201 protein-coding genes, 1 tRNA gene and 1 pseudogene (2 of these 203 only partly in view) are annotated in these 229653 nt (G+C 65.5%); 102 read left to right on the top strand and 101 right to left on the bottom strand.

The genetic code is table 11. From position 1 onward, the window contains the following. From mutL to DBO85_RS02090, 9 genes are all read left to right on the top strand, one after another. Positions 1-1594: the 3' portion of a DNA mismatch repair endonuclease MutL gene (gene mutL, locus DBO85_RS02130; protein WP_108104818.1), read on the top strand. Its footprint begins 284 nt before the window's first position; 1594 of the gene's 1878 nt are visible here — the last part of the coding sequence; the start codon falls outside the window, past its left edge; it ends in the stop codon at positions 1592-1594. A gap of 143 nt (positions 1595-1737) precedes the next feature. Next, the gene (gene miaA, locus DBO85_RS02125) at positions 1738-2691 is read left to right on the top strand and encodes a tRNA (adenosine(37)-N6)-dimethylallyltransferase MiaA (RefSeq protein WP_108104815.1); all 954 of its coding nucleotides are present in this window, start codon (positions 1738-1740) and stop codon (positions 2689-2691) included. 96 nt (positions 2692-2787) lie between these two features. Next, on the top strand, positions 2788-3048 hold the full coding sequence (gene hfq, locus DBO85_RS02120; RefSeq protein ID WP_108104813.1) for an RNA chaperone Hfq: 261 nt from the start codon (positions 2788-2790) through the stop codon (positions 3046-3048). A gap of 12 nt (positions 3049-3060) precedes the next feature. Then, positions 3061-4362: a ribosome rescue GTPase HflX gene (hflX, locus tag DBO85_RS02115; protein ID WP_108104811.1), complete on the top strand. Its 1302-nt coding sequence runs from the start codon at positions 3061-3063 to the stop codon at positions 4360-4362. Between the two features lie 98 nt (positions 4363-4460). Next, positions 4461-5627 (top strand): FtsH protease activity modulator HflK, encoded by a 1167-nt coding sequence (gene hflK, locus DBO85_RS02110; RefSeq protein WP_108104809.1) that lies wholly within the window; start codon positions 4461-4463, stop codon positions 5625-5627. After that, positions 5627-6496 carry a protease modulator HflC gene (gene hflC, locus DBO85_RS02105; RefSeq protein WP_108104807.1) on the top strand — a complete coding sequence of 290 codons (870 nt, stop codon included), beginning with the start codon at positions 5627-5629 and terminating at the stop codon, positions 6494-6496. The genes hflK and hflC overlap by 1 nt, the downstream gene beginning before the upstream one ends. Before the next feature lie 105 nt (positions 6497-6601). Further along, a complete protein-coding gene (locus tag DBO85_RS02100; RefSeq protein ID WP_108104805.1) occupies positions 6602-6787 on the top strand; it encodes a DUF2065 domain-containing protein in 186 nt (61 codons plus the stop codon). Positions 6788-6821: 34 nt separating this feature from the next. Continuing rightward, complete coding sequence (locus DBO85_RS02095) at positions 6822-8006, top strand: ATP phosphoribosyltransferase regulatory subunit (RefSeq protein ID WP_108104803.1); 1185 nt, start codon at positions 6822-6824, stop codon at positions 8004-8006. Positions 8007-8062: 56 nt separating this feature from the next. Then, positions 8063-9355, top strand: a complete 1293-nt coding sequence (locus DBO85_RS02090; RefSeq protein ID WP_108104801.1) for an adenylosuccinate synthase — start codon at positions 8063-8065, stop codon at positions 9353-9355. 140 nt (positions 9356-9495) lie between these two features. On the opposite strand, the gene DBO85_RS02085 is transcribed toward DBO85_RS02090, so the two are convergent. After that, positions 9496-9582, bottom strand: a tRNA-Leu gene (locus DBO85_RS02085). 213 nt (positions 9583-9795) lie between these two features. Between DBO85_RS02085 and rnr the strand changes: the two genes are divergently transcribed. The 8 genes from rnr to DBO85_RS02045 all read left to right on the top strand — a co-directional run bounded on the left by rnr (position 9796) and on the right by DBO85_RS02045 (position 19762). Then, positions 9796-12318 (top strand): ribonuclease R, encoded by a 2523-nt coding sequence (gene rnr, locus DBO85_RS02080; protein ID WP_108104799.1) that lies wholly within the window; start codon positions 9796-9798, stop codon positions 12316-12318. Next, positions 12315-13064: a 23S rRNA (guanosine(2251)-2'-O)-methyltransferase RlmB gene (rlmB, locus tag DBO85_RS02075; RefSeq protein ID WP_108104797.1), complete on the top strand. Its 750-nt coding sequence runs from the start codon at positions 12315-12317 to the stop codon at positions 13062-13064. Before rnr ends, rlmB begins: the two co-directional genes overlap by 4 nt. Positions 13065-13321: 257 nt before the next feature. Beyond that, complete coding sequence (gene rpsF / locus DBO85_RS02070; protein WP_108104796.1) at positions 13322-13744, top strand: 30S ribosomal protein S6; 423 nt, start codon at positions 13322-13324, stop codon at positions 13742-13744. A gap of 28 nt (positions 13745-13772) precedes the next feature. Beyond that, a complete protein-coding gene (gene rpsR / locus DBO85_RS02065) occupies positions 13773-14003 on the top strand; it encodes a 30S ribosomal protein S18 (RefSeq protein WP_108104794.1) in 231 nt (76 codons plus the stop codon). A gap of 79 nt (positions 14004-14082) precedes the next feature. Continuing rightward, positions 14083-14529 carry a 50S ribosomal protein L9 gene (rplI, locus tag DBO85_RS02060; protein ID WP_108104792.1) on the top strand — a complete coding sequence of 149 codons (447 nt, stop codon included), beginning with the start codon at positions 14083-14085 and terminating at the stop codon, positions 14527-14529. Positions 14530-14643: 114 nt separating this feature from the next. Next, positions 14644-16038 carry a replicative DNA helicase gene (gene dnaB / locus DBO85_RS02055; RefSeq protein ID WP_108104790.1) on the top strand — a complete coding sequence of 465 codons (1395 nt, stop codon included), beginning with the start codon at positions 14644-14646 and terminating at the stop codon, positions 16036-16038. Between the two features lie 83 nt (positions 16039-16121). Beyond that, on the top strand, positions 16122-17198 hold the full coding sequence (alr, locus tag DBO85_RS02050) for an alanine racemase (RefSeq protein WP_108104788.1): 1077 nt from the start codon (positions 16122-16124) through the stop codon (positions 17196-17198). A gap of 269 nt (positions 17199-17467) precedes the next feature. Continuing rightward, positions 17468-19762 carry a YgiQ family radical SAM protein gene (locus DBO85_RS02045; protein ID WP_108104785.1) on the top strand — a complete coding sequence of 765 codons (2295 nt, stop codon included), beginning with the start codon at positions 17468-17470 and terminating at the stop codon, positions 19760-19762. Positions 19763-19771: 9 nt separating this feature from the next. On the opposite strand, the gene DBO85_RS02040 is transcribed toward DBO85_RS02045, so the two are convergent. The 12 genes from DBO85_RS02040 to DBO85_RS01985 form a co-directional block, all read right to left on the bottom strand. Further along, positions 19772-20197 (bottom strand): hypothetical protein, encoded by a 426-nt coding sequence (locus DBO85_RS02040; protein ID WP_108104783.1) that lies wholly within the window; start codon positions 20195-20197, stop codon positions 19772-19774. Next, positions 20194-21075, bottom strand: a complete 882-nt coding sequence (locus tag DBO85_RS02035) for an NAD synthetase (protein ID WP_108104962.1) — start codon at positions 21073-21075, stop codon at positions 20194-20196. The genes DBO85_RS02040 and DBO85_RS02035 overlap by 4 nt, the downstream gene beginning before the upstream one ends. Before the next feature lie 328 nt (positions 21076-21403). Next, positions 21404-21991 (bottom strand): LOG family protein, encoded by a 588-nt coding sequence (locus DBO85_RS02030; RefSeq protein WP_108104781.1) that lies wholly within the window; start codon positions 21989-21991, stop codon positions 21404-21406. Between the two features lie 630 nt (positions 21992-22621). Next, positions 22622-24016: a hypothetical protein gene (locus DBO85_RS02025; protein ID WP_108104780.1), complete on the bottom strand. Its 1395-nt coding sequence runs from the start codon at positions 24014-24016 to the stop codon at positions 22622-22624. A gap of 291 nt (positions 24017-24307) precedes the next feature. Further along, entirely contained in the window at positions 24308-24880 is a 573-nt protein-coding gene (locus tag DBO85_RS02020) for a HupE/UreJ family protein (protein WP_108104777.1), read from the bottom strand. Positions 24881-24910: 30 nt separating this feature from the next. Beyond that, positions 24911-25525, bottom strand: coding sequence for an urease accessory protein UreG (gene ureG, locus DBO85_RS02015; protein WP_108104775.1), 615 nt, complete (start codon positions 25523-25525; stop codon positions 24911-24913). A gap of 26 nt (positions 25526-25551) precedes the next feature. Then, positions 25552-26226 (bottom strand): urease accessory protein UreF, encoded by a 675-nt coding sequence (locus DBO85_RS02010; RefSeq protein WP_108104773.1) that lies wholly within the window; start codon positions 26224-26226, stop codon positions 25552-25554. Then, positions 26223-26720 carry an urease accessory protein UreE gene (gene ureE / locus DBO85_RS02005; RefSeq protein ID WP_108104771.1) on the bottom strand — a complete coding sequence of 166 codons (498 nt, stop codon included), beginning with the start codon at positions 26718-26720 and terminating at the stop codon, positions 26223-26225. Before ureE ends, DBO85_RS02010 begins: the two co-directional genes overlap by 4 nt. Before the next feature lie 119 nt (positions 26721-26839). Then, positions 26840-27508, bottom strand: a complete 669-nt coding sequence (locus tag DBO85_RS02000; protein WP_108104769.1) for a TetR family transcriptional regulator — start codon at positions 27506-27508, stop codon at positions 26840-26842. 98 nt (positions 27509-27606) lie between these two features. Beyond that, the gene (locus DBO85_RS01995; protein WP_108104767.1) at positions 27607-28971 is read right to left on the bottom strand and encodes a DUF1329 domain-containing protein; all 1365 of its coding nucleotides are present in this window, start codon (positions 28969-28971) and stop codon (positions 27607-27609) included. A gap of 184 nt (positions 28972-29155) precedes the next feature. Beyond that, positions 29156-29833: a response regulator gene (locus DBO85_RS01990; protein ID WP_108104765.1), complete on the bottom strand. Its 678-nt coding sequence runs from the start codon at positions 29831-29833 to the stop codon at positions 29156-29158. Beyond that, complete coding sequence (locus DBO85_RS01985; protein WP_108104763.1) at positions 29826-33203, bottom strand: hybrid sensor histidine kinase/response regulator; 3378 nt, start codon at positions 33201-33203, stop codon at positions 29826-29828. The genes DBO85_RS01990 and DBO85_RS01985 overlap by 8 nt, the downstream gene beginning before the upstream one ends. A 1487-nt stretch (positions 33204-34690) precedes the next feature. Here DBO85_RS01985 and urtA point away from each other — a divergent pair. The 13 genes from urtA (at position 34691) to DBO85_RS01920 (ending at position 48215) form a co-directional block, all read left to right on the top strand. Next, positions 34691-35932, top strand: a complete 1242-nt coding sequence (urtA, locus tag DBO85_RS01980) for an urea ABC transporter substrate-binding protein (RefSeq protein ID WP_108104761.1) — start codon at positions 34691-34693, stop codon at positions 35930-35932. Between the two features lie 114 nt (positions 35933-36046). Beyond that, positions 36047-36964, top strand: coding sequence for an urea ABC transporter permease subunit UrtB (gene urtB, locus DBO85_RS01975; protein ID WP_177429719.1), 918 nt, complete (start codon positions 36047-36049; stop codon positions 36962-36964). 115 nt (positions 36965-37079) lie between these two features. Next, a complete protein-coding gene (gene urtC, locus DBO85_RS01970; RefSeq protein WP_233356530.1) occupies positions 37080-38279 on the top strand; it encodes an urea ABC transporter permease subunit UrtC in 1200 nt (399 codons plus the stop codon). Continuing rightward, positions 38276-39034, top strand: a complete 759-nt coding sequence (gene urtD / locus DBO85_RS01965) for an urea ABC transporter ATP-binding protein UrtD (protein WP_108104759.1) — start codon at positions 38276-38278, stop codon at positions 39032-39034. The genes urtC and urtD overlap by 4 nt, the downstream gene beginning before the upstream one ends. 146 nt (positions 39035-39180) lie before the next feature. After that, complete coding sequence (gene urtE / locus DBO85_RS01960; protein ID WP_108104757.1) at positions 39181-39870, top strand: urea ABC transporter ATP-binding subunit UrtE; 690 nt, start codon at positions 39181-39183, stop codon at positions 39868-39870. A 1208-nt stretch (positions 39871-41078) separates the two neighbouring features. After that, positions 41079-42311, top strand: a complete 1233-nt coding sequence (gene fmdA / locus DBO85_RS01955) for a formamidase (protein ID WP_108104755.1) — start codon at positions 41079-41081, stop codon at positions 42309-42311. A 157-nt stretch (positions 42312-42468) separates the two neighbouring features. After that, entirely contained in the window at positions 42469-42816 is a 348-nt protein-coding gene (locus DBO85_RS01950) for an FmdB family zinc ribbon protein (RefSeq protein WP_108104753.1), read from the top strand. Positions 42817-42937: 121 nt separating this feature from the next. After that, positions 42938-43981, top strand: coding sequence for an aliphatic amidase (locus DBO85_RS01945; protein WP_108104751.1), 1044 nt, complete (start codon positions 42938-42940; stop codon positions 43979-43981). Between the two features lie 258 nt (positions 43982-44239). Further along, entirely contained in the window at positions 44240-45289 is a 1050-nt protein-coding gene (locus DBO85_RS01940) for an AAA family ATPase (protein ID WP_108104750.1), read from the top strand. A gap of 83 nt (positions 45290-45372) precedes the next feature. Further along, entirely contained in the window at positions 45373-45765 is a 393-nt protein-coding gene (locus tag DBO85_RS01935) for a Rho termination factor N-terminal domain-containing protein (RefSeq protein ID WP_108104748.1), read from the top strand. A gap of 20 nt (positions 45766-45785) precedes the next feature. After that, positions 45786-45872: a small membrane protein YohP gene (locus tag DBO85_RS19810; protein WP_108104746.1), complete on the top strand. Its 87-nt coding sequence runs from the start codon at positions 45786-45788 to the stop codon at positions 45870-45872. A gap of 266 nt (positions 45873-46138) precedes the next feature. Beyond that, entirely contained in the window at positions 46139-47032 is an 894-nt protein-coding gene (locus DBO85_RS01925) for an esterase/lipase family protein (protein ID WP_108104744.1), read from the top strand. Between the two features lie 238 nt (positions 47033-47270). After that, a complete protein-coding gene (locus tag DBO85_RS01920) occupies positions 47271-48215 on the top strand; it encodes an alpha/beta fold hydrolase (RefSeq protein WP_108104742.1) in 945 nt (314 codons plus the stop codon). Positions 48216-48375: 160 nt separating this feature from the next. Here the strand turns inward: DBO85_RS01920 and DBO85_RS01915 are convergent, their stop codons facing one another. Continuing rightward, positions 48376-50871, bottom strand: coding sequence for an ankyrin repeat domain-containing protein (locus tag DBO85_RS01915; RefSeq protein WP_108104740.1), 2496 nt, complete (start codon positions 50869-50871; stop codon positions 48376-48378). A 121-nt stretch (positions 50872-50992) separates the two neighbouring features. Between DBO85_RS01915 and DBO85_RS01910 the strand changes: the two genes are divergently transcribed. Beyond that, positions 50993-51457: a hypothetical protein gene (locus tag DBO85_RS01910; protein WP_108104739.1), complete on the top strand. Its 465-nt coding sequence runs from the start codon at positions 50993-50995 to the stop codon at positions 51455-51457. Here the strand turns inward: DBO85_RS01910 and DBO85_RS01905 are convergent. Both DBO85_RS01905 and DBO85_RS01900 read right to left on the bottom strand, forming a co-directional pair. Beyond that, the gene (locus DBO85_RS01905; protein WP_108104736.1) at positions 51411-51608 is read right to left on the bottom strand and encodes a hypothetical protein; all 198 of its coding nucleotides are present in this window, start codon (positions 51606-51608) and stop codon (positions 51411-51413) included. The genes DBO85_RS01910 and DBO85_RS01905 overlap by 47 nt on opposite strands. A 67-nt stretch (positions 51609-51675) precedes the next feature. Beyond that, positions 51676-52167, bottom strand: a complete 492-nt coding sequence (locus tag DBO85_RS01900) for a GNAT family N-acetyltransferase (RefSeq protein ID WP_108104734.1) — start codon at positions 52165-52167, stop codon at positions 51676-51678. Positions 52168-52323: 156 nt separating this feature from the next. Here DBO85_RS01900 and DBO85_RS01895 point away from each other — a divergent pair, with 156 nt between their 5' ends. Continuing rightward, positions 52324-53178 carry a DMT family transporter gene (locus tag DBO85_RS01895; protein WP_267895596.1) on the top strand — a complete coding sequence of 285 codons (855 nt, stop codon included), beginning with the start codon at positions 52324-52326 and terminating at the stop codon, positions 53176-53178. Positions 53179-53407: 229 nt separating this feature from the next. Here the strand turns inward: DBO85_RS01895 and DBO85_RS01890 are convergent, their stop codons facing one another. Next, positions 53408-54670, bottom strand: coding sequence for an Hsp70 family protein (locus DBO85_RS01890; RefSeq protein ID WP_108104732.1), 1263 nt, complete (start codon positions 54668-54670; stop codon positions 53408-53410). Positions 54671-54835: 165 nt separating this feature from the next. Between DBO85_RS01890 and DBO85_RS01885 the strand changes: the two genes are divergently transcribed. Further along, positions 54836-55834: a type II secretion system F family protein gene (locus tag DBO85_RS01885; RefSeq protein ID WP_108104730.1), complete on the top strand. Its 999-nt coding sequence runs from the start codon at positions 54836-54838 to the stop codon at positions 55832-55834. Between the two features lie 222 nt (positions 55835-56056). Further along, positions 56057-56323 (top strand): DksA/TraR family C4-type zinc finger protein, encoded by a 267-nt coding sequence (locus tag DBO85_RS01880; protein WP_108104728.1) that lies wholly within the window; start codon positions 56057-56059, stop codon positions 56321-56323. A 75-nt stretch (positions 56324-56398) separates the two neighbouring features. Here DBO85_RS01880 and ureC read toward each other — a convergent pair whose 3' ends face one another. The 18 genes from ureC to DBO85_RS01790 all read right to left on the bottom strand — a co-directional run bounded on the left by ureC (position 56399) and on the right by DBO85_RS01790 (position 78661). After that, positions 56399-58099: an urease subunit alpha gene (gene ureC, locus DBO85_RS01875; protein WP_108104726.1), complete on the bottom strand. Its 1701-nt coding sequence runs from the start codon at positions 58097-58099 to the stop codon at positions 56399-56401. A 189-nt stretch (positions 58100-58288) separates the two neighbouring features. After that, positions 58289-58594 carry an urease subunit beta gene (locus tag DBO85_RS01870; protein WP_108104724.1) on the bottom strand — a complete coding sequence of 102 codons (306 nt, stop codon included), beginning with the start codon at positions 58592-58594 and terminating at the stop codon, positions 58289-58291. Next, positions 58591-59103 carry a GNAT family N-acetyltransferase gene (locus DBO85_RS01865; protein WP_108104722.1) on the bottom strand — a complete coding sequence of 171 codons (513 nt, stop codon included), beginning with the start codon at positions 59101-59103 and terminating at the stop codon, positions 58591-58593. Before DBO85_RS01865 ends, DBO85_RS01870 begins: the two co-directional genes overlap by 4 nt. A gap of 50 nt (positions 59104-59153) precedes the next feature. Continuing rightward, positions 59154-59456 carry an urease subunit gamma gene (ureA, locus tag DBO85_RS01860; protein WP_108104720.1) on the bottom strand — a complete coding sequence of 101 codons (303 nt, stop codon included), beginning with the start codon at positions 59454-59456 and terminating at the stop codon, positions 59154-59156. 51 nt (positions 59457-59507) lie between these two features. Beyond that, a complete protein-coding gene (locus DBO85_RS01855) occupies positions 59508-60341 on the bottom strand; it encodes an urease accessory protein UreD (RefSeq protein WP_108104718.1) in 834 nt (277 codons plus the stop codon). A 274-nt stretch (positions 60342-60615) separates the two neighbouring features. Then, the gene (locus DBO85_RS01850; RefSeq protein ID WP_108104716.1) at positions 60616-63414 is read right to left on the bottom strand and encodes a hybrid sensor histidine kinase/response regulator; all 2799 of its coding nucleotides are present in this window, start codon (positions 63412-63414) and stop codon (positions 60616-60618) included. Positions 63415-63526: 112 nt separating this feature from the next. Then, complete coding sequence (purD, locus tag DBO85_RS01845) at positions 63527-64816, bottom strand: phosphoribosylamine--glycine ligase (protein WP_108104714.1); 1290 nt, start codon at positions 64814-64816, stop codon at positions 63527-63529. A gap of 214 nt (positions 64817-65030) precedes the next feature. Next, positions 65031-66638 (bottom strand): bifunctional phosphoribosylaminoimidazolecarboxamide formyltransferase/IMP cyclohydrolase, encoded by a 1608-nt coding sequence (gene purH, locus DBO85_RS01840; protein ID WP_108104712.1) that lies wholly within the window; start codon positions 66636-66638, stop codon positions 65031-65033. A gap of 93 nt (positions 66639-66731) precedes the next feature. Then, positions 66732-67052, bottom strand: coding sequence for a DNA-binding transcriptional regulator Fis (gene fis, locus DBO85_RS01835; RefSeq protein ID WP_108104710.1), 321 nt, complete (start codon positions 67050-67052; stop codon positions 66732-66734). Beyond that, positions 67049-68062: a tRNA dihydrouridine synthase DusB gene (gene dusB / locus DBO85_RS01830; RefSeq protein WP_108104708.1), complete on the bottom strand. Its 1014-nt coding sequence runs from the start codon at positions 68060-68062 to the stop codon at positions 67049-67051. The genes fis and dusB overlap by 4 nt, the downstream gene beginning before the upstream one ends. Before the next feature lie 194 nt (positions 68063-68256). Then, on the bottom strand, positions 68257-69570 hold the full coding sequence (locus DBO85_RS01825; RefSeq protein WP_108104706.1) for a DUF3426 domain-containing protein: 1314 nt from the start codon (positions 69568-69570) through the stop codon (positions 68257-68259). Positions 69571-69721: 151 nt separating this feature from the next. Then, complete coding sequence (prmA, locus tag DBO85_RS01820) at positions 69722-70600, bottom strand: 50S ribosomal protein L11 methyltransferase (RefSeq protein ID WP_108104704.1); 879 nt, start codon at positions 70598-70600, stop codon at positions 69722-69724. Positions 70601-70746: 146 nt separating this feature from the next. Continuing rightward, a complete protein-coding gene (accC, locus tag DBO85_RS01815) occupies positions 70747-72096 on the bottom strand; it encodes an acetyl-CoA carboxylase biotin carboxylase subunit (protein WP_108104702.1) in 1350 nt (449 codons plus the stop codon). 17 nt (positions 72097-72113) lie between these two features. After that, on the bottom strand, positions 72114-72572 hold the full coding sequence (gene accB / locus DBO85_RS01810; RefSeq protein ID WP_108104700.1) for an acetyl-CoA carboxylase biotin carboxyl carrier protein: 459 nt from the start codon (positions 72570-72572) through the stop codon (positions 72114-72116). A gap of 25 nt (positions 72573-72597) precedes the next feature. Beyond that, positions 72598-73047 (bottom strand): type II 3-dehydroquinate dehydratase, encoded by a 450-nt coding sequence (gene aroQ / locus DBO85_RS01805; RefSeq protein WP_108104698.1) that lies wholly within the window; start codon positions 73045-73047, stop codon positions 72598-72600. A 126-nt stretch (positions 73048-73173) separates the two neighbouring features. Beyond that, a complete protein-coding gene (gene dsbD, locus DBO85_RS01800; RefSeq protein ID WP_108104696.1) occupies positions 73174-74913 on the bottom strand; it encodes a protein-disulfide reductase DsbD in 1740 nt (579 codons plus the stop codon). 80 nt (positions 74914-74993) lie between these two features. Next, a complete protein-coding gene (locus tag DBO85_RS19630) occupies positions 74994-75725 on the bottom strand; it encodes a methyl-accepting chemotaxis protein (protein WP_407681438.1) in 732 nt (243 codons plus the stop codon). Between the two features lie 1319 nt (positions 75726-77044). Continuing rightward, the gene (locus DBO85_RS01790; protein WP_108104692.1) at positions 77045-78661 is read right to left on the bottom strand and encodes a GGDEF domain-containing protein; all 1617 of its coding nucleotides are present in this window, start codon (positions 78659-78661) and stop codon (positions 77045-77047) included. Positions 78662-78949: 288 nt separating this feature from the next. Here DBO85_RS01790 and DBO85_RS01785 point away from each other — a divergent pair, with 288 nt between their 5' ends. From DBO85_RS01785 to speA, 5 genes are all read left to right on the top strand, one after another. After that, positions 78950-80008, top strand: coding sequence for a DUF2333 family protein (locus DBO85_RS01785; protein ID WP_108104690.1), 1059 nt, complete (start codon positions 78950-78952; stop codon positions 80006-80008). Then, positions 80005-80541 carry an NUDIX domain-containing protein gene (locus tag DBO85_RS01780; RefSeq protein WP_108104688.1) on the top strand — a complete coding sequence of 179 codons (537 nt, stop codon included), beginning with the start codon at positions 80005-80007 and terminating at the stop codon, positions 80539-80541. The genes DBO85_RS01785 and DBO85_RS01780 overlap by 4 nt, the downstream gene beginning before the upstream one ends. A gap of 62 nt (positions 80542-80603) precedes the next feature. Continuing rightward, entirely contained in the window at positions 80604-80975 is a 372-nt protein-coding gene (locus tag DBO85_RS01775) for a translation initiation factor Sui1 (protein ID WP_108104686.1), read from the top strand. 23 nt (positions 80976-80998) lie between these two features. Next, positions 80999-81919 (top strand): hypothetical protein, encoded by a 921-nt coding sequence (locus tag DBO85_RS01770; protein ID WP_108104684.1) that lies wholly within the window; start codon positions 80999-81001, stop codon positions 81917-81919. A 79-nt stretch (positions 81920-81998) separates the two neighbouring features. Continuing rightward, a complete protein-coding gene (gene speA / locus DBO85_RS01765; RefSeq protein WP_108104682.1) occupies positions 81999-83909 on the top strand; it encodes an arginine decarboxylase in 1911 nt (636 codons plus the stop codon). A 6-nt stretch (positions 83910-83915) separates the two neighbouring features. Here the strand turns inward: speA and DBO85_RS01760 are convergent, their stop codons facing one another. Together DBO85_RS01760 and DBO85_RS01755 are read right to left on the bottom strand one after the other, a co-directional pair. Next, positions 83916-84368 (bottom strand): DUF2214 family protein, encoded by a 453-nt coding sequence (locus DBO85_RS01760; RefSeq protein WP_108104680.1) that lies wholly within the window; start codon positions 84366-84368, stop codon positions 83916-83918. After that, positions 84365-85408: a GGDEF domain-containing protein gene (locus DBO85_RS01755; RefSeq protein WP_108104678.1), complete on the bottom strand. Its 1044-nt coding sequence runs from the start codon at positions 85406-85408 to the stop codon at positions 84365-84367. Before DBO85_RS01755 ends, DBO85_RS01760 begins: the two co-directional genes overlap by 4 nt. 178 nt (positions 85409-85586) lie before the next feature. On the opposite strand from DBO85_RS01755, the gene DBO85_RS01750 reads away from it, so the two are divergent. Beyond that, positions 85587-90488, top strand: a complete 4902-nt coding sequence (locus DBO85_RS01750) for an alpha-2-macroglobulin family protein (protein WP_108104676.1) — start codon at positions 85587-85589, stop codon at positions 90486-90488. A 41-nt stretch (positions 90489-90529) separates the two neighbouring features. On the opposite strand, the gene DBO85_RS01745 is transcribed toward DBO85_RS01750, so the two are convergent. Beyond that, on the bottom strand, positions 90530-90823 hold the full coding sequence (locus DBO85_RS01745) for a hypothetical protein (protein ID WP_108104674.1): 294 nt from the start codon (positions 90821-90823) through the stop codon (positions 90530-90532). A 140-nt stretch (positions 90824-90963) separates the two neighbouring features. On the opposite strand from DBO85_RS01745, the gene pbpC (DBO85_RS01740) reads away from it, so the two are divergent. Further along, entirely contained in the window at positions 90964-93306 is a 2343-nt protein-coding gene (pbpC, locus tag DBO85_RS01740) for a peptidoglycan glycosyltransferase PbpC (protein ID WP_407681431.1), read from the top strand. Positions 93307-93665: 359 nt separating this feature from the next. On the opposite strand, the gene DBO85_RS01735 is transcribed toward pbpC (DBO85_RS01740), so the two are convergent. After that, entirely contained in the window at positions 93666-94112 is a 447-nt protein-coding gene (locus tag DBO85_RS01735; RefSeq protein WP_108104672.1) for a DMT family transporter, read from the bottom strand. Positions 94113-94496: 384 nt separating this feature from the next. Here DBO85_RS01735 and DBO85_RS01730 point away from each other — a divergent pair, with 384 nt between their 5' ends. Further along, complete coding sequence (locus tag DBO85_RS01730; RefSeq protein WP_199286979.1) at positions 94497-96602, top strand: Ig-like domain-containing protein; 2106 nt, start codon at positions 94497-94499, stop codon at positions 96600-96602. A gap of 7 nt (positions 96603-96609) precedes the next feature. Here the strand turns inward: DBO85_RS01730 and DBO85_RS01725 are convergent, their stop codons facing one another. The 5 genes from DBO85_RS01725 to DBO85_RS01705 form a co-directional block, all read right to left on the bottom strand. Then, positions 96610-97155 carry a DUF4136 domain-containing protein gene (locus tag DBO85_RS01725; RefSeq protein WP_108104668.1) on the bottom strand — a complete coding sequence of 182 codons (546 nt, stop codon included), beginning with the start codon at positions 97153-97155 and terminating at the stop codon, positions 96610-96612. Positions 97156-97204: 49 nt separating this feature from the next. Beyond that, positions 97205-97792, bottom strand: coding sequence for a DUF4136 domain-containing protein (locus tag DBO85_RS01720; RefSeq protein WP_108104666.1), 588 nt, complete (start codon positions 97790-97792; stop codon positions 97205-97207). Continuing rightward, positions 97789-98553: a methyltransferase domain-containing protein gene (locus DBO85_RS01715; protein WP_108104664.1), complete on the bottom strand. Its 765-nt coding sequence runs from the start codon at positions 98551-98553 to the stop codon at positions 97789-97791. The genes DBO85_RS01720 and DBO85_RS01715 overlap by 4 nt, the downstream gene beginning before the upstream one ends. Continuing rightward, entirely contained in the window at positions 98550-98855 is a 306-nt protein-coding gene (locus tag DBO85_RS01710; protein WP_108104662.1) for a nucleotide pyrophosphohydrolase, read from the bottom strand. The genes DBO85_RS01715 and DBO85_RS01710 overlap by 4 nt, the downstream gene beginning before the upstream one ends. 183 nt (positions 98856-99038) lie before the next feature. After that, positions 99039-99791: a hypothetical protein gene (locus DBO85_RS01705; RefSeq protein ID WP_108104660.1), complete on the bottom strand. Its 753-nt coding sequence runs from the start codon at positions 99789-99791 to the stop codon at positions 99039-99041. Positions 99792-99991: 200 nt separating this feature from the next. Here DBO85_RS01705 and bfr point away from each other — a divergent pair, with 200 nt between their 5' ends. Next, positions 99992-100456, top strand: coding sequence for a bacterioferritin (gene bfr, locus DBO85_RS01700; protein ID WP_108104658.1), 465 nt, complete (start codon positions 99992-99994; stop codon positions 100454-100456). A gap of 31 nt (positions 100457-100487) precedes the next feature. On the opposite strand, the gene cueR is transcribed toward bfr, so the two are convergent. Next, complete coding sequence (gene cueR / locus DBO85_RS01695) at positions 100488-100931, bottom strand: Cu(I)-responsive transcriptional regulator (protein WP_108104656.1); 444 nt, start codon at positions 100929-100931, stop codon at positions 100488-100490. After that, positions 100928-103339, bottom strand: a complete 2412-nt coding sequence (locus DBO85_RS01690) for a heavy metal translocating P-type ATPase (RefSeq protein ID WP_108104654.1) — start codon at positions 103337-103339, stop codon at positions 100928-100930. Before DBO85_RS01690 ends, cueR begins: the two co-directional genes overlap by 4 nt. A 157-nt stretch (positions 103340-103496) precedes the next feature. Here DBO85_RS01690 and DBO85_RS01685 point away from each other — a divergent pair, with 157 nt between their 5' ends. After that, positions 103497-103694 carry a heavy-metal-associated domain-containing protein gene (locus tag DBO85_RS01685; RefSeq protein ID WP_108104652.1) on the top strand — a complete coding sequence of 66 codons (198 nt, stop codon included), beginning with the start codon at positions 103497-103499 and terminating at the stop codon, positions 103692-103694. On the opposite strand, the gene DBO85_RS01680 is transcribed toward DBO85_RS01685, so the two are convergent. After that, positions 103673-104326 carry a TetR family transcriptional regulator gene (locus DBO85_RS01680; RefSeq protein WP_108104650.1) on the bottom strand — a complete coding sequence of 218 codons (654 nt, stop codon included), beginning with the start codon at positions 104324-104326 and terminating at the stop codon, positions 103673-103675. The genes DBO85_RS01685 and DBO85_RS01680 overlap by 22 nt on opposite strands. Before the next feature lie 159 nt (positions 104327-104485). Between DBO85_RS01680 and DBO85_RS01675 the strand changes: the two genes are divergently transcribed. The 3 genes from DBO85_RS01675 (at position 104486) to DBO85_RS01665 (ending at position 110161) form a co-directional block, all read left to right on the top strand. Then, on the top strand, positions 104486-105628 hold the full coding sequence (locus DBO85_RS01675) for an efflux RND transporter periplasmic adaptor subunit (protein WP_108104648.1): 1143 nt from the start codon (positions 104486-104488) through the stop codon (positions 105626-105628). Continuing rightward, on the top strand, positions 105625-108750 hold the full coding sequence (locus DBO85_RS01670) for an efflux RND transporter permease subunit (protein ID WP_108104646.1): 3126 nt from the start codon (positions 105625-105627) through the stop codon (positions 108748-108750). The genes DBO85_RS01675 and DBO85_RS01670 overlap by 4 nt, the downstream gene beginning before the upstream one ends. Before the next feature lie 226 nt (positions 108751-108976). After that, positions 108977-110161 carry a Bcr/CflA family multidrug efflux MFS transporter gene (locus DBO85_RS01665; RefSeq protein WP_108104644.1) on the top strand — a complete coding sequence of 395 codons (1185 nt, stop codon included), beginning with the start codon at positions 108977-108979 and terminating at the stop codon, positions 110159-110161. 6 nt (positions 110162-110167) lie between these two features. Here DBO85_RS01665 and DBO85_RS19285 read toward each other — a convergent pair whose 3' ends face one another. From DBO85_RS19285 to DBO85_RS01650, 4 genes are all read right to left on the bottom strand, one after another. After that, the gene (locus tag DBO85_RS19285) at positions 110168-110338 is read right to left on the bottom strand and encodes a hypothetical protein (protein ID WP_177429718.1); all 171 of its coding nucleotides are present in this window, start codon (positions 110336-110338) and stop codon (positions 110168-110170) included. 92 nt (positions 110339-110430) lie between these two features. Continuing rightward, positions 110431-114327 carry a PAS domain S-box protein gene (locus tag DBO85_RS01660; RefSeq protein ID WP_108104642.1) on the bottom strand — a complete coding sequence of 1299 codons (3897 nt, stop codon included), beginning with the start codon at positions 114325-114327 and terminating at the stop codon, positions 110431-110433. 442 nt (positions 114328-114769) lie between these two features. After that, positions 114770-115783, bottom strand: coding sequence for a zinc-binding alcohol dehydrogenase family protein (locus tag DBO85_RS01655; protein ID WP_108104640.1), 1014 nt, complete (start codon positions 115781-115783; stop codon positions 114770-114772). 40 nt (positions 115784-115823) lie between these two features. After that, the gene (locus DBO85_RS01650; RefSeq protein WP_108104638.1) at positions 115824-116477 is read right to left on the bottom strand and encodes a TetR/AcrR family transcriptional regulator; all 654 of its coding nucleotides are present in this window, start codon (positions 116475-116477) and stop codon (positions 115824-115826) included. A 423-nt stretch (positions 116478-116900) separates the two neighbouring features. Here DBO85_RS01650 and DBO85_RS01640 point away from each other — a divergent pair, with 423 nt between their 5' ends. Continuing rightward, a complete protein-coding gene (locus tag DBO85_RS01640) occupies positions 116901-117452 on the top strand; it encodes a DUF4349 domain-containing protein (protein WP_158268861.1) in 552 nt (183 codons plus the stop codon). A 27-nt stretch (positions 117453-117479) separates the two neighbouring features. Here the strand turns inward: DBO85_RS01640 and DBO85_RS01635 are convergent, their stop codons facing one another. Both DBO85_RS01635 and DBO85_RS01630 read right to left on the bottom strand, forming a co-directional pair. Further along, positions 117480-118295, bottom strand: coding sequence for an NYN domain-containing protein (locus tag DBO85_RS01635; protein ID WP_108104632.1), 816 nt, complete (start codon positions 118293-118295; stop codon positions 117480-117482). Between the two features lie 83 nt (positions 118296-118378). Then, complete coding sequence (locus DBO85_RS01630) at positions 118379-118846, bottom strand: LEA type 2 family protein (RefSeq protein WP_108104630.1); 468 nt, start codon at positions 118844-118846, stop codon at positions 118379-118381. Between the two features lie 199 nt (positions 118847-119045). Here DBO85_RS01630 and DBO85_RS01625 point away from each other — a divergent pair, with 199 nt between their 5' ends. Continuing rightward, on the top strand, positions 119046-119804 hold the full coding sequence (locus tag DBO85_RS01625) for a hypothetical protein (protein ID WP_108104628.1): 759 nt from the start codon (positions 119046-119048) through the stop codon (positions 119802-119804). Between the two features lie 34 nt (positions 119805-119838). On the opposite strand, the gene DBO85_RS01620 is transcribed toward DBO85_RS01625, so the two are convergent. The 3 genes from DBO85_RS01620 to DBO85_RS01610 all read right to left on the bottom strand — a co-directional run bounded on the left by DBO85_RS01620 (position 119839) and on the right by DBO85_RS01610 (position 121586). Then, on the bottom strand, positions 119839-120216 hold the full coding sequence (locus DBO85_RS01620) for a hypothetical protein (protein WP_108104626.1): 378 nt from the start codon (positions 120214-120216) through the stop codon (positions 119839-119841). 219 nt (positions 120217-120435) lie between these two features. After that, a complete protein-coding gene (locus DBO85_RS01615; protein ID WP_108104624.1) occupies positions 120436-121161 on the bottom strand; it encodes a substrate-binding periplasmic protein in 726 nt (241 codons plus the stop codon). Between the two features lie 83 nt (positions 121162-121244). Then, positions 121245-121586: a zinc ribbon domain-containing protein YjdM gene (locus tag DBO85_RS01610; protein WP_108104622.1), complete on the bottom strand. Its 342-nt coding sequence runs from the start codon at positions 121584-121586 to the stop codon at positions 121245-121247. Between the two features lie 190 nt (positions 121587-121776). On the opposite strand from DBO85_RS01610, the gene DBO85_RS01605 reads away from it, so the two are divergent. Further along, the gene (locus DBO85_RS01605) at positions 121777-122406 is read left to right on the top strand and encodes a c-type cytochrome (RefSeq protein ID WP_108104620.1); all 630 of its coding nucleotides are present in this window, start codon (positions 121777-121779) and stop codon (positions 122404-122406) included. Here the strand turns inward: DBO85_RS01605 and DBO85_RS01600 are convergent, their stop codons facing one another. The 4 genes from DBO85_RS01600 to DBO85_RS01585 form a co-directional block, all read right to left on the bottom strand. Beyond that, positions 122407-123804: a hypothetical protein gene (locus DBO85_RS01600; RefSeq protein ID WP_108104618.1), complete on the bottom strand. Its 1398-nt coding sequence runs from the start codon at positions 123802-123804 to the stop codon at positions 122407-122409. 130 nt (positions 123805-123934) lie between these two features. Further along, positions 123935-124738, bottom strand: a complete 804-nt coding sequence (locus DBO85_RS01595) for an outer membrane protein OmpK (RefSeq protein WP_108104616.1) — start codon at positions 124736-124738, stop codon at positions 123935-123937. Between the two features lie 39 nt (positions 124739-124777). Next, positions 124778-125437 (bottom strand): DsbA family protein, encoded by a 660-nt coding sequence (locus tag DBO85_RS01590; RefSeq protein WP_108104614.1) that lies wholly within the window; start codon positions 125435-125437, stop codon positions 124778-124780. A gap of 27 nt (positions 125438-125464) precedes the next feature. Continuing rightward, positions 125465-126337 carry a helix-turn-helix transcriptional regulator gene (locus DBO85_RS01585; protein WP_108104612.1) on the bottom strand — a complete coding sequence of 291 codons (873 nt, stop codon included), beginning with the start codon at positions 126335-126337 and terminating at the stop codon, positions 125465-125467. Between the two features lie 131 nt (positions 126338-126468). Here DBO85_RS01585 and DBO85_RS01580 point away from each other — a divergent pair, with 131 nt between their 5' ends. Together DBO85_RS01580 and DBO85_RS01575 are read left to right on the top strand one after the other, a co-directional pair. Beyond that, the gene (locus DBO85_RS01580; RefSeq protein ID WP_108104610.1) at positions 126469-126996 is read left to right on the top strand and encodes a hypothetical protein; all 528 of its coding nucleotides are present in this window, start codon (positions 126469-126471) and stop codon (positions 126994-126996) included. A 201-nt stretch (positions 126997-127197) separates the two neighbouring features. After that, positions 127198-127368, top strand: a complete 171-nt coding sequence (locus DBO85_RS01575) for a con-10 family general stress protein (protein ID WP_108104608.1) — start codon at positions 127198-127200, stop codon at positions 127366-127368. A 144-nt stretch (positions 127369-127512) separates the two neighbouring features. On the opposite strand, the gene DBO85_RS01570 is transcribed toward DBO85_RS01575, so the two are convergent. Further along, positions 127513-127704, bottom strand: a complete 192-nt coding sequence (locus tag DBO85_RS01570; RefSeq protein ID WP_108104606.1) for a CsbD family protein — start codon at positions 127702-127704, stop codon at positions 127513-127515. Positions 127705-127912: 208 nt separating this feature from the next. Between DBO85_RS01570 and rmuC the strand changes: the two genes are divergently transcribed. Next, a complete protein-coding gene (rmuC, locus tag DBO85_RS01565; RefSeq protein WP_108104604.1) occupies positions 127913-129463 on the top strand; it encodes a DNA recombination protein RmuC in 1551 nt (516 codons plus the stop codon). Positions 129464-129467: 4 nt separating this feature from the next. On the opposite strand, the gene nadC is transcribed toward rmuC, so the two are convergent. Further along, positions 129468-130316 carry a carboxylating nicotinate-nucleotide diphosphorylase gene (gene nadC, locus DBO85_RS01560; RefSeq protein WP_108104602.1) on the bottom strand — a complete coding sequence of 283 codons (849 nt, stop codon included), beginning with the start codon at positions 130314-130316 and terminating at the stop codon, positions 129468-129470. Positions 130317-130623: 307 nt separating this feature from the next. Between nadC and DBO85_RS01555 the strand changes: the two genes are divergently transcribed. The 3 genes from DBO85_RS01555 to ampE all read left to right on the top strand — a co-directional run bounded on the left by DBO85_RS01555 (position 130624) and on the right by ampE (position 134640). Beyond that, a complete protein-coding gene (locus DBO85_RS01555; RefSeq protein WP_108104600.1) occupies positions 130624-133053 on the top strand; it encodes a DUF1631 domain-containing protein in 2430 nt (809 codons plus the stop codon). Between the two features lie 181 nt (positions 133054-133234). Continuing rightward, entirely contained in the window at positions 133235-133807 is a 573-nt protein-coding gene (gene ampD / locus DBO85_RS01550) for a 1,6-anhydro-N-acetylmuramyl-L-alanine amidase AmpD (RefSeq protein WP_108104598.1), read from the top strand. After that, on the top strand, positions 133804-134640 hold the full coding sequence (gene ampE / locus DBO85_RS01545; protein WP_108104596.1) for a regulatory signaling modulator protein AmpE: 837 nt from the start codon (positions 133804-133806) through the stop codon (positions 134638-134640). The genes ampD and ampE overlap by 4 nt, the downstream gene beginning before the upstream one ends. 79 nt (positions 134641-134719) lie before the next feature. Here the strand turns inward: ampE and DBO85_RS01540 are convergent, their stop codons facing one another. Continuing rightward, positions 134720-135601 (bottom strand): ROK family protein, encoded by an 882-nt coding sequence (locus tag DBO85_RS01540; RefSeq protein ID WP_108104594.1) that lies wholly within the window; start codon positions 135599-135601, stop codon positions 134720-134722. A 225-nt stretch (positions 135602-135826) separates the two neighbouring features. Here DBO85_RS01540 and DBO85_RS19625 point away from each other — a divergent pair. Both DBO85_RS19625 and DBO85_RS19620 read left to right on the top strand, forming a co-directional pair. Beyond that, positions 135827-136966: pseudogene (locus DBO85_RS19625) on the top strand (HAMP domain-containing protein); the annotation flags it as partial. A gap of 114 nt (positions 136967-137080) precedes the next feature. Continuing rightward, on the top strand, positions 137081-137824 hold the full coding sequence (locus DBO85_RS19620; protein ID WP_407681437.1) for a methyl-accepting chemotaxis protein: 744 nt from the start codon (positions 137081-137083) through the stop codon (positions 137822-137824). Positions 137825-137936: 112 nt separating this feature from the next. Here the strand turns inward: DBO85_RS19620 and DBO85_RS01530 are convergent, their stop codons facing one another. Together DBO85_RS01530 and DBO85_RS01525 are read right to left on the bottom strand one after the other, a co-directional pair. Then, positions 137937-138716 carry a TatD family hydrolase gene (locus DBO85_RS01530; RefSeq protein WP_108104590.1) on the bottom strand — a complete coding sequence of 260 codons (780 nt, stop codon included), beginning with the start codon at positions 138714-138716 and terminating at the stop codon, positions 137937-137939. A gap of 68 nt (positions 138717-138784) precedes the next feature. Next, positions 138785-140368: a peptide chain release factor 3 gene (locus DBO85_RS01525; protein WP_108104588.1), complete on the bottom strand. Its 1584-nt coding sequence runs from the start codon at positions 140366-140368 to the stop codon at positions 138785-138787. Between the two features lie 197 nt (positions 140369-140565). On the opposite strand from DBO85_RS01525, the gene DBO85_RS01520 reads away from it, so the two are divergent. From DBO85_RS01520 to DBO85_RS01480, 9 genes are all read left to right on the top strand, one after another. Beyond that, positions 140566-141255: a response regulator transcription factor gene (locus tag DBO85_RS01520; protein ID WP_108104586.1), complete on the top strand. Its 690-nt coding sequence runs from the start codon at positions 140566-140568 to the stop codon at positions 141253-141255. Further along, positions 141252-142586 (top strand): sensor histidine kinase, encoded by a 1335-nt coding sequence (locus DBO85_RS01515; protein WP_108104584.1) that lies wholly within the window; start codon positions 141252-141254, stop codon positions 142584-142586. Before DBO85_RS01520 ends, DBO85_RS01515 begins: the two co-directional genes overlap by 4 nt. Before the next feature lie 86 nt (positions 142587-142672). Next, complete coding sequence (locus DBO85_RS01510; protein WP_108104582.1) at positions 142673-144625, top strand: TonB-dependent receptor domain-containing protein; 1953 nt, start codon at positions 142673-142675, stop codon at positions 144623-144625. 435 nt (positions 144626-145060) lie between these two features. Next, entirely contained in the window at positions 145061-146224 is a 1164-nt protein-coding gene (locus DBO85_RS01505; RefSeq protein ID WP_108104580.1) for a type III PLP-dependent enzyme, read from the top strand. A gap of 132 nt (positions 146225-146356) precedes the next feature. Continuing rightward, complete coding sequence (locus DBO85_RS01500) at positions 146357-147436, top strand: ABC transporter substrate-binding protein (RefSeq protein WP_108104579.1); 1080 nt, start codon at positions 146357-146359, stop codon at positions 147434-147436. Beyond that, positions 147433-149166: a sensor domain-containing diguanylate cyclase gene (locus tag DBO85_RS01495; RefSeq protein ID WP_108104577.1), complete on the top strand. Its 1734-nt coding sequence runs from the start codon at positions 147433-147435 to the stop codon at positions 149164-149166. The genes DBO85_RS01500 and DBO85_RS01495 overlap by 4 nt, the downstream gene beginning before the upstream one ends. A 336-nt stretch (positions 149167-149502) precedes the next feature. Beyond that, the gene (locus DBO85_RS01490) at positions 149503-151791 is read left to right on the top strand and encodes a catecholate siderophore receptor Fiu (protein WP_108104575.1); all 2289 of its coding nucleotides are present in this window, start codon (positions 149503-149505) and stop codon (positions 151789-151791) included. Between the two features lie 71 nt (positions 151792-151862). After that, the gene (locus DBO85_RS01485) at positions 151863-152540 is read left to right on the top strand and encodes a Fe2+-dependent dioxygenase (RefSeq protein WP_108104573.1); all 678 of its coding nucleotides are present in this window, start codon (positions 151863-151865) and stop codon (positions 152538-152540) included. A 2-nt stretch (positions 152541-152542) separates the two neighbouring features. After that, positions 152543-153655: an alpha-hydroxy acid oxidase gene (locus tag DBO85_RS01480; protein ID WP_108104571.1), complete on the top strand. Its 1113-nt coding sequence runs from the start codon at positions 152543-152545 to the stop codon at positions 153653-153655. A 13-nt stretch (positions 153656-153668) separates the two neighbouring features. Here the strand turns inward: DBO85_RS01480 and DBO85_RS01475 are convergent, their stop codons facing one another. The 6 genes from DBO85_RS01475 to DBO85_RS01450 form a co-directional block, all read right to left on the bottom strand. Beyond that, entirely contained in the window at positions 153669-155210 is a 1542-nt protein-coding gene (locus DBO85_RS01475; RefSeq protein WP_108104569.1) for a sulfite reductase subunit alpha, read from the bottom strand. 79 nt (positions 155211-155289) lie between these two features. Next, positions 155290-156153 (bottom strand): DUF4198 domain-containing protein, encoded by an 864-nt coding sequence (locus DBO85_RS01470; RefSeq protein ID WP_108104567.1) that lies wholly within the window; start codon positions 156151-156153, stop codon positions 155290-155292. Positions 156154-156164: 11 nt separating this feature from the next. Next, positions 156165-156674, bottom strand: a complete 510-nt coding sequence (locus tag DBO85_RS01465) for a DUF2271 domain-containing protein (RefSeq protein WP_108104565.1) — start codon at positions 156672-156674, stop codon at positions 156165-156167. Between the two features lie 11 nt (positions 156675-156685). After that, positions 156686-157279, bottom strand: coding sequence for a PepSY-associated TM helix domain-containing protein (locus tag DBO85_RS01460; protein ID WP_108104563.1), 594 nt, complete (start codon positions 157277-157279; stop codon positions 156686-156688). Positions 157280-157423: 144 nt separating this feature from the next. Continuing rightward, positions 157424-158365, bottom strand: coding sequence for a DegV family protein (locus tag DBO85_RS01455; protein ID WP_108104561.1), 942 nt, complete (start codon positions 158363-158365; stop codon positions 157424-157426). Between the two features lie 156 nt (positions 158366-158521). Beyond that, the gene (locus tag DBO85_RS01450; RefSeq protein ID WP_108104559.1) at positions 158522-160660 is read right to left on the bottom strand and encodes a TonB-dependent receptor domain-containing protein; all 2139 of its coding nucleotides are present in this window, start codon (positions 160658-160660) and stop codon (positions 158522-158524) included. 145 nt (positions 160661-160805) lie between these two features. On the opposite strand from DBO85_RS01450, the gene DBO85_RS01445 reads away from it, so the two are divergent. Genes DBO85_RS01445 through DBO85_RS01435 form a run of 3 tightly spaced genes read left to right on the top strand, consistent with a single transcriptional unit; the run spans position 160806 to position 163146 of the window. After that, the gene (locus tag DBO85_RS01445; RefSeq protein ID WP_108104954.1) at positions 160806-161552 is read left to right on the top strand and encodes a 5-oxoprolinase subunit PxpA; all 747 of its coding nucleotides are present in this window, start codon (positions 160806-160808) and stop codon (positions 161550-161552) included. Beyond that, positions 161549-162229, top strand: a complete 681-nt coding sequence (pxpB, locus tag DBO85_RS01440) for a 5-oxoprolinase subunit PxpB (RefSeq protein WP_108104557.1) — start codon at positions 161549-161551, stop codon at positions 162227-162229. The genes DBO85_RS01445 and pxpB overlap by 4 nt, the downstream gene beginning before the upstream one ends. Next, on the top strand, positions 162226-163146 hold the full coding sequence (locus DBO85_RS01435; RefSeq protein WP_177429717.1) for a 5-oxoprolinase subunit C family protein: 921 nt from the start codon (positions 162226-162228) through the stop codon (positions 163144-163146). The genes pxpB and DBO85_RS01435 overlap by 4 nt, the downstream gene beginning before the upstream one ends. On the opposite strand, the gene DBO85_RS01430 is transcribed toward DBO85_RS01435, so the two are convergent. Next, a complete protein-coding gene (locus DBO85_RS01430; RefSeq protein WP_108104555.1) occupies positions 163147-163860 on the bottom strand; it encodes an SIMPL domain-containing protein in 714 nt (237 codons plus the stop codon). A 374-nt stretch (positions 163861-164234) separates the two neighbouring features. Between DBO85_RS01430 and DBO85_RS01425 the strand changes: the two genes are divergently transcribed. Both DBO85_RS01425 and DBO85_RS01420 read left to right on the top strand, forming a co-directional pair. Beyond that, positions 164235-165497, top strand: a complete 1263-nt coding sequence (locus tag DBO85_RS01425) for an ATP-binding protein (RefSeq protein WP_108104950.1) — start codon at positions 164235-164237, stop codon at positions 165495-165497. Beyond that, a complete protein-coding gene (locus tag DBO85_RS01420; protein WP_108104553.1) occupies positions 165490-166050 on the top strand; it encodes a response regulator transcription factor in 561 nt (186 codons plus the stop codon). The genes DBO85_RS01425 and DBO85_RS01420 overlap by 8 nt, the downstream gene beginning before the upstream one ends. A 115-nt stretch (positions 166051-166165) precedes the next feature. Here DBO85_RS01420 and DBO85_RS01415 read toward each other — a convergent pair whose 3' ends face one another. After that, on the bottom strand, positions 166166-166609 hold the full coding sequence (locus DBO85_RS01415; RefSeq protein ID WP_108104551.1) for a SecDF P1 head subdomain-containing protein: 444 nt from the start codon (positions 166607-166609) through the stop codon (positions 166166-166168). Then, complete coding sequence (locus DBO85_RS01410; RefSeq protein ID WP_108104549.1) at positions 166606-167163, bottom strand: DJ-1 family glyoxalase III; 558 nt, start codon at positions 167161-167163, stop codon at positions 166606-166608. The genes DBO85_RS01415 and DBO85_RS01410 overlap by 4 nt, the downstream gene beginning before the upstream one ends. 138 nt (positions 167164-167301) lie before the next feature. Here DBO85_RS01410 and DBO85_RS01405 point away from each other — a divergent pair, with 138 nt between their 5' ends. The 4 genes from DBO85_RS01405 (at position 167302) to ypfJ (ending at position 171325) form a co-directional block, all read left to right on the top strand. After that, the gene (locus tag DBO85_RS01405; protein ID WP_108104948.1) at positions 167302-168594 is read left to right on the top strand and encodes an NCS2 family permease; all 1293 of its coding nucleotides are present in this window, start codon (positions 167302-167304) and stop codon (positions 168592-168594) included. A 55-nt stretch (positions 168595-168649) separates the two neighbouring features. Further along, on the top strand, positions 168650-169738 hold the full coding sequence (gene trmA, locus DBO85_RS01400; RefSeq protein WP_108104547.1) for a tRNA (uridine(54)-C5)-methyltransferase TrmA: 1089 nt from the start codon (positions 168650-168652) through the stop codon (positions 169736-169738). Between the two features lie 257 nt (positions 169739-169995). Further along, a complete protein-coding gene (locus DBO85_RS01395) occupies positions 169996-170430 on the top strand; it encodes a DUF411 domain-containing protein (RefSeq protein WP_108104545.1) in 435 nt (144 codons plus the stop codon). Positions 170431-170467: 37 nt separating this feature from the next. Then, a complete protein-coding gene (ypfJ, locus tag DBO85_RS01390) occupies positions 170468-171325 on the top strand; it encodes a KPN_02809 family neutral zinc metallopeptidase (protein ID WP_108104543.1) in 858 nt (285 codons plus the stop codon). A 507-nt stretch (positions 171326-171832) separates the two neighbouring features. On the opposite strand, the gene DBO85_RS01380 is transcribed toward ypfJ, so the two are convergent. Then, positions 171833-172843: an AraC family transcriptional regulator gene (locus tag DBO85_RS01380; protein WP_158268860.1), complete on the bottom strand. Its 1011-nt coding sequence runs from the start codon at positions 172841-172843 to the stop codon at positions 171833-171835. A gap of 159 nt (positions 172844-173002) precedes the next feature. Here DBO85_RS01380 and DBO85_RS01375 point away from each other — a divergent pair, with 159 nt between their 5' ends. Then, positions 173003-174829: a long-chain-acyl-CoA synthetase gene (locus tag DBO85_RS01375; protein ID WP_108104541.1), complete on the top strand. Its 1827-nt coding sequence runs from the start codon at positions 173003-173005 to the stop codon at positions 174827-174829. Between the two features lie 253 nt (positions 174830-175082). Here the strand turns inward: DBO85_RS01375 and DBO85_RS01370 are convergent, their stop codons facing one another. From DBO85_RS01370 to DBO85_RS01355, 4 genes are read right to left on the bottom strand one after another with little or no spacing between them, the layout of a single operon-like run. Then, the gene (locus tag DBO85_RS01370; RefSeq protein ID WP_407681436.1) at positions 175083-175652 is read right to left on the bottom strand and encodes an HAD family hydrolase; all 570 of its coding nucleotides are present in this window, start codon (positions 175650-175652) and stop codon (positions 175083-175085) included. 32 nt (positions 175653-175684) lie between these two features. After that, positions 175685-176560 carry an acyl-CoA thioesterase gene (locus tag DBO85_RS01365; RefSeq protein ID WP_108104539.1) on the bottom strand — a complete coding sequence of 292 codons (876 nt, stop codon included), beginning with the start codon at positions 176558-176560 and terminating at the stop codon, positions 175685-175687. Between the two features lie 10 nt (positions 176561-176570). Then, a complete protein-coding gene (locus tag DBO85_RS01360; protein ID WP_177429716.1) occupies positions 176571-178172 on the bottom strand; it encodes a nitroreductase family protein in 1602 nt (533 codons plus the stop codon). Beyond that, on the bottom strand, positions 178165-178725 hold the full coding sequence (locus tag DBO85_RS01355; protein ID WP_108104537.1) for a GNAT family N-acetyltransferase: 561 nt from the start codon (positions 178723-178725) through the stop codon (positions 178165-178167). The genes DBO85_RS01360 and DBO85_RS01355 overlap by 8 nt, the downstream gene beginning before the upstream one ends. A gap of 125 nt (positions 178726-178850) precedes the next feature. On the opposite strand from DBO85_RS01355, the gene DBO85_RS01350 reads away from it, so the two are divergent. From DBO85_RS01350 to DBO85_RS01330, 5 genes are all read left to right on the top strand, one after another. After that, on the top strand, positions 178851-180017 hold the full coding sequence (locus DBO85_RS01350; protein WP_108104534.1) for a zinc-dependent alcohol dehydrogenase: 1167 nt from the start codon (positions 178851-178853) through the stop codon (positions 180015-180017). Positions 180018-180177: 160 nt separating this feature from the next. Beyond that, positions 180178-181410 (top strand): TIGR03862 family flavoprotein, encoded by a 1233-nt coding sequence (locus DBO85_RS01345; protein WP_108104532.1) that lies wholly within the window; start codon positions 180178-180180, stop codon positions 181408-181410. 254 nt (positions 181411-181664) lie between these two features. Beyond that, positions 181665-182018, top strand: a complete 354-nt coding sequence (locus tag DBO85_RS01340; protein ID WP_108104530.1) for a hypothetical protein — start codon at positions 181665-181667, stop codon at positions 182016-182018. A gap of 85 nt (positions 182019-182103) precedes the next feature. Beyond that, the gene (locus tag DBO85_RS01335; protein ID WP_108104528.1) at positions 182104-182550 is read left to right on the top strand and encodes a hypothetical protein; all 447 of its coding nucleotides are present in this window, start codon (positions 182104-182106) and stop codon (positions 182548-182550) included. 445 nt (positions 182551-182995) lie between these two features. After that, positions 182996-183637 (top strand): ComEA family DNA-binding protein, encoded by a 642-nt coding sequence (locus DBO85_RS01330; RefSeq protein ID WP_158268859.1) that lies wholly within the window; start codon positions 182996-182998, stop codon positions 183635-183637. A 137-nt stretch (positions 183638-183774) separates the two neighbouring features. Here the strand turns inward: DBO85_RS01330 and DBO85_RS01325 are convergent, their stop codons facing one another. From DBO85_RS01325 to gatC, 10 genes are all read right to left on the bottom strand, one after another. After that, on the bottom strand, positions 183775-184263 hold the full coding sequence (locus tag DBO85_RS01325) for a YegJ family protein (protein WP_158268858.1): 489 nt from the start codon (positions 184261-184263) through the stop codon (positions 183775-183777). Continuing rightward, positions 184260-185126, bottom strand: coding sequence for a tetratricopeptide repeat protein (locus tag DBO85_RS01320; protein ID WP_158268857.1), 867 nt, complete (start codon positions 185124-185126; stop codon positions 184260-184262). The genes DBO85_RS01325 and DBO85_RS01320 overlap by 4 nt, the downstream gene beginning before the upstream one ends. Positions 185127-185206: 80 nt before the next feature. Beyond that, positions 185207-185821, bottom strand: coding sequence for a hypothetical protein (locus DBO85_RS01315; protein ID WP_108104519.1), 615 nt, complete (start codon positions 185819-185821; stop codon positions 185207-185209). Next, positions 185818-188145 (bottom strand): penicillin-binding protein 1C, encoded by a 2328-nt coding sequence (pbpC, locus tag DBO85_RS01310; RefSeq protein ID WP_108104517.1) that lies wholly within the window; start codon positions 188143-188145, stop codon positions 185818-185820. Before pbpC (DBO85_RS01310) ends, DBO85_RS01315 begins: the two co-directional genes overlap by 4 nt. Next, positions 188145-193958, bottom strand: a complete 5814-nt coding sequence (locus DBO85_RS01305) for an alpha-2-macroglobulin (RefSeq protein WP_233356528.1) — start codon at positions 193956-193958, stop codon at positions 188145-188147. Before DBO85_RS01305 ends, pbpC (DBO85_RS01310) begins: the two co-directional genes overlap by 1 nt. A 240-nt stretch (positions 193959-194198) precedes the next feature. Beyond that, positions 194199-195287 (bottom strand): calcium/sodium antiporter, encoded by a 1089-nt coding sequence (locus tag DBO85_RS01300; RefSeq protein WP_108104515.1) that lies wholly within the window; start codon positions 195285-195287, stop codon positions 194199-194201. Between the two features lie 125 nt (positions 195288-195412). Next, positions 195413-195778: a septal ring lytic transglycosylase RlpA family protein gene (locus DBO85_RS01295; protein WP_108104513.1), complete on the bottom strand. Its 366-nt coding sequence runs from the start codon at positions 195776-195778 to the stop codon at positions 195413-195415. 424 nt (positions 195779-196202) lie between these two features. Then, a complete protein-coding gene (gene gatB / locus DBO85_RS01290; RefSeq protein WP_108104511.1) occupies positions 196203-197651 on the bottom strand; it encodes an Asp-tRNA(Asn)/Glu-tRNA(Gln) amidotransferase subunit GatB in 1449 nt (482 codons plus the stop codon). A gap of 14 nt (positions 197652-197665) precedes the next feature. Beyond that, positions 197666-199117, bottom strand: coding sequence for an Asp-tRNA(Asn)/Glu-tRNA(Gln) amidotransferase subunit GatA (gene gatA, locus DBO85_RS01285; protein ID WP_108104509.1), 1452 nt, complete (start codon positions 199115-199117; stop codon positions 197666-197668). Positions 199118-199133: 16 nt separating this feature from the next. Next, entirely contained in the window at positions 199134-199421 is a 288-nt protein-coding gene (gene gatC / locus DBO85_RS01280; RefSeq protein WP_108104507.1) for an Asp-tRNA(Asn)/Glu-tRNA(Gln) amidotransferase subunit GatC, read from the bottom strand. Positions 199422-199613: 192 nt separating this feature from the next. On the opposite strand from gatC, the gene mreB reads away from it, so the two are divergent. From mreB to tldD, 9 genes are all read left to right on the top strand, one after another. Continuing rightward, entirely contained in the window at positions 199614-200651 is a 1038-nt protein-coding gene (gene mreB / locus DBO85_RS01275; protein WP_108104505.1) for a rod shape-determining protein MreB, read from the top strand. 101 nt (positions 200652-200752) lie between these two features. Next, a complete protein-coding gene (mreC, locus tag DBO85_RS01270) occupies positions 200753-201697 on the top strand; it encodes a rod shape-determining protein MreC (RefSeq protein ID WP_177429723.1) in 945 nt (314 codons plus the stop codon). Further along, positions 201697-202185, top strand: a complete 489-nt coding sequence (gene mreD, locus DBO85_RS01265) for a rod shape-determining protein MreD (RefSeq protein WP_108104501.1) — start codon at positions 201697-201699, stop codon at positions 202183-202185. The genes mreC and mreD overlap by 1 nt, the downstream gene beginning before the upstream one ends. 151 nt (positions 202186-202336) lie before the next feature. After that, positions 202337-203521: a PEGA domain-containing protein gene (locus DBO85_RS01260; protein WP_108104499.1), complete on the top strand. Its 1185-nt coding sequence runs from the start codon at positions 202337-202339 to the stop codon at positions 203519-203521. A gap of 90 nt (positions 203522-203611) precedes the next feature. Then, a complete protein-coding gene (locus DBO85_RS01255) occupies positions 203612-204202 on the top strand; it encodes a Maf family protein (RefSeq protein WP_108104497.1) in 591 nt (196 codons plus the stop codon). Between the two features lie 90 nt (positions 204203-204292). Continuing rightward, positions 204293-205750 (top strand): ribonuclease G, encoded by a 1458-nt coding sequence (gene rng / locus DBO85_RS01250; RefSeq protein WP_108104495.1) that lies wholly within the window; start codon positions 204293-204295, stop codon positions 205748-205750. Between the two features lie 27 nt (positions 205751-205777). Beyond that, positions 205778-209590 carry a YhdP family protein gene (locus DBO85_RS01245; protein ID WP_108104494.1) on the top strand — a complete coding sequence of 1271 codons (3813 nt, stop codon included), beginning with the start codon at positions 205778-205780 and terminating at the stop codon, positions 209588-209590. Between the two features lie 11 nt (positions 209591-209601). Continuing rightward, positions 209602-210465: a carbon-nitrogen hydrolase family protein gene (locus tag DBO85_RS01240; protein WP_267895595.1), complete on the top strand. Its 864-nt coding sequence runs from the start codon at positions 209602-209604 to the stop codon at positions 210463-210465. After that, positions 210458-211900, top strand: coding sequence for a metalloprotease TldD (gene tldD / locus DBO85_RS01235; RefSeq protein ID WP_108104490.1), 1443 nt, complete (start codon positions 210458-210460; stop codon positions 211898-211900). Before DBO85_RS01240 ends, tldD begins: the two co-directional genes overlap by 8 nt. Before the next feature lie 57 nt (positions 211901-211957). On the opposite strand, the gene yjgA is transcribed toward tldD, so the two are convergent. Further along, complete coding sequence (yjgA, locus tag DBO85_RS01230) at positions 211958-212476, bottom strand: ribosome biogenesis factor YjgA (RefSeq protein WP_108104939.1); 519 nt, start codon at positions 212474-212476, stop codon at positions 211958-211960. A 96-nt stretch (positions 212477-212572) separates the two neighbouring features. On the opposite strand from yjgA, the gene pmbA reads away from it, so the two are divergent. After that, positions 212573-213925: a metalloprotease PmbA gene (gene pmbA, locus DBO85_RS01225; protein ID WP_108104488.1), complete on the top strand. Its 1353-nt coding sequence runs from the start codon at positions 212573-212575 to the stop codon at positions 213923-213925. 44 nt (positions 213926-213969) lie between these two features. Here the strand turns inward: pmbA and DBO85_RS01220 are convergent, their stop codons facing one another. From DBO85_RS01220 to DBO85_RS01175, 10 genes are all read right to left on the bottom strand, one after another. Beyond that, the gene (locus tag DBO85_RS01220; protein ID WP_108104486.1) at positions 213970-214242 is read right to left on the bottom strand and encodes an HPr family phosphocarrier protein; all 273 of its coding nucleotides are present in this window, start codon (positions 214240-214242) and stop codon (positions 213970-213972) included. A gap of 9 nt (positions 214243-214251) precedes the next feature. Beyond that, positions 214252-215106 carry an RNase adapter RapZ gene (gene rapZ, locus DBO85_RS01215; RefSeq protein WP_108104484.1) on the bottom strand — a complete coding sequence of 285 codons (855 nt, stop codon included), beginning with the start codon at positions 215104-215106 and terminating at the stop codon, positions 214252-214254. A gap of 20 nt (positions 215107-215126) precedes the next feature. After that, positions 215127-215591: a PTS IIA-like nitrogen regulatory protein PtsN gene (gene ptsN / locus DBO85_RS01210; RefSeq protein WP_108104482.1), complete on the bottom strand. Its 465-nt coding sequence runs from the start codon at positions 215589-215591 to the stop codon at positions 215127-215129. 11 nt (positions 215592-215602) lie between these two features. Next, a complete protein-coding gene (gene hpf / locus DBO85_RS01205) occupies positions 215603-215911 on the bottom strand; it encodes a ribosome hibernation-promoting factor, HPF/YfiA family (RefSeq protein ID WP_108104480.1) in 309 nt (102 codons plus the stop codon). Positions 215912-215995: 84 nt separating this feature from the next. Beyond that, the gene (locus DBO85_RS01200) at positions 215996-217501 is read right to left on the bottom strand and encodes an RNA polymerase factor sigma-54 (protein WP_108104478.1); all 1506 of its coding nucleotides are present in this window, start codon (positions 217499-217501) and stop codon (positions 215996-215998) included. A 184-nt stretch (positions 217502-217685) separates the two neighbouring features. Next, positions 217686-218411 carry an LPS export ABC transporter ATP-binding protein gene (lptB, locus tag DBO85_RS01195; RefSeq protein ID WP_108104476.1) on the bottom strand — a complete coding sequence of 242 codons (726 nt, stop codon included), beginning with the start codon at positions 218409-218411 and terminating at the stop codon, positions 217686-217688. Continuing rightward, positions 218411-218953, bottom strand: coding sequence for a lipopolysaccharide transport periplasmic protein LptA (gene lptA, locus DBO85_RS01190; RefSeq protein ID WP_108104474.1), 543 nt, complete (start codon positions 218951-218953; stop codon positions 218411-218413). The genes lptB and lptA overlap by 1 nt, the downstream gene beginning before the upstream one ends. Next, positions 218940-219515 (bottom strand): LPS export ABC transporter periplasmic protein LptC, encoded by a 576-nt coding sequence (gene lptC, locus DBO85_RS01185; protein WP_108104472.1) that lies wholly within the window; start codon positions 219513-219515, stop codon positions 218940-218942. Before lptC ends, lptA begins: the two co-directional genes overlap by 14 nt. 14 nt (positions 219516-219529) lie before the next feature. Then, positions 219530-220054 (bottom strand): KdsC family phosphatase, encoded by a 525-nt coding sequence (locus tag DBO85_RS01180; RefSeq protein WP_108104470.1) that lies wholly within the window; start codon positions 220052-220054, stop codon positions 219530-219532. After that, positions 220054-221028, bottom strand: a complete 975-nt coding sequence (locus DBO85_RS01175) for a KpsF/GutQ family sugar-phosphate isomerase (protein WP_108104468.1) — start codon at positions 221026-221028, stop codon at positions 220054-220056. Before DBO85_RS01175 ends, DBO85_RS01180 begins: the two co-directional genes overlap by 1 nt. Before the next feature lie 225 nt (positions 221029-221253). Here DBO85_RS01175 and DBO85_RS01170 point away from each other — a divergent pair, with 225 nt between their 5' ends. The 10 genes from DBO85_RS01170 to hisC all read left to right on the top strand — a co-directional run bounded on the left by DBO85_RS01170 (position 221254) and on the right by hisC (position 229252). Next, positions 221254-222063 (top strand): ATP-binding cassette domain-containing protein, encoded by an 810-nt coding sequence (locus tag DBO85_RS01170; protein ID WP_108104466.1) that lies wholly within the window; start codon positions 221254-221256, stop codon positions 222061-222063. After that, on the top strand, positions 222063-222863 hold the full coding sequence (gene mlaE / locus DBO85_RS01165; RefSeq protein ID WP_108104464.1) for a lipid asymmetry maintenance ABC transporter permease subunit MlaE: 801 nt from the start codon (positions 222063-222065) through the stop codon (positions 222861-222863). The genes DBO85_RS01170 and mlaE overlap by 1 nt, the downstream gene beginning before the upstream one ends. Then, positions 222863-223336 (top strand): outer membrane lipid asymmetry maintenance protein MlaD, encoded by a 474-nt coding sequence (mlaD, locus tag DBO85_RS01160; RefSeq protein ID WP_108104462.1) that lies wholly within the window; start codon positions 222863-222865, stop codon positions 223334-223336. Before mlaE ends, mlaD begins: the two co-directional genes overlap by 1 nt. Positions 223337-223347: 11 nt before the next feature. Beyond that, positions 223348-223980: an MlaC/ttg2D family ABC transporter substrate-binding protein gene (locus DBO85_RS01155; RefSeq protein ID WP_108104460.1), complete on the top strand. Its 633-nt coding sequence runs from the start codon at positions 223348-223350 to the stop codon at positions 223978-223980. Continuing rightward, the gene (locus DBO85_RS01150) at positions 223977-224282 is read left to right on the top strand and encodes an STAS domain-containing protein (protein WP_108104458.1); all 306 of its coding nucleotides are present in this window, start codon (positions 223977-223979) and stop codon (positions 224280-224282) included. The genes DBO85_RS01155 and DBO85_RS01150 overlap by 4 nt, the downstream gene beginning before the upstream one ends. Positions 224283-224364: 82 nt before the next feature. After that, on the top strand, positions 224365-224604 hold the full coding sequence (locus tag DBO85_RS01145) for a BolA family protein (protein ID WP_108104457.1): 240 nt from the start codon (positions 224365-224367) through the stop codon (positions 224602-224604). Between the two features lie 22 nt (positions 224605-224626). Beyond that, positions 224627-225892, top strand: coding sequence for a UDP-N-acetylglucosamine 1-carboxyvinyltransferase (gene murA, locus DBO85_RS01140; protein WP_108104456.1), 1266 nt, complete (start codon positions 224627-224629; stop codon positions 225890-225892). Positions 225893-225963: 71 nt separating this feature from the next. Further along, positions 225964-226596, top strand: a complete 633-nt coding sequence (gene hisG / locus DBO85_RS01135; RefSeq protein ID WP_108104455.1) for an ATP phosphoribosyltransferase — start codon at positions 225964-225966, stop codon at positions 226594-226596. Positions 226597-226775: 179 nt separating this feature from the next. Next, a complete protein-coding gene (gene hisD, locus DBO85_RS01130; protein ID WP_108104454.1) occupies positions 226776-228086 on the top strand; it encodes a histidinol dehydrogenase in 1311 nt (436 codons plus the stop codon). A gap of 113 nt (positions 228087-228199) precedes the next feature. Then, positions 228200-229252, top strand: a complete 1053-nt coding sequence (gene hisC / locus DBO85_RS01125; RefSeq protein ID WP_108104453.1) for a histidinol-phosphate transaminase — start codon at positions 228200-228202, stop codon at positions 229250-229252. Positions 229253-229380: 128 nt separating this feature from the next. On the opposite strand, the gene algW is transcribed toward hisC, so the two are convergent. Next, positions 229381-229653: the 3' end of a Do family serine endopeptidase AlgW gene (gene algW, locus DBO85_RS01120; RefSeq protein WP_108104452.1), read on the bottom strand. It continues 864 nt past the right edge of the window; 273 of the gene's 1137 nt are visible here — the last part of the coding sequence; its start codon lies beyond the right edge, outside the window — the gene reads right to left on this strand; the stop codon is at positions 229381-229383.

The raw sequence follows: 229653 nt of genomic DNA, 5'->3' as shown, positions 1-229653 counted from the left end.
TCTGGGCTTTCGCGGTGAGGCGCTGGCCTCGATCAGCTCGGTGGCGCGGCTCACCCTGACCTCGCGCACGGCCGATGCGCCGCAGGCCTGGCAGGTCGAGACCGAAGGTCGCGACATGGCCGCGCGCGTGCAGCCGGCGGCGCACCCGGTCGGTACCTCGGTCGAGGTGCGCGACCTGTTCTTCAATACCCCGGCGCGACGCAAGTTTCTCAAGGCCGAGAAGACCGAGTTCGATCACCTGCAGGAGGTGATCAAGAAGCTGGCGCTGGCGCATTTCAATGTCGCCTTTCATCTGCGCCACAACGGCAAGACCGTGCTCGCGCTGCACGAGGCGGCGGACGAGCTGAGTCGTGCGCGGCGCGTGGCCAGCGTCTGTGGCACGGCCTTTCTCGAGCAGGCATTGCCGATCGAGGTCGAGCGCGGCGGCATGCGCCTATGGGGCTGGGTCGGTCTGCCGACCTATTCGCGCAGCCAGGCCGATCTGCAGTACTTCTACGTCAATGGCCGCATGGTGCGCGACAAGCTGGTGGCCCATGCGGTACGCCAGGCCTATCGCGACGTGCTGTTCAACGGGCGTCACCCGACCTTCGTGCTGTTCCTGGAGATCGATCCAGGCACGGTGGACGTCAACGTGCACCCGACCAAACACGAAGTGCGCTTCCGCGATGGCCGCATGGTCCACGATTTTCTCTACGGTACCCTGCACCGGGCGCTGGGCGAGGTTCGTCCCGAGGACCACCTGGCTACCCCGGCGTCGCTCACGCCGGCCGTGCGGGCGAGCGGCGTCGAGGGTGGTGAGTTCGGCCCGCAGGGCGAAATGAGTCTGGCGGGTAATCTGTTGCAGTCGCCGTCCACGGACAACCTATGGCGTGCCCCAGGCAGCGGTTATCAGGCGACACCGGCTGCGCGTGGCGTGCCTATCGCCGAACAACAGGGCGCCTGGCGCGAGTATTTCTCACCGTTGCCGGAGGCGGGCGCAGCGCCAGCGCTGCCCGAGAGCCATGCGGACATTCCGCCGCTGGGCTACGCGCTGGCACAGCTCAAGGGTGTCTACATCCTCGCCGAGAATGCCCAGGGCCTGGTGCTGGTGGACATGCATGCGGCGCACGAGCGCATCACCTACGAGCGTCTCAAGCAGGCGATGGCCAGCGAGGGGCTCAGTGGCCAGCCGCTGCTGGTGCCGGAATCGATGGCGCTGAGTCAGCGCGAAGCCGATTGCGCCGAAGAGCACGCCGACTGGTTCCGCCGCCTGGGTATCGAGCTGCAGCGCCTCGGTCCGGAAACCCTGGCGATCCGCCAGACCCCGGTACTGCTCAAGCAGGCGCGGGCGGCCGATCTGGTACGCGATGTGCTGGCGGATCTTCTCGAGTACGGCAGCAGCGACCGGATCCAGGCACACCTCAACGAGCTACTGGCGACCATGGCCTGTCACGGTGCGGTGCGTGCCAATCGGCGGCTGACCCTGCCCGAGATGAACGCGCTGCTACGCGATATGGAACACACCGAGCGCAGCGGTCAGTGCAACCATGGTCGACCGACCTGGACCCAGTTGGGCATGGACGATCTGGACAAGCTGTTCCTGCGCGGACGGTGAAGTCGCGCGCACAACTGCGGTGCTTGTTCATGCTGCGCCAAAAGTCTGGTCGGAATGCGCATCTACAGCGGGTAAACTGCGCTCCCGACTGATTCATGCCTTGCCTGAGCCGCTTGCGACGCTCTGAGAACGATTTAAGCGTTATGACCAAGCCCCTGCCTCCCGCCATTTTCCTGATGGGTCCGACCGCCTCGGGCAAGACCGATCTGGCGCTTGAGCTGGCGCGCCTGCTGCCTTGTGAGCTGGTCAGTGTGGATTCGGCGCTGGTCTATCGCGGCATGGACATCGGCACCGCCAAGCCGGAACCCGGGGTGCTGGCCGAGTTTCCGCATCGCTTGATCGATATCCGCGAGCCGGAGCAGAGCTACTCGGCGGCGGAGTTTCGCAGCGATGCGCTGGCGGCGATGGCCGAGATCACTGCCTGTGGACGCATCCCACTGCTGGTTGGCGGCACCATGCTGTACTTTCGCGCGCTGCTCGATGGGCTCGCCGAGATGCCCGCCGCCGACCCGGCGCTGCGCACCGAACTGGAAGCATGGGCGGCTGCCGAGGGGCTCGAGGCGCTGCATCGGGAATTGGCGCGGGTGGATGCCGAGTCGGCTGCGCGTATTCATCCCAATGACCCGCAGCGCCTGGTTCGTGCGCTCGAGGTCTATCGCGCCAGCGGCCTGTCGATGAGCGAGCATCGTCGTCGCCAGGCTGCCGCGGGTGCGTCCGCACTACCCTACACCCTGGTGCAGCTGGCCATTGCGCCGGCGCAGCGGCAGCAGTTGCACGAGCGTATCGCTAGGCGATTCCGGATCATGCTGGAACAGGGGTTCGTCGAAGAGGTCGAAGCCTTGCGACTGCGTCCCGGCCTGCAGCCGGATATGCCGTCGATGCGCTCGGTGGGCTATCGCCAGGTCTGGGAATACCTTGATGGGGTGGTGCCGCGAGAGGAAATGATTGCAAAGGGTGTCGCCGCCACGCGACAGCTGGCCAAGCGCCAATTTACCTGGCTGCGCGGCTGGGACGAGCTGCATTGGCTCGACAGTCTGGCGAGTGACAATCTGCCACGCGCCTTGAAATACCTGGCGGCGGTCTCCATATTGGCCTGAGAATATGGCCGGTGACCGTCTATCCTAGGGGCGGTGGCCTTTTTTTGGCTTCATTTGAAAAAACTATAACTATTGATCCTCCAAGGAGTGCGGCACATGTCGAAAGGGCATTCGCTACAAGACCCTTACCTCAATACCCTGCGTAAGGAACGCGTCCCGGTATCCATCTATCTGGTCAACGGCATCAAGCTGCAGGGCCAGATCGAGTCCTTTGACCAGTTCGTTATTCTGCTGAAGAACACTGTCAGCCAGATGGTCTACAAGCACGCGATCTCCACCGTGGTTCCGAGCCGTCCGGTTCGTCTGCCGAGTGCATCGGAAGACGGTCAGGCTGACGCTGAACCCGGCAACGCCTGACGGGAGTCCGCATTGTTCTTCGAGCGTCATGGGGGTGGGGAGAGAGCCGTACTGGTTCATCTCGAAGGTCAGGACCCGCAGGTGCGCGAAGATGCGCAGGAGTTCCGCGAGCTGGCGCTTTCCGCCGGCGCGGAAATCGTCTGCATGGTCTGCGTGCCGCGGCATCGGCCAACCGCCAAGTTTCTGGTTGGCACCGGCAAGGTCGATGAACTGCGGGACCTGGTCGAGGCCGAGCAGATAGACCTGGTGATCTTCAATCACACGCTCACTCCCAGCCAGGAGCGCAATCTCGAGGCGGCGCTGTCCTGTCGGGTACTGGACCGCACCGGTCTGATTCTGGACATCTTTGCCCAGCGGGCGCGCACCCATGAGGGCAAGCTGCAGGTCGAACTGGCCCAGCTCGAGCACATGAGTACACGTCTGGTGCGAGGCTGGACCCACCTTGAGCGACAGAAGGGGGGTATCGGTCTGCGTGGTCCGGGTGAGACGCAGCTGGAAACCGACCGGCGTCTGCTGCGTGTGCGGCTGCGCCAGATCAAGGCACGCCTGGACAAGGTTCGCAGCCAGCGTGAGCAGGCTCGCCGTGGTCGACGGCGCGCCGATATTCCCTCGGTGTCGTTGGTGGGCTACACCAATGCCGGCAAATCGACGCTGTTCAATGCACTGACCCAGTCGGAGGTCTATGCCGCGGACCAGCTCTTCGCGACCCTTGACCCGACCTTGCGCCGGCTTGAGCTGGCGGATCTGGGGCCGATCGTGCTGGCGGATACCGTGGGTTTCATTCGCCACCTGCCGCACAAGCTGGTCGAGGCATTTCGCGCAACGCTCGAGGAGTCGAGCAACTCGGAGCTGCTGCTGCACGTGATCGACTCCCACGAGCCCGAGCGGGATCAGCAGGTCGAGCAGGTGCTAGCGGTGCTGGCGGAGATCGGCGCCAACGAGCTACCGATTCTAGAGGTCTACAACAAGATTGATCTGCTCGACGGGGTCGAGCCACAGATCCAGCGGCGTGGTGACGGTCGTCCGGAGAGGGTCTGGCTTTCGGCGCAGGCAGGTCGAGGGCTGGAGCTTCTGCATCAGGCGATTGCCGAGCTGTTGGGTGATGATCTGTTCGTCGGCACCCTGTGTCTGCCCCAGTCGCTTGCTCGCTTGCGTGCGCAGTTCTTCGAGGCTGGCGCGGTGCAGAGCGAAGATCATGACGGGGCGGGCGACAGTCTGCTGGCAATTCGCCTGCCGCGAGTGGAGCTGAATCGCCTGGTAACGCGAGAAGGCTGGCAGCCTGCGGAGTTTCTGGCGCAACATACTTTGCAATAAAGCCCAGGCAGGCGATTTTGCCGCCGTAGTCGGGCATTCTGTAGCATTGGTCGGCGCGCCTCTGGCGCGTCTTTGCTTTATTCGTGATGGAGAGCGCTATGGCTTGGAATGAGCCGGGTGGCAACTCGAACAATCAGGATCCCTGGGGTGGTCGCCGCGGTGGCGGCGATCAGAAGGGGCCGCCTGATCTCGACGAAGCCTTCCGCAAGTTGCAGGACAGCCTGAATGGTCTGTTCGGCGGCAAGAAACGGGGTGGAGGCGATAGCAGTAGCGGCGGCAAGGGCGGTGGCTATGGTCTGTTCGCGATCATTCTCGGTCTGCTGTTCGCCGTCTGGCTGTACAACGCGGTCTACATCGTTGACGCCCAGGAACAGGCGGTAATTCTGCGCTTCGGTGAGTACCACAGCACTGTCGGCGATGGCCTCAACCTGTATTTCCCGCCGATCGATCGCAAGTACCAGGAAAACGTCACTGCCGAGCGTACCTACTCGACCACCAGCCAGATGCTCACCGAAGACGAGAACATCGTCGAAGTGCCGCTGACCGTGCAGTACAAGATCAGCAACCTCAAGGACTACGTGCTCAACGTCGACCAGCCCGAGGTCAGTCTCAAGCATGCGACCGACAGCGCCCTGCGCCACGTGGCGGGTTCCACCACCATGGATCAAGTGATCACCCAGGGTCGCGAGCAGATGTCTGAAGAGGTCCGCGAGCGACTGCAAAGCTTCCTGGATACCTATGGCACGGGGATATCCGTGACTCAGGTGAACATCCAGCGGGCTACTGCGCCGGCGGAAGTCAAGGACGCTTTCGACGACGTTATCCGTGCTCGCGAGGACGAGCAGCGCGAGAAGAATCAGGCGGAAACCTATGCCAATGGCGTAGTTCCGGAGGCGCGTGGCCAGGCCCAGCGACTGCTGGAAGATGCCAACGGTTATCGCGAGGAAGTCATCTCCCGTGCTCGCGGCGAGGCGGATCGCTTCAGCAAGCTGGTCGCCGAATATCGGCGCGCCCCGGAAGTGACCCGCGAGCGCCTCTACCTGGAAACCATGCAGGAAGTTCTGTCGAGCACCAGCAAGGTGCTGGTGACCGGAAAGGATGGGCAGAGCAATCTTCTGTATCTGCCGCTCGACAAGATGATCGAGAACCGTTCGGGCTCATCGAGCAACTCGTCCGGTATCACTGCCCCAGCGGCTTCAGATAGTGCCAGTCGCAGCAATTCCGGCGCCGATATCCGTGATCCGCGGACCAGGGAGACTCGCTGATGAACAATAAATCCCTGTCCCTGCTAGTCGTTGCAGTGGTTCTGGCGCTGATCGGCTGGAACAGCTTCTACATCATTTCTCAAACCGAAAAGGCGGTCTTGCTGCAATTCGGTCGAGTCGTGGAAGCAGATGTGCAGCCCGGGCTGCACGTGAAGATTCCGCTGGTGAACACCGTGCGCAAGTTCGATGCGCGCCTGCTGACCCTGGATTCGCCGACGCAGCGTTTCCTGACGCTGGAGAAGAAAGCGGTGATGGTGGATGCATACGCCAAGTGGCGTGTCGCGGACGCCGAGCTGTTTTACACCGCCACCTCTGGGCAGAAGCAGATCGCCGACGACCGCCTGACTCAGCGTCTGGTGGCTGGGCTGTCCAACCAGTTCGGCAAACGGACGCTGCATGAGGTGGTTTCCGGTGAGCGCGATGCCCTGATGGCTGCCATTACCTCTTCACTCAACGGCATGGCGCAGAAAGAGCTGGGTATCGAAGTGCTGGATGTTCGGGTCAAGTCGATCGATCTGCCTAAAGAGGTCTATCGCAGCGTCTTCGATCGCATGGCATCCGAGCGTGAGCGCGAGGCGCGTGAGCATCGGGCCAAGGGCCGAGAGCTGGCGGAGGGTATTCGTGCGGACGCCGATCGTCAGCGCCGCGTGCTGCTGGCAGAGGCTTATCGCGAGGCGGAAGAAATTCGCGGTGATGGCGATGCGCAAGCGGCAGCGATCTATGCCGAGGCCTACGATGCCGATCGCGAGTTCTACGCGTTCCACCGCAGCCTGCAGGCCTATCGTGCCAGCTTCGACAGCAAGGGCGACGTATTGGTCCTTGACCCGTCCAGCGACTTTTTCCGCTACATGGAAAAGTCCGCGCGCTGAGGGTTGACCCGGCCGGCCTCAAGCCGGCCGGGGTGATCCCGCGAGGAAACGTGTTATGATTCGGCAGCCGGGAAAAACCCCGGCTTTTTTGCGTCTATGGGAATCATGTGGCAGGAATTGGGCATCGCCCTGTGTTTGGTGCTGGTGCTCGAAGGCATCCTGCCCTTTCTCTATCCGCGACGTTGGCGCATGGCTGTCGCACATATCGCGCAGTTGCCCGAGCGGCGGCTGCGCATGATGGGGTTGGCCAGCATGCTGCTGGGCACCGCGTTACTTTATCTGCTTCATTGAAGGCTGCCGCCCGGTGAACGAGGGGAATGGCGAAATGGCAACGGTAGACCGCTGGCTGCTGCCAGATGGCATCGAAGAAATTCTGCCGCCGGAAGCGGCGCGCATCGAGGCGACACGTCGACAGGTGCTCGATCAGTTCCATGGCTGGGGCTATGAGCTGGTGATCACGCCGCATGTCGAGTATCTCGAGTCCCTGCTTACAGGTGCCGGTCAGGATCTGGATCTGCGCACTTTCAAGGTGGTCGATCCCAAGTCCGGTCGGCAGATGGGCTTTCGTGCCGACATCACCCCGCAGGTGGCGCGTATCGATGCGCATACCCTGCGTCGCGAGGGACCAAGCCGACTCTGCTATGCAGGCAGCGTGCTGCACGCCTGGCCGCAGGCGCTGTCGATCTCGCGCAGCCCGATTCAGCTGGGTGCCGAACTCTATGGCGACGCCAGCGCTGCCGCGGATCTGGAGGTCATCAGCCTGATGCTGGAGACCCTCGATCTGGCTGGCGTGGCTGATGTGCACATGGACCTGGGACATGTGGGGATCTATCGCGCGCTGGCGGCCTTGGCCGGACTGGACGGTGCGGCCGAGCAGCAGTTGTTTGACGCTCTGCAGCGCAAGGCGACCGAGGAGGTCTTCGCGCTCACTGAGCCGTTGCCATCGCAGGTACGCGAGATGCTGCGCGCGCTGGTTGAACTCTGCGGCGGGCGCGAAGTGCTGGCACTGGCGCGTCAGCGTCTGGCTGCCGCCCCGGCTGCGGTTCGGGATGCGTTGGGCTCTCTGGAATCGATCGCCGCCGGCCTGGCGGCGCGCTTCCCGCAGATACCGCTGTATTTCGATCTGGGCGAATTGCGCGGCTACCACTACCACACCGGTGTGGTCTTCGCTGCGTTCGTGCCGGGCCTGGGTCAGTCCATCGCCCAGGGCGGGCGCTATGACGACATCGGCGCCGACTTCGGTCGTGCACGTCCGGCCACCGGATTTTCCACTGATCTGCGAACTCTGGTTGCGCTGGGCGAAAGCCGCCCTGTGGTCGAGTCCGCAGCGATCTGGGTTCCGTTGTCTGACGACGCCGCGCTCTGGGCGTGCGTGCGCGAGTTGCGTGGCCAAGGGCGTCGGGTGATTCAGGCGTTGCCTGGCCAGGGCCGCGAGTCTGCCCGTGCCTGTGGCTGTGACAGCCTGCTTGAGCTGCGCGATGGCGTCTGGCAGCTCGTTTCGTTGAATTGATTGTGTTTTCAGGCCGGTGCATGCCGGTATACAGCTTGCGCTAAGAGGAATCTGCAATGGGTAAGAATGTCGTGGTCCTGGGCACCCAGTGGGGTGATGAGGGCAAGGGCAAGATCGTCGACCTGCTGACCGAGCAGGTCGCTGCGGTCGTGCGCTATCAGGGTGGCCACAATGCCGGTCATACCCTGGTCATCGACGGTGAGAAGACCGTTCTGCACCTGATTCCGTCCGGCATTCTGCGTGAGAACGTCCAGTGCATGATCGGCAATGGCGTGGTGGTCGCACCCGACGCGCTGATGCGCGAGATTCGCAAGCTTGAGGAAAAGGGCGTGCCGGTGCGCAAGCGCCTGAAGATCAGCCCGTCCTGTCCGCTGATTCTGTCCTACCACGTCGCGCTGGATCAGGCGCGCGAGAAGGCGCGTGGCGATGCCAAGATTGGCACCACCGGACGCGGTATCGGCCCGGCGTATGAGGACAAGGTCGCGCGCCGCGGTCTGCGCGTCGGGGATCTGTTCCATCGCGAGCGTTTCGCCGCCAAGCTTGGCGAGCTGCTGGACTACCATAACTTCGTCCTGCAGAACTATTACAAGGAGCCGGCGGTAGACTTCCAGAGCCTGCTCGAAGAGTGCATGGCCTACGCCGAAGAGCTGCGCCCGATGGTGGCTGATGTCACTGCAGAGCTGCACGAGCTGCGCCGAGCCGAGCGTGACATCATGTTCGAAGGCGCGCAGGGCTCTCTGCTCGACATCGACCACGGCACATACCCCTACGTCACCAGCTCGAATACCACTGCAGGTGGCATAGCTACCGGTTCCGGATTCGGTCCGTTGTACCTGGACTACATCCTCGGCATCACCAAGGCCTACACCACTCGCGTAGGTTCGGGTCCGTTCCCGACCGAGCTGTTCGACGATGTTGGGGCGCGTCTGGCCGAACGTGGTCATGAATTCGGTTCCACCACCGGACGTGCGCGTCGCTGTGGCTGGTTCGATGCGGTCATCCTGCGTCGGGCCATCGAGATCAACAGCATTTCCGGCATCTGCCTGACCAAGCTGGATGTACTCGACGGTCTGGAGACCATCCGCATCTGTGTCGGCTACAAGAACGACAAGGGTGTGGTTATCGATGCGCCAACCGATGCCGATAGCTATCTCGGTCTGCAGCCGGTGTACGAGGATGTGTCAGGTTGGAGCGAGTCCACGCTGGGAGCCAAGAGTCTGGAAGAGTTGCCGGCGAATGCGCGCGCCTACATCCGTCGGGTCGAAGAGCTGGTCGGTGCGCCGATCGACATCATCTCGACCGGCCCGGATCGCAACGAGACCATCGTGTTGCGCCATCCTTTCGCCTGATCGGTGGACTGATGCAAGAAAGGCTGCCGTGAGGCGGCCTTTTTTGTTTCTGCATCGCATCGAGGGGCGCGCTAGTGGTGCGGGGCTTTTTTCAGCACAAACAAAAAACCGAGCCGTGAGGCTCGGTTCTTTGTGGAATATGGTGCCCAGGAGAAGACTCGAACTTCCACGGTGTTGCCACCGCTAGGACCTGAACCTAGTGCGTCTACCAATTCCGCCACCTGGGCGTTGAGTTCGACGATTTCTCGTGTACTTTCAACCACATCGACGTTTGCCGTCGTTGTGGGCGCGAAATATACGGAGCATGTGGGGGGTTGTAAAGCCCTGCTGTGAAAAAAAACTTTATTCGTGCGCCGAGGCAGACCAAGATAGCCTTATGCGCTTAAAGACAAGACGCTGAATCAAAGCATGCGACATATCAAACAGGTGAACACCCTCTAATGGCCGATTGGCAATCCCTCGATCCCGAGGCCGCCCGCGAGGCGGAAAAATACGAAAACCCCATTCCTAGCCGTGAGTTGATTCTTCAGCATCTCTCGGACCGAGGCTCGCCCGCGACGCGCGAGCAACTGGTGGCCGAATTCGGCCTGGTTAGCGAAGAACAGCTCGAAGCCCTGCGGCGTCGCCTGCGGGCGATGGAGCGGGATGCCCAGCTCATCTTCACTCGACGCGGCACCTATGCACCAGTCGACAAGCTCGATCTGATCGCCGGCCGCGTCAGCGGTCATCGTGACGGCTTCGGCTTCCTCATCCCCGACGACGGCAGTGATGACCTGTTTCTCGGCCCAAGCCAGATGCGTCTGGTCTTCGATGGTGACCGCGCGCTGGCGCGGGTCACCGGCCTGGACCGTCGCGGACGTCGTGAAGGTGGGTTGGTCGAGGTGGTGTCGCGCGCCCACGAGACAGTCGTTGGCCGCTACTTCGAGGAAAGCGGCATCGGCTTCGTGGTTCCTGACAACCCGAAGATCCAGCAGGAGGTCCTGGTCACTCCAGGCCGCACCGGCAATGCGAAGGTCGGTCAGTTCGTCGAGATCAGAATCACCCACTGGCCCACTGCGCGCTTCCAGCCGCAGGGCGACATCGTCGAGGTCATCGGCAACTACATGGCGCCGGGCATGGAAATCGACGTTGCCCTGCGCAGTTACGACATTCCCAATGTCTGGCCCGAGGCGGTGGTGAAGGAAGCGGCTCGGCTCAAGCCCGAGGTGCTCGAGAAGGACAAGGAGAAGCGTGTCGATCTGCGCGACCTGGCGTTTGTCACCATCGATGGTGAAGATGCCCGTGACTTCGACGACGCGGTCTATTGCGAGAAGATCGGCGGCTGGAATCCGTTCAAGGGTGGCTGGCGTCTGTACGTGGCGATCGCCGACGTGTCCCATTACGTCAAGATCGACTCTGCGCTGGATGAAGAGGCGCAGAAGCGCGGCAACTCGGTGTATTTCCCCGAGCGGGTGATCCCGATGCTGCCGGAGGAGCTGTCCAACGGCCTCTGCTCGTTGAATCCGCACGTCGATCGTCTGGCGATGGTCTGCGAGATGACCATCTCCAAGGCCGGCAAACTCAGCGATTACCAGTTCTACGAGGCGGTGATCCATTCCCATGCGCGTCTGACCTACAACAAGGTCAGTGCGATGCTCGAGCAGCCCAAGGCGGCCGAAGGCAAGCGCTTGCGTGGCGAATACGCCGAGGTGCTGCCGCATCTCAAGGAATTGCACGCGCTCTATAAGGTGCTGCTGGCGGCGCGCGCCACACGCGGCGCGATCGATTTCGAGACGCAGGAAACGCGCATCGTCTTCGGTGCCAACCGCAAGATCGCCGAGATCCTGCCGACCCAGCGCAACGACGCGCACAAGCTGATCGAGGAATGCATGCTGGCGGCCAACGTCGCCACCGCCGAGTTCATGCAGAAGCACGGCATCCCCTCGCTCTATCGCGTGCATGACGGCCCGCCGCCGGAGCGCCTGGAGAAGCTCAAGGCGTTCCTCAGCGAGCTGGGGCTGTCGCTGCATCGGGGCAAGGAAGGGCCTTCGCCGAAGGACTATCAGCAACTGCTGCAGTCGATCCAGGGGCGTCCGGACTTCCATCTGATCCAGACCGTGATGCTGCGCTCGCTCAGCCAGGCGGTGTACAGCGCCGACAACAACGGCCACTTCGGTCTCAACTACCCGGCCTACACCCACTTCACCTCGCCGATCCGTCGTTATCCGGATCTGCTGGTGCATCGCGCCATTCGCAGCGTCATCCGCTCGAAGATGGACACGCCGCACGTGCGCCGTGCCGGCGCTGCGAGCATGCCCAAGCCGCGGATCTATCCGTATGACGAGGCGGCGCTGGAGCAGCTCGGCGAGCAGTGCTCGCTGACCGAGCGGCGCGCCGACGAGGCAACCCGCGACGTGGTCAGCTGGCTCAAGTGCGAGTTCATGCAGGATCGCGTCGGCGAGAGCTTCGAGGGTGTGATTACCGCGGTCACCGGTTTCGGTCTGTTCGTCGAGCTCAAGGACATCTACGTCGAGGGTCTGGTCCATGTGACCGCGCTGCCGGGCGACTACTACCACTTCGATGCGGTCCATCACCGCCTCAAAGGTGAGCGCAGTGGCAAGAGCTTCCGCTTGGGCGACAGCGTCGAGGTCAAGGTCATGCGTGTCGATCTCGACGAGCGCAAGATCGACTTCGAGATGAGCGAGCGGCAGATGGCAAAGCCGGTGGCCAAGAAAGGGCGCACCAACGAACCGGCCCGCGCTGAAGGCAAGGACAAAGCTGCTGCTGGCGAGAAGAAGAGCTCGGCGCCACGCAAGCGTTCGCGCTCCTCGGCTGCCGAGCCGGCCGGCGCCGACCTGAAGAAGAGTCGTGCGCTCAAGCAGGCTCTGGTCAGTGAGGCGAAGACCGCCGGCAAGACCAAGGATGCGCCGGCCAAGGGGTCAGGGCGCCGCGGTGGTTCGCGCAAGCCCAAGGACAAGGCATGAGCCAGCTGGAGAAGGTCTACGGCCTGCATGCGGTGGAGGCGCTGCTGCGTCACCATCCCAAGCGAGTGAAGAAGGTCTGGCTGGCCGAAGGGCGCAGCGATCCGCGGGTTCAAGCCCTGCTCGCCATCGCCGCGCAGGAGCGCGTCGATGTGGGGCAGTGCGAGCGTCGCGAGATGGACGCCTGGGTCGAGGGTGTGCACCAGGGCGTGGTGGCGGATGTCAGTCCCAGCCAGGTCTGGGGTGAGGCGATGCTCGACGAGTTGCTCGACCGCACCGAAGGCGCGCCGCTGCTGCTGGTGCTCGACGGGGTGACCGATCCGCACAACCTCGGCGCGGTGTTGCGGACCGCCGATGCGGCGGGTGTGCAGGCGGTGATCGTGCCCAAGGACAAGTCCGCCACCCTCAATGCCACGGTGCGCAAGGTGGCCTGCGGCGCTGCCGAGGTGCTGCCGCTGGTGGCTGTGACCAATCTGGCGCGGACGCTGGAGAAGTTGCGCCAGCGCGGCCTGTGGACGGTCGGCACGGCCGGCGAGGCCGAGCAGGAAGTCTATGAGCACGACTTCACAGGGCCGACCATCCTGATCATGGGCGCCGAGGGCAAGGGCATGCGTCGGCTGACCCGTGAACACTGCGACTATCTGGTCAGGCTGCCGATGGCAGGTAGCGTCAGCAGCCTGAATGTCTCGGTAGCGACCGGTGTCTGCCTGTTCGAGGCCGTTCGCCAGCGTCGCGCGCCGCGCAGCTAGCAGCCTTGTCTGGCCGGCCCGGGCGCTGCAATCGAGCGCGCGGCCCAGCCAGGCAGAGCGCCAGCCCTGCGGCTTGTCGAGTTGCGGCGATCTTTGGTGTCGGCGTGCTTGCGGTGTGCCCTCCCGGTCCGTACAATCGCGCCCCTTGCCAATCGGCCGTGCCCTGTGTGCGCCTCGCTTCGGCAAGCCATAACGAATCAATTCACTCCTTGCCTGACCGTACTTTTCCGGCAGGCTGCAACCCGTAAGGAGCATCTATGCGTCATTACGAAATCATCTTTCTGGTCCACCCGGATCAGAGCGAGCAAGTCGGCGGCATGGTCGAGCGTTACACCAAGCTGATCGAAGAAGACGGTGGCAAGATCCATCGTCTGGAAGACTGGGGTCGTCGTCAGCTGGCCTATGCAATCAACAACGTTCACAAGGCTCACTACGTGATGCTGAACGTCGAGTGCAGCGGCAAGGCCCTGGCCGAGCTGGAAGACAACTTCCGTTACAACGATGCCGTGATCCGTAACCTGGTCATTCGTCGCGACGAAGCCGTTACCGAACAGTCCGAGATGCTCAAGGCGGAAGAAAACCGCAGCGAGCGTCGCGAGCGTCGCGATCGCGTTGAAAGCACCGACTCCGCCGATGGCGATGATGGTGACAACAGCGACAGCGACAACGCTGACGAGTAATTTCCGGATCTATTGAGGAGCCAATCTCATGGCACGTTTTTTCCGTCGTCGTAAGTTCTGCCGTTTCACCGCTGAAGAAGTGAAGGAGATCGATTACAAGGATCTCAACACTCTGAAGGCCTATGTATCCGAGACCGGCAAGATCGTTCCCAGCCGTATCACCGGTACCAAGGCTCGTTATCAGCGTCAGCTGGCTACCGCTATCAAGCGCGCCCGCTACCTGGCCCTGCTGCCCTATACCGACAGCCACGGCCGCTGAGACCACGGTCTGAGCTCATCCATGCGCGGCGGCCTGCCGTCGCGCCGGTGAAGGTTAAAAGTTAAGAGGTAAGACTCAAATGGAAGTCATCCTGCTGGAAAAGATCGCCAACCTGGGCAACCTGGGCGACAAAGTGAACGTGAAGTCCGGTTACGGCCGTAACTTCCTCCTGCCGCAAGGCAAGGCTACTGCTGCCACGCCGGCCAACGTCGCTGCTTTCGAAGCGCGTCGTGCCGACCTGGAAAAAGCAGCTGCCGACAAGAAGGCCTCGGCCGAAACTCGCGCTGCGCAACTGGCCGAACTGGAAGTCACCATCACCGCTACCGCGGGCGATGAAGGCAAGCTGTTCGGTTCCATCGGCACCGCCGACATCGCCGACGCCCTGACTGCCTCCGGCGTGGAAGTGGCCAAGAGCGAAGTTCGCCTGCCGAACGGCACCATCCGCCAGGTCGGCGAGTTCGACATTGCCGTGCACCTGCACAGCGACGTCGAAGCCACCGTCAAAGTGGTTGTGGTCGCTGCCTAAGCTGCGACAAAGCGCCTGACACCTTCGGTGTTCGGCGAGTAACATCGGGCACGATTCGCGCAAGCGTCTCGTGCCCTTTGTCTTTCTATGCAGTAGTGAAATTCCGCGAGCCCCATGAACGATATCTCCGTCCCCGAGCAGTACGACCTGCAGACCGCCTCGCTCAAGGTCCCGCCGCATTCGATCGAGGCCGAGCAGGCCGTGCTCGGCGGTCTGATGCTGGACAACAACGCGTGGGAGCGGGTGCTCGATCAGGTTTCCGACGGCGACTTCTATCGTCATGATCATCGACTGATCTTCCGCGCCATTGCCAAGCTGGCCGATCGCAACTCGCCGTTCGACGTGGTCACGCTGTCCGAGCAACTGGACAATGAGGGTCAGCTGAGCCAGGTCGGCGGACTGGCCTACCTGGGCGAACTGGCCAAGAACACGCCTTCGGTAGCCAACATCAAGGCCTACGCGCAGATCATTCGCGAGCGCGCCACCCTGCGCCAGCTGATCGGCATCAGCAGCACCATCGCCGACACCGCCTTCAACCCGGAAGGGCGCACCGCGGCCGAGGTGCTCGACGAAGCCGAGCGGCAGATCTTCCAGATCGCCGAGGCGCGTCCCAAGACCGGCGGCCCGGTCGGGGTCAACGATCTGCTGACCAAGGCCATCGACCGCATCGACACGCTGTTCAATACCGCGGACGCCATCACCGGCCTGTCCACCGGCTACGCCGACCTGGATGACAAGACCAGCGGCCTGCAGCCGTCGGACCTGATCATCGTCGCCGGCCGTCCGTCGATGGGCAAGACCACCTTCGCCATGAACCTGGTGGAGAACGCGGTGCTGCGCAGCGACAAGGCGGTGCTGGTGTATTCGCTGGAAATGCCCGGCGATTCGCTGATCATGCGTATGCTGTCCTCGCTCGGTCGGATCGACCAGACCAAGGTGCGTTCCGGCCAGCTCAGCGACGACGACTGGCCGCGCCTGACCAGTGCGGTGAACCTGCTCAACGATCGCAAGCTGTTCATCGACGACACCGCCGGCATCAGCCCCTCCGAGATGCGCGCGCGCACCCGGCGCCTGGTGCGCGAGCACGGCGACCTGGCGATGATCATGATCGACTACCTGCAGCTGATGCAGATTCCCGGCTCCTCCGGCGACAACCGCACCAACGAGATCTCCGAGATCTCGCGCTCGCTCAAGGCGCTGGCCAAGGAATTCAATTGCCCGGTAGTGGCGCTGTCGCAGCTCAACCGCTCGCTTGAACAGCGCCCGAACAAACGCCCGGTGAACTCCGACCTGCGTGAATCCGGTGCGATCGAGCAGGACGCCGACGTGATCATGTTCGTCTATCGCGATGAGGTCTATCACCCGGAAACCGAACACAAGGGTGTCGCCGAGATCATCATCGGCAAGCAGCGTAACGGGCCGATCGGTACCGTGCGCCTGGCCTTCCTCGGCAAGTACACGCGCTTCGAGAATCTCGCGCCGGGTAGCTACAACTTCGACGACGAGTAGTGCTGAGCCGTGTCGCGGAGGCTGCCCGGTCGGCCTCTGCGGAGTAAGATGGCGGCCTTCGTTCCCGCCCTCGGAAAATCCCCATGCGTCCCCTCGTCGCCACCGTCGATCTGGCAGCCATTCGTCACAACTACGCCCTGGCCAAGCGCTGCGCGCCGGGCCGGCAGGCCTTTGCCGTGGTCAAGGCGAACGCCTACGGACATGGCGCGCGCGAGGTGGTGACGGCCCTGCATGACGAGGCGGACGGCTTCGCGGTGGCCTGTATCGAGGAGGCTGCCGAGGTCCGTGCCCTGCATGCCGAGGCGCGGATCCTGCTGCTGCAAGGCTGCTTCGAGCCGGCCGAGTTTCAGGCCGCAGCGCGCATGCGCCTGGATGTGGTGGTGCAGGGCCCGCAGCAGGCCGAGGCGTTGCTGGCGGCCGAGTTGGCCGTGCCGCTGAATGTCTGGCTCAAGCTCGACAGCGGCATGCACCGGCTCGGCTTCGACAGCGCCGCCCTGCGCAGCTGGCATCCGCAGTTGTGCCGGGCTCGCCAGGTGGCCGAGCTGAACCTGATCAGCCACTTCGCGTGCGCCGACCTGCGTGGCGATTCGCTCAACGAAGTACAGCTGGAGTGCTTTCTCGATCTGCTCGACCTGGATTTCGACCAGCGCTCGCTGGCCAACTCCGCCGCCGTCACCAGCATGCCTGCCGCGCACCTGGACTGGATCCGGCCGGGCATCATGCTCTACGGCGCCACGCCCTTCGCCGACCTGAGCGCCGCCGAACTGGGCCTGCGGCCGGCAATGAGCCTGACCGGCGCGGTGATCGCCCTGCGTGATGTCGCGGCAGGGGAAAGCGTCGGTTATGGCGCCAGCTGGGTAGCCAGCCGTCCCTCGCGGATCGCTACCGTCAGCTGCGGCTACGCCGACGGTTATCCGCGTCATGCGCCCAGCGGCACGCCGGTGCTGGTCGACGGGCAGCGTGCCGGACTGGCCGGGCGTGTGTCGATGGACATGCTGGCAGTGGATGTCACCGACCTGGGCGGTGTGCAGGTCGGCTCGCCGGTCGAGCTATGGGGCGCCGCGCTGCCGGTCGACGAAGTCGCCCAGGCCTGCGGCACCATCGGCTATGAGCTGCTGACCAAGGTCACCGCGCGCGTGCCGCGGCGCTACCAGGCCTGAGCGCGCAACTTTCCCGAGTGCTGCGGCGCAATGCCCTGCGGTTATTGCGTCCAGGGGGCAACAGGCAGCGTGCATTGCGCCTGCAGTTTCCGGCGATAGCGGCGCACTGCGCAGCCGGCGCCGTTAGCCGCTCGAGCGGGCAATGAAATTTGTCCGTCCGCGCTGGCCAGGCATGCAGCTGCCCGAGAGGCCTAGCGCCATAGTCGGAATTGTTCATTTTTTGTGCTATCTTGCGCGCCCGCTTTTTCCCACGAGTCATTGATCCGATCATGCACGCCGCCAAGCCGCTGTTCGACTATCCCAAGTACTGGGCCGAATGCTTCGGGCCCGCGCCCTTCCTGCCGATGAGCAGGGCGGAGATGGATCAGCTCGGCTGGGATTCGTGCGACATCATCATCGTCACCGGCGATGCCTACGTCGATCATCCCTCGTTCGGCATGGCGATCATCGGTCGTCTGCTCGAGGCCCAGGGTTTCCGCGTCGGCATCATCAGCCAGCCGGACTGGCGCTCGAAGGACGACTTCATGAAGCTGGGCGCGCCGAACCTGTTCTTCGGCGTGGCGGCGGGCAACATGGATTCGATGATCAACCGCTACACCGCGGACAAGAAGATCCGCTCGGACGACGCCTATACCGCCGGCGGCCTGGCCGGCAAACGCCCGGACCGCGCCAGCCTGGTCTACAGCCAGCGCTGCAAGGAGGCCTACAGTCAGGTACCGGTGGTGCTTGGCGGCATCGAAGCCTCGCTGCGCCGTATCGCCCACTACGACTACTGGTCGGACAAGGTGCGCCGCTCGATCCTGATGGACGCCACCGCCGATCTGCTGCTCTACGGCAACGCCGAGCGCGCCATCGTCGAAGTGGCCCAGCGCCTGTCGCGTGGCGAGTCGATCCAGGCCATCAGCGACGTGCGCGGCACGGCGTTCATCCGTCGCGATACGCCCGATGGCTGGTTCGAGATCGACTCCACCCGCATCGATCGTCCGGGCCGGGTCGACAAGGTGATCAACCCCTACGTCAACACCCAGGACACCTCGGCCTGTGCCATCGAGCAGGACAAGGGCGCGCAGCCCGATGAGGACCCGCAGGAGGCCAAGGTGGTGCAGCTGCTGCATCATCCGCGCCTGGAGCGCGAGCGCACCGTGATCCGCCTGCCGTCGTTCGAGAAGGTCCGCGGCGATGCGGTGCTCTACGCCCACGCTAACCGCGTGCTGCACCTGGAAACCAACCCTGGCAATGCGCGGGCGCTGGTGCAGCGCCATGGCGATCTGGACATCTGGCTGACACCGCCGCCGATCCCGCTGACCACCGAGGAGATGGATTACGTCTTCGGCCTGCCCTATGCGCGGGTGCCGCATCCGGCCTACGGCCAGGAGAAGATCCCGGCGTACGAGATGATCCGCTTCTCGGTCAACATCATGCGCGGCTGCTTCGGCGGCTGTACCTTCTGCTCGATCACTGAGCACGAAGGGCGCATCATCCAGAGCCGCTCGCACGAATCCATCCTCGCCGAGATCGAGGAAATGAAGAAGGTACCGGGCTTCACTGGCGTGGTCTCCGACCTCGGCGGGCCGACTGCGAACATGTACCGCATCGCCTGCAAGAGCACCGAGATCGAGCGTCACTGCCGCAAGCCCTCCTGCGTGTTCCCGGGTATCTGCGAGAACCTCAATACCGACCACAGCTCGCTGATCGAGCTGTACCGCAAGGCGCGCGCCCTGCCGGGGGTGAAGAAGATCCTGATCGCCTCCGGGTTGCGCTACGACCTGGCGGTGGAGTCGCCCGAGTACGTCAAGGAGCTGGTCACCCACCACGTCGGCGGCTACCTGAAGATCGCCCCGGAGCACACCGAGCGGGGCCCTCTGGACAAGATGATGAAGCCGGGCATCGGCAGCTACGACCGCTTCAAGCAGATGTTCGAGAAGTACTCGAAGGAAGCCGGCAAGGAGCAGTACCTGATCCCCTACTTCATCGCCGCCCACCCCGGCACCAGCGACGAAGACATGATGAACCTGGCGCTCTGGCTCAAGCGCAACGGCTTCCGTGCCGACCAGGTGCAGGCCTTCTATCCGTCACCGATGGCCTCGGCGACGGCGATGTATCACTCGGGCAAGAACCCGCTGCACAAGGTCACCTACAAGAGCGACGGTGTGCAGATCGTCAAGAGCGAGGAGCAGCGTCGTCTGCACAAGGCCTTCCTGCGCTATCACGATCCGAAAGGCTGGCCGATGTTGCGCGAGGCGCTCACCCGCATGGGCCGTGCGGACCTGATCGGCAACGGCAAGCACCAGCTGATTCCGGCGCATCAGCCGCAGGTCGACGAATACAAGAGCGCGCGGCGCAAGAACTCCACCCCGGCCGGCAGCAAGAAGGCCGGTGCCGGCGGCAAGCTGCTGACCCAGCACACCGGTCTGCCGCCGCGCAGCCACGACGGCAACCCCTGGGACAAGCGCGAGCAGGCCAAGGCCGCCGCGGAAGCCAAGCGCAAGGCCGAGATGGGCGCCGGCAAGGCGGGCAAGGGCGGCAGTCGCAAGCCTGCCGCGCGACCTGTGGCGCCGCGCTGATCGGCGCGCTCAGCGAGCCTTGCGCAACTGGCGTAGCTGCCTGAGCACATGCAGCATCTCGCGGTAGCGGCGCGAGGCGAGCAGGCCGAGGCCGGTGACCTGCAGCGCCAGGCTTATTGCATAGTGCAGGTAGTCTTCACTGAACAGGAGGCTCGGCAGCGTCAGCAGCAGGCAGCCACCGAGGATCGCCGCGTTGCCCAGGGCGCCCCAGGCGAAGCCGCGGCTGATGAGGAAGTTCAGGTTGACCAGTAGCAGGCAGACCAGCAGGCCGATCCCCAGCGCCGCCAGGTACTGCTCGTAGCGCGGTGGCGCAAGATAGCTGTAGAGCACCAGGACCAGGGTGCTGGCGAGCGAGAACACACTCAGCAGAATCACCCCGATGAACACCGGAAAGTAGCGCCGCATCGCGGCGCCCCAGTCACGGGGTAGGGTCACTCGATTTCCTCGTAGAGGCCTACCGCGATCGACTTCACATTGCCGGAGTAGGCACTGCCGGCGAAGCCCAGCGTGGCGCCAAGCGAGTCGCGGATCTGATGCAGTGTCGCCTGGCGGATTTCGGTATTGCTGATGCGCTTGGGCAGCTCACCCGCCAGCTGGCGCAGGCGCACCAGTTGCGTCGACAGCGTCGGATGCTGGAGTCGCAGCAGCTCGTCGGTGAGTTTGCGGCGCTCCTGACGACTCAGGCCGCGCAAGACGTCGCGGGTACCCTTGCCGGTCGTTGCGCGGGTCATGTTGATCAGGCGCGCCGTGGTCAGGGCGGAGGCGCCCACGCCGGCCAGGGATACGCCGTCGAGAATGGTCATGGTGGTCTGGTACCACTCTTCGCTGTCGAGGCGGTCATTGAACGAGGGGTCGCGCACTTCCATCACTGTGCGCGTTCCACCGATCAGGCACTGCGCGGTGCTGGCGGTGGCCGCGGAGTAGGCGATCACCGTGACTGCCGCGCTGGCGCCGGCGCTGAACGGTACCGCTACTGTTCCGCTGAGGACCACGAACCAGCCGATGACCGCGCCGGCGCAGGCCAGGGTGGTGCCCACTGCCTCGCCGACCACTCGCGATTCGCGCGGGCTGTTCTTGATCTGCTCGGCATATTGGGCCGGTGCGGTGTAGCGCGGGGCTTCGCGCAGGATCACCTTCTTCGGCACGATGCTGCAGATGGGCTGGAACTCCCGCAGCACGAATACGTTGAAGCGCTCGTCGATGTAGACCACGCCGGCGCCGACGATGCCGGGGTCGGCGTCGATGGCGGCGAAGAGTTTGGGTAGATCGAGCCGGCGTTCGAGTTGTTCACGGGCCATCCGGTGGCTCGGCATGGCTTCGAAGAGGGAAAAACCGCTGTTCACGAAAGATCGTCCTTGCTGGGTGAGGCGGGAGGGCGGCACCTTAGCATCCCGTTCGACAGGCTTCTGCCAAGGGATTCAAAAAGCTGCAGTGCCCACCCGGCCGTTCAGCCGGCGCTGGCTGGACGGCATGTCACTCAGGCTCTGCCACGCGGGCTTGGCCCTTCTCCCGGCATAGTGGTGCCGACCTTCCTTCATCGCTCGTGCATAGGCTGTCAGGTGCGGCCTGTTGCGCCGTCCGCAGTCGGCTCGGCTCTGCGAAAGTGAGGGCCGCGTCCACTTCACGGATGTGCTGGGCGATCTACTCCGGTGCGCGGGCGTTCCATTTGGGTACTACATCCGGCTGCCAGTTCGTCAGCGCTTCGAGCAGCTCGGCCGGGGTTTCGCGCACCTGCAGCATGGAACGATGGGTGCTGCGCACGAAGCGCTCTTCGACAAGGTGATCGAGGAAGCCGATCAGTTTGCCGTAGAAGCCGTTGACCTCGAGCAGGCCCAACGGCTTGCCGTGGTAGCCGAGCTGGCCCCAGGTCCAGACTTCGAACAGTTCTTCCAGCGTCCCCAGTCCCCCTGGCAGGGCGATGAAGGCGTCGGACAACTCGGCCATGCGCGCCTTGCGCGCGTGCATGCCGGAGACCACCTCCAGGCGGGTGAGGCCCTTGTGGCCGATCTCGGAGTCCTGCAGCGACTGGGGGATCACGCCGATCACTTCGCCCCCGGCAGCCATGGCGGCATCGGCGACCACGCCCATCAGGCCGACTTCACCGCCGCCGTAGACCAGGGTCACCCCGGCATTGGCGAGGCTGCGACCGAGTTCGGCCGCGGCTTCGGCATAGATGGGATTGGCGCCAGGGCTGGCACCGCAGAACACGCAGATCGAACGTAGACGCATCGGGATTCCATGCAGATAAAAAGGGCCGACAGGGTAGCCGTTGGCGCCCTGGCAACCAAGCGGCTTCGGTCAGTTGCCGGGGACGCTACCGCAGACGGCGCAGGCGTAACTGGCAAGCAACTGCTGGAGGAGTAGGGCTGGCTGCATGATCGGGCTCCTGGGTGGATCGGTTCAGCGCCATGCTGCGCCTGTCGCGGCGAGAGGGCTGCTGGTCTTTCTCAATCGCTTCGATAGTGCGGGGTGCTGTGGACAAGCTGTGGGCTGGATGGGGACGGATCGCTGCAGGCCACGTGGCGTCTGCTTTGGGCCCCTGCAATGCCACCCGTTCAAGGGCGGCCAGAAGATATCCCCGACGCCTGTGGGTAGTCATGTGGATAACCTTTGTACGGATGTCCCATGGCCCGCCGCGACGGGCTCTGTAGCGCTTTGGTCAATAAATGATCAGTCTTGCGTGGCGTTTCTGGGGTTCTGTGATTATGAAAAAAGTCCATTGTTTTCAATGTTTTGTTTGAGCATTGCGATCCACATGCACACAGTTCAGGTGGAGAAGCCTGTGGATAGATTGGTAGCAGATGATTGCAGCCCAGCGTGGCCGGGGCTTGAGACGGGCTGATCAGAAAATGCACAGCATCATTCCTCGTCGTGTCTCTTCGCTGCCGCGTTGGCGGAGGCGAAGGTGCCGTCGGTCTCGCCGCGAAAGAAGTCGCGGCCGTAGATCAGCAGACAGAGCAGGATGCCGGTGGCGAACGCCCAGGCCGCGCCACGGGTGGCGAGCACCGCGCCGACTACTCCGGCGATGCCCAGGTCGCGCTGGCTGCGGGCCGCGAGGATACCGATGCGCACACTGACATAGCCCTGGATCAGCAGCGTCAGTGCCAGCGCCACACCGAGGATCGGCTGTACCAGGGTAACGATCGGCATCAGCAGCAGGCCGGTGTTGGTGCCCCAGCGAAACGAGCCGGAGCCGCCGAAGACCGAGTCCATCACCCTGCGACCCTCGCGATAGCGCTCGAGGATGACCACGTGCATGGCCGCCCACAGTGGCCCGCACATCGCCACGTCCGGGCCGAACACCGCCATCAGCGCGTTGCGTGCGCCGAAGATCAGGTGGGCGCGGTCGGGCTGGTAGTCGATCTTCTCGTCGGGGCGTGCCTGGTCGGCTTCGTCCAGCAGGGCCTTGCTCTGGATGACGTCACCAAACAGCACCAGATAGGTGGCGAAGACCGTTGGCAGGGCGATCAGGAACAGGCTGGCCGGCGGCCAGCCGAGACCGAATACCGTGTATTCGCGCCAGAGCAGGCCGAAGTCGGGGGCGGACAGGCCCCACTCCAGGTCTGGCCAGCGCGCCTCGCCGAACAGCGGCGCGAGCACGATCGCCAGGGCGATGATCGGAAAGATGCCGAGCTTGCCGAAGGTTGCCCAGAGCGCGTTGCGCTGCTTCAGCGCAGCGAAGTGGCGCGAGAAGATCAGGTAGAAGGCCAGCCCGACGGCAATCGAGATGGTCCAGGGGAAGCTGTCGAAGCGACCGCCTTCCTTGAATACCGTGATCACCGCAGCGAAGCCTGCGCCCATGATGATTCCGGCCTTGATCGCGGCGGGAACGAAGCGCACCACCTTGCCCGCCAGCCCGGTCATGCCGAGAAAGACCGATAGCACGCCGAGCATGATCTGGAACGAGACCAGTGCGTGGACGCGCTCGGGGCCCTCCGGGAAGGTGGCGCAGTAGGCCATCAGCAGCGGGATCGCCGGGGTAATCCAGCCGGGTACCACGGGGTCGCCAAGCAGGTGATGGAGCAGATAGAGCAGGCCGTTGAGGATCACCACTGCCAGCGCCGCCTCGAAGGGCATGCCGAGCAGTTCGGTCATCAGCGGAATCGCCGCCAGGTCCACGGCGCACATCAGCAGGCCCTGGAAGTAGTCCGGCCACTCGAAGCGGTAGTGAAGAAAGGGCAGTCGTAGCTTGAATGGCCCCAAGGGAACGTAGGGTGACTCGTCGCCGTCGGTGCGATCTTTCCAGGTTTTCATCGGCCGCCTGCCATCGTTGTTCTTGTTGCGGAGCGTCTGGCTCTGAGGCGATGGACCGATGGGGCGGGCAGATGGTTCAGGAATTCGGGTTCCTGGTTCTAGCCGCAGGCCGGAGGACCCTGAAGCGCGTGCGATAACGTGGGCGCTGCGCAGGAGCAACTCTCGCCTGGAGCCAAGGGCCAGGGCGATATCTGGCTATCTCTGCGCAGGGTGGACAAGGCTGCGCCGTTGTCCACTCTGCGCGGGAGACGCTCGTAGGGCGGATGGCCGAAGCCATCCACCCGCCCTGTCTCAGCCCGCCAGCAGCCAGGCGCCGCTCAGCGCGGCGCCGGCACCGGCGATGCGGACCAGCGGAGCCGCGGCGCGTGGCAGCCAGTTGACCAGGGCGAAGCCGGTGGCGTGCAGGGCGGCGGTGGCGATGACGAAGCCGAACGCGTAGGCCGCCGGGCTGGCCAGCTCGGGCAGTTCGAGGCCGTGGGCCAGGCCGTGGGCGAGGGCGAAGAGCGCAGTGAGCGCGACCGCCAGCGGTAGCGGCGGGCGCACCGCCAGTGCGACCAGCAGGCCGAGGGCGAGGACCGAGGCGGCGATGCCGGTCTCCATCAGCGGCAGTTGCAGGCCGGCAAACCCGAGCAGGCCGCCCGCCAGCATGCTGGCGACGAAGGTCAGCGGCAGGGCCCAGCGGGTCCGCCCCTGCTGCTGTGCAGCCCACAGGCCTACGGCGAGCATCGCCAGCAGGTGGTCCAGGCCCAGCAGCGGATGACCGAGACCGGCCACCAGCCCGCTGTGTTCATGGCCTGGGTGGGCCAGGGCCAGCCCGGGCAGGCAGGTCAGGGTCAGGATGGCGATCAGGTTGCGCGCGTGCATGGTTCTCTCCTTGCGGTGAAAGGGTGCGGTTCAGGCAGCGCCGAGCATGCCCTGGCGTTCGATGAATTCGATGATGGTGTCGAGGCCGAAGCCGGTCTTCTGGTTGCTGAAGACGAACGGCCGCTCGCCGCGCATCTTGCGTGCGTCGCGGTCCATGACTTCCAGGGAGGCGCCGACCATGGGCGCCAGGTCGATCTTGTTGATCACCAGCAGATCGGACTTGCAGATGCCGGGTCCGCCCTTGCGCGGCAGCTTGTCGCCGGCGGATACGTCGATGACGTAGAGGGTCAGGTCGGACAGCTCCGGGCTGAAGGTCGCCGAGAGGTTGTCACCACCGGATTCGACGATGATCAGCTCCAGGCCGGGGAAGCGCCGGTTGAGCTGGTCGACCGCCTCCAGGTTGATCGAGGCGTCCTCGCGGATGGCGGTATGCGGACAGCCGCCGGTTTCCACGCCGATGATTCGCTCCGGCTCCAGCGCCTGGTTGCGCACCAGAAAGTCGGCATCTTCCTGGGTGTAGATATCGTTGGTGACCACGGCCAGGTTGTAGCGCTCGCGCAGGGCTCGGCACAGGGCCAGGGTCAGGGCGGTCTTGCCGGACCCGACGGGTCCGCCGATGCCCACGCGCAGGGGTTGGCTGTTCATGCTGGATTCTCTCTCCGTTGGATGTTCTATGAGCGGAACAGGCGGCTGTACTGGCGCTCGTGCGCCATGCTGGTCAGCAGCAGGCCGATGGCTGCGCTGCCGAGCTGCTCCGGGGTGGTCATCAGGGCCTGCTGGCGGGCGCGCTCGAGCAGCGGCAGCAGTTCGCTGGTCAGTCGCTGGGCGGCCTGCTGGCCCAGAGGCAGTGCTTTCATCAGCACCGCCAACTGGTTCTCCAGCCAGGCCCAGAGCCACGCGGCCAGGGCGTCTTCGGCGCTGATCTGCCAGGCCCGCGCGGCCAGTGCCCAGCCCAGGGCCTGGCCGGGCGGCTCGCAGGCGGCGAAGCAGGCCCGGCCAGCGTCATCCAGCTCCGGCAGTTGCTCGAGCAGTTGCCGCAGGGAGTAGCCGGTCTGCCGACTTTCCTGCTGCAGCTCGCGGGTCTCGCGGCTGGCGCGATGCTGCTCGTCGAGCATTTGCAGGGTGCTCCAGTCGCCGACGGCAGCGGCCTGGCAGAGGTGCAGCAGCAACGGGGCTTCGAAGCGCGCCAGGTTGAGCAGCAACTGATCGCCGATCCAGCGCGCGGCACTGGGCGAATCCGTGACCAGGCCCTGCTCGATGGCCATTTCCAGTCCCTGCGAATAGCTGTAGCCGCCGATCGGCAGCTGCGGGCTGGCCAGGCGCAACAGTGACCAGGCCGGGTTCACGTGCGTACGCCGAACTGGTGCAGGCGCGGGGCGTAGTTGAAGGCCTCGTCACCGGCATGCGAATGGTGGTGGCCGCCACCGTAGGCGCCGGTTTCAGGCTGGAAGGGCGCCTCGATCGCTTCGACGCGGGCGCCGAGCTGTTCGAGCATCGCGCGCAGGACATAGTCGTCGGGCAGGCGCAGCCAACCGTCGCCGAGCTGCAGGGCGACGTGGCGGTTGCCCAGGTGATAGGCCGCGCGCATCAGTTCGAAGGGGCTGGCGCAGGTGACCTGCATCAGTTGCTCGGGCCGCGCGACCACACGCACCACCCGGCCATCGCGCGCTTGCAGGCATTCACCGTCCTGTAGCGGGCTCTGGCCGCGTTCGAGAAACAGGCCGACTTCCTCGCCACTGGCGCTGAAGCAGCGCAGGCGGGTCTTGCTGCGCGCCTCGAAGTCCAGGTGCAGTTCGGCGTCGTGGGCCGCGGTAGGGATGCGTTGATTGATGACCAGCATGGAGGGGTCCGTCATGGCGATGACGAAGTAGAGCAAGGGTCTTGCCAAGATTGCCCTGTGCCGGTGCAGTCGCGCGCTGGGGCGGGGCGGCGCCTCTGTGGCAGGGCTTCAGGTGCGCTTTATTGGTGCGCTTCTGGAAGTGCTGCGCTGTTCTGGGGCTCGTCGTCGGTCGGACCTTCCCAGTGCTTGCCGCCGATCATGATGAAGCGCAGCTGCTGGGTGATCTTCGCCCGCGGCCGCAGATGCTCTGGAACGCTGTCCGCGGTGGGGTCCATCAGTTCGGGAAGGGTGGCGAACACGGTCTTGACCACCAGGTCGGATACCAGGTCCAGGCCTTCCGGACTCAGCTGCGGCATGCGGTTCATCAGCCGCAGATCGGCCGAGAGGTCGTCGGTGATGCGCTGGCGCAGGCTGGCGATGGCCTGGCGCACGGGTTGCGAGCCGCCGTACTGCTCGCGGGCGAGGAACAGGAACTGGCCGTGATTGGCCTCCACCGCATCGAGGAAGATCCGCGTACTGGCCTCGACCAGCCCGCCCAGGACGAATTCGTTGTGGCGTACCTGACGCAGGGTGACGCGGAAGGTTTCGCCAACTTCCTCGACCAGCGCCAGCCCCAGGGCGTCCATGTCGCTGAAGTGACGATAGAAGCCGGTCGGCACTATCCCCGCGCAGCGCGCCACCTCGCGCAGACTGAGACTGCCGAAACCACGGCCGCTGTCCATCAGTTCGAGCGCGGCGTTCATCAGTGCCTGGCGGGTCTGCAGCTTCTGTTCGGCGCGTGGAGTCATCGGGGGAGTGGTGTCGAGTAGGGTGCCGGGCACTCTAGCAAAAAGGGACCGCCGGATGCATCCGACGGTCCCTCTCTGCCGCATCGCGCCTGGGTCGGTCAGCGAATGCCTTCCTGGCGCAGTGCCGCGGGGGTGAACTCGCTCGAGGGTGCGCTGAAGTTGTATTCGTAGGCCTGCTCCTGATTGCGCAGGCCGTTGACGATGTAGCGGCCGTTGACCAGGTCGTACAGCGACTCGGCGGCGTAGTAGGGCACCTGGGCCGCATAGTGCGGCATCAGATGCGCCTCGCCGACGCGCCAGAGATTGCCGCGGGCATCGTAGTGGTCGATGTTGCCGGCGATCCAGCTGTCCTCGTCGATGAAGAACTCGCGGCGTGGATAGATGTGGCGGAACTCCGGCTTGAGCGTGGCGACCACGTGCCAGACACGGTGCAGTTCGTAGCGTGTCAGGTCCTGGTTGAGATGGCCGGCGCGGATGATGTCGGCGTACTGCAGGTCGGGCGAGTCCAGCTGGAAGTTGTTGTAGGCGATGTAGATTTCCTTCTTGCCCTCCAGCTTCCAGTCATAGCGGTCAATGGCACCGTTGAACATGTCCAGGCCATCGGCGGTGCGCTGGCCGTCGGCTGCGGTGCCCGGGCCGTCGTAGGAGACCTGCGGTGCGCGCCTTACACGACGCTGGCCGGCGTTGTAGACCCAGGCCTGGCGCGGCTCGGTGGCCTGGTTGAGGGTCTCGTGAACCAGCAGCACGTTACCGGCCAGGCGCGACGGCGCGGTGACCTGCTGCTTGAAGTAGGACATCACGCTGGACTTGCCCGGCTCGTAGTCGCGGGTTTTCTCGCGCAGGATGAACTCGTCACGCATGAACACCGGGCTGAAGCTGCCGTTGGTCTGCGGTGCGATCTGCGTCAGGAAGCGCCGCACGCTGTAGCCCCGCCAGCGCTGCAGGTGGTTCCAGACCACTTCTGCGCCGGTCTGCGGAATCGGGAAAGGGTAGGCGGTGTGGAAGTTTTCCACGCCATTGCCGTTGTCGATGGTGGTGGCGTTCAGCGCATTGCGCGTGGCGATCTCGTAGATTTCCTCGGGGGCGGCGGCGCTGCGGCGGCTCGGGTAGACCGGCATCTTGTAGCTGCTCGGGTAGCGCTTGAGCATCGCCTGCTGGCCCGGAGTCAGCTTGTCCTTGTACTGCTCCATGTTCTGCGCGGTGATGGTGAACAGCGGCTTGTCGGCGGCGTAGGGATTTTCCTGGAAGCCGCGGGCGTCGATCTTGCCGGCGTCAACGGCCAGGCCGCCGGTCCACTCGGGAATGCTGCCATCGGCGTTGCCGGCGCGTTCGGCGCCCACCGGGGTCAGGCTCTTGCCCAGTTCGGCGGCCTTGTCGGCGGAAACCGCGGCGAACAGGTTGCCGCTGGCGAGTAGCAGGGACAGGGCGCCAATGCGCGCAAGGGAGGGGGAAAGCGTGGTCATCTGCAGGGAGCCTCTTTTTTCTGGCAATGAGAAAGACAACCCCATGCATCCCTGGCCGGAGTTGGTGAAAGGTCCTTTGGGTATAGCCGATCCAGGCAGGAGCGGGCTTTTTGTTATCGGAAGGATGATGGCATTTTGACGTCATTAATTCGGCATGGCAAGGGCGGCGTCCCTGCCATGCCGCTCAGACGGTGCTGGGCTGTGCGCCGGCGGCGGCCATGGCGACCGCTGCGGCCGCGGTGCGGGTCTCCACGCCGAGCTTCACGTAGACGTGCTCCAGATGCTTGTTCACCGTGCGTGGCGACAGGCCGAGGATGGTGCCGATGTCGCGGTTGGTCTTGCCGCAGGCAACCCACTGCAGGACTTCCAGCTCGCGCACGGTCAGGGCGAAGCGCTGCACCAGTTCCAGTTGCACCTGCTCGTCGTCCAGACTCGGTCGTGGCGCGCGCTGTTGGCTGCGTGCCGATTGCAGGATGCGCGCGGTGCGCAGGTGCGCGGCAACCCGCGCCAGCACTTCTTCGGGGTGGATCGGCTTGGTGACGTAGTCGATGCCGCCGGCGGCGAAGCCTTCGACCACATGCTCGCTTTCGGTCAGTGCGGTCATGAACAGCACCGGGATCTCGGCAATCGCCGGCATCGCCTTCATCCGCCGGCAGGTTTCGAAGCCGTCCAGCCCCGGCATCATCGCATCCAGCAGCACCACGTCCGGACGCATGCGCTGCATGCGTTCCAGGGCGCTGATGCCGTCCATGGCGACCAGCACCTTGTAGCCTGCGCGCTCCAGTGCATCGGAGAGCAGGGCGAGGTTTTCCGGAACGTCGTCGACGATCAGGACGACTCCCGGTTCGCTGTTGTCAGTCATGTTCGACTTCCTCGAGACGGCGGTTGAATTCGTTGAGGGCAAAGCGGCGGATCAGTTGCCGCAGCGCCTCGGTGAAGCCCTGGCTGGCCGGCTCTTCGGCATCCAGCCGATCAAGCCTTTCGAGAATCCCGCGCACGTAGCCCTGCGCGCCCAGCTCGCGCAGCTCGGCCAGACTGGTAGCGCTCGGCAGGGCTTCGGCGGGCGGTTCGGCGATCGTTGCAGGCGCGCGGCGCAGCCAGGTGATGCCCAGATGCTGGCGGATCTTTTCCAGCAGCATCGGCAGATGCACCGGCTTGGCCAGGTAATCGTCGCAATCGGCCGACACGCTGCGCTCGCGGTCATCGGCGAAGGCGTTTGCCGAGACCACGATGATCGGCGCGCGGCTGCCGGCATTGCGGCGGATCAGCGCGGCGGTCTGGTGGCCATCGAGCAGCGGCATCGACAGGTCCATCAGGATCAGGTCGGGACGCTCCAGGGACGCCAGGCGCACGCCGTCCTGGCCGTTGGCCGCCTGCAGCATGCGGAAACCCAGGGGTTCGAGCAGGCCGATCATCACCTTGCGGTGCTCGGCCTGGTCGTCCACCACCAGGATGCTGCGGCGTTCGCCGCTGTAGCCGCTGATGTCGTGGTCGGCGTGTACCACCGCCTGCGGCACGCGCACCTCGGAGAGAAACAGGCGCAGCTGGAAACAGGTGCCTTCGCCGGGCGTGCTGCGCACCGACAGCTCGCCGCCCATCAGCGAGGTGAGCATGCGGGTGATGGTCAGGCCGAGGCCGACGCCGTTGTCCTGACGCAGCGGATCGCCGCGCTCGAACGGCTGGAACAGCCGCTCCAGCTGCTCGGGTTCGATGCCGATACCGGTGTCGATGATCTCGAAGGTGGCGGTCTCGCGCAGGTAGTTGGCGCGCAGGGTGACGCTGCCGCGGTCGGTGTAGCGCACCGCGTTGCCGAGCAGGTTGATCAGGATCTGGCGCACGCGCTTCTCGTCGCCGCGCACCACCGCCGGCAGGCGCCCGCAGGTTTCCAGGATGAAGCGCAGGCCCTTGTCCTCGGCCTGCGGCCCGACCATCAGCTGCAGTTGGCGGATGAACTCGGGGAAGGCGATTTCCGAGGGTTCCAGATTGAGCTTGCCGGCCTCGATGCGGGCTACGTCGAGCAGTCCGTCGATCAGCGACAGCAGGTGCGCGCCGCTGCGGTGGATGGTCGCCAGGGCATCGCGGTGCTGGGCCGGCAGGTCGGCGGCGCGCTGCAGGATCTGCGCATAGCCGAGGATGCTGTTGAGCGGCGTGCGCAGCTCGTGGGACAGGCCGGTGACGTAACGGCTCTTCGCCGCATTGGCGGTTTCCGCCGCTTCCTTGGCTTTCTGCAGCGCTTCGTCGGTCTTGCGGTGCGCCTCGATTTCCTGCATCAGCAGCACGGTCTGGCGATCCGACTCCTTCTGCGCCACGCGGCGGCTTTCGCGCGTCAGCACGATCCACCAGGCGAGCATGGCGACGAACATCGACAGCGCCAGGAAGGCCTTTCCGAACGCCTGGTAGAGCGTTTCCTGGACCTGCGGCGCGTTCTGGATCAGGTCATGGGAGACCTGGGTGTAGATCAGTGCCAGGGCGCCATAGAGCATCAGCACCAGCAGCGCGAGCAGCGCCAGGTAGTGCGCCAGGCGGCTGTGCAGGCGCGGGATGGAGGCGTTCGGCAGCAGCCAGCGGACGAAGTCATCGACCTGGTCCATCAGCCGCGCGCGACTCTTGCAGCTGTCGCCACAGCGCGCATCGAGCGAGCAGCACAACGAACAGATGGCCGCGCCATAGGCGGGGCAGTAGGCGGTGTCCGGCTCCTCGAAGGCATTGCTGCAGAGCACGCACTGCACCTTGTCCGCGACCCGGCTCGGGTAGAGCAGCTCCGGGCTGGACTGACGGGCGATGTAGAAGCGTCCGCGGGTGGCCCAGGCGATCAGCGGGGCGAGCAGAAAGGACGCACCGAGTGCCACCATCGGGGCAAAGGCTGCGGCGATTTCGCCGAACCAGCCGGCATAGGCGAAGAACGCCAGCAACGAGCCGAGCAGCATGGCGCCGACCCCGACCGGGTTGATGTCATACAGGTGCGCGCGTTTGAACTCGATGTGCTTCGGCGACAGGCCCAGCGGCTTGTTCACCACCAGATCGGCGACCAGCGCGCCGATCCAGGCGATGGCCACGTTGGCGTAGAGCCCGAGCACTTCCTCGATGGCGGCGAACACGCCCAGCTCCATCAGCATCAGTGCGATGGCGACGTTGAATACCAGCCAGACCACCCGTCCCGGATGGCTGTGGGTGACCCGGGCGAAGAAGTTCGACCAGGCCAGGGAGCCTGCGTAGGCGTTGGTCAGGTTGATCTTCACCTGGCTGACGATGACGAACAGGACCATCGCACCGAGGGCGAACTCCGGCGAGGCGAACACGTAGCCGAAGGCCACCAGGTACATCTGCGTCGGCTCGGCGGCGCGCTCGATGGGCACCTCGTGCTGCAGGGCGAGGAAGGCGAGGAAGGCACCGGCCAGCATCTTCAACGCGCCGGGGATGATCCAGCCCGGTCCGGCCATGAGTAGTGCGGCCCACCAGCGGCCGCGGTTGGCGCGGGTCTTCTCGGGCAGGAAGCGCAGGTAGTCGACCTGCTCGCCGATCTGCGTCACCAGCGCCAGCGCGACGGTGCAGGCCGCGCCGAACGACAGCAGGTTGAAGCTGCCACCCTCGCCCTCGCGGCCGGCGAAGCTGGTGAAGTCGCTCAGCGCGCTGGGGTTTTTCCACAGCACGAAGGCGTAGGGCAGCAGCAACAGGACGATCCACAGCGGTTGGGTCCAGCTCTGCAGGCGGTTGATCAGGGTGATGCCGAAGGCCACCAGGGGAATGATGATGATCGAGCAGATGACATAGGCCAGGGCGATGGGGATGTCGAAGTACAGCTCCAGTGCCAGGGCCATGATCGCCGCCTCAAGGGCGAAGAACAGGAAGGTGAAACTGGCGTAGATCAGCGAGGTGATGGTCGAGCCGATGTAGCCGAAACCGGCGCCGCGGGTCAGCAGGTCCATGTCGACGCCATAGCGCGCCGCGTAATAGCTGATCGGCAGGCCGGTAAGGAAGATCACCAGGGCCACGGCGAGTACCGCCCAGAGGGTGTTGCCAAAGCCGTAGGAAAGCACCAGCGCGCCGCCGATCGCCTCCAGCGCGAGAAACGAGACTGCGCCAAGGGCGGTGTTGGCGATACGCAGCTCGGACCACTTGCGAAATGCCCGTGGGGTGAAGCGCAGGGCATAGTCTTCCATGGTCTCGTCCGCCACCCAGCGGTTGTAGTCGCGGCGGATGGTGACGATGCGTTGGGTGCCGGTTTCGGACACGGGGGAACTCCGGGGCAGGGGTGCTGACCCTCTGCAACTCCCGTGCCCTGTTTTTGCACCCCGGTGTGGGGTGGGCGCCACTTGATTGGGCGGGGGTGGGATTGGTGGTTGCGGATAGCGGTCTGGACGCTGCCCTGAGCCGGGGACCTTTAGGGCCCCTGACTGATCGCTCCCCATGCTGAACGCGGGCCTGCAGTTGCGCCCTTCTAAGGGCGCGTGGACGTCGTGGGCTAATGCCGTGGGGCATCATCGCCGGAAGGGCAAGTCGGTCGGTGGGGCGACGCGGTGTTCGGTGGTGATGAATGCGCATTGGCGCATCCGTTGCGCTGGTGCTGGAGCTGACGATGCATGGCTCCTTGCCGAGTGGTCTGAAAGTTTCGGTTTCGCCCCGCCGGGCGAGTTCCTTTTGGCATTGCCCCAAAAGGAACCAAAAGCGCTAGCCCCGTCATCCAGCCCTGCGCTGCGCGCAGGGTTCCTTCGCTCCATCGCCGCTCCGAGGGGCCGGCACGAATGGGCCGTCCATGGCCCAATCATGCCTTTCGCCGCATCCTGCGGCTCACCCCTCTGCACGACGACTCCACTCAGCCGGACAAAAGGGGCGATTGGCGCCGTCTGAAGGTTATGCGCCAATCGTACCCGCGCTCTGCGTCGGCACCATCGCAATTCGGGAGCGATTGGTGGATGGCTTCGGCCATCCACCCTACGGTTGTGCCGCGCTCGTAGGGTGGACAACGGCGCAGCCTTGTCCACCAGCGGCAGTGATTCAACGATCTTTCAGACGACTCGGTGCCTAACCCCCTTACAGCAGGCCGAGCGAAGGTGTTGCGCAGGGGGTAAGCGGCCATGGATGGCCGCGCAAGGCATAGTCGGGCCAGGGAGGGCCTGTCTATGCCGGCCCCCGGAGCAGCACCGGAGCGAGGGAAGTCTGGCCGCAAGGCGGCCAGACCCGGATGTCGGGGTGCCCTTCTCTTTGGTTACTTTCTCTTGGGCATACAAGAGAAAGTGACTCGGCCGAGGGGCCGAAACAACGAGTCATCAGCCCGCTCGGAAGCAGGCCAAACACCAGCCGCAACCGCCAACTGCAAAGCCAGGCCCGCGTAGGGTGGACAACGGCGCAGCCTTGTCCACCAGTTCTACATGGTCTCGCGGGCCGGGGACGCTGCAACGGGACGTGAGCCCGCAATCAGCGGCGGGCTTCGGCCATCCACCCACCTGAACGGCTTTGGTGGATAAGAAAAGCGTTATCCACCCTACGACCGACGATACCCAGTGCGATCGCCCGCGGCGATGCCCCGTCGGGACCCTTCTCTGCACCATTCGTGCCCGCGACTGCACCGCCTTGGTGCGCCTACGTCATCTGACGTACCCCGCTACGTCAAGTTGCGTATACCCCGCGCAACACCCCCAACCCCATCCTTGCCTCGAACCCGATGCAGGTGGTTCGCCCCGGCGAGCCCGGCACCGACAACCGAGAAAGGAGCACAACCATGGATTCACAACTGAAGGGCGCGAAACTCCGTTTCCCGCGGCGCCTGGCGCTGGGGGCCGCGGCACTTTCGATGTTGGCGGCGAGTGCCTTTGCGGCACCGCCGACCGCCGAGGTCAACACCACCGGTCTTGCGGTCACCGATACCGAGGTCGTCGTCGGCCAGCTGCATTCGGCCACCGGCACCATGGCCATTTCCGAGACCGGTTCGATCCAGGCCGAGCGCCTGGCCATCGAGCAGATCAACGCCGCCGGCGGCATCCTCGGCCGGCAGATCAAGGTCATCCAGGAAGACGGGGCTTCCGACTGGCCGACCTTCGCCGAGAAGTCGCGCAAGCTGCTGGTCAACGACAAGGTCGCCGCGGTGTTCGGCTGCTGGACCTCGGCCTCGCGCAAGGCAGTGCTGCCGGTATTCGAACGTGAGAACGGTCTGCTCTACTACCCGACCTTCTACGAAGGGCTGGAGCAGTCGAAGAACGTCGTCTACACCGGCCAGGAAGCCACTCAGCAGATCCTCGCCGGCCTCGACTGGGTCGCCAAGGAGAAGGAAGCCAAGACCTATTACCTGCTCGGCTCCGACTACATCTGGCCGCGCACCTCGATGAAGATCGCCCGCAAGCACATCGAAACCGTGCTCGGCGGCAAGGTGGTGGGCGAGGAGTACTACCCGCTCGGTCACACCCAGTTCGGCTCGCTGATCAACAAGGTCAAGCTGAAGAAGCCTGACGTGGTCTTCGCTGCCGTGGTCGGTGGCTCCAACGTCGCCTTCTACAAGCAGCTCAAGGCCGCCGGCGTCACCGCCGAGAAGCAGACCCTGCTGACCCTGTCGGTCACCGAAGACGAGCTGCTCGGCATCGGCGGCGAGAACATGGCCGGCTTCTACGCCTCCATGAAGTACTTCCAGAGCCTGGACAACCCGAACAACGCCGCCTTTGTCGAAGCCTTCAAGGCCAAGTACGGCCAGGACGCAGTGATCGGTGACGTGACCCAGGCCGCCTACCTCGGCCCCTGGCTGTGGAAGGCCGCCGTCGAGAAGGCCGGCAGCTTCGACGTCGACAAGGTGGTCGCCGCGACCCCTGGCATCGAACTGACCACCGCGCCGGAAGGCTACGTGAAAGTGCACGAGAACCAGCACCTGTGGAGCAAGACCCGCATCGGCGAAGTCCTGCCCAACGGCCAGTTCAAGGTGGTCTACGAGTCCGACCTGATCGAGCCGAATCCCTTCCCGAAAGGCTACCAGTAACCCCTACGCGGCAAGCCTCAGGCCGCAGGCGGAGCCTCCTCCGCTTGCGGCCTGCCCGACGGGGCCTACGCGGCTCGGCCTGCCGCACCCCCTCTTTTTCCTGGAGACATCATCATGGAATGGCTATCGGAATTTGGTGCCATCGCCGCCATGCAGGGCTTCAACGGCCTGTCCGTGTTCTGCGTGCTGCTGCTGATGGCCCTGGGACTGGCGATCATCTTCGGACAGATGGGCGTCATCAACATGGCCCATGGCGAGTTCCTCACCATCGGTGCCTACACCACCTTCATCGTCGCGGTGCTCACCGAGCGCTTCGCACCCGCCTTCGGGCCCTATTACTTCTTCCTGGCGATCGTGATGTCGTTCTTCATCGCCGGGGCCATCGGCTGGGTCGTCGAATGGGCGATGATCAGCCGGCTCTACCACCGCCCGCTGGATACCCTGCTGGCGACCTGGGGGCTGTCGCTGATCATGCAGCAGATCTTCCGCTCCGTTTTCGGTGCCCGCGAGGTCAGCGCCAATCTGCCCGAGTGGCTGATGGGCTCGCTGCAGCTCACCGACACCATCGAGATCCCGCGCAACGGCCTGTTCGTAATGGGCCTGACCATCCTGCTCACCGCCACCATCTTCCTGATGATGTACCGCTCGCGCTGGGGTCTGCAGGTGCGTGCCACCGTGCAGAACCGCGCCATGAGCCGGGCCGTGGGGATCAACACCAAGCGCGTCGACCGCATGACCTTCGCCCTCGGTTGCGGCGTGGCCGGTGTCGCCGGTGCCGCCTTCACCACCATCGGCTCGACCGGGCCGACCTCCGGCTCGCTGTACATCGTCGACACCTTCCTGGTGGTGGTCTTCGGCGGCGCGGCCAGCCTGCTCGGCACCATTGCCTCGGCATTCTCGATCGCCCAGGCGCAGTCGATCATGGAGTTCTTCATGAGTGGCTCGATGGCCAAGGTCCTGACCCTGCTCACCGTGGTCGGCATCCTGATGCTGCGCCCGCAGGGGCTGTTCTCGATAAAAGTCCGGAAGTAAGGATGACGGCCATGAACCATCTGCGTACCTCATCCGCCGCCCTGCGCGGCACCCCATCCCTCGACGTGGCGAGCGCCTGCCCGGCCGGCGCCGCCACCTTGCGGAGGAGCAACTGATGAACAGCACTCTCGATCGATTCGTCGGCGGCAAACAGGGCGCCATCGGCCTGGCGATTCTCGCCGCGCTGATCCTGGTGGTCTTCCCGTTGCTGCTCGATGCCTTCCGCCTGAACATGGTCGGCAAGTACCTGACCTACGCCTTCGTCGCTGTCGGCCTGGTCCTGTGCTGGGGCTATGGCGGCATCCTCAGCCTCGGCCAGGGGATCTTCTTCGGCCTCGGCGGCTACTGCATGGCGATGTTCCTCAAGCTCGAGGCCTCCGATCCGGAAAGCACCAAGATCCAGTCGACCCCGGGCATCCCGGACTTCATGGACTGGAACCAGATCACCGAACTGCCGTGGTTCTGGGAACCCTTCAACAGCTTCGGCTTCACCCTGCTGGCGGTGATCGCGGTGCCGGTGATCCTGGCGCTGGTGATCGGCGTGGCGATGTTCAAGCGCCGTGTCGGCGACGTGTACTTCTCCATCGTTACCCAGGCCATCGCGCTGATCCTGACCGTGCTGATCATCGGCCAGCAGGGTCTGACCGGCGGCGTCAACGGCATCACCGATCTGAAGACCCTGATGGGCTGGGACATCCGTAGCGATGAGGCCAAGCTGATCCTCTACTTCGTCAACGCCTTCCTGCTGCTGGGCTGCATCCTGATCGGCAAGTTCATCCTCACCTCCAAGCTCGGCCGCCTGCTGATGGCGATGCGCGACAAGGAGGAGCGGGTGCGCTTCTGCGGCTACGACGTGGCGGCGTTCAAGATCTTCGTGTTCTGCGTCGGCGCGGCCTTCGCCGCCATCGGCGGGGCGATGTTCACCCTGCAGGTCGGCTTCATGTCGCCGAGCTTCGTCGGCATCGTGCCCTCGATCGAGATGGTGATCTTCTGCGCGGTCGGTGGTCGCCTGTCGCTGCTCGGCGCGGTCTATGGCGCGCTGCTGGTCAACTTCGGCAAGACCTACTTCTCCGAAACCCTGCCCGAGCTCTGGCTGTTCCTGATGGGCGGCCTGTTCATCGCGGTGGTCATGTACTTCCCCAACGGCCTCGCCGGTCTGTGGCAGAGCCATGGGCAGAAGTGGCTGGTGCGGCTGCAGACCAAACTGCGCAAGCCGACACCACCCGCGCCGCTGCCGCGTAACGACAAGCGTGATGATGGCGAGAGCAAACCCCTGGCGGCTGCAGAGCCGAGCAAACTGGAGACCAGTGTATGAGCCCGACAGGATTCCAGATGCCCAAACCGGTGCTGGCCATCGAAGGCCTCACCGTGTCCTTCGACGGCTTCAAGGCGGTCGACGACCTCAACCTGTACATCGACCGCAACGAGGTGCGGGTGGTGATCGGCCCCAACGGCGCCGGCAAGACCACGGTGCTCGACCTGATCTGCGGCAAGACCCGCGCCACCTCCGGCAGCATCCAGTTCGAGAGCCGCGAGCTGACCAAGATGCGCGAGTACGACATCGTTCGTGCCGGCGTCGGGCGCAAATTCCAGAACCCGTCGATCTTCGAGGCGCTGAGCGTGTTCGAGAACCTGGAAATGTCCTACCCGGAAGGCCGTGGGGTGTTCGGTGCACTGTTCTTCAAACGCAGCGAGGCGGTCATCCAGCGGGTCAAGGAAGTCGCCGAGGAGATCGGCCTGGCCGAGCAGTTGCACCAGCAGGCCGACCTGCTGTCCCACGGCCAGAAGCAGTGGCTGGAGATCGGCATGCTGCTGATGCAGGACCCGCAGCTGCTGATGCTCGACGAGCCGGTCGCCGGCATGAGCGTCTCCGAACGCGCGGCCACCGCCGAGCTGCTCAAGCGCATCAGCAAGGGCCGCTCGGTGTTGGTCATCGAGCACGACATGGAGTTCGTCAAGAGCATCGCCCACAAGGTCACCGTGCTGCACCAGGGCAAGGTGCTGGCCGAGGGCAGCATGGACGCGGTGCAGAGCAATCCCAAGGTGATCGAGGTGTACCTGGGCCATTGAGCCCGCGGTTGTTCGGTGGAGGACGCGGCGCGCTCATCCACCCTCGGCAACTTCCGTATTACGACCGTAGGGCGGACATCGCCAAAGGCATTTCCACCCGCGCCAGCCGCCTTCGCACACCCGACCTGAATCTGGAGTGACCGAATATGTTCAAGATCAGCCAGCTCGCTTCCGGCTACGGCCAGAGCCAGATCCTCCACGAACTCGACCTGAGCGTGGAAAAGAAGGAAATCGTCGCGGTCATGGGCCGCAACGGCATGGGCAAGAGCACCCTGTTCCGCAGCCTGATGGGCCTGCTGCCGCAGTGGGGCGGCAGCATCGAGGTGGACGGCAAGGATGTGTCGAAACTCGACACCCACCAGCGTGTCGCCAGCGGAATCGCCTACGTGCCGCAGGGGCGGATGATCTTCCCCAGCATGACCGTGCTGGAAAACATCCAGACCGGCCTGCCGGCCTCGGCCAAGGGCGTGGTGCCGGAAGACCTGTATGCGCTCTTCCCGGTTCTGCACGACATGCGCAAACGCAAGGGCGGCAACCTCTCCGGCGGCCAGCAGCAGCAGCTGGCGATCGCCCGCGCGCTGGCGACCAATCCCAAGGTGCTGCTGCTGGACGAGCCGACCGAGGGTATCCAGCCGTCGATCATCAAGGACATCGCCCGCAGCCTGAAGGAGATCCGCAACATGCGTGATCTGACCATCGTGGTGTCGGAGCAGGTGCTGTCCTTCACCATGGAGATCGCCGATCGCTTCCTGGTGATCGAGAAGGGGCGGTTCGTGGTCGAGGAGAAGCGCGAGAATGTCGATGAGGCGACGATCAGTCGGTATTTGTCGGTGTAGCGATTCGGCGTGTGCTCGCTGAGGGGCGGAGTCTTCCGCATTGATCGTTCCCACGCTCCGCGTGGGAACGCAGTTGCAGACGCTCTGCGTCTGAGAGGAGCGGAGCGCCGCTGGATAGGGTGTCCATGCGGAGTCTGGGCGAGATCCTCGGTTTGCTCGGCGGCTGAGCGACGGATGCCGAGCTCGTTGCCCAGAGGGCTGTTGGCTTGAGGTTTCGCCCTCCTGGGCGAGTCACTTTTGTCAGTCGCGACAAAAGTAACCAAAAGCGCTTGCCCCATTGTCCAGCCCGGCTGCGCCGGGTTCCTTCGCTCCATCGCCGCTCCGAGGGGCCGGCGTAGAAGGACCATCCATGGTCCTCTACGCCTTGCGCCGCATCCCTGCGGCTTACCCCTCTCCACGACGACTCCGCTCAGCCGGACAAAGGGGCGATTCGCGTCGCCTGAACCTTATGCGCCGATCGTTCCCACGCTCTGCGTGGGAATGCGGTGGCAGACGCTTGCGTCTGAGGGACGCGGAGCATCCCGGATCGGGTGCCCACAGCAATCCGCAAGTGATTGGTGGATGGCGTCGACCATCCACCCTACGGTTGTCTCGTTTTCGTAGGATGGACAACGGCGCAGCCTTGTCCACCAGAGGCTGACCCAAACATCTTTCAGGCAACTCGGTGCGCATACCCCTTACAGGAGGCCGAGCGCAGGTGTTGCGCAGGAGGTGAGCGGCAATGGATGCCGCGAAAGGCGGAGTCGGGCCAAGGATGGCCCGTCTGCGCCGGCCTCCGGAACGGCACCGGAGCGAGGGAAGTCTGGCCGCGCAGCGGGCAGACCCGGATGTCGGGGCGCGCTTTCTCTTTGGTCACTTTCTCTTTGCGTCGGGCGGCGATCCGCGGACAAAGAGAAAGTGACTCGGCCGGGGGGCCGAAAACCCGGCGCCTCCAACCATTCGGCAATAAGCCCGGCGCCAAGCTCGCTCTGCCAAACCTTGCCGTCCTTGACTCTGCGGGATGCGGACTGGGTGCCGCGCAGGCACCTCGCGGTTACCCATCACGTTGGGCTTTGCAGCCCAACCTACGCCTGTGGCTCTGCGGCACCCGCAGAGCAGCCCACGTCCCCATACGTTATCCAGCGTATTTAACGATCTCCCCGGCGCGACAAGACTAAGCCCAACGGCATTTCGCCAACGCCAACGCCAACCGGCCCAGGAGCATTGTCATGACCGAAACACTGATCAAGGTCGACCTCAAGCAGAGCGCCACCGAGAACGAGCAGATTCACAACCGCTGGCACCCGGACATCCCGATGGCCTGCTGGGTCAATCCGGGTGACGATTTCATCCTCGAGACCTACGACTGGACCGCCGGTGCGATCAAGAACGATGACGACGCCAGCGACGTGCGCGATGTCGACCTGTCCACCGTGCACTATCTGTCCGGCCCGGTCGGGGTGAAGGGGGCCGAGCCGGGTGATCTGCTGGTGGTCGATCTGCTCGACATCGGCGCCAAGCAGGATTCGCTGTGGGGCTTCAACGGCTTCTTCAGCCAGCAGAACGGCGGCGGTTTCCTCACCGAGTACTTCCCCCATGCGCAGAAGTCGATCTGGGACTTCAAGGGCATGTTCACCAGCAGCCGGCACATCCCCGGCGTCAGCTTCGCCGGCCTGATCCACCCGGGTCTGATCGGCTGCCTGCCGGACCACAAGATGCTCGCCGACTGGAACAAGCGCGAACAGGAGCTGATCGACACCAATCCGACCCGCGTGCCGCCCCTGGCCAACCCGCCACTGGCCGCCACCGCGCACATGGGCAAGCTCAAGGGTGAGGCGCGCGACAAGGCCGCCCTCACCGGCGCGCGCACCGTGCCGCCGCGCGAGCATGGCGGCAACTGCGACATCAAGGACCTGTCGCGCGGCTCGAAGATCTTCTTCCCGGTCTACGTCGACGGCGCCGGTCTGTCGGTGGGCGACCTGCACTTCAGCCAGGGCGACGGCGAGATCACTTTCTGCGGCGCCATCGAGATGGCCGGCTGGGTACACATGAAGGTCGAGCTGATCAAGGGCGGCATGGCCAAGTACGGCATCAAGAACCCGATCTTCAAGCCCAGCCCGGTGGTGCCCAACTACAACAACTACCTGATCTTCGAAGGTATCTCGGTAGATGACGCCGGCAAGCAGCACTACCTGGACGTGAACCTGGCCTACAAGCAGGCCTGCATGAACGCCATCAACTACCTGACCAAGTTCGGTTACTCGCCGGCCCAGGGTTACTCGCTGCTCGGTTCCGCGCCGGTGCAAGGGCACATCAGCGGGGTGGTCGACATCCCCAATGCCTGCGCGACCCTGTGGCTGCCGACCGAGATCTTCGAGTTCGACATCAACCCCAGCGCCGCAGGCCCGATCAAGCATCTGGACGGCAGCATCGACCTGCCCATCGCCTACGACAAGAAGTGACGCGCAGATGACGGGCCTGGCGGCGGGCCTAGGTTGGGCTGAGCGAAGCGAAGCCCAACGCAGGTGCCGCCGTCGGCTCCGTAGCCAGGACATGGGGCGGGCCGGGCGAAGTCCGCTGCCGATGATCGCCCGGCGCCACGCCACCGAGGAATAGCACATGCCCATCTATGAATACGACTGCGACGCCTGCGGCGACTTCACTGCACTGCGCTCGATGAGCCTGCGCGGCGAGCCGTGCGACTGCCCGTCCTGCGGCACGCCCAGCCCGCGGGTAATTCGCACCGCGCCGGGGCTGGCGACCATGGCCGGCAGCACCCGCACCGCGCATGAAACCAACGAGCGTGCCAGCCATGCACCGAAGACGGTCGCCGAGTACGCCGCCAGCAAGCGCCATCCGGCCGGCTGCAGCTGCTGCGGTCCGAGCAAGCCGCTGGCGCCGACCAAGGCCAACCCCCATGCACTCAAGGCCAGCCCGTCGAACCGGCCGTGGATGATCAGTCATTGACGGTCGTGAACCGCAGGCCATAGACCCGAGCTTCCAGCCCAGACACCCACGCCTAGCTCCGTAGGGTGGACAACGCTTTTCTTGTCCACCGCTCGCCATGACAGACATAGAGGTAAAGACCATGCGTCACGGTGACATTTCCAGCAGTCCCGATACCGTCGGCGTTGCCGTCGTCAACTACAAGATGCCGCGCCTGCACACCCGCGCCGAGGTGCTCGACAACGCGCGCAAGATCGCCGAGATGATCAAGGGCATGAAGCTCGGCCTGCCGGGCATGGACCTGGTGGTGTTCCCCGAGTACAGCACCATGGGGATCATGTACGACAAGGACGAGATGATGGCCACCGCCGCCACCATCCCCGGCGAGGAGACCGCGATCTTCTCCGCCGCCTGCCGCGAGGCCAGGACCTGGGGCATCTTCTCGCTCACCGGTGAGCGCAACGAGGACCCGGACAAGGCGCCCTACAACACCCTGGTGCTGATCGACGATCAGGGCGAGATCCGCCAGAAGTACCGCAAGTGCATTCCCTGGTGCCCGATCGAGGGCTGGTATCCGGGCGACCGTACCTACGTCTCCGAAGGCCCCAAGGGCATGAAGATCAGCCTGATCATCTGCGACGACGGCAACTACCCGGAGATCTGGCGCGACTGCGCGATGAAGGGTGCCGAGCTGATCGTACGCTGCCAGGGCTACATGTACCCGGCCAAGGAGCAGCAGGTGCTGATGTCCAAGACCATGGCCTGGGCCAACAACTGCTACGTGGCGGTGGCCAATGCCGCGGGCTTCGATGGCGTCTACAGCTACTTCGGCCACTCCGCGATCATCGGCTTCGATGGCCGCACCCTGGGCGAGTGCGGCGAGGAGGAGATGGGCATCCAGTACGCCCAGCTGTCGATCTCGCAGATCCGCGACGCGCGCGCCAACGACCAGTCGCAGAACCACCTGTTCAAGCTGCTGCACCGCGGCTACACCGGCGTCTACAACTCCGGCGACGGCGACAAGGGCGTTGCCGACTGCCCGTTCGAGTTCTACCGCACCTGGGTGATGGACGCGCAGAAGGCCCGGGAGGATGTCGAGAAGCTGACCCGCAGCACCATCGGTGTGGCCGACTGCCCGGTGGGCGAGCTGCCGCATCCCGGTCGGGAAAGAAGCGCAGGCGGATAGCGGTGCGGCGCGGCCCGGAAGGGGACCGGCGGTCAGGCACCCTGCAGGCCGAATCCTCCCTCATCCGGCGCTGCGCGCCACCTTCTCCCGGCGGGAGAAGGACGGCTGTACGGCGCAGCTCGCCAATGCCGGGAGGGGCTCTCGGTGCAGCGCGGCAGCATGACTTTTCCTTTTCCCGCCAGGAGCGGGTGCCGAAGGCGGGTGAGGGAGGGTACGGGCGACTCGCTGCTTCCTCTAACCACTAACCAGGAGCTCCCGATGCCGTTCGTCAACGATCTGCTCGAACACAATCGCGAACGTCTGGCCGAAGCCGCCCAGGCCGCGCCCACTCCGGGACGCCTGCAGTCGCGCTTTGTCTTCGAGCCGGCGCAGGTCATGGCGTTGCTGCGCTCGCGCATCGTCGGCCAGGAGGCCGTGCTGGCGCAGATGGACTCAATGCTCAAGTCGCTCAAGGCCGATCTGGGTGATCCGGCACGGCCGCTGTCGGTTACCCTGTTCCTCGGCCCGACCGGGGTCGGCAAGACCGAGATCGTGCGGCTGATCGCCGAGGCCATCCACGGCAAGCCGGACGCTTTCTGCCGCATCGACATGAACACCCTGTCCCAGGAGCATTACGCCGCGGCACTGACCGGCGCGCCGCCAGGCTATGTCGGCAGCAAGGAGGGCACCACGCTGTTCGACGCCGAAGCCATCGCCGGCAGTTTCAGCCGCCCCGGCATCGTTCTTTTCGACGAGTTGGAGAAGGCCAGCAGCGAGGTGTTGCGCAGCCTGCTCAACGTGCTCGACAGCGGCCGCCTGACGCTGACGGCCGGCAGCCGCACCCTGGACTTTCGCAACTGCCTGATCTTCATGACCAGCAACCTCGGCGCCCGCGAAGCCTGGGACCATCGCGCGCGCTTCGCCCGCGGCTGGCGACGGCTGCTTGGCCTGCGTCCGCGTGGCGAGGCGGAAGTGGTCGAGCAGGCGCTGCATCGGCAGTTCGATGCGGAATTCATCAACCGCATCGACCGCGTGCTGACCTTCGAGCGCATCGATGGCGAGCATCTCGGCGCATTGCTGCAGATCGAGCTGGGCAAGCTCAACCAGCGTCTGGGTCGTCGTGGCATTCAGGTAGAGCTGGATGCGTCCGCACAGCACCTGCTGTGTAGCGGACAGGACCCGCGCTTCGGTGCCCGCGACCTGGTCCGGCGTCTGCGTCGCGAGCTGGAGCCGGTACTGGCCGAGGCGCTTCTGGCGCAGCCACAGGCGACGCGGCTGCGGGTCAGCGCCGTGGCAGGAACACTTGCCGCGCGCCCCATCGCCATGTGAGCCGCCCAGCCGGCCGCGGCGAACCATTGCCTGGCCCCTGCGTCACACCCCCTGAGTGCACTTGAAATGCAGGAGGGGCTCCCATGTCACGTGGCGAGAAAGACAAATACACCGAAACGCAGAAGCGCAAGGCCGAGCACATCGAGCAGAGCTATGCGGCCAAGGGTATTCCCGAGGCCGAAGCCGAAGCGCGTGCCTGGGCCACCGTCAACAAGCAGAGTGGTGGTGGCGAGAAGAAGGGCGGGTCCGGGCAGCGCAAGAGTCCTGCAGCCAAATCGGCCGCGCGCAAGGACTCTGCGCGTCGCGCGGTAGCGACCCGGAAGGGCCACTCGCCCAACCAGGCGCCGGCTCGTTCGAGCGGTAGCCTGGACAGGCTGACCAAGGACGAGCTAATGCAGCGCGCAGCCCGTCAAGGCATCACCGGCCGCTCGCGCATGCGTAAGGCCGAGCTCATCGACGCGTTACGCGTCGCCTGATCCGAACAGGAGAAACACCCATGTTGAAATTTCTCACCGGTACCGTAGGCATCATCTTCCTTATTGGCCTGGTCGTGGTCATAGGCCTGTTTGCCCTGATCTTCTGACCAGCGGTCGACGCCCCGTGAGGACGGGGCGTCGGGAGGTTTTTTGAGTCACATTCGCCAGCGCTCGTCGCCCAGTGGTGGAACCTGACCATGGAGTCAGCGTCCCATGCCCACCTTCTGACGATGAGGAATCGGTCATGCCGAAGATGCTGGGTGGCACCCCTAGCCTGGTGTTTCTGCTCGGACTTGCAGCTGTGCTTTCCATTTTCAAGCTCGTACTCTAGAGCCCTTCCGGAGCCATCGGCTCTTCCTCGAGGAGCCATCGCGTGAGTGCGGAAAAAGCCAGTCCCCGCTATCCCCTGGTCCTGGTTCCAGGCCTGCTCGGTTTCATCAGTCTGCTCGGCTTTCACTACTGGTACGGCATCGTCGAAGCCCTGCGCCGCGGTGGCGCGCGGGTCTTTCCGGTACTGGTGTCGCCAATCAATTCGACCGAAGTGCGTGGCGAACAGCTGCTGGCGCGGATCGAACAGATCCTGCGCGAGACCGGCGCGCAGAAGGTCAATCTGATCGGCCATAGTCACGGCGCCCTGACCGCACGTTACGCTGCATCGCTGCGGCCCGACTGGGTCGCGTCGGTGACCTCGGTGGCGGGCCCCAATCAGGGTTCGGAGCTGGCCGACCATCTGCAGCGCAGCAGGCCGCGCGGGAGTTTTGCCGAGCGGCTGCTGACGTTGTTCATGCGCTGGCTGGGGCTGCTCTGGTCCTGGTTCGAGGTGGGTTATCGCGGCCCGCGCCTACCGATCGATCCACGCGCCTCGCAGGATTCACTGAGCAGCGAAGGGGTGGCCGCCTTCAATCTGCGTCATCCCCAGGGCCTGCCCGAACAGTGGGGCGGCGAAGGTGCGGAGGAGGTCAATGGCGTGCGCTACTACTCCTGGTCCGGCACGCTGCAGGCCGGCATCACCGATAAAGGCGGCAACCGTTTCGACTGGACTTCCTACAGCTGCCGGGTCTATGCACAGCACTTCGTCCGCGAACGCGCGCAGAACGATGGTCTGGTCGGTCGCTTCAGCTCGCACCTGGGCAAGGTGATCCGTTCCGACTACCCGCTGGATCACTTCGATATCGTCAATCAGAGTCGCGGCAAGGTGCCGCCGGGCACCGATCCGGTCGGCCTGTTCACCGAGCATGCGCAGCGTCTGGCTGACGCGGGGCTCTGATGACGACGACGCATGTCGGGACGCAGCCCTGGTCTGCCTGCCAGGGCGCAGGCGCGAAGGTCTGTCCATCCTCGCGCTGCACGGAGAATAGGCAGCTGCACGCCGGACGTCGGTCGGCAGTGTGTGGCGTCCAGGCTTTCGTGAATGCGTGCCGATTCACCCGAATGGGTGACTGCTGGCGTTTCGCCCATCCCCTAGAGTGGCCGTCCATCCTGCTGTTGTGGAACTTGTCCCTGCGATGAAAACCTTCGCCAAGCTGCTCGGTTATCTGCTGCTCCTGCTCGGAGTCCTGTTTGCCACCTTCGTGGCGCTCACCTGGGCGCCGGATGTACCAGTGGAAGAACTCAAGGCGAAGTGGGCACCGGAGCCTTCGCAGTTCATCGAGGTCGAGGGCATGCAGGTGCATGTGCGCGACCAGGGTTTGCGCGACGGCGAGGTGCTGGTGCTGCTGCACGGTACGTCGGCGAGCCTGCACACCTGGGAAGACTGGGTTGCCGGGCTGCAGGATCGCTACCGGGTGATCAGCCTCGACCTGCCGGGCTTCGGGCTGACCGGACCGTTCCCGGATGGCGATTATCGACTGGCGCACTACAGCGCCTTCCTGGCCAAGGTGCTGGATCGTCTCGAGGTGCCGCGGGCAAGCATTGCCGGCAACAGCTTCGGCGGCCAGCTGGCCTGGCAGTTCACCGTCGACCACCCCGAGCGCGTCGAGCGCCTGGTGCTGGTCGATGCGTCCGGCTACCCGCGCGAATCCACCTCGGTGCCGCTGGGCTTCCGTCTGGCCAGTACGCCGGGTCTCGAACCGATCATGGCGCGCATCCTGCCACGCTCGCTGGTCGAATCGAGCGTACGCAACGTCTATGGCGACCCGAGCAAGCCGAGTGAAGCGCTGATCGATCGTTACTACGACCTGGCCCGCCGCGAAGGCAACCGCGCCGCGCTGCGTGCACGTTTCCAGCAGGGGGCGATTGGCGTCGACCCCACCCGCATCCGTGAGATCAAGGCGCCGACGCTGATCATCTGGGGCGGCCGCGACGGCCTGGTTGCGCCGATCAATGCCGAGCGCTTCCACAAGGACATCGAGGGCAGCCGTCTGGTGATGTTCGACGAGCTGGGCCACGTGCCCCACGAGGAAGACCCGCAACGCACCCTGGCGGCGACCCTGGAGTTTCTCGCCGAGTAACGCGGCTTTTCCCCCGCCATCGGAAGAGGGTGCCGAAGGCGGGTGAGGGGCGCTTCAGGCGACTCGCTGCCGCTGCCGAATCAGGTCACGTCGGGCACCCTGCAGGCCGCGCCATCCCTCATCCGGCGCGCTGCGCCACCTTCTCCCGGAGGGAGAAGGGCTACTGCTGCAGGTCTTTCAATCGCTGTTCCAGGCGGGCGATCAGGTCTGTGTCGTCCAGTCGGCTGAGACCGATGCTCAGGCGTTCGGCCAGCGCGCTGCGATTGGCTGGTTCGGTGCCCTGCAGCGGGTCGCAGTCGCTGTCGAGCATCTGCGTCACCAGCGCCTGGATTGCCGGTGAAGCGCTGCGGCCGCTGCGGGTCAGGCTGTCGGCAATGTCCAGCAGTGGCCGTGCGCACTGACTCGCGTATTGCGGCCGTCCCTGCAGGGTTTGCGCCAGTGCCTGCAGATGCTCCTCGCGACCTTCCTCGACCAGTTTCAGCAGTGCGCTTTGGCCGCGTGCGTTGGTCGCCCAGGGATCGGCCCCCTGTTGCAGCAGCGCGGCATAGCGCTCGGCAGGCAGCCAGGTCTGCTGTGCCGCGAACAGCTCCGGGTCGGCGGGGCGGCTGCCCGGTGCGCTGGGCGGGTTGATCGGTACGCCGCGCTTCAGCGCGGCCAGCAGCGCCGCCCAGACCTGCTCCTGCCTCGGCTCCTGGCCCCTGGTCTGGCGCAGTTCGCGGATGGCGCCTTCGCTGATTCGATAATCGAGAGGGCTGTGCGGCGGGCCGAAGTTGTCCAGCAGCTCGATCAGGTCGGCACGGCCGACGAGCACCAGCCTTGCCAGCAGCATGCTCTCGCCCTTGAGGCCGCAACGCTGTCCCTGTCCGAGATCGGCGCCCAGCGCCAGCAGACTGGCGAAGCTCTGCAGGCTGGCGCGACGGTATTCGGCGGTGTCGTAGTGACCTATGTGTAGCGACTGGGCCAGCAACTGCAGCGGGCTATAGCGGGTATCCATGCTTTCGCAGTTCAGGCGGCCGTCATACAGCTGGTTCACCTGGGCGCCGGCGGCGATCAGCATGTCCGCTGCCTGGAAGTTGCCCGCGGAAAGAGCCCTGGCCAGGGCGTTCTCGCCGTCCTTGTCGCGTCGGTCGAGATCCTGCGGGTGGCGCAGCAGTTCGGCAAAGATCGCCAGCTCACGCGGGTTGCCGGCGTACTGCAGGAGCAGGTGCCGGTCGTTCAGCTCCGGCTCCTCGAGCGGTGCGCCGGCCTCGGCCAGGAAGCGCAAACGTGGCGCCAGCTGCAGTTGCGGATCTTCGCCAAGGTCCTGCTGCAGGGCCAGACCGAGCTGTGTCCGCGAACCGTACAGGCCATCGAGCCGCGCGCCGGCGGCGACCAGTCGCTCTGCGATCGGGAAGTTCGGTGTGCGCAACGCCAGCGACAGGGCGGTGAGCCCATCGTCGCCCACGACGTGACCGGGGATGCCTTTGCTCAACAGGCGCTCGACGAGGGCAAGGTCGTCTGCTGCGACTGCGTCGAGCAGCGGCCAATGTGGTCGACAGGCTTCTTCGCTGGCCTGCTCGAGCGCCAGACGCTGCAGCACCCGCTCCGGCACGGCCAGGCCGCGCGCCAGGCGACGACCACAGTAGAGCCGGTAGCGTTCCTGGGCGCGCGCCAGGGAGGCGGCGTGGTTGGGGTAGGCCAGGTGCAGCTTCCAGTCGATATCGGCCAGGTTGAGCTGCACGGCGATGCGTTCGGGCTCCCGTCGCAGCACTTCCTCGAGCAGCGGCCTGGCGGCTTGCGGGTCGTCAGCGGCATCCAGCCAGAAGGCGATGTCGTTGAGCAGGCGCGGCGTGTCCCGTGCGTGCACACCGATCTGCCGGTAGTCGTGCTGGATCAGGAATTCGCGCAGTGGCGCAAGGCTCTGCGCATCGCCCTTGCGCGCGAAGGCCTCGGCATGCAGGCGGCGCAGTTCGCGCAGTTCGGGATCCGCGCTCTGCTCGCTGGCGGCGCTGCTGTCTGCAGCCGGAGCAAGGGTGAAGTGCGTAGGCTGGCTCGGCAGCGAATAGTGGCGTCCGCCATCGGGGGCGTTGAGCCGCGCCAACCAGTCGCGGTCGGTCGTGGCGGGCAGTGCTTGCAGGGGCTGCAGTTCGATGCTGTCGATGCGGGTGGCACGCCCTACCGCCAGCAGCGGCGTACCGGGCATGCGGCCGTCGACCAGTACGAAGCGGTCGTTCTGCCAGGCGCCGGGTTGCTCCGCGCCCGGACAATAGATGCTGTAGCCGAGTAGCAGCAGACCTGGCGCAACGCTGAATTCGCCAGCCCAGCTGGAGACGTCCGGGCTTGAATATTCGCCGCGGCAACGGCGGTATTCCTCAGCGCTGAACAGGGGCAGCGGGCCGAGCTTGTGGCTGCGTTCGCGGTAGTCTGCGTCGCGATAGAGATTCAGGTAGTACAGGCCCTGGTGAGCGCTGAGCAGCGTCTTGTGGGGCAGCGGGTCGCCGTCCTCGACCGCCAGCAACAGGGAGCCGGAACTGGCGCTGTCGGGGACCTCGGGCGCGTCGAGCTGCGCAGTCTTGGTCAGGCGCATCCACTGAATGTCGAAGTCGACGGCCTGGCAGGGCTGGCTGGCCAGGAGCAGGAGGGCGGGAAGCAGCCAGGAGGCACAGCGGGTGACCATGGATTCGTCCTTGAAGAGGATGGGGCACGCATCATAACAACGCCGGCGTGACGCTGGCGGCGACACAAGCGCGCGGGCTGCGCTATGGTGCGGCGGCATTTTTCATGACAGGAAGGCCCCTGTGTTATCGCTGATTGTTCGCCAGCTGGCGCTCGCCGCACTACTCGCCACGGCGCAGATGGGTGGCTTGGGGCTGCTTTACGGGTTGCTCGGTGCGCGGCTGCTGGAGCAGCGTTTCGGCTGGCTGGTGCAGGTCTGCGGGCTGGGGGCACCTGTGCACGAGTGGCTGGCGCTGGGCGGCTTCGCGGCGCTGCTGGCGTTCCTTGCTGCGCTGCCGCTGCGGCGTCTGCGCTGGCTGGCCTTGGCGCATGTCACGACTTTTCTGCTGGGAAGCTGGCTGCTGGTGTCGAGCATCGCCCGTGATTGCCTGGGCAACACCTGGCGTGACGTCGAACTCGTTGCCCTGTTGCTCTGGCAGATGGATCTGGTACTGCTCTGCGCGCTGCTCGGCTGGCTGGCGTACGCGCTGATTCGCCGCCTCAGCGGCCTTCGAGCTGCTCCAGGCGTTGCTGATTCTGGCTGTTGAGCGCATCGAGCTGCTGCTGGATCTGCGCCGCCTGCTGCTGTGCCTGTTCGGCCTGGCGCGCCTGCAGATCGGCCACAGCGGCGGTTTCACCGGCGCCGCAGCCGAGCAGGCAGAGCGCGAGGGTAGCGGGGAACAACGGGCCGAGTTTCATTGCAGCACTCCAGGGGTGGTGGAGGCTGCAGTCTAATGGCCGCTGGGCGAACTGCCCTGACTCCGAGTCAGGCCGTTTCGACCAGCGGGCAAACCAGGTAGCGCGCCGGTATCCGGTAGCTCTGCAGCACGCCGCGCTGGCGTTCATCCAGGGTCGGTTCCTGGGCAAAACCCTGGCGATTCCAGAAACCGGCCGAGTCCTGTACCGAAACCAGCGCCGACCAGGGCAAAGCCTGATCGCGGGCATGGTTGAGGCCGTGCGCCACCAGTTGCGGACCTATGCCGCGACCGGCTGCGCGATTGGCCACCGCCAGGTCGTGCAGGTAGAGGCAGTCGGGCGCGGCGTGGCGCGGGAAATCACCATCCAGCGGAGTGATGCTGCCCAGTTTCGAGGGGTAGGCAAAGAGGTAGGCACAGACGCCCAAGGTGTCTTCGGCGACCCAGCACTGCTGAGGGTTGTTGTGCAGGCGGCGGGCGATCACCGCGGCGCTTTCGAGCAGGCTCGGCGCGTAGCACTGCGCCTGGATCTGCATGACCGCAGGCAGGTCGGCGGCGGTCATGGAGCGAATCTGGGACATGGCAAGGGGGGCGGCAAAAAAGCGCGCATTCTGCCCGGCGGTTGTGACGGCTGGCAAGCGCGTCCTGTCCAGTCGGTCAGGGTTGCGGGCATAATCGCTGCGGCGCGCTGTAGTTCCTGCGCCCAGGCCGGAGTTGCTGTGAACCAATCAAGACCACTGTTGTTCGGCGTGCTGCTGATCATGGCGGCCGGCATTCTGCTGGCGACCCAGGACGGCGGCTCGCGCTACCTGTCCGGCATCTATCCGCTGGTGATGGTGATCTGGGCGCGCTACCTGTCGCAGAGTCTGCTGATGGTGCTGATCTTTGCGCCGCGCATGGGCCTGCGCATCCTGCACACGCGGCGGCCCTGGCTGCAGCTGGCACGCGGGGTCAGCCTGGTGGCGGTGAGCCTGCTGTTCATCGGCGGGCTGCACTACATCCCGCAGGCCGAGGCCACCGCGGTGATCTTCCTGGCGCCGCTGATGCTGACGCTGTATTCGGCGCTGACCGGCGAGCGCATCGGTCGCGGCCAGTGGATTTCGCTGGCCTGCAGCCTGATCGGCGTGCTGGTGATCGTGCGGCCGGGCGGGGCGTTGTTCACCCCGGCGGTCCTGCTGCCGTTCTTCGCGGCGATCTGCTTTGCCGCCTATCAACTGATTACCCGCAGGCTCAGCGGCACCGACCATGCGGTCTCCAGCAACTTCCTCTCCAGCCTGGTCGGTACCCTGCTGCTGGGGCTGCTGCTGCCCTGGTTCTGGGAAACGCCAAGCGCGCCCATGGCCTTGCGCATGCTCGGCCTCGGCGCGCTGGCAATGGTCGCCCATCTGCTGCTGACCCACGCCCTGCGCAACGTCAGTGCCGCGGCGCTGGCACCCTTCACCTACCTCAACATCGTCTTCGCCGGTCTGGTCGGCTGGCTGATGTTCGAGCAGGTGCCGGACCTGCCGGCGATGCTCGGCATGGCGATTATCATCGCCAGTGGCTGCGGCCTGGCGTTGGCCTCTCGACGATAGCGGCTGACCTGGCGCGTGCCGGTGTTGATGGGGGCGGAACCATCGTCATTGGTGGACAAGGCTGCGCCGTTGTCCACCCTACGTGGGGCGGCCATCCGTGGGGCGGCCAATCCGTGGGACGGCCATCCGTGGGGCGGCCTCCCGCGGAGCCGCCTTTCCTAGGGTGGATGGTCGAAGCCAGCCACCAGCCGCTCTCCACTAGTGCACGGATGGACAGGTTCAGCCGCGCTCAGCCGTAACGCCGCTTGGCCTCGATCGCCAGGCCGCTGCCGATGCTGCCGAAGCTGTCGCCGTCGGCCACCCGGGCATTCGGCAGCAGCGCCTGCACGCACTGACGCAGCGCCGGGATGCTGCTCGAACCGCCGGTGAAGAACAGTGTGTCGATGCTTTCCCCCGCCAGCCCGGCCTGCTGCAGCAGGTCCGCGACGCTGGCCTGGATGCGCGTCAGCAGCGGGGCAATGGCGTCGTCGAACAGCTGGCGGCTGAGTTCTGCTGCCAGTCCCGCTTCGATCCGCGACAGATCGATCCGGCGCTGTGCCTCGCTGGTCAGGGCGATCTTGCTGTCTTCCATCTGCATCGCCAGCCAGTGCCCGGCACGTTGCTCGATCAACGCCAGCAGGCGGTCGATGCCGGTCGGGTCGAGAATGTCGTAGCGCATGTTCTTCAGCGCCAGCTGGCTCTTTTGCGCGTAGACCGCGTTGATGGTGTGCCAGGTGGCCAGGTTCAGGTGGTAGCTGGTCGGCATGAAGGCGTCGCTTTTCATCCGGCTGCCGTAGCCGAACAGTGGCATCACCCCGTCCAGGCTCAGTTGCTTGTCGAAGTCGGTACCGCCGATATGCACGCCGCCGGTGGCGAGGATGTCCTCGCCGCGGTCGCTGAGTTCGCGAAGCTGCGGAGCCAGGCGGACGATGGAAAAGTCCGAGGTGCCGCCGCCGATGTCGATGATCAGCACGCGCTCCTCGCGGGTGACGCTGCGCTCATAGTCGAAGGCCGCGGCGATGGGTTCGTACTGGAAGGACACCTCCTTGAAGCCGAGCTTGTGGGCCACCGCCAGCAGCGTGTCGGCGGCCTCGCGGTCGGCCTGTGCGTCGTCATCGACGAAGAATACCGGCCGGCCCAGCACCAGTTGCTCGAAGCTGCGTCCGGCCTGGGCTTCGGCACGTTTCTTCAGCTCGCCGATGAACAGGCCGAGCAGGTCGCGAAACGGCATCGCACTGCCCAGTACGGTGGTCTCGCTCTTCAGCAGCTTGGAGCCGAGCAGGCTTTTCAGCGAGCGCATCAGGCGCCCCTCGTAGCCGTCCAGATACTCGCCTAGCGCCTGGCGCCCGTACGCCGGGCGGCGCTCCTCGGTGTTGAAGAAGATCACCGAGGGTAGCGTGCGCTGATCGTTCTCCAGTATCAGCAGCGGCGCCTGGCCGGGTCGCCACCAGCCGGCGGTCGAGTTGGAGGTGCCGAAGTCGATGCCGAGGGCGTTGGCGGCGGTCTGGTTCATGGCGCGGGCTCGGGAAAAACGGCCGCGCATTGTAGGGAAGTGCGCGTCGGGCCGCTGGAAAAAATTGATCGGCTGCGTGCGTTGCAGCACGTCGGGCACCGTGGCGGCTGTCGCGCCGAGGCTCTTGCGGCAATACTGTCCATCCCCGACCGCCGGACAGTGCCGATGCCCGCTCTGCTCAACAAACCCCTCCCCGTCGGCGTGCGTGCTGAGCTGTTCAATCACCTGGCGGCGATGGAGCAAGCCGGCGTGCCGGCGGAGCGCTCGTTCGCCTCGCTGCAGCTACCGGCGGCGTTCGGGTCCCGCCTTGAGCGGATGCGTCGGCATCTTGATCAGGGTCGCGATCTGGCCAGCGCCGGCGCCCTGGCCGAGCTGTTCACGCCACTGGAAGTGAGCCTGCTGCAGGCGGCGCAGACGGCCGGCAGTCCGGCTCCCGTGTATCGGCGCCTGGCCGAGGGCTATGCCGTTCGCGAACGCGAGCGCAAGCAGGTCCGCGCGCGTCTGCTGATGCCGGCTGCGGTGCTGCTGCTGGCGCTGTTCATCCAGCCGCTGCCGGCGCTGATCGGCGGTTCGCTGGGGATCGCCGGCTACGTCTGGGCGGTACTGGCGCCCCTGTTGCTGGTTGCCGCGCTGGTGGTCGGCGTGCGCTGGTTGCTGGCGCGGCTGGAGCAGCCGGCGCGGGGTGGCGATGGCGCCGGGCGCCTGTTGCGCGCGCTGCCCCTGCTCGGTCCCGCCTATCTGCGGCGCAATGCACGCGACTTCTTTGACAGCCTGGGCTTGCTGCTCGGTGCGGGCGTGCCGATGCTCGACGCCCTGCCCAGGGCCTGCTCGACCCTGAGCAATGCCGAATTGCGCGCGCAGTTCGAGCGCCTAGCGCCGGCCATCGCCGCAGGCCAGTCGCTGGGGCCGGCGCTGCGCGAGCTGGTCGATTTCCCCGGCAAGGCGAAGGCGGTGGCGCTGGTCACCACCGGCGAAGGCAGCGGCACTCTGGCCGACATGCTGCTGACCCACGCCCGTCATGAGAGCCAGGCGCTGGCGGACTTCCAGGAGCAGCTGGCAACCTGGTTGCCGCGCCTGGGTTATCTACTGGTAGTGCTCTGGATCGCCTACGGTCTGCTGACCGGTGGGGGTTTCTCCCCGCAACTTCCGCCTGAGCTGCGCTGAACCGGGTATGGCCGGGTCGCGGCGCTATGCGCTGCGGCGGCTCGGGTAGCGAGTAGGGCGGCTTGATCCGCCGTGGGGCGACTTGGGATAGGGCCGCTACTGTCGTGTGCGGTCACGGCGCAATGCGCGGTGCTTATTGCGCCCTACGGTCGGCGTCTCGCTTGCATGCAGGCGGCGTGCGGAGCGATAACCCCTCTGACGAACCCGAACCCGGAGGTGGATATGGCCGGTGGCTGGAGCACCGATGGCGCGGTGCAGGAGCAGATCGACAGCACCCTGGATGACGCGGTGCAGCGAGCCCGCGCGCAGCTGCCGCGTGGCGAAAGCCTGAATCATTGCCAGGAGTGCGACGCACCCATTCCCGAAGCGCGGCGCCAGGCCTTGCCCGGTGTGCGCCTGTGCGTAGCCTGCCAGAGCGCACATGACCGGGAACAGAAGCAGGCGAGCGGCTATAACCGCCGCGGTAGCAAGGACAGCCAGCTGCGCTGAGGGCGTAGGTTGGCGCCGAGCCTGCGAGGCCCAACGAGCGAGGGTGCAGGCCCGTTGGGCGTCGGAGCGGCGGTGTCAGAACAGAAAGTAGCGCTGCGCCATCGGCAGGACGTCGGCGGGCTCGCACCAGAGCAGCTGGCCATCGGCCTTGACCTGGTAGTTCTGCGGGTCGACTTCGATCGTGGGCAGGTAGCCGTTGTGGATCAGGTCCTTCTTCTGCACCGTGCGGCAGCCCTTGACCACGCCGATGCGCTTCTTCAGGCCGAGCTGCTCGGGTACGCCTGCGTCCAGCGCCGCCTGGCTGATGAAGGTCAGGCTGCTGGCGTGCAGCGAGCCGCCGTAGCTGCCGAACATCGGCCGGTAGTGCACCGGCTGCGGCGTGGGGATGGAGGCGTTGGCATCGCCCATGAGGCTGGCGGCGATCACGCCGCCCTTGAGGATCAGCGTCGGCTTGACGCCGAAGAAGGCCGGGCGCCAGAGCACCAGGTCGGCCCACTTGCCGACCTCCACCGAGCCCACTTCGTGACTGATGCCGTGGGTGATCGCCGGGTTGATGGTGTACTTGGCGATGTAGCGCTTGATGCGGAAGTTGTCGTTGCCTGCACCGTCTCCGGGCAGCGGGCCACGCTGCTTCTTCATCTTGTCGGCGGTCTGCCAGGTGCGGGTGATGACCTCGCCGACCCGGCCCATGGCCTGGCTGTCGGAGCTGATCATGCTGAAGGCGCCGAGGTCGTGAAGGATGTCCTCGGCGGCGATGGTCTCGCGGCGGATGCGGCTCTCGGCGAAGGCGACGTCCTCGGCGATGCTCGGGTCGAGGTGATGGCAGACCATCAGCATGTCCAGGTGTTCGTCGATGGTGTTGCGGGTGAACGGTCGGGTCGGGTTGGTCGAGGACGGCAGCACGTTGGCAAAGCCGCAGGCCTTGATGATGTCCGGTGCATGCCCGCCGCCGGCGCCTTCGGTGTGGTAGGTGTGGATGGTGCGACCCTTGAACGCGCCCAGGGTGGTCTCGACGAAGCCGGACTCGTTGAGGGTGTCGGTGTGGATCGCCACCTGCACGTCATAGGCATCGGCGATGCTCAGGCAGTTGTCGATCGCTGCCGGCGTGGTGCCCCAGTCCTCGTGCAGCTTGAGGCCGATGGCGCCAGCCTCGACCTGCTCGATCAGCGGCTGCGGCAGCGAGACGTTGCCCTTGCCGGTGAAGCCGATGTTCATCGGGAAGGCGTCGGCGGCCTGGAGCATCTTCGCCATGTGCCAGGGACCGGGGGTGACCGTGGTGGCATAGGTGCCGGTGGCCGGGCCGGTGCCGCCGCCGATCATGGTGGTGGTGCCGCTCATCAGCGCCTCTTCGATCTGCTGCGGGCAGATGAAGTGGATATGGCTGTCGATGCCGCCGGCGGTGAGGATCATGCCTTCGCCGGCGATGACCTCCGTGGCGCCACCGATGGCGATGGTCACATCGGGCTGGATGTCCGGGTTGCCGGCCTTGCCGATGGCGAGGATGCGCCCGTCCTTGAGGCCGACGTCGGCCTTGACGATGCCCCAGTGATCGACGATCAGCGCGTTGGTGATCACCGTATCGACCACGCCTGCGGCGCACAGCTGGCTCTGGCCCATGCCGTCGCGGATCACCTTGCCGCCGCCGAACTTCACCTCGTCACCGTAGGTGGTGTAGTCGTGCTCGACCTCGAGCCACAGCTCGGTGTCGGCCAGGCGCACCTTGTCACCGACGGTGGGGCCGAACATGTCGGCATAGGCTTGGCGGGAAATCTTCATGGGTTCCATCTCGCGTAGGGTGGATGGTCGAAGCCATCCACCGATCCTGGTCATGGTGGAAACGCCGGTGGCGTCCTCCACCCTACAAAAGCGTCGGCGTCAGTCCGTAGCGAACATAACGCAAAGCGGGTCCACCGGCTTCGGCGCAGGCCATCCACACAAAGGCCGTTCCTCCGGCACAGACATCGTTCACAGGTCGCCCATCACCCGGCCGGCAAAGCCGAACACGCGGCGCGTGCCGGCCAGGTCGACCAGTTCCACTTCGCGCTGCTGGCCCGGCTCGAAGCGCACGGCGGTGCCGGCGGCGATGTTCAGGCGCATGCCGCGAGCGAGTTCACGCTCGAACAGCAGGGCGTCGTTGGCCTCGAAGAAGTGGTAGTGCGAGCCGACCTGGATCGGCCGGTCGCCGCTGTTGGCAACGCTCAGTGTCAGGGTGCGGCGACCGGCGTTGAGTTCGATATCGCCAGGCTGGATCTGGTATTCGCCGGGGATCATGGTCTGTCCTTGCGTGGGCCTAGGGTGAGCTGCATCAGGGTCAGGTCCAGCCAGCGGTGGAACTTGCGCCCGACCTGGCGCAGTTGGCCGACATGGATGAAACCGAGCTGCTGGTGCAGGTGGATGGAGTCTCGGTTGGCGCTGTCGACGGCACCGATCAGGACATGCATGTCGGCCTGCCGCGCGCGCTCGATCAACTGGGTCAGCAGGGCGCGGCCGATACCGTTGCCGCGCTGGCCATCGCGCACGTAGACCGAGTGTTCGACGGTCTGGCGGAAACCATCCTGGGTGCGCCAGGCACAGAAGCTGGCGTAGCCGAGCACCTGCGCCTCGGCATCGACGGCGACCAGCACGGCATTGCCTGCGGCCTGGTGGCTGGCCAGCCAGGCTCGACGGTTGGCCAGGTCGACGGTCTGCTCGTTCCAGATCGCCGTGCTGTGTTCGACGGCATCGTTGTAGATTTGCAGGATGCCGGCGAGATCGGTTTCGTTCGCATCGCGAATCTGCATGTCGGTAAATCCTCGGGGCAATTGGCGCGGGCTGGCCGCTGCGCTTCGTCTCAGGGGATCGGTTGATGCACGGTCACAAGCTTGGTTCCGTCCGGGAAGGTGGCTTCCACCTGGATCTCCGGGATCATCTCGGGCACGCCCTGCATCACCTGTTCGCGGCTCAGCAGGGTGGTGCCGTAGTGCATCAGTTCGGCCACCGTGCGCCCGTCACGGGCGCCTTCGAGCAGGGCTGCGGAGATGTAGGCAACCGCCTCCGGGTAGTTCAGCGCCAGCCCGCGTGCCAGGCGGCGCTCGGCGACCAGGCCGGCGGTGAAGATCAGCAGCTTGTCCTTTTCTCTTGGCGACAGGTCCATAGGCCTCGTTCTCTACATGGGTGGACAGGCCGCAGCGCTGTCCCTGGGGGTTCAGGTGCTCCAGATCCGCGGCGGCACGGCGGGGCGCCCGAGCATGCTCGGGCGCAGCAGTTGCCAGAGCTGGATCAGCCAGGCGCGTGCGTGCAGCGCCTCATCGGCCAGGCAGCGGGCCACCAGCAGACCAGGAAGTTGTGTCAGATCACCGCGCAACCTGGCGGGACGGGTCAGCTGGCGGCACTCCTCGAGCAGGCTGGCCGGGATGTCGCCGCTTGCCAGCAGCGTTGCCATGACCGGCTGGCCGCCCAGACCGATGGGCGAGTCGAGCAGGCCGTCACCGCCCTGGATGCGTTGGCGCTCGTGCCACAGCAGGCGCCCCTCGCGGTAGATGTCCAGGGCGTTGTGCAGATGACCATCGGCGAAGCGTTCGCCACTGGCCGGACGCCCCAGCGCCAGGATGTCCCAGTAGAACAGCCGGGCGTCTTCGGCCAGCTCGATGCGGGTCTGCAGCGCTGCGCGGGCGCCGCTATAGAAGATGCTTTCCTGCGGCAGCCACTCCAGGGTGGCGCCGGCTTCGACCCGTAGCGCGAGCTGCTGGCCGGCGCTGGCCCCGGCGCGGTACCACTTGGCCGCGCCGGGGCTGGTCAGCTGGGCCCAGCTGCCTGGGCCGGCCTGGGCGCTGATCCGCAGCTGGTCACCGCCGGCGATGCCGCCGGGCGGATGGATGATGATGTGCTGGCAGACCTCGGGGCCTTCGGCATGCAGATGTTTCTGGACCCGCAGCGGCCCGCTGTGGCGGCGCAGGCTCGGCCGCGTGCCGCCACCGCTGTGCACATAGGCCAGTTCCAGCTCGGCATGCCATTGCGGGCGAAAGCAGGCGGCGGTCATCGGGGCGCGCCTTTGCCGTCGGGAATGCGGATGTTCGTGTGCAGCATAGGTTTCCATCGGCGACGCCCGGCGCCGGTGTGGCGCTGGGCTGCTGGGTCCGTCCAGCCGGGCGGCATGACGCTGTTCGGCGCACGACGGAGGGATCCTTCAGGCATTGGCAGGTTTCATGCCAGGCGCCACAGGGCCCTGCTCGCGGCATTGCGTGGCGGTGAGGGAGTGCAGGTGCACTGTTCTTGTGCGCGCGACGCGGGGCGGGTGTTCCCGTTTGGTGCGCTCAGGCGCTGGGTGCTTCACCCAGCTCGCGCAGACGGCGCAGCTCGCGCTCGCCGATCCAGTGTTCGAGCACCTCGCGCAGCTGCGACAACTCGACCGGCTTGGCCATGTGGCCATCCATGCCCACTTCGCGGGCGTGCTCCTTGTGCTCGGAGAGAATATGCGCGGTCAGCGCCACGACCGGGGTGCGCGGCTGCTGTTGCCGGGTTTCCCACTCGCGCAGCTGCGCGGTGGCGGAAAAACCGTCGAGCACCGGCATCTCGCAATCCATCAGCACCAGGTCATAGCGGTTCTGCTTGAGGGCCTGCAGGGCCTCTTCGCCGTTGCTCGCGGTGTCCGGCTTGAGGCCGAGCTTGTTGAGCATGCCGCGGATGACCTTGGTCGAGATGCTGTTGTCCTCGGCGACCAGGATGCGAAAGTCTTCCGGTACCTGCAGCGCAGGGGTGGCGTTGGGCTGGACGGTCGGCTGCGGGCGGTGGCCGCGCTGTGCCAGCTCGTCGGCCAGGGTGGTCTTGAGGGTGTAGCCGGCAACCGGCTTGGCGAGGATGCGTTTGATCCCGGCGTTGCGCGAGATGATCTTGCTCGGCGCGTTGCTGATGCCGGTGAGCATGATGATCAGGATGTCGTGGTTCAGGTTCGGGTCGGCCTTGATCTTCGCAGCCAACTGCATGCCGGTCATGCCGGGCATGTCCTGGTCGAGCAGCACCACGTCGAAGAACTCGCCGATATGCGCCTTGGTTCGCAGCAGCGCCAGAGCCTCCTTGCCCGACGGCACCGCGCTGACGTCCACGCCCCAGGCGCCGCACTGCTGTAGCAGCACCTTGCGGCAGGTCTCGTTGTCATCCACCACCAGCAGGCGGGCACCCTGCAACGGGCCGTCCAGATCGGCAGTCGGTTGTTCCAGGCGGCTGCTTTCCAGCGGCAGGGTCAGCCACAGCGTATTGCCCTGGGGGCCGCCGCTCTGCACGCCGAATTCACCGCCCATCAGGCGCACCAGCTGGCGCGCGATGATCAGCCCCAGGCGGCCGCCGAGCTGGGTCGCGGCGAGGAAGTCGCGGCTGTGCAGTTCGGCGGTGAGCAGTGCCTCGCGCTCCTCGGCGTCCAGCGTGCGGCCGCTGTCCTGCACGGCGATGCGCAGGCGCGGTGTGGCCTCGCTGTTGTCCAGCGCCACCACCAGCAGAATCTCGCCTTCCAGGGTCTGCTTGAACGCATTGTCGAGCAGGCTGAGCAGGGTCTGGCGCAGGCGGGTCGGATCGCCGCTGACCACCCGCGGCACTTGCGGCTGCATGAAGCTGATCAGCTCCACCTGTTGCTGCTCGGCCTTGGCGCGGAAGATGTCGAGACAGTCGTCGATCAGCGCGTTGAGGTCGAACTGCACCTCGTCCAGCTCGATCTGCCCGGACTCCAGTTTGGAAATGTCGAGAATCTCGTTGATCAGGGTAAGCAGCTCGTTGCCGGAGCTGTGGATGGTCTCCACGTAGTCACGCTGCTTGGCCGACAGCTGGGTGCCGAGCAGCAGCTCGGTCATCCCCAGCACGCCATTCATCGGCGTACGGATTTCATGGCTGATCTTGGCCAGGAACTCGGCCTTGGCGCGCAGCTCGGCGGAGCTGGCGGCGGCGCTGGTCTTGCGCGCCTGGGCCTCGCGGTCGAGTTGCTGCTGGCGTTCGGCCGCGGCAACGCTGAGGAACATGCCGGCCAGGGTGGCGATGCTGAACACGCCGATCACCAGCCAGCCGGGGTTGAGCTGGTCGAGGCCGAACAGCACCGGGATGAAGATGGCGAAGCCGGCGTTGAACAGCAGCATGCCGAGGGTGACCAGACGTGCCGGGCGATAGCCCTGGCGCCATTGCCAGCCGGCCAGCAGCGGCACGCTGATGGCGGCCAGCAGCACCAGCAGATAGATCAGCCAGCTGTGCCAGAACTCGCCAGTCAGCGCGATCACCAGCGCCAGCAGCGCCACCAGGCCCATCTCGGCGATCACCACGCCTTTCTGCAGGGTGCTGAAGGCCAGCTCGCGCAGACTGAAGAAGCACAGCGTGTAGGAAAGCACCAGCAGCGCGGTGGCAAGGGCGGACAGGTCGGCGATCAGTGACTGGTTGTAGCTCAGGCTCGGCACCCAGACCGCCAGCAGGCCGAGATTGGCGGCGGCGGAGAGGGCCAGTGAGGCATGCATGCCGCCCAGCCAGAGACTGGGCAGAGCCCTGGTATAGATGAAGGCGATGAGGTTGTAGCCCATCAGCAGCAGCAGGCCGCCGAGCAGCGCGCCGAAGACGTAGGCAGGCTTTTCCTGGCTGACCAGCTCGGCTTCGTCGATGGTCTTGAACCAGATCATCAGCGGGTGGTTGGAGGTCAGGCGGAGGTAGAGCGTGCGCTGCTGATTATCGTTGGGCAGCGAGAACAGATAGGCGCGGGCAGGAAGCGGACGCGAGTTGATCGCGCGCGACTCGCCGGTGTGGACCTGCTCCTCAAGGGTGCCCTGCTGCAGCAGGTAGTAGTCGACGTACTGCACGCGCGGCGCGAACATCCACAGCCAGCGGCGTTGCTCGGTCGGCGGAACCTCGACGCGCAACCAGACGGCATGCGAGGCGGCGGGGAAGGTCAGGGCCTTGCGATCCAGCGGCTGGAAACGATTGCTCTGGGCGCGCACGTCGTCCAGCGCCAGCTGCGCGGACTCGTCGATCAGCACCTGCCAGCTTTCCGCGGCAGGTGCAGCCGGTTCCGGCGCCGCGAGTAGCGGCTGACAGAACAGGATCAGCAGGCAGGCAAACAACCCTTTGGCAGTCCTGAGCCAGCGCACGGCAAGTCCCTTTGATGGGTATAAGTGCCCGATTATAGCCACGCACTCGTCCGGGAAGTAACAGGAAAGAAGGCGGCCGCGATGGCCGCCTGCCGTTGCCCGTTTCGACCCTTCAGGACTCGCCGCGTTCGCGGGCGATCGCTCGGTAGCCGATGTCGTTGCGATAGAAGCAACCGTCCCAACTGATCTGCTCGGCCAGGCGATAGGCCTGTTGCTGGGCTTCGGACACCGTGCGACCGATCGCGGTGGCGCAGAGTACCCGACCGCCGGCGGTGACGACCTGGCCATCCTGGAGTGCGGTGCCGGCGTGGAACACCTTGCCGTCCAGCTTGGCGGCTGCATCCAGCCCTTCGATCAGCTGACCCTTGCTGTAGTCGCCCGGATAGCCGCCGGCCGCCAGGACCACGCCGACGGTCGGTCGCGGGTCCCAGGTGGCCTCGACCTTGTCCAGTGCCCTGGCCAGCGCGGCCTCGACCAGCAGCACCAGGGAGGATTCCAGGCGGCACATGATCGGCTGGGTTTCCGGGTCGCCGAAGCGGCAGTTGAACTCGATCACCTTGGGCTTGCCGGCCTTGTCGATCATCAGTCCGGCGTACAGGAAGCCGGTATAGACGTTGCCTTCGCTGGCCATGCCGCGCACGGTCGGATAGATGACTTCGTCCATCACCCGCTGGTGCACCTCGGCGGTGACCACCGGGGCTGGCGAGTAGGCGCCCATGCCGCCGGTGTTCGGGCCGCTGTCGCCGTCACCGACGCGCTTGTGGTCCTGGCTGGTGGCCATCGGCAGCACGTTCTCACCGTCGACCATGACGATGAAGCTGGCTTCCTCACCGTCGAGGAATTCCTCGATCACCACCCGCGAACCGGCGTCACCGAAGGCATTGCCGGCGAGCATGTCGCGCACCGCGTCCTCGGCCTCGCTCAGGGTCATGGCGACGATCACGCCCTTGCCAGCGGCCAGGCCGTCGGCCTTGACCACGATCGGCGCGCCCTTCTCGCGCAGATAGGCCAGCGCCGGCTCGATCTCGGTGAAGTTCTGGTAATCGGCGGTGGGGATCTTGTGGCGGGCGAGGAAGTCCTTGGTGAAGGCCTTGGAGCCTTCCAGCTGCGCGGCGGCGGCGGTGGGGCCGAAGATCGCCAGTCCGCGGGTGCGGAACAGATCGACCACACCCTTCACCAGCGGCGCTTCCGGGCCGACGATGGTCAGCTGCACGTTCTTCTCGGCGAAGTCGGCGAGCTGCTCGACGGCCAGCACGTCGATGGCGACGTTCTCGCACTTGGCCTCGGTGGCGGTGCCGGCATTGCCCGGCGCGACGAAGACCTTGGCGACGCGTGGGTCCTGCGCCACTTTCCAGGCCAGCGCGTGTTCACGACCGCCGCTGCCGATGATCAGTACGTTCATGTTTCTCTCCCCATGGAGGCGGGCCCGAGGCCCGATTGGTGGATGAACACAGCGTCATCCACCCTACGAAAATCTTGGCAACTCAGTGGTAGGTCGCAATGAAGCCGGTAGATGCAAGGCGCCTCGGGTTTCGGCAAGCGCAGTTGCCTGGTGGCAATGAGCATTGGCGGAACCTGAGGCAACACGGCAGATGCCGGTTTCAGTGCGGCCGAAATCAATGCCTAAAGTGGCGCATGCCGGTAAAGACCATGGCGATATTGGCTTCGTCGGCGGCGGCAATGACTTCCGCATCGCGCATCGAGCCACCCGGCTGAATTACTGCGGTGATGCCATTGGCGGCAGCGTTGTCCAGACCGTCGCGGAACGGGAAGAAGGCGTCCGAGGCCATCACCGAGCCGGCCACCTGTAGGCCAGCGTGCTCTGCCTTGATCGCGGCGATGCGCGCGGAGTTGACCCGGCTCATCTGGCCAGCGCCGACGCCGATGGTCTGGCGGCCCTTGGCGTAGACGATGGCATTGGACTTGACGAACTTGGCGACCTTCCAGGCGAACACCAGGTCGTGGATTTCCTGCTCGGTCGGGGCGCGCTGGGTGACGACCTTGAGGTCGGCGGCGGTGATCATGCCGATGTCGCGGCTCTGTACCAGCAGGCCGCCATTGACGCGCTTGAAGTCCCAGCCGGCGGCGCGTTCGGCCGGCCATTCGCCGCACTCCAGCAGGCGCACATTGGCCTTGGCGGCGACCACGTCGCGGGCGGCCTGGGAGACTTTCGGCGCGATGATCACTTCGACGAACTGACGTTCGACGATCGCCTGGGCGGTCGCGCCGTCCAGTTCGCGGTTGAAGGCGATGATGCCGCCGAAGGCCGACTCGGTATCGGTGGCGTAGGCCAGGTCGTAGGCCTTGCGGATGCCGCCTTCCTCGTCGGTGGCCACGGCCACGCCGCACGGGTTGGCGTGCTTGACGATGACGCAGGCCGGCTTGACGAAGCTCTTCACGCACTCCAGCGCGGCGTCGGTGTCGGCCACGTTGTTGAACGACAGTTCCTTGCCCTGCAGCTGCACGGCGGTGGACACGCTGGCTTCGCCGCGCTGGGCCTCGACGTAGAACGCCGCGCTCTGGTGCGGGTTCTCGCCGTAGCGCATTTCCTGGGCCTTGATGAACTGGCTGTTGAAGGTGCGCGGGAAGGCGCCGCGGTCTTCGGTGGACAGGGTGTCGCGGCTCTGGTCGATGGTGCCCAGGTAGTTGGCGATCATGCCGTCGTAGGCCGCGGTGTGCTCGAAGGCTTTCAGGGCCAGGTCGAAACGCTGGGCATAGCTCAGGCCGCCGGCCTTGAGGCTTTCGACGATGCCTGCATAGTCACTGGCGTTGACCACGATGGCCACGTCTTTGTGGTTCTTGGCGGCGGAGCGGACCATGGTCGGGCCGCCGATGTCGATGTTCTCGATGGCGTCGGCCAGGTCACAGCCGGGCTTGGCCACGGTGGCGGCGAAGGGGTAGAGGTTGACCGCGACCAGGTCGATCGGCTTGATGCCGTGCTGCTCCATCACCGCGCCGTCGAGGGTGCGCCGGCCGAGGATGCCGCCGTGGATCTTCGGGTGCAGGGTCTTCACCCGGCCGTCCATCATTTCCGGGAAGCCGGTGTAGTCGGCCACTTCAACCGCGGCTACGCCATTGTCCCTGAGCAGCTTGTAGGTGCCCCCGGTGGAAAGGATCTCGACGCCCAGAGCGACGAGCTCGCGGGCGAATTCGAGAATGCCGGTCTTGTCGGAGACGCTGATCAGCGCGCGGCGGACGGGAAGGCGAAGGGTCTGGTCGGTCATAGCGATTCCATCAGGGGTTAGCCGCAAGCTACGAGCCGCAAGCTGCAAGAGAAAGACACTTCTGCTTGCGGCTTGCGGCTCGTGGCTTGCCGTTCAGAGCAGGTCGTATTGCTTGAGTTTCTTGCGCAGGGTGCCGCGGTTCAGGCCGAGCAGCTCGGAGGCGCGAGTCTGGTTGCCCTTGACGTAGCTCATCACGGTTTCCAGCAGCGGCGCCTCGACCTCGGACAGGACCAGGTTGTAGACGTCGGAAACCGCCTGACCGTCGAGATGGGCAAAGTAGTTGCGCAGCGCCTGCTCCACGCTTCCGCGCAGCGTCTGGCCCTCGACGCTGGGGGTGGTCAGGTGTTGCTTGAGGCTTGAATTGTCGCTCACGGCTACGGTTTCACTCACAAATTGCTTGGTCATCAACGTCATGCTGCAACTTCCTGTAATTTCCCTGCCTGCAGGGCTTCACAACGTTCGGCGAGAAAGGACTGGATCGCATGGGTCTGTGCCTGCTGGTCATCCAGTGCGTTGAACCTGCTGCGGAATTCGCTGGCGCCCGGAAGCGTCGCCAGGTACCAGCTGACATGCTTGCGGGCGATGCGCACACCCATCACGTCGCCGTAGAACTCGTGCAGGGCTGTCACATGGCGCTGCAGAATCGTTTCGATTTCCGCCAGATCCGGCGCCGGCAGGTACTCGCCGGTGCTCAGGTAGTGGGCGATCTCGCGGAATATCCACGGCCGACCCTGGGCGGCGCGGCCGATCAGCAGGCCGTCGGCAGCGGTATGTTCGAGTACCTGGCGGGCCTTCTGCGGCGAGTCGATGTCGCCATTGGCCAGCACGGGAATCGACAGCGCCTGCTTGATCGCGGCGATGGTGTCGTACTCGGCCTGGCCGGTGTAGAGGTCGGCGCGGGTGCGGCCGTGGACGGCCAGGGCCTGGATGCCGGCGTCCTCGGCGATCCGGGCGATGCCGAGTCCGTTGCGGTTGTCGCGATCCCAGCCGGTGCGAATCTTCAGGGTGACGGGTACGTCCACGGCGCGGACCACGGCGTGAAGAATATCCGCCACCAGCGCCTCGTCCTTCATCAGTGCGGAGCCGGCGGCCTTGTTGCAGACCTTCTTCGCCGGGCAGCCCATGTTGATGTCGATGATCTGCGCACCCAGCTCGACGTTGCGGCGGGCGGCGGCGGCGAGCATCTGCGGGTCGCTGCCGGCGATCTGCACCGAGCGCGGCGCCTGTTCGTCGGCATGCACCAGGCGCAGGCTGGTCTTGCGCGTGTCCCACAGGCGGGTATCGCTGGTGACCATTTCAGAGACCGCCATGCCGGCACCCAGGCTGCGGCAGAGCTCGCGGAACGGCCGATCGGTGACGCCGGCCATGGGAGCCAGGATCAGCTGATTGGGCAATTCGTAGGAGCCGATGCGAAGCGTCGCCATAAAGCGTCCCTAGGGTCTGCCTTGTTATTCGAGGGTGCGAAAAAGGGTGGGCATGATACCCGCTCCCGGTGACCGGAGAAAGACTGTTCTGGATAAAATATGTACAGCCTGATGGCGCGGAGCTAGTACGCGCGGAGCGCGCCCGCAGGCCAGAGCCTTGCCCGGGATGTCGGGTGTCTGGGCGCGGGCTCGACCTATTCGGGTGACTGGAAGCTCAGGCTGTAATTGACCGCGCGTGGGCCCGGGTCGAGGATCTCCAGCGAGATGCGGATCGGCGTCTGCGGTGGCATCTCCGACTGGCCGGCCAGTTCTCCAGCAAGATACTGGCTGGGGCGGAAGCGGCCACTGGCGAGCAGTTGGTCATTGATGTCGGCGAAGCGCATCTCCAGCAGCGGAAAGGGCTGGGCGAAGTCGGCGCGGTTGTAGAGGATGGCGTCCACCACCAGCGCCCGGGGATGCTCTGGATGGGCGCGGACCATCAGGTTGCTGCTGCGGATCTGGCTGATGTCCACCTTGGACGGCAGGCTGCAGCCCAACGTCGGGCAGAGCATCTCGAACCAGGGGCGGTACTGGTCCTGGCGCGCCAGCTCCTCGAAGTTGTAGGTCGCGTACTGGGCCAGCAGGCCGGCGGCGGCGAGCAGGTTGAGCAGGCCCCAGCCGATCCAGCGTCCCCAGGGGCGCTTGCGGGTTTCCCAGGTCAGCCGCAATGGCTCGTTGCTCAGGTGCAGCAGGTGATCGTCGTCCTGCAGCGAGGGTTCGCGGCGTTGCGGGTGATCGGGTTCGGTCAGTTCGTCAGAGATCTGCGGCTCGACGACGCTGCCCGGCAATGCGGCCAAATCGATTTCCTCGACGCCTGGCTCCGCTGCATCAGCAGCGGTGGGCTGCGCGACAGCGGCAGCGGGCTCGTCGGTCAGCGCCGTAGGCGGCGCCTTGGGTTGCGCCGCCTCGCGCAGCAGCGCCTCGGCCCAGTCTTCGTCGTGGGGGTCGGTCGGGCCGTCGCCGATTCGCGCACCAAGCATCCGTTCTGCCGGCTTGGGTGCTGCTCCGAGCGAGAGAAACTCGCTGGAAAGCTGCATCTCCTCGCGCTCGAGCTTGGCCAGTTCCTCGTCCAGATCGAGACCGTCGAGGTCCAGGTCATCGTGAATCCACAGCGTTTCATCGGCTGCTTGCGCGGCATCCGCTGGCGGCGACGCTATCTCTGGAGCTGGAGCTGGAGCTGGAGCTGGAGCTGGAGCTGGAGCTGGAGCTGGAGCTGGAGCTGGAGTCGGGCGAACGAGCTGCGCGGCTGCCGGGGGCGCTTCGGTTGTCGCGCCAGGGGCCGGGCGTGGCGTGCTGGCGACCGGCGCTGGCGGATCGGACGGCGGCTCGCCGAGCATGTGCTGGACCGCATTGAAGACGTGCAGGCAGGCTCCGCAGCGAACCGCGCCCTTGGCTGCCCCGAGCTGCGCCTGGTTGACGCGGAAGCTGGTTCGGCAATGCGGGCACTGGGTGACGAGGCTGCTGGTCATGCGCGGGTCCGGGGCGAAGAGGGCGCTAGTCTGAAAGGAGCTGCGGCAAGCTGCAAGCCACAAGCTTCAAGTAACAGTGAAAGCGGGGCGGGAGGTTCGACGGGCGGCGCAGTGGCCGCCGCCGTTGGCCGAGTGCCGCGGCCCGCGCGCGTCAGTGGCGCACGCCGCTGATCCTGACCCAGCCTTCCTGCTCGGCAGTCGGGTCCAGCTCGAACTGCTCGGCGTAGGCCGCGCGGACTTCGTCCGCCTGTTCGGCGAGGATGCCCGACAGCGCCAGCCGCCCGCCCGCACGGACATGACCGCTGATGACCGGCGCCAGTTGCACCAGCGGGCCGGCGAGGATGTTGGCAACCACCACGTCGAACTCAGCGCCAGGCATCTGCGGTGGCAGGTACAGCGGGAAACGCTCGGGCTCGATGCCATTGCGCAAGGCGTTGTCGCGCGAGGCTTCCAGCGCCTGCGGGTCGATGTCGGTGCCCACCGCGCTGGCGGCGCCGAGCAGCAGGCCGGCAATCGCCAGGATGCCGGAGCCGCAGCCGAAGTCGAGCAGGCGACTGCCGGCCAGACTCTGGCCGTCGAGCCACTGCAGGCACAGCGCTGTGGTCGGATGGGTGCCGGTACCGAAGGCCAGTCCGGGGTCGAGCAGCAGATTGACGGCCTCTGGCTCGGGCGCCTGGTGCCAGCTCGGAACTATCCACAGGCGCCGGCCAAAGCGCATCGGCTGGAAGTTGTCCATCCAGCTGCGTTCCCAGTCCTGATCCTCGATGCGCTCCAGGTTGTGCTCAGGCAGGTCGCCGCCAAGCAGGAACTGCAAATGGGCAAGCAGGTTGCTTTCGTCGGTGTCCGCCTCGAACAGCGCCAGCAGGTGGGTATGCGACCACAGCGGCGTGGTGCCCAGGTCCGGCTCGAAGATTGGCTGGTCCTCGGCGTCCATGAAGGTCACCGACACCGCGCCCACCCCGAGCAGGGCGTCCTCGAAACTCTCTGCCTGTTCCGGCGTGATGGCGATGCGCAGTTGTAGCCAGGGCATGGGTGGGGCTCCCGTTGGGAGCAGCTGCAAGCGTCAAGCTTCCTGCTGCAAGAAAAAGAAAGGAGCGGCCGAAGCCGCTCCCTTGGGGTCGCATATCGTACAGCGCGCCGCCTGCGGTTTGCAGAGGGCTGCCGTGCTTGCTCGCTCTAGTGCTTGTCCATGCCCAGCTTCTTCTCGAGGTAGTGGATGTTCACTCCTCCCTTGCAGAAGCCCTTGTCGCGGACCAGGTCGCGGTGCAGCGGCACATTGGTCTTGATGCCGTCGACGATGATCTCGTCGAGCGCGTTGCGCATCCGCGCCAGTGCCTCGTCACGGCTGGCGCCGTAGGTGATGACCTTGCCGATCAGCGAGTCGTAGTGCGGAGGCACGCTGTAGCCGCTGTAGAGGTGCGAGTCGACGCGCACGCCGTTGCCGCCCGGAGCATGGTAGTGCTTCACCTTGCCGGGGCAGGGCATGAAGTTGTCCGGGTCCTCGGCGTTGATCCGGCATTCCAGCGAGTGTCCGCGGATGACCACGTCTTCCTGCTTGAACGACAGCTTGTTGCCGGCGGCGATGCTGAGCATCTCCTTGACGATGTCGATGCCGGTGACCATCTCGGTGACCGGGTGCTCGACCTGCACGCGGGTGTTCATCTCGATGAAGTAGAAACGGCCATCTTCGTAGAGGAACTCGAAGGTACCGGCGCCGCGATAACCGATCTCGATACAGGCGTCGACGCAGCGCTTGAGCACTTCGGCGCGGGCCTTCTCGTCGATGTAGGGAGCGGGCGCTTCCTCGATGACCTTCTGGTGACGCCGCTGCAGCGAGCAGTCGCGATCACCCAGGTGGATGGCGTTGCCCTGGCCGTCGGACAGTACCTGGACTTCGACGTGGCGCGGGTTGCCGAGGAATTTCTCCAGATAGACCATCGGGTTGCCGAAGGCCGATCCGGCTTCGGTGCGGGTCAGCTTGGCCGCGCGGATCAGGTCTTCTTCCTTGTGTACCACGCGCATGCCGCGACCACCGCCACCACCGGCAGCCTTGATGATCACCGGATAGCCGACCTCGCGGGCGATCGCCAGGGCGGTCTCCTCGTCTTCCGGCAACGGGCCGTCGGAGCCCGGCACTGTTGGCACGCCGGCTTTCTTCATGGCGTCCTTGGCGCAGACCTTGTCGCCCATCAGGCGGATGGTGTCGGCGGTCGGACCGATGAAGGTGAAGCCGGATTTCTCCACCTGTTCGGCGAAGTCGGCGTTCTCGGCGAGGAAACCGTAGCCGGGATGGATCGCGGTGGCGCCGGTCACCTCGGCTGCGGCGATGATCGCCGGGATGTGCAGGTAGGATTTCGCGCCTGGTGCGGGGCCGATGCAGACGGCCTCGTCAGCCAGCGACAGGTGCATGAGTTCACGGTCGGCGGACGAATGCACGGCAACCGTCTTGATGCCCATTTCCTTGCAGGCGCGAAGGATGCGCAGGGCGATCTCGCCACGGTTGGCGATCAGTACTTTTTCCAGCATCGCAGGCTCCCGGGACATCAGACGATGGTGAACAGCGGCTGGTCGTACTCAACCGGGTTGCCGTTCTCGACCAGGATGGACTCGATCACGCCGCTGGCATCCGCCTCGATGTGGTTCATCATTTTCATGGCTTCGACGATGCAGAGGATGTCGCCCTTCTTCACACTCTGGCCGACTTCGACGAAGTTGCCCGAGGTCGGCGAAGCGGCGCGGTAGAAGGTGCCGACCATCGGCGAGCGGGAAACGTGGCCGTTGAGCTTGGCGCTCGGCGCTGCTTCGGCGCTGGGCGCTGCAGCGGCGGCTACCGGTGCAGCAGGTGCTGCGACCGGAGCGGGGGCATACATCTGCGGAGCAGCGAAGGTCTGCTTGCCGTGGCGGCTGATGCGCACGGATTCCTCGCCTTCGCGGATTTCCAGTTCGTCGATCCCGGATTCTTCCAGCAGTTCGATCAGCTTCTTGACTTTACGAATGTCCATCTTTGTTCAACTCCCAAGGAAATTGTCAGGGGCGTAGTTGTTCTATCTGTTCCAGGGCCGCGTCCAGCGCCAGGCGGTAGCCGCTGGCGCCGAGACCGCAGATCACCCCTACGGCGATGTCGGAGAAGTAGGAGTGATGACGGAAAGGTTCACGTTTGTGCACGTTGGAGAGATGCACTTCGATGCATGGGATGCTCACCGCCAGCAGCGCGTCACGTAATGCGACACTTGTATGCGTGAAAGCCGCCGGATTGATGATGATGAAGTCCACGCCTTCGCTGCGCGCGGCGTGAATCCTGTCGATCAGCTCATACTCGGCATTGCTCTGCAGGTACAGCAGATGATGGCCGCGCTCGCGTGCGCGCTGCTCCAGATCCTGATTGATCTGGGCCAGGGTGGTGGCGCCGTAGACGCCGGGCTCGCGGCTGCCGAGCAGGTTCAGGTTGGGCCCGTGAAGTACCAGTAGCGTGGCCATTGCATTGTCCTTGGTCGACACATTTCAATGCGGCAGGACTATGCCGGAAAGCGGGAAAGACTGTCCAGTTGTCAGCACGAAACCTGCACGATAGCCACAAGTTGCCCGAGATATGTGACTGCAGGGCTATTTCTGGTCATTTGCATCACGCAGCCGGGCAAGGAAGCCTTTGGCGTCGATCTCGCCGACCACGCGCTGTTCGTGCTGCTCGACCCCCTGCGCATCGAACAGCATCAACGCAGGGGGACCGAACAGCTGATAGCGATCGAGCAGAGCGCGTTGCTCGGCGGTGCTGGCGGTGATGTCGAAGCGCACCAGCCGATAACCGGCGAGCGCGTCGACGACCTCGGCGTTCTGCAGCACCTCGCGCTCGATGACCTTGCAGCTGATGCACCAGTCGGCATACCAGTCCAGCAGCAGCGGCTGACCGGCAGTGCGCGCGGCCAGCAGCTCGGCGTCTAGGCGTGCAGGATTGTCGATGCTCAGCCACTCACCGTGCTGTAGCGGGCCACTCCAGGGCCGCAGGGGGTCGGAGCCGCCTTGCAGTGAACCGTAGGCGGCGGCCAGCGAATAGACGGCCAGCAAGGCGGCGAACAGCAGCGCCAACAGCCGCGCGCTGCCGCTCTGGCGCAGGGCCAGCCGCAACAGCGCAATTGCCACCGCGCCGGCAAGCAGTGCCCAGAGCGCCAGGCTCAGTGGGCCGGGGAGGACGCGTTCGAGCAGCCATACCGAGACCGCCAGCAGCATCACGCCGAAGGCGTTGCGCACCGCGACCATCCAGTTGCCGGCCTTGGGCAGCAGCTTGCCGCCGCCGGTGGCCAGCAGTACCAGCGGGGCGCCCATGCCCAGGCCCAGGGCGAAGAGCTGCAGGCCGCCGCCGAGCGCATCGCCGCTGCTGCTTATATAAAGAAGCGCAGCGGCCAGTGGCGCGGAAACGCAGGGCGAAACCAGCAGGCTGGAGAGTACGCCCAGCAAAGCTGCGCCCCACAACGAGCCGCCGCGGGTGTTGCCGGCGAGACGATCAAGGGGCTCGCTGATGAAGCGTGGCAGGCGCAGTTCGAACAGCCCGAACATGGCCAGGGCAAAAAGCGCGAAGAAGGCGGCGAAGGGCACCAGGATCCAGGGTGACTGCAGCCGTGCCTGCAGATTCAGCTCGGCACCGAAGATGCCCATGAGCGCGCCGAGCAGGGCGAAGCACAGTGCCATCGGCAGCACGTAGGCCAGCGACAGGGTGAAGCCGCGCATGCCGCCGATCTGTCCGCGCAGCACCACACCGGTAAGGATCGGCAGCATCGGCAGTACGCAGGGCGTGAAGGTCAGGCCGAGGCCGGCGAGAAAGAATAGTGCCAGGCTGCCCCAGGCAAGCGAGGTGCTGGCGTCTGTCGGCTTTGCTGCAGGTTCAGGCATGTCGCCCAGTGTCAGTCGGGCGTTTTCCGGTGGATAGCACAGGCCCTTGTCTGCACAGCCCTGGTAACGCACCTGCACCGCCAGTGGCTGGCCCTGGGGATTGTTCAGCGGCAGGCGGATGGTGGTCTCGCCGTAATACACCTCGACCGCACCAAAGTACTCGTCGTGCTTGGGCTCGCCGTCGGGAATCCGCGCATCGCCGGCGGCCAGCTCGGCTGGCTCGATGGAGAAGTCGAAGGCGTGGCGGTACAGGTAGTAACCCGGCGCCGCCTGGAAGCGCACCAGCAGCGAATCGGCGCTTTCCTCGACCAGGCTGACGCGGAAGGCTTCGGCCACCGGCAGGAAGTCGCTGCCGGTGCTGTCGCCGATGCCCGGCAAGGGCGCAGGGCGGCTGTCGAACAGGCTGGCGCTGGCCGGCAGGGTGATCAGGAGCAGCAGAATCGACAGCAGGCGGGACATGGCGGGCTCGCAAGGACAACAAGCCGGCATCATAACCAACTCCCGGCGCCGGCACAGGTGTGCTGCCGTCGCAGGGCGTTTCAGTCCAGCTGCAGGCGCTGCACGCGGCCGTCGAGATGTTCGCCCAGTTGCAGTAGCGCGTCGCCCTGGCTGCGGCTTTCGGCGATCCGCTGCAGGTTGTCTGCACCACGCTGGTGGATGCGCTCGCCATGCTCGCGGATCTCGCTCACCGCCTGGCCCTGCTGGGCGGTCGCCGCCGCGATGCGTTGGGCCATGCCGGCGATCTCGCGAATGCTCGCGACTATCTGGCCGAGCGCGTCGTCGGCCACGCGAGCCTGTTCTGCGGTCTCTTCGGCGTGTGCGACCTGGGCGTGCATGGCCGCCACCGAGCTGCCGGCGGCCTGCTGCAGTCGCTCGATCAGTTGCTGGATCTCGCCGGTGGCGCCCGCGGTGCGCTGCGCCAGCGAGCGGACTTCCTCGGCGACCACCGCGAAACCGCGACCACTTTCACCGGCGCGGGCGGCCTCGATGGCTGCATTCAGCGCCAGCAGGTTGGTCTGCTCGGCGATGCTGCGGATGACGCCGAGGACCTGGCTGATGCCCCTGGTCTCGTCGGCCAGCTGCTCGGTGCTACGGGCGTTGTCGCGGACTTCGTCGACCAGCGCATGCAGACCGGCCAGGCTGCGGTCGATCAGTTGCTGGCCCTGCGCAACCGCCTGGTCCGCCTCGCGGCTGGCGCCCGCCGCCAGGCCGGCGTTTTCGGCGACGGTCTGGATGGTCGACTCCAGCTCGCCGAGGGAGTCGCGAATCATCCGGGTTTCCTCGGCCTGGTGTTCCGCGCCGCCGTGCAGGCCGGCGTTGATTCGTGCCAGGTTGCGTCCGCTGCAGCCGATCTCGCGGGCGTTGTCGCGGATGCTGCCGGCCAGTTCGACGAGAAAGTCGCGCAAGCGGTTCAGCGAGTCGCCGATCTCGCGCAGCTCGCTGATGCGCGAGTCGATCTGCAGCGGCTGGCGGAAATCACCGGCGGCCCAGGCTCCCAGTGCCGGCGCCAGCCTGGCGAGCAGTCCGGCCAGACGCCGCTGGAGTCGATCGATGAGCAACGCGACGAGCAGGATCAGACCGATCATCAGCCCCTGGATCAGGCGCAGTTCGGCCTGGATTCGCGCATGCTCCTCGCGGACCAGCGGCTCCAGCCCCGCCAGCGCCTGCTGCACCTGCGCCACACGGCGGTGAGTTTCGCTGGCGAGCTGACTTCGTTGCTCGACCAGGCTGCGGGTGCGTGCAAGCTCTGCCGGGTAGCGGCGCACCAGGCTATGGAACTCGCGTTTGAGAGCGATACCACGATCCTCGGCGGTGGTCGTCGCGGCGTTGTCGCTGGCGATTCCCAGTAGCGCGGCGAAATCGTTGCTGGCGGCGCTGGCGGCCTGTTCGACGCCGAGCAGGGGCAGTGCGTCAAGCCGGTCGGCGATGGCGGTGAGTGCCTGCAGTTCGCGCTCGACATCCTGGTTCTGGGCGCCCTGGCCGCTGCCGACCAGGCGCGCCCGGGCGTGGGCCAGGCGCTGCAGGTGGCGGGCGGCGTCGAACAGGGGGCGCCGGTATTGCGTTGCCGCCGCCGACTCGGAGGCGTCCGCGTAGCGTGCCAGTTGCGTCAGGCTGTCGCCCATTTCCCGCTCGGCCTGTAGCAGCAGGCCGGCCGGATCGCCGGCAAGCTTGCCGGCGGCCAGCAGTTCGTTGGCGCTGAAGGCGAGCAGTGCCTCCACGCTGGGACGCAGCTCGGTGGCTACACGGGCGGGCAGGGCGTCGCTGCGTTGTTGCAGTGCCGTCAGGCCCTGGCTGGCGGCGCTCTGCTGCAGGGCGTCACCGCTTTCCAGGTAGGCGAGCGTCGGGCGGGCGACTTCCTTCTCGAAGCGCTGGGAGAGCTCGAGGTAGTCGGACATCAGTTGAAAGGGGCGCTGCATGGCGCGTTGCGACCACCACAGGGTGGCGGCTAGGGCCAGGCAGACCCCGATCAGCAGACAGCTGTTGAGATTGGTGAAGGACTTCAGGCGCATGACAGACTCGACCGACTACACAACGGTGAGGCTGTGACCTTATTGCGCGAGGGTTGCAGAAATATGACGGCGTCGCGCGCTCAGTCCGAATAGACCGCAACCTGATTGCGCCCGCCGTTCTTGGCCTGGTACAGCGCGGTATCGGCCTGCTGCGACAGGCTGCTGGCATCGGTTGTGGCATTGAGCTGGGCGATGCCGCAGCTGAAGGTACAGCGCAGGTCCTGTGGCTGGGCCGGGTAGTGGATCTCCGAGAAGCGCTGGCGGATATCGTCGAGCACCCGCGCGGCAGTGGCAGCGTCGGTGTCGGGCAGGATCACGGCAAATTCCTCGCCACCATAGCGGCCGATATGATCGCTCTTGCGCAGGCGCTGCTTGAGAAACAGCGCCAGGCTCTTGATCACCCGGTCGCCCATCGGGTGGCCGTAGCTGTCGTTGACCTTCTTGAAGTGGTCGATGTCGATCATCGCGAAGGTCAGCGGCTCGCCATCGCGGCGCGCGCGCGAGCAGGTGTCTTCGAGCAGCTGCAGGGTGTGGGTGTGGTTGTACAGCCCGGTCAGGCTGTCGCGGACCATGCGCGACTTCAGGTCGCGCGCGCGCGCGGCGCGGTTGCGCACGGTGGAGATCAGGTGACGCGGCTTGATCGGCTTGGTCAGGAAGTCCTCGCCCCCCTCGCTCATGGCGTCGAGCTGCTTCTCCAGATCGTCCTCCGCGGACAGATAGATGATCGGCACGCTGACATAGCGGTCATTGTGGCGAATCACCTTGGCCAGTTCCGGGCCGTTGCACTCGGGCATGTACATGTCGAGGATGATCAGGTCGGGCTGGAAGTCGGCCAGCTCGTCCATGGTCCTGATCGGGTCGATCAGCGTGCGGGTGACCACCCCCGCGCTGTTCAGCACGCGCTCGGTATGGGTCGCCTGGGCGCGCGAGTCGTCGACGATCAGTACCTTGTACGGATCGTAGTGGGCGACCATCGTCAGTTCCTCGACCCGCTCGAGCAGGGTCGAGGCATCCAGGCTGCCGACGAACAGTTCTTCGCCACCGCTGCGCACCACCGCCAGACGGGTTGGCGTGGTCGGTTCCTGTTCGCTGAAGAACAGCAGCGGCAGGCGCTGCTTGAGTCCCTGCTGCAGATCCCGCGCCAGGGCCAGGCCGAGGCCGGGGCCGGCGAAATCGATGTCCATCAGAATCGCCGCCGGATGACGCTCGGCCATCGCCGACTGGAACAGGCCGCTATCCGCCACGACCTGCGCACCGAGGCCGAAGTATTCCAGCTGACGGGCCAGGCGCGAGGCCTTGTCGACGTCCTGCAGGCACAGGTAGACGGGTTTGCGCAGCGGGGGCAGGAAGGTCTGCTCGAGAGTGTCGCTATGCCGCAGACCGGTGCGCGAGAGTCGCTGCATCAACCGGTTCAGTTCGCTGATCAGTGCGCTGGAGAGACGCCCGCGGTTGTCGTCGACGGCGTCCAGGCAGGCGCTGAGGTCGGCGGCCAGCTGAGCATGCTCGGCCTGTTCGAAGCGCTCGGCATAACGCTGCAGGCGCAGCGAGGCGTCGGCCAGCTCGGTCAGGTCGGCGGCTTTCCATTCGCTGTGCTGCAGGCGTTGCCAGACTTCAAGCACCTGGCGCGCCTGATGCGTGACGCGCTGGGCGAAGTGCAGTTTCAAACGGTCGCGGCTGGGGTCTTCTTGTTCTGTCATGGCTCGCGTGTCGAACGGACTTGGACTTTTTCGCGTTGTGCAGAGTCGGTAGACAGTGGCGCAACGCCCTGATCAATAATGATGGCTCTATGCTATCACGCGATCTCGCGTTTCGCGTCGGACCATTGACGTCGATTATGCGTCTTTTATACCTGTTTCTGACATCTTGGGCAGGAACCGGTGCTGGACATGCCGCTGCGCGGCAGCGCGCCTTTCGCCTATAGTGCGAGGGCCGCCCGTCAGACGGGCGCGTGTCTTCATGTATCTCAGCGCAAGGACCTTTTTCTCATGCCGCAATGGAAGAATCTCGCCACCCGCTGGCGCGGGCGCGTCGACAACTCGGTCGAGGACACCCAGAGCTACTTCGCCGGTGGCTGGCTCGGTCGTGGCGTGTTGCTGATCCTGTTGGTCTATCTGCTGATCAGTGCTCTGGTCGGCTGGTACTGGAGTCAGGAGCCGGACATGTTCCCGGTCCAGCAGCAGGCGCAGCAGAGCGCCGAGCAGAAGCAGCGTCAACTGGTGAACGGCTACACCACGGTGGAAACCCTCAAGACCGTCGCCTCCACCCTGCTCGACAAGCCGGGCGGCTACATCTCCAACGACATCGCGCCGCCGGGGATCTGGCTGGACAACATTTCCAACTGGGAATATGGCGTGCTGATCCAGGTCCGCGACATGGCCCGCGCCTTGCGCAAGGACTTTTCCCGTTCGCAGTCGCAGTCCAGCGAAGACCCGGATCTGGCCAAGGCCGAGCCGCTGTTCAACTTCGACAATGACAGCTGGGCGTTTCCGGCCAGCGAGGATGAATACGCCCGTGCCATCCGTGCGCTCGATCGCTATCAGGCACGCCTGTCCGATCCGGGCCAGTCCCAGGCGCAGTTCCACACCCGTGCCGACAACCTGAACAACTGGCTCGGCGATGCCGCGACGCGTCTCGGCTCGCTGTCCCAGCGCCTGTCTGCGAGTGTCGGCCAGGTCCGGCTGAACACCGAAGCCGCCGGCGCTCCTGGGGTCGTGCCGAAGTTCGATGAAGAAATCTACGAAACGCCCTGGCTGGAGATCGATGACGTCTTCTACGAGGCGCGCGGGCAGGCCTGGGCGTTGTCGCATCTGCTGCGCGCGATCGAGGTGGATTTCGCCGACGTGCTGGCGAAGAAGAACGCCACCGTCAGCCTGCGCCAGATCATTCGTGAGCTGGAAGCCTCGCAGGAGCCGCTGTGGAGTCCGATGGTCCTCAATGGCAGCGGTTACGGCATGCTCGCCAACCACTCGCTGGTGATGGCCAACTACCTGTCGCGCGCCAGTGCCGCGCTGATCGATCTGCGCCAGCTGCTGTCGCAGGGGTGAGTGCCGAGGTACGCGAGGCGGCACATCGCGCCGCCTCGGACGCCGAGCTGGTGCTCTGGGTCGATGAGCAGGATCAGCCGCTCGGCGCGCTGCCCCGCGCTGAGCTGCGCGAGCGAGGGCTGATCGGTCGTGGCACCTTCATCTTCCTGTTCAACTCCCAGGGCCTGCTCTGTGTGCACCGGCGCACGCTGAGCAAGGCGCTCTATCCCGGATACTGGGATCTGGCCGCTGGCGGCATGGTCGGGGCGGGGGAAGACTGCCCTGCGGCCGCGGCTCGGGAGCTGGAGGAGGAGCTGGGGATCGCCGGTGTCGAGCTGCAGTCCCACGGCAGCTTGTTCTTCGACAGACCGGACAACCGACTCTGGTGCTATGTCTACTCGGCAGTGAGCGACGCTGCGTTGCGCCTGCAGCCGGAGGAGGTACTGGAGGCGCGCTTCCTCGCGCCGCCGGCCGTGGCGCGACTGGTGCGCGAGCAGCCGGTCTGCCCTGACACGCTGGAAGCCTGGCTGCGCTGCCTGGCGCCTGCGCGCTGACCGCAGGCGGCGATGCTGGTAAATTGCCCGGCCTTCGCCCATGTCCTGCCGACGGAGTTGCCATGGCCAAGAAACTCTCCTCGCTCGCCGCGCTTGGCGGGCTGGTCTATTCCACCGACGGTGGGCGCCACTGCCCGGACTGCTCGCAGCCGGCCGACGCCTGCATCTGTGCCCGGCAATCCGTGCCCAGTGGTGATGGCGTGGCACGTGTTCGCCGCGAAACCAAGGGGCGCGGCGGCAAGACCGTGACCACCATCAGTGGCGTGCCGCTGGCCGAAGCAGCGCTGCGCGAACTGGCGACGGCGCTGAAGAAACGCTGCGGCTGCGGTGGCTCGTTGAAGGATGGTGTCATCGAGATTCAGGGCGAGCACGTCGAGTTGTTGCTTGGCGAATTGCACAAACGCGGTTTCAAGGCCGTCAAATCCGGCGGCTGAAACCGCCAGCACAAGGAGTGCGAATGCACCAGAGCAGTGCCGACACGGCATTCACCGGCGAGCCTCTCCTGCTAGAGGGAGAGTACTGGCAACTGGCATTTCAGCTGACCTGGTCGGCCCGCGATCTGCGCGACCTGTTGCTGTTGCGCGATGTCGGCGATCTGCCGCCCTTGCGTGTGCTGCGTGCGCGTCGTGTCATGGCGGGAGGCGAACCGGGCGAGTCGACTCTCTGGCTGCTGGCCGAGCAGGCGTTGACCGAACCGCAACGGCGCCGCTGCCGCGAACGCGGGGTGGTATGGCTGGACGCACGCGAGCTGCCGGTTGAACTGTCGAGCTACTGTGCCGATCTGCCGATGACCCGGCTGATCGAGCGGCGTGATCAGCGGTCTCCGATGCTCGGCTGGGTCGTCGCGCTGATAGTCCTGGCGGGCGTCGCCACGCTGCTGGTTGCTCACGGACATCGGGAACAGAGGATCGCCGAGCAGAATCAACGGGCGGCGGCGCTGATCATATCGCTGCATTCGCCGCCCGCACCGCGTGCGCCGGTCGAGCAGCTGCATGCGGCACTGGTCGCGCTGGGTGTGCCGGCGCTGGTCGGTGATCGGGTGCTGGTGCGGGTGCCCGAGGGGCTGTCGGCGCCGGCAGAGGCGCGCTTGCTGGACGAAGCGCTGACGCCCGGATTACGCGCGGAAATAGCCGATCTGCAAGCGCTGCAGGCCTATCTCGACCAGCAGGCCCGGCGCGCCGGACAGAAGCGCCTGATCATGGGTACCGAGCACTGCGACTATGCCGGCGAGCGAGTCATTCCGATGCCGGGTCACCGCGCGTTCGTCCTGCGCTTGCAGCAGGTCAGTGCCTGGGATACTCGCTTGCGCTGGGCGGGTGTCGAGCGCGTCGAGCCGCAGCAGTTGCGTGGCTGCCTGGCCCTGTCGGCCGCTAGCTGAATCGCGCTGACGTCTGAACCGCCTGTCTCGGCTATTGTCCGCAACAGCACTCATCGCAATTGCAATCAGGGGAACACGCATGGCTACAAGACGTACGCGCAAGGCAGAAGGCCAGTGGAGCGCAGCGGACAGCCGCAGTGTCTACGGCATCCGCCACTGGGGTGCCGGCTACTTCGCGATCAGCGACGCCGGCCGCCTCGAGGTGCGCCCCAATGCCAGCGCCGATCAGCCGATCGATCTGGCCGAACAGATCCAGGCGCTGCGCCAGTCCGGCCTGACCCTGCCGCTGCTGGTGCGCTTTCCCGACATTCTCCAGGATCGCCTGCGCCGCTTGACCGGCGTCTTCGCCACGCAGATCCAGCGGCTCGACTACCAGGCCGGCTACACCGCGCTCTACCCGATCAAGGTCAACCAGCAGGAAGCGGTGATCGAGAGCCTGATCGCCACACCCGGCGTGCCGGTCGGTCTCGAGGCCGGCTCCAAGCCCGAACTGCTGGCGGTGCTGGCGCTGGCGCCGAAGGGCGGCACCATCGTCTGCAACGGCTACAAGGACCGCGAGTTCATCCGTCTGGCGCTGATCGGACAGAAGCTCGGCCACTCGGTGTTCATCGTCATCGAGAAGGAGTCCGAGGTACCCCTGGTGATCGAGGAGGCCAAGGCCCTCGGGGTGGCGCCGCAGATCGGCCTGCGCGTGCGGCTGTCGTCGCTGGCCTCCTCGAAGTGGGCCGACACCGGCGGCGAGAAGTCCAAGTTCGGGCTTTCCGCCGCGCAACTGCTGGCGGTGATCGAGCACTTCCGCGACGCCGGGCTGGACCAGGGTATCCGCCTGCTGCATTTCCACATGGGCTCGCAGATCGCCAATCTGGCTGATTATCAGCATGGTTTTCGCGAGGCGATCCGCTACTACGCCGAGCTGCGCGGTCTCGGGCTGCCGGTGGATCACGTCGACGTCGGTGGCGGGCTTGGCGTCGACTACGACGGCACCCACTCGCGCAATCCCAGCTCGATCAACTACGACATGGACGACTACGCGGCCACCGTGGTCGGCATGCTCAAGGAATTCTGCGATGCCCAGGAGCTGCCGCATCCGCACATCTTCTCGGAGAGCGGCCGGGCGCTGACCGCGCACCATGCGCTGCTGGTGGTGCAGGTGACCGATGTCGAGCGACACAACGACGAGCTGCCGCAGATCGACGACTACGAGGCCCTGCCGGAAAGCCTGCGCAACCTGGCCGACCTGCTCGGGCCGACCGATCCGGAGCGTGTCACCGAAACCTACTGGCGGGCCTCGCACTACATCGCCGAGGTTGCTGCGCACTACGCCCTGGGCAAGGTCAGCCTGCCGCAGAAGGCACTGGCCGAGCAGTGCTACTACGCGCTCTGCCGTCGTCTGCACGACTCGCTGAAGGCGCACCAGCGCTCGCACCGGCAGATTCTCGACGAACTCAACGACAAGCTCGCCGACAAGTACATCTGCAACTTCTCGGTGTTCCAGAGCCTGCCCGACACCTGGGCCATCGGCCAGATCCTGCCGATCCTGCCGCTCGATCGGCTCGACGAGGAGCCGCTGCGCCGCGCGGTGCTGCAGGACCTCACCTGCGACTCGGACGGCAAGATCCGCCAGTACGTCGACGAGCAGAGCATCGAAACCAGCCTGCCGGTGCATCCGCTGCGCGAGGGCGAGGACTACCTGCTGGGGATCTTCCTGGTCGGCGCCTACCAGGAAATTCTCGGCGACATGCACAACCTGTTCGGCGACACCGACTCGGTGAACATCTACCAGCGCGACGACGGCAGCGTCTATCACGCCGGCATCGAGACCCACGACAGCATCGAGGACATGCTGCGCTACGTGCACCTGTCGCCGGAGGAGCTGATGGCCTTCTACCGTGACAAGGTCGCCAGCGCACCGCTCAGCGCCCGTGAGCGCACCAGCTTCCTCGACGCCCTGCGTCTGGGCCTGACCCGCTCGTCCTACCTGAGCGGCTGAGCCGCCTCAGAACTGGCCGTGGCCGCGCGCCATCAGCGCGGCGGCCGCGACCATCCCCAGCAGGGCGAGCAGCTCCACCACCATGGTCAGGCGCAGTTGCAGCAGCCGGCGGCGGTCCAGTCGTGGCGACTCGCCGGCGCGCAGCGACGCGCGCCAGCCGAGGAAGACGAAGGTCGGCAGGATCGACAGCATCGATACCAGTAGAAACAGTCCCATCTTCAGGTAGAAGAAGCTGTTCATGAGGTAGTAGTCCAGGCCCTTGCCGAACCAGATCAGGCGGATCAGGCCAGTGGTCAGTACCAGTCCGGCGCTGACGCCGTAGGCCAGGTCGGTGAACAGCAGGGCCCAGCCGCGGCGCGGCGAAAGCTGCTGACGCAACTGGGCAAATTCGGCCAGCAGCAGGCCGAGCAGCAGGGCGATGGTGAAGTAGTGAAGGTGGGCGGCGCCGGCGTAGCTCATGCGGCCTCTCCGGAGCGAGCCAGCTCGCAGCGATCACGACCGCTACCTTTGGCTCGATAGAGTGCCTGATCCGCACGCTTTAGCGCCTGTTCGGCCGGCTCATCGGCGCCGATCAGGGTACAGCCCACGCTCATGGTCTGCCGCAGCGGGCCATTCTCGAGTTCCACAGGCTTTCCGGCCAGCGCGAGCCGGACGCGTTCGGCGACGCGCATCAGCTCCTGTTCGTCATGGACCTGAACCAGCAGCATGAATTCTTCCCCGCCGTACCTCGTCAGAATGTCATCGGGGCGCAGTGCCTCCTGCATGCGCCGGGCACTCTGCCACAAGACCTGGTCTCCGGCCGCATGCCCGTAGCTGTCGTTGACCGCTTTGAAGTGATCCAGGTCGCAGAACAGCACGCCCAGCTGGCGTCCCCTGGCGCGGGCCTGATCGAGCTGGACGGGCAGGAAGTGCTGCAGACCGGCGCGGTTCCACAGTTGGGTCAGCGGGTCGAGCAGGCTGCGGCGCTGTTCGCGGTCCAGTTCGTCGCGCAGGTGGCGGGCCTGGCTGGAATGGCCGTGCAGGTGAATGCAGCCTTCTCCCAGCAGCGTCAGGTCGCGCAGGTGCTGTTGCTGGCGCTCGTCGAAGATGCGCGGAAACGGATCGATCAGGCAGAGGGTGCCGAGCGGCTGGCCGTCCTCGGCGTGGATCAGCTCGCCCGCATAGAAGCGGATATAGGGCGGCCCCAGAACCAGCGGATGGTCGGCGAAGCGCGGGTCCTGCAGCGTGTCCTCGACGATCAGCGGCGTGTTGCTGGCCACGGCGTGGGCGCAGAACGACACCGAGCGCGGGGTTTCCGTCAGATCCATGCCCTGGCGACTCTTGAACCACTGCCGATCACGGTCGACCAGCGAGACCAGCACGGTCTGCACCTCGAAAAGGTCGCGTGCCACGCGGGTCAGGGCGTCCAGATTGCGGTCGGTGGGTGTGTCCAGCAGTTGCAGATCATCCAGTGCCTGCTGACGACGGGCTTCCTGCAGAAACAGCTCGGGGTTTTGCATGGGTTGCTTCCTGGCCGGTTGGAAGGGATAGGTCTGCCTGAGACGGACAGCATAGCCACGGACGTACTCGGCCGACATTCGACTGTTCATCCATTTTGCCGAGCGCCGCTCGTCTGCCACGGGGGCTTTTGGCTATAGTGCCGGCTTCCTTCCCCGTCCTCTTTCGAGAGCGTGATCCATGCCGAACAAAGGATTGCTTCTGGCGCTCGCACTGAGCTTGCTCACTGCCTGTGATTCTTCCACCGACACCACCACGGCCGCACCGCCATCGGTTGCTGCAGACGCCTCGGCCAAGCCTGCGCCGGCGCGTGATCTGGCGGCGCTCGCGAGCCGCCACGCCGGGCAGCCGCTGCAGCTGCTGGATACCTCGGAGGTACAGCTGCAGGGCGCCAGCGCACTGTCGCTGACCTTCTCGGTGCCGCTGGACCCGGAGCAGTCGTTCGCCGAGCGCTTGCATCTGGTCGACAGCAAAAGTGGCAAGGTCGACGGTGCCTGGGAGCTCTCCGACAACCTGACGGAGTTGACCCTGCGGCCGCTGGAACCCAAGCGCAAGCTGGTGTTGACGGTGGATGCAGGGTTGCGTTCGGTCAACGGCGAGCGCCTGGCGCAGGAGCAGGTAGTGCGTCTGGAAACCCGCGACCTGCAGCCGAGCGTCGGCTTCGCCAGTCGCGGTTCGCTGTTGCCCACACGTCTGGCCGAAGGCCTGCCGGTGATCGCGCTGAACGTCGACCAGGTCAACGTCGAGTTTTTCCGCATCCGCGCCGAAGCGCTGCCGGCATTCCTTTCCCGCTGGGGCCGCGCGACCAACCTCGACAGCTGGGATGCGCGCCAGCTGCTGCCGATGGCCGAGCTGGTGTATGGCGGCCGCTTCGATCTCAATCCTGCGCGCAACACCCGCGAGACCGTGTTGCTGCCGCTCTCCGGCATCGAGGCGCTGAACCAGCCGGGCGTCTACCTGGCGGTGATGCGCGAGGCCGGCAGTTACCACTACTCGCAACCGGCGACCTTGTTCAGCCGCAGTGACATCGGTCTCTCGGCACACCGCTTCGGCAGCCGCATCGATGTCTTCACCCAGGCCCTGGCCGGCGGCGGTGCGCTATCCGGCGTGGAGCTCGAATTGCTCGACGCTGAGGGTCGCGTGCTCGGCACCGCGAAGACCGACCGCAGTGGCCACGCGGAGCTGGCGCTGGCGCCCAAGGCCGAGGTGCTGCTGGCACGCTCGGGCGAGCAGACCAGCCTGCTGCGCCTGACCAGCCCGGCGCTGGACCTGGCCGAGTTCGATATCGGCGGTGCGCCGGCGCATCCGCAGCAGTTCTTCGTCTTCGGCCCGCGTGATCTCTATCGCCCCGGCGAGACGGTGCTGCTCAACGCCTTGCTGCGCGATGCCGACGGCCGTGTACTCGAGCCGCGCCCGGTGAGCGTCGAGGTCCGTCGCCCGGACGAGCAGACCAGCCGCAAGTTCGTCTGGAATGCCGACGAATCGGGGCTCTACCAGTACCAGCTGCCGCTTGCCGAGGAAGCGCCGACCGGACGCTGGCAGCTGCTCTTCGATCTTGGTGACGGCAAACCGCAGCTGTACGAGGTCATGGTCGAGGACTTCCTCCCCGAACGCATGGCGCTCGAACTCAAGGGCAGCGACGCGCCGGTCGCGCCGGGGCTGGATGCGCGCTTCCAGGTCGAAGGTCGCTATCTGTATGGCGCACCGGCAGCCGGCAACCGCCTGCTCGGCCAGCTCTATGTGCGTCCGGCACGGGAGGCGGTGAAGAGCCTGCCGGGCTATCAGTTCGGCTCGATCAGCGAGGCCGAACTGAGCCAGGACCTGGAGCTGGACGAGCAGACCCTGGACGCCGACGGCAAGGCCGAGGTGGTCATGGAAAGCCGCTGGGCCGAGGCGCGCTCGCCGCTGAATCTGATTCTGCAGGCCAGCCTGCAGGAGTCCGGTGGCCGTGCCGTCACCCGCCGGCTGATCCAGCCGGTGTGGCCGGCCGAACGTCTGCCGGGCCTGCGCGGCCTGTACGATGGCGAGGAGGTGGACGCCGAGAGCCTGGCCGAGTTCGAGATACTGGTCGCCGACGTGGCCGGCAACAAGCTCGCCGCCGACGACCTCAAGGTGCGCCTGGTGCGCGAGCGGCGCGACTATTTCTGGAGCTTCTCGGAGGACAGTGGCTGGAGTCACAACTTCAACGAGAAGCAGCTGAACATGGCCGAGGAGAAGGTCAGCGTCAGCGCTGGTGGCACCGCCAAGGTGTCCTTCCCACTGGAGTGGGGCCCGTATCGGGTCGAGGTCGAAGACCCGGCCACCGGGTTGGTCAGCAGCCTGCGCGTGTGGGCTGGCTGGCGCTGGCAGGACAACGCCGAAGGCGGCGCGGTGCGTCCGGACCAGGTCAAGCTGGCGCTGGACAAGCCGGGCTATGCCGAAGGCGAGACGGCGCGCATCACCGTCACGCCGCCGGCTGCCGGCAAGGGCTACCTGATGCTCGAATCGAGCGAAGGCCCCCTGTGGTGGCAGGAGATCGAGGTGCCGGCCGAAGGCAAGAGCTTCGACCTGCCGATCGACAAGGACTGGGCACGGCATGATCTCTATATCAGCGCCCTGGTGATTCGTCCGGGTGAGCGCAAGACCGGGGTCACGCCCAAGCGTGCTGTCGGCCTGCTGCACCTGCCGCTCGACCGCGCCCCGCGCAAGCTGGCGCTGGAGCTCGAGGGGCCGCAGAAAATGCGTCCCAACCAGCCGCTGAAGGTCCAGGTGCAGGCGCGCAACGCCGATGGCAGCCCGGCGCGTGAGGCGCATGTGCTGGTCGCAGCGGTGGACAGCGGCATCCTCAATATCACCGAGTTCAAGACCCCTGATCCGTTCGCCGGGTTGTTCGGGCGCAAGGCCTACGCGGCCGACCAGTTGGACGTCTACGGCCAGTTGATCGAGGCAGGACAGGGCCGTCTTGCCAGCCTGGCCTTCGGTGGTGACGCGGCACTCGCGGCCGGTGGCAAGAAGCCCGACAGCAGCGTGCTGATCGTCGCCTTGCAGAGCCAGCCGCTGAAGCTCGACGAGCAGGGCCGTGGCGAAGTCAGCCTGGACATTCCCGACTTCAATGGCGAGCTGCGCCTGATGGGCCAGGTCTGGACGGATGAGCGCTACGGCTCGGCCGAGGCCAAGACCGTGGTCGCCGCCCCGGTGGTCGCCGAGCTGGCCGCGCCGCGCTTCCTTGCCGGTGGCGATCAGACCAGCCTGGCGCTGGATGTGAGCAACCTGTCGGGCGCGGCGCAGACGCTCAAGGTTTCCCTGGTCAGCGAAGGTCAGATCGAGCTGACCGGCACGGCCGGCAGCGAGCTGCAGCTGGCCGACGGCGAGCGTCGCACCCTGAGCATTCCGGTGCGCGCGCTGGGTGGCCTCGGCCAGGGCGTGCTGCGCCTTAAGGTCGAGGGGCTGCAACTGCCCGATGAAACCCTCGCACCGCTGGAGCGCGAATGGCGCCTGGGCGTGCGGCCGGCCTGGCCGGCGCAGCTGGTGCATTACCGCACGGTATTGAAGGACCAGCCGTGGGAGCTGCCGGCGGACGCCCTGGCAGCCTTCGAACCGGCCGGCCTGGAAGCGCGCCTGAGCCTGTCGAGCCGTCCGCCGCTGAACCTCGGCGAGCAGATCCGTGCGCTCAAGGCCTACCCCTACGGTTGTCTGGAACAGACCACCAGCGGTCTGTATCCGTCGCTGTATGCCGATGCCGCACTGCTCAAGCGCCTGGGCCTTACGGGCGAGCCGGACGAACAGCGGCGCAAGTCGATCGAGCTGGGCATCGAGCGCCTGCTCGGCATGCAGCGGCACAACGGCAGTTTCGGTCTCTGGGGTGCCGACGGCAGCGAGGAGCACTGGCTCACCGCCTATGTCACCGACTTCCTCCTGCGCGCTCGCGAGCAGGGCTTCGGCGTGCCGGACGAGGCGCTGAAGAAGGCCAGCGAGCGTCTGCTGCGCTACCTGCAGGAGCCGAGTCTGATCGACGTGCCCTACAGCAGTGATCGCGACCACAGCCGCTTCGCCGTCCAGGCCTACGCCGGTTACGTGCTGGCACGCAGCGAACAGGCGCCGCTGGGCTCCCTGCGCAGCCTGTTCGAGCGTCGCGAACAGTCGCTGTCGGGCCTGCCGCTGGTGCATCTGGCGGTAGCGCTGCAGCGCATGGGCGACGCCCCGCGTGCCGATCAGGCGCTGCAGGCCGGCTTGGCCACGGGACGCAAGGAGAACCTCTGGCTCGATGATTACGGCAGTCCGCTGCGTGATCAGGCGCTGATGCTGGCGCTGCTGCAGGAACACGACATGGCTACGGATCGGGTCGAGCGACGCCTGTTCGATCTGGCCGATACCCTGGCCGGTCGTCGCTGGCTGTCGACCCAGGAAAGCAATGCGCTGTTCCTTGCCGGACGCGGCCTGCTGAGCAAGCCCGAGCCGAGCTGGAGCGCCACGCTTGACGTGGCGGGGCAGACCCGTGTGCTCAACCCGCAACAGGCCGAACTGAAGCTCGAAGGCGCCCTGCTGCAGGTGCCGTTGAGCATCAGCAGTCCTGGCGAGGCGGCGCTGTATCAGCGTCTGACCCTGTCCGGCTATCCGGCGAGGGCTCCCGAGGCGGTTGGCGAGAACCTGGAAATCCGCCGCGAGTACCTGGGTATGGATGGCCGGCGCATCGACCTGAACAATCTCGCCAGTGGCGAGCTGGTACTGGTGCACATCGCGCTGAACGCCGACGAGCAGGTGCCCGATGCCCTGGTGGTCGACCTGCTGCCGGCGGGCCTGGAGCTGGAGAACCAGAATCTGGCCAATGGCGCGGCCAGTCTGGAGGACGCCGGCGGTGCGGTGAAGGAGTGGCTGGAGTCGATGGCCGCGGCCGGCATCAAGCACCAGGAGTTCCGTGACGATCGCTACGTGGCGGCGCTGGCGTTGTCGCCCTACGAGACCACGCACCTGCTCTACCTGGCGCGCGCGGTGACACCGGGCAGCTACCGGGTGCCGCCGCCGCAGGTCGAGTCGATGTACCGTCCGCAGTGGCGTGCGCTGGGCACATCGCCTGGGCAACTGGTGGTGCGTCCGCGCGACTGAGTGCAATGGCGGGAGCCGGCTGCGCCGCTCCCGCCAATCTGCTAGTGGATGATCAGGCTGAGCAGCCAGAGACTGATCAACAGCCAGAGGATGCCGGCGACGACGCGCTTGCGGACGAAGGCGCGTACCGACAGCCCCAGCAACAGCAGGCCGAGTACCAGGGCGATCATGCCCAGCAGCGAGGCTTCCATGCCGAGCGCGCGGGACAGCCCGTTGAGAAAGTCGCGTCCGGCACTGCCGAGCATGTCGAAGAAACCGGTGAGCAGATCGACCACGAAACGGATGATGGTGCCGAGCACCTGACCCAGACCCTCGAAGAAGCCTTCCACATGCATATTCTTTTCCTTGCCGCTGTCGTCGCTCCGTCTGGAGCGTGGGTGAGTGGTGAGTATTCGCTGGCCGGCGAGCATACGCGAGTCTGGGCTTCTGTCGTCTCGTCGAGCGCGCTGGTGCATCCGACCGCTGGAGCGCAGCTTTGACTTCCCTTTCGCGCTGGCGACTGCGCCTGCGCCGCCTGGCGCAGCTATTGGCGGCCCTGCTGCTGGCGCTGTGGCTGGGCGACCGGCTGTTTCCGCTGCCGCTGCCCACGGATGATCTGGCGCGCGTGGTGCTGGCCGAGGACGGCACGCCGCTGTGGCGTTTCGCCGACAGCGACGGCGTCTGGCGCTACCCGGTGACGCCGCAGGACGTTTCCCCCTATTACCTTGAGGCGCTGCTGACCTACGAGGACCGCTGGTTCTATCGCCATCCCGGCGTCAACCCGCTGGCCCTGGGGCGGGCCGCCTGGCAGAACGTCACGGGCGGCCAGGTGGTTTCCGGCGGCAGTACCCTGTCGATGCAGGTGGCGCGGCTACTCGACCCGCACTCGCGGACCTACAGCGGCAAGCTGCGCCAGCTGTGGCGCACCCTGCAGCTGGAGTGGCATCTGTCCAAGGAGGAGATACTCACGCTCTATCTGAACCGTGCGCCCTTCGGCGGCACCCTGGAGGGCGTGGCGGCGGCCAGCTGGGCTTATCTGGGCAAGTCGCCGGCGCAGCTGACCCGCTCCGAGGCTGCGCTGCTCGCGGTGCTGCCGCAGGCGCCCAGCCGGCTGCGGCCGGATCGGCATCCAGAGCGGGCCCAGGCTGCAAGGGACAAGGTCCTGCGCCGTCTGGGCGAGTTCGATGTCTGGCCGCAGTCGCTGGTCGAGGAGGCACTGGAAGAACCGGTGTTCCTCGCTCCGCGCCAGGAACCGCGCCTGGCGCCGCTGCTGGCCCGTCGCCTGAACCGCCCCGGGAGCCCGCCGCTGATCCGCACCACCATCGACGTCGGCATGCAGCGACGGCTGGAGGATCTGCTGCTCGGCTGGCGCGCTCGACTGCCCGAGCACACCTCGGCGGCAATTCTGGTGGTCGAGCACGAAAGCATGGCGGTGCGCGCCTACCTTGGCTCGATCGACATGGGCGATAGCAAGCGCTTCGGTCATGTCGACATGGTTGCCGCGCTGCGCTCGCCAGGTTCCACGCTCAAGCCGTTTCTCTATGGCATGGCCATGGACGGCGGGCTGATCCACTCCGAGTCGCTGCTGCAGGACGTGCCGCGTCGCTATGGCGACTACCGGCCGGGCAACTTCGCCGCCGGCTTCAAGGGGCCGGTGTCGGCCAGCGAGGCGCTGGCGACCTCGCTCAACCTGCCGGCCGTGCAACTGATGGAGGCCTATGGGCCGAAACGTTTTGCCGGCGAGATGCGCGCCGCCGGCGTGCCGCTGGTGCTGCCGCACGGTGCCGAGCCAAACCTGGCGCTGATTCTTGGCGGCGGCGGCAGCCGGCTGGAGGACCTTGTTGTCGGCTACAGCGCCTTCGCCCGCGACGGGCGTACGGCGCGGCTGCGTTTTCAGCCGGATCAGTCTCTGCACGAGCGACGTCTGCTCTCGCCCGGCGCGGCCTGGATCGTGCGCCGGGTACTGGCCGGCCAGGCGCGGCCGGATCGCGACCCGCGTGCGCGATTGCTGCAGCGTCCGGTGCTGGCCTGGAAGACCGGCACCAGCTACGGCTTTCGCGATGCCTGGGCGATCGGCGTCGGACCGCGGCATCTGATCGGCGTCTGGATTGGTCGCCCCGACGGCACGCCGGTGCCCGGCCAGTTCGGTCTGGCCTCGGCGGCACCGCTGCTGCTGCAGGTGCACGATGTGCTGGTCAATCGCGACGCCCAGCGCGGGCTGTCCGGCCCGGCGCAGGAGCCTCCGGATTCGGTCGGGGTGGCGGCGATCTGCTGGCCTTTGGGCCAGTCGCTGGCGCGTGATGACCACAATTGTCGCCGTCAGCGATTTGCCTGGATTATCGACGGCACCACGCCACCGACCCTGCAGGCGCAGGATCAGCCGCTGGGTCTGGGTCTGCGCGAGAAGATCTGGCTCAACGCCGAAGGGCTGCGGGTGGATGCCGGCTGCAATGACGCCCGGCCGCACGAACTGCAGTTCTGGCCGGCGCCGCTGGAGTCCTGGTTGCCGCGCCGCGAGCGCCGGGAAGTGCGCATGCCGGCAGTGGATCAGCAGTGCCCGCCCGCGCGGGAGGCACTGGCGCCGCCGTTGTCGATCGTCGGCGTGCGGGATCAGGCGCGCCTGCAGCGCCCGGCCGGTAGTCGCGAGCCGCTGCCGCTGGAGTTCTCGGTGCTCGGCGGCAGCGGCCGCACCTGGTGGTTCCTCGACGGCCGTCCGGTTGGCGAGAGCGCCGCCGGGGAAAGCCTGCGGTATGCCTTCGCCCGCAGCGGCCGCTTCCAGCTCAGCGCCCTCGATGAAAGCGGCCAGACCGCCCAGGTCGAGTTCGAGATCGTTCGTTAACGGTTCGGCGTTGCCGTCCTTTCGGTGCGGGATCGCTCGGCGGATTACGCCGCGTAGCGGCTAATCCGCCCTACCACGCGGTTGCTTCGCCAGACCGCAGCTATGAGCCATTTCGCGGGTGGACAAGGCTGCGCCGTTGTCCACCCTACGCAGGACGGACTTTCGTAGGGTGGATGACGCTTTCCTCATCCACCATTTCGGCTCCCGAGCGCCTTGATGCTCAGGCCACACCGTTTTGCACGGTCCATGCTGGACAAACACGGCGTTGTCCCCCCCCACGGCACTGGCGCTGATGAAGCGGCTGCTAACCCGTAGGGCGCAATAAGCGCAGCGCATTGCGCCGAGGGCCCGTCGGCACATCAACCGCGCTGGATCAGCCAGACCCCGGCGAAGATCAGGCCCAGACCGCCGAGCTTGCTGGCATTGATCGGTGCTTCGCGAAAGCCCGCCCAGCCCTGGTGGTCGAGCAGCAACGCCATGCCCAGTTGGCCGGCCAGCACCAGTGCCATGAACAGCAGGGCACCGATGCGCGGGCCGGCGAAGGCGGCGTTGGCGATGAAGAAGGCCCCGAGCAAGCCGCCGCACCAGTGCCACCAGTTCAGGCTGCGCAGCTCGGTGACACTGGGCAGACCGCGCTGCAGCAACACCACCGCGAGCAGGGCGAGGGTGCCGACCAGGAAGGAAATCAGCGCCGCCGTCATCACGCTCGGCACCTGGCGGGCAAGCTGACCATTGATGCCGGCCTGCAGGGGCATCAGGGCGCCAGCGAACAGGGTCAGGGCGATCAACCAGGCGTTGCCGGACATGCTGAAAATCCTCCAGGGCTGGAAAAGGCGGCGACCTTAGCATGGTCGACATTGGTTGGGCCTGGGTCGGAGCGGGCCCGCTGCCGGGGAGCGGGTGGAAATACGAGACTCGCTTGAGAATGAACGTTCGTTCATCTACTGTTGACGGCGAGCGTCACAACAATAACAACCAGTCCGCGGATGTCCGTGGACGTGCTCGGTACGCGCCCTTGTCGATGCTGGACCTGCCAACCGCCTGATGCGTTGCGCAATCCAGTGCCCGGGTCGTTACCGGCCGCACCGTCGAGCTCGTCGTCCGCCGTGCAGCACACTCAACCTCAGTGCGTGACCTCAGGAGGCTCGATGTCGCTTCGCCGTTCCCCCCGATGCTGCCAGACCCTTGCTGTGGCTCTTCTGCTTGGCGCGCTGCCGGCCATTGCCAGCGCTGCGACCAGCGTTCGCTACGATCTTTCCAGCGTCGATGGCAGTCCCTTCCCCAGCGATCGCTTCACCCGTACCGACTTGCGCCAGGTCACCGGCCGCCGGGTAGACATGCCGCTGCCGGACTGCAGCCTGTACGTCTCCGACTGCGCTGATATCAACGTGCTCAATACCCTTGATGGCTTCAATGTGCAGCCGCGCTTCAGCGTGCCTTTCGATGGCGATATCGACCCGAGTTCGGTCAACAGCCGGAGCATCTTCATCGTTCACCTTGGCGACACCCTGACTGGCCGCGGTCGCGGCGAGCGAGTCGGTATCAACCAGGTCGTCTGGGATCCGGCCAGCCGCACCCTGGCGTTCGAGTCCGACCAGCAGCTCGACCAGCACAGCCGTTACGCGCTGGTGGTGACCACCGCCGTGCGTGATGCCGCCGGCAAGCCGATCGTCAGCGGCCGCTTCGGTCGTTTCCTCGGTGGTCTGGATGACCAGGCGCGCAGTCGCGGGCTGCTGCCGTACCTGCAGGCGTTGCGGCAGTCGCGGGGCTACGCACGACTGCCGGAGCAGAAGATCGCGGCGCTGAGTCTGTTCACTACCCGCAGCATCAGCGGCGACTTGCAGAAAGTGCACAAGCGCATTCAACAGCAGACGCCCGGGCCGGTGGATTTCCAGCTGGCAGAGCGTGCGGGAGCGCCGCTGCGCAGCGTCTTCGCAGTGTCAGCGCTGCAGGCCATCGAGTTGAACCGGCAGACCGGCACGGCGCCGGCCTATACCACCACTGCGGTGCCGAGTGGTGCGCTGCAGGCGGTGCCTGGCGCGGTTGCTCGGGTTGCGTTCGGCCGCTTCAGCTCGCCGAACTACCGCAATGCCGAGCGTATCATTGCGCCCACGCCGAGCCTGCTCGGCATGCCGCGTCAGCTCGGCAGCCACGAGCTGGTCTTCGTGGTCTTCCTGCCTTCCGGCGAGATGCCGGCCGGCGGCTGGCCGGTAACCCTGTTCGGCCATGGCCTGACCGACAGCATGTATGGCTCGCCCTGGGCGGTGGCGGCCAGCTTCGCCAACCAGGGCATCGCCACGGTGGCGATCAACGCGGTGGGTCATGGTGGCGGCGAGCAGGGCTATCTGCGGGTGCTGCTGAATGATGGCGGCGAGGTACGGCTGCCGGCCGGCGGGCGCAGTTTCGATACCGATGGCGACGGCGTCATCACCATTGCCGAAGGTCTCTCGGCGGCGCGGCCTTACGGCGTGCTCAGCCACCGCGACGGCGTGCGTCAGACCAGCATCGACCTGATGCAGCTGGTGCGGCAGATCGCTCAGGGCATCGATGTCGACGGTGACGGTCGGATCGACCTCGACCCGCAGCGGCTGTACTACGCCAGCCAGTCGTTTGGTGGCGTCTATGGCATGCCGATGGTGGCGGTCGAGCCGCGCATCCGCGCATTGGCCACCAATGTCGCTGGCGGCTCGATGACCGAGGCTGGTCGCCTGGGTCTGGCGCGTGCTTCCACCGGTGCCTATCTGGCGCTGCGTCAGCCGTCGCTGATCAACGTCGCCCATCCCAGTGGCGTGCAGTTCAACGAGAACATCCCGTCGCGCGACGAACCGGTGCGGATCAATGCCGTGCCCGGCGCGATGGCCATCCAGCGTGCGCTGGATCGCAGCGAGTGGGCGCAGCAGTCGGCCAATGCGGCGGCGTATGCGGTGCATCTGCGTGAGCGGCCGCTGCCGGGGCGAGCGGTGCGACCGCTGGTGTTCCAGTTCGCCAAGGGCGATCAGGGCACGCCGAACCCGACCAGCAGTGCCATCCTGCGAGCCGGCGGCCTGGCTGACCGGGCGACCTTCTACCGCCACGATCTGGCCTATGCGCAGAATCCGTCAGTGGGCAAGGATCCGCATACCTTCCTCACCAGCCTGGGCAATCCGGCAATGGCGCCTTTCTCGCTGATGGCGCAGCGGCAGATGGCGGTGTTCCTCGCTAGTGACGGCGCACTGAGCATCGACCCCGACGGCGGCGCGCCCTTCTTCGAGGTGCCGCCAGCGTCGCTGCCGGAGACGCTCAACTTCATTCCCTGACGTGGGCTCAGTGGGGCGGAAAGTACTGCAGCATTTCCGCCACGCTGCGCTGGATGGCAGCACTGCGTCGGGCGGGATGGTCGGCGCCGCTGTCTGGCGCATCCTCGCGGGCGGCGCGCCAGATCAGGCGACCGTCCTTGCCGTCATACAGATCGATCTGCAGGGTGCGCACCTGGTAGTCGATGGTGCGGACTTCCTGGAACACCGGGCCGTACCAGGGATTGCCCCAGTAACCGCCGGAGAGGCTGCGCAGCTCCTGCTGGCGGGTATCTAGCATCACCGACACCTGCACCCGCAGATCGGCCTGAGCGCCGTCGGGGGCCTGGCGCAGACCGCGTTGTTCCAGCTGGCCGGCAATGGCGTCGCGGATGCGCTGTTCGGTCAGATCGCTGCGCAGGCGTGGGTCGTCCGGCCGGTAGGTGAGCGGCGTGTCATGCCATTGCCAGCTGCGGTAGGCGGAATAATCCCGACCCGGATCGTAGTCGCGCAGCAGCGAATTGCTCTGGCAGCCGCCCAGCGTCAGCAACAGTACGTACAACAGCCATCTGTGCATGCTTAGGTCTCCTCGACGCTCGGCGCGCCGCTAATCGAATCGCTGGATGTCAGTTCGGTGGGTAGCTGGCCAGGGCCTTGCGCACGGCTGCGCGCAGGGCCTCCATGCGTTTGCTGCCGTCGCCGCCGGCCAGGCTCTCGGCGCCGCAGCTCCAGAGGCTTTGACCGTCGCGGGCATCGATCAGCTCGATACGCACCACCACGACCTCTTCCTGGTAGCTGCGAGCCATCGGCACCTGGCCGTACATACCGTAGTGACGATCGTAGCGGCCATGGCCGTAGTAGCCGCCATAGTCGTCGTAGACCTGGCGCAGGCGAGTCTCCTGGCTCATGCGTGCGCGTACCAGCAGGTCGGCGGCGCTGCTGGTCGCCGGGCGCAGGCCGCGCTGGTCGAGCTCGGCGGCCACCACTTCGGCGAGTTGCTCGCCGCTGGCCCAGGCGCTGCCGGCGGGCAACTGCTGCCAGTTCCAGCTGCGATAGCGACTGAACTCGCGCGCGGCCGCCGGGTAGGCGGACAGATCCAGGCCCTGCGCCTGTGGCGGCGCGGGGGGCATGGGCAGCGATTCGCTCTGGTAGGGATTGTTCGCCTTGCACGCGCCCAGTAGCAGGCAGCAGGCAAGTATCAGGTAGCGCGTCATGACGAGCCTCCTCGATGCGGGCGGCAGATCCAGTGTAGATAACGCCCCAGGCCGGCGAAGGCCGGGTGGCGGCGGTAGGCGAGCTCCATTTCCAGCAGGTCTTCAAGGCTGGCCTGGGCCTGGAAGGGTGCCGGCATGTAGTCGTGGAAAACCCGCACGCCGCTGCGCGCCTGTATATGCCAGTGATCCTGCATCAGGGTATCGAGTTCGCGCGGGTCGAGTGGCTGCTGCGGGGTCAGGCTCTGCCCTTCGCCGGCGAAGGACTGCTTGCGCAGCTTGCGGAAATGCCCCTTGAGCAGGTTGCGGTAGATCAGCGCATCCCGGTTGTAGAAGGCCAGCGACAACCAGCCCTCGGTGGCGGTGAGCTGCTGCAGGACCGGCAGAATGCTCGCCGGCTCGGCGAGCCATTCCAGCACGGCGTGGCAGAGCACCAGGTCGAACGGCTGCTCGAGCAGTGCCGGCAGCTGCTGGAACGGCGCCTGGATAAAGGTGGCCTGGCAATCGGCGGCGGCAAAGCGTTCGCGGGCCGCTTCGAGCATCGGCGCTGCCGGTTCGGCAAGGGTCAGCTCATGGCCCTGCGCGGCCAGCCACAGACTCATGTGCCCAAGGCCTGCACCAATGTCGAGCACGCGCAGCGGCCGCACGGGCAGCGTTTCGGTGAGGTCCGCCTGCAGCACCGCGAGACGAATCGCACCCTTGGCGCCGCCGTAGATCTTCTCGGCGAAGCGCGTCGCCAACGCGTCGAAATGCCGGTCGGTCATGGCGCGAAGCGCCTTTCATTGTCGGCCAGCTTGGCGCGTACCGCCTGTTCCATGTCGATGCCCAGTTCGCTGCACAGCAGTAGCAGGTACAACAGGATGTCGCCGATCTCCTGGCCGGCGTGTTCGCGCTGGGCGGCATCGAGCTGGCGCGACTGGTCCTCGCTGAGCCACTGGAATATCTCCACCAGCTCGGCCATCTCCACGCTGGCCGCCATGACCAGGTTCTTCGGCGAATGAAAGCGCTGCCACTGGTTGCGATCACGGATCACGTGCAGGCGCTGGGTGAGTTCGGCAAGGTTCATCGGTGCGCTCCGTTGCGGGCGGATAGCTTCGGCCTTTGCCCGGCGAGCTTCAAGCGCGGCCGCGCTGCAGTGCTGTGATTTGCACGGCGCACGGGGCTGCGCGCGGCGGTAGATCAGAGCGCAATGAAAAAGGGCGCATGTGGTTGCATGCGCCCTCGTTTTCATATGGCTGCTGCTGAACGATCAGGGGTAGCCGCTCTCGTTCGGATTCGGTTGCAGCTCCATCACCCGCCATACAGAGGCGTAGACACTTTCCTGGGAGAAGATGATGCGGCCCTTACCCTTGTACAGGGCGACGATGCGCGCGACGTCCTTGCCCTTGAAGTTGAAGGGGATCCAGGCCTTGCCGGTCTGGTGCGAGTAGGTGGCGCTGGGGGTGCCGAGCAGCGCGTTGACTTCATCCATGCTCATGCCGACCCGCACATGCTCGAAGCTGCCGCTGCCCTGGGGGACAGCCGCCGCCTTGCTGGCGGTCGGCGTACCTGCAGCCGGACGGCCCTGGCCCTTGCGGTAGGCGTCCAGGCTGACGCTGCCGGCGCGGTAGCCCGCTGTGCCGGCGGGCAGGTTCTTGGCGGCGCCGCCGCAGTGCTTGTCCAGCTTGCGGTTGCCGGAGGTGGCGACCACCTCGTCGAGGACCGGCTTGTAGCGCCCGTTGCCGGAATTACCCAGTGCCTTGCAGACCCAGGCCATGGCGTCGGCGCTGGTGTTGTCACTGGAGGTACGGTACTTCTGCAGCAGGACTTCGGCGGCGACGTCGAGCACTTCCTGGTCGCGGTAGCCGCTGTGGTAGATGCTCTGCGCCGCCTCACGGATCGACACCGGGCCACCCTGGACCAGTTGGTCCACATAGCGCTTGCCGGAGGGGTCCAGGGCCTGGGCCTGCATGGCGGTGCAGCCGAGGGCCAGGGAAAGTGCGAATGCCGATCCTTTTCTCATGATGTTCTTCTCGCTAGTCCTGTGATGGGGCGGGCAACAGCCGCAGCGGCAACCTTAATCCGCAGGTTGGAAAAGGCCAAGCGCCGGATGCGCGCGCTTGCCGCGTGCGACGGTGGATTGTGCTAGACTTGACCCGGATCAGCGCGGCGCCGATGCTGGCGCGCTTTCATGGCCGTGGCCAATCAGAGGGAGACATCGCAATGCAGGGGCACGCGCAGGTAATCGACTATTTCCGGGAGCTTCTGCGAGGCGAGCTGGCGGCTCGTGACCAGTATTTCCTGCATTCGCGCATGTATCAGGACTGGGGCTTCGCCAAGCTGTTCGAGCGCATCAACCACGAGATGGAAGAAGAGACCCAGCACGCCGACGCGCTGCTGCAACGCATCCTGTTCCTCGGCGGCACGCCGGACATGAGTCCGGAGGGCATCACTCCCGGCCACGATGTGCCCTCGATGCTGCGCAGTGACCTGGCTCTGGAATACAAGGTGCGCGCCGCGCTGGCCAAGGGCATCGCGTTGTGCGAGCAGTTTGGCGACTACCCCAGCCGCGACATCCTCGCGGCGCAACTCAAGGACACCGAGGAAGATCACGCCTACTGGCTGGAGCAGCAGCTGGGTCTGATCGATCGCATCGGCCTGCAGAACTACCTGCAATCCAGGGCCTGATCGTTCGCCGGGACTCTTCGTCGAACGGCGGCTAAGGTCTTTCGGCTGATGCCCGTGGCTGCTGATCCGGTGTATCGCCACAGCAGTCGGTATTGCCCAGGGTGCTGAGGATCGGGCAGTCGGGGCGTTCATCACCGTGGCAACTGTCGACCAGGCCCTGCAAGGTATCGCGCAACTCGCTCAATTCGCGGATGCGCTGCTCCAGTGCCGTGACGTGGCTGGCCGCCAGCGCCTTGACGTCGGCGCTGGCACGCTGGCGGTCATGCCACAGGGCCAGCAGCCGGCCGACTTCCTCCAGCGAAAACCCCAGGTCGCGCGAGCGCTTGATGAAGGCCAGGCGATGGATGTCATCCTCGCTGTAGCGCCGATAGCCGTTCTCACCGCGGCTGGCCGGCGCCAACAGGCCGATACTCTCGTAATAGCGCAGCATCTTCGCTGACAGGCCACTGCGCCGGGATGCCTGGCCGATGTTCATCGTTGGTTCTCCTCGGGCTGCAGGTTCGGCCGCCAGCGCTTGAGCAACAGCGCGTTGCTCACCACGCTGACGCTCGACAGGGCCATGGCGGCGCCAGCGAATACCGGGTTGAGCACGCCGAAGGCCGCCAGCGGAATGCCGACCAGATTGTAGATAAAAGCCCAGAACAGGTTCTGGCGGATCTTCGCGTAGGTGCGCCGGCTGATCTCCAGCGCCGCCGGCACCAGGCGCGGGTCGCCGCGCATCAGCGTGATGCCGGCGGCCTGCATGGCGACATCGGTGCCGCTACCCATGGCGATGCCCACATCCGCGGCGGCCAGCGCCGGGGCATCGTTGACGCCGTCGCCGACCATCGCCACCACCGCGCCGTCGTTGCGCAGTTCACCGACCAGGCGTGCCTTGTCGCCTGGCAGTACCTGGGCGTGCAACTGGCTGATGCCCAGCGCGGCGCCGACGCTGGCGACGCTGCCCTGGTTGTCGCCACTGATCAGATGGCACTCGATGCCGCGCTCGGCAAGCTGGGCGAGGGCCGCGGCGGCGCCCGGCTTGATGCTGTCGCCGAAGGCGAACAGGCCGAGTACCCGGGGGGCAGGCGAAAGCTCCATCAGCCAGGACAGGGTGCGGCCCTCGGCCTCCCACTGTTGCGCCAGGGCCTGCGCCTGCGCCGGGCCGCTGCCCAGCTGCTGCTCATCCAGCAGGCGGCGATTGCCCAGTGCCAGGCGGCGCTCGCCCAGGCGCCCGGCGATGCCGCGGCCGGCCAGTGCCTGGCTGTCGTGGATATCCGGCGGGCGTATGCCGCGCTCGGCGCAATAGCCCAGCAGGGCACTGGCCAATGGATGCTCGCTGCCACGTTGCAGGGCGCCGGCGTCGCGCAGCAGGCCTTGTTCGTCAGTCTCGATGGCGTGCAGGTGGATCAGTTGCGGTCGCCCCGAAGTCAGGGTGCCGGTCTTGTCGAAAGCCACGCGGGTCACGCCGTGGGCGAGCTCCAGGGCTTCGGCATCGCGGATCAGGATGCCGTGGCGGGCGGCGACGCCGGTCCCGGTCATGATCGCCGCCGGTGTCGCCAGACCCAGTGCACAGGGACAGGCGATCACCAGTACGGTCACCGCGTTGATCAATGCGACTTCCGCCGCCGCGCCGGCCAGCAGCCAGCCGGCCAGGGTGGCCAGGGCAATGACCAGCACCACCGGGACGAAGACTGCGCTGACCCGATCCACCAGTTTCTGGATCGGTGCCTTGGCGGCCTGGGCGTCCTCGACCAGGCGGATGATCCGTGACAGTACGGTCTCCGCACCCAGTGCCGTGGTGCGCACCAGCAGGCGGCCGTCGCCGTTGATCGCGCCACCGGTTATGCGCTCGCCTGGGGTCTTGCTGACCGGCAGGCTCTCGCCGGTCAGCAGTGCTTCGTCGGCCTGGCTTTCACCCTCGATGACCTCGCCATCGGCGGGGAAGCGCTCGCCGGGCCGCACCACCAGCACGTCGCCCAGGCGCAGATCGGCGATGCTGACCTGCTCCTCGCCCATCTCCCCCAGGCGCACCGCGCGTTCCGGGCGCAGCGCCTGCAGCGCGCGGATCGCCGAACCGGTCTGGCGCTTGGCGCGGCTTTCCAGATATTTGCCCAGCAGGACCAGAGCGATCACCACCGCCGAGGCCTCGAAGTACAGGTGCGGCATCACCCCCGCCGGGCTCTGCCACCACAGGTACAGGCTCAGTCCGTAGCCGGCGCTGGTGCCGATGGCCACCAGCAGGTCCATGTTGCCGGCGCGGTTGCGCAGCGCCTTCCAGCCGGCGACATAGAAGCGTGCGCCGAGAATGAACTGCACCGGGGTGGCCAGCAGTGCCTGCAGCCAGGCCGGCAGCATCCAGTGCAGACCAAAGGGGCTGGCCAGCATCGGCAACACCAGCGGGGCGGCGAGCAGCAGGGCGAGCAGGACCGCGAGGCGCTCGCGGCGGAGCGCCTGGCCGGCTGCGTCCGGCTTGTCGCCGGCCAGTGCTCGGGCCTGGTAACCGGCGTCGGCCACGGCTTTTTCCAGCGCCGCGTCGGAGGTCCCGGCGAGCACGCGTACCCGGGCCTTCTCGCTGGCCAGGTTGACCGAGACTTCCAGTACGCCGGGAAGCTTGGCCAGCGCCCGCTCGACCCGGCCGCTGCAGCTGGCGCAGGTCATCTTCTCGATGCGCAGCTCGCGCTCTTCGACCGGCACCTGGTAGCCGGCTTCTCGCACGGCCTCTACCAGGCGGGGCAGGGCATCGGCCGGCGCTCGCAGGGTCACGCTGTCGCTGGCCAGATTGACCTGCACGCTGTTCACCCCGGCAAGTCCGACCAAGGCCCGCTCGATGCGGCCGGCACAACTGGCGCAGGTCATACCCTGAATGGGCAACCGAAAGGACTGATCGCTTGTCTGGTTCATGGGGCAGGGCTCCAGGAGGACGGTTTGCTGATCATCAACCTTGACCCGTGGTCAAGGTCAAGCGGCGTCGTCCAGTCATTCGGAACCTGCCCGCTATGCTTGACCTTGCCACGCGGGCAGGGACGAGACTGCGACTTCACTTCGAGGAGACAAGCAGATGATGAAATTCAAGGTGCAGGGCATGAACTGTGGGCATTGCGTGGCGGCGGTGACGCGGGCGCTGCAGACGCTGGACCCGTCGGCGCAGGTACAGGTCGATCTGGCCAATGGCGAGGTGCGCACACAGGGGCTGTTTTCCGAAGAGCAGGCCGCGCAGGCGATCCGCGCCGAGGGCTATGAGGTGGCGGTGGCCTGAGCGTCCACAGCCGGGTTCCAGTCGCGCACCAGGCCGCGGAACAGCGCGTCGATCAGGCTGCTGGTATCGGTCAGCGGATCGAACTGGCTGGGGTCGCGGGTCCAGTCGCTGAACAGGCCGAGGATCAGGCCGTGCAGCGCCTGAGCCGCCTGGTGCGGGGTGACGGCCGGGTGTAGCTGGCCCTGGCGGTGGACGCACTCGAAGAGTTGTTCGCTGAGTTCGATGAAGCTGGCAATGAACGCGTTGTGGCGTTCTTCGGCTTCGCGCAGCTCATCGGTGAATTCGCAGCGGTGCAGCAGGATGGTGAAGATTCGACGTCGCTGTTCGGCGCGGGCCAGGTTCTCGATGGCCTCTATGCACAGATCGCGCAGCGGACGCAGCGGCTGTTCGCGGTCGCAACTGCGCAGCCGTTCGGTGAGCTGCTCGGGTGGCAGGCGGACCTGGCTGATCATGGCGTGGAACAGGTCGGCCTTGTTGCGAAAGTGCCAATAGACTGCGCCGCGGGTGACGCCGGCGTGCCGGGCGATCTGTTCCAGCGTGGTATGCGCCACGCCCTTCTCCAGGAACAGCACCTCGGCGGCGAGCAGGATCGCGGCGCGGGTCTTCTCGGCGTCTTCCTTGGTTCGGCGCATGGCGGATTCCGTGGTCTCTGGATGGGCTCGGGATGACGCAAAAAGGCCATCAAGGGGCGCGTATCTTATTTACAAACGTTCATGAATGTAAGTAGCATCGCCAACTTCGATAGCCTGCTTCACATCCCGCCTGCTGCCTGCGTCCGCCGGAGACCGTTCATGTTGCCCGCTCGTATCGTCATTTCGTTGTTGTTCGCCTCGTTCGGTCTGGCGCCGCTGCTCGTCCAGGCCGCGCCGCCTGGCAACGACCAGCCGGCCGAGGTCACCGTGGAAACGGTAAAGGTGGCCGATTTCCCGTTGGCCCTGGAGTTTCCCGCACGCGCGTCCGGCTACCGTGAGGTCGAGGTGCGCGCGCAGGTCAGCGGCATCCTGCAGGAGCGTACCTACGAGGAAGGCAGCCAGGTGCAGAAGGGCCAGGTGCTGTTCCGCATCGATCCGCGCACTTATCAGGCGGCGCTGAGTCGTGCGCGTGCCGCGCTGGCCCAGGAGCAGGCGCGCTACCGCCAGGCCGAGCGCAACCTCAAGCGCATCCGCGAGCTGCAGGCCAAGGGCTTCGCCAGCGAGAGCGAGCTGGACAACGCCATTTCCAGCTACGAGCAGAGCCGGGCCAACATCCAGGCCGCCGAGGCCGAGCTGCAGTCGCGCCAGATCGACCTGGACTACACCACGGTCAAGGCGCCGATCTCCGGTATCACCAGCAAGGAGACCCGCTCCGAGGGCAGCCTGATGGTGGCCGGCGACCCGAATTCCAGCCTGCTGACCCAGATCACCCAGCTCGACCCGGTGTACGTCAACTTCGCCTACCCCGATCAGGTGCTCGAACGTCTGCGCGCCGATCTGCAGGAAGGGCATCTGCGCATGCCTGAAGACGGCAAACTGACCGTCGAGCTGGAGTTGGGCAATGGCGAGCGTTATCCGCACAAGGGACGGGTCGACTTCACCGACAGCCTGATCACCCGCGGCACCGGCACCGTCAGCGCGCGCGCCGTGGTGGAGAATCCCGAGCAGGTGTTGCTGCCCGGCCAGTTCGTCCGCGCGCAGGTCATCGGCCTGATCTACCCGGCAGCCATCGCGGTGCCGGAGCGGGCGGTGGTGCAGAGTTTGCGCGGCACCGCGGTGATGCTGGTGAACGCGCAGGGCAAGGCCGAGGAACGGCTGGTAAAGACCGGCACCACGGCCAACCAGCGCTGGCTGATCCTGGAAGGGCTCAAGGCCGGTGACCAGGTGATCGTCGAGGGTCTGCCCAAGGTGATGCCGGGTGCGCCGGTCAAGGTGGTCAGCGCCCCGGAGGCTGCCCAGTGATCGCGCGCTACTTCATCGACCGACCGGTATTCGCCGGTGTGCTGTCGATCATCATCGCCATCGCCGGCCTGATCGCCATGCGCGGTCTGCCGATCGCCCAGTACCCGGACATCGTTCCGCCCCAGGTGGTGGTCAGCGCCGCCTATCCGGGCGCCAGCTCGGAGGTGATCGCCAGCACGGTCGCGGCGCCGCTGGAGCAGCAGATCAACGGCGTGCCGAACATGCTTTACCAGAACTCGGTGGCCTCCAGCAGCGGCACGCTGCGGATCACCGTGTCGTTCCAGGTCGGCACCGACCCGGACCAGGCCACCATCGACGTCAACAACCGGGTCTCCGCGGCACTCGCCAAGCTGCCCGAGGAAGTGCGCCGGCAGGGCGTGCAGGTGCAGAAGCGCTCGGCGGCGATCCTGCAGGTGGTCAACATGTATTCCCCGGATGGCTCGCGCGATCCGGTGTTCCTCAGCAACTACGCGCTGGTCAACGTCATCGACGAGATCAAGCGCCTGCCCGGCGTCGGTGATGCCAGCCAGTTCGGCGCCAAGGACTACTCCATGCGCATCTGGCTGCGCCCGGACAAACTGGCCCAGTACGGCATGACGCCGAGCGACGTGGCCCAGGCCATCGGCACCCAGAACTCGCAATTCGCCGCCGGCAGCTTCGGCCAGCAGCCGATGGGCGCGGAGCAGGAGTTCACCTATTCGGTGACCACCCTGGGACGTTTCGCCGATGTCGCCGAGTTCGAGAACATCCTTCTGCGCACCGATGCCAATGGCGCCAGCCTGCGGCTGAAGGATGTCGCCCGGGTCGAGCTCGGCGCCAAGGATTACGCCTTCCAGGCCACGCTGAACGGCAAGCCGGCCGCGGCGTTCGGCATTTTCCTGCAGCCTGGGGCCAATGCCCTGGAGACGGCAGAGAACGTGCGCAAGGCGATGGAGGAGATGTCCGCCCGTTTCCCCGAGGGGGTCGACTACCGCATTCCCTATGACACCACCAAGTTCGTCGAGGCCTCGATCAGCGAGGTCGTGAAGACCTTCTTCGAGGCCATGCTGCTGGTGGTGCTGGTGGTCTTCCTGTTCCTGCAGAACTGGCGCGCGACGCTGATTCCGGTGCTGGCGATCCCGGTGTCGCTGGTCGGCACCTTTGCCGGCATGTACATGATGGGCTTCTCGATCAACCTGCTGACGCTGTTCGGGCTGGTGCTGGCCATCGGCATCGTGGTGGATGACGCCATCGTGGTGATCGAGAACGTCGAGCGGGTGATGCGTACCGAAAAGCTCGGCCCGCGCGAAGCGGCGATCAAGGCGATGGATGAAGTCACCGGGCCGATCATCTCGATCGTGCTGGTGCTCTGCGCGGTGTTCGTCCCGGTGGCGCTGATGGACGGTCTTGCCGGGCAGATGTACCGCCAGTTCGCGATGACCATCGCGATCTCGGTGATCATCTCCGGCATCGTCGCGCTGACCCTGAGCCCGGCGCTTTGCGCGGTCATGCTCAAGCCCGGCGAACATGAGCCGGCAGCGCCGTTCCGCTGGTTCAACCGCCAGTTCGATCGGATCACCGCCGGCTACAGCGTCGGCGTGCGCTTCCTGCTCAAGCGCGTGCTGCTCGGCCTGCTGCTGTTCATCGGCATGATCGGCGTGACCGCCTGGATCTTCACCCGCGTGCCCTCGGCGCTGGTGCCCGAGGAAGACCAGGGCTACGTGATCGCGGCCTACTACCTGCAGCCAGCCGCGTCACTGACACGGACCCAGAAAGTCACCAGCGACGTGACCGAGCAGTTGCTCGAGCATGAAGCGGTAGCCAACGTGGTGACGTTCGCCGGCTTCGACGTGCTTTCGTTCGGCCAGCGCTCCAACGCCGGGGTGTCGTTCATCCCGCTCAAGGACTGGAGCGAGCGCAAGAGCGCCGAGCTGGATGCGCGCAACTTCACCCACGCGGTGGGTGAGATGGGCTCCGAGGAGACCCGGCGCAACGCCATGGTCATGGCCTTCAACCCGCCGCCGATTTCCGGCATGAGTACCACCGGTGGTTTCGAGGCCTATATCCAGGACCGCGCCGCCCAGGGCACCGCGGCGCTGGCCGAGATCAGCCAGAAGTTCGTCGAGGAAGCGGCCAAGCGGCCGGAGCTGGATGGCGTGCGGACGACCTTCGACGCCAGCATTCCGCAGTACTTCGTCGACCTGGACCGTAACAAGGCGCGTGCCCTGGGCGTGCCGGTGAACGATGTTTTCACCGCCATGCAGAGCACTTTCGGCAGCTTCTACGTCAATGACTTCACCCTGTTCGGACGTACCTATCAGGTAAGCATGCAGTCGGAAGCGGAGTTCCGCCGCAAGCCGGAGGACCTGAATCAGGTGTTCGTGCGCTCCAGTACCGGGGAAATGATCCCGCTCAGCTCGCTGGTCAAGGTCAATCGGGTGCTCGGGCCGGATACCTACGAGCGCTTCAACGTCTATCCGGCGGCCAAGGTGATGGGCAGCCCGGCGCCCGGCTACAGCTCCGGCCAGGCGCTGCAGGCCGCGCGCGAGGTCGCCGATCAGGTGCTCGGCAGCGACTATTCGCTGGCCTGGACCGGCTCGGCGTTCCAGGAGGTGGCCACCCAGGGCACCGGCAACACCGCGTTCATCTTCGGCCTGATCATGGTCTTCCTGATTCTCGCCGCGATGTACGAGCGCTGGACCCTGCCGATCGCGGTGATCACCGCGGTGCCCTTCGCGGTGTTCGGCGCGATTCTGGCGATCTGGCTGCGCGGCATCGCCAACGACGTGTATTTCCAGGTCGGTCTGGTGACGCTGATCGGCCTGGGCGCGAAGAACGCGATCCTGCTGGTGGAGTTCGCCGTGCTGCGGCGCAGCGAAGGGCTGGGCATCCGTGAGGCGGCGCTGGACGCGGCGCGGCTGCGTTTCCGTCCGATCGTGATGACGTCGCTGGCGTTCATTCTCGGCGTGGTACCGCTGGCCATCAGTTCAGGGGCCGGTTCGGCCAGCCGCCACTCCATCGGCACCGGGGTGATCGGCGGGATGATCGCCGCGACCGTATTGGCGATGCTGTTCGTGCCGATGTTCTACGAGTTGGTCGAGAAGGGCACGGAGCGCCTGCGTCGTCGTCGCGCCGCACCGTAGGTTGGGCCGCAAGGCCCAACAGCATGCCGCCGATACATACCGGGGCCAGTTCCTCGCGGGATGGATGAAAGCCGCTCCGCAGGGATCTTTGCGCAGTTGTCCGTTGGGCCTCGCGACGCTCGGCGCCAGCCTGCGGAGGTTAGGCCAGGGCGCCTGCGAGGCGCATTCCGATGATCGATGAGCCTTTGCCGAGACCGTTTATGAACCAAAGAACACCGGATCGCCCATGACCCTTCGCCTGCTGCTGATCCTCGGTGCACTGACGGCTTTCGGCCCGCTGGCCATCGACTTCTACCTGCCGGCGTTCCCCGCGCTGGCGCGCGCGTTCGGTACCGATGTCGATCAGGTGCAGTTGTCGCTGTCGGCGTACTTCGTCGGCATTGCCCTGGGTCAGCTGATCTACGGCCCGCTGGCCGACCGCTTCGGCCGGCGGCCGCCGCTGCTGGCGGGCATCACGCTATTTACTCTGGCCTCGCTGGGCTGCGCCCTGGCGCCCAGCCTCGACTGGTTGATCGGCGCGCGCTTCGTCCAGGCCCTCGGCGGTTGCGCCGGCATGGTCATCGCGCGCGCGGTGGTACGTGACCTGTGCGACCCACTGAATACCGCGCGGGTCTTCTCGCAGCTGATGCTGGTGATGGGGGTGGCGCCAATCCTGGCTCCGGCGGCCGGCGGCCTGATGCTCCAGGTGCTCGGCTGGCAATCGATCTTCATCGGTCTGGCGCTGTTTTCCGCCCTGTGTCTACTGGCGGTATGGCTCTGGCTGCCGGAGAGCTTTCCTGCCGGCGAGGTGCCTGCGCCGCTGAGCGGAGCGTTCGCCCACTATCGTCGGCTGCTGGGGGAGGGCGAATTCATGGGGCATGCACTGACCGGTGCCTTTGCCATGGCTGGCATGTTCGCCTACATCACCGCCTCGCCATTCGTCTTCATCGAGCTCTATGGCATCAGCGAATCCAGCTATGGCTGGCTGTTCGGCGCCAACGCGGCGGGATTCATCCTGATGGCCCAGGTCAACGCGCAACTGGTCAGGCGGCACGGCCCGGCCTTTCTGTTGCCGCGCACGGTGGCGGCCTATCTGCTGTTCGCCGCAGTGCTGGTAGCGCTGACCTGGTCGCAGCGGGCGAGCTTCTGGCCACTGCTGCCGCCCCTGTTCATCTGCTTGGCCAGCCTGGGTTGCATCATTCCCAATGCCAGCGCCTGTGCGATGGCCGGGCAGGCCAGTCATGCCGGCAGCGCCTCGGCGCTGCTGGGCTTTCTGCAGTTCGGCATTGCTGCACCGGTGGCTGCGCTGGTGGCGTTCTTCCATGACGGCAGCGCGCTGCCGATGAGCCTGGCCATCGCCTTGTGCGCGGCGGCGTCCTTGCTGGCGGCGTTGCTGACGCTATGGCGGGCGGCCCGGACGGCGACGGTCTGAGACCGGTCAGCCGGCCTGGCGCTCCTGCCAGGGCAGTGGGTGCGGCGCCTGCAGGCGCGCCTGCAAGGTCGCCAGGAAGGCCCGCGCCTCCTCTTCGCTGCGGAAACTGACGCGGTGGCGATCCAGCAGAACCTGCCAGCCATCACCCTGCGAAGCCTTGCGTAGAAGCACTTTCATCGACGTCACCTCCTCGGTGGGAGGTTCTACTCTAGTCCCCTGCCATGAAGGATCCGTGATCCGGATCAATTCAACTGGCCGTTGCGCGGGGTTCAGCTGCGCTGCGGTTTTTCCTGCCTGGCCGGCAGCTCGTTCCAGCAGCCGGGCAGTGCCTCCGGCGGCAGCGCACGACTGAACAGATAGCCCTGGCACTGCTCGCAGCCCAGTTGACGCAGGGTGGCAAGCTGCTCCGGGGTTTCCACGCCTTCGGCGAGTATCTTCAGTTCCAGATTGCGCGCCAGACCGATGATGGTAGAGACGATCTCCAGATTGCCGCGGTCCTCGGGGACGCCGCGCATGAAGCTCTGGTCGATCTTTAGCTTGTCCAGCGGGAAACTGCGCAGGTAGCCGAGCGATGAGTAGCCGGTGCCGAAATCGTCCACTGCCAGCTGCACGCCGAGCTGCTTCAGGGTGGCCAGGGTCGCGCGCGCCTGCTCGACATCGTCGACCAGCGCGCCTTCGGTGATTTCCAGTTCCAGGCAATGTGCCGGCAGGCCACTCATGCGCAGCGCCTCGCGCACCTGGCCGAGCAGATCGGCCTTGCGGAACTGGCGCGGTGACAGGTTCACCGCCAGGGTCTGCAGCGGCAATCCTTCGCGGCGCCAGATCTGTGCCTGGCGACAGGCCTCGCGCAGCACCCAGGCACCGATCGGGATGATCAGCCCGGTTTCCTCCGCCATGGGGATGAAGTCGCTGGGCGAGACGGTACCGTCCTCGCTTTCCCAGCGCAGCAGCGCCTCGACACCGAATGCTTCGCCGCTGGCGACGTCGATCAACGGCTGGTAGTGCAGGCAGAACTCGCCCTGGCGCAGGGCCTTGCGCAGGCGCGCTTCGAGCGTCAGGCGCAGGTTGGCGCGCTCGGTCAGCGCCTGGGTGTAGTAGCGATAGCTGTTGCGCCCTTCGGCCTTGGCCTGGTTGAGCGCCGCGTCGGCGTTACGAATCAGTTCTTCGCCGCCGAAGCCATCGTTGGGGTAGACGCTGATGCCGATGCAGCCGCCCAGATAGGCCTCGCGGCCATCGCTCAGGGACAGCGGGGTCTCGAACAGGTTGAGCAGGGCGCGGGCGATCAGCGCCGCCTCCTCGGGGCTGGGGATGTCTTCGAGGATGACCATGAACTCGTCACCGCCGAAGCGCGCCAGGGTGTCCTCGCAGCGCAGGCGCTCCTGCAGGCGGCGGGATACGCCGATCAGCAGCTCGTCACCGACCGGCAGACCCAGGCCGTCGTTGACCGTTTTGAAGTCATCCAGATCGACCAGCAGCACGGCCAGCTTCTCGTTGCGCCGGCGGGCGTGGTCGAGGGCGTGGGACAGGCGATTCATGGCGAACAGGCGGTTCGGCAGGCCGGTCAGCGGGTCGAAGTTGGCCAGCTGCGCCAGGCGTGCCTGGCTTTCCTTGGTCTGGCTCAGGTCGCTGAAGATCAGCACGTACTGCGGGGTTTCCGGGTCGCCGTCGCGCACCCGGCTGGCGGTCAGCCACAAGGGCAGCAGGGTGCCGTCGTTCTTGCGGGTGGTCAGCTCACCCTGCCAGCGACCTTCCGCCAGCAGGCTGTGCCAGAGCTCGCGATAGCGCGCCCGATCCTCGCTGCCTTGCAGGGTCAGGCTCAGGCGCTGGCCGAAGGTCTGTTGCGGGTCCATCCCGGTGATGTCGCAGAATGCCGGGTTGCTGGTGAGAATGCGCCGTCGGGCATCGACGATGGCGACCGCTTCATGGGTACTGTCGAACACGGTCGCGGCCTGTTGCAGCGCCTGTTCCTGCTCCTTGCGCAGGCTGATGTCTTCGATGACCACCACGAAGTACAGCGGCTTGCGCTGGTCATCGCGGACCAGGGTGACGTTCAGTCGGGCCCAGAGCAGCGCGCCGTGCTCGCGCAGGAAGCGCTTTTCCAGTCGATAGGAGTCGATCTCGCCGACGAGGATGCGTGCCGCCTGGCGCATTTCTTCCGGCAGGTCCTCCTGGCAGGAAAGCTCCTGATAGGTGGATTGCAGCAGCGCTTCGCGCGAGTAGCCGAGCATCTGGCACATGCGCTCGTTGACCCGTAACCAGTGGCCGTCCGGCGACAGCTGGGCGATACCGACCGCGGCCTGCTCGAATGTCGCGCGAAAGCGCTGTTCGCTCTCCAGGCGTGCCTGCTCGCGCTGCTGCTGCTGGATCGCCAGGCCAGCCAGCCGGGTGAACTCGGTGAGCAGCGCGACCGATTCCTCGTCGGGCTCGCCGCGCTTGCGCATGTAGACGGCAAAGGTGCCGAGCAGGGCGTCGGTGTCGTCGCGAAATGGCAGCGACCAGCAGGAGGCAAAGCCGGCGCGGCCGGCCATGCTGGCGACTTCCGGGTCACCGGTCTGCAGGTCACTGATTGCCAGCGGCCCACCGCTACTCAGGGCCTGGGTGCAGAGACCGCGTGGGCCGAGGCGTTCGAAGGCACTGGCGAATCCCTCCGGCATGCTCGGTGCCGCGGCGAGACGCAACTGTCCATCGTCGTCGAGCAGCGCGATGGACACGCGCAGCTCGGGCATCAGCTCCTCGAGGCGCCGGGCGATACCTTCGAGGATGCTGGTCAGCGGCAGCTGACCCAGCACTTCGTCGAGCACCGCATTGCGCGCCTGTTGCAGCTTGCGTGCGTGGTGTCTGGCGTGAATGTCCTGGATGCTGCCGCGCAGGCCGGCATCGGGACCGTCGCCCGCAGCCAATGCCAGCTCCACCCAGCGCGGATTGCCGGCGTGATCGAGCAGACGGCATTCGCCGCGCCACAGCGGCAGGTCGCCCGCGCGGATGGCCGCTGCCTGGCGACTCAGCAGCGCGGCATCCTCCTCGGGCATGAAGCGGGTCAGCGGCTGGCCCAGCGATTGGCGTCGGGACTGCCCGGTGAGGCGTTCCCAGGCCGGATTGATCAGGTTCAGGCGCAGGTCGCGATCGGTCAGGAAGATGACTTCCGCAAGGTGCTCGACCAGGTCGCGATAGCGTTGTTCGCTCTGTTGCAGGTCGAGATGGATGCGCTGCTGTTCGCTGAGGTCGATGTCGACGCAGTAGAGCTCGGATTCGTTGTGCAGATTGCGCAGCAGGATCTGACTCGAATAGACCGGCACCAGGCTGCCGTCGTGTCGCTGCATGCGGGTTTCGCAGGCGCTGCCCGGCGTGCCCTGATCGAACCAGTGGAGGAACTGGCCGCTGATCGAATCGTGGCGCTCCGCTGGCAGTATCAGCTCTTCCATCCGCTGGCCGAGGGCCTGCTCGGCGCTGTAGCCATACAGGCGCACGCTGCCGGGGTTCCAGTAGATCACCCGGCGCTGCCGATCGTAGCCCTGCACGGCGATGTGCGGCGTCTGCTCGAACAGCTGGCGCAGGCGCAGTTCGCTCTCGCGCAACTGCTCCTGCTCCTGCATCTGTTGGCTGATGTCCTGAAGGGTGCCTATCGCGCGTCCCGGACCTTCTGCGTCACCGATCAGCCGCAGCCATACCGGCCTGCCGGCACGTTGCCGCAGCAGGCGGACGTTCACGGCAAAGGGTTCGCCGCGCGCGAGCAGTTGCAGGCACTGCTCCATCGCCGGGCGGTCCGCCGGGTGCAGCCAGTCGAGAAACTCGCCGGAATCGCCACTGTGCGGAGTCTCTTCGGATTGCCCGAGCAGGCGCAGCGCGGCGGCGGACCAGTGAAAGCCCTTGAACCAGCTCCAGTCGGCCAGCGCGGCGTTGCGCTGCGCCTGCAGCAACTGGCGGTTGCTCAGCGCCAGGCTGTCCAGATGTCGCTGGCGGTTGAGTTCGTGGCGTAGCGCGAGGATGAACAGCAGCATGCCGCTGGAGGCGATGAACAGCATGCCCTTGAGGCTCTGCATTTCGCTCAGCGTTGGCGGATCGAGGCCGAGCCAGAGCAACAGCCGGTCGCTGGCAATGATCCAGGCAGCGCCGAACAGCAGATAGAAAAAGCTCAGGCGCAGCGGTTGGGAAAGATCGGGTCGCATCCATACCCCGAGAGTCAGAGAACACAGTGGTCGACCTTCTGCTTTCGGCAGAAGGCTACGAGACTTCAATGACAACCCGAAAGCTGCGCATTCTCGCCAAGCTGTCCAGCACACGACCCCTGCATTCCGGCTCGGAGACGAAGACTTTCCGAGGCCAGGCTGCGACGGCGCTAGAGGCCGGGGCCGCCAGTGAATAACAGGCTGGTCGGCACGTGGGTGCGTGCTGGCTTGACCAGTGAAGCTAGCAGCCTTGTTGAGGCCTTTCAATGAAAAGGATGAAAATAGTTCTAAGTATTAGTTTGACTATAGCGACAGGTTTTAAGTGATAAAGGAGCCGCTCTAGCGCCTTGGTTTGCGCTGGCGGAACCGGCGTTCAGTATTTGGTTGGCGAGCGCCAAGCGCAACGGCTGGACATGCCCGCTCGTCGCGTTGGCGCAGTTGCTCAGAATCCTTGCAGGACGATCTTGCCGCGGGACGTGCCGCTTTCCAGCAGCGCGTGGGCGCGGCGCAGGTTGGCTGCCTCGATTCGTCCGAAGTGGGCGGCCAGGGTGGTCTTCAGCACGCCGGCGTCGATCAGCTCGGCGACCCGGTTGAGCAGATGATGCTGGGCGATCATGTCGGGCGTGCCGAACAGCGAACGGGTGTACATGAACTCCCAGTGCAGCGACAGGCTCTTGCGCTTGAGCTTGAGGATGTCCAGCGCCGCAGGGTCGTCGATCAGCGCCAGGCGGCCTTGCGGCGTGAGGGCCTCAACCAGTTGATCGAAGTGCTGATCGGTGTGTGTCAGGCTGGCGACCCGCTCCACCTGATCTATGCCCAGCGCGCGCAGCTCGGCGTGCAGTGGGCGACGGTGATCGATCACCAGGTGCGCGCCCAGCGTCTGTAGCCACTCCCTGCTCTCGGCCCGGCCGCAGGTGGCGATGATCTGCAGACCGGTCAGTTGACGGGCAAGCTGGACGAGGATCGAACCGACTCCGCCCGCCGCGCCGACGATCAGCAGCGAGCCCGCAGCTGTCGTGCTCTCCGGCGTCACGCCGAGGCGTTCGAACAGCAGTTCCCAGGCGGTGATGGCGGTCAGTGGCAGTGCCGCCGCCTGAGCGAAGTCGAGACTGTGCGGCATACGCCCGACGATGCGTTCGTCGACCAGATGCAGTTCGCTGTTGGCACCGGGCCGGTCGATGGCGCCGGCGTAGTAGACCCGGTCACCGGGGCGGAACAGGCTGACCTCGCTGCCGACCGCTTTCACCACGCCAGCGACATCCCAGCCCAGTACCTTGAGCTCGCCGGCCGGCGGCGCCTGGTTGCGGCGGATCTTGGTGTCCACCGGATTGACCGATATCGCCTGTACCTCCACCAACAGGTCACGCGTGCCCGGTTCGGGCTCGGGCAGCTCGACATCGAGGAGCGCTGCAGGATCGCTGGTGGGCAGGCACTGGCGGTAGGCGACAGCTTTCATCGGTGAGTCTCCGGCGTAGGGGGCGTCGATGATCGCCGAATCAGTACACCGGCGTCAGCCCGCAGCCTTTCAGAATCAGCTGCACCAGGCTGTCGGCGGCGCGCTCGTAGTCCTCGCGGGTGAGACGCCGGCGCCCGCTGAGACGAGCGATCTGGCTGGTGAAATCGGCGTAGTGCTGGGTGCTGCTCCAGAGTAGGAAGATCAGGTGTACCGGGTCGACCGGGTCCATCTTGCCGGCATCGATCCAGGCCTGGAGAACGGCGGCTCGGCCGCGGAACCAGTCCAGATAGTCCTGGTTGAAATGGCTGCTGAGGTGCTCGCCACCGGAGATCATCTCCATGGCGAAGACCCGCGAGGCGAGCGGGCGGCGCCGGGAGAACTCCATCTTGGTACGGATATAGGCAGCCAGTGCGGTGGCCGGATCATCTTCCACGGCAAGTCCGCTGAAACTCTGGTCCCATAGGTCGAGGATGTTGCTCAGCACGGCGATGTAGAGCCCCAGCTTGTTGCTGAAGTAATAGTGCAGATTCGCCTTGGGCAGATTTGCCGCCAGGGCGATGGCGTTCATGCTGGTGCCCTTGTAGCCGTGCCTGGCGAACTCCACCTCGGCGGCAGCGATGATCGCCTGGACGTTCTTCTGGCGGATGCGCCCGGCGGGACGCAGAAGGGTAGCGGCTGGGGTTGCGCAGTTCATGGAACAGTATTTCCTGAGGGCTGGCGAATTGATATTGCAGCGGTGGACGCACGTTCTATTGTCCGGGGCACCGGCATTTGCCACCTTCACCCGTACGGGTGGAAAAGCCGCGTTGCAGAGCGGCGCGTTGGTGGAAAGCCGGTGGCAGAGGTGGGTGTCGAAAAAAGCGAGTGGGACGGCGACGCAAGTCACGTCAATCAGGGCGTGCGCGCTCTATCATCAGCGCCCCGCGCGTTCGAGCGCCATTTCGAGGATTCACGGATGAAGCAGTACCTTCGCCACTGGTTTGGTCTGGCATGCCTGGTGTTGCTTGGCGGTCTCGCCGGCTGCTCATCAAAGGGCGGTTTCGAACCGGGATCCGGGTCGTCCGCGCCTGCGCCCTTGGCTGGCGCGCAGTCGTCACCCTCGGCGGCGAGCGGAAGGATGCTGGTGTGGACCGCAAAGATGGGCATCGAGGTGGAGGATCTGAACGCCGCCGCCGCCCAGCTGGATTCGCAGATGGCGGACCTTGGCGGCTACGTCGAGGAGCGTGGCGACTACGGCAGCCAGCGCCGGCGCTTCGTCTTCCGGGTACCCAGCGCGGCATTCGAGACGGCGCTGAATACCCTGGAGCAGACGGGCGAGGTGCGTTCGCGCGAGGTGAAGGGAGTGGACGTTACCGAGCAGTACGTTGACCTCGAAACACGTCTCGCCAACAACCGCGCTCTGCGTGATCGCCTGCGCGAGCTGCTGGCCAAGGCCCGTGAGGTCAAGGACATCCTGCTGATCGAAACCGAGCTGAACCGCCTGCAGTCGGAGATCGACTCGATGGAAGCGCGCCTGCGCCTGCTCGGCGACCAGGTCCAACTGGCCACCCTGACCGTCGACCTCTATCAGAAGCAGGCGGCCAAGCCGCGGACCATCTACGGGCCGCTCGGTTACCTGTACAAGGGCACCGAGTGGTTCGTCACCAAGCTGTTCGTGATCCGCGAATAGCCCTTGAAGGTGCGGCGGGGGTGAGTTTCAGCGTTCGCCCTTGCCGGCCTTGCGGTTGCGCACGTTGACCTGCTTGCCGCTGCTGCCGCCACTGCCCAGCTCCTGCAATTCGAAGCGTTTCGGCTGTGCCTTCAGCAGGTCGCTGAGTTTCCTGAAGCCATAGAGGCGTGCATCGAAGTCGGGGCGCAGCTTGGTGATGTTCTGGCCCAGGGCGCCCAGGCCGGTCCAGCCATCGTCGTCGGAAATGTCGTCGATGACCTTGGCGATGAACTCCACCGGCACCTTGGGCTTCTTCGCCGCGGCGGGCGCCGCGCTGCCTTCGGCTGCTTTTGCTGCAGCGCTGGAGCGCTCCGCGCTCGCCGGCTCGGCACCCGCTTCGGCCGCATCGGCCCGCAGGATCTCGGTATAGATGAACTTGTCGCAGGCGGAAACGAAGGGCTTGGGCGTCTTCTGCTCGCCAAAACCGTAGACGGTGAGCCCTTCCTCGCGCAGGCGCACGGCGAGACGGGTGAAGTCGCTGTCGCTGGAGACCAGGCAGAAGCCGTCGAAGCGGCCGGTATAGAGCAGATCCATGGCGTCGATGATCAGCGAGCTGTCGGTCGCGTTCTTGCCCTTGGTGTAGGCGAACTGCTGCATCGGTTGGATCGAGTGATCGAGCAGCACCTTCTTCCAGCCGCCCAGGTTGGGCTGGGTCCAGTCGCCATAGATACGCTTGACGCTGGCCACGCCGTAGCGGGCGATTTCCTCGAACAGACCTTCGACGATGGCGGCCGGTGCGTTGTCCGCATCGATCAGAACGGCGAGGTGCTTCTGCAGACGGGGGCTGGGGGAACGAGCGGCCATGCGGCTTCCTTGGTAGTCGGAGATCACTCGACCTTACGTCGATTGCCCGCGCGCCGCCAGCGCCGGCAGGATTGCGCCTGGGTTCAGGGACGCTCCGCCGGCGGCCAGTCCAGCGTGCCCTCATTGCTGAAGCGGCTGCTGCCGAAGGGCCCGCCAGCCAGCTTGCCGTGCAGGCGATAGGGCACGCCGCTGGCAGGCTGGGTGGCGGACAGGCTCCACAGCTGGCGGCTGACCGAAAACGCCGAAACGCTCATCGGGATGTCCAGCAGCACCTCGCCGAAGCGCGGCACCTGTCCGCTCTGATCGCTGACGCCGCGCGCCAGCGGCTTGCCGTTGACGTCCAGTGCCAGCGCTATGCCGCGGTATGAAACCGCGGTGTCGTTGGGGTTGATGACCCGCAGGCGGACCAGAAAGCGCATTTCCAGCTCCTGTCCCGGCAGTGGGCGGATACCCGCCAGATCGATCTGCAACGGATCACGCCCGGACAGGCTGGCGCAGCCGCTGAGCAGGCCGCAAAGCAGCAGTGCAAATGCTAGATGGAATGTTCGCATGGCAGTCTCGCAGGCCTGTGGGTAGATGCGGGTCAGACAGCGCGCAGATGGTATTGCTCGCTCGCTGGCTCTGGGCGGTCGGCGCAGCTGTCTGTCATCCAGCGTGGCTGTGCGGACATTTGCGCCAGTGCTCGGTCGCCTGCGGCATTTTGCGCTTTACTGCAGTACCAGAGTCGCCATCACTCGCGCGGTGCATGATATGGATCATCCTCTGCTGCCGATTGCAGATTCGCGTGCGGGTCGCGTGGCAGGCTTGTGCCTGTCCTTCGGGCTGCTGCTGGCGCTGGGCGGTTGCAGCGGCAAGCTGGACAATCAGTCGATTCTGCAGGAGCGCAGTCAGGCGCATCCGGGCGAGCTGTTCCAGAGTGACGTCGATCGGATGGCGACCCTGGCGATGCGCAACAACCTTGCCAGCCTGTATCGGCTGATGCACAAGCTCTATCTGCGCAATCCGCGTGAGTGGCGCAAGAGTGGCGCGCCCGACCTGGCGACGGCCGAGCGCCGCATCCAGCAGGCGATCGAGCACAGTCAGAACCTTCCGGAGCTGGGCGGGCGTCGCGATATCGCCGCCCTCGGCTACGCCCTGGGGCCGGATTTTCATGGGGATCGCGTCGGCGCCTACATCTATGCTCTGGGTAGCATGCTGGTCACCGCCCACGGTGGTCGTACCGAGTTCTACCTGACCGACAGCTTCAATGCCGAGTTCATCCACAATGCCGCGCGCAATATCGAGAAGGCTGCCTGGATGTTGCGCAACCGCACTGACGCGCTGGGGCGTCCGCTGCTGCTGTCGGACGAAATCAGTGCCCAGGGGCAGAACCTCAGCTATGCGGTGGAGTTCGGCAAGATGACCGCCCGCCTCGATCTGCTCACCCACATGCTCGAAGAACGCTATCGGCGGATCGGGGTGAACTACGCCCAGGGTCTGCTGTTCATGAACCTGCTGCCGGTGCAGTAGAGCGAAGCCGGCTCCGGGGCCGGCTCCGCGGCGTTCACCAGCGGCGATGGTCGTGATTGCGATGCCCGCGATCATGGTAGCGATGCCCATGGTAGTGGCGGTCGGAGTGGTAGCGGTGCGGGCGATAGTGCTGTCCGTCACGGTAGCCGTGTCGCGGAACGACGTAGACCGGGTAAGGCTGATAGTGAACCGGTGGGGGTGTGTAGTAGACCACCCGTGGAGGCGGCGCGGCGCGGTAGTGCCGGTGGTGATCGTAGTGGCGCCGGTCGGACTGGTGGCCGGCGACGACGCTGCCGATCACGGCACCGGCGATCGCTCCGACGACCCAATCGTTGCGATCACCGGCGACGGCCTGGTTGGCCAGTAGCAGGCAGGCTGTAAGCAGAAGCGTACGTGGCAGTTGGCGAAGCATGGCGGTACTCCTGATTGCAACGGGAGTGATCGCTCCCGTCAGGACATGAAACCGGCGTCGGGTCGCGACTGCGACCGGGTTTCGCTGCGGTTTCGCCGTGCCTGGCTATGCGCTCGAACAGGCCGGCCAGGACGCTTCATCAGACCAGTCCTGGCGGGTGTCATTGCAGCGCGCTGAGTAAATTCCGTGTAATCCCGAGGGGGTGCTGGAAGCGAGCAGTTACGGGGCCCAGCGGCCGAAAATAGGCTCCAGCGCGCCACTCTGCTGCAGGCGCAGTAGGGCCGCGGAAAATTGCTCCGCGCGCGCTACGTCGGCTTTGGCGAAGGCGACGTAGCGGGGCATTTGCACCAGCGGCTTTGCCAGCACCCGGACCCGCTCTTCGGCGCGTTGTTCGCGAATGAAGTAGATCAGCTGGTTATGATCGCCAACGATGATGTCGATGCGCCCGGCCAGCAGCATCGAGACCAGCTGGCGCGGGTTCTGCGCGCTGCTGTCGCGCGCCAGGTCGGCATGGTCGAAAGCGTCTTCGTAGGCATAGCCACGGACCTGGCCGATCACGTAGGGGCTGAGGTCTTCGAACTCCTGCCATTCCTTGATCGCCGTGCGGGTGCTGGTGATGAACACCGTCGAGCCGGTGCGGATCGGCCCGACCAGACGGTATTCGGCATGCCGCTCCGGGGTGCCGGCGAACTGGAAGGCCATTTCCGCTTCGCCGCGACCGAGCATGCGCTTGACCCGCTGCCAGGGGTACAGGCGCAGCCGGTAGGAGATGCCCGCTTCATCGAGCACCGCCGCCACCAGTTCGACATCCAACCCACGTGGGGTATCGTCGTCCGCGGCGACGAAGCTGTAGGGCGCGAACTGTTCGTCTCCGACCACCCGCCACTGTTCGGCGGTGGCGGGCAACGTCAGCAGAAGCAGACAGCAGAGTAGAAAGGGACGCATGCTGGCACCCGCCCAGTGGAAGCCGTCGGCGCGACGGCAGCGTTTCGCTGAGGATAGCCGGGCTGGCTGCGCTTGCTGGGGTGTCAGACCTTTTTAACGAACTCCGACTTGAGTTTCATCGCGCCGATGCCGTCGATCTTGCAATCGATGTCGTGGTCGCCATCGCACAGACGGATGTTCTTCACCTTGGTACCGACCTTTACCACCAGCGAGGAGCCCTTGACCTTGAGGTCCTTGATCACGCTGACGCTGTCGCCATCCTGCAGCAGGTTGCCGACCGCATCGCGGATGACGCGCTCCCCTTCAGCGGCAGCCTGCTCGCCATCTGGTGACCATTCGTGGGCACATTCCGGGCAGACCAGCTGGCTGCCGTCCTCGTAGCTGTATTCGGAGCCGCATTTGGGGCAGGGGGGCAGGGTGCTCATGCAAGGGGTCCTGGTTGCGGTGGAAAAGCCGCGGATTGTATAGGGATTTTCCGCGGACCTGCGCCCTTGCGCCACTCGCTCGGGGAAAAGCTGCGGTTTTGTTGATCTGCGCCGGGTGAGCAGGCGCGGAGCGAACCTATAGTCGCGACCATTGCCGATCTTCGCCTTCACCGTCACAGGACCGACTCAGATGCGCATTCTTGCCGTTGTGCTTTCGAGCTGTTTGGCTCTCGCCGCCCAGGCCAGCGAGGAGGCGATGGAGCGCTTTACCCGCCTCAACGCCGACCCTGCCCTGCGTCAGCAGGCCTACACTGCGGCGCAGGAGCGGATCAGCTTCTGCGTGCACTGCCATGGCGAAAACGGCAACAGCAAGCGCCAGCATATTCCCAACCTGGCCGAGCAGAACCCGGTCTACCTGTTCAATTCGTTCGAAAAATTCGCCAGCGGCGAGCGCACCGACTATGTGATGTCGCAGCTGGCGAAGAACCTGACGCTCGAGGATCGGGTCAACGTGGCCATCTACTTCGGCCAGCAGAAGGTGGTAGCGCATGCCGAGCCGGTGGATGAGGCGCTGCGTGCGCAAGGCGAGGCGATGTTCGCGCGCACCTGCGTGGCCTGCCACGGCGCCCAGGCCCAGGGCAAGGAAGACATGCCACGCCTGGCCGGCCAGCCGGCCGCCTATGTGCGCAAGGCGCTGACGCGCTTCCGCGACAAGGACCCGAGCCGTGCCGGCTCGCTGATGATGGCGGTGGCGGAGAACCTCTCCGACCAGGACATCGAGGCCCTGGCCAGCTACGTGCAGACCCTGGCCACGCCCTGATCAGCGTAGCGGCAGGGCGAGTGGTTCGTCCTGCTGCAGCAGCGGAACCAGCAGCACGCCCTTCTCGGCATCCCAGCCAAACGGCTCCTCGCTGTACGGATCGATCAGTTCATGGCCGGCGACGTACTCGGCCATGCCTTCATCCGGAATCTTCTCGGCGACCGCGCTGACCAGCAGCAGGCTGGCGCGGCGGATGGATTCGATGTCGTTGCTGCGAGCTGCGTAGCCCAAGAAATGCTCAAATCCGTTGTGGCGAAAGAACCACCATCCTATCGGGTCGCGCAGTAGCGCCGACGCGTCGATGCTTTCCTGCTTCGAGCGCACCCCGAGACGAAGCTTTTCCGACGCTTCGCGAAGGTCTCGCAGCGGGGTAATCGATGTATCGATAACCCCGCGCAGGTGCGCTGCGTAATCGTTCGCGCTGGTCTGGGGTCGGATCAGGGGCGTGGTGATAAGGCCCGGCACGCGGTAAAAGAGTGCAATTGCGTCGTCTTCCCAAGGGATGCGGTGATCCGCTTTCATCATCGCGACCATGCTTTTGGAAAACAGCCATTCAGCCGCCAGCGCTCGCTCCAATGAACGGTCTTCCGTGGTGAAGGGATTGCTCCAGCTTGCCGGGGTTGCAAGCGGCCCCTCGGGATGCTGAACCAGTACTGCGCGCCCCCAGTTGAAATGTTGCCTGATGGCTGCTGCCGCGATCATCCGCTGAAGGATAGTGTCGGATTCTCGCTGCATCATTCGCCAGAAGGTCAGATCCTGGTTCAGCAGCGCGACCGCGGCGATGGAGTCCCCGGCGTGCATCAGTAGCCAGGACTGTGCCATCAGCAGACGCTGGCCATCAAAAGCGCCGCTGTAGTCGGGCATGGTCATGCGAATGTCCAGCAGGTCCAGCGGCACATGGTTGGAGGTTCGCTGCAATAACGCCAGGTAGCGCTGTAGCAGCAGTTGCTCGCTATCCAGCCAGTCGTGCAGCAGCAGAGAATCGCCAGCCAAGTCCGGCAAGCAGGCCTCTGATGACGGGCAGCTGCCAATCAGTTTCTGTGCAGATGGAATGCGGGTCTCGCGAGGGGGCTGCTGGGTAGGGAGCTCGGGTTCTGGCGGCCAGGGATCGGCATCTTTCCAGCTGCGCTTGACTACTTCGTGGGCCCAGTCCAGTTGTCGGCGCCCCAGCTCCATCGGCGACACCCCGTCCGCGGCCAGAATTCCCAGCAGATAGACATAGGCATTGTCGTCATCCGCCGGCACCGGCCGTTCGGCGAGGATGCGCTGCATCTCCAGCGCTTCGGCCGAGGGCGGTTGGTCGTCCCAGTTGATCAGCAGTAGCGCGACGTAGGCCAGGAGCGGCAGGCCCAGAAGGAGGGCGAAGGTCCATTTCAGCAGGCGGAGCAGGCGGCGCATGTGATCTTCCCTGAACGAGGTGAGCCGGCAGCATAGGGCGCTGGCCGGCGGGCGTCACGGAAGGTTGTCACAGCACCAGGGAAATGCGGGGATTCGGCAGCGGCCCTGGCGAGCCGCTGCCGCAGAGGGATCAGAAGTGCGCCTTGAGCAGCAGGCTTGCGGTGTTCTGGTCGGTCTTGCCGACGAAGTTGCGGCTGACGAAGCCGTCGTCCTTGATCCCGTACTTGTTCTTCCAGTAGTCGTACTCGATGCCGACGTAGAACTGCTTCTCGCCCCAGGCCAGTGCCTTGCCCAGGTCGTACTTGATCTGCGGGTTGAAGTGCAGGTTGGCCTGGTAGCTGCCACGGCGGTTCTCGTCGTTGTCCACCACCCAGTCCATGAAGCCGTCGATCAGCAGGTCCGAGCGGCCGAGCGGGACGGTGTAGCTCCACACCGGGGTGATCTGCCAGACGCCGCTGCCGGGACGCGAGCCATCGGTTTCGCGACGGTAGAAGTTCAGCGAGAAGTAGTCGAAGCCGGGCAGGTCGAGATCGAAACCGGGGCCGATCAGATAGGCCTCGACGTCGTCCTCGCCGAACTCGTAGGTCATCGCCAGCAGCACGTCCTTGATCGGACCCACCTGCAGCGGGGTGTCGAACAACTTGCCGAACGACAGTCGCGGGCTGATCTCGCCGTAGAAGGTGCGTTCGTCAGCGGCCCCGTTGCGCCCGCCGTTGTAGTGGATGGAATCGACGAAGACGAACAGGTCGCCGATGTTCCAGCCGCTGGCATGCTCGAAGGTCAGTGTCTGCTGGATCCCCGGATCGATCTTGTAGTCGTGGCCGTACAGGTAGGTGAGGCTGTTGCTCTGCCAGTGCAGCGGGCCATCCGCCAGGGTCGAGGTGGCAGTGGTGGCGCAGAGGGCGCCGAGCAGCAGGGAGATGATGGGCTTCATGCAGGACCTTTGAGATCTGTCGAATTCGCTGATTGGGGCTCAGGGACGCTTCTGGCGGTCCAGTTCCTGTTTGGCAAGACGGTTGATGGTGGCAAACAGCTTGTCCGGCGAGCGTTCGCCTTCCAGTGTGTCGAGGCCGACCACGTACTTGCCGTTGACGACAAACATCGGTACGCCGCGGATCTGATAGCTGCGCGTCAGCTCATAGGAGCGCATGCGCTGCGCCTCCACCGCCTCCGATGCCAGGCGTTCGTTGAAAGACTCCAGGGTCTTGATGCCGTGTGCCTCGAACAGCGGATAGACGTTGGCGGCATTGAACTCCTTCTTGTCGACGAAGTTCAGGGTGAAGAGTCCGGCATTGATTTCCTCGACCTGCTCGTCGCTGAGCTCACCGTTGGCGCGCATCACCTTGGCCAGGCCGTAGTACGAACTCTGCTCGAACTGGGCGCGGTCCCAGACGACCGGCACGCGCTCGAACTCGATGAAGCCGGGCTTGCTCTCCGCCAGCCAGCGGTCCACGTCCGGTTCCAGGTGGTAGCAGTGGATGCAGCGATGCCAGAGGAACTGCTGCACCACCACCCGGCCGGGAGCGGTCTCGGGGGCTACCGGTTTTTCCAGACGTTCGTAATCCGCAGCGCTGGTCAGGCCAGCGAACGACAGGCCGGCGAGCAGGAACAGGGAGGTAAGCAGGCGCTTCATGGCTTTTCCTATTTAGGGGCGCGCTGGCTAGTCGTAGAGCCAGGTGCGCAGTTGATCGAGATTGGCGACCACCAGCTGTTGGGCCGTGGCGCGGGTCTGCAGTTTGGTCGGGTCGATCTGGTAACGCTGCAACACATATTGCACCAGGGCACCTCGGCTGGGCACCCGCAACTGGCCATCCTGCATGCCGTAGTCGCTTTCGATGATCTGCCTTTGCGCTGGCTTGAGTCGCGAGTCGGGCTCGAAGACTACTTCCACCGCGGTGTTCCAGGCGCTGTCCTGCCCCGCGCCGAGGCTTGACTCATCGATGATGTCCGGCTCGCCGCGGAAGCGACTGAGGACGAAGTCGCGGAAGTCGCGGTGCTTTTCGCAGTAGGCGCGAACGTGCCAGCGCATGCCGGTGTAGACAAGGGTGTGCGGCACCATGACGCGCTGCTCGGCGATCGGCGTGGTGAAGGAAACGTAGTCGGTCTCCAGGCGCAGCTGCTCGCGGCAGGCGCGCAGAATCGGCCGCAGGACCTCCGGGCGAACGCTGCGATCCGGCACCTGCAGTACCTCGGTGTGTGCATAGGCCAGTGCCAGGCCCTCGATGTGCGGGGCGCGTTCGCGGTTCTGATCGAGCATGTGCAGGTAGGCGCTGGCGCTGGCGTCGATGAACAGCGGCTGGAACTGGTGCGAGGGTTTGTAGCCCTTGAGGTGCTTGTCGTAGACCAGATTCTTCGGCGCGTAGTCGTTGATGTAGGTGTTGATGTCCTTGGACGCCTGCTGCCGGCTGATGCCGAAGCTCTGCATCAGATGGCCGGTGGTCAGGCGACCTTCCCACCAGGCGACGGTTTCGATGAGGCGATAGCGCAGGGCCAGATCCCAGCGGATCTGGGTGATGGACTGCTTGCGCTTCATGGAGCTCCCGTGTCGTGACATGCCTATGTGTCGTGCAAAATTACATGTCGCCATGAGTTGAATCAAGCGCGCGGGTGCGTATGGCTCGAGGCTGGTGGATAATGCCGGCCCCTGCCGCGGAGTCGAAGAGAATGAAGAGTCAGTTGAGCGAGCTGATCGCCGGCATCAGCTCCGGGTGCCTGGGTGAGGACGAAATCGAGCGCATCGCTGACGAGGCGGCGCGTGCCTACGCCGATGCGCAAGGTTTCCTGCGCGACAACCCGGATATCAACTACGACGACAGCTTTCCGATTCCGCTCGGCGAGTGGGTGGTGGTCGGCAGCCTGCCGGAGACGGTGCTGTTTCAGGCCGACCGCCTCGACGATCTGCTCGAGCAGATCCAGTCCTCGTTCGGGCCCCAGGTCAGTTTCACCCTCAAGCCCAGGCAACTGGCCAAGGCCGATGTGCTGACCGCCCTGCGCAGGATTCAGGTGCAGCTGTCTGCGCTCTATCCGGAAAAAGGCGGTTATGTGCTGATGGACTTCAGTGTGCCGCTGGATGACGAGTTCCAGGCGGTGCTGGTGTACGCCGAGGATCTGCAGCGGGTTCTGGCATTGTGTGCGGCGGTCGGGATACAGGCAGCGCCCAGCTACGAGTCACGTTGCAGCGAGCGGGCGTGACCGTGGCACCGCCTGTGCAGTGCTGGCGCAGGACTATCCGGACGGGCGGTAGCGGGTGGCTGCAAAGTGCCTTCATCCATTCGTCCGGCGGGCGGCCGTCCTTCCGAATGACAGGAACTAGGTATCCCGCGCACCCCTCGGATTCTGCGAGCCCCGGTGATTTCCATCGAGGTCCCCCAACCAGCATCTGTGGAGGTACCTATGCCCCGTCACAGCAATCCCGGCAACTTCGCCAATGATCGTGAGAAAGCGGCAGAAGCTGGCCGCAAGGGCGGTCACAACAGTGGTGGCAATTTTGCCAATGATCCGCAACGCGCCTCTGAAGCCGGGCGCAAGGGTGGCCAGAACAGCCACGGCGGTGGTCGCAACTAGCGGCCTGGAGCTGGCCGGCTGAATGTCCGGCACCTGGAGCGGCCGGCAGTCATCAGCGGCTTTCATCGGTAAATCCGCTGATGACTGAAATAAAGAAGGGCGACCCCATTCAGAGTCGCCCTTCTTTTGCTGTCAAAGTCGCGGTCAGAGCTTGTCGACGCCCTTCTTGACAGTATTTTTCACTTCGCCCTTGACCTGCTGGCCCTTGCCCTTGATTTCCTGGCCCTGGCCTTCGCCTTTCAGGCGCGGATTATCGGTGGCTTCGCCGACGCCCTGCTTGATCTTGCCGACGGCTTCGTTGGTGTTGCCCTTGATCTTGTCTGCTGTGCTGCCCATGGTGGACCTCATGTGTCAGTGGGTTGCAAGGGGTTGACCCGCGCTGTCGTCGCATCGTTCGCCTCCGCCCGCCGAGAGGTCGATTCAAGTTGCAACCCGTACCAAAACCTTACAGGTGTACTGTCCGCGCGGTGGACCTGGGGCGTCGGGCTACATATCTTGTCGGGGCTAGCCCTGCCGCCTGCAGGCGATGAATCCGGAATCCCTGATGACGCCCTTTATCCTTACTCCTGTCGAACTGGCGCTGGTGCTGCTGCTTTTCGTGGGGCTGATCGCAGTGCTTGCCTGGCAGTACCGGCAGCTGCGCCTGCAGGGTGGCGCGCGAATCCAGCAGCGTCAGGAGCTGGTCGCGTCGCAGCAGCTGTGCCTTGAGCTGCAGGCTGAGATACGGGTCGAGCGCGCCCATGCCGAACAGCGCCTTGCGCACACCCAGGTGCTGGCGGATGAGTTGCGCACTGCGCGCGATGAGGTGCGCCAGCTGAATCTGCAGCTGCGCGACAGTCACAGTCTGGCCGAGGCTTCGCGTGCCCAGGTGAACGAGCTGCGTCTGCAGCAGCAGAGCGCTGCAGAAAGCGCTGCGCTAATGCAGGCGGCGTTGGCAAAGGCGCAACTTGAGCACGCCGAGCTGTCCCGTGAGTACGCCACTCTGCACAGCACCGTGGCGCAGAAGGAACTGCATTTTCTCGAGCAGCAGCAGTTGCTCAAGGACAGCCGCGAACAGTTGAAGATGGAGTTCGAGCAGCTGGCTGGACGAATCTTCGAGGCGCGCGGCCAGGCCTTCACGCTGAGTAGCCAGCAGTCTCTGGATGGCATGCTCAAACCGTTCCGCGAACAGATAGAGGGCTTTCGCGCGCGCGTTGAAGACATCCACCACAAGGACGCCCAGCAGCAGGCGTCGTTGGCGCAGGAGTTGCGCCAGTTGCAGGAGCTGAACCGCCAGATCACCCATGAGGCGCAAGAGCTGACCACGGCGCTCAAGGGGCAGAAGAAGATGCAGGGCAACTGGGGCGAGCTGATCCTGGAGAACGTGCTCGACCGATCCGGGCTGGTGGCCGGGCGCGACTACCATCGCGAAGTCAGTTTCGAGGGTGAGGAGGGGCGTCGGCGCCCGGATGCGATCATCCAGCTGCCGCAGGGCAAACATCTGGTGATCGACGCCAAGGTGTCCCTGAATGCCTACACCCGCTACGTCAATGCCGAGGACGAGGTCGAGCGCAAGCTGGCGCTGGCCGAGCACGTGCGGGCGTTCGCCGAGCGCATCCGCGAACTCGCCGAACGCCACTACTATGCGTTGCCCGGGCTGAATGCCCCGGAGATGGTGTTCATGTTCGTGCCCATCGAATCGGCGTTCGTCGACGCATTGAAGGCCGACGAAGGTCTGTTCCAGAAGGCCATCGAGCAGAACGTGCTGGTGGCGACGCCCACGACCCTGCTTACCAGTCTCAACATCGTTCGCCAGCTCTGGCGCTTCGAGGATCAGAGCAGGCACGCCGCGGAGCTGGCGGACAGGGCAGGGCGGGTCTACGACAAATTGCGTAGCTTTCTGGGCAGCATGGATGGCGTCGGTAAAAGCCTGGAGAAGGCTCAGGACGCGTATCGCAAGGCCTGTGATCAACTGGTGTTGGGTCGTGGCAACCTGGTCAAGCAGGTCAGCGACTTCCGTCAGTTGGGCGTCGCGGTACGCAGCGAGCTCGGCGATGAATGGGTGGAGCGGGCCGAACTGGAGCTGAATCTGGCGGCGCCGTCCGAAACCGGCTGAGCGCTCAGAGGCTCAGCCGCATCGACAGATCGACGGCGCGCACGTGCTTGGTCAGGCCGCCGATGGAGATGTAGTCGACGCCGGTCCTGGCGATCTCCACCAGGCTGCTTTCGTCCACGCCGCCGGATGCTTCGAGCGCCGCGCGTCCGCGGCTACGGGCGACCGCCTCGCGCATGTCGTCGAGGCTCAGTTCGTCGAGCATGATGATGTCGGCGCCAGCGTCGAGCGCCTGATCCAGCTCTTCCAGGCTCTCCACTTCCACTTCGACCGGCTTGCCCGGTGCAATCCGCCGCGCGGCGCTGACCGCTTCGCGGATGCCGCCACAGGCGGCGATATGGTTTTCCTTGATCAGGAAGGCGTCGTACAGGCCGATGCGGTGGTTGTGGCAGCCGCCACAGGTGACTGCGTATTTCTGCGCCAGACGCAGGCCGGGCAGTGTCTTGCGGGTGTCGAGCAGGCGTACCGCGGTGCCTGCGATCAGTTCCGCGTACTGCTGGCAGCGAGTGGCCACCCCGGAAAGGGTCTGCAGGAAGTTCAGTGCGCTGCGCTCGCCGCTGAGCAGTGCCCGCGCAGGCCCCTCGAGGCTGAACAGGGTCTGGTCGGCATGCACCTTGTCGCCGTCGGCGACTCGCCAATGCACCGCGACCCGCGGATCGAGCTGGCGAAACACCTCGTCGACCCAGGCTGTGCCGCAGACGACCGCCGCCTCGCGGGTGATCACCCGCGCCTGCGCCAGCCGTTCGGCGGGAATCAGCTGCGCGGTGATGTCGCCGCTGCCGATATCTTCAGCCAGGGCGCGACGGACGTTTGATTCGATTTCCGCCTTCAGATCGGCGAGGCAAAGATTCGGCATGACGGGCTCCGCGAGAGGGAAGGCGCGATTATAGGGAAATGGGAACTGATCGACGCAGCCGGATTAGGGAAACCCCGGATTTTCTGGTACATAAGTCTGACGTTGGTCATGCGCAAGACACCGTTCGTAGGCTGATGCGGCACTTATGTGATGCAGGTCATGTCTGAAGGAAATGGCGCCTGGGTGATATTGCGCCTCTCTCTATAATGACCATCAAATCCATTGACGCCATCCCTTTGACGTTGTCCCGGAGACACTCAGAGAACGCAGTGCGGTCGCTTCAGAAAGCGCCGCTGGAGGCTCTTCGATGCAGACCGACGCGAATAATGTGGTGCGCCTGACTTCAGCGGCACCCGAGAAACAGAAAACTTCGCCGGTAGGAAGACTGCCCGTGGCCCTTACCCAGGTGCGCGACAAGGCTGCCCAGCAGCTCAAGCTAGCCATGCAGGCGCTGTTCGACAACGCCGACGATTCGCTGTTCCAGATGGCCGACCGGGCGGTAAGCAATGCCGAGCAGAACGCTTTCTTCGAGGCCATGCGTGACCTGCGTCTGAAGCGCAAGAGCATCGAGCGCGGTTTTCTGCAGAAGGTCTTCGAAACCTTCTCCACTCTGACTCAATACGAAATCGGCAAGCCGCAGCTTGATCCCGTTGCGCCTGACAGCCTGTCGCTGGTGCAGAACGAGGAGCTGGAGGAGACGGTTGCGGTCGATGCGATGGTGGGCAAGGTCATGAGTCGTGACGGCGTGCCGCTCGGCCATCTGACTACGCGACTGAACACCCTCATCAGCAAGAAGATCGATGACAAGAGCAACCCGCTTGGTCCGCGGATGCTGTGCGAAGCTTTCGTCGATTCCTGTCGGCGCCTTGGCGTCGAGATCAAGGTCAAGCTGATCATCTTCAAGCTGTTCGAAAAGTACGTCTTGGCCGATCTCGAGCAGCTCTACGCGGAAGCGAACCAGTCGCTGGTGGCGGCGGGTGTGCTACCCGAACTCAAGTCGGCGCCGGTGCGCCGCAATCCTTCGGCGGCGCGCAGCGGCGCCGCCCGCAGCCCGCAGGGTGGCTCTGACGGATCGCTCGATGGCGAGGCCTCCGGCGAGACCATGCAGGAGGTGTTCGGCGCGTTGCAGGAGCTGTTGGTCCAGGTGCGCGGTTCGGTTGCTCCGTCTCGTCAGATTGCCGGGGATTCGCTGCCGATCAGCAGCAATGATCTGCTGCGGCTGCTTTCGCATATGCAGCAACGTGTTCCGGTCAGCGCCGAAAGCGATGATTTCGATCTGCGCAGCCAGCTTGCCGGTCTGCTAGAGCGGGTCAGTGCCAAAAGTGGCAAGGCGCGGGTGGTCGGCGAGGTTGATGAAGACGTCATCAACCTGGTGTCGATGCTGTTCGAGTTCATTCTCGATGACCGCAGTCTGCCCGACTCGCTCAAGGCGCTGATCGCCCGCCTGCAGATTCCCATGCTCAAGGTGGCGGTGGTCGACAAGACTTTCTTCAGTCGTGGCAGCCACCCGGCGCGCCGGCTCCTCAACGAGATTGCTTCTGCCGCGCTCGGCTGGAGCGCTCATGACGATGCCCAGCGCGACAGCCTCTATCAGAAGATCGAGCAGATTGTGCAGCGTCTGCTGAACGATTTCGTCGACGATTCGTCGATCTTCTCGGAACTGCTCGCCGACTTCCTCGCCTTTACCGGTGACGAGCGGCGTCGTAGCGAGTTGCTCGAACAGCGCACCCGTGATGCCGAGGAAGGTAGTGCCAAGGCCGAACTGGCGCGTCGTGAAGTCGAGCACGCGCTGAATGAGCGCCTGCTCGGCAAGGTGCTGCCGGAGGTGGTGGTGCGCTTGCTGCGCGAGGCCTGGAGCAAGGTGATGATGCTCACCTGTCTCAAGCATGGCAACGAGTCGGAAGAGTGGCAGGCCGTGCTGACGACCATGGATGATCTGATCTGGAGCGTCGAGCCGCACGAAGAGCCGGAGGCGCGTCTGCGCCTGCTGGAAATGGTGCCCGGCATGCTCAAGGCGCTGCGTGAGGGGATGTCCAGCGCGGCCTTTGATCCGTTTGCCACGGGGGAATTCTTCAGTCAGCTGGAGGCGCTGCACGTGCAGGCTTTCCAGCGCTTCAAGCGGCAGATGGAGGACGCGGAGCGTGCTGCTCGCCGTCAGCGCGAGCGTGAAGAGCGTGCGCGTCTGCGTGCCGAGCAGGCTGCTCAGGCCGAGCTGGCGGCACGGGAGCGCGCCGAAAGGCTTGCCGAGGCTGAACGGAACAATCAGCCGGTAGAGGAAGAGCTTGCCTTGCCGCTGCTGGAGCTGCCGCCGATCGAGGAGGAGCCTGAAGAGCCGGAAGTGATCGAGCCCGAGCCGATCGATGTTCCCTTGATGGTCGAGGTGGTCGAGGAGATCGTTCTGTTGGCGCCTGGCGAGACTCGCTCAGCGGAGCCGGAGGCTGCGCTGCCCGACGATGACGAGGCGGTACTCAAGGTCGATGAGTTACGTGTCGGGAGCTGGGTCGAGATCCAGGAAGACGAAGAGCACAAGCTGCGCTGCAAGCTGGCGGCGATCATCAAGCCCACCGGCAAGTTCATCTTCGTCAACCGCACCGGCATGAAGGTGATGGAGAAGACGCGCATGGGGTTGGCGGTCGAATTCCGCCGTGGTGCGGTGCGTTTGCTCGACGACGCCCTGCTGTTTGATCGGGCGCTGGAGTCGGTGATCGGCAACCTGCGCCGATTGAAGAACGCCTGATTGATCATGTGCACAACGCCCGGCTTGCCGGGCGTTTTCATTTTCAGACCAGCGCGGATCGACGGCAGGTCGACGAGCTGCCGCAGCGGCACGTCAACGATAGGCTCTGTCTGGCTTCGGACACCTCGCCAGCCGTCTGGCCGGCCTGCTACAGTGACCCGCTCTGGATCGGGAACGGCCTATGCGTCTGCAACGGAACAGTGGCTGGGTCGAAGGCGTGCTGCAGTGCCCGTCACCCAACTACAACGAGCGCCCGCAGGACGAGCAAGTGTCCCTGCTGGTCATCCACAACATAAGTCTGCCGCCCGGCCAGTTCGGGACTGGGCACGTGCAGCTGTTCTTCCAGAATCGTCTTCCGGTCGATGCGCATCCCTATTACCAGGGTATCGCCGAGCTGCGTGTCTCGGCACATTTTCTGATCGAGCGAGATGGTGCGATAACCCAGTTTGTCGATTGCAACAGACGCGCCTGGCATGCCGGAATTTCAAGCTTCGCGGGCCGCGAGGGTTGCAATGACTTTTCCATCGGCATCGAGCTTGAGGGAACCGACGATCTGCCCTACGAGAATGCTCAGTATGAAGCGCTTGCAGAGCTGATCCTGGCGTTGCGGCACGCCTATCCGGCGCTCGTTGCGGAGCGAATCTGCGGTCATTGCGACATTGCTCCCGAACGGAAGACGGACCCTGGGCCGTCCTTCGATTGGGCACGCCTGCATGCGTTGCTGGAAGACCGGCAACAGAGGGAGGAGTCATGAGTTTTCTGGTGCTGTTGCTGGTTCTGCTGCTGGAGAAGTTTTCCGCGGTGCGCGCTCTGGTCCAGCGTGATGCAGGCTGGCTCGAGCTATTGCGGCGCTGCGAGAGCAGTGAGCGTATGGCCGGGTCGGCCTGGTGGCCACTTGTCCTGCTGGTGCTGCTGCCCGCGCTGGTGCTCTGGCTGCTACTGGGAGTTCTCGAATCGGTTGCCTACGGCTGGTTGGCGTTGCCGTTGCATTTGCTGGTGATGCTCTACGGGCTGGGGCGGGGCGATGTTCTGGTCGCACTGGGTCCGTTTCGCGACGCCTGGCGCCGAGAGGATGCGGAGGCTGCCTATCTGGCAGCCCAGCGCGACCTGGGGATAGACGTGGAGGAGGGCAGCGAGCTGTTGCCGGAGGCGCAGGCCTATCTGGTCTGGCAGGCCTATCAGGGGTTTTTCTCGGTGATTTTCTGGTACGCCCTTCTCGGCCCCGTTCCGGTTCTGCTGTATCGCCTGCTGGCGTTGACCTGCGAGCACGCGACCGGCACGGCATTGCGTGAGCAGGCGCTGCAGCTCAGGCACGCTCTGGACTGGCTGCCAGCACGTTGCCTTGCCGCCACGCTGGGGCTGGTTGGGCACTTCGAAGCGGTCAGCCGGGTTTTGCTGGAGCATCTGCTGAACTGGGGAATCGGTGCGCGTGAGCTGCTGGCCTCGGCGTCGCGTGCGGCCGCCGACGTTCCTCTGCTTGCCAGCGCGCAGACCGGTGTCGCCTCGCTGGATTCGCTTTGGCAGCTGTTGGTGCGCGCCGCCATCGCCTGGTACGTGATCTTCGCGGTCTGGACGATACTGATCTAGGGCGCGTGCACGCCTTGTGCTGGTCGTTCCGGGCGTCAGAGCGTACGCACTGGCCGCTTGTGCGCGAAGGTGGCTCTGCTCAGTCCCACAGCCAGGCGGCGCCGCGCACTCCGCTGGAGTCGCCGTGCAGCGCCTTCACCAGTCGGGTGTTGACGATGTCAGAGAACACGTGGCGGACGAGCAGTGCCGGCACACGCTCATAGAGCAGCGGGGTATTCGACATGCCTCCGCCGAGCACTATCACTTCCGGGTCGACGATGTTGATCACACTGGCGAGTGCGCGAGCGAGCTGATCGCAGTAGCGCTCAAGGGCCTGTCGCGCGGGTGGGCTGTTGGATCCGGCCAGCTCCGCAGCGCTCAGGCCAAGACCGGCCCGGGCTGCCCAACCGGTTCCGGACACGAAGGTCTCGATGCAGTCGTCCAGCCCGCAATAGCAGCGACGTATCTCGCCATCATCCGGTCCGCGCCAGGGCAGCGGATTGTGCCCCCATTCGCCGGCGATGCCGTTCGGCCCGCCGACCAGACGACCGTTGATGACCAGGCCTCCGCCGACGCCGGTGCCCAGAATGACCCCGAACACACTGCTCGCGCCGCGACCGGCGCCGTCGCTGGCCTCGGAAAGGGCGAAGCAGTCGGCGTCGTTCGCCAGCCGTACCGGGCGCGCAAGGCGCTTCTGCAGATCTCCCTGCAGGTCCTCGCCGATCAGGCATACCGAGTTGGAATTCTTGATCCGCCCGTGATCGGGCGAGCGCGTTCCAGGGATGCCGACGCCGACGCTGCCATTTTGGCCAAGCTCGCGCTCGGCGACTTCGACTAGACTGCAAATGGCCAGCAACGTGCCGTCATAATCGCCTTTTGGTGTGGGCACGCGTCTGCGTAGGCATTCCTGTCCGTCAAGCAATGCGACTATCTCTATCTTGGTACCGCCCAGATCAATGCCGAGGCGCAGCGAGGAGTTCATGTTTAACCTTAAGTTACAGAGCGAATCGCCGATATCTCCGATACTAGGGCGAAGTCGCATGCCGGGACAGCACCGCTGGCCGGCGCGTAATCGAGTCATCAGGCCAGGAGTGGCTACTGCATCGGGGCGCGGCATCAGGCGCCTTTCTCGAGCTAACCCATTACAAAACAAAATGGTTACAGGAGAGTGCAATTGAAAACCGTGTTGTATCCGGCCATAGCACTTATGAATCGGCTGAGCTTCGGCATGAAATTCAGCCTCATCAGCGTCTTGTTCTTCGTCCCGATGCTGGTCACCAATTTCTTCATCGTCCGCGACTCCTACGTCGAGTTCGTCGCCATCCGGGTCGAGCTGCAAAGCCTCGATCTGTTGCGCTCTGCGCTGGGCGTCAGGCGCGATCTTGAAAGCTATTACGACCAGGTGCAGATCAACGGCATGCTGGGGCAGTCGGGCAAAGCAGGCGATGTCGAGGCGCGGATTCAGAGCCTGGAGCAGGAACTGACGGCGACCATCCAGAATCTGCAGCCTGCGGTCAGCGATGCAGTTGTGGTGGCAGCCTTCGATGCCAAGCGCGGCGAATTGCTCGCCAGCCTGCAGGCGGCGCGCGGCGAAGCCAACCTGCAGACCAAGGTGGGGCTGGCAGAGAAGGTGCTAGGACAGTCCCAGGTATTCCTCAAGTTCGTTACCTCGCAGTCGGGCATCAGTACCGATCTGGACGCCGAGGTTCGTCAGGTGGCGGAGCTGGTCACCTCGATGACGCCGCAGGTCACCGCGACGCTCGGCATCGGGCGTGCGGTCGGTTCCTATTCGCTTGGTCAGGGCTTCCTCAACTCCGGCGACAGCACCAAGATGGATGATCTGCTGCTCAATCTGGAGAAGGTCCAGGGAGAATATGGCCTGCGTATCTCCGAGGCGCTGGACGGGCATCCCGCGGCGACTCGTGCGCTTGGCGATCTGACCACTACCAGCCGTGAGAGTCTCAAGGAGGCGGCGGCGCTATTCGAGGAGCAGGTCATCATCTCCGATTCGCTGGATATGCCCTGGACCGAGTTCTATCAGCAGACGACCCGGATCATGGAGCCTACCTACGCGGTCAACGACGGCGCCCTGGTGTTTCTCGAACAGCGCCTGGCTGAGCGGCTCGACAGCAATCGTACGCAAATGGTGTTGCTGATCGTCGCGCTGCTGGCGGTGTTCCTGCTCATCGTCTACCTCTACAGCGGCTTCTACGTCGCCACGCGGGCCAGCCTTAAGGGCCTGGGGCAGACCATGAACAAGGTCGCCGCCGGTGACATGACCGTGAGCTTCGATGCGCGTAGCAATGACGAGCTGGGCGAACTGGGCCAGGTCTTCAACGATACCGTGGCCAAGATTCGCCACCTGATCGAGCGCGTCGGGCACACCGTGGTCGAGGTGGAGCGTCAGGCCGGTCGCGTCGAGACGGTCTCCGGCGAGAGCAATCAGGCGGTAGCCAGCCAGATGAGCCAGATCGATCAGGTCGCGACCGCGATGAACGAGATGTCGGCAACCGCCCAGGAGGTCGCGCGCAGCGCCGCCGGCGCGGTAGGGAGCGCGCAGAGCGTGAACGATGAAACGCTCAACGGCCGGCAACTGGTGGAGACCCAAGTGGGCAGCATCCAGCGACTGGCTGGCGAAATAGACGCCTCGGTCGCGGTGATCAACCAGCTGGCCAGCGACAGCTCTTCGATCAGTCAGGTGCTCGACGTGATCAAGGGCATCGCCGAGCAGACCAACCTGCTGGCGCTCAACGCGGCCATCGAGGCGGCGCGTGCCGGTGAGCAGGGACGTGGCTTTGCCGTGGTGGCTGACGAGGTACGCAATTTGGCCAAGCGCACCCAGCAGTCCACCGAGGAAATCGAGAAAATGATCGCCAAGCTGCAGGGCGGGGTTGGCGCTGCGGTCAAGGCGATGGGGGGCAGTCACCAGATGGCCGACGCCACCGTCAGCGAGTCGACCAAGGTGCAGCAGGCGCTGGAGAACATCCTTGGCGCGGCGGGCATGATCGTCGATCAGAACCAGCAGATCGCCGCCGCCGCCGAGGAGCAGACCGCGGTTGCCCACGACATCGACCAGAATATCGTCGAGATCAGTCGGGCCGGTGAGCGCACCGCGCAGGGCGCCAGCCAGACCGAGCAGGCCAGCCGCGAGCTGACCCAGCTGGTCGCGCAGCTCAAGCAACTGATCAGCGCGTTTCGCGTCTGAGGCGTCGGTGGTATTGAAAAGGCGAGCTGAGGCTCGCCTTTTTCTTGTCTGCCCGTTCACGGCAGCCACGCGCTAGAGCTGCCTGTGGCGCCGCAGGATAGGTCTCGCCGAATCAGTACCAGCCGAACAGCGCGCAGGCGTTGGCACTGCTGGCAGCGGCCAGGGTGTCGGAGTCAACGCCCATCAGTGTCGCCAGTTCGCCGCAGATCTGTGGCAGGTACTCCGGGCTGTTGCGTTGCTGCGGATGCATTGCCGGCGCCATGTCCGGCGAATCGGTTTCCAGCACCACGGCGTCCAGCGGCAGACCGGCAACCACGCTGCGCAGGCGCTGCGCCTGCGGCCAGGTGGACGCGCCCCCGAGGCCGAGACGAAAGCCCAGCTTCAGGTACTCCCGTGCTTCTTCCGTGCTGCCGGCAAAGGCGTGGACGATGCCTGCGCGCGGCAGGCGAAAGCGCTTGAGCGTGGCGATGGTCGCGGCGTGGGCGCGACGCACGTGTAGCAGGACTGGCTTGTCGAATTCTGCAGCCAGCGCCAGTTGGGCTTCGAACAGCTTCTGTTGGGCATTTCTGTCCAGCGATTCGATGAAGTAGTCCAGGCCGAACTCGCCCACCGCGCAGCAGCTCGGATGACTGCCGAGGCGCTCTAGCCAGTCACGCAATTCCTGCAGATGCTCGGGGCGATGTTCCTCGAGATAGACCGGATGCAGACCGAAGGCTGCGTACAGGCCGTCGCTGCGTTCGACCAGCTCCCAGACGCGCTGCCAATTGGCCTGGTGTACGCCGAGCACGACCATGCGCTCGACCCCCAGCGCGCGACTGCGTTCCAGGACGGCGTCACGATCGGCGTCGAAGTCGGGAAAGTCGAGGTGGGTGTGGGTGTCGATCAGGCGCATGCGCCAAGCTTCACGCCATAAGCCTCAGGCCGCAAGCCGGATCTCCGCGTGCGGCCAGGGGCATGCGTTTAATGGTGCTCGCGGGTGGCACGGAAGCGGATGTCAGGCCAGCGCTCTTCCATCACGCTCAGATTGACCCGGGTCGGCGCCAGGTAGGTGAGGTGGCCGCCGCCGTCCAGGGCCAGGTTCTCGAAGGCCTTCTCCTTGAATTCCTCGAGCTTCTTCTTGTCGTCGCACTCGATCCAGCGCGCCGACCAGACGTTGATCGCTTCGTACGCGCACTCGACCTTGTATTCCTCCTTGAGGCGGCTGGCGACCACGTCGAACTGCAGCACGCCTACTGCGCCGAGGATGATGTCGTTGTTGCGCTCGGGGAAGAACACCTGGGTCGCGCCTTCCTCGGCCAGCTCCTGCAGGCCCTGGCGCAGTTGCTTGGATTTCAGCGGGTCCTTCAACCGCACGCGGCGGAACAGCTCGGGGGCGAAGTGCGGGATGCCGGTGAAGCCCAGCACCTCGCCCTCGCTGAAGGTATCGCCGATCTGGATGGTGCCGTGGTTGTGCAGGCCGATGATGTCGCCGGCATAGGCTTCTTCGAGCATCTCGCGCTCGCTGGAGAAGAAGGTCAGGGCGTCGGCGATCTTCAGATCCTTCTTGATCCGCACGTGACGCATCTTCATGCCCTTCTCGTACTTGCCCGAGCAGATGCGCATGAAGGCGATGCGGTCGCGGTGCTTGGGGTCCATGTTCGCCTGGATCTTGAACACGAAGCCGGAAAACTTCTCCTCGCTCGGCTCCACCGTGCGCTCGTTGGCCACCCGCGCCAGCGGCTTGGGCGCCCAGTCGACCACCGCATCGAGTACGTGGTCGACGCCGAAGTTGCCCAGCGCGGTACCGAAGAACACCGGGGTCAGCTGGCCGGCGAGGAACTCCTCCTGATCGAAGGTGTGGCAGGCGCCCTGGACCAGTTCGAGCTGTTCGAGGAAGCGCTCGTACTCATCACCCAGGTGCGCGCGCGCCTCGTCCGAGTCGAGCTTCTCGATGATCTTCACCTCGGTGCGCTCGTGGCCGTGGCCGGGGGTGTAGACGATGATGTAGTCGTCGGCGAGGTGGTAGACGCCCTTGAAGTCGCGATAGCAGCCGATCGGCCAGGTAATGGGCGCTGCCTTGATCTTGAGTACCGCCTCGATCTCGTCGAGCAGTTCGATCGGGTCGCGGATGTCGCGGTCGAGCTTGTTGATGAAGCTGACGATGGGTGTATCGCGCAGGCGGCAGACGTCCATCAGGGCGATGGTCCGCGGCTCCACGCCCTTGCCGCCGTCGAGCACCATCAGCGCGCTGTCCACCGCGGTCAGGGTGCGGTAGGTGTCTTCCGAGAAGTCTTCGTGGCCGGGGGTATCGAGCAGATTGATCATGTGCTCGCGGTAGGGGAACTGCATCACCGAGGTGGTGATGGAGATGCCGCGCTGCTTCTCCATCTCCATCCAGTCGGAGGTGGCATGCCGGTCGGACTTGCGCGACTTCACCGTGCCGGCGACCGCAATCGCCTTGCCCATCAGCAGCAGCTTCTCGGTGATGGTGGTCTTGCCGGCGTCCGGGTGGGAAATGATGGCGAAGGTACGGCGCTTGGCGACTTCGGCGGCCTGGGTGGTCATGATCGGTGTGCCTGACTGGATGCGTGGAGGGGCGGCGAAACGGCTTCGGCCGCGCGCTCTGGGAAAGCGCGCGATTATAGCGGCAAAGCAGCGGCCGATCAGGACTGTGTCCTCGTTGCAAGGTAGCGCTGGGCAAAGCTCTCGATCTAGGTGAGAATCGTTATCTTTTGGTGCTCCGACACTAGAGGACGACGGCGATGGCCGCTCTGGCTCGCATCCTGATCATCGAGGACGATCGCACCCTGGCTGCGCAGTTGGGCGCGTTGCTGCAGGGGCAGGGCTATGCGACCTCGACCAGCCATCTGGGCGAGGCCGGGCTCGGCATGGCGCTGGCCGAGCCGCCGGACCTGCTGCTGCTCGATGTGTTGCTGCCCGATCTGAATGGCTTCGCGGTGCTGCGCCGCCTGCGTGAGCAGCAGCAGACGCCGGTGATCATGCTGACCGCCTGCGGTGCCGAAGAGGAGCGCATCCGCGGGTTGCGTCACGGTGCCGATGATTACCTGCCCAAGCCCTTCAATATCACCGAGCTGCAGTTGCGCATCGATGCGGTACTGCGACGCAGTCGGCCCCTTGATCCGGCGCGTGACGCTCAGCAATTGCAGGTCGACCGCTTGCGCCTGGACCGACATTCGCAGCAGGCGCTGGTAGCCGATCAGGACCTGGCGCTGACTCCCCTGCAGTTCCGCCTGCTCTGGCTGTTGCTGGCGCATCGTGGCGAGGCGCTGAGTAAACCCTACCTGTACCGCATGGCGCTCGAACGCGAATACAGTCAGTACGATCGCAGTCTCGACATGCATGTCAGCCGGATTCGCCGACGCCTCGCCGATGCCGGGCTGGGTGCTGATCGTCTGCAGACGCTGCACGGCCGCGGCTACGTGTTCGTATGACGCGACGTCTGTTCTGGAAGCTCTGTCTGGTCATCGCCCTTGGCAGCGTGCTGCTGTTCTGGGGCATTGCCCGTCTCGCCTGGCAGACCGAGGAGCGCATGAGTTTCATCGACCCCGAACACCAGCGCACCCTGCGCCATTACGCCGAGCAGGCCGAAGCGCTGCATCTGGCCGGGGATGCGGCCGCTTTCCAGCGCTGGCTGGCCACCCTGCAGCAGCAGGAGCAGACCTGGGCCGCCCTGGTCGAGACCGAGGTCCTGCCACTGTCCGGCAGTGCGCTCTCGCCACGCTTTGTCGAGAGTTTCGGGCTGGGCCGCGACGTCAGCTGGAAGATCCATCTGTACTTCGATGAAAACCCGATCATGGATATCCCGCTCAGCGATGCGCGGATGCGCTTTCTCATCCAGTTGCCGCCACGCATGCGTCCGGGGCTGTACTGGCACTACGCCAAGCTGCTGCTGCAACTGGCGCTGCCGCTGGTCCTGCTGCTGATCGTCTGCCTGCTGCTCTATCGCCATCTGATGCAACCGCTGGCGCGCCTGGAGCAGGCTGCCCGGCAGTTCAGTGACGGTCGTCTGGATGTGCGTGTGCGCGCCCTGCTTGGTTCGCGCAATGACGAGCTGGCCCGTCTGGCGGAAACCTTCGACGCCATGGCCGCGCGTACCGGACGCCTGATTACCGATCAGCGTCAGCGTCTGGCCGACATGTCGCATGAACTGCGCACGCCGCTGACGCGGATCGAGATGGCCGTCAGCCTGGCCGAGCAGGAAGCGGGTGCCAGCGCATTGCTGGCGCGCATCCGCAGTGACTGCGTAGGTATGCGCCGCCTGATCGAGGACGCGTTGACGCTGAGCTGGCTGGAAAACGAGACCCCACAACTGCGTGACGAGGACCTGGACCTGTCCGAACTGCTGGACAGCATCCTCGACGATGCGCGCTTCGAATACCCGGATCGGCGCGTCGTATGCGAACTGCCGGAGCATGCGCCGCTGCGTGACAGCAGCAGCCGCGCGCTGGGTCAGGCGATCGAGAATGTGGTGCGCAATGCACTGGATCACACGCCAGCGGGGGGGCGGATCGAGGTACGCCTGGAACGGCAGCAGGAGCATTGGCGGCTGACGGTGACGGACGAAGGTCCGGGCGTTCCGGAGCACTGGCTGGAACAGATCTTTCAACCCTTCTTCCGCGGCCATTCCGAGCGCGCAGGCTTCGGCCTCGGGCTGGCACTGGCGCGGCGCCAGATCGAGGCCATCGGCGGCAGTATCAGCGCACACAACCATGCACCGGCTGGCCTGCTGATGGAGCTGTGGCTGCCGGGCGCGGCGGTGTAACAGTTGTAAAAGGAGTATCCCTTTGCGGGCCCTATGGTGAGAATTCGCAAATGCGAAACATTCACATCTAAGCCGGGGGATCTTCCATGCCGCACCATCCTTGTCGCCTGAGCCTGCTGGGTGTCATGAGCTTCGCCGCGCTGCTGGGCGCGCACCAGGCGCAGGCTGCCAGAGATGCGCTGGAGCTGGACGCACAGGAGGTAGTGGCGCCTGCCGTCGATCGCAATGAGACGGTCGAGGCGGCGCAGCTGCAGCGCTATCAGGCGAGCGATCTGCAGGAGGTCTTCGAGTCCAATCCGGAGGTTTCCGTGGCCGGCGGCCCTGGCGTGGCGCAGAAACTCTATCTGCGTGGCCTGGAGGATACGCTGCTGAACATCAGCATCGACGGTGCCAGCCAGCCGGGCCAGACCTTTCACCACACCGGCCGCATCGGCATCGAGCCCGAGTTGCTCAAGCGCGTCGAGGTGCAGGCCGGTACCGGCGATGCCACCGCTGGCGCGGGTGCGCTGGGCGGCGCGGTGCGCTTCGTTACCAAGGATCCCGACGATCTGCTGCGCGAGGGTGAGTCTGTGGGGGCATTGCTCAAGAGCAGCTATTTCAGCAACGGCGAAGGCTACAAGAGCAGCGCCAGCGTGTTCGGCCGCTTCAACGAAAACTGGTCGGCGCTGGCCGTGACCAGTTATCAGGACCAGAACGACTACGAAGACGGGCGCAAGGACGATGTGCTCGGCACAGCCGCACGGCAGAGGCTCGGCTTCGCCAAGCTGGTGGGCAAGCTCGATGAAGAGCAGACCCTGCGCCTGTCCTATGAAAGCCGCCGCGACGAGGGCGAGCGTAGCCAGCGCCCGCAGTGGATCCCCAGCAGCTTCAATCGCCTCTACCCGTTGGATACCGAGCGCGAGACCTGGACCGCCAACTACGCCTGGCAGCCGCATGACAGCGAGTTGCTGGACCTGGAAGTCACCGGTTTTCACACCCGCAACGCACTGGAGCAGGATGGCCGCTGGGGGCTGTATTTCGGCGAAACCCGCAGCAGCGGCTTCGATGTGCGCAACACCAGTCGCCTGGGCGCGCACCAGCTGACCTACGGCGTGGACTATCGGGATGACCGCACCACGCTGGGGCCGGAAGGTGATAGCGAGCTGGATCACGAGGATGGTGAAGTCATCGGGCTCTACCTGCAGGATCGCTATCAGATCGACGCGCGGCTGCGTCTGGACGCCGGAGTACGCTACGACCGCTATGAGCTCGATGACCGCGACAAGCAGCGTTTCAGCGAAGAGGGCGTCAGCCCCAACCTGGGCCTGCGCTACCAGTTGACCCCGGAGCTGGCTCTGTTCGTCGGTCACGCCCAGGCGTTGCGTGGCCCCCAGGTGCGCGACGCGTTCAAGCTCGATGTCTCCGGCAACGACCCGCGCCTCAAGGCGGAGCGGGCGCGTACCGAGGAGCTTGGCTTCGACTACCGCAACGGTGGCTGGGAGCTGAACGGCAAGGCCTATGCCACGCGCATCCGCGACGCCATCGCCGATCCGGTGGGCGCGCCCAACCGCTACCAGAACGTCGGTGACCTGAAGAGCCGGGGGCTGCTGCTGGGCAGCGCCTATCACTGGCAGCAGCTCAGTGTCGGGCTGAGCTATCACCGCAACGACGCGCGCCTGGATGGCGAACGCCTCAACGTCTACGAATACAACGGCCTGGGTACCAGCCTCGGCGATACCTGGACGACCTTCGCCAACTACCGCGCCAGTGACGCGCTCACTCTCGGCTGGCAGGGGCGCTTCGTGCGCGGCATCGACAGCCTGGACAGCGGTGTCGGCGAGGTGTCCAAGCCCGGCTATGGCGTCCACGACCTGTATGCCGAATGGCAGGCGGTGCCAGAGCGACTGAGCCTGACCCTGACGCTGAAGAACCTGCTCGACAAGCAGTATCTGGACCACGCCAGCAACGAGGACTTCGAGCACATTCCCGGCTATGAAGGCATTCGTGGTTCCTACGAGCCGGGCCGGGAGCTGCGTCTGGGGGTGGCGCTACGCATCTGAGCGACTGGCGCTCGCATGAATAAACGGGCGCTGCGCGCCACGCACTGCCATCAGGATGAAACAGGCAGGGCCCATCCTCTTTTCCAGCGAGGTGGCAGGCCTGCATTTTTCGCGTGCTCCGTCGCATGTCTGCGCCTGCGTGGGTTGGCGCGGCGCAGCGGCGCAATTTCCGGTTGATCTGCGCGGCGCATGGCCCTAAAGTTCGCGGCCGAACGTCCATGCTGGCAACGATCCATCCGGCTCAAGTACTGACGACGAGAGGTTATCCCGCAAGGCGGTAATTCTCGGCGACATGCCTTGGGAAGTAGGCGAACCAAAGTGGGGAAACTGATCAGACGTTCCGGCCGTAGGCCACCCCCTGCACGCAGTTGAACCTGTAAAGGCTTCCGCTGCCCGAATTACTGAATTCCCGGTTTTGCCATTTGGAGCCCACGCATGTCGATCAAGGTCGAAGACTATTACGCACCCGATACATTCAAGCGCATGAAGGCATTCGCCGATCAGCACGAAACCCCGTTCGTGGTGATCGACAAGAAAACCATCGCTGACGCCTATGACCAGTTGGTCGACTGCTTCCCCTTCGCCAAGATCTTCTACGCGGTCAAGGCCAACCCGGCTACCGAGATCACCGAGCTGCTGCGCGACAAGGGCAGCAACTTCGATATCGCCTCGATCTACGAGCTGGACAAGGTGATGAAGACCGGCGTTTCGCCGGATCGGATCAGCTATGGCAACACCATCAAGAAGGCGCGCGACATCCGCTATTTCTTCGACAAGGGCGTACGCATGTTCGCCACCGACTCGGAAGCCGACCTGCGCAACATCGCCAAGGCCGCACCGGGCTCGAAGATCTACGTGCGTATCCTCACCGAAGGCTCCAACTCGGCCGACTGGCCGCTGAGCCGCAAGTTCGGCTGCAACCCGGACATGGCGCTGGACCTGCTGATCCTGGCCAAGCAGCTGAAACTGGTGCCCTACGGCATCTCCTTCCACGTCGGCAGCCAGCAGCGCGACATCGACGTCTGGGACGCCGCCATCGCCAAGGTCAAGGTGATCTTCGAGCGTCTCAAGGAAGAAGACGGCATCACCCTGCAGATGATCAACATGGGCGGCGGCTTCCCGGCCAACTACATCGCCAAGACCAACGACCTGACCACCTACGCCGAGGAAATCACCCGCTTCCTCAAGGAAGACTTCGGTGACGAGCTGCCGGAGATCATCCTCGAGCCGGGCCGCTCGCTGATCGCCAACGCCGGTATCCTGGTCAGCGAAGTGGTGCTGATCGCACGCAAGTCGCGTACCGCGGTCGAGCGCTGGATCTACACCGACGTGGGCAAGTTCAGCGGCCTGATCGAAACCATGGACGAATCCATCAAGTTCCCGATCTGGACCGAGAAGAAGGGCGAGATGGAAGAAGTCATCATCGCTGGCCCGACCTGCGACAGCGCAGACATCATGTACGAAAACTACAAGTACGGCCTGCCGCTGAACCTCTCCACCGGCGATCGCCTGTACTGGTTCTCCACCGGTGCCTACACCACCAGCTACAGCGCGGTGGAATTCAACGGCTTCCCGCCGCTGAAGGCCTTCTACGTCTGATCGCTGCTGGTAAAGCCGACGCCCCGCCCCGCGGGGCGTCGTGCATTCAGGGGTGGGGAAAACCGATACTGGCGAGCTGCTATACTCGCGGGCCTTTTTCTGTCCCGGCCGACTGGCCGTCGTGAATTCTGAATGCGTCCGTCCGTCGTTCTGCTGCTGTTGCTGATTGCGCTCCCCGCGCAGGCCGCGCGGGTCGCGTTCATCAGTCCCGGGCATGCCGACGAGCAGTACTGGGCGGGCGCGGCCCAGGCGATGCAGCAGGCGGCCGACGATCTGGGGTTGCAGCTGGAGATCTATCACGCCGAGCGCGACCCGCTGCGACAGATCTCCCTGGTCCGCGAGCTGACCGGTCCGCGGCGTCCCGACTACCTGCTGGTGGCAGCCGACAAGGGCACGCTGGTGGAGCAGTTGCGCGCCGCCGACGCTGCCGGCATTCCAACCCTTGCGGTCTACAACAGCGTGCAGCAGTCGGAGCGCGCGGCACTCGGTCGTCCGCGACAGAAGCTGCCGCACTGGCTCGGCTCGCTGATACCGCAGGCCGAGGATGCCGGTTACCTGAGCGCCAGAGCGCTGATCGAGGAAGGGCTGCGCAAGGGACTTGTCGATCCGCAGGGCCGGTTGCAGATGATCGCTCTATACGGCGATCGCTCCACCGACTCCTCGATCCGTCGCAACCAGGGTCTGCAGCAGGCTCTGCAGGAGTATCCGCAGGTGCAGCTGCGCCAGGCGGTGTCCGCCGACTGGCGGCGCGACAAGGCGCAACTGCAGGCGCAGCACCTGCTGCGGCGCTATCCGCAGGCGACGCTGGTGTGGAGCGGTAGTGACCAGCTTGCCTTCGGTGCCATGCAGGCCGCGGTCATCGAGCAGCGAGTGCCCGGTAAAGACCTGCTGTTCTCGGCGATCAACACCTCCGACGAAGCGATGGGCGCGGTGCTGGACGGGCGTCTGAGCGCGCTCGCGGGTGGACACTTCATGGCTGGGGCCTGGGCCCTGGTGATGCTGCATGATTACGACCACGGCAAGGACTTCGCCGCGGACGAGGGCACCGAGCTCGAACGGGCAATGTTCAGCCTGTTCGACCCGGCGCTGGCCCGGCGCTACCTGCGCGAAAGCGGCAGGGACATTGATTTTCGCCGCTTCAGCAAGGTCCACAACCCCACGCTTGCGCAATACAACTTCGGCTTTGCGGCCTTTCTGCGAGGCTCGCCATGATCCGCTCCGAGCGCTTTCGCCCGCTCCGGCGCAGGCTGCTGCGTCGACTGTTCTGGTTGGCCCTTTGCTGTGGCGGCCTGGCCATCTGCGGGCAGACCTGGCTGGTCTACCAGCAGGAAACCGAACGCTTCGAGGCGGGGGTCGAGGAGATCGGTCGTACCCATCTGCCGCTGCTCGCCGTCGGCCTCTGGGATCTCGAGGTGGAGGCCCTGCAGCAGCAGGTGGAGCAGATCGCCGCGCGCAAGGAAGTTGCCAGCGTGGTGTTGCAGTCGTCGACCGGCCTGCTCATAAGCAGCGCGGCGGCCGAGCAGGAGACCGGTGATGTCGACGCGGTGCTGCCAATTCGCAATGCCCGTTCGCCGGACGAACTGCTCGGCGAGTTGCGCATCCACGCCGACGACTCCCAGCTGGATCGCACCATCCTGCTCGCCGCCGGGCAGAAGATCGTCGAGGTCGCCCTCTTCACCGGTCTGATCAGTCTGCTGATCGGCTATTCGCTGCATCGCGAACTGCACGTGCCGCTCAAGCGCATCGCCGCCTATGTCGCGCGGCTGTCGCCGCAGAAGCCGGCCGCACCACCGCAGCTGCGCCGGCGCCGGCGCGACTGGTTTGACGAGATGGACCTGGTCACGCGCGGCTTCGAGACCCTGCACGAAGGCCTGCTGCGGCATGGCGCCGAGCGCGACGCAGCGATGCAGGCGCTGGCTGCCGAGCGCGATCTGCTCGACAGCCGGGTGGCTCAGCGCACCCAGGTGCTGCAGCGCATCTCCGGTTATCAGGCGATCCTGTCACGCACGCTGCTGCGCTGTGTGCATCTGCGTGCGGACGCCTTCGCTCCGGCACTGCAGCAGGCGCTGGAGGAGCTGTGCGAGTTCCTCGGCGCGCGGGCCTGCGCGATGGCCGAGCGTGACGAGAAGCGGCAATGGCGCTGGCGCCTGGTGCGTGGTTCCTTGTGGCGCGCGGGCGAGCCCCTCGAGCTGCCGAACGAGCAGCCGGGCTGGAGCCTGCTCGACTGCGAGGCCGGCCAGGCGCTGGTCTTCGTGCGCTATGACGACGCGGGTGGCGGCCAGCTGTTTGTCCTCGGTGGTGAGCCGCGGGCCGGGGACGCCGACGAGCAGCGTTACCTGCAGATGGTCGCCGAAATGCTCTTCAGCCTGCTCGATCGCTGGCAGTCGGCCGAGGCGCTGGAGCAGACCCAGGCGGAGCTTGAGCGTCTGTCGCTGAGCGATCCTCTGACCGGGCTGGGCAACCGTCGGCATTTCGAACAAGTGCGAGAACAGGAGTGTCGCCGAGCCGTGCGGCACGGCCAGCCTCTTTCTGTTCTGATGCTGGATGTCGATTATTTCAAGGCCTACAACGATCAGTACGGCCATGGCGCGGGTGACGACTGCCTGGTACGTATCGCAGACTGCATCCGGCACCTGTTTCAGCGGGCTGGCGAGCTGCCGGTGCGGCTGGGTGGCGAGGAGTTCGCGGTGATCCTTCCTGCTTATGACTCCGACCTTGCCCAGGCCGCGGCCGAACGGGTGCGCAGCGCGGTGCTGGCGTTGCAATGCCCGCATGCGGGCGCACCACTGGGTCAGCTCAGTGTCAGCCTGGGCGTCGCCGCCTGGACGCCTGCCGATGAGCAGCCCCTGGATTTCGAGGCGCTGCTCGAGCGCGCCGATCGCGCGCTATACCAGGCCAAGGCTGGCGGCCGTAACCGGGTCTGTGTTTCCCCTCTGCGCTGACGCGCGCGTGCGTTTGGAGCGCCTGAAAGACCCGCTTTGAGCGCTGCCGCCTGTTAGCGCCGGTAGTGGCTCGGGCCATTCTCGGACAGTCGGTTCGTGCGTGGTGTCTCCCGTCTTTCTCATCCCCCCCCTCGGTTCCTCAGCGTGCTAGCGGTGCGCAGGCCATCGTCCGCGCCGGCAAGGCAATACGTGGCGTAGGCGCATTAATGTATTGCTTATGTAAATAGGAATGATTAGCATGCGCGTCGCATTGCGTTTACAGGCGTGCACCGGTCTGCGAGCGAACGACGAAAGCGCCGCAGAATCCTTCATAGCGTCAGGGGAAGATACAGTCAGATGGCCATTCGTAGTCGCAAGCATCAGCACCGGGTCCACAGTCTCGCCGCGCTCGTCGCCGCGACTATTCCAGGCATCGGCTATGTCCATGCCGAACAGGCCAAAGACGGCTATGCGCTCCCCGAGATGGTCGTGACCGAGCAGGCCAAGAGCGCCTACAAGGCGGACCGCAGCGCCAACGCCAAGCTTGCCGAGCCACTGCTCGACACGCCCAAGACGGTGCAGGTGATCAAACAGGAGATGCTGCGCGAGCAGGGCGCCAACAACCTGATGGAAGCGCTGCGCAACACGCCCGGGATCACCATGCAGCTGGGTGAGAACGGCAATACTGCTGCCGGCGACACCTTCATGATGCGCGGTTTCTCCACCCAGACCTCTACCTTCGTCGATGGCGTGCGCGACCTGGGCGCCATCAGCCGGGATATCTTCAACCTCGAGCAGGTCGAGGTGGTCAAGGGGGCCACGGGTTCCGACATCGGCCGGGGTGCCTCTTCGGGTTACATCAACCTGATCAGCAAGCTGCCCACGCTGGAGGATGCGATCAGCGGCACGCTCGGCTATGGCACCGCCGACAACGCCAACCTGACCGCCGACCTGAATCAGCAACTGGGCGAGAACTCCGCCCTGCGCCTGAACCTGGTGCGCCGCGAGGGCGGTGTGGACGGGCGTGACTATGTCGAGAACAGCAGCTACGGCGTCGCGCCGTCGATCGCCTTCGGTCTGGATACCCCGACCCGTCTGTATATCTATTCCCAACACGTGCGCCAGGACAACCGGCCCGACGGCGGCATCCCGACCATCGGCATGAGCGGCTTCTACAGCCCGCAGACCGATGCGGTGCAGGCCGCGCGACTGAACCTTGGCGGCAAGGTTGACCGGGAGCATTTCTACGGCAGCAGCAGCGACTACGAGGACGTCGCAGGCGACATGCTGACGGTCAAGCTGGAGCATGATCTGAACGACGTCACGACCCTGCGCAACCTGTCGCGCTACGGGCGCAGCAGCATGGACCGCGTCCTGACAGGACCGGCGGGAGGCGCCACCTCGATGACCGCGCCGAGTATCGATCCGTCCACCTGGGCGGTGGCGCGGACCCGCCAACTGGTCGACCAGGAGAACGAGATTCTGGCCAACCAGACCAGCCTGAGCACTGAGTTCGATCTGGGGGGTATGCGCAATACCCTGGTCAGCGGCCTGGAACTGATGCGCGAAAGCCAGCGCAACGAATCCGGCTCGACCAGCGCGCAGGTGATCGGCGGCGTGGCCTACCCCGCCGTGCCACTGCCGCCCGCGAATCTCTACAACCCCTATGCCGGCGACCTGATGGGCAAGCCCTACAAGACCGGCGCGTACACCGATGGTGAGACGAAGACCGCAGCGATCTACCTGCTCGATACCCTGCACCTCAACGAGCAGTGGGCGATCAACGGCGGCCTGCGCTACGAGCACTACGACACCAAGACCAAAGCGGCGACCGTCACTGCCGGTGCGCTGGTCCCCAGCCGCCTGAGCGAGTCGGACAACCTGATCAGCTGGAACGCCGGGGTCGTCTTCAAGCCGGCGGCGAACGGCAGTCTCTACCTGGCGTTCGCCAACTCGCTGACCCCGCCGGGCAGCGCCAACTTCGCCCTGTCTTCCAGCGAGTCGAACGACAATCGCCCGGGGCTGGATCCGCAGGAAACCCGCCATGTCGAGCTGGGGACCAAGTGGGATCTGCTGGACGAGAGCCTGGCGCTGTCGGCAGCGATCTACCGTACCGAGAACAGCAATCAGGTGTCCTATGACTCGTTGAGCGGCACCTATTCGCAGGACGGCACCATCGTGGTGAAAGGCGCGGAGGTCGCGCTGGTCGGCCAGATCACCAACTTCTGGCAGGTCAGTGCCGGCATCGCCAGCATGGACAGCCGTCAGGTGGACGATTTCAGCCGCAACAATGCCGGCGTGGTCAGCGAGAACACCGGCGTGCGCTGGTCGCCGGACCTGACCGCGACCCTGTGGACGTCCTATACCTTGGGCGACCTCACCCTGGGTGGCGGCGCGCGGTACGTCTCCGAGCAGGACCGGGTGATCAATGGTGCGGATCGCTCCACCAGCAACATGCCCAGTATCCCGTCCTACTGGGTGGCCGATGCGATGGCCGCCTACCGGATCAACGACAACCTCAACCTGCGCCTGAACGTCTACAACCTGTTCGACGAGGAGTACATCGCCACCCTCAACAACAGCGGTGCGCGCATGGCCCTGGGCGCGCCACGTTCCGCGCTGTTGAGCACGGAGTTCTCCTTTTAGCGCTCGCAGCTGTTGACAGGCCCGCGCTCGCGCGGGCTTTTTGCGTTTCGTCCATACGAGGTGTCCGCCTGATGCTGTTGCATATTCCGCAGGTACTCAGCCAAGCCGAGGTTGCCACGTTGCGCGCCGACCTGGCTCGCCATACCTGGACCGACGGTGGCGCCACCGCTGGTGCCCAGGCGCTTTCGATCAAGCGCAACCTGCAGTTTCCGCCCGAGCACGCGGCATTTGCCGGGCTGTCGCAACGGGTTGCCGAGGCCCTGATGCGCCACCCGCTGTTCCTCTCTGCAGTGCTGCCGCGGCAGATGCTGCCACCGATGTTCAATCGCTACGCCGACGGTGGCCACTATGGCGATCACGTCGACAACGCGCTGCAGCGCCAGCGCTTCACCGGCGAGCAGGTGCGTACCGATGTCTCGACCACAGTCTTTCTCAGTGAGCCGGAAGCATACGAAGGCGGTGAGCTGATCATCGACGACACCTACGGCGAGCACGAGGTGAAACTCGCAGCCGGCGATGCCATCGTGTACCCGGCCACCAGCCTGCACCGGGTGGCGCCGGTGTCAGCGGGCGAGCGTCTGGCGGCCTTTCTCTGGACCCAGAGCTGGGTGCGTGACGCCTGGCAACGCAAGATGCTCTTCGATCTGGACATGAATATCCTCAAGCTGCGCGCGCGGCTTGGCGACTGCGAAGAAGTGCTGGCGCTGACCGGCACTTACCACAACCTGCTGCGCCAGTGGAGCGAATGAACATGCGGCCGCCCCTGAGTGCCATCGACGCTGACCTGATCAGCGCCGCTGACTATGAGCGTCGCGCCGAGCAGCATGTCGATGCGCCGGCCTGGGCCTATCTGCAGGGCGGGGCGGGCGATGAGCGCACGCTGGCGGCCAATCGCGAGGTCTGGCGCGAATGGTCGGTGCTGCCGCGGATGCTGCGTGATCTGCGCGGCGGCACTACCCGCTGCGAGCTGCTTGGCATGTCCCTGGCGCATCCGCTGTTGCTGGCGCCGGTGGCCTACCAGCAGTTGTTCCATCCCGATGGCGAAGCCGCCGCGGCGATGGCGGCGGGCGTGATGGGCGGCGCGATGGTGCTCAGCTCGTTCGCCTCGCAGCGCCTGGAAGATGTCGCCGAGGCGGGTTCCGCGCCCCTCTGGTTGCAGCTCTACTGGCAGGGCGCGCGCGAGCAGACCCTGGCGCTGGTGCAGCGTGCCGAAGCCGCCGGCTACCGGGCGCTGGTGCTCACCGTGGATGCACCTGTAGGTGGGGTGCGCAACCGCGAACAGCGCGCCGGCTTCCATCTGCCGGAGCACATCCGTGCAGTCAATCTGCCGCAGCCGCTTGCTACGCCTTCGCTGGCCGAAGGCGCCAGTGCGGTATTCGACGGTCTGCTGGCGTTGGCGCCGACCTGGGACGATGTGGCCTGGCTGTGCCGCAGCAGCTCGCTGCCGGTGCTGCTCAAGGGCATCCTGCATCCGGATGACGCGCGCCAGGCGCAGCAGGCCGGTGCGGCCGGGGTGATCGTTTCCAACCACGGTGGCCGGGTGCTCGACTCGGGCTGGCCGGCACTGCGTTCGTTGCCGGCGATTCGCGCGGCGCTGGGCGGCGAGGCGACCATCCTGGTGGATGGCGGTATCCGCCGCGGCAGCGAGGTGTTCAAGGCATTGGCGCTTGGCGCCTCGGCGGTGCTGGTCGGGCGACCCTACGTGCATGCCCTGGCCACCGCCGGTGCCCTGGGGGTGGCGCATCTGCTGCGCCTGCTGCGTGAGGAACTGGAAATCGAGATGGCCCTCGCCGGCTGCCGGACCCTGGCCGACATCACCCGCGCCTGCGTGTGTCGTGCCGACGGCAGCGACTTTCCCGGCTGAAACGCCGGACGCCTCAATACAGATCGCGGCGGTAGCGCCCGGTACTGCGCAAGGCCAGCACCTGTTCATCACCGAGCAGCCCGTGCAGCAGCGCTTCGATCTCCTGGCCCATGCCGGTCAGGCTGCCGCAAACCAGAATGCTGGCGCCGCGCCCGACCCAGGCGCGCAGCTCGTCGCCGGCGTCGCGCAGCAGGTGCTGGACGTACACCGGTTCGGCCTGGTCGCGGGAGAAGGCCAGGTCCAGGCGGGCGAGGTGACCGCTTTCGCACCAGCCCTGCAGTTCCTCGGCAAAGAACAGGTCATGCGCGGCGTTGCGCTCGCCGAACAGCAGCCAGTGGCCGTGCTGGCCGAGTCGCTCGCGCTCGAGCAGATGAGCGCGCAGGCCGGCGATGCCGGTGCCATTGCCGATCAGGATCAGCGGGCCGGCCTGCGGCGCCAGGCGAAAACCGGGGTTGGCGCGGAGGCGAACGTCGATCTCTTCGCCTGGCGCGGCGTGTCGGCAAAGCCATCCCGAGCCGCTGCCTAGATTGCCATCCGCGTTCGCGCGCAGGCGCACCAGCAGTTCCACCACGCCATCCTCGCCCAGTGAGGCGATGGAGTAGTCGCGGTGCGCCAGGCGCGGCAGTTCCAGCAGATGATCGGGGCGGGGCAGGTCGGTGTCGTCCGCCGGCAGCTGGCGGCGGGCCAGATGCCAGCGCAGCGTTTCGCCGTCCGCCTGGATCTGCCTGCCGTCCAGTTGCAGGTGTTGCAGGCAGGTCTCCACCCGGGCGCCGGCGTTGCACGGGCCGACCTCGAGAATGTCGCCGGCCCGCCAGTGGCTTGCGGTTGGCGCCTGCAGGCGTACCAGGTAGGCCGCCCCGCCGGCGCTGCCAGGATTCAGGCAGTGGCGCTCCAGCAGGGTCGCGCGCTGGTAGCTGGGTGTCTGCCAGTCACTGAAGTGGCTGTCGCCGGCCAACTGGCCGAGGAACTGTTGCCACTGGCGCAAGGCTGCCGGCTCGCCGCGATCCACCTCCAGGCGGTCCTGCAGCGGGCGTGCGCCGAGCTGCTCGAGGCGCTGGTCGAGACGCCGGCCGAAGGCGCAGAACTGCCGATAGTTCCGGTCGCCCAGGGCCAGCACAGCGTATTCCAGCTGCTCGAGGCGCAGCTTGCTGGTGTCTAGCAGCCGCTCGAAGCGCGCCGCCTGGTCGGGTGCCTCGCCCTCGCCGTAGGTACTGGCTACCAGCAGCAGGCGTCGTGCCCTGACCAGGTCGACAGGGCTCAGCTCGGCGAGGTTGCGGGCGACCGCGCTCACCCCGGCGTCGTTCAGCTGCGTGGCGCTGCGTTCGGCGATCTCGCGCGCCTGACCGCCCTGGCTGGCATAGGCCAGCCAGATATCCGCCGGCATCGGTGTGCTGACGCTGTGCGTGGCCCGGTGTTGGCGCCAGGCGGGAACGCAGAGGACCAGCCAGGCACCGGCGGCCAGGGCTGCGCTAAGCGCGCGCGGTGGCTCCAGCCAGATCAGCAGCAGGCTCAGGGCGGCTGCCAGCAGCAGCCAGAGACGGAATGGGCGCTTCATGAATAGGGGGCTGTCGCGTTGGGGACTGTTGCCGCCAGGGCGCGGCGAGGATGACCCGCCGCGTGTGAGGCATCGACGATCAGGGCGCCTGGACTTCCAGGGTGGCGCTGTAGGACGCACGGCGCTCGGTGGCCGGTGCCTTCACGTCCTTGTCGGTCGTGAGTTCGGCTTCCAGCCAGTACATGCCGGCGTTCGGCCAGGTAACGCTGAACTTGCCCTTGGCGTCGGTGCGGGTGTTGATCTCGCCGAGGTCGTCGCGATAGCGATTGCCACCGGGGATCACGCTGACCTCGACGTCTGCCGCCGGCTGGCCGTCGAGCAGCATGACGAAGTCGGCCGCCTCGCCTGCGAACAGGTCGTTGGGGTGGGTCAGCGGCGCCAGCTCAAGGCCCTGGCCGGTTGGCTTGAGCACGGTTTCAGTCGGCGCGCCGGAGGTGACGAAGACCTCCATGCGGCCATTGTGCTGGGTCACCTTGAGTTCGTCGGCCTGGGCCGGGACCTGCTTGGCGAACGCTTCCGGCTCGCCCATCCAGCGGTTGGCCTCGCCGTTCTCCTTCCAACTGGCGAACAGCCCCTGGTTGGCGATGGCCAGCTTGTAGGTGCCCTTCTGCAGCAGGTGCACATCGAAGGTGGTGCGGTAGCGGCCGATGGCGCCGTTCAGCGGCTTGACCTCGCTGCCATCCGGCGCAATGACCTTCAGTACCGCGGGCTGACGGGCGCGCTGGCCGGCCGGTTGGGTGCTGATGTCGCCGATGTCCTTAAGGCGCATGGGGAAGTGTTCGAAATAGAACAGGTCATTGGATATGGCCGCGTCGACGGTGATCCAGGGGTCTTCACCGGAGAGCACGGTGGCGGAGGGCAGCATCCAGGCACGGTGTGCCTGAGCGGACAGGGGCAGGCAGACGGCGAGGGTCAGGGCGGTCCATTTCACGATCGGGTGCATGCGTGGCTTCCTTATGGCTTGAGTTCGAGAGACAGGGCGCCCAGCTCGTGGCTGCCCTTGACGCTGACGGTCTCGGCGGCGCGCGGCGGCCAGTTGAAAGACAGGCGCTGCAGTTCGCGGCCACCGACTTCGCGAGCCGCTTCCACCACTATGCGGTAGTCGCCCGCCGGCAGGTCCTTGAAGGCGGCATCCTTGTCCGAGAAGCTCAGGCTGTGGCTGCCGACCGCACGGGTCGCGCCGCTGATGCCGTCGACCGGCATCTCCAGGCTGCGCCCGCTGCGCCGCCACCACTGGCGCAGATCCTTGAGCCACTTCTCGCCTTCCTTGTCCTTCATCTTCAGGTCGTACCACACCGCCAGGTCGGCGACGTGGCTCTGGTCGGGCTTCTCCAGCCAGATGGCGACATACGGACGGTGGTACTCGGCGACGTCCAGACGCGGGATCTCCACGGTCAGTCTCATCTCGGCCGCCATCAGCGGCGCGCTGAGCAGGGCCAGGGGCAATAGCAGGTGTCTGCGCATCGGCGATTCCTTCAATGGATGAACAAGAGGGCCAGCAGCAACGGGAGCAGCAGGCCGAGGCCGACCAGAGGCCAGGTGGTGGGGCGGCCGCCGGCGTGCCGCGCCAGCAGCAGTAGGCCGGTGAGGCTGAAGAGCACGCAGACGCCCGCGAAGATGTCGATGAACCAGCTCCAGGCGGTGCCGGTGTGGCGCCCCTTGTGCAGGTCGTTGAGATAGGAGACCCAGCCGCGGTCGGTGGACTCGTACTCCAGCGCGCCGGAGGTCAGGTCCAGGCTCAGCCAGGCATCACCGCCGGGGCGCGGCAGGCCGATGTACAGCTCGCCATCGGACCATTCCGCCTCGCGACCCTTGAGCGAAATATCCAGCTCGCCTTCGAGCCAGCCACGCAATGCCGCGGGCAGGCCCTGCTCAGGCGGGGCGGTGAGCAGTCGATCCTGCAGTTCCGCCGGCAGTTGCGCCTGCTTCTGCAATACCCTGGGGCGGGCCTCGATCTGCGCGGCGTGGTTGAGGGTGATGCCAGTGATGGAAAACAGCAGCATGCCCGCCAGGCAGAGGGCGGAACTGATCCAGTGCCATTGGCGCAGGGTGCCGAACCAGAGCTTCATTTGCTTCCCGAAATGCAGGCGATGGCGCCGGTGCGGCGCGCGTTTGAGGAAGCGAATTCTAAGGGGTGCGGGTTATGAATGCTAATAATTTACCAATAACATACATTCTCATACGGGCACGGCGCGTCGGCCGGCCCGACGCGCTCAGCTGAAGGCGTGCGGCGGAGCAGCCAGCGCCAGGCCGATGCAGCCGGGGCCGATGTGGATGGTGCTGGTGATGCCGGCGCGGGTCGCCAGCAGCGTCACCTTGCGCTGCTCGCAGGCGCGGCGCAGGTCGGCAAGACCAGGCAGTTGCTCGAACTCGGCATCGCTCATGCCGTAGGAGATGCACACGTAGGGCGAGAGCAGCCCGGCGAGCACCCGTCGCACGCCGTAGTCGAACATCAGCCGGGTGGCGTCTTCGAAGCTGCGTGCCTTGGCCACCGGCTTGCCTTCGTGGCGGTTGCCCCATACCAGCGGAGTGATCTTCAGTGCCTTGCTGAGGAAGGCTGCCAGCGCCGGTACGCTCTTGTCGCCGCGTTGCCGGCCGCGCTCGCGCACGTAGCTGAGGTCGCGCGGGACCAGGCAGCCATGAATATGGTTGGTAAAGTCGCTGAGCTGATTGCGCAGCTCGGCCTTGCCCACGCCCTTCTCGATCAGGTGCTGGGTATGCGCGGCGAGCAGCCCCTGGCCGGCGAAGAAGGTACCGCTGTCGATCACCCGCATCGAGAACGGCCCCTCGCGCCCTGCCGCAGCGCGCAGCGGGCGGTACTCGGTGAGGATGCGGCTCATCGCCTGCTCGGCGTTGGCGTAGATCTGGCTGCGAGCACGGGTGATGGTCTGCACCAGGGCGAAGTCGTACTGGGTGACGATTTCCTTGAGGAACAGCTCGCGGATCTGCTCGGTGGAGAACGGCTGGGTATCCGCCGAGTGCCCGCGCGCCGCCATGCCGCTGGCGTGAAAGGTACGGGTCTTTTCCGGGCTGTGGTCGTCGACCACGGTCTGGCCATCGATACTGAAGGTGACCGGCAGGATATGGATGCCGTGCTGCTTGATGAAGTCGTGCGGCAGATCGCAGGCCGAATCGACAATCACACCAATGCGCATCGCTTCACCTCTGGTCGGGTACTGGGTCGGGAGTGCCACCCTAGCAGCGCGACGAAGGTGTCGGCACCACCCGTAAGGGTGGCGAAATAATGGCCAGTGCAAAGGGGAGGAGAGAAGCGCGTCCGGGCCAGGTAGCCCGGACGTTTGGGGACGGGATCAGAAGTCGTAGGTGGCAGAGAGCCAGAGGCGACGACGTTCCTGGTTGTTGTTGTACTCGTTGCCATAGGCGAAGGCGGTGCCGGCGGCGTTGCTGGTGTAGCGCTCGTAGCTGACGAAGTCCTTGTCCAGCAGGTTGTAGATGGTTGCGCCGATGCTCAGGTTGTCGGTGGCCTGGTAGCTGCCGCCGAGGTGGAACAGGGTGTAGGCCTTGTAGTCACCGAAGGCGTTATAGGCGTAGTCCACGGTCGGGCCGTTGCGGCGGAAGCGTTCGCTGCGGTATTCGCCCTTGAGCCAGGTGCTGAGGCGGTCGGTGGGCTGCCAGTTGAGGCTGGTGTTGACCTGGTGGCGCGGGGTGTCATTGAGCACCCAGCCCTTGCTCGCGCCGCTCTTCTGCTCGGTTTCGGTGAAGGTGTAGTTGGCGCTCAGGCTCCAGTCCGGGGCGAAGCGGTAGCGGCCGGCCACTTCCACGCCCTGGGTGATGGCTTCGTCGACGTTGACCGGTTGGCCAAAGGTGGTGTTGTTCGGATGGCGGGGCAGCCAGGGACCGCCCGGTACGGTTACGCAACCGGCTACGCTGGGGTCGACCTCGCAGTTGGGCACGCGACGGCTGGAGAGCTTGTCTTCGAATTTGTTGTGAAACACCGTCAGGTTGGCGTTGAAGTCTTCCAGGTTGTCGAAGTACACCCCCAACTCGCTGCTGGTGCTGGTTTCCGGTACCAGGTCGGGGTTGCCCAGCAGTGGAATGCGACCCTGGCCGCCAAAGCCGTTCATGCCGTTGGCCAGGTCTTCCAGATCGGGCGCCTTGAAGCCGCGGCTGACACCGCCCTTGACGGTCCAGCTGTCGTTGGCGTTCCAGACCAAATAGGCGCGCGGGCTGTACTGTTCGCCGAAGGAGCTGTGATCGTCACGGCGCAAGCCGAGCGTCAGTGCCAGGCTGTCGACGATGCGCCACTCGTTCTCGATGAACAGCGCGGTCATCTTGTGCTCGAAAGGCTCGTCGACCAGGCCTTCGACCAGCTCGGCTTTCCACCACTGCCCGCCCAGGGTCAGGTTGTGATTGCCGAAGCTGGTCAGGAACTTGGTGTCGAAGATCTCGTTGGTCGATTCCAGCGTGCGGTCGGTGCCGCCAATGCGGTTTGGCGTGCCCGTGGGAATCAGACGGCCGAGGGTCTCGGTGGTATTGCGGGTCAGGCTGGACTGCAGGGTGCCCAGCTCGAAGCGCCCGGTGTGCGACAGACTGATCTGTTCGCGATTGTAGCGCTGGGTGTCCTTGTAACCGCCTGCCGCGCCCAGGGTGCCGAGGTCGGCGATGCCGTCGCTGTTGTCGTAGGTCTGCTTGGTCTGCTCTGCATCCAGCTCGATATCGTGGGCATCGGTCGGGGTGAAGGACAGACGCCCGCCAATGGTGTGGATGTCCGAGTCCACTGGATTCCAGCCCATCTGCGGGCTGAGGTCGGCGCCGGTGATGTCCTGATACTCGATGCTCGAGTCATCGCGCTGCTGATACTTGCCGCGCAGAGCCAGCCCGAGCTTGTCCTCGACCAACGGGCCGCTCAAATAGACCTGGGTGGAGCGGGTATCGCCGTACTCGCGGTGTTCCTGCAGGGTGGTGTCGACACTGACGGAGCCGCCCCATTCGCTGCCTACCTTCCTGGTGATGATGTTGATCACCCCGCCCATGGCATCGGAACCGTACAGGGTCGACATCGGGCCGCGGATCACTTCGATGCGCTCGATAGCTGCGACCGGCGGCAGGAAGCTGAAGCGGGTCTCGCCGAAGCCGTTGGGTGTGACGTCACCGGCAGCGTTCTGCCGTTTGCCGTCCACCAGCACCAGGGTGTACGCATCGCCCATGCCGCGGATGCTGATGTTAAGCCCGCCGGTCTTGCCAGCATTGCCGGAGACATCGACGCCCTCGACGTCGTTGAGCGCCTCGGCCAGGCTGGAGACGCGTTTCCTCTTCAACTCTTCGGCACTGATCACGGTGATGCTCGCCGGCGCGTCAGTGATCTTCTGCTCGAAGCCGGAAGCGCTGACCACGGTGTCGCTGAGCACCACCGCATCACGGGCTTGCGCGGTGAAGGCGCAGGAGAGCAGGGCGCAGGACAGCGTCGTGCGGGAGAACGGGAGGGACATGCGGAACTCCTCGGATGAATCGGGGGGGGTAATAAAGAGTCGCACATGATAATAATTATCGAATGCGAATAAAATTGATTTGAAGCAAGAGCCTTGTCCCAGTTGTAACTTGCGATTGCGCGGGCAAGCATCCAAGCTCCTGCGCATGAACAGAAAACTGCTTATCAATTGCGACCTTGGCGAGGGCTACGGCCCCTGGCGCATGGGTGACGATGCCCTGGTGATGCCGCTGATCGACCAGGCCAGCCTGGCCTGCGGCTTCCACGCCGGCGATCCGCTGATCATGCGCAGCGGTGTGGCGCTGGCGCTGCAGAACGGCGTGCAGATTGGCGCGCATCCTTCCTATCCGGACCTCCAGGGTTTCGGGCGGCGGCACCTGAGCTGCACGCCGGACGAGGTGGAAGCACTGCTGCTCTATCAACTGGGCGCGCTGGACGCCTTCTGCCGCGCTGCGGGCAGCGCAGTCGCCTACGTCAAGCCGCACGGCGCGCTGTACAACGATCTGGTGCGTGACGACGAACTGCTGCGTGCGGTGCTGCGGGCCTGCGCCGCCTTTCGTCACGGGCTGCCGCTGATGGTCCAGGCGCTGGCGGACAACACCCGCGAGCGCCGACTGGCCGAGGAGTACGCGGTGCCGCTGCTGTTCGAGGCCTTCGCCGACCGCGCCTATCTTGCCGACGGCCGGCTGGCGCCGCGGCGACTGCCTGGCGCTCTGCACACCGATGTCGGCGTGATACTCGAACAGGCCCTGGCCATCGCCCGTGGTGAAGCCTTCGCCGACATCGACGGCAAGCCGCTGCGGCTGGTCGCCGACAGCCTCTGCGTGCATGGCGACAACCCCGAGGCGCTGGCCGTGTTGCGGCGCCTGCGGGCGGCGCTCGACGGCGCATGATTCATCTCGAGCCGGCGGGTGCCGAGGCCCTGCTGCTGGTGCTCGCAGAGAAGCCAGATGCTGCGCTGCCGCCGCGCATCGCCTGGCTGGCCGAGCGGGTGCGACAGGCGCTGGGGGAACGGGTGGTCGACCTGGTTCCCGGCATGACCAGTCTGCTGATCCACTACGATCTGCTGCGCTGCGACCAGCAGAGTCTGGCGACCCGCCTGACCCCGCTACTGGAGGAGTGGATGGCGTTGCAGGCCGTCACTGCCGCGCAGGCTCGTCTGCATGAGTTACCCGTCTGTTACGACGGCGACGATCTGCTCGCGGTGGCGCAGGCCTGTCGGCTCACGGTGGATGAAGTGATTCGCTTGCACGCGGCCGGCGACTACCAGGTCGCTGCCATCGGCTTTGCACCGGGTTTCGCCTACCTGGGCGAGCTGGACCCGCGCCTGGCGTTGCCGCGCCGGGCCACGCCACGGCTGCGCGTACCCGCCGGCAGCCTGGCGATTGCCGAACGCCAGACGGCCATCTATCCGCAGGCCTCTCCGGGTGGCTGGCACCTGCTCGGGCGCTGCCCGTTGCGCCTGTTCGACGCTGCGCAGACTCCGCCCAGCCCTCTGGCGGTGGGTGATCGGGTGCGTTTCCTGGCCATTGACGCGGGTGATTTCGAGCGCCTGGCGGAGTCGTCATGAGCGCGCTGGAAGTGCTTCGTCCCGGTACCCAGAGTCTGTTGCAGGACGCCGGTCGGCGCGGCTGGCAGCACCTGGGACTCTCGCCCGCCGGGCCGCTGGACCTGCATGCCGCGGCCTGGGCCAACCACCTGCTCGGCAATCCCTGGGGCACGCCTCTGCTGGAGGTCTGCATGGGCGATCTGCAGCTGCGTGCCGAGCTCGATACCTGGGTGGCGGTCTGCGGCGCCGACCTGCCGATCGAGCGCGATGGCGAGCCGTTGCGCAACTGGTCGCGTTTCCCGCTGCACGCCGGGCAGACCTTGCGTCTGGGCTTTGCTCGCAGCGGCGTGCGCGCCTATCTGGCGGTGGCGGGTGGCTTTGTCACGCAGCCGGTGCTTGGCAGCGTCGCCTGTCAGCTGCGTGAAGGGCTCGGTGGCCTGGATGGCTGCGGTCAGGCGCTGCGTGCGGGGGATAGGCTGCGCTGCAAGGCGGCAGTGCTGACGGGTACGGCGAGCGTGCCCTGGCCTTATGTGCCTGACTATCGATGCCCGGCATTGTTGCGGGTAATCGTCGGCGGCGATGCGGTGGAGTTCGTCGAAGACGAACTGCAGGGATTCTTCGAGCGTGACTGGCAGGTGGCCGAGGCCGACCGCATGGGTGTTCGCCTGCTGGGTGAGCCCATGCAGGCTCCGCGTCGGCAGTGGTCGCAGGGCGTTGCCGACGGGGCCATTCAGCTACCGCCGGATGGCCAGCCGATCATCCTGATGGCCGACCGTCAGACCATGGGTGGCTATCCGCTGATCGGCTGGCTGCATCCGCTTGACCATGCGCGCCTGGCGCAATGCCCGACGCGCCACCGGCTGCGCTTCACGCCCGTCAGCCTGGGCGATGCCCAGGCCGAGTTGCGCGAGTTCTACCATTTCTTCGGCAAGCCCTGATCAGGGCAGTTGAACTTCGATCACGCCGTTGGCGTTGAGGCTGACCTGGCTGGTGCCGGCTTCGACCTCGGGGGCGGCGTCCTTCATCATCATGCTCGACATGGCTTCGCGCTGGCGCGTCATCATCATCGGCTGGTAGCTACCACCGTCGAGATTCAGGCTGACCAGCTTGTAGCCCTTGCCGCCGAGCGCTTCGCTGGCCAGCTCCGCGCGTGCCTTGAACGCATCCACCGCCTGGCGCATCAGCTCGTCTTCACTCTGGCTGCGGGTCTTCGGCGAGATGCCGAAGCTCATGCCGCCCATGCTGAGGGTGTCGAGCAGCTCGCCGGTGAGCTTGGACAGTACGGCGAAGTCCTGGCTTTCCAGGCGGATTTCACCGCGCTCGCGCCAGCCGGTGATCTTCTCGCCGTCCTTGTCCTGGATCGCGTAGCTGTGGCGGTTGCCGCTGCTGACCTTGACCTTGTCGACTGCCCGGGCGCGCTCGATGGCGGCATTGAGCTTCTCGCTGATCTGCTTCGACAGTTGCGCCGGGTCGCTGTGCTGGGCCTCGCTGAACAGGGTGACCTGCATCAGGTCGTGGGCAACCTCCTGGCTGACCTCGGCGCGCAGTGCGACCTGGTTGTAGTGCAGCGTGTCGGCCTGAGCGGCGACGGCGGCGGCCAGCAGGCCTGCGGCCAGGCCAATGCGACTGGCGGTACGGATGAAAGCGGACATGGGAACTCCTTGTACATCGATGGGGACGCCCGCGCGTGACAGGCGGTGGGCCTTGAGACCCTCTGCGGCCGGGCAGGTTCAGCCGCAGGCCCTGCAGTATGGTCGCAAAACGGTTGCGTTACAGCGGCGCCGCCGCGCCGCGCGTGCTGCGGGTCCGTGCGACGCTTTGCCGCAAGGGTGCGGTCGGGTCGGCAGTGCTGGTTATACTCGCCCGGCGCCTGGTCTACAGCGCCTTGTTCGTGCTGCGCGCGGCTGCTGCAGGCGAAACCGCCGAGCAGGTCGCGCCAGGTCATCGAAGCGGCATGCGCGACAGTCTTCAACGCTTCAATTGCCAATGCAGGCTGATGGTCAGTTCAGCTGCCAGGAATCTGTCGATGCTCGAACCCTTGCAACTGCTTTCCGCCAGCCGCCAGAACCTCTGGCGCCTGGTGCTGTTGCGGCTGCTGGTGCTACTGGCACAGTCCGCCTCGGTCGGTATCGCCTTTCTGCTCGAACTGTTGCCGCTGCCCTGGGTGCCGCTGTGCAGCGTGCTCGGGGTGTCGCTGGCGCTGTGTTTCTTCACGGCCTTGCGCCTGCGCGGCCCCTGGCCGGTCACCGAGCAGGAGTACGCGGCCCAGCTGGCCTGCGACCTGGTGATCCACAGCGTGCTGCTCTATTACTCCGGCGGCTCGACCAACCCCTTCGTTTCCTACTATCTGGTGCCGCTGGCCATCGCCGCGGCCACCTTGCCCTGGCTCTACTCGGTGGTGCTCAGCGGCCTGGCGCTGGCCGGCTACACCCTGCTGCTGAACTGGTACGACCCCATCGAAGTGCCGTTGGAATACCGCGGCAGCCTGCTGATCCACGGCATGCTGCTGAGCTTCGCCCTGGCGGCAGCGCTGATCACCTTCTTCGTCGCGCGCATGGCCAGCGAACTGCGCCGTCAGGAGCGCAGCCAGGCGCAGCGTCGTGAAGCGGGCATGCGCGACCAGCGCCTGCTGGCGGTGGCGACCCAGGCCGCCGGGGCGGCCCATGAGCTGGGCACGCCGCTGGCGACCATGAGCGTGCTGATCAAGGAGTTGCGTCGTGAACACAATGATCCCTTGTTGCAGGAGGATCTTGCGGTGCTGCAGGAGCAGGTCAAGTTATGCAAGGAAACCTTGCAGCAACTGGTCCGCGCCGCCGAAGCCGACCGTCGCCAGGACATCGAGGAACTCAGCGTGATCACCTGGCTGGAGACCGCGCTCAATCGCTGGCACCTGATGCGCCCCGAGGCCAACTACCGCTATCAGATGCTTGGGCAGGGGGTTGCGCCGCGCCTGTCGCCTTCGCCGGACCTGACCCAGGCGCTGCTGAACCTGCTCAACAATGCCGCCGACGCCTGCGCGGAGAACCTCGACATACGCCTCGACTGGGATGCCGAGGAGTTGTGCATCAGCATCCGCGACCACGGCGCCGGCGTGCCGCTGGCGATCGCCGAGCAGCTCGGCAAACCCTTCTTCACCACCAAGGGCAAGGGCTTCGGCCTCGGCCTGTTCCTCAGCCAGGCCAGCGTGACCCGCGCCGGGGGATCGGTGAAGCTCTACAACCACGAGGACGGCGGCACGCTCACCGAGCTGCGCCTGCCCAGGTTCGCACCGGGAGACAACCATGACTGACGCAACGCCGCTCGACGGCGAAGACCTGCCGCACCTGCTGCTGGTCGACGACGACCCCACCTTCACCCGCGTCATGGCGCGCGCCATGGATCGCCGTGGCCTGCGCGTGAGTACCGCAGGCTCCGCCGAGGAAGCCCTGGCGCTGGCCGAGCAGGACATGCCCGACTACGCGGTGCTGGACCTGAAAATGGCCGGCGATTCGGGCCTGGTGCTGCTGCCCAAGCTGCTCGAGCTGGACCCGGAGATGCGCGTGCTGATCCTCACCGGCTATTCCAGCATCGCCACCGCGGTGGAGGCGATCAAGCGCGGTGCCTGCAACTATCTGTGCAAGCCGGCCGATGCCGATGACGTGCTCACCGCATTGCTTTCCGAGCACGCCGATCTCGACAGCCTGGTGCCGGAAAACCCGATGTCGGTGGACCGCCTGCAGTGGGAGCACATCCAGCGCGTGCTGGCCGAGCACGAGGGCAACATCTCCGCCACCGCCCGCGCGCTGGGCATGCACCGCCGCACCCTGCAGCGCAAGCTGCAGAAGCGCCCGGTAAGACGCTAACTATCCCTTCTCGCGTCGGGAGAAGGTGGCGCGCAGCGCCGGATGAGGGAGGCGCCGGCGTGCAGGGTGGTGAGGCGGGGTGGTGGAAGCAGCAAGGTGCCCGGTGTGGCCGGGTCTAGCGCCCGATCAGGCGCTGCGCTTCCTCGACCGAGCTGAAACCGCGCAGCGCCAGTTGCCCGCCGGATATCTCGCTCATTACGGTAGCCGCGATCAGTAGCTCGCCGTCCACCAGGATCGCCATCACCTGACCGATATTCTCGCGGGTCAGGGTCGCGAGACGGGTGCTGGCGTCGTCGCCGAGATGGACCACCACCATGGGCGCATTGTTTTCATCGAGCATCAGCTCGGCGCTGCGAAAGTCCTGGCAGCACAGCTGCGCCTGCTTCTCGACCCACCAGCTGCGGCCCTCGCGGTCCTGCATTTCCTGCAGCGTCGGGGTCGCCTCGCGCTGCGCCAGGTGAAGGGTTATCTCCTGCGCTGGCGGCTGTTCCGCCGCCTGCTGGCAGCCGACCAGGCTCGCCAGCAGGGCGGCGCCCAGCCATCCGCGCCAGCGCTTCATGCCTTCACCAGCATCGCGTTGCCGACTTCTCTGGCGCGGGCCTTGCCGCACAGCGCCTCGACCAGCGCCAGGGCGAAGGCGATGGCGGTGGCCGGCCCCTGGCTGGTGATGCAGTTGCCATCCACCACCACCGGTTCATCGACGAAGGTGCAGCCGGACAGGCGATCGCTGAGCGCCGGGTAGCAGGTCATGCGCCGCTGGCGCAGTACGCCGTAGTTCTGCAGGGCCAGGGCTGGCGCTGCGCAGATGGCGGCGAAGAATCGTCCCGCCGCCGCCTGTGCGCGCACCTTGTCGCCCAGCGGTGCATGCTCGGCCAGGCGCTGGGCCCCGGGCAGGCCGCCGGGCAGGGCGATCAGGTCGAAGTCCTGGGCCAGCACGTCGGCGAACATGGCATCGGCGGTCAGGCGGCTGCCGCGGGCGCAGGTGATCATGCGGCGCTCTTCGATGCTGGCGACCACCACTTCGACCTCGGCACGGCGCAGCACGTCGAGGATGGTGACGGTTTCGATGTCTTCCACGCCGTCGGCGACGGCGAGCAGGGCACGCTGGGTCATGGGCTGGTTCCCGGGTGGATGGATGGGCAGGCAGGATAGCGCGTCGAACGGGCGCGAACTGCTATCATGCGCGCCTTTTTCGAACCCTCCCGGCGTGCCATGGACTGCGCCCGTCCGCCCCTTTTTCCGGAGAGCAGCATGCTGGAACGACTCTTCCAACTCGAAGCCCATGGCACCACGGTCCGCCGCGAACTGCTGGCCGGGCTGACTACCTTCCTGACCATGGCCTACATCCTCATGGTCAACCCGGAGATGCTGGCCAAGACCGGCATGGACCAGGGCGCGGTGTTCGTCGCCACCTGCCTGGCCGCGGCCATCGGCTCGCTGGTGATGGGTCTGTTGGCCAACTACCCGATCGCGCTGGCGCCGGGCATGGGCCTGAACGCCTTCTTCACCTACACCGTGGTGCTGACCATGGGCCACACCTGGCAGGTGGCGCTCGGTGCGGTGTTCCTTTCCGGCGTGGCCTTCACCCTGCTGTCGCTGCTGCGCATCCGCGAATGGATCATCAACAGCATCCCGTTGGCGCTGCGCTCCGGCGTGGCCGCGGGTATCGGTCTGTTCCTGGCGATCATCGCCCTGAAGAACGCCGGCATCGTGGTCGACCATCAGGCCACCCTGGTCGGCCTCGGCGATCTGGGCAAGCCGGCGCCGCTGCTGGCCTGCCTGGGCTTCTTCGTGATAGTTGCGCTGGCCTATCGCAAGGTCACCGGCGCGGTGATGATCGGCATCCTGCTGGTCACCGGGCTGTCCATCGCGCTGGGCCTGAGCAAGCTCGACGGCGTGGTGTCGATGCCGCCGTCGCTGCTGCCGACCCTGCTCGAGCTGGACATCATGGGCGCGCTCGACGTCGGCCTGATCAGCGTGATCTTCGCCTTCCTCTTCGTCGACCTGTTCGATACCTCCGGCACCCTGGTCGGTGTCGCCCAGCGCGCCAAGCTGCTCGATGAGCAGGGCCGCATGCCGCGCCTGGGCCGCGCCCTGCTGGCTGACAGCAGCGCGACCATGGCTGGTGCCGCGCTCGGTACCTCGACCACCACCAGCTACATCGAGTCCACCGCCGGCATCACCGCTGGCGGTCGCACCGGCCTCACCGCCTGCGTGGTCGCCGGGCTGTTCCTGCTCAGCCTGTTCTTCGCCCCGCTGGCGATGGCGGTACCGATGTACGCCACCGCTCCGGCGCTGCTGTTCGTCGCGGTACTGATGACCCAGAGCCTGACCCAGATCGACTGGGATGACCTGACCGTCGCCGCGCCTGTGGTGATTGCCGCGCTGGCCATGCCGTTGACCTTCTCCATCGCCAACGGCATCGCCTTCGGCTTCATCGCCTGGGTGGCGATCAAGCTGCTCGCCGGACGCTGGCGCGAGCTGACCCCGGCGCTGGTGATTCTCGCTGCGCTGTTCGTGGTCAAGCTGGCGCTGTTCACCTGAGTCTGTGCGCGTCCGCCTGGCGGTCGCGCCTCCACCGATTTCCAGCGAGCCCCGCATGAGCCGTCCGCTTCCCGATCCCGCCCAGTACTCCACCCAGCTCGAAGCCAAGCGTCAGCGCCTGGTCGAGCTGCTGGCGCCCTTCGCCGCGCCGGCGCCGGATGTGTTCGATTCGCCGTCCGAGCACTACCGCCTGCGCGCCGAATTCCGCCTCTGGCGTGAGGCCGAGCAGCGCCACTACGCGATGTTCGAGCAGGGCGACAAGCACAGTCCGGTACTGATCGAGGACTTCCCGATTGCCAGCGCGCGCATCAACCAGCTGATGCCGCAGCTGAAGGCTGCCTGGCAGGCGAGTGCGGCTCTGTCCTTCAAGCTGTTTCAGGTCGAGTTCCTCACCACCCTGGCCGGCGATGCGCTGGTCACCCTGTGCTATCACCGGCCGATCGACGGGGCCTGGCAGGCCGAGGCCGAGCAGCTCGCGCGGGCGCTGGGCGTCAGCGTGATCGGACGCTCCCGCGGCAAACGCATCGTCATCGGCCGTGACCATGTGCTCGAGGCGCTGCAGGTCGCCGGCAGAGCCTTCCGCTATCGCCAGCCGGAGGGCGCCTTCACCCAGCCCAACGGCGTGGTCTGCCAGAAGATGCTGCAGTGGGCGTTTGACGCCTTGGGCGAGCGCGACGACGATCTGCTCGAGCTGTACTGCGGCAACGGCAACTTCACCCTGCCGCTGGCGACCCAGGTGCGTCGGGTGCTGGCCACCGAGATCAGCAAGACCTCGGTGAATGCCGCGTTGGCGAATCTTGCCGACAACGGCATCGACAACGTCGAGCTGGTGCGACTGTCGGCCGAGGAGCTGACCCAGGCGCTCAACGGCGTGCGGCCGTTCCGCCGCCTGGCCCACACCGATCTTGCCGGCTACGACTTCGGCACCGTCTTCGTCGACCCGCCGCGCGCCGGTATGGATGCGGACACCTGCGAGCTGGTTCGCCGCTTCGAGCGCATCCTCTACATCTCCTGCAACCCGGAGACCCTGGCGGCCAACATCGCCCAACTGCACGACAGCCATCGCATCGAGCGCTGCGCGCTGTTCGACCAGTTCCCCTGGACCCGCCACATGGAAAGCGGCGTACTGCTGGTGCGTCGCTAGGGGCCCGCTCGGCGTTTTTTCAGAGCAAGAGGCGCGGTAAGGCCTCGTCTGGACTGCTCGATACCCGGCGCGGCGGCGGCTTTTCCCTCGCCCTCCGGGAGAGGGTGCCGAAGACGGGTGAGGGATGCTTCGGGCAACTCGCCACCAGAGCCAGGCCCGCAAGTCCCGGCGCCAAGCCCCTGATCCGCCATGCTTTGGCGCTGGCAGCAGGCAGGGCTATGCTGTCGGCCTTCGCTTACCCGTCAGGAGTCTTCCTCATGCGTCTTTCACTGTTCTTCGCTCTGCTGTTCGCGGGCCTGGTCCAGGCCGCCGAGCCGATCGCCATCGACGTCCATCGCGACGCCAACTGCGGTTGCTGCAAGGACTGGATCAAGCACCTGGAAGACAACGGCTTCACCGTCAACGATCACGTCGAAGCGGACATGACCGCGGTCAAACAGCGCCTGGGTGTGCCGCCGCGCCTGGCCTCCTGCCACACAGGGGTCATCAATGGCCAGTTCGTCGAGGGTCACGTGCCGGCCGCCGATATCCTCAAGTTGCGCCAGCGCCCCGAGCTGCTGGGTGCTGCCGTACCGGGCATGCCGGTCGGCTCGCCGGGCATGGAAATGGGTGATCGCAAGGATGCCTACCAGGTGATCGGTCTCGACAAAAGTGGTGCGGAAACGGTCATCAGCGAGTATCCGGGGCGCTGATCGGCGTCTCCTCACGTAGAACCTGCAGGAGAGACCCATGCGCTGGAAGAAGGCCCGACGCAGTGACAACCTGGTGGACGCCCGCGGCAGGGGCGTTGGCGGCAAGGGGCTGAGCCTGGGCGTGGTGGTGCTGGTGGTGGTCATCGGCCTGCTCAGCGGCCAGGATCCGATGCAGATCCTCGGTGAGCTCGGCGGTCAACTGCAGCAGGAACAGGCCAGCGCACCAGCGCCCGAGCAGAATGCCGAAGCCGACGAGCAGGTCGAGTTCGTCCGCGCCATCCTCGGCGACACCGAAGACACCTGGAACCAGCTGTTCGCCGAGGCCGGCGGCGACTACCGCGAACCGACCCTGGTGGTCTTCAGCGGCGGTGTGCGCTCGGCCTGTGGCTTTGCCTCCTCGGCGGTCGGGCCTTTCTATTGTCCGGGCGACCAGCGGGTCTACATCGACCTGCAGTTCTTCCGTGAGATGGAACAGCGCTTCGCCGCAGCCGGCGACTTCGCCCAGGCCTACGTCATCGCCCACGAAGTCGGCCATCACGTACAGACGCTGCTCGGCGTTTCGGCCAGGGTGAATGCCGCGCGGCAGAGTGGTCAGCGCGTGGAGGGTGACGGCGGCCTGCTGGTGCGCCAGGAGCTGCAGGCAGACTGCCTGGCCGGCGTCTGGGCGCATCACGCACAGAACCGCCATGCCTGGCTGGAGCCCGGTGATCTGGAAGAAGCGCTGAATGCCGCCGCCGCCATCGGTGACGACCGCCTGCAACAGCAGGGCCGCGGCCAGGTCGTCCCCGACGCCTTCACCCACGGCACCTCGGCCCAGCGCGTGCGCTGGTTTCGAACGGGTTTCGACCGCGGTGAGGTGTCGCGTTGCGATACCTTCAAGGCGGCGCGGCTGTAACTGTTCCCTCTCCTCCGGGAGAGGGCGCCGAAGGCGGGTGAGGGATGGTGCAGATAACTCGCTGATGCGCCTGAAATGTACACCAGACTCCCTACACGTCGCGGCCTCCCTCATCCGGCGCTGCGCGCCACCTTCTCCCCTAAGGGACAAGGAGTGCTGTTGAGGTCTGTAGGGTGGATGGCTGCCATCGACCAAATGCGCAGTGTCCGAAAACCCTGTAGGGCGCAACAAGTGCAACGCATTGCGCCGAACTTGGTTGCAGCGGACCTTGCAGAGGGAGGCAGACTGCAGCGGATTACGCCGCGAGGCGGCTAATCCGCCCTATGAAGGTAGGCTGGTCTCGAGGCGTCGAGCCGTTCGCAGCAATCGCGGGCACCACACCGCTCAATTCGTAGGGTGGATGGTCGAGCCATCCACCAGCCACCCAGGACAAGCGCTTGGCAGGGCCGGCAAGTGCTGCACATTGCGCCGCCTGCCGGCGAGGGCTCATCCCGTCACCGGGTTTGCTCAAGGCGTTGCGTCGTAGGCCCTGGGTGTAACGCCGAACCATCCCTTGAAAGCCTTGTAGAACGCACTCGGCTCGCTGAAGCCCAGCTCGCGGCTGAGTTGCTCGACACTGCAACCTGATTGCGCCAGGCGCTGTACGGCATGACGCCGGCGTACATCGGCAAGCAGCCCGGAGTAGCTGCAGCCTTCCGCGCGCAAGTGGCGATGCAGGGTCTGCCGGCTGATACCCAGGCGGTGTGCCGCTGCTTCCACCGATAGCTCGCCAGTTGCCAGGCTGCGCTCTATCTGCTGCAGCACCCGGGCGCGCAGGCTGCGCTGAGCGGGCAACTGCGCCTGCATGTCGCTGACACGCTGCTGCATCAGATTCTTCAGGTAGGCATTGGCGCCCTGCACCGGCAGTAGCAGGTCGCTGCTGAGGAATTCCAGGTAGTTGGATTCCTCGGCGAAACGCGCCGGCACGCCGAACACCTGCCGGTAGACCGCCGCTGCCGCGAGGGCTTCGTGACAGAAGCCCACCGCTTGCGGCACCACGCGGACGGCCGTGAGCTGGCGCGCCCAGCACAACGCCGAGCTCACGCTGTGCTCGCTGGCCACGGCGTGGCCGAGCAGCGGCGGGTTGAACAGGAAATGCACGCGCACCCGGTCGCCGACGGATTCCACGCGCAGGCTCTCGCCCTCGCTCATCACCGGAATGTAGAGACGGAACAACTCCACCGCCTCACTCAGCGTGGCGCTCTGCGCGGCCAGATGGGCAACCGGTCCGCGGGTGTGCAGACCGCGGCGCTGGCCGACCAGCAGCCCGATCTCGGCGGGCGCGCCGCGGCGGATCGCCCGTTGCCAGAGATGCACGGACCACTGCACAGGGACGCGCATCTCCAGATCCTTCAGCTGTTCCAGTTCCACGCCGAGCTCCTGCAGGTCCTGCGGGCCGACCAGGGCGAAGCCCTGCAGCGACAGGTACAGGTCAAGCAGTTGCGAGGCGGTGGCGCTGGGGGCGGCTGCCAGCAACATGACAATTCCTTTCGCCGGAGGACGGGCTGCGATTGTGCACAGCGGCTGAGACGAATTGCCAGTCAGATGGAACCTGCGGCTATCAACAGCGCGGCATCGGCTGAATAGATTGGCGGGCAAACAACATCGAGTGCACCGCACTCTCTGGAGTCCCGCACCATGAGCCATGCCGATCTGATAACCCTTCCGCGCCTGCTGTCCCGTCTGCCACGCCTGCTCGTCGATCTGCCGGGTATCGTCAAGGGCCTGCATATCGGCAACCGCAGCCGTGGCGCCAATCCCGCCAGCCTGGCCAGCTGCGTGGAAAAGGCTGCGCAAGACAATCCGCAGGGCCTGGCACTGATTCAGGGCGACGAACAGCTCAGCTATGCAGAACTTGATCGCTGGTCGAATCAGCTGGCGCACTATCTGCGCGACCGGGGGTTGTGCCAGGGCGACAGCGTGGCGTTGATGTTCGAGAACCGCTTCGAGCTGCTCGCCTGTGTCATCGCTTGCGCCAAGCTCGGCGTGGTCAGCGCGCTGATCAACAGCAGTCAGCGCGGTCGCGTGCTGGCGCACAGCATCGGGCTGGCCGAACCGCGCATGCTGCTGGTTGGCGAAGAGATGTTGGCGGCCTACGAGGAGGTCGCCGTCGACGTGGCGCTGCCTGCCAGCGCCTGTCTCTACTTCGCCGACCGCCCGACCTGGAGAGACCCCGGCGAGGCTCCCGCGGGCTGGATGCATCCGGCAGCCGAACTGCATGCCTACCCTGTCGATGCTCCCTTGCTGGAGCGGGCGGTGCGTGCCGACGACCCGTGCTTCTACATCTACACCTCCGGCACCACGGGACTGCCCAAGGCCGTGGTGTTCAATCACGGGCGTTTCATGAGGGGCTACGGCGCCTTCGGCTTCGCCGCCACGCGCCTGGGCCGCGAAGACCGCATGTACGTCAGCCTGCCGTTCTATCACGCCACCGCGATGGTGGTGTGCTGGGGCTCGGTGCTGGCCGGCCAGGCCGCGCTGGTCATGGTGCGCAGGTTCAGCGCGAGCCGCTTCTGGGACGAGGTGCAGCGCCATCAGGCGACGGCTTTCGGCTACGTCGGCGAGCTCTGTCGCTACCTGCTCGATCAGCCGGCGCGTCCTGGCGATGCGGATAATCCGATCCGCGTCATGCTTGGCAATGGCTTGCGACCGAGCATCTGGAAGGCGTTCAGGCAGCGCTTCGCCATCGAACGGGTCGTCGAGTTGTATGCCTCCAGCGAGGGCAACATCGGCTTCACCAACCTGCTCAACCTGGACAACACCGTGGGCTTTTCTCCATATCCCTACGCGATTGTTCGCTATGACCAGGAGCAGGACGCGCCGCTACGCCAGAACGGTCATTTGCAGCGGGTGGCCAGGGGCGAGGTCGGTCTGTTGCTGGGCAAGATCACCGACAAGTCACCGTTCCACGGCTATACCGATGCGCGTGATACCCAGCGCTGCGTCCTGCGAGACGTGTTCGAGCCGGGCGATGCCTGGTTCAACACTGGCGACCTGATGCGTGACCTGGGCTTCCGCCACGCGCAGTTCGTCGATCGTCTGGGCGACACCTTCCGCTGGAAGGGCGAGAACGTGTCCACCACCCAGGTCGAAGCGGTGCTCGATGCGATTGAGCAGGTCAGCGAGGCAGTGGTCTACGGCGTCGAGGTGCCCAACACCAACGGTCGCGCCGGCATGGCCTGCCTGCGACTCGGTTGCCCGGCCGATGAGTTCGACTTCGGGGTCCTTCTAACCAGGTTGCGCAAGGAGTTGCCTGCCTACGCCGTACCGCTGTTCCTGCGCCTGAGCGCGCAGCTGGAAACCACCGGCACCTTCAAGCACAAGAAAGCGCCATTGAAGGAGCAGGCCTACGATCTGCAGCGGTGCACTGATCCGCTGTATGCCTGGCTGCCCGGCAGCGATCGCTATGTTGCGCTGACGCCCGAGCTGCAGGCGAACATTGCTGCGGGTGTCTATCGCTATTGATGGCACCCGGCGATCGTGCTTGCTCTGAACCATGCCCAGCGCCCAGGTGGACAAGGCTGCGCCGTTGTCCGCCCTACGGAGGTGAGATTCGTAGGGTGGATGGTCGAAGCCATCCACCAGCCAACCCAGCATCAGCAGCGTAGGGCGCAATAGGCGCAGCGCATTGCGCCGAGCTTGGCTGCAGCGGGCCTTGCTGGTCCTGTAGCGGGAGGCAGGGGCGCGGCGGATTACGCCGCGACGCGGCTAATCCGCCCTACGAAGGTACGGAGGTCTCGAGGTGTTCGAGAAGTTCGCTGCAATCGCGGGCGAAGACGTCGGTAAGTTCCGGCCAGAGATTCTCGGGCAGGTTGACCAGCACCGAGCAGGCGCCGGCGGCGCGGGCGCATTCGAGGTCGAAGCGGTAATCGCCGACCATCACCAGTTGCTGCGGCGCGACCTGCCAGCGCTGCGCCAGGTGCAGCAGACCGCCGGGGTGCGGCTTGGGCGGTGCCTCGTCGCGGCCGAGGATGTCTGCGTGGGCGAAGCAGTCGGCCAGCCCGATCACCTGCAGCGTATGCACCGCCAGTTCCTGGGCGTTGCGGGTGAGCAGACCGAGGCGCACGCCGCGCCGCTGCAGCGCGCGCACCAGCGTCACGGCGCCGGGTGCCGCGCGCGAGGCCGCCGCCAGTTCGCGTTCGTGCTCCAGCAGCCAGGCGCGCTTGGGCGCGGCCTGCTCCGGCGGCAGGGCGGCGAGGTGTTCGAGGATGTCGTGCTCGGGCGGGATGTCCAGGGCGCGGCGGATGGCGGCGAAGTCATGCACCGCCAGCGTCAGGGTGCCGTCCATGTCGAACACCCAGTGCCGCGCCTGCTGCCAGCTCACTTCTTGCGTTGCTCGCGATGGCGGATCAGGCCTTCCTGGGCGACCGAGGCCACCAACTGGCCGGCGCGGTTGAAGATGCTGCCGCGAGAGAATCCGCGGGCGTTGCCGGCCCATGGGCTGTCCATCGCATACAGCAGCCAGTCGTCCATGCGCAGGTCGCTGTGGAACCAGATCGCGTGGTCGATGCTGGCGCACTGCATGGTCGGCTGATGCACGCTCACCGCGTGCGGCAGCAGCGAAGTCACCAGCAGATTGAAGTCGGAGGCGTAGGCCAGCAGGTATTTGTGCAGCTCGGGGTTGTCCGGCAGGCTGCCGTTGGCGCGGAACCACAGGTACTTCACCGGCTCGCGCGGCTTGGGATCGAGCGGGTCGATGCGGTCGACATGGCGGATTTCCACCGCGCGTTCGGCCAGGTAGGACTCGCGCATCGACTCCGGCATCAGGTGCACGTACTTGCGCGCCATCTCCTGCTCGGAGACCAGGCCCTCGGGCTCGGGAATGCCCTGGGGCATGCTCGGCTGGTGGTGGAAACCCTCTTCCACGCCATGGAAGGAGACGCTGCAGCTGAAGATCGGCGCGCCCTTCTGGATCGCGGTAACCCGGCGCGAGCTGAAGCTGCCGCCGTCACGCTGGCGTTCGACCTGGTAGACGATCGGCAGGTTGGCGTCGCCGGCACGCAGGAAGTAGCCGTGCACCGAATGCACCGAGCGGCGCGGGTCGACCGTCTGGGTTGCGGCGGAAACGCTCTGGCCCAGGGCCTGGCCGCCGAACAGGCGGTAAAAACCGAGGTCCAGGCTGCGGCCGCGGAACAGGTCTTCTTCGAGCTGTTCCAGGCTCAGCAGGTCGACCAGATCATCCAGTGGCTTGCTCATCGATACTTCCTCACACAGGCAAAGGGCGGAGATTCGAATAGGCGGGCAGCGAGCTGATGCGCTCGTCTGTCAGGGCCCTGCCGATCGTGAAATGGTAAAGGCTTTGCCGGGATTTGTCGGGAATGCCGAGCAATTCAGTTAGGGAATGATCGAAGAAGCAGCCGATCCCGGTTCCTGACAGCCCGGCTGCCTCGGCTTCCAGGTAGAGCAACTGGCCGATCTGTCCGCATTCCCAGTAAAGCCGCGGGTAGCGCCAGGCGCCATCGGCCAGCGCCTCGTCCAGGTGCACCAGCATGGCCAGGGCGAGCACGCCGTCGCTGGCGATGTCCTGCTCGCAGCTGAGAAAGGCGGACAGGCCGCGGGCGTCGCCTTCGAGCAGGCGGAAGAGCGGCAGGCCGGGCTGCGCCGCTTCCCAGACGAAGTCCGCGCGCAGCGACTGCGGGCCACGACCGCTGCGGTCCAGCCAGTACAGCCCGGGTGTCAGTCCCTCGACGCGGTGGATGAACAGCAGCAGATCGACTTCCGTCGGCTCGCCGCTACAGGCGAAGGGCACCGGTGAGTGTTGCGGCAGCAGGCGCTGCAGCCAGGCGGCAAGCAGCTCGACGCGAATACCGGCGCGGCCATCCATGGCCTGGGCGCTGCGCCGCTGATGCAGCAGCGGCCGCAGGGCGAGGCCGGGGTTGTCGGGGGTGATCGCCGCAGCAGGCGCACGCCAGTCGGGCGCGGGCGGCCGGGTCGGCGCGCGACAGGTTTCCAGCACCTGGGACAGCTGCGGCCAGGCGCGATAGCTGGGCGAGAGGCGATTGGGCCGACCGTGCAGCGCGAGCTCGGCGAGGCCATCCAGCAAGGCGGGCGACAGATTGAATTCGCTCGCTTGCGGCGGGCCGATCCAGCACAAGGCGCCAACCGATTCGTGCTCGTGGAAGCCTTCGCGGTCCAGTCCGAAGACCGCATCCAGGGTTGTCTCGGCGACGCCGCGCAACACCCGCAGCTGCCAGCCCAGTGCGCTGGCGGCGATCGCCAGGCAGGCCAGCGCATGGCCGGCGTCGAGCTGGCAGTAGCGATAGGCGCGCTCGCCGTACTTCCAGGCCTCGCGCCAGGGAATGTCGGAAAGCGCCAGCAGCAGGCCGCCGGCGGGGACGTCTTCAGCCAGGCGTCGGGCCAGATCCGTCGGCAGCTCGGCGCGCAGCTCCAGCGCGTGACTGTCCGCCCGGTAGTGGGCCAGACATGCGCCAGACGAGACGGCGCCGGCCGGCAGCAGCAGATAGGCCTCTGTCGGATGCAGGTTGCCGCTCGATGGATTGACCCGCAGTGCCCAGCGATTGCCGCCGGCCTCCTTCCAGGCCGACAGCGCCAGGCTGTCGTAGAGCAGTTGCGAGACGCTGGCCAGGTTCAGCGGTGCCGGCCCGTCCAGAGGGCCGGCGAAGACGGCGTCATAGTCCGGCGATTCTTGCAGCGGCCGGTGCAGCAGCGGCAGTTGCAGCGCGCCCAGGTAGTGGCGAAAGGGTGCCGGCTGGGTCGACCAGTCGAGCATGCCGGGGCCCGGCGCGGCACGCTGCGGCTCGTGGCTGCTGAGCGCGTGGTAGGCGCGCACGGTCTCGATATCAGTCATCTGCCCGCTCCAGCCAGCACTCGCGATCCAGGGTGTAAAGCACGTGCCGGCGCAGTGGATGGTCGGCCGGCAGGTTGGGGTGGTCGAAGTCGTCGGCCGGGTCGCGCTGCATGCCGAGGGCCTGCATCAGGCTCTGTGAAGGCAGGTTGCTCACGGCGGTGAAGGCGATGATCCGCGCCATGCCCAGCTCAGTGAAGCCATGGGCCAGCGCGGCCCGCGCCGCTTCGCTGGCCAGCCCCTGGCCCCAGTGCGCCCGCGCCAGGCGCCAGCCGATCTCGATGGCCGGGGTGAAGTGCGCCTCGAAGCCCATGTGGCCCAGGCCGGTGAAGCCGATGAACTCGCCGCTGTCGCGCCGCTGCAGCGCCCAGAGACCGAAGCCGTGGCGGGCGAAATGGTCGCGGCAGCGCTCGATCAGCGCAGCACACTCGGCGCGATCCAGACAGGCGGGGAAGTAGCGCATCACCTCGGGGTCGGCGCTCATTCGCGCCAGCGGCTCGAGGTCCTCATCGCGCCATTGCCGCAACAGCAGGCGTGGGGTGTACAGCTCGCTCATGGTGATTTCTTCATCTGCTGAATTCCTGCTTCGACCACGTCGCCACCGATCCCGCTGCATTGAACTTCGTCGGTGCCTGGCGCTTCCCAGCTCCACGTGTCACCTATGGCTCAGCGGAGGTTTCCATGCAGGCAGTCACCTATCACGGCTCTCACGACGTACGCGTGGAGTCGGTTCCCGATCCGATCATCCAGGCACCCGACGACGTCATCCTGCGGGTCACGGCCACCGCCATCTGTGGCTCCGATCTGCACCTGTACCGCGGCAAGATTCCCCAGGTCAAAGACGGCGACATCTTCGGCCACGAGTTCATGGGTGTGGTCGAGGAGGTCGGCCCGGCGGTCACCGCGGTGGCCAAGGGCGACCGGGTGATCATCCCCTTCGTGATCGCCTGTGGCGAATGCTTCTTCTGCCAGATGGACCTGACCGCCGCCTGCGAAACCACCAACAGCGGCCGCGGCGCCATCCTCAACAAGAAGCAGATTCCGCCGGGTGCGGCGCTGTTCGGCTACAGCCACCTGTACGGCGGCGTGCCGGGTGGGCAGGCCGAATACGTGCGGGTGCCCAAGGGCAACGTCGGTCCGTTCAAGGTGCCGGACACCCTGTCCGACGACAAGGTGCTGTTCCTCACCGATATCCTGCCGACCGCCTGGCAGGCGGTGACCAACGCCGGGGTAGGCAAGGGTTCCAGCGTGGCTGTGTTCGGCGCCGGTCCGGTCGGCCTGCTGAGCCTGGCCTGCGCACGCATGCTCGGCGCCGAGCAGCTGTTCATCATCGACCACCATCCCTACCGCCTGGAGTTCGCCCGTCTGACCTACGGTGCGATCCCGCTCAACTTCGACGAGATCGACGATCCGGCCGAGGCGCTGATCGAGCGCACCGCCGGCCAGCGCGGGGTGGATGCGGTGATCGATGCGGTCGGCTTCGAGGCCAAGGGCAGTATGACCGAGACCATCCTCACCAATCTCAAGCTCGAAGGCTCCAGCGGCAAGGCGCTGCGCCAATGCATCGCCGCCGTGCGCCGCGGTGGCACGGTCAGCGTGCCGGGGGTGTATGCCGGGCCGATCCATGGCTTCCTGTTCGGCGACGCCTTCGACAAGGGCCTGACCTTCAAGATGGGCCAGACCCACGTGCACCGCTTCCTGCCGGAGCTGCTCGGCTACATCGAGCGCGGCGAGCTGCAGCCCGAGGTGATCACCAGCCACCACATGAAGCTGGCCAATGCCGCCGAGGGTTACCGCATCTTCGAGAAGCGCCAGGAAGACTGCCGCAAGGTGATCCTTACGCCCTGATGTGGCGTTCCTTCTCCCGCCGGGAGAAGGTGGCGCGCAGCGCCGGATGAGGGAAGTAGCGGCGTGCAGGGAGCCCGGCTTCGGCGAGCGAGCAGGTCACGCCCGCCCGGCCATCCCGCTCGGTTAGAATGCGCGCCTTTCCCGCTGCGAGCGCTGCGCCATGACCGACTCTTCCAAAGCCCCGCGTGTCGCCGTGATTGGCGGCGGCCCGGCCGGCCTAATGGCCGCCGAGGTGCTGGCAGCCGGCGGCGCCTCGGTCGATCTGTTCGATGCCATGCCCTCGCTCGGGCGCAAGTTTCTGCTGGCCGGTGTGGGCGGGATGAACATCACCCACGCCGAACCCTTTGCCGACTTCGTCACTCGCTACGGCCAGGCCCGCGAGCATGTCCGTCCGCTGCTCGAAGCCTTCGACGCCGATGCCCTGCGCAGCTGGATTCACGGCCTGGGCATCGAGACCTTCGTTGGCACCTCGGGACGCGTCTTCCCCCGTGAAATGAAGGCCGCGCCGCTGCTGCGCGCCTGGCTGCGTCGTCTGCGCGAGGCGGGCGTGCGGCTGCACACCCGCAGTCGCTGGCTGGGCTGGGCGGAGGACGGCGCGCTGCGCCTGGCCACCCCGGACGGCGAACAACTGCAGCGCTTCGATGCGCAGCTACTGGCACTCGGCGGCGGCAGTTGGGCCCGGCTGGGTTCGGACGGCGCCTGGGTGTCGTTGCTGGCGTCGCGCGGCATCGAGATTGCGCCGCTGCAGCCAGCCAACTGCGGCTTCGAGGTGGCCGGCTGGAGCGAGCACCTGACACAGAAATTCGCCGGCGCGCCGGTCAAGCCGGTGGCCGCTGCCCTGGCCGGCGAGGCGCCGCGCCGTGGCGAGTTCGTGGTCACCGCCCAAGGCGTCGAGGGCGGGCTGATCTATGCGCTGTCGGCAGCCATCCGCGAGCGGATCAATACCGCGGCAGAGGCGCTGCTGCATATCGACCTGCTGCCGCAGATGGAGCTGGCGAAGGTCGAAAAGGCGCTGCAAAAACCGCGCGGCAGCCAGTCGCTGGCCAAGCATCTGCAACGCCAGCTGGGCCTGGACGGCGTGCGCGCAGGCCTGCTGCGTGAACTGGCCGATCCCGCCTGTTTCACCGATCCCGTACGCCTGGCCCGGGCGATCAAGCAACTGCCGCTACGCCTGATCCGCCCGCGCCCGCTGGACGAAGCGATCAGCAGCGCCGGCGGCGTGCGCTGGAGTGAGCTGGATTCGAACCTGATGCTGCAACGCCTGCCCGGCGTGTTCTGCGCCGGCGAGATGCTCGACTGGGAAGCCCCCACCGGCGGCTACCTGCTCACCGCCTGCTTCGCCAGCGGGCGGAAGGCGGGGGAGGGGGTGCTGGAGTGGTGGCGGCACAGATAGGACAGGCATTCCGTGGTCGAGGATCGGCCAGGGTCCTGAGCAGATTTTCGCCGCCGGGCGTTCACTCGTCGGAGGCATGGACGTAGCGTTCTGACTCCCCTAATGTCGGAGCCCGCCTCTCCTGCGACTGAAGCACTTGCTGACACGATCTACGGAGTCTCTTCCGTGGGGGGTGCCGGGAAATTGCCTGGTAGAAGAGGAGTTCCCGGCGCTGCGAAAGCGACGTGGCTGTCCCACAAACAAGGAAGAACATCATGTACAAGGCTGTACTGCCGCCGCGAGCGCGCATCGCGAATCATCTGCTGTTTGCCTATCTGATCATCAACGCGCTTGTGATTGCCTTTGTCGCAATCTCCAGTCCAATCTTTATCCTTTTCCTGCTGATACAGGCGGCAATCGCCGCCGGCGTTTTTTTCAAGCTTCCCGCCGCATACCTCGTTCTGATGGGTGTTGCTTTTATAGGCTTGGTCCTGTCACTGCATGGCGCGCGCCTGATAGAGGCAGCGGTCTGTGCGCTGCTGCTGTGGCTGGCTTTTTATATAAGAAGCAACTTGTATGTTCGAGTAAGTGATGGCGCCGGCGAGGGGAAAGACGAGGGGCAGGGGTGACGGGATTTGAAAGATGGGCAATTAAGGATGACTCACGATTACTGATCGACAAATCGTGGTCTGTCCCCATTAGGCAGGAGCCGGGATGAAGCGATGGAGCAGGCTGCAAAGAGAAATTGAAAAGCTGTTTTCCAGCGAGCTGGACCTGCGCATCCAATGTAGGGTTTATCGCATGGCCTCGCAGAGCGGCAGTACCGATCTGCCGCGCTATTGGCTGACATTGGGGCGCGAAGTGATCTGGGATTATCCGAAGGACGCGAACGGGCGTACCGTCAACTATCCCTATGTCACCGATATCAGCGATATCTCTGAGTTCTTGAGAGCCTATATAGACACGCCCGTAGAGTGTTTGCTGGACCTTCCTGCCGACCCTTGGAGCCTAGGTGAAATATTGCTGGCCGCCGACCGGCGTGTGGGCAAGCGGACCTACGACAGACTCCGCCAGCGATTGCAGCACCCAGGGGCACTGGCCGTGTTGAACGCAAGGCTGCAGTCAAAGGCAGCGGAAGAGCGCGCGAGCTCAGAACTGTGAGCTGCTGTTTTAACGTTAGCGGGTGTGCATTATGAACCTTCCAATTGTTCAAGGCGTTCAGGATTCGGGTATGGGCATTTGCCCGGGGTGTGGCGGGCAGGACAGTGTTGCGCCTGGCGCATTTACGGTACTGAGTGCTGGCGCTATGTACCCCGTCGGTAGCGACGTAGCTGTTCCAGCATTTGACTGCCTCGGATTTTTTGACATCGCATCCCACGGGGATGGGCGGACTAGCGGAGGCTCCGTTCGGATCGCGCAAGACGTTCAGGGCGGGCAGTTTTCAATTTACTTTTGCTCTACGAAATGTCTTCGATCGTTTCTTAACAAGTGTGTTGATCAGCTGGAACGATAAGTCGTGGGTTGAAACCTAGCGCTGCGAAGTAATCGCCGAGCGGTGTTTGCCGCCAGGTACACCGTGGGGCCTTTTCTACAGAGGTATATGTCCATGATTCACATGCGCTTGGCGTTGTCGTTTTTCTTTTTCCCTCTGGCTGCATTACTGATCTCCGGCTGCTCGCCGAAGATCGAGGACACTCCGGCCTACCAGCAGGCCTGCGAAGGGTCGCCGTTGCGAACCATTGAGCGGCGGAGCCAGGCGTTGGAGGAGGGTTATGAGATCCACCCTCACTATGACTGCATCTCCAAGGAGTCCTATATCGCGGTCCGCGAGCAGCAAGCGCGCTGGGCCGCGGCCAATACACCGGAGGCCCTCGCGAAGCGCGCTGCGGAGCGCGAGCAGTTGAGGTTCGAGGAACAGCGGCAGGCTTCCCTCGACGCAGAGCGCCTGCAGAGCGACCGCCCCGCGTTCGCGCCCCGGTTCGTTTTGCGGCCGGTGGATGTCAACTCCGCCAGCGTTGCCGAGTTGGCGAGCGTGCCGACGGTAGGCGACGGGGCGGCAGAGCAGATCGTGTCACAGCGCCAGGTAAGACCCTTCGATGATTGGGCTGACCTGGTCGGCAGGGTTGTCGAGATGAGCGCCGCGCAAACTGTTTTCAGTGCCTCCACCTGTGGACTCACCGTCAACGGGCTGAGCATGCCGGGAGCACCCATGGCGCCGCCGGAGGCTGCAAGTCTCTGCGCCCGTTGAGTGGGGCCATTCAAAAATGACGGGGAGAAGATCTATCTTTTCATTGTCGCCCCGTCTGCGGTCCCGATTCTTTAGCGGACCGGGACAATCAGGGACAGGGCAACCAGGGACAGACCACGATCTTCTTCCTGCCGTGGTCAGCAATCGAATCCATGATGCGTGCGGTAGTAGTCCGCCTGTTCGACCGGCATGTCCTTGAACAGTGCGCAGATGGTGAAGCTGCCTACCTGGCGGTCGTTCTTCAGGTAGCCCCAATCGGTGATCTGTTCCTTGGTGAAGCGCAGTTGCTGGCCCCAGGTCACGCTTCTGACGACGCGAGGCTCGTTGGCCACTTCGCCGACAAAACCATGGGCAAGCGGTCGGAAGTTCGTGATCCAGAAGGTTTCGATGCCGTGCGGGTCTTCGACCATGACCTGCACCTTGAACTCGCGAGTACCTTCGGCTGGTGCGGCTGCCAGTTTGAGGAAATCGTCCAGGCCTTCCTGCGCCTGACGCACTGCCGCAGCGATGGCCGGGCTCTGGCGATCGGCAGTGACCACTTCGTTGGTGTCGCGCGCGCTGGCGAGAAAGGGTGTGAGACACAGGGTTAGGAGGCAAGTGGCGTGGCGCATGGTGAGCCCTTTCATGGCGTGAGTTCCTCGTTCGTCTGCGTGCTGCTTGGCGGGCAGCGCGCGCTGTCGTCTGACAATTGTTGTTGTGTCCATTTCTCCAGTTGGGTGTACCAGGCACTGTCGTCCTGGCTCAAGCGCTCCTTGGCCTCTTCACTGCCGCTGGCGGCGGCCAGTTCCAGCCAGAGCTGGCGCTGGAGCTGATCGCTCTGGGTGCCTCGTCCGTTGCCGTAGGCGTCGCTCATGCTCAGCTGCGCGGGCGCATGGTTGCTGCTTGCTGCCTGGCAGATCCAGTGCAGCGCCTTGCTGTCGTCGCTGGCGAAGTGAGCCGCGAGTTCGTCCCCTTCTGCCTGAAACTGCACGCCGGCGTCGTCGCTCCAGTACAGCTCGCCCAACAGATACATGCTCTGTACGTCGCCCTGCAGCGCGGCCCGTTCGAACCACTGCATCGCCTTGATTCGAGCGTCCGGATCATCGGAGCGGCTCAGGTAGACGATGCCCAGCTCGGCCTGGGCCAGTGCTAGCCCTTGCGTTGCGGCGCGGGTCAGCCAGCGCTCCTCCTTGCCATCGGGGTCCGGTAGCAGCTGATCGCGATAGAGGATGGCAATCTCGAATGCCGCCCGGGCCACGCCTTGTTCGGCCGCCTCGGTGTACCAGCGTGCGCTGCGCGCGTAGTCCTGTTGGGTGTACGAGAGATAGCCCAGGTTGAACTGGGCGCAGGCGTCGCCCGCTTCCGCCTGTTGCTGGAGGTCTCGCCGCTGGCCGGCGTCAGCCTGATCCAGTGTCAACGTACAGCTCAGTGGCGCGGCGCTGCTGGGCAGCGGGCTCAGCAGCACGCTGCCCAGCAGTGCGGAGAAAATGACGCGGATGGTCCGGTGCATGAATGGCCTTCTGCTGGCAGGGGGAGAAATAGCGTAGCCGCCATGCGGCGGCTGCGGGTGTGAGCGTGTCCGGGAGGGTGTCATGGCCCGGGCAGCGGCCGACAGCGCTGCAGTTCGTCAGCCGGCTGCCAGCCGCTCATCCGAGCATCGAGGAAGGCGTCGGCGGCGTCCCTGAGCGGCCCGGGTGCGCTATCCGGGGCAAGCAGTTCGGAGTTGCCGGGAAGCGTGCGCAGCAGGGCGTCCGGGCCGTCACCCCAGAGGAAGGAATAGATGTAGACGTAGCCCGCTTCGGTCTGGCTCTGGTGCTGGGCCACGTTGCGCAGGGCGGCGAGCAGGGTGGCGAAGCTGATGAAGTTCTCGTCGTAGAACACCGCGCCCAGGCGCAGCTCGGCGTTTTCCGGATCGTGACACCAGGCCATGCCGGCGCTGTCCTGCGGCGGTGCTTCCCAGCCGCGGAGAAACTCGCCGACGGTGGCGGCGGGCAGGGTGGTGAAGTAGCGCCGCCAGTCTGCCTGCCATTGCGGGTTCATCCGCGCCCAGTCGTGGAAATCCGCCGCCTGCGGCAGCGGCGAGGCGAGCCAGGCGTCGAGCTCGGCACTGCTCAGTGGCACCTGCATGTACACCCCGCTGGGTTCGGAGGCGGCCAGCGGTTGGCTCAGGGCCAGGCAGAGGAGCAGGGCCAGGCGGCGAATCACGGCAGTATCTCCACGTCGAGGATGCGTTGTGCGCTGCGACCGAGGTCATCGCTGACGCTCAATTGATAACGGCCGGCGCGCTCGGGGCGCCAGTCGAGGACCCGGCCGGCCGGCACTTCGCCGAGCAGGCGCTGGTCGGCGAACCAGTACAGGCGGCGGGCATCGCCGCCGGCGCTGGCGTTCAGGGCGATGGTCTCGTCGGGTTGCGACAGGCGCAGGCTGTAGGTCACCCGGCTCAGCGGCGAGCGGATGCGCGGTGCGGCGTCCGCTGCCGGGCTGGCGCTCTGCTCGCAGTGGTCGGCGGGCGGGCTGCGACGCGGCAGGCCGGCCGCGTTGAACAGCGCCTGCAGGTCGGACGGCCAGAACTCGAAGACCTCCTCGCGCACCTTGGTTGCATCGAATGGCGGACAGGCGCGCTGGCCGGTCTGGATGTCGATGGGTACGGGGCGGTGCAGGGTCGAGACGCGGATCGGCGAAACACCGGGGATGAACCAGCTCGACGTGATACGCGGGCACCAGCGATTGGGCAGGTCACCCGAGGCGCTGCAGATATCGACGCGGCTCAGCCCTGGCGGTGGCACGGGTGGCTGCCAGCTGCGGCGGTCGAGCAGGGGCAGGCCGTCGGCGATGCGGAAGAACAGCGGCGCGGCGCTGCGGATGCCGACGAAGGCGGGGTTCGGCCGCGCGTCGAAGTTGCCGACCCAGACTACCAGTACGTAAGGGCCGACCACGCCGGCGCTCCAGGCGTCGTGGAAGCCCCAGGAGGTGCCGGTCTTCCAGGCCACCGGCCAGGGTGCGTTGCGCGGGTCGGCGGGCAGGCCGTCCGGGCGCGGGGTGGCGGCGAGCATGTCGCGCAGCATGAAGGTCGCTTCGGCCGACAGCAGCGCCTCGCCCGGCGCCGACTGCTGCTCCTGCAGGTAGCGCAGCGGGCGCAGGCGGCCGTCACCGGCGAGCATCAGGTACAGCCGGCCGAGCTCCTCGCTGCTGACTTCGGCGGCGCCCAGCGCCAGGCCCAGGCCGTAGAACTCCTCGCCACGCAGGCCGCGTACGCCGCTGCGTTGCAGCAGGGCGTAGAGGTTCGGCGTGCGCAGCTGGCTGGCCAGCCATACCGCCGGCACGTTGCGGCTGCGGATCAGCGCATCGCGCGCGCTCAGTGGACCGACGAAGCTGCCGTCGAAGTTTTCCGGCTGGTAGGGGCCGAAGGCGCTCGGGGTGTCCTTGAGGATGCTCTGCGGATGGATCAGGCCCTGGTCGATGGCCAGGCCGTAGAGGAACGGCTTGAGCGTCGAGCCTGGCGAGCGGCGCGCGGTCACGCCGTTGACCTGGCCGTGGATCGCCGTCGAGAAATAGTCCGCCGAGCCGACCAGCGCCTTCACCGACTGGTCGCGGCTGTCGATCAGCAGCGCGCTGGCGTTCTCGATGCCGCGCGCGCGGTTCTGCGCGACGAATTGCGCGATCTGTCGCTCCAGCTGCTGCTGCAGTGGCGCCGACAGGGTGCTGTGCAGTTCCGCGCCGGAATGGCGGGCGAGCAACAGCTCGGCGAAGTGCGGCGCGCGGAACGGCAACTGGGCGCGGCTGCGGGCGCTGACCGGCAGCTCCAGTGGTGCGCTGTTGCGCGCATCGTGCGGGTAAACCCTGCGCCACTCGGCCAGCAGGGCCAGGCGCGCGCGATCCAGGCTCGGGCCGAAGTGGCCGCGTCGGCCCGGCTGCTGCGGGATCACCGCCAGTGCCAGGGATTCGGCCAGCGACAGCTCGGCGGCCGGCTTGTTGAAGTAGATGCGGCTGGCGGACTCCATGCCCTCGATATTGCCACCCATGGGCGCCAGGTTGAGGTAGGCCTCGAGGATGTCGCGCTTGCTGTAGCGCGCCTCCAGCCAGAGCGCCAGGCCGATCTGCTGCAGCTTGCCGGGGACATTGCGCGAGTCCAGGCCGTAGAGCCTGCGCGCCAGCTGCATGCTCAGCGTCGAGCCGCCCTGGCGCATGCCGCCGCCCCAGGTCTCGCGCGCGGCACGCAGCAGCGCCGCCGGGTTGACGCCGGGGTGGCGGAAGAAGTGGCGGTCTTCCTTGAGCAGCATGGCCTCGATCAGGCTCGGCGCGAAGCGCTCAAGTGGTACCCAGAGACGGTACTGGCCATCGCTGGCCAGCGTCAGGCGCAGCAGCGCACCGTCTTCGGCCAGCACCACCCGGGACAGCGGCGCCGCCTCGCGCAGCGGCGGTTGCGGCCACAGCCGCAGGGCCAGTAACAGCAGCGCGAGCAGCAGGCAGCTCCAGCCCAGGCGGCGCAGGCGGCGACGCCAGGGGCGGGTGACGACGGGCGCCGCCATCAGGGTTCGAGAATCTCCAGCTGGCCGCTGGCGCCACGCGCCTGCAGGCTGCGCTCGTACATGCCCTCGGCGTAGGGCGGCGGTGTGCCGAAGCGGCCGGCGTTGGTCGCGCGGGCGCGGTAGACGAAGGTCGCCGCGCTGCGCGAGACGCTGCCGTAGAGCACGACCCGGTCCTCGCGTACATCCACCGCGTGCGGCTGCCAGTCACTGCCCGGCTGGTTGCCCAGCGGCGAGTGACGGCCTTCCGGCAGCTCACCGTTCTCGTCCGGCAGCGGATTGTTGTAGACCGGCTCGATGCCACCCGGCAGCAGGTCGACCACTGCCAGTTGCTCGACCCGCTCGCGCTCCACCGCGCGCAGACGCAGGCGCACCAGGAACTCGTCGCCGACCTTGAGCGACTGCAGCGGCGTGCCATCCAGGCCAAGGTAGTCGCGGCTGATCTCCAGGCCCTCACGCAGCTCATCGTTCAGCACGCCCTTGTCGTAGCCGGCCTCGCTGAGCAGGTAGAACGCCGGCAGGTCACCCTCGTGGGTCAGTTCGAGCATGCGGGTGCCCAGCGGCACGGCAGCGCGCGGCGGTTTGCCGGCCAGTGTCAGCTGCTGCAGCTGCTCGCCCAGACGCGCAGCGGCAGCCACCTCGACGCGCTGTTCGCCGACCCGGCCGTAACTGTCCAGGCCACGGATCAGCAGGGCGGCGGAAAGCGAGTTGTACTGGTTGCGCGCCAACTGCCTGGCCAGGCCATCGAGCAGTGCGTCGGGCAGCTCGTCGAGCTGTTCCGGGAAGTGCCGGCTCAGCAGCGCGAGGCGCTCGGCATCGTGGACCAGCTCGTCGTAGTAGGGGCTGTCGCGCTCCATGGTCTTGCCCAGGGTGCGCCATGGCACCTTGGCGAAGATTGCCCGGGCCTGCTTGTCCTGCTTGAGCAGGCGATAGCTGGCGGCCAGGTAGGCGGCGCCGATGTCCTGCTCCCAGCGGTCCTTGAAGTAGGTCTGGTAGCGCTCGTGGATGTCCGCCAGGGCGCCGCTGGTGACCACCCCCTGGCGCGTCAGCAGGTAGCTGGCGTAGGCCCGCAGGCGCAGCTCGGCCATGCCCTGGCTTGGCCCTTCGGCGATGCGCGAAAGGTAGCCGTTGGCACTGTTGAGCAGGTCATCCGGCACGGCGTAGCCGCGCTCGCGGGCCTCGATCAGGAAGTCGCTGGCATAGCTGCTGGCAAAGGCGTCCGCCTCGGGGCTGGCGGCCCACAGGCCAAAGCCGCCGCTCTGGTTCTGGCGCTGGCGCAGCATCCGCAGAGCATCATCGAAACTGCTCCGTGCGTCGGGCGCAAGGCCCAGCGCCGGGGTGCTCCAGATCAGCGTCGGCATCGCCTTGGAAAGCATCTGCTCGGTGCAGCTGTAGCTGTAGTCGGCCAGGTAGTCGGACAGGCCCTGGCTCCACACCAGCGGCGAGGCGCCCAGGCCGAGCTCGACCTTGCGCAGTTGCGGGAACAGCTCGCGGGTCGGCGGCAGCTCCAGGCGATCAGAGCTCAGTCGGCCCAGGCTCAGCTGCACGCGATGCTCCACCGCCGGCCGCACCGAGATGCTCTCGCCGATGCCGATGCGCTTGCCATCGGGCAGCTCGGCGATCACCCGCAGATCGCTCGATCCCAGCTGCTCCAGTGCCTTGAGGCGGAAGCGCGCCACCGCTTCGCGGCGTGGCGCGATGCTCAGCGTCTGTGTCTCGCCCAGCAGCTGCAGGCCCTGGTCGGTTTCCAGGCTGACCTTCACCTCGGCGGCTTCGCCCAGGTTGCTGAAGACCCCGGCGGTGACCAGGAACTCATCGCCCGGTGCGACCATCGCCGGCACGTTGGGGCTGATCACCAGCGGCCCGCGGACCTCTGCGGCGCCTTCGTGGACGCCGACCCGGCTGTCGTCGATCGACACCACGAACCAGCGCAGACGGCCGTTGAAGCTCTCCGGCACCTGGTATTCCAGTGTCGTTTCGCCGGCTGGCAGGTCGATCAGTCCGCTCCACCAGGCTACCGGCGCCTGGCGCTTGCGCTTGAACGGGTTGAGGTGCGCGGCCAGCGCGCCTTCGCCGTCACCGCCGGCGGCGGCCTGGGCCAGCAGCAGGCGGAACTCGGGCAGGATCAGGTCGAGGATCTGGCTGGTCTGCACCTGCAGCGCGCGCTTCTGGAAGAAGTGCCCCAGCGGGTCGGGCGTGCGGTAGCGCGCCACCTGCAGGATGCCGGCGTCGACCGCATACACCAGGGCCTGGCCGGGGCGTTCGGCAGTCAGGCTGATCTGGAAGGTCTGGCCGGGTTCGAGCTGCTCGGAGGCGCTGATCGCCAGCGGCTGGCGGCGTGCGTCCAGATCGATGGCGAAGGGCGCCACGGCGTAGGACAGCGGGCTCATGTAGACCTCCGGCGAGCCGGGGTCGCGGACGAACTGCACGCTGACGTAGGCGTTGCCTTCGATACCCTCGGGCAGGCGGATGCGTTGCACGCTGCTGCTGTTGTCGGCCTTGAACCAGTGCTGGGCGTAGATCTTCTCGCGCTCGATGGTGATCAGCCCGGCGCCGGTGTAGGGCGCGCGCAGGCTCAGCTCGATCTCCTCGCCGGGCGCGTAGCTGGCCTTGTTCAGCTTCAGCTGCAGCTCGGCGTTGCGCTCCAGCGAACGCGAGGCGTTGCCGCTGCCGGCGACACTGTAGTCGAGCTGGTTGAGCAGCTCGCCCTCGGCGGTCTTCAGACGCAGGCTGAACTCGCCGGGGGTGGCGGTTTCCAGCTTCTGCCGCAGGCCCTTGGCTTCAAGTGCCAGGGGCGTGCTGCCGAGGCTGATCTCCTTGCGTCGCGATTCGTAGCGGTAGGTGCCGTCGGACTGCTTGATCAGCACGGAGAGATAGCGATGTTCGATCAGCTCGGTCTGCAGACCGTCGACTGCAACGGGCTCAAGATCCGCTCCGATTGCCTGCCAGTCGATCTCGCGCACTGCGCCGCGGCTGACGTAGCGCAGCGAGTCGCGTGCACGCACGCCGACCAGCCAGGGCGCGCTGGAGACCAGCACGCTGCTGTGGGCGGCGACGTTGCGCCCGCCTTCGGCCTCGAACACCCGCGCCAGCAGGTCGATGCGATAGGTGCTGCGGGCAAAGCGCGCCAGACGCAGGTCGATTTCGGCCTGGCCGTCGGCATCGGTGGTCAGGTCTTCGATGGTTTCCTCGAAGCTCTCCTCCAGCAGGTTGTTGAGCTGGAAGCGGTACTCCGGCCAGGCACTGAACGCAGCCTGGCCCGGGGTCAGGCGCAGATCGGCGACCACCCGGCGATCGGATGCCGGCGCGCCGAACAGGTGCTGGGCGTCGACTTTTGCCGTCACCGCGTCAGGCTCGATCCAGCCCTTGACCGGCGCGGCGCTGAGGCTGGCGGCAACTTTCATCCGGTCCGGCTCGAAGTCACGCACCTTGAAACGCGTGTCACCGAGCGGGATGCGGCGCTGCTGTTCGCCGATCAGGTTCAGGCTTGCGATGTACTCGCCGGCCGGTGACACCTCGCTGCTGGTGAAGTCGTCGGTGAGCAGGCCGCTGGCCGGCAGGTCGAGGCGCTTGCGCTGTACCAGCATGCCGCGCGGGTCGAAGATCTGCAGTTCCAGCGGCAGGCCGGCGAGGCTGCCGGCCCAGTCGTCACGTCGTACCAGCATGCCCAGGTGGGCGGTTTCACCGGGACGATAGAGGCCGCGGTCGCTGAACAGGTAGGCGCGCAGACGCTGGCCGTCGGCATCGTCGGTCAGGCCGCCGATGTCGAAGCGCGACAGGTCCAGGCGATGGCTGTAGCGGCCCAGCGGCAGGAAGGACATGTCGTTGCCCAGGCTCGCGACCACCATCAGCGGGGTCTTTTCGCGGCGCAGATCGCCAAGCCCGGCGAAATGCGCGCGGCCCTCGGCATCGGTTTCGCCGCTTTGCACCGGCAGGCCGTTGCGACCGAGGATCTCGACCTTCGCGCCGCTTACCGGCAGGCCGCTTTCGATCGACTGGACGAAGACGTCCTGGCTGCCATCGGCCGAGCGCTTGGCGATGATTCCCAGGTCGGTGACGACGATGAAGCGCAGGTCGCTGTTGTCGCGGTTGTAGTAGTCGAAGGTTGGCCGGTCGGCCGGATTGCTGCCTTGACGTTGCTCGGCGATGCGTACCACGAACACGCCACGGCGACCGCCGGCGTTGGAGAGGTAGGGGTTCAGGTCGACATGGTCGTAGCGCGCCTTGGCCGGGTCGCCCGGCGGCAGGCTGATCGGCAGGTGCTCGCGTTCGACCATGCGATCGAAGTAGTCGTTGCTGAAATAGGGGCGGGCAAAACTGCCGCCGGCCTGGTCGACCAGGTGATGCAGCTGGTTTGGCAGCAGTCGTGCGACTTCCACCTCGACATCGTTCATGCCGCGCACCAGGAAGCCCAGCCGGCGCTCGCCGTTGACGCCGAGCAGCGATCCGTCGCCGAGAAAGCGCAGGGCCCGCGGATAGTCGGGCATGCGCAGCAGGGATTCGGTCGGGTGGCGTGCCAGGTAGCCGCCGACGGCTTCGATCTGCGCCGGCAGGTTCAGGTACAGATAGCGTCCGGGCGGGGCGCGGAACTTGAAGGCGTGCAGGCTGTTGAGCGGCTCGATGCTCGGCACGTGCTCCAGGGCAACCTTCTCCGAGCGTGCCAGGGTGGCCTCGTCGATCTGCTCGCGGCTCCAGTAGGCGGAGTCGTTCGGCGTGCGCTCCGGCAGCAGCCAGGCCGACAGCTTGCCGGCGATGGCCTCGTCGGCCACGGCGCTGGAGCTGTCGAACATGATCACCGGTTCCGGCTCGCTGTCGCTGTTGTCGACGAACTGGATGCGTGCGCCGCTGAAACTCAGTTGATAGCGGCCGGGAACGCTGGCGCGGGCCTGCAGCGGTTCGGCCTGTGCATCACCACCGGCGGCGGCACGTACACCCTTGTCCAACTGCAGGGTGACGGCGACGGTTTCCAGCGGGGTGGCCAGTGGCGCGGAGTGCACGTAGGCGCTCAGGCGCAGCTTGTCGAAGCTGATCTCGGGCGTGCTCGGCTGGTCCTGGTCGCGGTAGGCCAGCCCGCGATCGAGGATGATCGCCACGCGCTTGCGCACGCTGTCCTCATCGACCGGGTGGCTGAAATTGAGGGTCACCACCAGCTTCTTCAGGCTGGCGATGCTTGGATCCTGATACAGGGTGCTGCTGCCGAGGGAGACGCGGAACGGCTGGCTGGAAAACTCCGTCTGGTAGTTGTCGAGCAGTACACCGGGCGCCAACAGCTCGTCCTTGGCCAGTTGCAGGCTGTAGCGTTGGCCTACCGGCCAGTCCGCCGCCGGGGTGAACACCAGCTTGCGGTCGCCGGCCCACTGCCAGCTGCCTTCGATGGCAGGTTTGAGCTGCAGCAACTCGCCGGCGACCGGCTTGCCGATGGCCGCGAGTGGCGCGGCGGGTTCGTCGAAGTCGACCACCAGCGGGGCAATGCGTATCGGCTCCTGGCGGTAGTCGGTGAGTGCCGGTGCCTGCACGCTGTAGCTGACCCGATGTGGTTGCGGCAGGTTGACGTACCAGTGCCAGGCGTAGGCGCCCAGCGCGATCAGCAGCGTAAGCAGCAGACCGCCGCCGAGGCTGCGTCGCGGATTCTGACGCAGGCTGCGGCCGGACGCGGCGCCGAGACGGCCGACGCCACGCAGCCAGCCCGGTGCGCTCCAGCTCAGGCGTCCGAACAGCAGCGCGAACAACCAGCGCAGCAGGCGCAGGAGAAGGCGCGGAATGAACAGCAATACCGCCAGCAGTCGCTGGGCGAGGTTCATGGGCGAACTGGGCATGGGGCGTCCTTGCAGGGGGCTGCGGTTCACGATGGACGGGCACGAGCGTGCCGGTCCGGGCAGAGCGGGCGATTATGCGCCGGCCGTACTGCCCCTTCCATAGTGCTTTGGTAAACCTGCGAGGCCGCTCAACAAAAGCCTCAGCGCACGACGGTTGCGCCGTTGCGCTGCCGCGGGTTTGTCCAGTTCACCGCGGCGAACAGCAGGGTGCTGTTGGGCCTCGCTTCGCTCGGCGCCAACCTACCTCTGCTTGTGCCAGGCGCGTGCGGCAATCACCAGCAGGGTGATGGCGGTCAGCGGGACCACGTAACCGAGCATGGCTTCGCCAAAGGTCTCGGCGAACGGCCGGCCGGTGTTGAACAGCACCAGGTAGCCGGTGTAGGCGGCGTAGTAGGCGACAAACAGCAGCCCTTCCCAGCGGTTGATCCGGTAGCCGGCGAAGAAGATCGGCAGGCAGGCAACGGCCACCGCGATCATCACCGGGAAGTCGAAAGCCAGCGCCGTGGGCGATACCGAGATCGCGGTCGGCGAGACCAGCGATGCCAGCCCGAGCACGCACAGCAGGTTGAAGATGTTGCTGCCGACGATGTTGCCCACGGCGATGTCGCGTTCGCCCTTGTAGGCGGCAATGACCGAGGTGGCCAGCTCTGGCAGCGAGGTGCCGATGGCGATGACGGTCAGGCCGATGACCAGCTCCGACAGACCCAGCGCACGAGCCAGGGTGACGGCGCCTTCGACCAGCAGGTTGGAGCCGCCGACCAGCAGCACCAGGCCAGCGATCAGCAGGCCCAGGTTGATTACCCAGGCGTAGGGCTTGGGCGCTTCATGCAGGCCGAACTCCTTGGCGAACTCGTCGTCCTCTTCGCTCGCCTTGCCGGCACGGCGACTGCTGATGATCAGGAATGCGGTGTAGGCGATCACGCCGGCGAACAGCAGGGCGCCGTCCAGACGGCTCAGCGAGCCGTCCCAGGCCAGGCCGAACACGACGAAGCTGGCGCCGATCATGATCGGTACATCCAGGCGAATCAGTTGGCGCGAGACGATCAATGGGGCGATCAGCGCGGTGATCCCGAGGATCAGCAGGACGTTGGCGATGTTCGAGCCGATCACGTTGCCAATCGCCAGGTCGCCGCTGCCGGCCCAGGCCGCCTGCACGCTGACCGCAGTTTCCGGCGCGCTGGTGCCGAAGGCGACCACGGTCAGGCCGATCACCAGTGGTGGAATGCCGAACTGGGCGGCCAGGCGTGCTGCGCCGCGCACCAGTACCTCGGCGCCAACGACGAGCAGGACCAGGCCGGCGATCAGATAGACGAAGGTCATCGGAGTCATGTTGCGGGCTCTCTGAAAAAAGGTGCCATAGGATAGCGATCTGCCTGGCGGACGCCAGTGCCGGCAGCGAGTTTGCCAGGCGGCCGCCGAGCGGACGGAGGTCGGCGCCTGAGGCTTTGTCCGTATCAGTCGCCGAGACGTTCCACGCGAACCGGCACCACCCCCGCGCGGACCATGTCCAGCGCCTGCGCCGCTGCACGCGAAACATCGATGATGCGGCCGCGGGCATAGGGGCCGCGGTCATTGATGCGCACTACCACGCTGCGGTCGTTGTTCAGATTGGTGACACGCACCCGGCTGCCGAAAGGTAATTCGCGGTGGGCGGCGGTCAGCGCGTTCTGATCGAAGCGCTCGCCGCTGGCGGTGCGCTTGCCATGGTGCTGGGGGCCGTACCAGGAAGCCTTGCCGGTTTCGCTCGAACCGACTCCGCCGATGGTCGAGCAGCCGGCGAGCATGGCGAGCAGGCTGAAGAGAATGAGGCTTCTGAACATGGATGGGGTCGCTCCTGATGTGGATGTGCAGCGGGCGCTTCTGCTTCAGTGGCCGCGCTGCAATGGCCGTGGTGGATGAAAAGAGCGTCATCCACCCTACGCCGGGCCGGCAGCGTTGATTGGCTTGGGGCTGCGTAGGGTGGACGACGCTTCATCCGTCCACCGTTGCGCAATTTGCTTGGTGGATGAAAAGAGCGTCATCCACCCTACGTCGGGCCGGCTCCGCGAGCAGCCGAAACCCCGTAGGGTGGACGACGCTTGATCCGTCCACCGCTGCGCAATTGCCTGGTGGACGAGAAGGGCGTCATCCACCCTGCGTCGGAGTAGACGTCCCTGTCGCGGCGGCGGCTTTATCCTGAAGCCCCGGCCCGGTCATCCATGGCCGGTCGCTCGCCGGGCCAACGCAGGCGTTGGCTCGCCCGGCTCACCCCTCCAGCTTCTTCTTCAGCAGCTCGTTGACCTGGCCGGGGTTGGCCTTGCCTTTCGAGGCCTTCATCGCCTGGCCGACGAAGAAGCCGAACATCTTGCCGCGCTTGGCTTCGTCGCTGGCGCGGTACTGTTCGACCTGTTCGGCGTTGGCCGCCAGCACTTCATCCAGCATGCTTTCGATGGCGCCGGAGTCGGTGACCTGCTTGAGGCCTTTCTTCTCGATCACTTCATCGGCGCTGGCGCCTTCACCGGCGGCCAGGGCCTCGAAGACCATCTTGGCGATCTTGCCACTGATGGTGTTGTCCTTGATGCGCAGGATCATCCCGCCCAGCTGCTCGGCCGACACGGGTGACTGCTCGATATCGAGGTTGTCCTTGTTGAGCAGGCTGGACAGCTCGCCCATTACCCAGTTGGCGGCCAGCTTGGCGTCGCCGCATACGGTGTTGACTGCCTCGAAGTAGTCGGCCAGTTCACGACTGGCGGCCAGCACCGTGGCGTCATAGGCAGACAGACCGAACTGCGCCTCGAAGCGTTCACGCTTCTGCACCGGCAGCTCCGGCAGGCTGGCGCGCACCTCGTCGAGGAAGCTCTGCTCGATCACCACCGGCAGCAGATCCGGGCAGGGGAAGTAGCGGTAGTCGTTGGCCTCTTCCTTGCTGCGCATGGAGCGCGTCTGGTCCTTGTTCGGGTCGTACAGGCGGGTTTCCTGCACCACTTTGCCGCCGTCCTCGATCAGTTCGATCTGCCGCTGTACCTCATGGTTGATCGCCTTCTCGATGAAACGGAACGAGTTGACGTTCTTGATCTCGGCGCGGGTGCCGAACTCGGCCTGGCCTTTCGGCCGTACCGAGACGTTGCAGTCGCAGCGCAGCGAGCCTTCGGCCATGTTGCCGTCGCAGATGCCGAGGTAGCGCACCAGGGCATGGATGGCTTTGACATAGGCCACCGCTTCCTTGGCCGAACGGATGTCCGGCTCGGAAACGATTTCCAGCAGTGGCGTGCCGGCGCGGTTCAGGTCGATGCCACTCATGCCGTGGAAGTCTTCGTGCAGGCTCTTGCCGGCGTCCTCTTCCAGGTGCGCGCGGGTGATGCCGATGCGCTTGGTGGTGCCGTCTTCCAGGGTGATGTCGAGGAAGCCCTTGCCGACGATGGGGTGATCCATCTGGCTGGTCTGATAGCCCTTGGGCAGGTCCGGGTAGAAGTAGTTCTTGCGGGCGAAGACGTTCTGCGGCGCGATATGCGCGTCGATGGCCAGGCCGAACTTGCAGGCCATGCGCACCGCTTCGGCGTTGAGTACCGGCAGGGTGCCGGGCATGCCCAGGTCAACCAGGCTGGCCTGGGTGTTGGGCTCGGCACCGAAGGTGGTGGCGCTGCCGGAGAAGATCTTCGACCGGGTGCTGAGCTGGGCGTGGATTTCCAGCCCGATGACGGTTTCCCATTGCATGTGCTAGTCCTTCCTCAGAAGCCGCTCGGAGCTTGTGTGTGCCAGTCGCTGACCTGCTGATACTGGTGTGCGACGTTGAGCAGACGAGCTTCCTGGAAGTAGTTGCCGAGCAACTGCACACCCACCGGCAGGCCGTCGACGAAGCCGGCCGGCATCGACAGGCCGGGGACTCCGGCGAGGTTGGCGGTGATGGTGTAGATGTCTTCCAGGTACGCCGCAACCGGGTCGTCGTTCTTCTCGCCGAGCTTCCACGCCAGGTTCGGCGTGGTCGGGCCGAGGATCAGGTCGACCTCTTCGAAGGCGCGGACGAAGTCGTTCTTGATCAGCCGGCGGATCTTCTGCGCCTTCAGGTAGTAGGCGTCGTAGTAGCCGGCCGAGAGCGCGTAGGTGCCGACCATGATGCGGCGCTTCACTTCGGCGCCGAAGCCTTCGGCGCGCGAACGCTTGTACAGGTCCTCGAGGTTCTGCGGGTTTTCGCAGCGATAGCCGAAGCGCACGCCGTCGAAGCGCGACAGGTTGCTGCTGGCTTCGGCCGGGGCGATCACGTAGTAGGCCGGAATGGCGTGCTGCATGTTCGGCAGGGAAATCTGTTTGACGGTCGCGCCGAGCTTCTTCAGCTCCTCGACCACCGCCATGACCTTCTCGCCGATGCGCGCATCCAGGCCGGCGCCGAAATATTCCTTCGGCAGGCCGATGCGCAAGCCATTCAGCGGCTGGCCAAGGGTGGCCAGGTAGTCGTCGACTGGCTGATCGACGCAGGTCGAATCCTTGGCATCGAAACCGGCGATGGCCTGCAGTATCAGTGCGCAGTCCTCTGCCGTGCGGGCCAAGGGGCCGCCCTGATCGAGGCTGGAGGCGTAGGCGATCATGCCCCAGCGGGAAACGCGGCCGTAGGTCGGCTTGAGGCCGGTGAGGTTGGTCAGTGCGGCCGGCTGGCGAATCGAGCCACCGGTGTCGGTGCCGGTCGCCGCCGGAATCAGCCGCGCCGCCACCGCAGCGGCCGAGCCACCCGAGGAGCCGCCCGGCACGCGGGTCAGGTCCCAGGGGTTCTTCACCGGGCCGTAGTGGCTGGATTCGTTGGCCGAGCCCATGGCGAATTCGTCCATATTCAGCTTGCCGAGGCTGACGCTACCGGCTGTGGCGAGCTTCTCGACGACCGTGGCGTCATAGGGCGCCTTGAAGCCAGTGAGGATTTTCGAGCCGCAGCTGGTCAGCACGTCTTTCGTGCAGAACAGATCCTTGTGGGCGATGGGCGCGCCGAGCAGGGCGCCGTCCTCGCCCGCGGCGCGGCGTGCGTCGGCGGCACGGGCCTGCGCCAGCGCCTGCTCTTCGGTGACGGTGATGAAGCTGTTGAGCTGGGGGTCGAGCTGCGCGATGCGCGCGAGCAGGGCGGTGGTCAGTTCCACCGAGGAGAAGCGCTTGTCGGCGAGGCCGCGGGCGATCTCGGCCAGGGTCAGCTGGTGCATGGGAAACCCTTTCCTTTTATTCGATGACTTTCGGCACGAGGTAGAGGCCGTTCTCGACGGCGGGGGCGATGGCCTGGTAGGCGTCGCGCTGGTTCTGCTCGCTGACCGCGTCGGCGCGCAGGCGCTGGGTGGTTTCCAGCGGATGGGCGAGCGGCTCGACGCCATCGGTGTCGACCGCCTGCATGGCGTCGATCAGGCCGAGGATGTTGTTGAGGGTCGCGGTGGTGCGTGGCAGGTCGTCTTCGGCCAGGCCGAGGCGGGCCAGGTGAGCGATCTTTTCCACGTCGGAGCGTTCAAGCGCCATCGGGGGTCTCCAGTGGAATGCTTGCGGGCGGTCGCGAGGGCGTTGTCGGGTCGCTGAAGCGCCCGTCGTGCCTGCCCTCGACAGGTCGAAAGCCCGGAAATCTACCACATCGGCCGCCTTGCCCAAAGTCCTTGCGGTTGTTAGAGTTTGCCGCACTTTTTTACCCACGCGTTGCCTAGGGACCCTTTCCCCATGTTCAAGAAACTGCGTGGCATGTTTTCCAGCGATCTTTCCATTGACCTGGGCACTGCCAACACCCTGATTTATGTCCGCGAACGCGGCATCGTGCTGAACGAGCCGTCGGTCGTCGCCATCCGTACCCATGGCAACCAGAAGAGCGTCGTTGCGGTCGGTACCGAAGCCAAGCGCATGCTCGGCCGTACCCCCGGCAACATTGCCGCGATCCGTCCGATGAAGGACGGGGTGATCGCCGATTTCAGCGTCTGCGAGAAGATGCTGCAGTACTTCATCAACAAGGTTCACGAAAACAGCTTCCTGCAGCCCAGCCCGCGTGTGCTGATCTGCGTGCCCTGCAAATCGACCCAGGTCGAGCGCCGGGCGATACGTGAATCGGCGCTGGGCGCCGGCGCGCGTGAGGTGTTCCTGATCGAGGAGCCGATGGCTGCGGCCATCGGTGCCGGCCTGCCGGTGGAAGAGGCGCGTGGTTCGATGGTCGTCGACATCGGCGGCGGTACCACCGAGATCGCGCTGATCTCGCTCAACGGTGTGGTCTATGCCGAGTCCGTGCGGGTCGGCGGTGATCGCTTCGACGAGGCGATCATCACCTACGTTCGCCGCAACTACGGCAGTCTGATCGGTGAATCCACTGCCGAGCGGATCAAACAGGAGATCGGTACGGCGTTCCCCGGTGGCGAGATCCGTGAGGTCGACGTGCGTGGCCGCAACCTGGCCGAAGGGGTGCCGCGCAGCTTCACCCTCAATTCCAACGAAGTGCTCGAGGCACTGCAGGAATCGCTGGCGACCATCGTTCAGGCGGTCAAGAGTGCACTGGAACAGTCGCCGCCGGAACTCGCCTCGGACATCGCCGAGCGCGGTCTGGTGCTGACGGGTGGTGGCGCGTTGTTGCGAGATCTGGACAAGCTGCTGTCGCAGGAAACCGGCCTGCCGGTGATCGTCGCCGAGGAGCCGCTGACCTGCGTCGCCCGTGGCGGCGGTCGTGCGCTGGAGATGATGGATCGCCACAGCATGGACCTGCTGTCCAGCGAGTGATCGGTCGGGTCGCCGGTTTGTGGCGACCTTCGGCATGCGAGCGCCTGCAAGACGCTCGCTGCCAGTGAATTCAGCCTACAAAGGAGCGCGCCATCAACCGCCTGTTTGGCAAAGGCCCTGCATTGGGAGGCCGCCTGCTGGTGCTGGTGGTGCTTTCGGCTGCGCTGATGGTGGTCGACGCGCGGTTCTCCGGACTCAAGCAGTTTCGCGCGGCAATGGGGCTGGTGCTGATGGAGTTCTACTGGGTCACCGACATGCCGGTGCGCGCCTGGAACACCGTTAGTGCCCAGTTCACCAGCCATAGCGAGCTGCTTGCGGAAAACGAGAAGCTCAAGGCCGAGGCGTTGCTGATGCAGCGCCGGCTGCAGCGACTGGCGGCTCTTACCGAGCAGAACGTGCGCCTGCGCGAGTTGCTCAACTCGGCCGCGCTGGTCGATGACGAGGTTCTGGTCAGCGAGCTGATCGGTGTCGACCCGAATCCCTTCTCGCATCGCATCATCATCGACAAAGGGGGGCGCGATGGCGTCTTTCTCGGCCAGCCGGTGCTCGATGCGCGCGGCCTGATGGGCCAGGTGGTCGAAGTCATGCCGTACAGCTCGCGGGTGCTGCTGCTCACCGACAACACCCACAGCATTCCGGTGCAGATCAATCGCAATGGTCTGCGGGTGATTGCCACGGGTACCGGCAACCCGGAGAGCCTGGAGCTGCGCCATGTCGCTGACACCGCTGACGTCAAGGAAGGCGATCTGCTGGTCAGCTCAGGGCTCGGTCAGCGCTTCCCGGCCGGTTATCCGGTGGCCACGGTGAAGGAGGTCATCCACGATTCCGGTCAGCCGTTCGCCATCGTCCGAGCGGTGCCCACTGCGGCATTGAATCGCAGTCGCTATCTGTTGCTGGTGTTCACTGACGGCCGTACTGCCGAGCAGCGTGCTGCAGATGCTGCGCAGGCGCAGGAGGAAGAGGATCGCAAGGCGGCGGGCGAGACGTCCGTGCCGCCGGCGCAGGTGCCGGAAAGCCCTGCGGATGCAGTAGAGGAGGCTCGCTGATGCCGGTACCGACGTCCCGTGACGGCTGGGTGATCTGGCTCAGCATGCTGCTCGGGCTGCTGCTCAGCGTGATGCCGCTACCGGATTTCATGCAGGTCGGCCGGCCGCTCTGGCTGGCGATGCTGCTGGCGTTCTGGAATCTCAATCTGCCGCATCGGGTAGGCATGCTGAGCGCCTGGTGCCTGGGCCTGGCAGCCGATGTGCTCTATGGCGATCTGCTCGGCCAGAATGCCCTGGTGCTTACGCTCAGTCTGTTCATGGTGCAGTCGTTGCAGCGACGGTTGCGGATGTTCCCGCTGTGGCAGCAGAGTCTGGTGCTGCTGGTGGTCTTCGGGCTTGCCCAACTGGTCCAGCTGTGGCTCAACGCACTGACCGGCAATCGCCCGCCGACGCTGTTGTTCCTGCTGCCGGCGCTGACCAGTGCCCTGCTCTGGCCGTGGCTGTACGTGGCGCTGCAATGGCTGCGTCGGCGTTTTGCGGTGTATTGAGGGGAGTTCGGCGAGGGTGTCCGGGGAGCGCTGCGCTTGCCTTGATGCGCAACGGCTTTTCTGAAATCATGCGCCATCCATGGCAGACCGCCAGTAGAAAGCTCCTGAATTCAGGCAGACAAAAGCATAAGAGCACGGGACGACGTAGGTTATGGAAGCTGATGTTTCGATTTGTTCCAAACCGGGCCGCATTCGCGTCCTGTCCCTGATCGCCGTTGGCGGACTCGCCTGGGCCCTGCTTCTGGGCAGCGCTCCAAGCCAGGCGGATGGTGCCCCCCAGGCGCCGCAGTCCTCTCAGACGACAACCTCGGCGAAAAGTTCACCCGCCCCTTCATCCTCTTCCTCCAAACAGACCGCCACATCGGGCACTCCTGCCTCGTCGGCTGCAGCGGTGCAACCGGGTTCCCCGCGTGAAGAGCAACTGGCGGCCAAGATCGCCGAGCTGGATGGCATCCTGCTTGAGCGGCAGAAGCTCGAAGACACCCTGCGGGTGGAAAAGAGTGCCCAGACCGCCGCCAAGATGCAGCTGGCCGACGCCAAGAAACTGATCCGTCTGGAAGTCGAAGATTTTTTTCGCGAAAGCAGCAACAGCGAACGTCTCGATGGTCTTCTGGGCGAGTACAAGCGCGAGTCCGACAACCATGCCGCGGCGCTGGCGCGTGTCGAGTCGATCGAGAAGGACCTGGCCGGCCAACATCTGAAGTTTTCCCAGGCCGAGCGTGATGTCGAACGCCTGCGCGCGCAGCTCGCTGCCGAGGTGCGCGAGCGCAACAGCAAGAAGATTCAGGCCATCGCTCGCAAGCTGGACAAGACCCTGCAGTTCGAAGAGTCGGTGTCCTTCCGCTGCTCGCCGAACAAGAGCCTCGCTGCCTGTCTGGCCGAGCAGCGTGACGATGGGCGGATGTCGCAGTGGGTGCTGGACAACTATCAGCGCGTGCTCGCCGCAGACATCAGCGACCAGGTCGACAGTCTGACCCTGAGCCCGAACTGGTACCGCTATCGGACCAAGGTGGACTTCTCCCAGGCCAGCATGAATCTGGATGGCACCGTCAATGCTCAGCTCAACGTCAAGGCCACGGTCATCGCCAAGAAGATGATGGCCTGTGCGATCCTCGAAGTGCCCTACGATCTGTGCGACAGCAAGACCCACTCGCTGATCGTGCGCAGCAACAAGTACGACGATCAGGTCCTGATCAATGATCAGGACCACGGTTCGACGCCGGTCTCGGTGGTCCTCGACAGCGGTGTCTACCATGTCCAGGTCATCTCTGGTGGCATCACCCAGAAGCGCACTCTGTCGCTGCAGGGTGATCAGGTGGTGCACTTCAAGTTCTGACAGTGCGCAGGGGGGAATGGCCCCCTGCCTGCTTTCCCGAACTCTTGCGAATGTGCGAACCTGCCGCGTGTTTTTTCTCAAGGACCCGGCATGGGCGCTCTGTATCTCGCCTCGACCTCTCCCCGCCGCCGTGAGCTGCTTGCGCAGATCGGCGCTCCCTTTTCCCTGCTGAACGTGGATATCGACGAATCGCTGCTGCCCGGCGAGGCGCCTGAAGTCTATGTTCAGCGCCTCGCGCGGGAGAAGGCGCAGGCCGGTTTTGCCGCGCTGGCTGATTCGAATGCCTGCGTGCTGGGTGCCGATACCAGCGTCGTGCTCGATGATCAGGTGCTCGGCAAGCCGGCCGGTCGTGGTGAGGGGCTGGCGATGCTCGCTGCGTTGTCCGGTCGCGCTCATCGGGTGCTCACTGCCGTTGCCCTGCGCAGTCGCGATGCCTGCGAGGTGCGGCTGGTGGCCAGCGAGGTGCGTTTTCGCCAGATCGGCGATGCGGAAGCGGCGGCTTACTGGGATAGCGGCGAGCCGTGCGACAAGGCCGGCGGTTATGCGATCCAGGGTTGGGGCGCGGTGTTCGTCAGCCAGCTGCACGGCAGCTATTCCGCCGTGGTGGGTCTGCCGTTATGTGAAACGGCGCAGCTTCTCGACGCATTTGGTCTCAAGCGCTGGTGCAGTTCCGCGAGCTAGAGCCTGTGGCTCAGGCGCGCATGCCGCTAGAATCTCCTGCATACCTTCAGCAAAGGCTGGCTGCGGCCACGCCGGCACCCGAGTAGAACCATGAGCGAAGAAATCCTGATCAACATCACGCCGATGGAGTCGCGCGTGGCCGTGGTGGAAAACGGTGTACTGCAGGAAGTGCATGTCGAGCGAACCCAGCGCCGCGGCATCGTCGGCAACATCTACAAGGGCAGGATCGTCCGGGTGCTGCCGGGAATGCAGGCGGCCTTCGTCGATATCGGTCTGGAGCGAGCCGCCTTCATCCATGCTTCGGAAATATCCACCCGCGAAGGCAATGCGGTGGAGAGCATCAGCGCACTGGTGCACGACGGCCAGGCGCTGGTGGTGCAGGTCACCAAGGACCCGATCGGCAGCAAGGGCGCGCGATTGACCACCCATCTGTCGATCCCGTCGCGCTATCTGGTCTATATGCCGCGCACCAGTCATGTCGGCATCTCCCTGCGGATCGAGGATGAGGCCGAGCGTGAAAGGCTCAAGCAGGTGGTGGCCGATTGCGTCGCCGCCGAGGGCATCGAGGAAGCGGGTGGCTTCATCCTGCGCACAGCGGCGGACGGTGCCGGGGCGGAGGAGATTCTGGTCGACATTCGCTATCTGCGCAGGCTCTGGGACCAGATCGCGGCGCAGATGCAGACGGTCGGCGCCCCCTCGCTGATCTACGAGGATCTGTCGCTGGCGCTGCGCACCATGCGCGATCTGGTGACGCCGCGGATCGAGAAGATCCGCATCGACTCGCGGGAAACCTTCCAGAAGGTCACCCAGTTCGTCGCCGAGTTGATGCCGGAAATCTCCGACCGCCTGGAGCACTATCCCGGCGAACGACCGATCTTCGATCTCTACGGGGTCGAGGACGAGATCCAGAAGGCGCTGGAACGCAAGGTGCCGCTCAAGTCCGGCGGTTACCTGATCATTGATCCGGCCGAGGCGATGAGCACCATCGACGTCAATACCGGTGCCTTCGTCGGCCATCGCACGCTCGAAGAAACCATCTTCAAGACCAATCTCGAGGCAGCCACCGCCATCGCCCGACAACTGCGTCTGCGCAATCTGGGCGGTATCGTCATCATCGATTTCATCGACATGGAAGACGAGGAGCACCAGCGACAGGTGCTGCGCACCCTCGAGAAGCAGCTGGAACGTGATCACGCCAAGACCAACATCATCGGCATCACCGAATTGGGGCTGGTGCAGATGACCCGCAAGCGCACCCGCGAAAGTCTGCAGCAGGTGCTCTGCGAGCCCTGCAGCCACTGTCAGGGTCGCGGCACGTTGAAGACCCCGGAAACCGTCTGCTACGAGATCTTCCGCGAGATCCTGCGCGAGGCACGTGCCTATCAGGCCGAGGGCTATCGGGTGCTGGCCAATCAGAAGGTGGTCGATCGCCTGCTCGACGAGGAGTCGGGCAACGTGGCCGATCTGGAGTCCTTCATCGGTCGCACCATCAAGTTCCAGGTCGAAACCATGTACTCCCAGGAGCAATACGATGTCGTGCTGCTCTGATGCCCGCGGCGTGGCGGCGGGGCGCGCATGAAACGGCTGCTCGCAGCGCTGATGCGCCTGAGCTGGCGGCTCGCTGCGCTGTTGCTGATCCTGCTCGCGCTCTATGTGGCGCTGGGTCGCGAGCTGGTGCCGCTGGTAGCTGAGTATCGCCTGGAGCTTGAGGACCGCGCGCGCGCGCAGGGTCTGGCACTGCGTATCGGGCGCCTGGAAGGCAGTTGGAAGGGCCTGGCGCCGGTAGTCGTTGCCCGTGATGTGGCGGTGGGCGAGGGCGCTGACCTGGTTCATCTGGATCAGTTGCGCATCACCCCCAACGTGCTGGCCAGTCTCTGGCACCGCGCGCCGAGAGTCGCCCATCTGGAGCTGGAGGGCCTGCAACTGCAGCTGCGCGAGCAGGCCGACGGTCGCTGGCGCTTGGACGGCTTGCCCGCACGCAATGACCAGGCTGCGCTGGACCCTGCGCAGCTGCTGGAGCGGTTGCGCGTCGTCGAGCGGATCTCGCTCACGGGTAGCAGGCTGGTGATCGAGCCTCTCGATGGCCAGGCGCTGGCGCTTACCTACGTCAATCTCAGTCTTTACAGCCGCGATTCGCGCCAGCATGTCGATGGCCGCCTGGTACTGCCGGACGGCCAGCCGCTGGCTGTGCATCTGTCCGCCGAGGTTGATCGAGCGGCCTGGCGGGAATCCTCCGCTTCCGGGTATCTGAGCCTGCCGCAGAGCGACTGGGCTGCCTGGCTGCCGGAGCGGCTAGTCCCGGATTGGTCGCTCAAGACGCTACGCGTCGGCGGCGAGGTCTGGTTCGACTGGTCCGCGGGTAGCCTGGAGAGTGCAACGGCGCGGCTCAGGGCGCCCTCGCTGCAGGCCGCCAGGAGCGGACAGGCGCCGGTTGCGATAGAGGATTTTTCCGTCGACGCCTTCTATACCCGCCGGGATGAGGGCTTCGAGCTGGTTCTCGATTCGCTGGCGATGAATCTGGGTGAGACGCGCTGGGGCGAAGTGAGTTTCGGTCTGCGCCAGCTTCGCGGCGAGCAGGGCGACGATACCTGGCTGATCCGGGCCGATCGTATTGATCTGGCACCCCTCGCCACCCTGGGCAGGGCAACGCTGCCGCTGCCGGAGAATGTCCTGCCGATCCTCGATGCATTGAATCCGCGCGGCGTGGTGGCGAATCTGCAGGCGCGCGTCCGGCCCTCAGCCGAGCTTGCGCAGCGGCTACATCTGGTGGCCAGTCTGGAGCGCATCGCGGTCGGCGCCTATCTCGGGTCGCCGGCGCTGGAAAACGTCAGCGGGCGAGTCGAGGGCGGTCTGGCGGCTGGCGAGGTGCGCGTGAATAGCGAGGATTTCGCCCTGCATCTGGACAAACTGTTTCCCGAGCCGTGGCGTTATCGGCGGGCCACTGCCACGCTGAACTGGCAGTTCGACGAAGAGGTTTTCAGCCTCTCCAGTCCCTATCTGCAGGTACTCGGCGATGAGGGCCCGATTGCCGGTGACTTCATGATCCGGCTGATCCGCGACCCGACGCAGGAGGATTACATGGACCTGCGCGTCGGCCTCCGCGATGGTGACGCGGCCTTCGCCGGCAAGTACCTGCCCACTCGTGCGCCGGCGATGAGCGCAGCGCTGGCCAAATGGCTGAACACCGCGATTCGGGGCGGGCGCATCGACGAGGGCTGGTTCCAGTACCAGGGCTCTCTGAACAAGGGCGCTAGTGCCGAGTCCCGCAGCATGAGCATGTTCTTCAAGGTGCGCGAGGCGGAGCTGGCGTTTCAGCCGGGCTGGCCGGCCTTGGAAGATGCCAGCGGCGAGGTGTTCATCGAGGACAGCGGCGTACGCGTGCTCGCCCCCGAAGGCCGCCTGCTGAAATCGCAGGTACGCAACGTGCAGGTGGATATTCCGCGGGTACCCGGCAAGCCGCCACGCCTGGCCCTCAGTGGCGAGGTCGGCAGCACGCTGGCGGAGGTACTGCAGTTGCTGCAGCAGACGCCTACGCCGGCGGCGCAGGTCTTTGCCGGCTGGAAGGGCGAGGGTGAGTTGCTGGGCGATCTGCGTCTGGACTTGCCCCTTGGTCGCCAGGGAGCGCCAGCGCGGGTACAGGTCGATTTCGCCACCAGCTCAGCGCGCCTGGAGATTGCCGAGCCACGCCTGGTGCTGGACAAGCTCAGTGGCAAGTTCAACTACGACACCCAGCGTGGGCTGAGCGCTGGGGATATACGCGCGGTGGCCTTCGGTTCGCCCGTGCGTGCCCGCGCAGAGGCGCTGGGGCAAAAGGGCGTGCAGCATACCCGTCTGCACGCGAGCGGCCGCATCGCTTATCCGCGGCTGGCGGCGTGGCTCGGGGTGACTCAGCCACTGCCGCTGGCGGGCAGTCTTCCCTATGAGCTGCAGCTCGATCTCGATGGCGCAGACAGCCAGTTGCGGGTCACCTCGTCACTCGAGGGGCTGGGCATCGAGCTGCCCGAGCCTTTTGCCAAGGCGGCGGACGAGGTGCGACCCAGCTCGTTGCGGATGACCCTGCAGGGTGCCGAGCGGCGCTACTGGATGGAGCATGGCGAGGTCGCCAGTCTGGCGTTCGCCGCGCCAGCGCAGAGCTTTCAGGAAGGTCGGGGCGAGCTGCGCCTGGGCGGCGGCAAGGCCAGCCTGCCGGGCGCCCAGGGATTGCGTCTGCGCGGAGCGGTGGATCGACTGGACTGGGATGCCTGGCGCGCCGTGATCGAGGCGCGCGTCAAGGTCGAAAGCGCAGAGGCGCGCCGGCTGTTCGCCGGTGGCGAGCTGCAGGTCGGCCGCTTCGATGGCTTCGGCAGTCAGGTGGAGAACCTCCAGCTGCAGCTTGCTCGCGCGCCGCAAGGCTGGTCGCTGGGTATCGACAGTGCGATGGTCAAGGGACGGGTTGGACTACCCGACAGCGCCCGCCAGGCCATCGATGTAGACCTGGTTTATCTCCGTCTACCACAGGCCGAGAAGCCTGAGGCGACTGCAGCGAGCGAGCGCGTGGATGTGCTGGCTGACGTCGATCCGCGCAGACTGCCGGCGCTGGATGTGCGCATCGACAAGCTGTGGCTGGGTGAACGGCCGGTCGGCGGCTGGTCGTTCAAGCTGCGCCCGACCAGCGACGGCGCTGAGTTTCAGGATCTGAGTCTGGGGCTGCGCGGCGCATTGCTTACCGGCAGTGGCAGCTGGCAGGTCGGCGAACAGACGCGCACCCGCTACAAGGGCAGCATTGTCGGCGCCAATCTGGCCGACGTGCTGCGCGCCTGGGATTTCGCGCCGACCCTGAGCAGCCGTCGCTTTGACCTGAGTATCGAGGGCGACTGGCCCGGGTCGCCGGCGGCAGCGAGCCTGAAGGGTTTCTCCGGTGCCATGGGTGCCACCATGGAGGAAGGCCAGATTCGCGAGGTTGAGGCGGGAACCTCGGCGTTGAGGGTGCTCGGTCTGCTCAACTTCGACTCGATAGGTCGGCGCCTGCGTCTGGACTTCTCCGACATGTTTGGCAAAGGGCTCACCTACGATCGCTTCAAGGGCGTGCTGATCGCCAGCGATGGCATCTACCGCACCGCCCGACCGATCACCATGCAGGGCCCTTCGAGCAACTTCGAGATGGAAGGCCAGATCGACATGCATGCCGAACATATCGACGCCAAGGTGCTGGTGACGTTGCCGGTATCCAACAACCTGCCGCTGGCGGCGCTGATCGCCGGCGCGCCCGCGGTGGGCGGTGCGCTGTTCATTGCCGACAAGCTGCTCGGCGATGAGGTCGCACGCTTCGCCAGCGTGCGCTACGACGTCAAGGGACCGCTGCTGGATCCCAAGGTCAGCTTCGACAAGCCATTCGAGAAGCCGCGATGAGGCAGAGCGTCGTGTCGGGAAATCTCGCCGTCGTGCAGATGGTCTCCAGTGCACAGGTGGAGCAGAACCTGCAGGTGGCCCGTCGCCTGCTCGAACGGGCGGCAGAAGCGGGGGCGCAGCTGGCGGTGCTGCCGGAGAACTTTGCCGCCATGGGTCATCCGGATCTTGCCGCGCTGGGCCGAGCGGAGGCCACGGGCGTCGGCCCGGTGCTGCCCTGGCTGAAGGCTGCAGCTCGCGAGCTGGGCGTGTGGATAGTGGCGGGTACCCTGCCGCTGCCGCCGGACGGACAGCCGCATGCGCGGGCGCACGCCTGCAGTCTGCTGATCGATGCCCAGGGACAGCGCGTGGCGCGGTACGACAAGCTGCACCTGTTCGACGTCGATGTTGCCGATAGTCGTGGGCGCTACCGCGAGTCTGACGACTACGCCCACGGCGACAACCTGGTGCTCGCGGACACGCCGGTCGGGCGCCTGGGCATGAGCGTCTGCTACGATCTGCGCTTTGCCGAGCTCTATACGGCCCTGCGGGCCGCCGGAGCCGAGCTGATCAGTGCGCCGGCGGCCTTTACCGCGGTAACCGGTGCTGCGCACTGGGAAGTGCTGGTGCGGGCCAGAGCGCTGGAAACCCAGTGCTATCTGCTCGCCGCCGGTCAGGGCGGAATCCATCCCGGCGGCCGTCAGACCCATGGGCAGTCGATGATCGTCGACCCCTGGGGACGGATACTTGCCGAGCAGGCACAGGGCGAGGCGGTACTGCTGGCGCAGCGTGACGCCGAAGAGCAGCAGGCGATCCGTCAGCGCATGCCGCTGGCGTCCCACAGACGAATCTTGCCGACGACCGTGCTCGGTCGTCCGCCCCGGAGTGAACATGAGTGACATGCTTTCCCGCGTCAGCGGACACCTTCTCGGTCCCGGAGGGCTGGCACTGGACAGCCTGCCAGGCGTACTGGACGAGCTACTCGGTCCCGGTGTGGATGCCGCCGACCTGTATTTCCAGGCGCAGATATCCGAGGCCTGGGTACTCGAGGACGGCATCGTCAAGGAAGGCAGCTTCCATCTCGACCAGGGCGTCGGCGTGCGCGCGCTGTCCGGCGAGAAGACCGGCTTTGCCTACAGCAATGCGATCACCGCCGAAGCACTGAGCCACGCAGCGAGGGCGGCGCGTTCGATCGCGCGCTCGGGGCAGCGCGGCAGCGTGCAGACATTTGCAACCACGCCGTTGACGCGCCTGTATGCGGAGGACAATCCGCTCGAGGTGATCAGTCGGGCGGAGAAGGTCGAACTGCTCAAGCGCGTAGATGCCGCCACGCGCGCGCTCGACCCGCGCATCAAGCAGGTCACCGTGAGCCTCGCGGGTGTCTGGGATCAGGTGCTGATCGCTTCTGCGGATGGCGCGCTGGGCGCCGATGTGCGACCGCTGGTGCGCTTCAACGTGAGTGTCATCGTCGAGCAGAATGGCCGCCGCGAGCGCGGTGGGCAGGGTGGCGGCGGACGCAGCGACTACCGCTACTTCCTCGCCGAGGACCGCGCCATGGGGTATGCCCGCGAGGCGCTGCGCCAGGCCCTGGTCAATCTCGAGGCGCGTCCGGCGCCCGCCGGCAGCCTGCCGGTGGTGCTGGGGCCGGGCTGGTCCGGCGTGCTCCTGCACGAAGCGGTCGGTCATGGTCTGGAAGGTGACTTCAACCGCAAGGGCAGCTCCGCCTACAGCGGCCGGGTCGGCGAGAAGGTTGCCTCGAGTCTGTGCACTATCGTCGACGATGGCACCCTCGCCGGGCGTCGTGGCTCGCTGAGCCTGGATGACGAAGGCACCCCGAGCCAGTACACCACGCTGATCGAGAACGGCGTGCTCAAGGGCTACATGCAGGACAAGCTGAACGCCCGGCTGATGGGCGTGGCCCCGACCGGCAACGGTCGCCGTGAGTCCTATGCGCACCTGCCGATGCCGCGCATGACCAATACCTACATGCTGGCTGGCGAGAGTGACCCGGAAGAAATCATCCGTTCGGTGAAGAAGGGCATCTACTGCGCCAACCTGGGCGGTGGTCAGGTTGACATCACCAGCGGCAAGTTCGTCTTTTCCACCAGCGAGGCCTACCTGATCGAGGACGGCCGCATCACCGCGCCGGTCAAGGGCGCCACCCTGATCGGCAATGGTCCCGAGGCCATGGGTCGGGTTTCGATGGTAGGTAACGACCTGGCGCTGGATTCGGGTGTCGGCACCTGTGGCAAGGATGGCCAGTCGGTGCCGGTCGGCGTGGGCCAGCCGACGCTGAAGATAGATTCGATCACTGTGGGTGGGACAGGAGCGTAGCCGCAAGCCGCCAGAGAGCCGCTTTTGCTCGCGGCTTGTGGCTGGAGGCCTTCTGCATCACTTGAGGCCGCGCTGGACCTCGTCCAGCTCGCGGATGTACTTGAAGACCTTGCGAGCGGCGCTTGGCGGTTTGTTGCGCGCGGCTTCGTGCTGGGCCTGGCGGACCAGTCCACGCAGGTGCTGCCGGTCGGCTTCGGGATAGAGTGCGACGAACGCCTCGATGGCCGCGTCGCCCTCTGCCGTGATGCGGTCGCGCCAGCGTTCCAGTGCGTGAAAGCGCTCGTTGTACTGGCGCGTGGAGCTATCGACCTGCTCCAGCAGCGTATGGATTGCGTCCAGGTCCTGATCGCGCAGAAGCTTGCCGATGAACTGGATATGCCTTTTGCGCGCCGCGTGGGCGGTGTGCTTGGGTGCTTCTTCTAGCGCCTTGCGCAGGCCGTCGGTCAGCGGCAGCCGAGCGAGCATGTCGGCCTTGAGGGTAGTCAGGCGTTCGCCGAGCTCCTGCAGTGCGTGCAGCTCGCGTTTGACCTGGGTTTTGCTCTTCTCCTCGGAGAAGTCGTCGTGAGATTCAGCCATGGCGGTGTCCATTCGAAATGGCCGCCATGATAACAGCAGCTCAGGCCTTGCCGCTGCCGTCACAGGTGGCGTTCGGACCTGACCAGGAGAACATCGATGGATTCAGTACAGGCCGTTGGGCCGCAGGCATTGCCGCTGCTCGAGGAGCGCGTCGCACGCATCATCGACGAAGCGCGACAGCAGGGAGCGACCGACTGCGAGGTGTCGGTTTCGCTCGAGCAGGGGCTGTCGACGACGGTGCGTCAGCGCGAGGTGGAGACGGTCGAGTTCAATCGCGATCAGGGTTTTGGCATCACCCTCTATCTGGGTCAGCGCAAGGGTAGTGCGAGCACCTCGGCGGATGGCGACGAGGCCATTCGCGAAACCGTGGCTGCAGCACTGGCCATCGCCAGGCACGCCTCGGAAGATTCCTTCGCCGGGCTTCCGGAGGCGCAGCAACTGGCCGATGCAGACAGTCTTCCGGACCTGGATCTCTGGCATCCGTGGGATATCAGTCCGGAGCAGGCCATCGAGCGGGCGCTGACTTGCGAAGCGGCGGCGTTCGATTTCGATCCGCGTATCCGCAATGCCGATGGCACCTACCTGAGCACCCATCAGGGCTGCCGCATCTATGGCAACAGCCGTGGCTTCATCGGCGGTTACGCCAGCACCCGGCATAGCTTGAGCTGCGTGATGATCGCCGAGGGCGAGGGGCAGATGCAGCGTGACTACTGGTACGACAGCGGTCGCATCGGTGAGCGCCTGGCCGATCCCTTGTCGATCGGTCGCAAGGCCGCCGAGCGAGCGGTGCGGCGCCTCGGTGCCCGACCGGTGCCGACCTGCGAGGTGCCGGTGCTGTTCAGTGCGGAGCTGGCAAGCGGTCTGTTCGGCCACCTGCTTTCGGCGATCGCCGGGGGCAATCTCTACCGCAATGCGTCCTTCCTCGAAGGGGCGCTGGGCGAGCAGCTGTTTCCCCAGTGGCTGAGCCTGGACGAGCGTCCCCATCTGCCGCAGGCATTGGGAAGCGCCTCGTTCGACAGTGATGGCCTGGCTACCTACAGCAAGTTTTTCGTTGCGGATGGCGAGCTGGTCTCCTACGTCCTGGGTACCTACTCCGGGCGCAAGCTGGGCATGCCGAGCACGGCCAATGCCGGCGGTGTGCACAATGTCTTTGTCACTCATGGCGATCAGGATCAGGCCGCGCTGATCCGTCAGATGGGCCGCGGGTTGCTGGTCACCGAGCTGATGGGGCAGGGGCTGAACCTGGTCACCGGCGACTATTCGCGTGGTGCCGGTGGCTACTGGGTGGAGAATGGCGAGATCCAGTTTCCGGTGCAGGAGGTGACCATCGCCGGCAACCTGCGCGACATGTTCCGTCAGGTGCTGGCGGTGGGCAGCGATCTCGAGCGGCGCGGCAACATCTGCACCGGCTCGGTGCTGATCGAGCGGATGACGGTTGCGGGCAGCTGAGCCAGGCTGTCAGGCCAGAGCTGCGGCAGCGCCTGGCTTGCGCCTCACTCGTCTTCGTCGAAGCGGTTGTTGATCAGCTCGATCAGCGCCGCCAGCGCTTCCTCGTGCTGGTCGCCCTCGGTGAGCAGCTGGATCTCGCTGCCCTTGCCGGCGGCGAGCATCATCACCGCCATGATGCTCTTGCCGTCGACCATGCTCTGTGGCTCGCGGCCGACGCGAACCTGGCAAGGGAAGCGGGTGGCTACGCCAACGAACTTGGCCGCGGCACGGGCGTGCAGGCCCAGCTTGTTGATGATGGTGATCTGGCAGGCAGGCATCGCAATTCCTTAAAGGTCGCGGTGGCGAACCTGTACGTTCTTCAGTTGATCCTTGAGCACCTTGCCCAGGCGCTCGGAGAGGTAGACCGAGCGGTGATGGCCGCCGGTGCAGCCGATGGCGATGGTCACGTAGGCGCGGTTGCTCGCGGCAAAGCGCGGCAGCCATTTCTGCAGGTAGGTGCAGATGTCGTGATACATCTCCTGCACGTCGGCCTGCGCATCCAGATATTCGATGACGGGCTGATCCCTGCCCGAATGCTCGCGCAACTCGGGAATCCAGTAGGGATTGGGCAGGCAGCGAACGTCGAAGACCAGATCCGCATCGACCGGCATGCCGCGCTTGAAACCGAATGATTCGACCAGGAAGGCAGTGGTCGGTTCGGGCCGGTTGAGCAGACGGACCTTGAGCATGTCACCCAGCTGATAGAGGTTCAGATGGGTGGTGTCGATCTTCAGGTCGGCCAGGTCGATGATCGGACCGAGCAGCTGCGATTCGTCATGAATCGCTTCGGCCAGGGAGCGGTTCTCGTTGGTCAGCGGATGACGGCGACGGGTTTCCGAGAAGCGCTTGAACAGGGTTTCCGCGTCGGCGTCGAGGTAGAGCACGTCGCACTGGATGTGGCGAGCGCGGACTTCCTCCAGCAGCTCGGGAAAGCGCTTGAGCTGGCTCGGCAGATTGCGTGCGTCAATGGATACTGCAACCAGCGGATGCAGCAGCTCGGTATGCAGCAGCGCGCGTTCGGCCAGCTCCGGCAGCAGTCCTGCGGGAAGGTTGTCGATGCAGTAGAAGCCGTTGTCTTCGAGAACGTCGAGGGCTGTGCTCTTGCCTGAACCGGAGCGGCCGCTGACGATGATCAGGCGCATGGCAGTGACCCTCTGTGCGGCTAGTTACCGTTCTGCGCGTCGACTACCACCTGGTAGAGCGCTTCATTGCTCGGGGCCTGGCGCAGCCGCTCACGTACTTCGCTGCGGTCGAGCATGCTGGCGATCTGGCGCAGCAGCTCCAGATGCGCGTCGGTCGCTGCTTCCGGTACCAGAAGGACGAAGAGCAGATCAACCGGCGCGCCATCGATGGCGTCATAGTCGACGGCCGTCTCCAGGTGCAGTACCGCACTGAGTGGCGCGTCGCAGCCGGGGAGGCGGCAGTGGGGAATGGCGATGCCGTTGCCGAACCCGGTGGAACCGAGTTTCTCGCGGGCGACAAGGCTTTCGAAAAGGGTCTGGGCATCCAGCTCGGGACGGTCGCGGGCGACCAGCTGGGCTACCTGTTCAAGAACGCGTTTCTTGCTGCCGCCCGGCGCGTTCACCAGGGAACGGCCGGGGGTCAGGATGGTTTCGAGTCGGATCATGGGGGAGGGGATCAGCGGGCCGAAGCGCCTTGCAGGCGGTCGAGCTGCTTTTCCTTGTGCTTGATCAGCTGGCGGTCGAGCTTGTCGGTGAGGAGGTCGATGGCTGCGTACATGTCGTCGTGCTCTGCATTGGCAACCACTTCACCGCCAGCAATGTGCAATGTCGCTTCGATCTTCTGCTTGAGCTTCTCGACCTCCATGATGACCTGCACGTTGGTGATCTTGTCGAAGTGTCGCTCCAGTTTGCTGAGCTTCTCGACGATGTAGTCGCGAAGGGCGTCGGTCACATCCAGCTGATGTCCACTGATGTTGACTTGCATACCGCTTTCTCCTTGTTGCCCGGGTAATGTGAGACAGGCTAACGGGCCTGTCTGCGGAACACCTTGGCGTGGGTCAATTAGAGATCACACGAGTCGCTTGCGTTCGCTGGAAGGCGCTATACCAAGGGATTCCCGGTACTTGGCGACGGTGCGACGGGCCACCTGAATGCCCTGTGCTTCCAGTAAACCAGCGATCTTGCTGTCGCTCAACGGCTTTTTCGCATTTTCCGCAGCGACCAGCTTCTTGATGATCGCGCGGATCGCAGTCGACGAGCATTCACCTCCTTCGGAGGTGCTGACGTGACTGGAGAAGAAGTACTTGAGCTCGTAGATGCCGCGCGGGGTGTGCATGAATTTCTGCGTGGTGACGCGCGAGATGGTCGACTCGTGCATGCCGACGGCTTCGGCGATGTCGTGCAGGACCAGTGGTTTCATCGCCTCGTCGCCGTACTCGAGAAAGCCGCGCTGATGCTCGACGATCTGGGTGGCGACCTTCATCAGGGTTTCGTTGCGGCTCTGCAGGCTTTTGATGAACCAGCGCGCCTCCTGCAGCTGATTGCGCATGAAGGTGTTGTCGGCGCTGGAGTCGGCACGCCTGACGAAGCCGGCGTACTGCGGATTGACGCGCAGGCGCGGCATGGCCTCCTGATTCAGTTCGACCAGCCAGCGATCGTTGTGCTTGCGCACGATGACATCGGGGACCACGTACTCGGGTTCGCTCGCCTCGATCTGCGAGCCGGGGCGTGGGTTGAGGCTCTGGATCAGTGCGATCACATCGCGCAGCTCTTCTTCCTTGAGCTTCATGCGGCGCATCAGTTGGCTGTAGTCACGGCTGGCGAGCAGTTCCAGGTAGTCGCCAGCCAGACGCTTGGCCTGCTCGAGCCACTCGGTGTCGGCCGGTAGTTGGCGCAATTGCAGCAGCAGGCACTCGCGCAGGTCGCGGGCCGCGACGCCGGCCGGCTCGAAATGCTGCAGCCGATGCAGGACCGCTTCGACTTCGTCGGCCTCGATATCCAGTTCGGGATCGAAGGAGGCGACGATCTCGTCGATGCTTTCCTCGAGATAGCCCTGATTGTTGATGCAGTCGATCAGGGTCACGGCGATGAGTTTGTCGGTATCCGACATCGGCACCAGATTGAGCTGCCACAGCAGGTGGCTTTGCAGGCTCTCGCCGGTCGACGTGCGGCTGGTGAAGTCCCAGTCGTCGTCATCGTTGCTGGGCAGGCTGCTGGCGCTGGTCTGGTAGACATCTTCCCAGGCGGTGTCGACCGGCAGCTCGTTAGGAATGCTTTCGTTCCACTCGCCCTGTTCCAGGCTTTCCATATTGGTCGCCGGCTCGTCGTAGCTGGTGTCGACGGTCGGGATTTCCTGGGCCGGTGTGCTCGCCAGTTCGACGTTGTCCGCCAGCGGGTCGGCATTGTCGAAGTCTTCGCCTTCCTCCTGGCGCTCGAGCATCGGATTGGAATCGAGCGCTTCCTGGATCTCCTGCTGCAAATCCAGGGTGGAGAGCTGGAGCAGACGGATAGCTTGTTGCAGCTGCGGAGTCATCGTCAGCTGCTGACCCATCTTCAATACGAGCGATGGCTTCATGGCAGGGAGTTCGTACCTTTTGCTGTGCGCTGGAGCGGTAGCGCTGAATGACTACGAGGCGCCAGGGCGCCGCCAATAAGCAAATTATATGCCTGATCCTGGCGGCTTTGCCTAGTACTGAAACGGGTTGGCTGCAGCGGTGCGGATGGGGTCGGCGCGTCCCGTGCGGAACGCGCCTTCAGCGTCAGAGGCGGAACTCGTGACCCAGATAGACTTCCTTGACCAGTTGATTGGCCAGGATGGTTGCGGAATCGCCCTCGGCGATGAGCTGGCCATCGTTGACGATGTAGGCCGTCTCGCAGATATCCAGCGTTTCACGGACGTTGTGGTCGGTGATCAGGACGCCGATGCCCTTGGCCTTGAGGTGATGGATGATCTGCTTGATGTCGCCGACCGAGATCGGGTCGACGCCGGCAAAGGGTTCGTCGAGCAGGATGAACTTGGGCGAGGTGGCCAGTGCCCGGGCGATCTCGACGCGCCGACGTTCGCCGCCGGACAGGCTCATGCCTAGGCTGTCGCGAATGTGGTTGATGTGGAACTCCTGCAGCAGTTCCTCGAGCTTCTTGCGTCGGGCGCTGCGGTCCAGATCCTTGCGCGTCTCGAGGATCGCCATGATGTTCTCGGCGACGCTCAGCTTGCGAAAGATCGATGCTTCCTGCGGCAGATAACCGATGCCGGCGCGGGCGCGACCATGCATCGGCAGATGGGTCACGTCGCTCTGGTCGATCAGTACACGCCCCTGGTCGGCCTTCACCAGTCCCACGATCATGTAGAAGCAGGTGGTCTTGCCGGCGCCGTTGGGACCGAGCAGGCCGACGATCTGACCGCTCTCGATCGACAGACTGACGTCGCGGACGACCTGGCGCCCCTTGTAGCTCTTGGCCAGGTGCTGGGCTTTCAGAATCGCCATTACGGGTCCTGCGGCTGTGCCGGTTTCGGTTTCGGCTGGATGACCATGTCGATGCGCGGACGCGGGCTGGTGAGCGCAGCACCGCTGGCGCGGCCGGCGTTGACGATCTGGCGGCGCGTGTCATAGACGATCTTCTCGCCTTCGAAGGTGTTGCCTTCCTGGATGACCTTGGCCTGATCGATCAGCACGATGCGCTCGTTCGCGGCGAAGTACTGGATGGTCAGGCCGTAGGCCTTGACCAGGTCCTTGTCGGCGGCCGGGCGCTGCTCGTAATAGGCCGGCTTGCCCACCGAGGTGAAGACATCGATATCGCCGTCGGCGGTCTGGGTGATGGTCACCTTGTCGCCGGTGATCTTCATCGAGCCCTGGGTGATGATGACGTTGCCGTGATACACGGCAACGCCCTGGCGATCATCGAGTTCGGCGCTGTCGGCCTGTACACGGATCGGCTGCTCGCGGTCATCGGGCAGTGCCCAGGTGCTTGCGCTTCCAAGCGCGGCACCCAGGCCGAGCAATAGGGGGAGGGTTTTAACGAACCTCATGCTGGCCTCTTACGTTGGACTGCAGGATCATCCTGCCGTCATTCAGATACGCTTTCATTCCCTGTGCCGTGGTCACCCCATTGGCGGCGTCGATTCTAACGGCTTGCCGGGTCTGCGCATATTCCTTGTCCGGAAACAGTGTCATGCGCGAACTGGTGAGGATGGTCGGGCGGCCCTTGGCGTCGGTGCGCTCGATGCGCACGTTGTCGATCAGCTCCACCTCACTGCCCTTGGGTGCCACCTCGCCACGCGCGCTGCGGATGACCCACGGGTGCGGCTGGCCGCGGTGCAGGTGCATCAAGGGGTCGGTGACGAAGGTGATATCGCTGTCCTGGGCATGCTCCAGGCGGCTGGCGGTCATCTCGTAATGCAGGGCGCCGTCCTCCTGGAACTGCAGGGTGCGAGCGCCCTCGACGTAGAAATCGATGGCGTTGTTCGGCTGCTCCGCCACACGCGGGGTCTGCAGAAAACTCTCCGGGCGAATGTTCCAGTAGCCGAGGGCTCCGAACACTCCGACCAGCAGGATGACAAGCAGGGTGAGGCGTAGTTTTCGCACGTTCATCAACTCGCTAGGGCCTACAGGTAGGCCTCTTGGGCGGCGGCCAGGTTGCCCTGGGCGCGCATGATCAGTTCGCAGAATTCGCGCGCGGCGCCTTCTCCGCCGCGGGCCTGGGTGACGCCGTGGGCATGCTTGCGGACGAAACCATCGGCGCTGGCCACTGCCATTCCCAGTCCCACCCTGCGCATCACCGGCAGGTCCGGCAGGTCGTCGCCCAGGTAGGCTACCGCTTCGTAGCCTAGCCCAAGCTCGCCGAGCAGCTCGTCCAGTACTGCCAGTTTGTCTTCGCGACCCTGATACAGGTGCTGGATGCCCAGATTGCGTGCGCGGCGCTCGACTACCGGGGTGGAGCGGCCGCTGATGATCGCGGTGCGTACCCCTGAGGCAATCAACATCTTGATGCCATGGCCGTCCAGCGTATTGAAGGTCTTGAACTCGCTGCCGTCGGTGAGGAAGTACAGGCGGCCGTCAGTCAGTACGCCGTCAACATCGAAGATCGCCAGGCGGATGCCGCGAGCGCGTTGTTGCAGATCGTCGTTCATTACATCACCCCGGCGCGCAACAGGTCATGCATGTTCAGGGCGCCGGTCGGGCGATCCTCGTCGTCGACCACCACCAGTGCGCTGATCTTGTGGTCTTCCATGATCTTCAGTGCTTCGGCGGCAAGCATGTCGGCGCGGGCGGTCTTGCCGTGACGGGTCATCACGCTGTCGATCTCGACATTGCGTACATCGATGCCGCGATCCAGCGCGCGGCGCAGGTCGCCGTCAGTGAATACGCCGGCCAGGGTTCCCTGGTCATCGACCACCGCGGTCATGCCAAGGCCCTTGCGGGTCATCTCCAGCAGCGCATCGCGCAGCAGGGTGCCAAGCACGACGCGTGGCAGTTCTTCGCCGGCGTGCATGACGTTCTCCACCTTCAGCAGCAGGCGGCGGCCAAGCGCGCCACCAGGATGTGAGAAGGCGAAGTCCTCGGCGGTGAAGCCGCGGGCCTCGAGCAGGGCGATGGCCAGGGCGTCGCCCAGCACCAGCGAGGCGGTGGTAGATGAGGTTGGCGCAAGGTTCAGCGGGCAGGCCTCCTGGGCGACGCGGGCATCGAGATTGATCTCGGCAGCCTTCGCCAGCGGCGAGTCGGGGTTGCCGGTCATGCTGATCAGGGTGATGCCGAGGCGCTTGATCAGCGGCAGCAGGGTGAGAATTTCCGCTGTGCTGCCGGAGTTGGACAGGGCCAGGACGACGTCATCGCGCGTGATCATGCCCATATCGCCGTGACTGGCTTCCGCCGGGTGCACGAAGAACGCCGTGGTGCCGGTGCTGGCGAGGGTCGCGGCGATCTTGTTGCCGATATGTCCGGACTTGCCCATGCCGACCACTACTACCCGCCCCTTGCTGGTCAGGATAAGCTCGCAGGCCTTGACGAAACCGGCATTCAGGCGTGGCAGCAGTTGCTGCACGGCTTCGATCTCGAGGCGGATGGTGCGCTGGGCGGAGCTGATGAGTTCGTCGGCTTGGCTCATGGGTCGGCAGGTGTCGAGAATGAAAAGTCGGCGATTATAGCGGTAAATCGCCCTCGGGCTCACCCATAGATCGCCGCTTTGCTGTCGCTCTCGGTAACCTTTCTGTCTTGGGCCGCCTGGGGCTCGGTGCTATAGTTCGCGGCCTCCCGGGCTGTTCAGTGCTTCTGGGTCCACATGGTCGCCGCGCGGCCAGGCAGGGAAGCGATCGTGCAATATGGAGTTCCGATGAGCGCGGACGATACCTACGCTGTCGAGCTGAAGGAGGTGACCTTCACGCGCGGCAGTCGAACCATCTTCGATTCGGTCGATATTCGCATCCCGCGTGGCAAGGTCACCGGGGTCATGGGCCCATCCGGCTGCGGCAAGACCACTCTGCTGCGCCTGATAGCCGCGCAGCTCAAACCTGACAGTGGTCAGGTGTGGGTCAATGGGCGCAATCTTCCCGAGCTTTCCCGTGCCGATCTGTTCGACATGCGCAAGCAGTTCGGCGTGCTGTTCCAAAGCGGTGCGCTCTTCACCGACCTGGATGTGTTCGAGAACGTAGCCTTCCCGCTGCGTGTTCATACCAAGCTGCCCGACGAGATGATCCGCGACATCGTGCTGATGAAGCTCGAGGCGGTTGGTCTGCGTGGTGCGCTCGAGCTCGCGCCCGACGAGCTTTCCGGTGGCATGAAGCGCCGCGTTGCGCTGGCACGAGCGATCGCGCTGGATCCGCAGATTCTTCTCTATGACGAGCCCTTCGTTGGCCAGGACCCGATCGCCATGGGCGTGCTGGTGCGTTTGATTCGTCTGCTCAGCGACACCCTGGGGATTACCAGTATCCTGGTCTCGCACGACCTGGCGGAAACCGCCAGCATCGCCGACTACCTGTACGTGGTGGGGGATTCTCAGGTGCTCGGCCAGGGCACGCCGGCGGAATTGATGAATTCGGAGAATCCGCGGATCCGTCAGTTCATGCAGGGTATTCCCGATGGTCCGGTGCCGTTCCACTACCCGGCGCCTGATTACCGCACCGACCTGCTTGGGGGCGACTGATGCGCAAGGTCCTGCCATTGCTGGAGCGTATTCGCCTACTCGGTCGTTCGGGCCTGGATGTGCTGGAGGCGTTGGGGCGTTCGACGCTGTTTCTGCTGCGCGTGCTGCTTGGTCGTGGCCAGTTCGGCAGCGGCTTCCAGTTGCTGGTACGTCAGCTTTACTCGGTCGGCGTGCTGTCGCTGCCGATCATCGTGGTTTCCGGTGTGTTCATTGGCATGGTGTTGTCGCTGCAGGGCTACAACATCCTTTCCAGCTATGGTTCCGAGCAGGCGGTCGGGCAGATGGTCGCCCTGACCCTGCTGCGTGAACTGGGCCCGGTGGTTACCGCATTGCTGTTCGCCGGTCGCGCCGGTTCTGCGCTGGCGGCCGAGATCGGCAACATGAAGTCTACCGAGCAGCTTTCCAGCCTGGAGATGATTGGCGTCGATCCACTCAAGTACATCATCGCGCCCAGGCTCTGGGCCGGGTTCATTTCCATGCCGCTGCTGGCGATGATCTTCAGCGTGGTCGGGATATGGGGCGGTGCGATGGTCGCCGTTGACTGGCTCGGTGTGTATGACGGGTCGTTCTGGGCCAACATGCAGAACAGCGTTTCTTTCAGCGAAGATGTGCTCAATGGCTTGATCAAGAGCGTCGTCTTCGCTTTCGTCGTGACCTGGATCGCGGTGTTCCAGGGCTACGACTGCGAGCCGACCTCCGAAGGCATCAGTCGTGCGACGACCCGTACCGTGGTCTACGCATCGCTGGCCGTGCTGGGACTGGACTTCATACTGACTGCCCTGATGTTTGGAGATTTTTGATGCAAAACAACCGCGCCCTGGAAATCGGTGTCGGCCTGTTCCTGCTGGCGGGAGTGCTGGCGCTACTGCTGCTGGCCCTGCGCGTCAGTGGTCTGGCGGTCGGTGCCGGCCAGGATACATACAAGGTTTATGCTTATTTCGACAATATTGCCGGCCTCACCGTGCGCGCCAAGGTCACCATGGCCGGCGTGACCATCGGCAAGGTTACCGCCATCGATCTGGATCGCGATCGTTACGCCGGGCGGGTGACCATGGAGCTGATGGAGGAGGTGAACAACCTCCCGGTCGACTCGACTGCCTCCATCCTCACTGCGGGACTGCTCGGCGAGAAGTACATCGGCCTGAGCGTAGGCGGCGAGGCAGAGGTGCTGGAGAACGAGTCGGTGATCCACGACACCCAGTCCTCACTGGTGCTGGAAGATCTGATCGGCAAGTTTCTGCTGAACTCGGTTAACAAGGGCGAGAGTGACTGATGAGAGATTCGATGATCAAGAAGCTGGTTCGCGGCGCGCTGGTGCTGCTGTTGGCGGTTCCGCTGCTGGCTACGGCCGCGCCCTCGGCGCAGGAGGTCGTGCAGCAGACGACCGATCGTCTGTTGGCCGACCTCAAGGACAACAAGGAGGTCTATCGGGAGAATCCGGCGGCCTTCTATGACGCGCTCAACGAGATACTCGGGCCGGTGGTCGATTCCGAAGGCATTTCCCGCAGCATCATGACGGTGCGCTATTCCGGCCGTGCTACGCCGGCGCAGATGCAGCGCTTCGAGGAAAATTTCAAACGCAGCCTGATGCAGTTCTATGGCAACGCTCTGCTCGAGTACAACAACCAGGAAATTCGTGTACTGCCGGCAAGTGGCGCTCAGGATCCGGAGCGCGCCAGCATCAACATGGAAGTGCGTGACGAAAAAGGCACCGTCTATCCGGTTTCCTACACCATGGTCAGTCAGGATGGCCGCTGGATGATGCGTAACGTGGTGATCAACGGCATCAATGTCGGCAAGCTTTTCCGTGATCAGTTCGCCCAGTCGATGCGTGACAACCGCAACGATCTCGACAAGGTCATCGATACCTGGGTGGACGTCATCGCCCGGACCAAGAGCGAGACCGGAAAGAGCTGATGGCCGCATCCATACGCGAAGGTCGACCCGGTGAGCTGCTGCTCGAGGGCGTGCTTGATCATGCCTGCGGCTCCGCTTTGCGGGCTCGAGGGCACGAGCTGATCGCTGGCAGCCAGGCGTCGACGCTGCTGGTCGACTGCTCCGCGGTACAGCGCTCCACCAGCGTCGGGCTCTCTCTGCTGCTGTGCTTCCTGCGTGACGCCAAGGCTGCCGGCAAGTCGTTGCGGGTGCGTGCGCTGTCGGACGAGCTGCGCCAGCTGGCCGGTGTCAGCGGGCTGAGCGAGATACTCGAGCTCGACTGACAGCGGACGCAGGGTTCGCAGCCTGGCGGGCTTTTTTGTATGATGGCGACCTTTTGCGCGATGGCGTCGATCGAGGTTGAGCATGCAGGCCGTTGAAGTTAAGCGTTTCCTTGAGTCCCAACTGCCGGGGGTTCAGGTCGAGGTCGAAGGTGAGGGTTGCAATTTCCAGCTCAACATCATCGCTGACGAGCTGGCGGCCCTGAGCCCGGTCAAGCGACAGCAGCAGATCTATGCACATCTGAATCCGTGGATCGCCGATGGCAGCATCCATGCGGTGACCATGAAATTCTTCAGCCGGGCCGACTGGGCCGCGCGCTCCTGAGCCTGCGGGCGACGAGACCACTATGGACAAACTGATCATTACCGGCGGCGTTCGTCTCGACGGCGAAATCCGCATTTCCGGTGCCAAGAACTCCGCGCTGCCGATCCTGGCCGCCACGCTGCTGGCGGATGGGCCGGTGACGGTGTGCAACCTGCCACACCTGCACGACATCACCACCATGATCGAGCTGTTCGGTCGCATGGGCATCGAGCCGGTGATCGACGAGAAGCTTTCCGTCGAAGTCGATCCGCGCACCATCAAGACCCTGATCGCGCCCTACGAGCTGGTCAAGACCATGCGCGCCTCGATCCTGGTGCTCGGGCCGATGGTCGCGCATTTCGGCTATGCCGAGGTGGCCCTGCCGGGCGGTTGCGCCATCGGCTCGCGTCCGGTCGATCTGCACATCCGTGGCCTGGAAGCTCTGGGTGCGACCATCGAGGTCGAAGGTGGCTACATCAAGGCCAAGGCGCCGGAAGGTGGCTTGCGCGGCGGCACCTTCTTCTTCGATATCGTCAGCGTGACTGGTACCGAGAACATCATGATGGCAGCGGCTCTGGCCAAGGGCCGTACCGTGCTGGAGAACGCTGCGCGCGAGCCGGAGGTGGTCGACCTGGCCAACTGCCTGATCGCCATGGGCGCGAAGATCCAGGGTGCCGGCACCGACACCATCGTCATCGAGGGTGTCGAGCGTCTGGGTGGCACGCGCTACAACGTCATGCCCGACCGCATCGAGACCGGTACCTACCTGGTCGCTGCGGCTATCACCGGTGGCCGGGTCAAGGTCAAGGACGTCGACCCGACAACTCTCGAGGCGGTGCTTTCCAAACTCCAGGAATCCGGCGCCGAGGTCACTACCGGGCGTGACTGGATCGAGCTGAACATGCACGGCAAGCGGCCGCGCGCGGTCAATCTGCGCACTGCGCCCTATCCTGCGTTCCCGACCGACATGCAGGCGCAGTTCATCGCCATGAACACCGTCGCCGAAGGCACCGGCACCGTCATCGAGACGGTGTTCGAGAATCGCTTCATGCACGTCTACGAAATGACCCGCATGGGTGCGCAGATCCAGGTCGAGGGCAACACTGCCATCGTCACCGGTGTGCAGCGCCTGAAGGGGGCTCCGGTGATGGCTACCGACCTGCGTGCCTCGGCCAGTCTGGTGCTGGCGGCGTTGGTCGCTGACGGCGATACGCTGATCGACCGCATCTACCACATCGATCGTGGTTACGAGTGCATCGAAGAGAAGCTCCAGTTGCTCGGCGCCAAGATTCGCCGCGTACCGGGGTAGGTTGGGCTGAGCCTGGCGAAGCCCAACAGCCAGCCCGATTGGGCTGGCCACTGTTTTAAGGAAACCGCTCCATGCTGACCATCGCCTTGTCCAAGGGCCGCATTCTCGATGACACCCTGCCGTTGCTGGCGGAGGCGGGCATAGTGCCGACCGAGAATCCGGAGAAGAGCCGCAAGCTGATCATTCCGACCACCCGCGACGATGTGCGGCTGTTGATCGTGCGCGCCACCGATGTGCCGACCTATGTCGAACAGGGCGCGGCGGATCTGGGCGTGGCCGGCAAGGACGTGCTCATGGAGTACGGTAGCGACGGCCTGTACGAACCGCTGGATCTGAAAATCGCCCGCTGCAAGCTGATGACCGCCGGCGCTGTTGGCGCTGCGGAACCGAAGGGGCGCCTGCGGGTGGCGACCAAGTTCGTCAACGTGGCCAAGGCCTACTATGCCGAGCAGGGCCGTCAGGTCGAAGTGATCAAGCTGTACGGCTCCATGGAGCTGGCGCCACTGGTCGGCCTGGCCGACAAGATCATCGACGTGGTTGATACCGGCAATACGCTCAAGGCAAACGGCCTGGAAGCTCAGGATCTGATCGCCACCATCAGCTCACGTCTGATCGTCAACAAGGCGTCGATGAAGATGAAGCACGCGCCGATCCAGGCGCTGATCGAATCGCTGCGCCAGGCCGTCGAGTCGCGCCAGCACTGACGCGCACGTCATTCGGCTGGCCAGCCCATGGTGAGCCTTGCCTATCCGCGTCATAGCCAGTTTCGTTGGGTGCCCGCGCGGGTCGGCTGTTAATCTTGGCACTCTTCGCAACGGCTGAGCCCGGCCGCTGCAGAAACTGCCCAGGGCTCCTGACCCACCCCATCGCATGAGAACCAGCCATGACTGCAACCACCGCTATCCGCCGACTGAACGCCGCCGATCCGGACTTTGCCCGTCATCTGGACCATCTGCTGAGCTGGGAAAGCGTGTCCGATGATTCGGTCAACCAGCGCGTGCTGGAGATCATCCAGGCCGTGCGCGAGCGCGGCGACGCGGCGCTGGTCGAGCTGACCCAGCGCTTCGACGGGCTGGCAGTCGCCTCCATGGCCGAACTGATCCTGCCGCGTGAACGTCTGGAACTTGCGCTGACGCGGATCAGCGCGGAGCAGCGTGAGGCGCTGGAAAAGGCCGCTGAGCGCGTGCGCAGCTACCACGAGAAGCAGAAGCAGGACTCCTGGCAGTACACCGAGGCCGACGGCAGCGTGCTGGGTCAGAAAGTGACCCCGCTGGACCGCGCCGGCCTCTACGTGCCGGGCGGCAAGGCTTCCTATCCCTCGTCGGTGCTGATGAACGCGATCCCGGCCAAGGTCGCCGGAGTCCGCGAAGTGGTGATGGTGGTGCCGACCCCGCGCGGCGAGATCAACGAGCTGGTGCTGGCGGCCGCCTGCATCGCCGGGGTCGACCACGTCTTCACCATCGGCGGAGCCCAGGCCGTGGCCGCGCTGGCCTACGGCACCGAGAGTGTGCCACCGGTGGACAAGATCGTCGGGCCGGGCAACATCTACGTCGCGACCGCCAAGCGCCACGTGTTCGGCAAGGTCGGCATCGACATGATCGCGGGCCCCTCGGAGATCCTGGTGGTCTGCGATGGCCAGACCGACCCGGACTGGATCGCCATGGACCTGTTCTCCCAGGCCGAGCACGACGAGGATGCCCAGTCGATCCTGGTCAGCCCCGACGCCGCCTTCCTCGACCGGGTGCAGGAAAGCATCGACCGCCTGCTGCCGACCCTGGAGCGCGAGGCCATCGCTCGCACGTCGCTGGAAGGTCGCGGAGCACTGATCCAGGTCGCCGACATGGCTCAGGCCATCGAGGTCGCCAACCGTATCGCGCCGGAGCACCTGGAACTGTCGGTGGCCGAGCCTGAGCAGTACCTGGAGCAGATCCGCCATGCCGGTGCGATCTTCATGGGGCGTTACACAGCCGAAGCGCTGGGCGACTACTGCGCCGGTCCCAACCACGTGTTGCCGACCTCGGGCACCGCGCGTTTCTCATCGCCGCTGGGGGTCTACGACTTCCAGAAGCGCTCGTCGATCATCCATTGCTCGGCGGCCGGCGCTTCGGAGCTGGGCAAGATCGCTTCGGTGCTGGCGCGCGGCGAGTCGCTGACCGCGCATGCGCGCAGCGCCGAGTACCGCATCAAATTCTGATCGCTGTTCTGGAGGGTGGACAACGCTTTGCTTGTCCACCGCTTTGTCGGCTGGGAAACCGCTTCGCGGTTTTCACCCGACGCAAACTGAAGAATTCGAGGAGAGAAGGGCAGATGAGCAAATTCTGGAGCCCCTTCGTCAAAGACCTGGTGCCCTATGTGCCGGGCGAGCAGCCCAAGCTCAGCAAGCTGGTGAAGCTCAATACCAATGAGAACCCCTACGGTCCTTCGCCGAAAGCCATTGCGGCGATGCAGGCAGAGCTGAACGACAGCCTGCGTCTGTACCCTGATCCGAACGGCGAGCGCCTCAAGCAGGCGGTGGCCGACTACTACGGGGTGAGCACCGCCCAGGTGTTCGTCGGTAACGGCTCCGATGAGGTGCTGGCGCACGCGTTCCACGGCCTGTTCCAGCACGGCAAGCCGCTGCTGTTTCCGGACGTGACCTACAGTTTCTACCCGGTCTATTGCGGGCTGTACGGTATCGAGTTCGAGGCGCTTCCGCTGGATGAGCGGTTCCAGATTCGCGTGCAGGACTACGCGCGGCCCAATGGCGGCATCATTTTCCCGAATCCGAACGCGCCCACCGGCTGTCTGTTGGGGCTGGCGGCGATCGAGCAGCTGCTGCAGGCCAATCCCGACAGCGTGGTGCTGGTGGATGAGGCGTATATCGACTTCGGCGGCGAAAGTGCCATTGCCCTGGTTGATCGCTATCCGAATCTGCTGGTCAGCCAGACGCTGTCGAAATCGCGCTCGCTGGCCGGATTGCGGGTGGGTCTGGCAGTGGGTCACCCGGACCTGATCGAGGCGCTGGAGCGGATCAAGAACAGCTTCAACTCCTACCCGCTGGATCGCCTGGCGATTGTCGGTGCTGCGGCGGCCTTCGAGGATCGCGCGTGGTTCGAGCAGACCCGTCAGGCAGTGATCGCCAGTCGCGAGGAAGTGGTCAGCGGTCTGCAGGCGCTGGGCTTCGAGGTCCTGCCTTCGGCGGCGAATTTTGTCTTCGCCCGCCATCCGCAGCGCGATGCAGCCGAGCTGGCGGCCGGTCTGCGTGAGCAGGGGGTGATCGTGCGCCACTTCAAGCAGGCGCGGATCAGCCAGTTCCTGCGCATCACCATCGGTGCGCCAGAGCAGAACCAGGCGCTGCTGGAGGCATTGCACGGGCTTTGATGGCGCGGGGCGGATGCTGTGTTCGCCGTGCATGCATGTGTACATGAAATACCGGGTTCGCCGCTGACGTTCCTGGACGGCTGCACACATTCTGGTGAGGTCGCGCGCAAGCTGCAGTTATCTGCGTGTCAGGGGGCGGGGCTACTCGGCCGCATGCCGACTTCTGCGGTCAGGCTGCGCATTTCGCCGTTGCGCAGCACTTCGATGCTGATCTTGTCACCGGGTCTGCTGCGCGCCACCTGATGCATCGACAGGCGACCGTTGTTGGCCGGCTGCTCATCGATGCTGAGGATCAGGTCGCCCGGCTGCAGGCCTGCTCGGTGGGCCGGGCCGTCGCGGTAGACCGCCGCGACGACGATGCCGGGGCGTCCTTCCAGGCCGAAGGATTCGGCCAACTCCGG

The organism is Pseudomonas mangrovi, assembly GCF_003052585.1.
GTDB classification, from domain to species: Bacteria; Pseudomonadota; Gammaproteobacteria; order Pseudomonadales; family Pseudomonadaceae; genus Aquipseudomonas; species Aquipseudomonas mangrovi.
The sequence above is the reverse complement of the archived record's forward strand: the minus strand, read 5'-3'. Positions and strand labels throughout refer to the sequence as shown.

Coding starts and splice junctions, on each gene's coding strand:
- miaA (WP_108104815.1), top strand. CDS start 1,738: ATGACCAAGCCCCTGCCTCCCGCCATTTTCCTGATGGGTCCGACCGCC.
- hfq (WP_108104813.1), top strand. CDS start 2,788: ATGTCGAAAGGGCATTCGCTACAAGACCCTTACCTCAATACCCTGCGT.
- hflK (WP_108104809.1), top strand. CDS start 4,461: ATGGCTTGGAATGAGCCGGGTGGCAACTCGAACAATCAGGATCCCTGG.
- hflC (WP_108104807.1), top strand. CDS start 5,627: ATGAACAATAAATCCCTGTCCCTGCTAGTCGTTGCAGTGGTTCTGGCG.
- DBO85_RS02100 (WP_108104805.1), top strand. CDS start 6,602: ATGTGGCAGGAATTGGGCATCGCCCTGTGTTTGGTGCTGGTGCTCGAA.
- DBO85_RS02095 (WP_108104803.1), top strand. CDS start 6,822: ATGGCAACGGTAGACCGCTGGCTGCTGCCAGATGGCATCGAAGAAATT.
- DBO85_RS02090 (WP_108104801.1), top strand. CDS start 8,063: ATGGGTAAGAATGTCGTGGTCCTGGGCACCCAGTGGGGTGATGAGGGC.
- rnr (WP_108104799.1), top strand. CDS start 9,796: ATGGCCGATTGGCAATCCCTCGATCCCGAGGCCGCCCGCGAGGCGGAA.
- rlmB (WP_108104797.1), top strand. CDS start 12,315: ATGAGCCAGCTGGAGAAGGTCTACGGCCTGCATGCGGTGGAGGCGCTG.
- rpsF (WP_108104796.1), top strand. CDS start 13,322: ATGCGTCATTACGAAATCATCTTTCTGGTCCACCCGGATCAGAGCGAG.
- rpsR (WP_108104794.1), top strand. CDS start 13,773: ATGGCACGTTTTTTCCGTCGTCGTAAGTTCTGCCGTTTCACCGCTGAA.
- rplI (WP_108104792.1), top strand. CDS start 14,083: ATGGAAGTCATCCTGCTGGAAAAGATCGCCAACCTGGGCAACCTGGGC.
- dnaB (WP_108104790.1), top strand. CDS start 14,644: ATGAACGATATCTCCGTCCCCGAGCAGTACGACCTGCAGACCGCCTCG.
- alr (WP_108104788.1), top strand. CDS start 16,122: ATGCGTCCCCTCGTCGCCACCGTCGATCTGGCAGCCATTCGTCACAAC.
- DBO85_RS02045 (WP_108104785.1), top strand. CDS start 17,468: ATGCACGCCGCCAAGCCGCTGTTCGACTATCCCAAGTACTGGGCCGAA.
- DBO85_RS02035 (WP_108104962.1), bottom strand. CDS start 21,075: ATGCCGAGCCACCGGATGGCCCGTGAACAACTCGAACGCCGGCTCGAT.
- DBO85_RS02030 (WP_108104781.1), bottom strand. CDS start 21,991: ATGCGTCTACGTTCGATCTGCGTGTTCTGCGGTGCCAGCCCTGGCGCC.
- DBO85_RS02025 (WP_108104780.1), bottom strand. CDS start 24,016: ATGAAAACCTGGAAAGATCGCACCGACGGCGACGAGTCACCCTACGTT.
- DBO85_RS02020 (WP_108104777.1), bottom strand. CDS start 24,880: ATGCACGCGCGCAACCTGATCGCCATCCTGACCCTGACCTGCCTGCCC.
- ureG (WP_108104775.1), bottom strand. CDS start 25,525: ATGAACAGCCAACCCCTGCGCGTGGGCATCGGCGGACCCGTCGGGTCC.
- ureE (WP_108104771.1), bottom strand. CDS start 26,720: ATGCTGGTCATCAATCAACGCATCCCTACCGCGGCCCACGACGCCGAA.
- DBO85_RS02000 (WP_108104769.1), bottom strand. CDS start 27,508: ATGACTCCACGCGCCGAACAGAAGCTGCAGACCCGCCAGGCACTGATG.
- DBO85_RS01995 (WP_108104767.1), bottom strand. CDS start 28,971: ATGACCACGCTTTCCCCCTCCCTTGCGCGCATTGGCGCCCTGTCCCTG.
- DBO85_RS01990 (WP_108104765.1), bottom strand. CDS start 29,833: ATGACTGACAACAGCGAACCGGGAGTCGTCCTGATCGTCGACGACGTT.
- urtA (WP_108104761.1), top strand. CDS start 34,691: ATGGATTCACAACTGAAGGGCGCGAAACTCCGTTTCCCGCGGCGCCTG.
- urtB (WP_177429719.1), top strand. CDS start 36,047: ATGGAATGGCTATCGGAATTTGGTGCCATCGCCGCCATGCAGGGCTTC.
- urtC (WP_233356530.1), top strand. CDS start 37,080: ATGAACAGCACTCTCGATCGATTCGTCGGCGGCAAACAGGGCGCCATC.
- urtD (WP_108104759.1), top strand. CDS start 38,276: ATGAGCCCGACAGGATTCCAGATGCCCAAACCGGTGCTGGCCATCGAA.
- urtE (WP_108104757.1), top strand. CDS start 39,181: ATGTTCAAGATCAGCCAGCTCGCTTCCGGCTACGGCCAGAGCCAGATC.
- fmdA (WP_108104755.1), top strand. CDS start 41,079: ATGACCGAAACACTGATCAAGGTCGACCTCAAGCAGAGCGCCACCGAG.
- DBO85_RS01950 (WP_108104753.1), top strand. CDS start 42,469: ATGCCCATCTATGAATACGACTGCGACGCCTGCGGCGACTTCACTGCA.
- DBO85_RS01945 (WP_108104751.1), top strand. CDS start 42,938: ATGCGTCACGGTGACATTTCCAGCAGTCCCGATACCGTCGGCGTTGCC.
- DBO85_RS01940 (WP_108104750.1), top strand. CDS start 44,240: ATGCCGTTCGTCAACGATCTGCTCGAACACAATCGCGAACGTCTGGCC.
- DBO85_RS01935 (WP_108104748.1), top strand. CDS start 45,373: ATGTCACGTGGCGAGAAAGACAAATACACCGAAACGCAGAAGCGCAAG.
- DBO85_RS19810 (WP_108104746.1), top strand. CDS start 45,786: ATGTTGAAATTTCTCACCGGTACCGTAGGCATCATCTTCCTTATTGGC.
- DBO85_RS01920 (WP_108104742.1), top strand. CDS start 47,271: ATGAAAACCTTCGCCAAGCTGCTCGGTTATCTGCTGCTCCTGCTCGGA.
- DBO85_RS01915 (WP_108104740.1), bottom strand. CDS start 50,871: ATGGTCACCCGCTGTGCCTCCTGGCTGCTTCCCGCCCTCCTGCTCCTG.
- DBO85_RS01905 (WP_108104736.1), bottom strand. CDS start 51,608: ATGAAACTCGGCCCGTTGTTCCCCGCTACCCTCGCGCTCTGCCTGCTC.
- DBO85_RS01900 (WP_108104734.1), bottom strand. CDS start 52,167: ATGACCGCCGCCGACCTGCCTGCGGTCATGCAGATCCAGGCGCAGTGC.
- DBO85_RS01890 (WP_108104732.1), bottom strand. CDS start 54,670: ATGAACCAGACCGCCGCCAACGCCCTCGGCATCGACTTCGGCACCTCC.
- DBO85_RS01885 (WP_108104730.1), top strand. CDS start 54,836: ATGCCCGCTCTGCTCAACAAACCCCTCCCCGTCGGCGTGCGTGCTGAG.
- DBO85_RS01880 (WP_108104728.1), top strand. CDS start 56,057: ATGGCCGGTGGCTGGAGCACCGATGGCGCGGTGCAGGAGCAGATCGAC.
- ureC (WP_108104726.1), bottom strand. CDS start 58,099: ATGAAGATTTCCCGCCAAGCCTATGCCGACATGTTCGGCCCCACCGTC.
- DBO85_RS01870 (WP_108104724.1), bottom strand. CDS start 58,594: ATGATCCCCGGCGAATACCAGATCCAGCCTGGCGATATCGAACTCAAC.
- DBO85_RS01865 (WP_108104722.1), bottom strand. CDS start 59,103: ATGCAGATTCGCGATGCGAACGAAACCGATCTCGCCGGCATCCTGCAA.
- ureA (WP_108104720.1), bottom strand. CDS start 59,456: ATGGACCTGTCGCCAAGAGAAAAGGACAAGCTGCTGATCTTCACCGCC.
- DBO85_RS01855 (WP_108104718.1), bottom strand. CDS start 60,341: ATGACCGCCGCCTGCTTTCGCCCGCAATGGCATGCCGAGCTGGAACTG.
- purD (WP_108104714.1), bottom strand. CDS start 64,816: ATGAACGTACTGATCATCGGCAGCGGCGGTCGTGAACACGCGCTGGCC.
- purH (WP_108104712.1), bottom strand. CDS start 66,638: ATGACCGACCAGACCCTTCGCCTTCCCGTCCGCCGCGCGCTGATCAGC.
- fis (WP_108104710.1), bottom strand. CDS start 67,052: ATGACGTTGATGACCAAGCAATTTGTGAGTGAAACCGTAGCCGTGAGC.
- dusB (WP_108104708.1), bottom strand. CDS start 68,062: ATGGCGACGCTTCGCATCGGCTCCTACGAATTGCCCAATCAGCTGATC.
- DBO85_RS01825 (WP_108104706.1), bottom strand. CDS start 69,570: ATGACCAGCAGCCTCGTCACCCAGTGCCCGCATTGCCGAACCAGCTTC.
- prmA (WP_108104704.1), bottom strand. CDS start 70,600: ATGCCCTGGCTACAACTGCGCATCGCCATCACGCCGGAACAGGCAGAG.
- accC (WP_108104702.1), bottom strand. CDS start 72,096: ATGCTGGAAAAAGTACTGATCGCCAACCGTGGCGAGATCGCCCTGCGC.
- accB (WP_108104700.1), bottom strand. CDS start 72,572: ATGGACATTCGTAAAGTCAAGAAGCTGATCGAACTGCTGGAAGAATCC.
- aroQ (WP_108104698.1), bottom strand. CDS start 73,047: ATGGCCACGCTACTGGTACTTCACGGGCCCAACCTGAACCTGCTCGGC.
- dsbD (WP_108104696.1), bottom strand. CDS start 74,913: ATGTCCCGCCTGCTGTCGATTCTGCTGCTCCTGATCACCCTGCCGGCC.
- DBO85_RS19630 (WP_407681438.1), bottom strand. CDS start 75,725: ATGATTCGCGACTCCCTCGGCGAGCTGGAGTCGACCATCCAGACCGTC.
- DBO85_RS01790 (WP_108104692.1), bottom strand. CDS start 78,661: ATGACAGAACAAGAAGACCCCAGCCGCGACCGTTTGAAACTGCACTTC.
- DBO85_RS01785 (WP_108104690.1), top strand. CDS start 78,950: ATGCCGCAATGGAAGAATCTCGCCACCCGCTGGCGCGGGCGCGTCGAC.
- DBO85_RS01775 (WP_108104686.1), top strand. CDS start 80,604: ATGGCCAAGAAACTCTCCTCGCTCGCCGCGCTTGGCGGGCTGGTCTAT.
- DBO85_RS01770 (WP_108104684.1), top strand. CDS start 80,999: ATGCACCAGAGCAGTGCCGACACGGCATTCACCGGCGAGCCTCTCCTG.
- speA (WP_108104682.1), top strand. CDS start 81,999: ATGGCTACAAGACGTACGCGCAAGGCAGAAGGCCAGTGGAGCGCAGCG.
- DBO85_RS01760 (WP_108104680.1), bottom strand. CDS start 84,368: ATGAGCTACGCCGGCGCCGCCCACCTTCACTACTTCACCATCGCCCTG.
- DBO85_RS01755 (WP_108104678.1), bottom strand. CDS start 85,408: ATGCAAAACCCCGAGCTGTTTCTGCAGGAAGCCCGTCGTCAGCAGGCA.
- DBO85_RS01750 (WP_108104676.1), top strand. CDS start 85,587: ATGCCGAACAAAGGATTGCTTCTGGCGCTCGCACTGAGCTTGCTCACT.
- DBO85_RS01745 (WP_108104674.1), bottom strand. CDS start 90,823: ATGCATGTGGAAGGCTTCTTCGAGGGTCTGGGTCAGGTGCTCGGCACC.
- DBO85_RS01735 (WP_108104672.1), bottom strand. CDS start 94,112: ATGTCCGGCAACGCCTGGTTGATCGCCCTGACCCTGTTCGCTGGCGCC.
- DBO85_RS01725 (WP_108104668.1), bottom strand. CDS start 97,155: ATGCACAGATGGCTGTTGTACGTACTGTTGCTGACGCTGGGCGGCTGC.
- DBO85_RS01720 (WP_108104666.1), bottom strand. CDS start 97,792: ATGACGCGCTACCTGATACTTGCCTGCTGCCTGCTACTGGGCGCGTGC.
- DBO85_RS01715 (WP_108104664.1), bottom strand. CDS start 98,553: ATGACCGACCGGCATTTCGACGCGTTGGCGACGCGCTTCGCCGAGAAG.
- DBO85_RS01710 (WP_108104662.1), bottom strand. CDS start 98,855: ATGAACCTTGCCGAACTCACCCAGCGCCTGCACGTGATCCGTGATCGC.
- DBO85_RS01705 (WP_108104660.1), bottom strand. CDS start 99,791: ATGAGAAAAGGATCGGCATTCGCACTTTCCCTGGCCCTCGGCTGCACC.
- bfr (WP_108104658.1), top strand. CDS start 99,992: ATGCAGGGGCACGCGCAGGTAATCGACTATTTCCGGGAGCTTCTGCGA.
- cueR (WP_108104656.1), bottom strand. CDS start 100,931: ATGAACATCGGCCAGGCATCCCGGCGCAGTGGCCTGTCAGCGAAGATG.
- DBO85_RS01690 (WP_108104654.1), bottom strand. CDS start 103,339: ATGAACCAGACAAGCGATCAGTCCTTTCGGTTGCCCATTCAGGGTATG.
- DBO85_RS01685 (WP_108104652.1), top strand. CDS start 103,497: ATGATGAAATTCAAGGTGCAGGGCATGAACTGTGGGCATTGCGTGGCG.
- DBO85_RS01680 (WP_108104650.1), bottom strand. CDS start 104,326: ATGCGCCGAACCAAGGAAGACGCCGAGAAGACCCGCGCCGCGATCCTG.
- DBO85_RS01675 (WP_108104648.1), top strand. CDS start 104,486: ATGTTGCCCGCTCGTATCGTCATTTCGTTGTTGTTCGCCTCGTTCGGT.
- DBO85_RS01665 (WP_108104644.1), top strand. CDS start 108,977: ATGACCCTTCGCCTGCTGCTGATCCTCGGTGCACTGACGGCTTTCGGC.
- DBO85_RS19285 (WP_177429718.1), bottom strand. CDS start 110,338: ATGAAAGTGCTTCTACGCAAGGCTTCGCAGGGTGATGGCTGGCAGGTT.
- DBO85_RS01660 (WP_108104642.1), bottom strand. CDS start 114,327: ATGCGACCCGATCTTTCCCAACCGCTGCGCCTGAGCTTTTTCTATCTG.
- DBO85_RS01655 (WP_108104640.1), bottom strand. CDS start 115,783: ATGAAAGCTGTCGCCTACCGCCAGTGCCTGCCCACCAGCGATCCTGCA.
- DBO85_RS01650 (WP_108104638.1), bottom strand. CDS start 116,477: ATGAACTGCGCAACCCCAGCCGCTACCCTTCTGCGTCCCGCCGGGCGC.
- DBO85_RS01640 (WP_158268861.1), top strand. CDS start 116,901: ATGCTGGTGTGGACCGCAAAGATGGGCATCGAGGTGGAGGATCTGAAC.
- DBO85_RS01635 (WP_108104632.1), bottom strand. CDS start 118,295: ATGGCCGCTCGTTCCCCCAGCCCCCGTCTGCAGAAGCACCTCGCCGTT.
- DBO85_RS01630 (WP_108104630.1), bottom strand. CDS start 118,846: ATGCGAACATTCCATCTAGCATTTGCACTGCTGCTTTGCGGCCTGCTC.
- DBO85_RS01625 (WP_108104628.1), top strand. CDS start 119,046: ATGGATCATCCTCTGCTGCCGATTGCAGATTCGCGTGCGGGTCGCGTG.
- DBO85_RS01620 (WP_108104626.1), bottom strand. CDS start 120,216: ATGCTTCGCCAACTGCCACGTACGCTTCTGCTTACAGCCTGCCTGCTA.
- DBO85_RS01615 (WP_108104624.1), bottom strand. CDS start 121,161: ATGCGTCCCTTTCTACTCTGCTGTCTGCTTCTGCTGACGTTGCCCGCC.
- DBO85_RS01610 (WP_108104622.1), bottom strand. CDS start 121,586: ATGAGCACCCTGCCCCCCTGCCCCAAATGCGGCTCCGAATACAGCTAC.
- DBO85_RS01605 (WP_108104620.1), top strand. CDS start 121,777: ATGCGCATTCTTGCCGTTGTGCTTTCGAGCTGTTTGGCTCTCGCCGCC.
- DBO85_RS01600 (WP_108104618.1), bottom strand. CDS start 123,804: ATGCGCCGCCTGCTCCGCCTGCTGAAATGGACCTTCGCCCTCCTTCTG.
- DBO85_RS01595 (WP_108104616.1), bottom strand. CDS start 124,738: ATGAAGCCCATCATCTCCCTGCTGCTCGGCGCCCTCTGCGCCACCACT.
- DBO85_RS01590 (WP_108104614.1), bottom strand. CDS start 125,437: ATGAAGCGCCTGCTTACCTCCCTGTTCCTGCTCGCCGGCCTGTCGTTC.
- DBO85_RS01585 (WP_108104612.1), bottom strand. CDS start 126,337: ATGAAGCGCAAGCAGTCCATCACCCAGATCCGCTGGGATCTGGCCCTG.
- DBO85_RS01580 (WP_108104610.1), top strand. CDS start 126,469: ATGAAGAGTCAGTTGAGCGAGCTGATCGCCGGCATCAGCTCCGGGTGC.
- DBO85_RS01575 (WP_108104608.1), top strand. CDS start 127,198: ATGCCCCGTCACAGCAATCCCGGCAACTTCGCCAATGATCGTGAGAAA.
- DBO85_RS01570 (WP_108104606.1), bottom strand. CDS start 127,704: ATGGGCAGCACAGCAGACAAGATCAAGGGCAACACCAACGAAGCCGTC.
- rmuC (WP_108104604.1), top strand. CDS start 127,913: ATGACGCCCTTTATCCTTACTCCTGTCGAACTGGCGCTGGTGCTGCTG.
- nadC (WP_108104602.1), bottom strand. CDS start 130,316: ATGCCGAATCTTTGCCTCGCCGATCTGAAGGCGGAAATCGAATCAAAC.
- DBO85_RS01555 (WP_108104600.1), top strand. CDS start 130,624: ATGCAGACCGACGCGAATAATGTGGTGCGCCTGACTTCAGCGGCACCC.
- ampD (WP_108104598.1), top strand. CDS start 133,235: ATGCGTCTGCAACGGAACAGTGGCTGGGTCGAAGGCGTGCTGCAGTGC.
- ampE (WP_108104596.1), top strand. CDS start 133,804: ATGAGTTTTCTGGTGCTGTTGCTGGTTCTGCTGCTGGAGAAGTTTTCC.
- DBO85_RS01540 (WP_108104594.1), bottom strand. CDS start 135,601: ATGAACTCCTCGCTGCGCCTCGGCATTGATCTGGGCGGTACCAAGATA.
- DBO85_RS19620 (WP_407681437.1), top strand. CDS start 137,081: ATGAGCCAGATCGATCAGGTCGCGACCGCGATGAACGAGATGTCGGCA.
- DBO85_RS01530 (WP_108104590.1), bottom strand. CDS start 138,716: ATGCGCCTGATCGACACCCACACCCACCTCGACTTTCCCGACTTCGAC.
- DBO85_RS01525 (WP_108104588.1), bottom strand. CDS start 140,368: ATGACCACCCAGGCCGCCGAAGTCGCCAAGCGCCGTACCTTCGCCATC.
- DBO85_RS01520 (WP_108104586.1), top strand. CDS start 140,566: ATGGCCGCTCTGGCTCGCATCCTGATCATCGAGGACGATCGCACCCTG.
- DBO85_RS01515 (WP_108104584.1), top strand. CDS start 141,252: ATGACGCGACGTCTGTTCTGGAAGCTCTGTCTGGTCATCGCCCTTGGC.
- DBO85_RS01510 (WP_108104582.1), top strand. CDS start 142,673: ATGCCGCACCATCCTTGTCGCCTGAGCCTGCTGGGTGTCATGAGCTTC.
- DBO85_RS01505 (WP_108104580.1), top strand. CDS start 145,061: ATGTCGATCAAGGTCGAAGACTATTACGCACCCGATACATTCAAGCGC.
- DBO85_RS01500 (WP_108104579.1), top strand. CDS start 146,357: ATGCGTCCGTCCGTCGTTCTGCTGCTGTTGCTGATTGCGCTCCCCGCG.
- DBO85_RS01495 (WP_108104577.1), top strand. CDS start 147,433: ATGATCCGCTCCGAGCGCTTTCGCCCGCTCCGGCGCAGGCTGCTGCGT.
- DBO85_RS01490 (WP_108104575.1), top strand. CDS start 149,503: ATGGCCATTCGTAGTCGCAAGCATCAGCACCGGGTCCACAGTCTCGCC.
- DBO85_RS01485 (WP_108104573.1), top strand. CDS start 151,863: ATGCTGTTGCATATTCCGCAGGTACTCAGCCAAGCCGAGGTTGCCACG.
- DBO85_RS01480 (WP_108104571.1), top strand. CDS start 152,543: ATGCGGCCGCCCCTGAGTGCCATCGACGCTGACCTGATCAGCGCCGCT.
- DBO85_RS01475 (WP_108104569.1), bottom strand. CDS start 155,210: ATGAAGCGCCCATTCCGTCTCTGGCTGCTGCTGGCAGCCGCCCTGAGC.
- DBO85_RS01470 (WP_108104567.1), bottom strand. CDS start 156,153: ATGCACCCGATCGTGAAATGGACCGCCCTGACCCTCGCCGTCTGCCTG.
- DBO85_RS01465 (WP_108104565.1), bottom strand. CDS start 156,674: ATGCGCAGACACCTGCTATTGCCCCTGGCCCTGCTCAGCGCGCCGCTG.
- DBO85_RS01460 (WP_108104563.1), bottom strand. CDS start 157,279: ATGAAGCTCTGGTTCGGCACCCTGCGCCAATGGCACTGGATCAGTTCC.
- DBO85_RS01455 (WP_108104561.1), bottom strand. CDS start 158,365: ATGCGCATTGGTGTGATTGTCGATTCGGCCTGCGATCTGCCGCACGAC.
- DBO85_RS01450 (WP_108104559.1), bottom strand. CDS start 160,660: ATGTCCCTCCCGTTCTCCCGCACGACGCTGTCCTGCGCCCTGCTCTCC.
- DBO85_RS01445 (WP_108104954.1), top strand. CDS start 160,806: ATGAACAGAAAACTGCTTATCAATTGCGACCTTGGCGAGGGCTACGGC.
- pxpB (WP_108104557.1), top strand. CDS start 161,549: ATGATTCATCTCGAGCCGGCGGGTGCCGAGGCCCTGCTGCTGGTGCTC.
- DBO85_RS01435 (WP_177429717.1), top strand. CDS start 162,226: ATGAGCGCGCTGGAAGTGCTTCGTCCCGGTACCCAGAGTCTGTTGCAG.
- DBO85_RS01430 (WP_108104555.1), bottom strand. CDS start 163,860: ATGTCCGCTTTCATCCGTACCGCCAGTCGCATTGGCCTGGCCGCAGGC.
- DBO85_RS01425 (WP_108104950.1), top strand. CDS start 164,235: ATGCTCGAACCCTTGCAACTGCTTTCCGCCAGCCGCCAGAACCTCTGG.
- DBO85_RS01420 (WP_108104553.1), top strand. CDS start 165,490: ATGACTGACGCAACGCCGCTCGACGGCGAAGACCTGCCGCACCTGCTG.
- DBO85_RS01415 (WP_108104551.1), bottom strand. CDS start 166,609: ATGAAGCGCTGGCGCGGATGGCTGGGCGCCGCCCTGCTGGCGAGCCTG.
- DBO85_RS01410 (WP_108104549.1), bottom strand. CDS start 167,163: ATGACCCAGCGTGCCCTGCTCGCCGTCGCCGACGGCGTGGAAGACATC.
- DBO85_RS01405 (WP_108104948.1), top strand. CDS start 167,302: ATGCTGGAACGACTCTTCCAACTCGAAGCCCATGGCACCACGGTCCGC.
- trmA (WP_108104547.1), top strand. CDS start 168,650: ATGAGCCGTCCGCTTCCCGATCCCGCCCAGTACTCCACCCAGCTCGAA.
- DBO85_RS01395 (WP_108104545.1), top strand. CDS start 169,996: ATGCGTCTTTCACTGTTCTTCGCTCTGCTGTTCGCGGGCCTGGTCCAG.
- ypfJ (WP_108104543.1), top strand. CDS start 170,468: ATGCGCTGGAAGAAGGCCCGACGCAGTGACAACCTGGTGGACGCCCGC.
- DBO85_RS01380 (WP_158268860.1), bottom strand. CDS start 172,843: ATGTTGCTGGCAGCCGCCCCCAGCGCCACCGCCTCGCAACTGCTTGAC.
- DBO85_RS01375 (WP_108104541.1), top strand. CDS start 173,003: ATGAGCCATGCCGATCTGATAACCCTTCCGCGCCTGCTGTCCCGTCTG.
- DBO85_RS01370 (WP_407681436.1), bottom strand. CDS start 175,652: ATGGACGGCACCCTGACGCTGGCGGTGCATGACTTCGCCGCCATCCGC.
- DBO85_RS01365 (WP_108104539.1), bottom strand. CDS start 176,560: ATGAGCAAGCCACTGGATGATCTGGTCGACCTGCTGAGCCTGGAACAG.
- DBO85_RS01360 (WP_177429716.1), bottom strand. CDS start 178,172: ATGACTGATATCGAGACCGTGCGCGCCTACCACGCGCTCAGCAGCCAC.
- DBO85_RS01355 (WP_108104537.1), bottom strand. CDS start 178,725: ATGAGCGAGCTGTACACCCCACGCCTGCTGTTGCGGCAATGGCGCGAT.
- DBO85_RS01350 (WP_108104534.1), top strand. CDS start 178,851: ATGCAGGCAGTCACCTATCACGGCTCTCACGACGTACGCGTGGAGTCG.
- DBO85_RS01345 (WP_108104532.1), top strand. CDS start 180,178: ATGACCGACTCTTCCAAAGCCCCGCGTGTCGCCGTGATTGGCGGCGGC.
- DBO85_RS01340 (WP_108104530.1), top strand. CDS start 181,665: ATGTACAAGGCTGTACTGCCGCCGCGAGCGCGCATCGCGAATCATCTG.
- DBO85_RS01335 (WP_108104528.1), top strand. CDS start 182,104: ATGAAGCGATGGAGCAGGCTGCAAAGAGAAATTGAAAAGCTGTTTTCC.
- DBO85_RS01330 (WP_158268859.1), top strand. CDS start 182,996: ATGATTCACATGCGCTTGGCGTTGTCGTTTTTCTTTTTCCCTCTGGCT.
- DBO85_RS01325 (WP_158268858.1), bottom strand. CDS start 184,263: ATGAAAGGGCTCACCATGCGCCACGCCACTTGCCTCCTAACCCTGTGT.
- DBO85_RS01320 (WP_158268857.1), bottom strand. CDS start 185,126: ATGCACCGGACCATCCGCGTCATTTTCTCCGCACTGCTGGGCAGCGTG.
- pbpC (WP_108104517.1), bottom strand. CDS start 188,145: ATGGCGGCGCCCGTCGTCACCCGCCCCTGGCGTCGCCGCCTGCGCCGC.
- DBO85_RS01305 (WP_233356528.1), bottom strand. CDS start 193,958: ATGCCCAGTTCGCCCATGAACCTCGCCCAGCGACTGCTGGCGGTATTG.
- DBO85_RS01300 (WP_108104515.1), bottom strand. CDS start 195,287: ATGACTCCGATGACCTTCGTCTATCTGATCGCCGGCCTGGTCCTGCTC.
- DBO85_RS01295 (WP_108104513.1), bottom strand. CDS start 195,778: ATGTTCAGAAGCCTCATTCTCTTCAGCCTGCTCGCCATGCTCGCCGGC.
- gatB (WP_108104511.1), bottom strand. CDS start 197,651: ATGCAATGGGAAACCGTCATCGGGCTGGAAATCCACGCCCAGCTCAGC.
- gatA (WP_108104509.1), bottom strand. CDS start 199,117: ATGCACCAGCTGACCCTGGCCGAGATCGCCCGCGGCCTCGCCGACAAG.
- gatC (WP_108104507.1), bottom strand. CDS start 199,421: ATGGCGCTTGAACGCTCCGACGTGGAAAAGATCGCTCACCTGGCCCGC.
- mreB (WP_108104505.1), top strand. CDS start 199,614: ATGTTCAAGAAACTGCGTGGCATGTTTTCCAGCGATCTTTCCATTGAC.
- mreD (WP_108104501.1), top strand. CDS start 201,697: ATGCCGGTACCGACGTCCCGTGACGGCTGGGTGATCTGGCTCAGCATG.
- DBO85_RS01260 (WP_108104499.1), top strand. CDS start 202,337: ATGGAAGCTGATGTTTCGATTTGTTCCAAACCGGGCCGCATTCGCGTC.
- DBO85_RS01255 (WP_108104497.1), top strand. CDS start 203,612: ATGGGCGCTCTGTATCTCGCCTCGACCTCTCCCCGCCGCCGTGAGCTG.
- rng (WP_108104495.1), top strand. CDS start 204,293: ATGAGCGAAGAAATCCTGATCAACATCACGCCGATGGAGTCGCGCGTG.
- DBO85_RS01245 (WP_108104494.1), top strand. CDS start 205,778: ATGAAACGGCTGCTCGCAGCGCTGATGCGCCTGAGCTGGCGGCTCGCT.
- tldD (WP_108104490.1), top strand. CDS start 210,458: ATGAGTGACATGCTTTCCCGCGTCAGCGGACACCTTCTCGGTCCCGGA.
- yjgA (WP_108104939.1), bottom strand. CDS start 212,476: ATGGCTGAATCTCACGACGACTTCTCCGAGGAGAAGAGCAAAACCCAG.
- pmbA (WP_108104488.1), top strand. CDS start 212,573: ATGGATTCAGTACAGGCCGTTGGGCCGCAGGCATTGCCGCTGCTCGAG.
- DBO85_RS01220 (WP_108104486.1), bottom strand. CDS start 214,242: ATGCCTGCCTGCCAGATCACCATCATCAACAAGCTGGGCCTGCACGCC.
- rapZ (WP_108104484.1), bottom strand. CDS start 215,106: ATGCGCCTGATCATCGTCAGCGGCCGCTCCGGTTCAGGCAAGAGCACA.
- ptsN (WP_108104482.1), bottom strand. CDS start 215,591: ATGATCCGACTCGAAACCATCCTGACCCCCGGCCGTTCCCTGGTGAAC.
- hpf (WP_108104480.1), bottom strand. CDS start 215,911: ATGCAAGTCAACATCAGTGGACATCAGCTGGATGTGACCGACGCCCTT.
- DBO85_RS01200 (WP_108104478.1), bottom strand. CDS start 217,501: ATGAAGCCATCGCTCGTATTGAAGATGGGTCAGCAGCTGACGATGACT.
- lptB (WP_108104476.1), bottom strand. CDS start 218,411: ATGGCGATTCTGAAAGCCCAGCACCTGGCCAAGAGCTACAAGGGGCGC.
- lptA (WP_108104474.1), bottom strand. CDS start 218,953: ATGAGGTTCGTTAAAACCCTCCCCCTATTGCTCGGCCTGGGTGCCGCG.
- lptC (WP_108104472.1), bottom strand. CDS start 219,515: ATGAACGTGCGAAAACTACGCCTCACCCTGCTTGTCATCCTGCTGGTC.
- DBO85_RS01180 (WP_108104470.1), bottom strand. CDS start 220,054: ATGAACGACGATCTGCAACAACGCGCTCGCGGCATCCGCCTGGCGATC.
- DBO85_RS01175 (WP_108104468.1), bottom strand. CDS start 221,028: ATGAGCCAAGCCGACGAACTCATCAGCTCCGCCCAGCGCACCATCCGC.
- DBO85_RS01170 (WP_108104466.1), top strand. CDS start 221,254: ATGAGCGCGGACGATACCTACGCTGTCGAGCTGAAGGAGGTGACCTTC.
- mlaE (WP_108104464.1), top strand. CDS start 222,063: ATGCGCAAGGTCCTGCCATTGCTGGAGCGTATTCGCCTACTCGGTCGT.
- mlaD (WP_108104462.1), top strand. CDS start 222,863: ATGCAAAACAACCGCGCCCTGGAAATCGGTGTCGGCCTGTTCCTGCTG.
- DBO85_RS01155 (WP_108104460.1), top strand. CDS start 223,348: ATGATCAAGAAGCTGGTTCGCGGCGCGCTGGTGCTGCTGTTGGCGGTT.
- DBO85_RS01145 (WP_108104457.1), top strand. CDS start 224,365: ATGCAGGCCGTTGAAGTTAAGCGTTTCCTTGAGTCCCAACTGCCGGGG.
- murA (WP_108104456.1), top strand. CDS start 224,627: ATGGACAAACTGATCATTACCGGCGGCGTTCGTCTCGACGGCGAAATC.
- hisG (WP_108104455.1), top strand. CDS start 225,964: ATGCTGACCATCGCCTTGTCCAAGGGCCGCATTCTCGATGACACCCTG.
- hisD (WP_108104454.1), top strand. CDS start 226,776: ATGACTGCAACCACCGCTATCCGCCGACTGAACGCCGCCGATCCGGAC.
- hisC (WP_108104453.1), top strand. CDS start 228,200: ATGAGCAAATTCTGGAGCCCCTTCGTCAAAGACCTGGTGCCCTATGTG.